Source organism: Bacteroides sp. L10-4 (assembly GCF_013373675.1).
GTDB classification, from domain to species: Bacteria; Bacteroidota; Bacteroidia; order Bacteroidales; family Bacteroidaceae; genus Bacteroides; species Bacteroides muris.
Genome location: NZ_JABXJH010000001.1, coordinates 1 through 217,207, shown reverse-complemented (window position 1 = coordinate 217,207; position 217,207 = coordinate 1). Strand labels below are relative to the sequence as shown.

The 217,207-nt window shown below is 46.9% G+C and carries 160 protein-coding genes and 11 pseudogenes; 94 read left to right on the top strand and 77 right to left on the bottom strand.

Annotated features, from left to right (window positions below):
• Nucleotides 1–219 precede the first annotated feature (219 nt).
• Together HU824_RS00850 and HU824_RS00845 are read right to left on the bottom strand one after the other, a co-directional pair.
• Nucleotides 220–1,809, bottom strand: a complete 1,590-nt coding sequence (locus HU824_RS00850) for a beta-N-acetylhexosaminidase (protein ID WP_176467771.1) — start codon at nt 1,807–1,809, stop codon at nt 220–222.
• Between the two features lie 95 nt (nt 1,810–1,904).
• Nucleotides 1,905–2,774 carry an NAD kinase gene (locus HU824_RS00845; protein ID WP_136009105.1) on the bottom strand — a complete coding sequence of 290 codons (870 nt, stop codon included), beginning with the start codon at nt 2,772–2,774 and terminating at the stop codon, nt 1,905–1,907.
• A 103-nt stretch (nt 2,775–2,877) separates the two neighbouring features.
• Between HU824_RS00845 and HU824_RS00840 the strand changes: the two genes are divergently transcribed.
• From HU824_RS00840 to folE, 13 genes are all read left to right on the top strand, one after another.
• Complete coding sequence (locus HU824_RS00840) at nt 2,878–3,591, top strand: pyridoxine 5'-phosphate synthase (protein ID WP_136009104.1); 714 nt, start codon at nt 2,878–2,880, stop codon at nt 3,589–3,591.
• Complete coding sequence (locus tag HU824_RS00835; RefSeq protein WP_176467765.1) at nt 3,591–4,307, top strand: MotA/TolQ/ExbB proton channel family protein; 717 nt, start codon at nt 3,591–3,593, stop codon at nt 4,305–4,307. The genes HU824_RS00840 and HU824_RS00835 overlap by 1 nt, the downstream gene beginning before the upstream one ends.
• 38 nt (nt 4,308–4,345) lie before the next feature.
• Complete coding sequence (locus tag HU824_RS00830) at nt 4,346–4,756, top strand: biopolymer transporter ExbD (RefSeq protein ID WP_246866876.1); 411 nt, start codon at nt 4,346–4,348, stop codon at nt 4,754–4,756.
• Nucleotides 4,757–4,790: 34 nt separating this feature from the next.
• Nucleotides 4,791–5,609: an energy transducer TonB gene (locus tag HU824_RS00825; protein WP_176467764.1), complete on the top strand. Its 819-nt coding sequence runs from the start codon at nt 4,791–4,793 to the stop codon at nt 5,607–5,609.
• 14 nt (nt 5,610–5,623) lie between these two features.
• On the top strand, nt 5,624–6,172 hold the full coding sequence (locus tag HU824_RS00820) for a DJ-1 family glyoxalase III (protein ID WP_176467763.1): 549 nt from the start codon (nt 5,624–5,626) through the stop codon (nt 6,170–6,172).
• A gap of 17 nt (nt 6,173–6,189) precedes the next feature.
• The gene (locus HU824_RS00815) at nt 6,190–6,861 is read left to right on the top strand and encodes a 2-C-methyl-D-erythritol 4-phosphate cytidylyltransferase (protein ID WP_176467762.1); all 672 of its coding nucleotides are present in this window, start codon (nt 6,190–6,192) and stop codon (nt 6,859–6,861) included.
• The gene (gene recG, locus HU824_RS00810) at nt 6,849–8,945 is read left to right on the top strand and encodes an ATP-dependent DNA helicase RecG (protein WP_176467761.1); all 2,097 of its coding nucleotides are present in this window, start codon (nt 6,849–6,851) and stop codon (nt 8,943–8,945) included. Before HU824_RS00815 ends, recG begins: the two co-directional genes overlap by 13 nt.
• Nucleotides 8,946–9,217: 272 nt before the next feature.
• The gene (locus HU824_RS00805; RefSeq protein ID WP_035457839.1) at nt 9,218–10,087 is read left to right on the top strand and encodes a M23 family metallopeptidase; all 870 of its coding nucleotides are present in this window, start codon (nt 9,218–9,220) and stop codon (nt 10,085–10,087) included.
• 136 nt (nt 10,088–10,223) lie between these two features.
• Nucleotides 10,224–10,766, top strand: a complete 543-nt coding sequence (locus HU824_RS00800; RefSeq protein WP_016273109.1) for a DUF1599 domain-containing protein — start codon at nt 10,224–10,226, stop codon at nt 10,764–10,766.
• Nucleotides 10,756–12,048, top strand: a complete 1,293-nt coding sequence (locus HU824_RS00795; protein WP_016273108.1) for a BT_3928 family protein — start codon at nt 10,756–10,758, stop codon at nt 12,046–12,048. The genes HU824_RS00800 and HU824_RS00795 overlap by 11 nt, the downstream gene beginning before the upstream one ends.
• A 49-nt stretch (nt 12,049–12,097) precedes the next feature.
• Nucleotides 12,098–12,853, top strand: coding sequence for a triose-phosphate isomerase (gene tpiA, locus HU824_RS00790; RefSeq protein WP_005829974.1), 756 nt, complete (start codon nt 12,098–12,100; stop codon nt 12,851–12,853).
• A 106-nt stretch (nt 12,854–12,959) separates the two neighbouring features.
• Complete coding sequence (locus HU824_RS00785; protein ID WP_035457767.1) at nt 12,960–13,418, top strand: SPOR domain-containing protein; 459 nt, start codon at nt 12,960–12,962, stop codon at nt 13,416–13,418.
• Between the two features lie 9 nt (nt 13,419–13,427).
• Nucleotides 13,428–14,015, top strand: coding sequence for a GTP cyclohydrolase I FolE (folE, locus tag HU824_RS00780; protein ID WP_005829983.1), 588 nt, complete (start codon nt 13,428–13,430; stop codon nt 14,013–14,015).
• 22 nt (nt 14,016–14,037) lie between these two features.
• Here the strand turns inward: folE and dnaG are convergent, their stop codons facing one another.
• Nucleotides 14,038–16,140 (bottom strand): DNA primase, encoded by a 2,103-nt coding sequence (gene dnaG, locus HU824_RS00775; protein WP_176467760.1) that lies wholly within the window; start codon nt 16,138–16,140, stop codon nt 14,038–14,040.
• A gap of 308 nt (nt 16,141–16,448) precedes the next feature.
• On the opposite strand from dnaG, the gene HU824_RS00770 reads away from it, so the two are divergent.
• Both HU824_RS00770 and HU824_RS00765 read left to right on the top strand, forming a co-directional pair.
• A complete protein-coding gene (locus HU824_RS00770; RefSeq protein ID WP_176467759.1) occupies nt 16,449–18,335 on the top strand; it encodes an FISUMP domain-containing protein in 1,887 nt (628 codons plus the stop codon).
• Between the two features lie 13 nt (nt 18,336–18,348).
• On the top strand, nt 18,349–20,157 hold the full coding sequence (locus HU824_RS00765) for a hypothetical protein (protein ID WP_176467758.1): 1,809 nt from the start codon (nt 18,349–18,351) through the stop codon (nt 20,155–20,157).
• A gap of 52 nt (nt 20,158–20,209) precedes the next feature.
• Here the strand turns inward: HU824_RS00765 and HU824_RS00760 are convergent, their stop codons facing one another.
• From HU824_RS00760 to recJ, 17 genes are all read right to left on the bottom strand, one after another.
• The gene (locus HU824_RS00760) at nt 20,210–22,144 is read right to left on the bottom strand and encodes an Mfa1 family fimbria major subunit (protein ID WP_176467757.1); all 1,935 of its coding nucleotides are present in this window, start codon (nt 22,142–22,144) and stop codon (nt 20,210–20,212) included.
• A 454-nt stretch (nt 22,145–22,598) separates the two neighbouring features.
• Complete coding sequence (locus HU824_RS00755; RefSeq protein WP_176467756.1) at nt 22,599–23,603, bottom strand: DUF5106 domain-containing protein; 1,005 nt, start codon at nt 23,601–23,603, stop codon at nt 22,599–22,601.
• Between the two features lie 112 nt (nt 23,604–23,715).
• Nucleotides 23,716–26,913, bottom strand: coding sequence for a fimbrial protein (locus tag HU824_RS00750; RefSeq protein WP_176467755.1), 3,198 nt, complete (start codon nt 26,911–26,913; stop codon nt 23,716–23,718).
• 81 nt (nt 26,914–26,994) lie between these two features.
• Nucleotides 26,995–28,356, bottom strand: a complete 1,362-nt coding sequence (locus tag HU824_RS00745) for a hypothetical protein (protein WP_176467754.1) — start codon at nt 28,354–28,356, stop codon at nt 26,995–26,997.
• A gap of 77 nt (nt 28,357–28,433) precedes the next feature.
• Nucleotides 28,434–29,453, bottom strand: a complete 1,020-nt coding sequence (locus HU824_RS00740) for a FimB/Mfa2 family fimbrial subunit (protein WP_138297943.1) — start codon at nt 29,451–29,453, stop codon at nt 28,434–28,436.
• 12 nt (nt 29,454–29,465) lie between these two features.
• On the bottom strand, nt 29,466–31,409 hold the full coding sequence (locus tag HU824_RS00735) for an Mfa1 family fimbria major subunit (protein ID WP_176467753.1): 1,944 nt from the start codon (nt 31,407–31,409) through the stop codon (nt 29,466–29,468).
• Nucleotides 31,410–31,470: 61 nt separating this feature from the next.
• Nucleotides 31,471–32,922 (bottom strand): DUF3868 domain-containing protein, encoded by a 1,452-nt coding sequence (locus tag HU824_RS00730; RefSeq protein WP_255260428.1) that lies wholly within the window; start codon nt 32,920–32,922, stop codon nt 31,471–31,473.
• A 15-nt stretch (nt 32,923–32,937) separates the two neighbouring features.
• Nucleotides 32,938–33,519 (bottom strand): DUF3575 domain-containing protein, encoded by a 582-nt coding sequence (locus HU824_RS00725; protein WP_016273096.1) that lies wholly within the window; start codon nt 33,517–33,519, stop codon nt 32,938–32,940.
• Between the two features lie 553 nt (nt 33,520–34,072).
• Entirely contained in the window at nt 34,073–35,035 is a 963-nt protein-coding gene (locus tag HU824_RS00720; protein ID WP_176467752.1) for a site-specific integrase, read from the bottom strand.
• Between the two features lie 127 nt (nt 35,036–35,162).
• Nucleotides 35,163–35,936 (bottom strand): prephenate dehydrogenase/arogenate dehydrogenase family protein, encoded by a 774-nt coding sequence (locus HU824_RS00715; protein WP_016273093.1) that lies wholly within the window; start codon nt 35,934–35,936, stop codon nt 35,163–35,165.
• A gap of 35 nt (nt 35,937–35,971) precedes the next feature.
• On the bottom strand, nt 35,972–37,039 hold the full coding sequence (locus tag HU824_RS00710; protein WP_016273092.1) for a bifunctional 3-deoxy-7-phosphoheptulonate synthase/chorismate mutase type II: 1,068 nt from the start codon (nt 37,037–37,039) through the stop codon (nt 35,972–35,974).
• 215 nt (nt 37,040–37,254) lie between these two features.
• Nucleotides 37,255–38,436 (bottom strand): pyridoxal phosphate-dependent aminotransferase, encoded by a 1,182-nt coding sequence (locus HU824_RS00705; protein ID WP_016273091.1) that lies wholly within the window; start codon nt 38,434–38,436, stop codon nt 37,255–37,257.
• A complete protein-coding gene (locus HU824_RS00700) occupies nt 38,411–39,259 on the bottom strand; it encodes a prephenate dehydratase (RefSeq protein ID WP_016273090.1) in 849 nt (282 codons plus the stop codon). The genes HU824_RS00705 and HU824_RS00700 overlap by 26 nt, the downstream gene beginning before the upstream one ends.
• 294 nt (nt 39,260–39,553) lie before the next feature.
• Nucleotides 39,554–40,303 carry an endonuclease/exonuclease/phosphatase family protein gene (locus HU824_RS00695; protein ID WP_176467751.1) on the bottom strand — a complete coding sequence of 250 codons (750 nt, stop codon included), beginning with the start codon at nt 40,301–40,303 and terminating at the stop codon, nt 39,554–39,556.
• A 21-nt stretch (nt 40,304–40,324) separates the two neighbouring features.
• Complete coding sequence (locus HU824_RS00690; RefSeq protein WP_176467750.1) at nt 40,325–41,284, bottom strand: tetratricopeptide repeat protein; 960 nt, start codon at nt 41,282–41,284, stop codon at nt 40,325–40,327.
• Nucleotides 41,285–41,396: 112 nt separating this feature from the next.
• Nucleotides 41,397–43,289 carry an ATP-dependent DNA helicase RecQ gene (locus HU824_RS00685; protein ID WP_176467769.1) on the bottom strand — a complete coding sequence of 631 codons (1,893 nt, stop codon included), beginning with the start codon at nt 43,287–43,289 and terminating at the stop codon, nt 41,397–41,399.
• Nucleotides 43,290–43,574: 285 nt separating this feature from the next.
• Nucleotides 43,575–45,290, bottom strand: coding sequence for a single-stranded-DNA-specific exonuclease RecJ (gene recJ / locus HU824_RS00680; protein WP_176467749.1), 1,716 nt, complete (start codon nt 45,288–45,290; stop codon nt 43,575–43,577).
• Nucleotides 45,291–45,487: 197 nt separating this feature from the next.
• On the opposite strand from recJ, the gene yaaA reads away from it, so the two are divergent.
• The 14 genes from yaaA to HU824_RS00610 all read left to right on the top strand — a co-directional run bounded on the left by yaaA (nt 45,488) and on the right by HU824_RS00610 (nt 67,366).
• Nucleotides 45,488–46,255 carry a peroxide stress protein YaaA gene (yaaA, locus tag HU824_RS00675; protein WP_176467748.1) on the top strand — a complete coding sequence of 256 codons (768 nt, stop codon included), beginning with the start codon at nt 45,488–45,490 and terminating at the stop codon, nt 46,253–46,255.
• 614 nt (nt 46,256–46,869) lie between these two features.
• The gene (locus HU824_RS00670; protein ID WP_176467747.1) at nt 46,870–47,862 is read left to right on the top strand and encodes a phosphatidylinositol-specific phospholipase C; all 993 of its coding nucleotides are present in this window, start codon (nt 46,870–46,872) and stop codon (nt 47,860–47,862) included.
• An 84-nt stretch (nt 47,863–47,946) separates the two neighbouring features.
• Nucleotides 47,947–48,771 carry an ROK family protein gene (locus tag HU824_RS00665; RefSeq protein ID WP_136009084.1) on the top strand — a complete coding sequence of 275 codons (825 nt, stop codon included), beginning with the start codon at nt 47,947–47,949 and terminating at the stop codon, nt 48,769–48,771.
• 173 nt (nt 48,772–48,944) lie between these two features.
• Entirely contained in the window at nt 48,945–52,106 is a 3,162-nt protein-coding gene (locus HU824_RS00660; protein WP_136009083.1) for a TonB-dependent receptor, read from the top strand.
• Between the two features lie 21 nt (nt 52,107–52,127).
• Complete coding sequence (locus HU824_RS00655; RefSeq protein ID WP_136009115.1) at nt 52,128–53,717, top strand: RagB/SusD family nutrient uptake outer membrane protein; 1,590 nt, start codon at nt 52,128–52,130, stop codon at nt 53,715–53,717.
• A 16-nt stretch (nt 53,718–53,733) separates the two neighbouring features.
• Complete coding sequence (locus HU824_RS00650) at nt 53,734–54,558, top strand: endonuclease/exonuclease/phosphatase family protein (protein ID WP_136009082.1); 825 nt, start codon at nt 53,734–53,736, stop codon at nt 54,556–54,558.
• Nucleotides 54,559–54,570: 12 nt separating this feature from the next.
• The gene (locus tag HU824_RS00645) at nt 54,571–55,380 is read left to right on the top strand and encodes a hypothetical protein (protein ID WP_136009081.1); all 810 of its coding nucleotides are present in this window, start codon (nt 54,571–54,573) and stop codon (nt 55,378–55,380) included.
• A 134-nt stretch (nt 55,381–55,514) separates the two neighbouring features.
• On the top strand, nt 55,515–58,448 hold the full coding sequence (locus tag HU824_RS00640) for a GH92 family glycosyl hydrolase (RefSeq protein ID WP_176467746.1): 2,934 nt from the start codon (nt 55,515–55,517) through the stop codon (nt 58,446–58,448).
• 15 nt (nt 58,449–58,463) lie between these two features.
• Nucleotides 58,464–59,330, top strand: coding sequence for an endonuclease/exonuclease/phosphatase family protein (locus HU824_RS00635; protein WP_136009079.1), 867 nt, complete (start codon nt 58,464–58,466; stop codon nt 59,328–59,330).
• Between the two features lie 26 nt (nt 59,331–59,356).
• Complete coding sequence (locus HU824_RS00630; protein WP_136009078.1) at nt 59,357–60,499, top strand: alkaline phosphatase; 1,143 nt, start codon at nt 59,357–59,359, stop codon at nt 60,497–60,499.
• 17 nt (nt 60,500–60,516) lie between these two features.
• Complete coding sequence (locus HU824_RS00625) at nt 60,517–62,121, top strand: trehalase family glycosidase (protein ID WP_136009077.1); 1,605 nt, start codon at nt 60,517–60,519, stop codon at nt 62,119–62,121.
• A 14-nt stretch (nt 62,122–62,135) separates the two neighbouring features.
• Nucleotides 62,136–63,587 (top strand): glycoside hydrolase family 125 protein, encoded by a 1,452-nt coding sequence (locus HU824_RS00620; RefSeq protein ID WP_176467745.1) that lies wholly within the window; start codon nt 62,136–62,138, stop codon nt 63,585–63,587.
• A complete protein-coding gene (locus HU824_RS00615; protein ID WP_176467744.1) occupies nt 63,584–65,905 on the top strand; it encodes a glycoside hydrolase family 20 protein in 2,322 nt (773 codons plus the stop codon). The genes HU824_RS00620 and HU824_RS00615 overlap by 4 nt, the downstream gene beginning before the upstream one ends.
• Before the next feature lie 12 nt (nt 65,906–65,917).
• Nucleotides 65,918–67,366, top strand: coding sequence for a PA14 domain-containing protein (locus HU824_RS00610; protein WP_176467743.1), 1,449 nt, complete (start codon nt 65,918–65,920; stop codon nt 67,364–67,366).
• Between the two features lies 1 nt (nt 67,367).
• On the opposite strand, the gene HU824_RS00605 is transcribed toward HU824_RS00610, so the two are convergent.
• Together HU824_RS00605 and HU824_RS00600 are read right to left on the bottom strand one after the other, a co-directional pair.
• Nucleotides 67,368–68,540 (bottom strand): DNA-binding transcriptional regulator, encoded by a 1,173-nt coding sequence (locus HU824_RS00605; RefSeq protein ID WP_136009073.1) that lies wholly within the window; start codon nt 68,538–68,540, stop codon nt 67,368–67,370.
• 67 nt (nt 68,541–68,607) lie between these two features.
• Entirely contained in the window at nt 68,608–69,042 is a 435-nt protein-coding gene (locus HU824_RS00600) for a thioesterase family protein (RefSeq protein WP_136009072.1), read from the bottom strand.
• Between the two features lie 475 nt (nt 69,043–69,517).
• Between HU824_RS00600 and HU824_RS00595 the strand changes: the two genes are divergently transcribed.
• The 8 genes from HU824_RS00595 (at nt 69,518) to HU824_RS00560 (ending at nt 79,343) form a co-directional block, all read left to right on the top strand.
• Nucleotides 69,518–70,441, top strand: a complete 924-nt coding sequence (locus HU824_RS00595) for a YihY/virulence factor BrkB family protein (RefSeq protein ID WP_136009071.1) — start codon at nt 69,518–69,520, stop codon at nt 70,439–70,441.
• A 138-nt stretch (nt 70,442–70,579) separates the two neighbouring features.
• Nucleotides 70,580–71,143 carry an L-threonylcarbamoyladenylate synthase gene (locus tag HU824_RS00590; RefSeq protein ID WP_176467742.1) on the top strand — a complete coding sequence of 188 codons (564 nt, stop codon included), beginning with the start codon at nt 70,580–70,582 and terminating at the stop codon, nt 71,141–71,143.
• An 8-nt stretch (nt 71,144–71,151) separates the two neighbouring features.
• Nucleotides 71,152–72,942 carry a chloride channel protein gene (locus HU824_RS00585; RefSeq protein ID WP_136009069.1) on the top strand — a complete coding sequence of 597 codons (1,791 nt, stop codon included), beginning with the start codon at nt 71,152–71,154 and terminating at the stop codon, nt 72,940–72,942.
• Between the two features lie 134 nt (nt 72,943–73,076).
• The gene (gene fmt, locus HU824_RS00580) at nt 73,077–74,048 is read left to right on the top strand and encodes a methionyl-tRNA formyltransferase (protein WP_176467741.1); all 972 of its coding nucleotides are present in this window, start codon (nt 73,077–73,079) and stop codon (nt 74,046–74,048) included.
• Between the two features lie 265 nt (nt 74,049–74,313).
• Nucleotides 74,314–74,964, top strand: a complete 651-nt coding sequence (gene rpe, locus HU824_RS00575; RefSeq protein WP_176467740.1) for a ribulose-phosphate 3-epimerase — start codon at nt 74,314–74,316, stop codon at nt 74,962–74,964.
• Between the two features lie 58 nt (nt 74,965–75,022).
• A complete protein-coding gene (locus HU824_RS00570) occupies nt 75,023–77,059 on the top strand; it encodes a ComEC/Rec2 family competence protein (protein ID WP_176467768.1) in 2,037 nt (678 codons plus the stop codon).
• A gap of 70 nt (nt 77,060–77,129) precedes the next feature.
• Entirely contained in the window at nt 77,130–78,167 is a 1,038-nt protein-coding gene (locus HU824_RS00565) for a bifunctional oligoribonuclease/PAP phosphatase NrnA (protein ID WP_176467739.1), read from the top strand.
• Nucleotides 78,168–78,254: 87 nt separating this feature from the next.
• Nucleotides 78,255–79,343, top strand: a complete 1,089-nt coding sequence (locus HU824_RS00560; protein WP_176467738.1) for a sialate O-acetylesterase — start codon at nt 78,255–78,257, stop codon at nt 79,341–79,343.
• Here HU824_RS00560 and HU824_RS00555 read toward each other — a convergent pair.
• Nucleotides 79,278–80,486 carry an ROK family transcriptional regulator gene (locus HU824_RS00555; RefSeq protein WP_136009063.1) on the bottom strand — a complete coding sequence of 403 codons (1,209 nt, stop codon included), beginning with the start codon at nt 80,484–80,486 and terminating at the stop codon, nt 79,278–79,280. The two genes, HU824_RS00560 and HU824_RS00555, sit on opposite strands and share 66 nt — an antisense overlap.
• A 252-nt stretch (nt 80,487–80,738) precedes the next feature.
• Here HU824_RS00555 and HU824_RS00550 point away from each other — a divergent pair, with 252 nt between their 5' ends.
• The 4 genes from HU824_RS00550 to HU824_RS00535 are packed head-to-tail and all read left to right on the top strand — an operon-like array spanning nt 80,739 to nt 84,568.
• Nucleotides 80,739–81,656, top strand: coding sequence for a dihydrodipicolinate synthase family protein (locus HU824_RS00550; RefSeq protein ID WP_136009062.1), 918 nt, complete (start codon nt 80,739–80,741; stop codon nt 81,654–81,656).
• 5 nt (nt 81,657–81,661) lie between these two features.
• Nucleotides 81,662–82,846, top strand: a complete 1,185-nt coding sequence (locus HU824_RS00545) for an AGE family epimerase/isomerase (protein ID WP_176467737.1) — start codon at nt 81,662–81,664, stop codon at nt 82,844–82,846.
• Between the two features lie 26 nt (nt 82,847–82,872).
• Nucleotides 82,873–84,108: an MFS transporter gene (locus HU824_RS00540; RefSeq protein ID WP_176467736.1), complete on the top strand. Its 1,236-nt coding sequence runs from the start codon at nt 82,873–82,875 to the stop codon at nt 84,106–84,108.
• A 13-nt stretch (nt 84,109–84,121) separates the two neighbouring features.
• Entirely contained in the window at nt 84,122–84,568 is a 447-nt protein-coding gene (locus HU824_RS00535; RefSeq protein WP_176467735.1) for a YhcH/YjgK/YiaL family protein, read from the top strand.
• A 107-nt stretch (nt 84,569–84,675) separates the two neighbouring features.
• Here the strand turns inward: HU824_RS00535 and HU824_RS00530 are convergent, their stop codons facing one another.
• The 4 genes from HU824_RS00530 to HU824_RS00515 form a co-directional block, all read right to left on the bottom strand.
• Nucleotides 84,676–86,418, bottom strand: a complete 1,743-nt coding sequence (locus HU824_RS00530; RefSeq protein WP_176467734.1) for an SGNH/GDSL hydrolase family protein — start codon at nt 86,416–86,418, stop codon at nt 84,676–84,678.
• A gap of 88 nt (nt 86,419–86,506) precedes the next feature.
• Complete coding sequence (locus HU824_RS00525) at nt 86,507–88,540, bottom strand: family 20 glycosylhydrolase (protein WP_176467733.1); 2,034 nt, start codon at nt 88,538–88,540, stop codon at nt 86,507–86,509.
• 214 nt (nt 88,541–88,754) lie between these two features.
• Nucleotides 88,755–90,350 carry a RagB/SusD family nutrient uptake outer membrane protein gene (locus HU824_RS00520; protein WP_176467732.1) on the bottom strand — a complete coding sequence of 532 codons (1,596 nt, stop codon included), beginning with the start codon at nt 90,348–90,350 and terminating at the stop codon, nt 88,755–88,757.
• 22 nt (nt 90,351–90,372) lie between these two features.
• Nucleotides 90,373–93,744, bottom strand: a complete 3,372-nt coding sequence (locus tag HU824_RS00515) for a TonB-dependent receptor (protein WP_176467731.1) — start codon at nt 93,742–93,744, stop codon at nt 90,373–90,375.
• A 612-nt stretch (nt 93,745–94,356) separates the two neighbouring features.
• Between HU824_RS00515 and HU824_RS00510 the strand changes: the two genes are divergently transcribed.
• Nucleotides 94,357–94,908: a carboxypeptidase-like regulatory domain-containing protein gene (locus HU824_RS00510; RefSeq protein WP_176467730.1), complete on the top strand. Its 552-nt coding sequence runs from the start codon at nt 94,357–94,359 to the stop codon at nt 94,906–94,908.
• Nucleotides 94,909–95,082: 174 nt separating this feature from the next.
• Here HU824_RS00510 and HU824_RS00505 read toward each other — a convergent pair whose 3' ends face one another.
• Complete coding sequence (locus tag HU824_RS00505) at nt 95,083–97,146, bottom strand: GDSL-type esterase/lipase family protein (protein ID WP_176467729.1); 2,064 nt, start codon at nt 97,144–97,146, stop codon at nt 95,083–95,085.
• A gap of 164 nt (nt 97,147–97,310) precedes the next feature.
• On the opposite strand from HU824_RS00505, the gene HU824_RS00500 reads away from it, so the two are divergent.
• From HU824_RS00500 to glmM, 11 genes and pseudogenes are all read left to right on the top strand, one after another.
• A complete protein-coding gene (locus HU824_RS00500; protein WP_176467728.1) occupies nt 97,311–99,878 on the top strand; it encodes a glycoside hydrolase family 2 protein in 2,568 nt (855 codons plus the stop codon).
• An 18-nt stretch (nt 99,879–99,896) separates the two neighbouring features.
• Nucleotides 99,897–102,221, top strand: a complete 2,325-nt coding sequence (locus tag HU824_RS00495; protein WP_176467727.1) for a glycoside hydrolase family 20 protein — start codon at nt 99,897–99,899, stop codon at nt 102,219–102,221.
• Nucleotides 102,222–102,243: 22 nt separating this feature from the next.
• Complete coding sequence (locus HU824_RS00490; RefSeq protein WP_176467726.1) at nt 102,244–104,565, top strand: GH92 family glycosyl hydrolase; 2,322 nt, start codon at nt 102,244–102,246, stop codon at nt 104,563–104,565.
• 15 nt (nt 104,566–104,580) lie between these two features.
• Nucleotides 104,581–106,068 (top strand): annotated as a pseudogene (locus HU824_RS19600) (beta-N-acetylhexosaminidase); the annotation flags it as partial.
• Between the two features lie 555 nt (nt 106,069–106,623).
• Complete coding sequence (locus tag HU824_RS19595; protein WP_176467767.1) at nt 106,624–108,867, top strand: GH92 family glycosyl hydrolase; 2,244 nt, start codon at nt 106,624–106,626, stop codon at nt 108,865–108,867.
• Between the two features lie 7 nt (nt 108,868–108,874).
• A complete protein-coding gene (locus tag HU824_RS00475; RefSeq protein WP_176467725.1) occupies nt 108,875–111,376 on the top strand; it encodes a DUF4982 domain-containing protein in 2,502 nt (833 codons plus the stop codon).
• Between the two features lie 661 nt (nt 111,377–112,037).
• On the top strand, nt 112,038–112,178 hold the full coding sequence (locus HU824_RS19985; RefSeq protein ID WP_176467724.1) for a hypothetical protein: 141 nt from the start codon (nt 112,038–112,040) through the stop codon (nt 112,176–112,178).
• A gap of 33 nt (nt 112,179–112,211) precedes the next feature.
• The gene (locus tag HU824_RS00465) at nt 112,212–113,849 is read left to right on the top strand and encodes a sialidase family protein (RefSeq protein ID WP_136009049.1); all 1,638 of its coding nucleotides are present in this window, start codon (nt 112,212–112,214) and stop codon (nt 113,847–113,849) included.
• A gap of 92 nt (nt 113,850–113,941) precedes the next feature.
• Nucleotides 113,942–115,162 (top strand): cyclically-permuted mutarotase family protein, encoded by a 1,221-nt coding sequence (locus HU824_RS00460; protein ID WP_176467723.1) that lies wholly within the window; start codon nt 113,942–113,944, stop codon nt 115,160–115,162.
• Nucleotides 115,163–115,256: 94 nt separating this feature from the next.
• Nucleotides 115,257–115,871 (top strand): DUF4827 domain-containing protein, encoded by a 615-nt coding sequence (locus tag HU824_RS00455; RefSeq protein WP_136009047.1) that lies wholly within the window; start codon nt 115,257–115,259, stop codon nt 115,869–115,871.
• A 28-nt stretch (nt 115,872–115,899) separates the two neighbouring features.
• Nucleotides 115,900–117,288 carry a phosphoglucosamine mutase gene (gene glmM / locus HU824_RS00450; RefSeq protein WP_176467722.1) on the top strand — a complete coding sequence of 463 codons (1,389 nt, stop codon included), beginning with the start codon at nt 115,900–115,902 and terminating at the stop codon, nt 117,286–117,288.
• 78 nt (nt 117,289–117,366) lie between these two features.
• Here the strand turns inward: glmM and HU824_RS00445 are convergent, their stop codons facing one another.
• Both HU824_RS00445 and HU824_RS00440 read right to left on the bottom strand, forming a co-directional pair.
• Nucleotides 117,367–117,870, bottom strand: a complete 504-nt coding sequence (locus HU824_RS00445) for an NUDIX domain-containing protein (protein ID WP_136009045.1) — start codon at nt 117,868–117,870, stop codon at nt 117,367–117,369.
• A gap of 5 nt (nt 117,871–117,875) precedes the next feature.
• Nucleotides 117,876–119,105, bottom strand: coding sequence for an S-adenosylmethionine:tRNA ribosyltransferase-isomerase (locus tag HU824_RS00440; protein ID WP_176467721.1), 1,230 nt, complete (start codon nt 119,103–119,105; stop codon nt 117,876–117,878).
• A 95-nt stretch (nt 119,106–119,200) separates the two neighbouring features.
• Between HU824_RS00440 and HU824_RS19585 the strand changes: the two genes are divergently transcribed.
• From HU824_RS19585 to HU824_RS00425, 4 genes are all read left to right on the top strand, one after another.
• Nucleotides 119,201–119,329 (top strand): hypothetical protein, encoded by a 129-nt coding sequence (locus HU824_RS19585; RefSeq protein ID WP_255260427.1) that lies wholly within the window; start codon nt 119,201–119,203, stop codon nt 119,327–119,329.
• Nucleotides 119,330–119,342: 13 nt separating this feature from the next.
• Nucleotides 119,343–120,473 carry a DUF2027 domain-containing protein gene (locus HU824_RS00435; RefSeq protein ID WP_176467720.1) on the top strand — a complete coding sequence of 377 codons (1,131 nt, stop codon included), beginning with the start codon at nt 119,343–119,345 and terminating at the stop codon, nt 120,471–120,473.
• A 590-nt stretch (nt 120,474–121,063) separates the two neighbouring features.
• Nucleotides 121,064–123,094 carry a histidine kinase gene (locus tag HU824_RS00430; protein WP_176467719.1) on the top strand — a complete coding sequence of 677 codons (2,031 nt, stop codon included), beginning with the start codon at nt 121,064–121,066 and terminating at the stop codon, nt 123,092–123,094.
• A gap of 132 nt (nt 123,095–123,226) precedes the next feature.
• Entirely contained in the window at nt 123,227–123,979 is a 753-nt protein-coding gene (locus tag HU824_RS00425) for a LytTR family DNA-binding domain-containing protein (protein ID WP_176467718.1), read from the top strand.
• A gap of 148 nt (nt 123,980–124,127) precedes the next feature.
• On the opposite strand, the gene HU824_RS00420 is transcribed toward HU824_RS00425, so the two are convergent.
• The 6 genes and pseudogenes from HU824_RS00420 to hemW form a co-directional block, all read right to left on the bottom strand.
• Nucleotides 124,128–124,481, bottom strand: coding sequence for a hypothetical protein (locus HU824_RS00420; protein WP_136009039.1), 354 nt, complete (start codon nt 124,479–124,481; stop codon nt 124,128–124,130).
• A gap of 291 nt (nt 124,482–124,772) precedes the next feature.
• Nucleotides 124,773–125,912 (bottom strand): DUF4249 domain-containing protein, encoded by a 1,140-nt coding sequence (locus HU824_RS00415; RefSeq protein WP_176467717.1) that lies wholly within the window; start codon nt 125,910–125,912, stop codon nt 124,773–124,775.
• Between the two features lie 15 nt (nt 125,913–125,927).
• Nucleotides 125,928–128,618, bottom strand: a pseudogene (locus HU824_RS00410) (TonB-dependent receptor).
• Between the two features lie 53 nt (nt 128,619–128,671).
• Entirely contained in the window at nt 128,672–129,190 is a 519-nt protein-coding gene (locus HU824_RS00405; protein WP_176467716.1) for a DUF4974 domain-containing protein, read from the bottom strand.
• Nucleotides 129,191–129,476: 286 nt separating this feature from the next.
• Nucleotides 129,477–130,022, bottom strand: coding sequence for an RNA polymerase sigma-70 factor (locus HU824_RS00400; RefSeq protein WP_176467715.1), 546 nt, complete (start codon nt 130,020–130,022; stop codon nt 129,477–129,479).
• Nucleotides 130,023–130,042: 20 nt separating this feature from the next.
• Complete coding sequence (hemW, locus tag HU824_RS00395; protein WP_176467714.1) at nt 130,043–131,173, bottom strand: radical SAM family heme chaperone HemW; 1,131 nt, start codon at nt 131,171–131,173, stop codon at nt 130,043–130,045.
• A gap of 509 nt (nt 131,174–131,682) precedes the next feature.
• Here hemW and HU824_RS00390 point away from each other — a divergent pair.
• The 7 genes and pseudogenes from HU824_RS00390 (at nt 131,683) to HU824_RS00355 (ending at nt 141,269) form a co-directional block, all read left to right on the top strand.
• Nucleotides 131,683–132,936 (top strand): DUF2264 domain-containing protein, encoded by a 1,254-nt coding sequence (locus HU824_RS00390; protein WP_176467713.1) that lies wholly within the window; start codon nt 131,683–131,685, stop codon nt 132,934–132,936.
• Entirely contained in the window at nt 132,929–133,093 is a 165-nt protein-coding gene (locus HU824_RS00385; RefSeq protein WP_176467689.1) for a hypothetical protein, read from the top strand. The genes HU824_RS00390 and HU824_RS00385 overlap by 8 nt, the downstream gene beginning before the upstream one ends.
• Nucleotides 133,094–133,110: 17 nt before the next feature.
• Nucleotides 133,111–133,464, top strand: a pseudogene (locus tag HU824_RS00380) (glycoside hydrolase family 88 protein); the annotation flags it as partial.
• 2 nt (nt 133,465–133,466) lie between these two features.
• Nucleotides 133,467–134,429 (top strand): annotated as a pseudogene (locus tag HU824_RS00375) (family 43 glycosylhydrolase); the annotation flags it as partial.
• Nucleotides 134,429–135,505: pseudogene (locus HU824_RS00370) on the top strand (glycoside hydrolase family 97 catalytic domain-containing protein); the annotation flags it as partial. The pseudogenes HU824_RS00375 and HU824_RS00370, both read left to right, overlap by 1 nt.
• A 203-nt stretch (nt 135,506–135,708) precedes the next feature.
• Nucleotides 135,709–137,964, top strand: coding sequence for an alpha-L-arabinofuranosidase C-terminal domain-containing protein (locus HU824_RS00360; protein WP_255260426.1), 2,256 nt, complete (start codon nt 135,709–135,711; stop codon nt 137,962–137,964).
• A 209-nt stretch (nt 137,965–138,173) separates the two neighbouring features.
• On the top strand, nt 138,174–141,269 hold the full coding sequence (locus tag HU824_RS00355; protein ID WP_176467712.1) for a glycoside hydrolase family 2 TIM barrel-domain containing protein: 3,096 nt from the start codon (nt 138,174–138,176) through the stop codon (nt 141,267–141,269).
• 126 nt (nt 141,270–141,395) lie between these two features.
• Here HU824_RS00355 and HU824_RS00350 read toward each other — a convergent pair whose 3' ends face one another.
• Complete coding sequence (locus HU824_RS00350; RefSeq protein WP_136009032.1) at nt 141,396–141,968, bottom strand: DNA-3-methyladenine glycosylase I; 573 nt, start codon at nt 141,966–141,968, stop codon at nt 141,396–141,398.
• Between the two features lie 24 nt (nt 141,969–141,992).
• Nucleotides 141,993–142,205: a twin-arginine translocation signal domain-containing protein gene (locus HU824_RS00345; RefSeq protein WP_176467711.1), complete on the bottom strand. Its 213-nt coding sequence runs from the start codon at nt 142,203–142,205 to the stop codon at nt 141,993–141,995.
• Nucleotides 142,206–142,421: 216 nt separating this feature from the next.
• Here HU824_RS00345 and HU824_RS00340 point away from each other — a divergent pair, with 216 nt between their 5' ends.
• From HU824_RS00340 to HU824_RS00325, 4 genes and pseudogenes are all read left to right on the top strand, one after another.
• Nucleotides 142,422–146,564, top strand: coding sequence for a hybrid sensor histidine kinase/response regulator transcription factor (locus HU824_RS00340; protein ID WP_176467710.1), 4,143 nt, complete (start codon nt 142,422–142,424; stop codon nt 146,562–146,564).
• A 258-nt stretch (nt 146,565–146,822) separates the two neighbouring features.
• Entirely contained in the window at nt 146,823–150,089 is a 3,267-nt protein-coding gene (locus HU824_RS00335) for a TonB-dependent receptor (protein WP_176467709.1), read from the top strand.
• A 107-nt stretch (nt 150,090–150,196) separates the two neighbouring features.
• Nucleotides 150,197–152,209 (top strand): annotated as a pseudogene (locus HU824_RS00330) (RagB/SusD family nutrient uptake outer membrane protein).
• Nucleotides 152,210–152,309: 100 nt separating this feature from the next.
• Entirely contained in the window at nt 152,310–153,398 is a 1,089-nt protein-coding gene (locus tag HU824_RS00325; RefSeq protein WP_176467708.1) for a glycoside hydrolase family 43 protein, read from the top strand.
• Nucleotides 153,399–153,625: 227 nt separating this feature from the next.
• Here HU824_RS00325 and HU824_RS00320 read toward each other — a convergent pair.
• Nucleotides 153,626–156,339, bottom strand: a pseudogene (locus tag HU824_RS00320) (glycoside hydrolase family 2 TIM barrel-domain containing protein).
• Between the two features lie 162 nt (nt 156,340–156,501).
• Nucleotides 156,502–157,533 (bottom strand): LacI family DNA-binding transcriptional regulator, encoded by a 1,032-nt coding sequence (locus tag HU824_RS00315; protein WP_176467707.1) that lies wholly within the window; start codon nt 157,531–157,533, stop codon nt 156,502–156,504.
• 183 nt (nt 157,534–157,716) lie between these two features.
• Between HU824_RS00315 and HU824_RS00310 the strand changes: the two genes are divergently transcribed.
• From HU824_RS00310 to HU824_RS00300, 3 genes and pseudogenes are all read left to right on the top strand, one after another.
• Complete coding sequence (locus HU824_RS00310; protein WP_176467706.1) at nt 157,717–158,649, top strand: aldo/keto reductase; 933 nt, start codon at nt 157,717–157,719, stop codon at nt 158,647–158,649.
• A gap of 157 nt (nt 158,650–158,806) precedes the next feature.
• Nucleotides 158,807–159,078 (top strand): annotated as a pseudogene (locus tag HU824_RS00305) (sorbitol dehydrogenase); the annotation flags it as partial.
• A 58-nt stretch (nt 159,079–159,136) separates the two neighbouring features.
• A complete protein-coding gene (locus HU824_RS00300; RefSeq protein WP_176467705.1) occupies nt 159,137–160,753 on the top strand; it encodes a glycoside hydrolase family protein in 1,617 nt (538 codons plus the stop codon).
• 317 nt (nt 160,754–161,070) lie between these two features.
• Here HU824_RS00300 and HU824_RS00295 read toward each other — a convergent pair whose 3' ends face one another.
• Nucleotides 161,071–164,391, bottom strand: coding sequence for a beta-galactosidase (locus HU824_RS00295; protein WP_176467704.1), 3,321 nt, complete (start codon nt 164,389–164,391; stop codon nt 161,071–161,073).
• Nucleotides 164,392–164,703: 312 nt separating this feature from the next.
• On the opposite strand from HU824_RS00295, the gene HU824_RS00290 reads away from it, so the two are divergent.
• The 3 genes from HU824_RS00290 to HU824_RS00280 all read left to right on the top strand — a co-directional run bounded on the left by HU824_RS00290 (nt 164,704) and on the right by HU824_RS00280 (nt 169,411).
• A complete protein-coding gene (locus tag HU824_RS00290; protein ID WP_136009023.1) occupies nt 164,704–166,860 on the top strand; it encodes a translation factor GTPase family protein in 2,157 nt (718 codons plus the stop codon).
• Nucleotides 166,861–167,160: 300 nt separating this feature from the next.
• A complete protein-coding gene (locus HU824_RS00285) occupies nt 167,161–168,708 on the top strand; it encodes a sensor histidine kinase KdpD (protein ID WP_136009022.1) in 1,548 nt (515 codons plus the stop codon).
• 1 nt (nt 168,709) lies between these two features.
• Nucleotides 168,710–169,411, top strand: a complete 702-nt coding sequence (locus HU824_RS00280) for a response regulator transcription factor (RefSeq protein WP_005830176.1) — start codon at nt 168,710–168,712, stop codon at nt 169,409–169,411.
• Nucleotides 169,412–169,502: 91 nt separating this feature from the next.
• Here the strand turns inward: HU824_RS00280 and HU824_RS00275 are convergent, their stop codons facing one another.
• Together HU824_RS00275 and HU824_RS00270 are read right to left on the bottom strand one after the other, a co-directional pair.
• The gene (locus HU824_RS00275) at nt 169,503–169,679 is read right to left on the bottom strand and encodes a hypothetical protein (RefSeq protein ID WP_168354259.1); all 177 of its coding nucleotides are present in this window, start codon (nt 169,677–169,679) and stop codon (nt 169,503–169,505) included.
• A 191-nt stretch (nt 169,680–169,870) separates the two neighbouring features.
• Nucleotides 169,871–170,317: a MarR family winged helix-turn-helix transcriptional regulator gene (locus tag HU824_RS00270; protein WP_005830183.1), complete on the bottom strand. Its 447-nt coding sequence runs from the start codon at nt 170,315–170,317 to the stop codon at nt 169,871–169,873.
• A 159-nt stretch (nt 170,318–170,476) separates the two neighbouring features.
• On the opposite strand from HU824_RS00270, the gene rpsF reads away from it, so the two are divergent.
• Genes rpsF through rplI form a run of 3 tightly spaced genes read left to right on the top strand, consistent with a single transcriptional unit; the run spans nt 170,477 to nt 171,558 of the window.
• Nucleotides 170,477–170,821 carry a 30S ribosomal protein S6 gene (rpsF, locus tag HU824_RS00265; RefSeq protein ID WP_005657357.1) on the top strand — a complete coding sequence of 115 codons (345 nt, stop codon included), beginning with the start codon at nt 170,477–170,479 and terminating at the stop codon, nt 170,819–170,821.
• A gap of 2 nt (nt 170,822–170,823) precedes the next feature.
• Nucleotides 170,824–171,096 carry a 30S ribosomal protein S18 gene (gene rpsR / locus HU824_RS00260; RefSeq protein ID WP_004288442.1) on the top strand — a complete coding sequence of 91 codons (273 nt, stop codon included), beginning with the start codon at nt 170,824–170,826 and terminating at the stop codon, nt 171,094–171,096.
• A 15-nt stretch (nt 171,097–171,111) separates the two neighbouring features.
• The gene (gene rplI / locus HU824_RS00255; RefSeq protein WP_136009021.1) at nt 171,112–171,558 is read left to right on the top strand and encodes a 50S ribosomal protein L9; all 447 of its coding nucleotides are present in this window, start codon (nt 171,112–171,114) and stop codon (nt 171,556–171,558) included.
• Between the two features lie 268 nt (nt 171,559–171,826).
• On the opposite strand, the gene HU824_RS00250 is transcribed toward rplI, so the two are convergent.
• Both HU824_RS00250 and HU824_RS00245 read right to left on the bottom strand, forming a co-directional pair.
• Nucleotides 171,827–172,039 carry a hypothetical protein gene (locus HU824_RS00250; RefSeq protein ID WP_136009020.1) on the bottom strand — a complete coding sequence of 71 codons (213 nt, stop codon included), beginning with the start codon at nt 172,037–172,039 and terminating at the stop codon, nt 171,827–171,829.
• A gap of 157 nt (nt 172,040–172,196) precedes the next feature.
• A complete protein-coding gene (locus tag HU824_RS00245; RefSeq protein WP_176467703.1) occupies nt 172,197–173,870 on the bottom strand; it encodes a long-chain fatty acid--CoA ligase in 1,674 nt (557 codons plus the stop codon).
• Nucleotides 173,871–173,955: 85 nt separating this feature from the next.
• On the opposite strand from HU824_RS00245, the gene mtaB reads away from it, so the two are divergent.
• The 4 genes from mtaB to HU824_RS00225 all read left to right on the top strand — a co-directional run bounded on the left by mtaB (nt 173,956) and on the right by HU824_RS00225 (nt 177,962).
• Nucleotides 173,956–175,272, top strand: coding sequence for a tRNA (N(6)-L-threonylcarbamoyladenosine(37)-C(2))-methylthiotransferase MtaB (gene mtaB / locus HU824_RS00240; protein ID WP_136009018.1), 1,317 nt, complete (start codon nt 173,956–173,958; stop codon nt 175,270–175,272).
• Between the two features lie 51 nt (nt 175,273–175,323).
• Nucleotides 175,324–176,223, top strand: coding sequence for a lysophospholipid acyltransferase family protein (locus tag HU824_RS00235; RefSeq protein ID WP_176467702.1), 900 nt, complete (start codon nt 175,324–175,326; stop codon nt 176,221–176,223).
• A complete protein-coding gene (locus HU824_RS00230) occupies nt 176,216–177,232 on the top strand; it encodes a glycosyltransferase family 2 protein (RefSeq protein WP_176467701.1) in 1,017 nt (338 codons plus the stop codon). The genes HU824_RS00235 and HU824_RS00230 overlap by 8 nt, the downstream gene beginning before the upstream one ends.
• Nucleotides 177,233–177,443: 211 nt before the next feature.
• The gene (locus HU824_RS00225; RefSeq protein WP_136009015.1) at nt 177,444–177,962 is read left to right on the top strand and encodes a methylglyoxal synthase; all 519 of its coding nucleotides are present in this window, start codon (nt 177,444–177,446) and stop codon (nt 177,960–177,962) included.
• 193 nt (nt 177,963–178,155) lie between these two features.
• Here the strand turns inward: HU824_RS00225 and HU824_RS00220 are convergent, their stop codons facing one another.
• From HU824_RS00220 to HU824_RS00195, 6 genes are all read right to left on the bottom strand, one after another.
• Nucleotides 178,156–178,851, bottom strand: coding sequence for a porin family protein (locus HU824_RS00220; RefSeq protein ID WP_176467700.1), 696 nt, complete (start codon nt 178,849–178,851; stop codon nt 178,156–178,158).
• A 55-nt stretch (nt 178,852–178,906) separates the two neighbouring features.
• Nucleotides 178,907–179,533, bottom strand: coding sequence for a hypothetical protein (locus HU824_RS00215; protein WP_176467699.1), 627 nt, complete (start codon nt 179,531–179,533; stop codon nt 178,907–178,909).
• A gap of 136 nt (nt 179,534–179,669) precedes the next feature.
• Entirely contained in the window at nt 179,670–181,379 is a 1,710-nt protein-coding gene (locus HU824_RS00210; RefSeq protein WP_176467698.1) for a lipopolysaccharide assembly protein LapB, read from the bottom strand.
• A 285-nt stretch (nt 181,380–181,664) separates the two neighbouring features.
• Nucleotides 181,665–182,030 (bottom strand): dihydroneopterin aldolase, encoded by a 366-nt coding sequence (folB, locus tag HU824_RS00205; RefSeq protein ID WP_176467697.1) that lies wholly within the window; start codon nt 182,028–182,030, stop codon nt 181,665–181,667.
• A gap of 213 nt (nt 182,031–182,243) precedes the next feature.
• A complete protein-coding gene (locus HU824_RS00200; protein ID WP_176467696.1) occupies nt 182,244–184,937 on the bottom strand; it encodes a 4-alpha-glucanotransferase in 2,694 nt (897 codons plus the stop codon).
• A 131-nt stretch (nt 184,938–185,068) separates the two neighbouring features.
• The gene (locus HU824_RS00195; protein WP_176467695.1) at nt 185,069–187,606 is read right to left on the bottom strand and encodes an adenosylcobalamin-dependent ribonucleoside-diphosphate reductase; all 2,538 of its coding nucleotides are present in this window, start codon (nt 187,604–187,606) and stop codon (nt 185,069–185,071) included.
• Nucleotides 187,607–188,023: 417 nt separating this feature from the next.
• On the opposite strand from HU824_RS00195, the gene HU824_RS00190 reads away from it, so the two are divergent.
• A complete protein-coding gene (locus tag HU824_RS00190; RefSeq protein ID WP_176467694.1) occupies nt 188,024–188,758 on the top strand; it encodes an NADPH-dependent oxidoreductase in 735 nt (244 codons plus the stop codon).
• A gap of 41 nt (nt 188,759–188,799) precedes the next feature.
• Here the strand turns inward: HU824_RS00190 and dnaA are convergent, their stop codons facing one another.
• The 4 genes from dnaA to HU824_RS19980 all read right to left on the bottom strand — a co-directional run bounded on the left by dnaA (nt 188,800) and on the right by HU824_RS19980 (nt 193,178).
• The gene (gene dnaA, locus HU824_RS00185) at nt 188,800–190,188 is read right to left on the bottom strand and encodes a chromosomal replication initiator protein DnaA (RefSeq protein ID WP_136009003.1); all 1,389 of its coding nucleotides are present in this window, start codon (nt 190,186–190,188) and stop codon (nt 188,800–188,802) included.
• Nucleotides 190,189–190,537: 349 nt separating this feature from the next.
• Nucleotides 190,538–191,431 carry an MlaD family protein gene (locus tag HU824_RS00180; protein WP_176467693.1) on the bottom strand — a complete coding sequence of 298 codons (894 nt, stop codon included), beginning with the start codon at nt 191,429–191,431 and terminating at the stop codon, nt 190,538–190,540.
• Between the two features lie 13 nt (nt 191,432–191,444).
• Nucleotides 191,445–192,680 carry an N-acetylmuramoyl-L-alanine amidase gene (locus HU824_RS00175; RefSeq protein WP_176467692.1) on the bottom strand — a complete coding sequence of 412 codons (1,236 nt, stop codon included), beginning with the start codon at nt 192,678–192,680 and terminating at the stop codon, nt 191,445–191,447.
• A gap of 285 nt (nt 192,681–192,965) precedes the next feature.
• A complete protein-coding gene (locus tag HU824_RS19980) occupies nt 192,966–193,178 on the bottom strand; it encodes a hypothetical protein (protein ID WP_007567577.1) in 213 nt (70 codons plus the stop codon).
• A gap of 106 nt (nt 193,179–193,284) precedes the next feature.
• Between HU824_RS19980 and HU824_RS00170 the strand changes: the two genes are divergently transcribed.
• From HU824_RS00170 to HU824_RS00130, 9 genes are all read left to right on the top strand, one after another.
• Nucleotides 193,285–193,695 carry a hypothetical protein gene (locus tag HU824_RS00170; protein WP_004291538.1) on the top strand — a complete coding sequence of 137 codons (411 nt, stop codon included), beginning with the start codon at nt 193,285–193,287 and terminating at the stop codon, nt 193,693–193,695.
• Nucleotides 193,696–193,856: 161 nt separating this feature from the next.
• Nucleotides 193,857–194,072 carry a hypothetical protein gene (locus HU824_RS00165; RefSeq protein WP_004291535.1) on the top strand — a complete coding sequence of 72 codons (216 nt, stop codon included), beginning with the start codon at nt 193,857–193,859 and terminating at the stop codon, nt 194,070–194,072.
• Nucleotides 194,073–194,083: 11 nt separating this feature from the next.
• Nucleotides 194,084–194,305: a hypothetical protein gene (locus HU824_RS00160; RefSeq protein WP_004291534.1), complete on the top strand. Its 222-nt coding sequence runs from the start codon at nt 194,084–194,086 to the stop codon at nt 194,303–194,305.
• 13 nt (nt 194,306–194,318) lie between these two features.
• Complete coding sequence (locus HU824_RS00155) at nt 194,319–194,735, top strand: PcfK-like family protein (protein ID WP_004291533.1); 417 nt, start codon at nt 194,319–194,321, stop codon at nt 194,733–194,735.
• Complete coding sequence (locus HU824_RS00150; RefSeq protein WP_004291532.1) at nt 194,732–196,063, top strand: PcfJ domain-containing protein; 1,332 nt, start codon at nt 194,732–194,734, stop codon at nt 196,061–196,063. The genes HU824_RS00155 and HU824_RS00150 overlap by 4 nt, the downstream gene beginning before the upstream one ends.
• Nucleotides 196,064–196,087: 24 nt before the next feature.
• Entirely contained in the window at nt 196,088–196,345 is a 258-nt protein-coding gene (locus HU824_RS00145) for a hypothetical protein (RefSeq protein WP_004291531.1), read from the top strand.
• A gap of 19 nt (nt 196,346–196,364) precedes the next feature.
• Nucleotides 196,365–196,598 (top strand): DUF3873 domain-containing protein, encoded by a 234-nt coding sequence (locus HU824_RS00140; RefSeq protein ID WP_004304291.1) that lies wholly within the window; start codon nt 196,365–196,367, stop codon nt 196,596–196,598.
• Nucleotides 196,538–196,840: a hypothetical protein gene (locus HU824_RS00135; RefSeq protein ID WP_005783104.1), complete on the top strand. Its 303-nt coding sequence runs from the start codon at nt 196,538–196,540 to the stop codon at nt 196,838–196,840. The genes HU824_RS00140 and HU824_RS00135 overlap by 61 nt, the downstream gene beginning before the upstream one ends.
• Before the next feature lie 53 nt (nt 196,841–196,893).
• Nucleotides 196,894–197,202 (top strand): hypothetical protein, encoded by a 309-nt coding sequence (locus HU824_RS00130; protein ID WP_004304290.1) that lies wholly within the window; start codon nt 196,894–196,896, stop codon nt 197,200–197,202.
• 33 nt (nt 197,203–197,235) lie between these two features.
• On the opposite strand, the gene HU824_RS19975 is transcribed toward HU824_RS00130, so the two are convergent.
• From HU824_RS19975 to HU824_RS00020, 22 genes and pseudogenes are all read right to left on the bottom strand, one after another.
• The gene (locus HU824_RS19975) at nt 197,236–197,625 is read right to left on the bottom strand and encodes a hypothetical protein (protein ID WP_004291527.1); all 390 of its coding nucleotides are present in this window, start codon (nt 197,623–197,625) and stop codon (nt 197,236–197,238) included.
• A gap of 64 nt (nt 197,626–197,689) precedes the next feature.
• Nucleotides 197,690–198,217 (bottom strand): hypothetical protein, encoded by a 528-nt coding sequence (locus HU824_RS00120; RefSeq protein WP_004291526.1) that lies wholly within the window; start codon nt 198,215–198,217, stop codon nt 197,690–197,692.
• Complete coding sequence (locus HU824_RS00115) at nt 198,214–198,717, bottom strand: DUF3872 domain-containing protein (protein ID WP_004291525.1); 504 nt, start codon at nt 198,715–198,717, stop codon at nt 198,214–198,216. The genes HU824_RS00120 and HU824_RS00115 overlap by 4 nt, the downstream gene beginning before the upstream one ends.
• The gene (locus HU824_RS00110) at nt 198,714–199,616 is read right to left on the bottom strand and encodes a toprim domain-containing protein (protein WP_004291524.1); all 903 of its coding nucleotides are present in this window, start codon (nt 199,614–199,616) and stop codon (nt 198,714–198,716) included. Before HU824_RS00110 ends, HU824_RS00115 begins: the two co-directional genes overlap by 4 nt.
• 7 nt (nt 199,617–199,623) lie before the next feature.
• Nucleotides 199,624–200,199 carry a conjugal transfer protein TraO gene (locus HU824_RS00105; protein ID WP_004291523.1) on the bottom strand — a complete coding sequence of 192 codons (576 nt, stop codon included), beginning with the start codon at nt 200,197–200,199 and terminating at the stop codon, nt 199,624–199,626.
• 2 nt (nt 200,200–200,201) lie between these two features.
• Nucleotides 200,202–200,786, bottom strand: a pseudogene (gene traN / locus HU824_RS00100) (conjugative transposon protein TraN); the annotation flags it as partial.
• A 112-nt stretch (nt 200,787–200,898) separates the two neighbouring features.
• Complete coding sequence (locus HU824_RS00095) at nt 200,899–202,710, bottom strand: reverse transcriptase/maturase family protein (protein ID WP_016270896.1); 1,812 nt, start codon at nt 202,708–202,710, stop codon at nt 200,899–200,901.
• A 34-nt stretch (nt 202,711–202,744) separates the two neighbouring features.
• Nucleotides 202,745–203,233 (bottom strand): hypothetical protein, encoded by a 489-nt coding sequence (locus HU824_RS00090; RefSeq protein ID WP_016270895.1) that lies wholly within the window; start codon nt 203,231–203,233, stop codon nt 202,745–202,747.
• A 39-nt stretch (nt 203,234–203,272) separates the two neighbouring features.
• A pseudogene (locus HU824_RS00085) lies at nt 203,273–203,677 on the bottom strand (DUF4138 domain-containing protein); the annotation flags it as partial.
• A 34-nt stretch (nt 203,678–203,711) separates the two neighbouring features.
• Nucleotides 203,712–205,064, bottom strand: a complete 1,353-nt coding sequence (gene traM / locus HU824_RS00080) for a conjugative transposon protein TraM (protein WP_004291521.1) — start codon at nt 205,062–205,064, stop codon at nt 203,712–203,714.
• Nucleotides 205,045–205,353 carry a TraL conjugative transposon family protein gene (locus HU824_RS00075; protein WP_004291520.1) on the bottom strand — a complete coding sequence of 103 codons (309 nt, stop codon included), beginning with the start codon at nt 205,351–205,353 and terminating at the stop codon, nt 205,045–205,047. The genes traM and HU824_RS00075 overlap by 20 nt, the downstream gene beginning before the upstream one ends.
• A 6-nt stretch (nt 205,354–205,359) precedes the next feature.
• Entirely contained in the window at nt 205,360–205,983 is a 624-nt protein-coding gene (gene traK, locus HU824_RS00070) for a conjugative transposon protein TraK (protein WP_004291519.1), read from the bottom strand.
• Between the two features lie 31 nt (nt 205,984–206,014).
• Nucleotides 206,015–207,019, bottom strand: coding sequence for a conjugative transposon protein TraJ (traJ, locus tag HU824_RS00065; protein WP_176467691.1), 1,005 nt, complete (start codon nt 207,017–207,019; stop codon nt 206,015–206,017).
• A 3-nt stretch (nt 207,020–207,022) separates the two neighbouring features.
• On the bottom strand, nt 207,023–207,652 hold the full coding sequence (locus HU824_RS00060; protein ID WP_004304283.1) for a DUF4141 domain-containing protein: 630 nt from the start codon (nt 207,650–207,652) through the stop codon (nt 207,023–207,025).
• A gap of 23 nt (nt 207,653–207,675) precedes the next feature.
• Nucleotides 207,676–208,056 carry a DUF3876 domain-containing protein gene (locus HU824_RS00055; protein ID WP_004291516.1) on the bottom strand — a complete coding sequence of 127 codons (381 nt, stop codon included), beginning with the start codon at nt 208,054–208,056 and terminating at the stop codon, nt 207,676–207,678.
• A 40-nt stretch (nt 208,057–208,096) separates the two neighbouring features.
• Complete coding sequence (locus HU824_RS00050; RefSeq protein WP_004291515.1) at nt 208,097–210,601, bottom strand: TraG family conjugative transposon ATPase; 2,505 nt, start codon at nt 210,599–210,601, stop codon at nt 208,097–208,099.
• On the bottom strand, nt 210,598–210,930 hold the full coding sequence (locus HU824_RS00045) for a DUF4133 domain-containing protein (RefSeq protein WP_004291514.1): 333 nt from the start codon (nt 210,928–210,930) through the stop codon (nt 210,598–210,600). The genes HU824_RS00050 and HU824_RS00045 overlap by 4 nt, the downstream gene beginning before the upstream one ends.
• A gap of 10 nt (nt 210,931–210,940) precedes the next feature.
• On the bottom strand, nt 210,941–211,258 hold the full coding sequence (locus HU824_RS00040) for a DUF4134 domain-containing protein (protein ID WP_176467690.1): 318 nt from the start codon (nt 211,256–211,258) through the stop codon (nt 210,941–210,943).
• Nucleotides 211,259–211,459: 201 nt separating this feature from the next.
• On the bottom strand, nt 211,460–212,188 hold the full coding sequence (locus HU824_RS00035; protein WP_004304280.1) for a hypothetical protein: 729 nt from the start codon (nt 212,186–212,188) through the stop codon (nt 211,460–211,462).
• A gap of 16 nt (nt 212,189–212,204) precedes the next feature.
• On the bottom strand, nt 212,205–212,558 hold the full coding sequence (locus HU824_RS00030; protein ID WP_004291505.1) for a DUF3408 domain-containing protein: 354 nt from the start codon (nt 212,556–212,558) through the stop codon (nt 212,205–212,207).
• Nucleotides 212,559–212,560: 2 nt separating this feature from the next.
• Nucleotides 212,561–213,001 carry a DUF3408 domain-containing protein gene (locus HU824_RS00025; protein ID WP_004291503.1) on the bottom strand — a complete coding sequence of 147 codons (441 nt, stop codon included), beginning with the start codon at nt 212,999–213,001 and terminating at the stop codon, nt 212,561–212,563.
• 2 nt (nt 213,002–213,003) lie between these two features.
• Nucleotides 213,004–214,053 (bottom strand): ParA family protein, encoded by a 1,050-nt coding sequence (locus HU824_RS00020; protein ID WP_004291492.1) that lies wholly within the window; start codon nt 214,051–214,053, stop codon nt 213,004–213,006.
• Between the two features lie 421 nt (nt 214,054–214,474).
• Here HU824_RS00020 and mobA point away from each other — a divergent pair, with 421 nt between their 5' ends.
• The 3 genes and pseudogenes from mobA to HU824_RS00005 form a co-directional block, all read left to right on the top strand.
• Entirely contained in the window at nt 214,475–214,903 is a 429-nt protein-coding gene (mobA, locus tag HU824_RS00015) for a conjugal transfer protein MobA (RefSeq protein ID WP_004291488.1), read from the top strand.
• Nucleotides 214,882–216,129: a conjugal transfer protein MobB gene (mobB, locus tag HU824_RS00010; protein ID WP_004291483.1), complete on the top strand. Its 1,248-nt coding sequence runs from the start codon at nt 214,882–214,884 to the stop codon at nt 216,127–216,129. Before mobA ends, mobB begins: the two co-directional genes overlap by 22 nt.
• 30 nt (nt 216,130–216,159) lie before the next feature.
• Nucleotides 216,160–217,083, top strand: a pseudogene (locus HU824_RS00005) (YWFCY domain-containing protein); the annotation flags it as partial.
• Nucleotides 217,084–217,207 lie beyond the last annotated feature (124 nt).

Here is a 217,207-nt window from a genome sequence, read left to right as displayed (position 1 = left end):
TAATCGGGAGGATTTGGTTAACTTTGACTGAGTCCTTGGAATTAGTAGTTTTCATGGAGAAAAGTCGCCAAACTTTTCCTTTAAATTACTAAATTTCAGGGACTTTTGCAGATTTAATCACTTGAAAGTTAAATATTTAACAGCATATATTTAATTTTTGTCATCTACTAAATCCCTAACCAGATAGTTCGCTATCTATTTTTTAGGCTTGGTAGCAGTTTAATTCTCATTTTTCCCGAACACCTCAAAAGGCACACGGATAGACACCCCCCGTTGAATCAGATTGTATAGGTTAGGTAACATCCGGCGTTTAAAGTCTTTCCAGTCTGTACCGGGATTTTTGTTCCAGCCGGCTTCGGCTAAAGCCAATCCTCGGGGGAAAGTCATATAGGTGGCACGGTTTATATCTTTGATGGCTTCTCCCCATAGGGTTCCCATGATTCCTATGATTTGTTTGCGCTTGTCAGCCTCTAGTTTGTAAGTGGGATCGAAGCTGAATGTTTTCTGAAGGGTAGTGATGGGCATTCCCCAATTGTGGAATTCCGGAAAATCGTTCTTGTATTGCGGGTAGTCTAGATAAGCGTACTCACCGGGAGCAAGAATAAGAGTGTTGTTGGATTTCCGTGTCAGTTCGATACATTTAGGAGTGAGGGCGTTTCGCCAAGTCACGAGGGTGACATCTTGTGGATAGTCAAAGAGATATTTGCTGGCAGGGTAATAGATATTATCCAGCTCGCACCAGAGGATGGTGTGGAGTCCGTACCGTTTGGTAGAAGTCAACACCTTTCCGAAGAAGATGTTCATTAATTGGTCAGGATTGGTATAGCCGTGTTCCTTCATCAGTTGAAGGTTTTCGGGGCTTTTTGCCCAGTTCTTCTTGATGGCGGATTCATCCCCTCCCAAATGAATCTTCTTGGAGGGGAAGAGAAGTGACATTTCGCGGATGACATCATCAAGGAGCTTATATACTTGCGGATTGGCTGCGGAAAGCATGACATTGTCCGTTTTGCCCAATTTGAAGATGGAGTCTTTATGGATGTCACAACGCAGTTCCGGATAAGCTGTAAGAATGGCAGCCGTATGTCCGGGTATATCTATTTCGGGAATGATTTCCACATTCAGGTTTGCGGCATATTCTACCAGGTCTTTAATTTGCTCTTGGGTATAGAAACCGTTGTCGGGTCCGTTATTACCCCCTTGAGGAGTACGGAAAGCGCCCACTTCGGTTAGTTTAGGATGACTTTTGATTTCAATTCGCCAGCCTTGATCGTCACTGAGGTGGAGCTGCAATACATTGAATTTATAACGTGCCATCTGCCGGATGTAGTGTTTCACATCATCCACGGGTAGAAAATGACGGGCAGGGTCGAGCATTAACGCACGGTGTGCATACGCCGGGCTGTCTTCGATGAAGAGGGACTGGATTTTTTTGTTTCCGGTGTTTATGACATCTCCTAAGAGTACTTGGTCAAGGGTGTATATGCCATAGAGTATGCCGGCGGCGGTTTTACCTTCAATGGTTATTTCGTTGGGAGTTATGGAGAGCCTGTATTGTTCATAGTCAGGAACTTCAGAGTTAAGTAGAAGCTTGATTCTTCCTTCTGTACCAATCGGGAGCTCCATATCGAATCGTTGGTGCCAAATGTTTTGTAGTTCATTGGCAATGAACGATAATGTACCGGAACTGATAACCATTTTTTCATTTTCCGAAAGTCGGAATAAACCTTCACCTTGTTGAATGTGGTTGGGTAAGGGGAGCAAAGCTGCCAGGTTGTTTTGTGCCTGAATATGGCATACTGATAATAACATTGCGAGCAGGAGGCATATTCCTGTTCTTTGGAAGGTGAAAAATGTTTTCATTTATATTGAAGATAAAGTTAGAATGCTTTGCAAATATACGGATATTATCTGATATCCGCCCCCCACATCAATTTATTCCGTAATGTGTCAAAGAAGATGTGGTTGTAGCGTTTTACTACTTTGATGGAATAATCTGCCCGTGAGATATGCAACCGGGTAGTTTCTTTGCAGGACTCGCTACGCCCGTCGATGGCAACCAGGAAGTTATGGCTGCGGCTTTCCACATCAAGTGTAATTTCCCAGTCGTCACAAATGACGATGGGACGGACGTTGAGACTATGCGGAGCCACAGGAGTAATGGCAATCGTCTTACTGTGAGGAACGATGACCGGACCTCCTACGCTGAGCGAATAGGCAGTAGAGCCAGTAGGGGTGGAAATGACCAGTCCATCGGCTTGATAGGTTGTCAGTGGAGCGCCATTGATGGCGGCGTGGATACTGATCATGGAAGAACTGTCCCTTTTTAGTACGGCAATTTCATTGAGTGCATAAGGAAACTTCATCAATAGTTCGTCATCACATTTCAGTTGTAGCACACTACGCTCTTCCACTTTATAATGGTTATTGTAAATTTCTTCAAAAGTGTTCTCCATTTCTTCGGGAGAGATATCCGCTAAAAATCCCAGACGGCCGGTATTAATGCCTAAAATTGGAATATTCTTTTTTCCTACACGGCTGGCTGCCTTCAGAAAAGTACCGTCACCACCGATGCTGATAACCATGTCGGCATGAAAGTCATCTTCGTCAAATAATTCGGCAGACGGTATGTCAAGATGTAAGTCGGCAGTCAGAAAATGATAGAATTCCCGGCAGACACAAAGTTGTGCATTATGCCGTTCCAATATGCGGAAAAGATTCTCTGCATGGGAAGATTTTTTTGCTTGGTAAGTATTTCCAATTATGGCAAATTTCATAGTCAATCTATTGTTATGCTGCGCAAAGATGCTATTTTTTTCTCAGAATGCTGCCAACATATTGCTATTATTTGTACTTTTGTCCCAAACTATAAACCGAATTATGACGAGATTAAGCGTAAATATAAATAAGGTTGCAACGCTGCGCAATGCCCGTGGAGGTGATGTCCCGAATGTTATAAAGGTTGCGCAGGATTGTGAAAGCTTTGGTGCTGATGGTATTACGGTGCATCCCCGTCCTGATGAAAGGCATATTCGCCGTAAGGATGTGTATGATTTGCGGCCGTTGTTGCGTACGGAGTTCAATATCGAAGGTTATCCTGCACCCGATTTTATAGATCTGGTCTTGAAGGTGAAACCGCATCAGGTTACTTTGGTTCCAGACAGTCCTACACAGCTGACTTCAAACGCAGGTTGGGATACCAAGACCCATTTTGACTTCTTGAACGAAGTGCTGGATGAGTTCAACAATGCCGGTATCCGTACTTCCGTATTTGTTTCCACCGATACCGAAATGATAGAATATGCCGCCAAGGCCGGTGCCGACCGCGTGGAGCTATATACGGAACCTTATGCTACGGCTTATCCCAAAGGACGGGAAGCGGCTGTGGCTCCTTTTGTCGAGGCTGCCAAGGTGGCCCGAAGCTTAGGTCTGGGGCTGAATGCCGGACATGACCTGAGTCTGGTGAATCTGAATTATTTTTATCAAAACATTCCGTGGCTGGACGAGGTGTCCATCGGGCATGCGCTGATTAGTGACGCATTGTATCTGGGATTGGAGCGTACGGTCAAGGAATATAAAAACTGTCTTCGCTGATGAATGTAATGTTGTTATTGGCCCAAGTGGCTTCGGCACTGACTGACTCTATTTCAGGTGCCAATCCGGTACTGACACAAGTAAACGCTTCCGACGAAATGAATTTATGGAGCATGGCCATCAAAGGTGGCTGGATTATGGTTGTCTTGGGATTGATGTCCGTACTTTGTTTTTACATCTTGTTTGAACGTAATTATGTTATCCGGAAGGCGGGGAAAGAAGACCCTCAGTTCATGGATAAAATAAAGGATTATATTTTGGGTGGGGAATTGAAAGCTGCCATTGCTTATTGTCGCAGTGTGGATACTCCCTCGGCTCGTATGATTGAAAAAGGTATCAGCCGTTTGGGACGCCCGGTGAACGATGTGCAGGCTGCCATCGAGAATGTGGGTAATATTGAGGTTGCCAAACTGGAGAAGGGAATGACGATTATGGCCACTATTTCCAGTGGGGCTCCTATGCTTGGCTTTCTTGGCACGGTGACAGGCATGGTACGTGCGTTTTGGCAAATGGCGAATGCCGGGAATAACATTGATATCGGCTTGCTTTCCGGCGGTATTTATGAGGCAATGATTACTACGGTGGGCGGTTTGATAGTCGGCATCATAGCTATGTTTGCCTATAATTATCTGGTGACACTGATAGATGGCGTGGTCAACAAGATGGAAGCCAAGACAATGGCATTCATGGATTTGTTGAATGAACCGGCGAAATGATTTATTAAAAAATGAATAATTAAAAGAAGAGGAGAAGCGTGTTAAAACGTAGAGCTAAAATATCGCCCAATTTCAGTATGGCGTCCATGACGGACTTGATTTTCCTGCTGCTGATTTTCTTTATGATAACGTCTACCATGGTGTCACCCAATGCTATCAAGGTGCTGTTGCCGCAGGGAAAGCAACAGACCTCTGCGAAGCCTTTGACAAGAGTCATCATAGATAAGAACCTGAATTATTATGCTGCTTTTGGCAATGACAAGGAACAGTCTCTGACGCTTGAAGAATTGACTCCTTTCCTGCAATCATGTGCGGAGAAGGAACCTGAAATGTATATAGCTTTGTATGCTGACGAAACGGTGCCCTATCGGGAAATAGTGAAGGTGCTGAATATTGCGAATGAGAATAAGTTCAAGATGGTGCTGGCAACACGGCCGCCGGAAAACTAAATCGTACATTGTACATGGTTAAATTGTAAATGCAATGGTGAATCAGAAGAAGAAAGGAAAATATATAGGTATGGCAGGTGCACTCGTGGTGCATATTGCCATTATTGCCCTTTTGATACTGGTAGGATTCACCCGGCCGGAACCTTCGGAAGAAGGGGGTGTGCCTGTTATGTTGGGAGAAGTGCCCGATGCACTCGGTGCTGCCGATCCTTCTTTGGTAAAGGTGGACGTTATGCCGGAGGAAATTGCCCCCCGGGTACAGGAAACGGTGGAGCAGGATATCATTACGCAGGAAACTGAAGAGTCAGTTGCGATAAAACCCAAAGCCCAACCCAAGAAAAAAGAGGAAGTGAAGAAGCCGGAAAAAACGGAAGCCGAAAAAGCGGAAGAAGCCCGTAAACTGGCGGCGGCAAAAGCCGAGCGGGAGCGTAAGGAAGCCGAAGAGGCTGCCCGCAGACGAGTGGCCGGCGCTTTTGGCAAAGGTGCCCAAATGGGTAGTAAAGGTGACACGGAAGGAGAAGGTATTCAAGGAAGTCCTACGGGGAATGCTCCGTCCGGAGCTACTTCGGGTACGGGAGGTTACGGTTCGTTTAATTTGGGCGGGCGTTCTCTCGGTGAGGGCGGATTGCCCCGACCGGTATATAATGTGCAGGATGAGGGCCGGGTTGTGGTGACCATCACAGTGAACCCTGCCGGACATGTGATAGCGACCAGTATCAACCGTCAGACCAATACCGTCAATCCGGCATTGCGGAAAGCGGCGGAAGATGCTGCCAGGAAAGCCCGTTTCAATGCGGTAAGCGGCCTGAACAATCAGACGGGAACAATAACGTATTATTTTAATCTAAAATAAGAGGAGGAACAATTATGGGTACAGTTTATGTCTTTTTTGCCGACGGATTTGAAGAAATAGAAGCTTTTACTTCTGTAGATGTGATGAGACGTGCCGGATTGAACGTAGAAATGGTGACGGTAACTCCTGATGAAATAGTGACGGGAGCGCACGATGTGCCGGTCTTGTGTGATAAGAATGTGGTAAACTGCGACTTCTACGATGCAGATCTTATATTGTTGCCGGGAGGTATGCCGGGGGCTTCCACTTTGGAAAAATGTGGAGAACTGCGTAACCTGATACTGCGTTTTGCCCAAGAGCAGAAACCGATTGCTGCTATTTGTGCAGCTCCAATGGTATTGGGTAAGCTGGGATTGCTGAAAGGCAAGAAGGCTACTTGTTATCCCGGATTTGAACAATATCTGGAAGGTGCCGAATGTACGGGTGCTCTGATAGAAAGAGACGGCAATATTATTACAGGAAAAGGACCGGGTGCTGCTATGGACTTTGCATTCGCCGTAGTGGAACTGCTGCAAGGCAAAGAGAAGGTACAGGAACTGAAAGGGGCCATGTGTGTCCTTTAACTTTCAATTCTCGATTAATGGAGTATGCTTTGATTGTAGCTGGTGGCAAAGGCTTGCGCATGGGAACCGAACTTCCCAAACAGTTTCTTCCGATAGGGGGAAAGCCGGTTTTGATGCGCACGTTGGAGGCGTTTTATGACTATAATACCGGGATACAGATAATATTGGTACTTCCCCGCGGTCAGCAGGATTACTGGAGGCAATTGTGCAGGGAGTACCATTTTTTATTGCCGCATGTTATTGCAGATGGAGGAGAGACACGGTTTCACTCTGTAAGGAATGGTTTGGCTTTGGTAAAGACACCTGCTTTGGTTGGTGTGCACGATGGGGTACGTCCGTTTGTGGCCCGGGAGGTGATTACGCGCTGCTATGACTTGGCAGCTGAGAAAAAGGCCGTAATTCCGGTAATCGGTGTGGTAGAGACCGTTCGACGTATAGGAGGGAAAGGCAGTGTGACTGTCAGTAGGGATGACTATAGATTGGTGCAGACTCCCCAGGTTTTTGATGCGGAATTGCTGAAAGCGGCATACGAGCAGCCTTATATGCCCCACTTTACCGATGATGCTTCTGTGGTGGAGGCATTGGGTGCATCTGTCTTTTTGACACCGGGAAACAGGGAAAACATTAAAATAACCACTCCTTTTGATTTAAAAATAGCCACAGCTCTTATAGATTCATGTTCGATTTAGCCACGCGTGACATAAAATATTTGCCGGGCGTCGGGCCGCAGCGTGCTTCGGTGCTCAATAAGGAATTGGGCATTTACTCCTTGCACGATTTACTATATTACTTTCCATATAAATATGTAGACCGCAGTCGGATTTATTATATTCAGGAGATTGATGGGACGATGCCCTATATTCAGCTGAAAGGTGAGATACTAAGTTTTGAGACGGCTGGAGAAGGGCGCCAGCGCAGGTTGATTGCTCATTTCTCGGATGGTACGGGGGTGGTGGACTTGGTTTGGTTTCAGGGTATCAAATATCTGGTGGGGAAGTATAAAGTGCATCAGGAATATATTGTATTCGGAAAACCCACCTTCTTCAATGGCAGGATAAACATGGCTCATCCGGACATAGACTCTGCTTCGGACTTGAAATTGTCGTCCATGGGGTTGCAACCTTATTATAATACGACTGAAAAGATGAAGCGGAGTTCTCTCAATTCACATGCCATTGAGAAGATGATGAATACGGTAGTACAGCAGTTGCATGAACCATTGCCCGAAACCCTTTCTCCTGTTATACTTGCCGAGCATCATCTGATTCCGTTGACGGAGGCTTTGGTCAATATACACTTTCCCGCTAATCCGGATTTATTGCGCAAGGCACAGTATCGGCTGAAGTTTGAGGAGCTTTTTTACGTACAGTTGAACATCCTGCGGTATGCAAAAGACCGTCAGCGGAAATATCGCGGTTATATTTTTGAAAGGGTGGGGGAAGTGTTCAATACTTTCTATTCCCGTAATCTTCCTTTTGAACTGACCAATGCGCAGAAGCGGGTGTTGAAGGAAATCCGTAAGGATGTAGGCTCGGGAAAGCAGATGAACCGCTTGTTGCAAGGCGATGTGGGAAGTGGAAAGACGCTTGTCGCGCTGATGAGTATGTTGATGGCGCTCGATAATGGTTATCAGGCGTGTATGATGGCGCCTACCGAGATTCTGGCAAACCAGCACTATGAAACCATTCGTGAACTGCTGTATGGAATGGAAGTTCGTGTGGAACTGTTGACCGGTTCTGTCAAGGGCAAGCGGCGTGAAGCTATCCTTGCCGGTTTGTTGACGGGAGATATACATATATTAATAGGTACTCATGCCGTCATTGAAGATACGGTGAATTTTGCTTCGCTCGGTTTGGCTGTGATTGATGAGCAGCATCGTTTCGGCGTGGCCCAACGGGCACGGTTGTGGACAAAGAATGTACAGCCCCCCCATGTATTGGTGATGACGGCAACCCCGATTCCCCGTACATTGGCAATGACGCTTTATGGCGATTTGGATGTGTCTGTCATCGATGAATTACCTCCCGGGCGTAAGCCGATTGTCACTCTTCATCAGTTTGATAGCCGTCGGATAAGCTTGTACCAGTCTATGCACAAGCAGATTACCGAAGGTAGGCAGGTTTATATTGTCTATCCGTTGATTAAGGAAAGCGAAAAGATTGACTTAAAGAATCTTGAGGAAGGATATCTGCATATTTGTGAGGAATTTCCCGAGTGCAGGGTTTGCAAGGTGCATGGAAAGATGAAACCTGCCGAGAAAGATGCCCAGATGCAGTTGTTCGTATCCGGTGAGGCACAGATAATGGTGGCTACCACTGTGATTGAGGTAGGTGTAAATGTGCCCAATGCTTCGGTGATGGTGATTGAGAACGCCGAGCGTTTCGGGCTGTCTCAGCTTCATCAGCTTCGGGGACGCGTAGGACGTGGAGCCGACCAATCCTATTGTATATTGGTTACCGGTTATAAGTTGGCGGAAGATACAAGGAAACGTTTGGAGATAATGGTGCGAACCAATGACGGTTTTGAAATAGCGGAAGCAGACTTGAAGCTGCGTGGTCCTGGAGATTTGGAAGGGACACAGCAGAGCGGCATTGCTTTCGATTTGAAGATTGCCGATATAGCCCGTGACGGACAATTGCTGCAATATGTTCGTGAAGTGGCCCAAACGGTGGTGGATGCAGACCCACATGGCATGTTGCCCGAGAATGAGGTCTTGTGGCGACAATTGAAAGCGTTGAGAAAAACGAACGTTAATTGGGCTGCCATTAGCTAAGAAAAACAGTTGAACATACACTTTTGTTGTGTTTTATGTTGTAAAACATGTTTGTTTGTAAGTATCATATTCATAGCGTATTAAGACTTCTTTGTGGGTTTTGCAGCTTTCTCTTCTTCAAAAAAATAGTTAATGATTGATGTCGCTTTTCAGAGAGAAATATTACCTTTGGGAGAATTTTTTTGAAAATCAATCCGGATATTCGTGTAGAACAAGTGGTGTTTGATTTGCCGAGATGCTTGCGACGGATATCAAAATGAATGACGAAACGAATGAATTTTAATTGGATAAAAACTGCTTTATTGGCTGCGACGGCAATGGTCAGCTTGAATTCTTTCTCGCAAGACCTGATTGCCCGCCAAGCCCCCATCGACAGAAAACTTAAAAGTGTAGATTCGCTTGCTTTGCAGAAACAGATACGTGCGGAGCAATCTTTGTATCCGGGTTTGGATTTGTATCCCAACTGGAACAACGAATTCGTACAAGCTTATGGCAACGCTATTGTGCCTGAGAACTATACATTTGATTTGACCGGTTTCTGCATGCCTACTTCAAATACCCGCATTACAGATGTATTTGGCTATCGTCCCCGGAGAAGAAGGGCCCATTACGGCTTGGACATCAAGGTGTATGTAGGAGATACAATCCGCGCGGCTTTTGATGGAAAAGTACGTGTAGTCAAGAATCAAGGTCGTCGCGGATATGGCAAATACGTCGTTATTCGTCACGACAATGGTTTGGAGACCGTTTACGGACACTTGTCTAAGCAGTTGGTTGATACGAACCAGTTGGTAAAAGCCGGTGAACCAATTGCTTTGGGAGGGAATACCGGACGTTCCACCGGTTCACATCTTCACTTTGAAACCCGTTTCTTGGGAATCCCCATCAATCCTGCACTTATGTTTGATTTTGAAAAGCAGGATATCGTAGCTGACTCCTATACATTCCATAAGGCAAAAGGCTCTTCCGGTACTGCACGTAGCATGGCGTCGGGTGAAGGTCTGTTCTATAAGGTAAAGAAGGGAGATACATTGGGACGAATTGCAGCACGTCAAGGAACCTCTATAGACAAACTTTGCAAACTGAACAGGATTACGCGTAAGACAATCCTGAGACCGGGACAAGTATTGCGCTGCTCATAAAAACGTAAAACAATCTCTATAGAAAGAGGGGCTTTAATAGATTTTAGAGTGCCCTCTTTTTCTTTTTCTTTAATTATTCCTATCTTTGCAGCGCATTGTGAAAATAGGCTGTATTTCAGCATAAACAAGCAAGGAAATGAAAGATACCAAGCAACAGTTTGAACATATCATTGCGGTTTGCCGTGACTTGTTCTCCAAGAAACTTCATGATTACGGTCCGGCGTGGCGCATTCTTCGTCCGTCTTCCGTGACAGACCAGATATTCATCAAAGCCAACCGCATCAGAAGCATTGAAACGAAAGGAGTGACCTTGGTAGACGAAGGCATCCGTTCTGAATTCATAGCTATTGTCAACTATGGAATTGTAGGGCTGATACAGTTGGAACTTGGCTATGCCGAGGCTGCCGATATGACCAATGAAGAGGCATTGGTGCTGTATGATAAATATGCCAAAACCTCTTTGGAGTTGATGCTTGCCAAGAATCATGACTATGATGAAGCTTGGCGCAGTATGCGCATCAGTTCGTATACGGATTTGATTTTGATGAAGATTTACCGGACAAAGCAGATTGAAAGCTTGTCCGGAGAGACTTTGGTTTCGGAAGGTATTGATGCCAACTATATGGATATGATTAACTATTCCGTGTTCGGCTTAATTAAGATTGAATTTGGAGATTGACAAGAAACATATTGTCGGAAAGGTTTGGGTGAACCTCTGTCGTTTTCTGCTGGGGGCTTTGTTCATTTTCTCCGGATTTGTAAAGGCCGTTGACCCGTTGGGCTTTTTTTATAAGATTCAGGATTATCTGACGGCTTTCGGCATAATTTCCTGGTTTCCTTCTTATTTGCCGTTGTTGTTGGGAATCGTGTTGTCTGCCATAGAGTTCTGTGTAGGTGTTTTCTTGTTTTTGGGTATACGCCGGAAGGTGGCGTCTGTATTGGCACTGCTGCTGATGGTGGTGATGACCCCTTTGACGCTTTATCTGGCTTTAGCAAATCCGGTGTCCGACTGCGGATGTTTTGGTGATGCGTGGGTATTGACCAATTGGCAGACTTTCAGTAAAAACGTGATGTTGTTGGTGGCGGCAGTATCTGTATTCAAATGGCAGGATTTGCTGGTACGCTTCATTACACCGAAGATAGAGTGGATGATTTCCATGTATACGTTTCTGTTTGTGTTTGCGTTGTCCTTTTATTGTCTGGAGAATTTGCCGATACTTGATTTCCGTCCTTATAGAATCGGAGCGAATATCAAGGCAGGTATGGAAATTCCCGAAGGTGCCAAACCAAGCGTGTTTGAGAGTCGGTTCATATTGGAAAAAGGAGGCAAGCGTCAGGAATTTACGTTGCAAAATTACCCGGACAGCACATGGACGTTTGTGGAGTCGCGTATGATATTGAAAGAAAAAGGCTATGAACCCCTCATTCATGATTTTTCCATGATGAGTCTGGAAGCATGGGAAGATATAACGGACAGTGTCTTGTCGGATAAGGGATATACGTTTCTGTTGGTTGCCCATCGGATAGAAGAGGCAGATGACAGCAATATCGACCTTATCAACGAAATATATGATTACAGTGTGGAGCACGGTTACGGTTTTTATGCCTTGACTTCATCTCCGGAAGACGAGATTGAGTTGTGGCGTGACAAGACTGGAGCGGAATATCCTTTCTGCCAGACGGATGATATTACGTTGAAGACCATTATCCGTTCAAATCCCGGTTTGCTGTTGATAAAGGACGGAACGATTTTAAACAAATGGAGTGACAATCGGCTGCCTGATGAATATGTGCTGATTGACAGCCTGGACAACTTGGAACTGGGCAGGCAGAAGCAGGAAAGTGACTTACGAACCATAGGCTATGTGTTGTTATGGTTCATCATCCCTCTGATGATGGTGCTTTGTGTCGATATTTTAGTCGTAAGGCGCCGGGAGAGACAACGGCTCAGACGAGAATAGAGAATAGTATCAAATAGTAAATAATTAACCCTTTTAATAATAAAACAAAATGAGAAAAAACATTGTTGCAGGTAACTGGAAAATGAACAAGACCCTCCAGGAGGGTATTGCCCTTGCGAAAGAACTGAATGAAACATTGGCTAACGAGAAGCCTAATTGTGATGTAATCATCTGTACTCCGTTTATCCACCTGGCGTCTGTTACTCCTTTGGTAGATGCAGCCAAGATTGGTGTAGGTGCAGAAAACTGTGCAGACAAAGAGTCGGGCGCATATACCGGCGAAGTATCAGCTGCTATGGTTGCTTCTACTGGTGCAAAATATGTCATTCTGGGTCACTCTGAGCGTCGTGCTTATTACGGTGAGACAGTTGCTATTCTGGAAGAGAAAGTGAAATTGGCTTTGGCTAACGGTCTGACTCCGATTTTCTGTATCGGTGAGGTACTGGAAGAACGTGAAGCAAACAAGCAGAATGAAGTGGTAGCCGCTCAGTTGGCTTCTGTATTCTCTTTGTCTGCCGAAGATTTTTCTAAGATTATCTTGGCATACGAGCCGGTTTGGGCTATCGGTACCGGTAAGACTGCTACTGCAGAACAGGCACAGGAAATCCATGCTTTCATCCGCTCATTGATTGCTGAAAAGTATGGTAAGGAAATCGCTGACAACTGCTCTATCCTTTATGGTGGCAGCTGCAAGCCCTCCAATGCAAAGGAACTGTTTGCCAACCCGGATGTTGACGGCGGTCTGATTGGTGGCGCTGCCTTGAAGGTTTCCGACTTCAAGGGTATCATCGATGCTTTTAACTAATGGATAATGGAGAATTGATAATTGATAACGGGTATGTATGTGCTTGTTGTCGGTTATCAATTCCCTTTGTTTCTTATTATCAATTATCCACTATCAATTATCAATTATGAAAAAGCTTGGTTTACTTTTAGTTGCATGTTTCGCTTTTGCAACCATTTCTGTAGCGCAGAACAATATTGTGAAAAGTCTGGAACGTAATGTGCCGGGACAAGGTAAGGTGACTATCCATCAGGATGCGCGCATTGCGGCACTGATAGGTTCGGCGTATGTACCTGTCGGATCAGACGAACGGAAAGCGATTAAAAGTTCGGGTTACCGCATACAGGTTTATGCAGGGAATAATACCCGTCAGGCCAAGAACGAAGCTTATGCGGTGGCTACCCGCATCAAGGAACATTTCCCCGAACTTACAGTTTATACCTCTTTCAATCCTCCCCGTTGGCTGTGCCGTGCAGGCGACTTCCGCAGCATTGAAGAAGCGGATGCCATGATGCGTCGGTTGCGGGCTACCGGTATATTCAAGGAAGTTTCTATCGTGAAAGAGCAGATAAACATCCCCTTATAAAGAATTGTCATGTTAGGAAAAGAAGAAATCGTATCTCCTTCATTGGATGAACTGAAGGAACATTATCACCGCATCCTTACTCTGCTGGGTGAAGATGCCGGACGTGAAGGTTTGCAGAAGACACCTGAACGGGTGGCGAAGGCCATGTTATCGTTGACGAAAGGTTATCATATGGACCCGCACGAGGTGCTTCGTTCGGCCAAATTTCAAGAAGAGTACAGCCAGATGGTGATTGTGAAAGACATTGACTTCTTCTCACTTTGCGAACACCACATGCTTCCATTCTACGGAAAGGCACATGTGGCATATATTCCTAACGGCTACATTACCGGACTGAGCAAGATAGCCCGTGTAGTGGATATTTTCTCTCACCGCCTGCAAGTGCAGGAGCGCATGACACTCCAGATAAAGGAGTGTATCCAGGAGACCCTGAATCCGCTGGGGGTTATGGTTGTTGTGGAGGCCAAACACATGTGCATGCAGATGCGCGGAGTAGAGAAACAGAACTCCATTACCACTACATCCGATTTTACCGGAGCATTCAACCAAGCGAAGACCCGCGAGGAATTTATGAATCTAATCAGGCATAATTCGTGACGGAGAACTCCCCGGATTGAATTTAAAGATTCAGGATGACTCTGTCTCCCAGCCGTTTTGCCATGAGGCTTTTTACTTTGTTCAATTCGTTGTAGCGCTCCATGATGCTGTTGCACTGAGTTTCATCGTTGGCTATGGCAGGGTTTTGCAATGCAGATAGAGTATGCTTCAATTCTTCGCAGACGATGGCATATTTGAAGTTAATCATTAACCGTGGGATTAGTTCATAGAGGCGTTCTTCGTCCGTCACCATTTGTTCTATCTGTGATTTCCTTAACTGATAGCGGTTGCTGATAAGTTCCACGCTCAGCTTGCTGATGACGGGGTCGGGATGCGCCACAAAATACCGTTCAGCGGTAAAACCCTCATTATGGATGCGTTCGGCAGCTTCCGTCAGGATTTGCCGGTGAAGCGGATTGTGGAAGGCAAGCTCGTCTTCTTTTAAATCATTGACAATGTATTCGGTTACAGTGATAGGAGTTTCCTGCCCCTCTTCATCGGTGATATTGCACATCACCCGTTCGCCATAGAGTACTACCATCTTCAAAATCAGCCGTTCATACTTATAGAACTCCTGTCCTTCTTTTCCTTCCTGCGGGATGAAAGATACATATTCTTCCGGAGGGAAAGGCGGAGGAGTTTCGGAAAGGGAACCGTCAGGCAGCAATTCAGACGGATAGCCGACGGCTTGCTGTGCACCAGGGGTGGTTGTAGCTGCTGTATGATTACCGTTGGCAATGCCTGCTTCTGCGTTGGCTCTTGCGGCGTTGGCCAATCGGCGCTCGCGTTCTGCCCGTTCTGCTTGTTGCCCGGCTTGCTTTTCGCGACGCTTGGCGACTTCGGAAACCAGCAGTTTGTCTTCTACATGCAGCAATTGGGCGCATTCCTTGACATAGACGTCGCGCACAATGGCTTCGGGAATGATGGAAATGCTCTGCACGAGGTTGCCGATAAGCTCGGCACGCTTAATGGGGTCTTTTCCTGCATCTTCAAGCAACAGATTGGTTTTAAAGCGGATAAAGTCCGTTTCATTCTCTTGTATGAAGTTCTGGAATTCCGTCGCATTGTGTTTGCGGGCAAAGGAGTCCGGATCGTCACCGTCGGGCAGGAGGCAAACTTTTACGTTCATGCCTTCTTCCAGCAACATGTCAATACCTCGGATAGAGGCCTTTATACCGGCAGCGTCACCGTCGTAGAGCACTGTCATGTTGTTGGTGAAGCGATGAATCATCCGGATTTGTCCGGGTGTCAATGCTGTGCCCGAAGAGGCAACCACATTCTCTATGCCCGATTGGTGCATGGAAATGACGTCCGTATAACCTTCTACCAGAAAACAACGGTCTTGTTTTACAATGGCTTGTTTGGCAAAGTATATGCCATACAGCTCGTTGCTTTTATGATAAATTTCCGATTCAGGCGAGTTGACGTACTTCACCTTGACACCTTTGGTGGCACTGGCAAGTACGCGTCCTCCGAAGGCCACCACCTTGCCGGAGAGAGTATGTACCGGAAAGATGACCCGTCCCCAGAAGCGGTCGCGCAGTCGGTGGTCGTCCGTTTCGTAGCAGAGGCCGGTCTTGACGAGATAATCTTTTTTGTATCCTTTATTCAGGGCTTCCAGAGCGAGGGCGTCGTGGCTCTCGGTACAGTAACCCAATTGAAACTTCTCGATGATGTCATCGCGGAAGCCGCGGCTGCGGAAATAGGCCATGCCGATGCTTCTGCCGTCAACATGGTTCTTCAGGATATTCTGGAAGTAGTCGCGGGCAAAGTTGTTTACGATAAAGAGGCTTTCCCGTTCGCTCTGTGCTATCTTTTCCTCACTGGATAGTTCGCGTTCTTTAATCTCGATACCATACTTCTTGGCAAGGTACTTCAGTGCTTCGGGATAGGACATCTGTTCGTGCTCCATGATGAAGTGCACCGCATTTCCTCCTTTTCCGCAGGCAAAGCATTTGCAGAGTCCTTTGGCAGGGGACACATAGAAGGAGGGGGTTTTGTCATCGTGGAAAGGGCACAGGCCTACATAGTTCACACCGCGTTTACGCAGGGTGACGAAGTCTGATACCACATCGTATATTTGTGCGGCATCAAGTATGCGGTCTATGGTGGGTTGGTCTATCATTGTCTCTTTTCTAACTTGTGCAAAAGTACATGATATTTCTTGGATAATCAAAAAATATCATGCAGGAAAGAGCAGGCCGGGGGAGGGCTACATCATCATAAGACTCCCGTGGATTGTATTGTTGAGTTTTTCTTTCAATTATCCGGCAGGTGTGTGCAGTGACGAGCGGAGGTGAAAAAGGGAGTTGGCGGATTGTAATAAAAAGATGAGGAGGATATATTTCATCTTGAAAAAAGTTATATTTTTGCACCCGCTTTTGAAAATTGTATTGGAGACATTTTTGTTTTTATATAAATTCAATTGGTATTATGAACATTTTTTGTAAGAAAATCAGTGTCCTCCTTTTGTGCGGAACATTATTTGGGGGCGCTTGCTCGGATGACGCACCGTCCGGAGAGGATAGCGGGCAGCAAACTTATTCATTGGTAGTGAAAAGTATCACTGCCTCGGGAGAAGATTCCTTCGGAGAACTACGTGAAGTGTCTGTTTTTCAGTTTAGTGACGGCATTCTATACAGGACGCAGTTGCTGAATCCGAAACAAGATGGTACATCCAGCATCTCCGCGCTCAGCGGGTCGCGGCTATATTTTCTTTCGGAAGTGCAGTTGCCTGTTCAGGAAGAGAGCCTTACCGAAGAAGAGTTGTGTAATATGGCCATTGGCGAAGGACTTCATGATAATTCCGCTCCGGACTTCATGTCGGCGGTGGTTCAATTGGAAAATGGTGCCGAGACACGCAGTAATCCGGAGGTCAGTGTGGCCATGAAACGTGGTGTGGCCCGTATCGACTTGAATACTACGTCCGATGATAAGATACGGATTGAGGAGATTATAGTGGAAGATGCTCCGGCCGAAACTTTTCCGTTTCAGGAAGGCGTTGCCGTGTCGGACAAGACGGTGAAGTATTCGAAGACGTTTGAACCGGCATTCGGAGGGGAACAGCCCAACGTGTTCCGTATTTTTGAAAGCCTACATCCGGTCCATATCGTTTTGCGTGGTGCGTATGATGGGATTCCCATCAGACTGAAAATGGAGTTGCCGCGTATAGAACGCAACAAGGTGTATGAATTGTCGGTACTTAACGTAGGGACTACGATGGAAGGCGTTTTCGAAATCAAGCCTTGGGAAGAGGGCGAAACGGTGACCGGCAAGCCCGACGCAGACCATCGCATTCTGTTGGATGCCTCCCGGTCTGTCATACCCGAGGGAGTATCGGTAGATTATGAGAACAATATTGTAGAAGTGCCTATGACGGGAGTCGATGGCATGCAACTGGCGTTTCTTGCCGATACCCGGATAGACATTGCGTCTGCCGAAGGAGTTGTGGATGGCGTGATGCTGACCGACATGACGGTAAGCGAAGAGGCCGAAGGGATTGTCTCTTCCTTCAGCGTATCTGTTCCGGCGCAAGGCAGCGGACGGTTGGGCTATTCGTTCATGGTGCACCTGAAGAATGCGCTCATGACCGGTTCCTACGATTTCGTGGAAGTGCGCGTGGCTCCGAGCGACAAGCAGATTGAAACGGTAGAGATGGCTGGAAACGTGTGGATGGCCTTCAACGCGCGCAGCCGCGACCTCGAAGACCAGATTTATCCGTTGGACGGTGTCACGGTGGAAGACATGTACCGCACCAGCTGGATTAATACGGTCGGCGGTCTGTTCCAGTGCGGCCGCAAGTATATGTATGTGCCTTGGCAGGGATATAACCCTTCCAACAACTTGGGCAACCAGACTGCCGACATGCCTTGGCAGAACGATTCGCACATGCCTTGTCCCGAAGGATATAGAGTGCCCACCCGCAACGAACTGAACTCTTTGTTCCCTAAAGGTCAGGAAATTCCCGGTACTTATACGGCAGGAAACGGAGAGCGGATTACCGCCACGCTCCATGTGGGAGAAGGTACGTTGGTGACTCCTACCGGTGTCACCGGCACGCAGCATTACGTGAAGTTTACTTCGGAAGATACCGGCCGTTACCTCATCATACCTTTGGCAGGCGGGAAGGGCGACAAATCGACTACCAACAATCCCGCTTTCGGAAAACGTGCCGTATTGTGGACCAGCCAGCGCGACGGATGTCCCGGAGGATATGCCTGGGCCTATTGGATGCGGTTCGAGGGAAAAGATTCGACCGTCATTGCCGAACAGCGATTGCAGATGGAAGCGTTCGCGTCCTTGCGTTGTGTAAAGAAATAAAGGAGGGCAGGACATGAAGATTATAAGAATTATAATGCTTTTGGGACTGCTGCCGTTGATGGCCAACTGCTCCTCGGAAGGGCTTGGCTTCGACAGCGCTGAGCCGGTCGGCGCAGGGCAGGTGACGTTTCGGCTCGGCTTGCAGGCAGATGTCATTGCCGGGGTGCGCACCCGCAGCGAACAGCCGGAACCGATAGCCCGTATGTGGTATGCCATAGCCGATGAACGGGGCGAAGTAATCAAGCCGTTGTATCAGAAGCTGGAAGCCGACTTTTCCAAACTGACCATCGAAGGGCTGGGGCATGGTGACTATACCGTGGTGTTTCTTGCTACGACTCATCCGGAATCGGAGTTTGCGGTCGACGAGCCGGCCCTGCTGTCGGACGCCTGGTTGGTGAATAGCGAGGAGAAGGCACCGCTTGATGAGGCGTGGTTTTATAAGAAGATAGCGTTGCATATCGGCAGGGAGCAGGCTCCGGTGATGCAGACCGTCTGTCTGGAACCTTGTGTGGGCAGGGTGGATGTTGACCTGGACGTGTCGTCCGAATATATGTGGCGTTTTATCCGCCACATAGCGGTCTCTTTCGATGATGCCCAAGGAGTATATACCGGCATTCAGGCTGACGGCGAGTACGCAGGTGCCGGAGGAGTGGACGCGTACGATGTCACGCAGCGCCGTTCATTTTACTCGTTGCCCGGCCGGGAGGCGCTTTCCGGACGTATAACGATTGAGTCGGAGCGTAGCGACGGAACCTCTTTTGTGCAGGTTTATCGCTTCGGTGATTGCAAGGTAGAAGCCGGACGCGTGTCGCATATCCGCATCGATTACCGCCATCCCGAAAGTGGCGAAGGCTTGCTCTATGTACGCGAGGAAGATTTCTTCCGGTTCCGGGCGGATACCATGTTTCTGGCCGACGAGCCGCGCGAGGTGTTCTACGATAGCAATCGACGTTCCTTTCGGGTGAATGCCCCGTTGCAGGTGTCAGTATCCGATAATCATCAGTTGCTTGTAAAGTTCTTCTCGCCGGTGGGCATCAGTGATGTCAAGATACTGTGCCGTTTCAACAAAGTGAGTACGGAATTCTTCGAGTTGGCTCGTTTCGACCGTATTTATCCGTTTATGGAGGCATCGTTCCCCTTGCCGGTGGTCAGTTCGGAACGTACGTTTGTTTCGGAGAACGGTCGTCGGATAACGGTTCCGGCACAGCCGGAACTCTCCAATGACGACGTGACGTTGCTTGTCCGTACGGAAGACCCCTTCATGAAAAAGATAGAGCAGATAGACAGCCGGTGGTTTATCCGCTTTTCCGCTTATTCGGCCGATAAGGGGCATGCTTATTGGCGGCACATGGACCCCTTGCTTTGCCGTCACGGAGTGGCGTTGGCGCTCAACATGGCTTTCATGTTTGCTTCCGAAGAGTTCAATGTGGAGATGAATGCATACGAGGGAAAGCTGAAGGACAATGGAGGAAAACCGATAAATCTGGATGCCTTACGACAAAGAATCCGCAGTCATGGTGGTCTTGTGCTGGGACGTGTGGTCGGAGTAGGCGGCCTGGGTGGAGGCAATACTTATGGTCTGGCCGATTATTGTTATAAGGGTGTCTACTTTGATGCCACGGCGCCGGGGTCTCATCCGCATAGTTATCCCCGCCAGGCTATGTTTCACGAGTATGGGCATTGCTTGGGCTACAGTCATAGCAGTACGATGACATACGGCAATCAGTGGACAGTGCTTTGTGCTACGGTTTTTGTGGCCATGGGGCAAGAGGGCAAATTGCCGGTATGTTCAAAAGAGCAGGTAGAGAATCTGCCTATGTAATGTGACAAAAAAAGAGGGTGTCAAAACCCTCTTTTTTTTGCCATTTTTTATATCAGTCAGGCCGGGTGGTCAATGCACCTCTCCAAGGGGTTACTTCGACGGACAGTGTGAGGTAGTGGCTGTCTTTCTCGTCCGGGGTGTCCGGAGTTATGGGAGTAGGGTCGTTTTCTGAAATGCGCGGATGCCCCAGGCGGTTGATTCCCGTTACGGAGAGTTTGTAAATATTGTTGCGCACTATGGCAAACTCCATAGGTCCCGTCACGTTATTGTTCCGATTGTCGTTGTGGCGGCTCCAGCAGAAGTAGTAACAGTAATAACCTGCCGCATCGTAGTCGTCCGTGCTCGATTGATAAAGGGTGAATTGCGCCTTTTTGGCGGCTTTCCTGAAATCTGCCTGCAACGTCTTGTTGTCAATGTTCTGCTCATGCCATTTTTGCCACAAATAGTCCGGACTGGTCTTGTCCGCACTGTAGACGGCTGCTTGTCCGTTGCTTTTTATGGCGAGACGGTTCTTTGGGGTGTTTCCGAATACGGCTTTATAGAATGTGCCGGTCTCTTCTGTCAGAAATGCCTTTTCGCGTACCTCTTCCCATGTTACGTAGAGCGTATTGGCGTAGAAATAAAGAATGGGGTCTTTGGCCGGATTCCCCTTGGCGTTTGCAATGGCATCCTGCAATTTCCGGGAGGCTTTGTCGGTTGCCATGATTTGCCCTTTGAGCACGATGCCGGTGGTGATGCCGTTCTGCTGCATTTCTATGCCGGGAATGGTGTTTTCGGTCACATAGCGCCACGTGTGGTAGTCTTTTCCGTTGTTCTTGATGACTTTTGAAATCAGCGAGGTGTACCATTGGCTGCGCGCGGTGGCATCGATGTGCCAGTTGCCTCCTTCGTAGTTGCCGAGGCAGAAGTTGAAGTAGTCCTTGAACGGATAACCTTTATCGATGTTCCGGGTAATTCCTTTTTTTATGGCAGCGTCCGTGTCTACCACATAGTTGGTCTGGGGGCCATGGCTATATTCCGTTCCGCAAATCAGTGCATCGGCATTGGTACCGTCGTCCGACACGCGTCGCAGGTAGTAGAAGTCGCGGCTCATGTTCACCAGCGCCATTTTGGTCAGTTTCACCTTCAGGGTGGCATTGGCTTCGTCATTTCCCAGCACGTAGGTCTGGTCTCCGTTTCTGCTTCCGTCTTTGAAGTCGATACGTGCCACGGCGCGTTCCACCCGGATATTGCCTTTGTTGTTTATCTCTTTCTGTTCAGGGCCTTGGCGGTTCGTGCCGGAGAAGTTGAAGGGGGTGTTCTTTTGGGTATGTTTTTCCCAATGCTCCATTTTTCGGGGTATGTTCTTTTCGATGCTTGCTCTGTCTGCGGTAGACATCAGGAATCCATGCTGATGGTCTTTTCCTCCCCACACGGTTTCTCCTCTTATTATGTTGCCATTGGCGTCTTCAGTGATGTTTTCGGTTTTGTGTATCCATTCTTTCAGCATGAAGTGCTCCTTGAAGAGGTCTCTTAATTCGTTTGTCGGGTTGCAGAAGGCATAGATATGAATCCTGTCTTTTCCTTCATCCAGCGTACCGTCGGGCTTGTAGTAGGCAGCCAGTGCGGCTTTGTCTATTTTCTGGACGGTGCCGATGGTGCCTTTGGCTTTGTTGAGGGCTGTCAACGATACTTGTTCACCGCAGGCAATGAATTTGTCGTCTTTGTCGGCCAGCACAAGCAGGATGCTGTTCACCCGGTTCTCGTGTTCTTTTGTCGCGGTGTTGCTTGTACTGCCATCACTGTCGGTCTTATTGTTTTCGTTGTCCGCATTGATATTCGCTGTAGGCAGTTGCACCTGCACATTTACGTACACCACGTCTTTCGACTTTTCCGGCTTTACATCCGTTTTTACGCCTGCTTTTTTGTCAGTGGGGTTGCCGCAACCTGCAATGATGAAAATTACCAGTATGCTGATAAAAAAAATGTTCCGTTTGCTCTTTGTCATAGCATAAAGTTATTAAGAATTTCGGCATACAAAAATAAGACAAACGACAATGTATTCCAATTTTTAACTATTTTTTTTCTGATTTTCATGAATTAACATCAGTTTGGCACTATCGTTCTGCTTCATAAATTCTCAATCTCTTCTTCTTCTGCCGGTCGGGGGGGCCGTCGCCATGTCGCTTCGGGCACAAGTAGGCGGATGAGTGAGGTGACATTACCGCATTCTTCGGAACAGTCGGCCGCTTACAAGTGAACGACCCGGGTCGTTCGATTGAACAGCACGGGTCGTTCAATCGAACGACGGAGGCCGGCCGAACGAACGACCTTGGTCGTTCGCTTGCGTGAAAGCGTCCGGGGATGCTGTTCCCTTTTTTCGCAGGAAAAGGGAGGTTTCACCGGAAAGGCCGATGAACAGGGCGAAAGTCGTGGCAGGTGAAGGCTGTGCAGGGGTGAAATCACTCTTTGGGGCGGGGGTGATTCCGGCTTTCTTCTACAAGGCGTGCAAGGACTTGCTCGGGCAGCGCCTCTTTCAGGAGGACGTGTTTTTCCTGGTCCAGCAGGTAGAGGACGGGCATGGAGGGGAGCACGTACAGTTCGTTGTCCATGAGGGTGGGTGCGGCGGTTCCGGCAGTCCAGCCGTCGGGCAGTTCGTTTCCGCTACGGGGGCGTGCTTCGTGGCGGGTCGGGGATTCATGGTCGTATTCGGTATTGATGGCGAGCACGGTGAGCCGGCCGTCGTGCAGCATCTGCTTGAATAGCCCGTCGGCGTGCAGCAGGGCGATGGCCTGGCGGCAGTGGGTGCAGTCGGGGTTATAGAACATCAGGAGCAGGCGCCGGGTGGCGGGGGTGGTGTGCAGCGTCTGTAGGTTTCCCTCCGGGGTGTGGTAGGTAAAGTCGGTGGCTGTGGTGCCGGGGCGGTTCTTCAGGGCGGCAGAGAGGAGGAAGCGGGGGCGCGACTTCTCGGTTTCGTCCAGCAGGGAGGTGCGGGCTGTTTCTTCCAGAAAGGGGATGAAGTGCTCCTCGCTCTGCATGGGCGAACCGGTGGCATAGAGGTACTTTTCGGCGAGTTCGGCCAGCAGCAGGTAAGCAGGTTTGTCGGTTTCGGCGCGTTGCATCAGCAGGTGCACGGCTTGGGTGCGGGCTTCGGCGGGCGCGTGGGGGAAGAGGGAGAGATAGTTGACGAGGTTCTGCTCCATGAAGCCGGGATTGCGGCTGCGCAGGGTGTCGGCGAAGGACATGCCGTCCCAGAAGTGTGCCAAGAGGTAGGAGGCGCGTTCGTGGGGAGTGCGCAGGCTTGCGGGGATGGCAGGCAGGGGCAGGTCCGGGGCGAGGGTATCGGGGGCGATACTTGTTGTGGAAGTTGCCCGCGGCTGCGATTGGGAGGGCTGCTGTGCGCTCCTGATGCCGCTGGTGGCGGCAAGCAGGAGGCATAGCAGAAAAATTGAAAGTCTGTCATTCATTTCTCTCTCTGGTGGTTTAAGAGCCTGTTTAAATTTTGTCCGATATTCTCAAAAGAAACTGAGTAAAAACTTCTTTAAGCAAAATTTAAACAAGCCCTTGAATGTCCGCTGATTATTCTTCTACACAGCGGATGAAGCAAGCATCCTTACCATTGTTTGCTGCACTCACCCCATATGGGAAAAAGTCAAAGGTAAAGTAGTTGAAATCCCACGCTATTATATATTCAAAATCGGATTCCATACTATGATTATTATTTCTCGAATATTTGTTAAGCCAATAAACAGCTCCCGGCCTCATATATATATCATAAAGGAGAGGTGCTCCATCTGCTCTATCATTCGCTAAGAATGTATTTTGATAACTGGCATATCTTAGTATTCCAGCTCCTTTAGAGTGTAAATCCCCCCCCTTACTATCATTTTCTTTTCTATGACCGTATCCGGAAGCTCCAATAGGAAAAAACAGGTTCTTTCCATTTTTTTTATTGTAGATAAAGCACCCCCGCATTCCACGCCGGGTATTTTTATAATCGTACCCATAGACCTCTGTTATATGATTCAAAGTTTCATGAGATTCATCTCCATATAGCACTCCATATCCTTCCGCTATATCTTCTCCTTGGTATAGAGCTAAAAAATCGTCAAAAGAAGCTATGCGGGCATTGGAAATGTCCAAGTCTTTAAACTCGGGTTCCGGTATAGAAGGATCCCAAGGATTAAAGTCAGGTTTTTTTATATTGCTCCATGCAATCGGAGTTTGACCTTGCGTGTTATCGGTGGCAATCAGTAACTTATCTGCATTATTCTTAAATTTATCCGGTGTTATATTGATCCAAGGACTTTCTGGATTTTTATTGCACATTGCATCAATCGGTTGCTCTAAGTTCTGGAATTTGAACAAGGAGCCTTCTTCCAAAGGAGAATCTGTTTCCTTCGAACTTGTCCGTAGATTATGGGCATGCCACTTGGTTCCCGTTCCATCGAATAAGTCATCCGGAGCATCTCCTTGTCTGACGAAAATCAGATGATAACAAGTATAATTGTGATATTCTACCCGGATAATGGCATAACGGTTTTCCTGCTGGCCACAGGCTCCATTAAATTTGATACGAAAATCTATCGCAGAACCAGTCTCTCCTTTGATGGTATCGGTGGAAGCTCTTGTTTCGTCACTTAATGTAATAAAATTGTCTGTTCCACAATATACATACGCTTTCCAAGGACCTTCTGAAGTAAATGTTTCAAACTGTGTTGCATTTTCTTTAGGAAGACGTTTCAGTTGTACGTGAAAGTCGTTGTTGTTGTTATGGCTACGCCAGACTCCTTTAGGATTGACTATACGCCGCACTTGATAGATGACAGGATTTTGATTATCCTTATTGTCTGCATTTGATAGGGGACGACCATCGAAATCCGTACCATCTGTTGATATCTTACTACCATTCGTAAATGTTACCATTATTTTTACCTCTGATTTGCGTTGATAGGCCACGTATGGATTATTTCCGGTATAACCGGTGTTTTTAATTAATTGTTTGGCACGGGTGTACATGGGTAATTGGACATGAAACACACTGTCGCCCTCATTCCTTACAATACATTTCCCATCACTATTATTTAGGTCGTCAAATGTCTCATACTCTTTGCTTTCGCCTGGCATAGGCAACGCCGCGCCAGCAGGTATGTACTCACGTTCTCCTCTTTTATGAGTATTGTAATACTCTTTGTTAGAGGTTGCCGTTACATTCAAATCTTTTGTTTGTCGAAGGGATAAAAAACCATTCCACTGATTTTGGTATGCTAAATCCATTCTATCCCAATAGACAAAATCTGATGCAAGATTGTTGGGAGCCCATCTGTTATCCATGATTCGTGCTTCTATCTGTTTTATTTTTTGTCCCCCCGTTCTGATTTTAAGCGGAAGCATCATTGAGTGATTATACAGATAGGATATATAGTAAGGGTTGGGAACTTCGATACCGGGTTCAGGTTCTTCGTATTCGATGTGCCAGTCCACGTCGTTGGCATATTTGTTGAACTTCAGTGTCAGTTTGTAATGGTGGTTACGCTCGGCGTTATAGTCCGTATAGACATCCTTGCCCAGCATGAAGCGGTAAATGATGTCACCGTTGCCCACCCGGCCGTCAACATTGGAAACATAGTAGGCTTTTACTTCGATGTAAGTACCATAGGGCTTTTGGTCTTTATAGAATTTATCTTCGGGCTTGTTGTTCAGTCCCGGTGCATCCAGTTCTTTATCACCGTCTGCGTCCTGTTGTTTGTCTTTTCCTTCTCCCTGCATGTTTTCATAGAAGAAGAGTGCCTCGTTGGTTTCTCCATGAGCCAGTTTGGCATAATCCGCCCTCTTGCTGTCATATTCCGCTTTCGCTACAGAGACTCCTTTTTGCCCGTTGTTGATGTAGTAATAATACGGTTTACCTTTCGTGATACGTGCCGGCCAATGTTCATCGTAGCTTGTTCCTTCGGCATACGTAATGCTTTCGCCATCTGCTATAAGGTCTCCATAATCTTCAATGTCATCATCTGGATTCCGGTTGATGGTGCTTTTCTTGCCCAGATAGCATTCCGTCGGTATGTCCTTGATGGTAACTGACTTGAGGTAGATGAATACATTCTCGTGAAGGTCGGAACCGTCGTATGCAATGGTTACTTTGGAAGCGGCACGGCGTATCCAGGCGTGCAATTTGACGGATGCCCGGTTTATAACTGCCACTTCATCGTTCTGCACGCTTCCGGTAACGGTGAAATAGCCGAACATCTGGTTGTTGCTAGCTACTTTCTCCTTATTCCATGTGAGGGAGATGCTTTTCAGGCCGTCGGCAGTTTCTATGGCTTTGGAATATGTTTCATTCGTAAGCAAGTCCTCCATATTGGCCACCGCATAAATCCGATAGCGTCCGTAGGGGATTTTCAGTTTGAAGTCGGCATGGGGCGTCTTTTCTTCGGCGGGAGGAAGACCCGAGTCGGGATTATTATCCGGTCTGTCTTTATCTTCCGAGAATTGATATTGCCCTTCGCCTGTTCCTTCGGTAAGCGGATATGTCTTCAGCAACTCTCCCTTTTCATTGTACAGCAACACGCACAAGCTATTGATTTTCTTTATTACATTCCCTGCCGTACGCGTATTCCCATTCAATGCAGGAGTAAGGGGCTTGAACTTCACGGTTGCGCTGACGAGGCTTTCGCCTTCGCCTGTCTCGCCGCCGTTGTAGAGCGGGTCGTCCTGGCAGGCGGCACTGCCGAGGAGCAATATGCACAAAAGTATGTAGGTCAAAAAGTTGCGTTTCATATCCGTTGCTGTTTTTTTGTATGTATATTTAAGAATGAAGCCTTCCGGTGTGTTTTTTCGGGGGGGAGGCTCCTTCGGTGTTTAGCGTTTCTTCGAGTCGTCTTTCTCGTCCAGTCCGAATACGGGGTCGAGCACTACTTCCCAATAAGGTTCTACATCCACTTCCAAATTCAATTCCGCCTCGGAAAGATTCTTGAAATTCACCTTTACCTTGACATGCGTGTTGCGGAAGAGCGAGGCCAGATTCGGCAATGTGGCGGTGTAGCTTCTTGCCACTTTAGGACTGTCCGGAGCAGTCGTCTCTTCATCAAAGCCCTCTTCCGTGTGGATGGTCACTTCGTACTCCTGCAGTTTCAGCTTTGCGTCCTTGCCTTGTGCCAATGTGCCGTCGCTTTCGGGCAGGTAGACGGGTGCGGTGAATTTTGCTTCTTCTCCTGCTTTGAGGGCAGATACCTCTATGGCCTTGCTGAATGAATAGTCGAAATTTCCGTCCTTTTCTCCTTCCTTGGGTTGCGGCACTTCGTAGTCGGTCAGCCATTGATATTGGGTCGCTTCGCTTTCCGCCTTTTCCGATTCCGCCACCATCCACGTCATCCAGTCTTGGGCGGTACCTTCTCCGGTCGATATTGCTTTGTGAGAATCCTTATCCTTGGTATCTACCACCCAGTATTTTCCGTCTGCATCTTTGTTGACATGCGGCATCAGATACATCCGGTCTTTGATGGCTTTCTTCAGGCTGAATCCGGTCACGTTGATGGTCCGTTTCGCGGTTTTGCCGAATGCGAAGGAGAACTTGGTGGCGGCGCGCACCACGTACAGCACTTTGGGCATGCCTTGGTAAAAGCCGTTTGCGAAGTCCTTTTCGTGCGCCTCGTCTTTGGGGGGAATCGTTATCTCGTAGACCGACGTCATCGGTATGCCGTTTCCCGCTTCGAGGGCTGTGGCATATTGGTAGCCGCCGTCTTTGTCTCCCAGTCCGAAGACATAGCCGTCTACAGGTGCTTTCCCATTTGCGTCGGGCAAGAATGCACGGGTGCTGAAGTTTAGCAAATTGCCGTTCGTGTCCTCCAGTCCGTTGCAGTTGGCCAGCAGGTAGATACGTTTCTGGCAGCCGGCTTTCACCCGGAAAGTGTACTCGTCCGAGAGTTGTATGTTTGTCTCGGTGATGAGCCGGTTTTCTTCCACCTCCCATGCGCTTGCGCCGTCCGTATCGTCGCTCGCCTTCGAAGCGATGACGATTCGCAATTGATTGATATTTTCGTCATCGGGGGTGCCGTCGGCACGTGTAGAGGCTCCCACTACGGCTGTGTGGAAGGCCAGATACACGGTATTGTCTTGCTCGGCGGGTGGCTGCTGCACGATGGATTCGTCGTTGCACGAAGTAGCTCCCAGTAGGCCGCAGAGGAGGCAGATTCCGATGATATGTCGATGCTTCAATTCCATTTGAAAAGCTGTTCTTGGTTTGTTGAAAGTCGTTTGCCGGGTAGTCCGGTTTTTATGTGGCACGCATGCCGTAGTTGTTACAGTTCCACGTCATTGATGCGTACCACCCAATCGTTTACCACAATACATGTATTCAACCAGCTGTCGTTGCCGTCGTTGTTCTTTAGGAAGAAGAAGAGTGTCCAGCGGCTTTCGCGGTCCAGATACTCTTGGTCGTCCATGTCGTAGCGGTCGCTCTGCATCAGCAGCAGGTATTTGTTGAGGGGGATGTCTATCACGGTCGCTTTGTCGGCATGCCGTTTCACTACCAGCCTGGGAGAATTCCTGGCCATCAGGCGCGGCACGCTCAGTTCGGCATATGCCACTTCGATGGGTTCGGGCGCTACTCCGGGCACTATGACGGATGACCCTGTCCGTGCCTGTCCTTTCACCCACGGGGTGTAGGTGACGTCGGCCACCGGCAGCAGGTCGTTGTCGTAGTTGAAGAGGGTGTTGTCGTCCGTAATCTCGAAGTCGAAATCCTCGGCTTTGACAATGCCTCCCGCCACTTGCTGCAGCACGATGCGTATGCCGTTGGTGTTCTTCATCATCTTTACCGTGCCTTCGTTGTAAGACTCGGCCGTTTCCATGGTGAGTTCTCCCCAGAACATATCGTGCAGCAATTTCCGTTCGGGCAGGCTGAGGCAGTCGGCGTTCAGTCGGGTCCTGAGCTCGGTGCGCTTGGTACTTGTGTTTACGGTGAAAGAACTCTTTTCGCATGCGATTCCTCCATATGCCACAAAATGGTATTTGCCGTCGGGCAGGTCAAGCTTCATCCGGTAGTTCTCGTCTTGCAGTTCTGTTCCGGTTACAATCTTGGTATCTACGTAGTCGTCGTTCTCGTCGTAGATATAGAGGGTGAGGCAGTCCACTTGGTTGGGGAACGCATTGGCGTACTCCATATTGTAGTCGTAGACGAAGCGCAGCGATACGCCGTGGAGACACGGGTCGAGGTCTTCAAAGATGCGCTCGCACGAGGATAAGGCAACGGCTGCCAGCAGGGCGACGAGCACCCTGCCTGCGAACCTTGAAAATCTATTTCGCTTATTGCTTTGCATACTTGTTGTTTTTTAGAATTCAATGTCGTTTATGCGAACCACCCAAGGAAGCACCTCGACAGAGAGCTTCAGGTAGATGTCGCCCTTCTCGTCCGGAGTTCCGGGGTCGACGGGGTCGGGGTCGTTTTCGCTAAGGCGCGGATGACCAAGGCGGTTGATGTCGACAACAGACAGTTTGTACACGTTGTTGCGAACCACGGCAAACTCCATCGGGCCCATTACACCGTTGTTGCCGTTGTCGTTGTGACGGTTCCAGTAGAAGTAGTAGCAGTAGTAGCCTGCACCGTCATTCTTGTCCTCGCTCGACTGGTAGAGGGTGAACTGATGGTCTTTGTTGGTGGCTACTTCCTTGAAAGCCGATAAAGCGGCTGCATCGTTGTGGCCCTTTACATTATGCCATATGTTCCACAGGTAGTCGGGGCTCTTGGTATCATCGCTATAGACGGTTTCCGACGGAGTATTTTTCGGTGTTCCGAATACCGCTTTCTTGAATTCCTCGTTTGCCGTTGCGTCAAGTGCGGCTTTGCGTACTTCTGTCCAGCTTACATAAAGTTGGTTGGAGTAAGCGTAAAGGATGGCATCGGCATTAGAATCGCCTGTTGCCTTGTTGATAGCATCTTGCAATGCTTGGGGAGCATCTGTTGTTACTTGAATTTTTCCTTTAAACACGATGCCGGTACTGATGCCGTTCTCCTGCTTGTTCATGCCGGGGATGGTGTTCTCGGTGGCATAACGCCAGATGCGGTAACCGTCTCGGCTGTGGTTGTTGTTCCATTTGTCATCGTTGTCTTCGTCTTTTTTGATAACGTCGCTAATCAGACTGGTGTACCACTGGTCGCGGGCTGTCTCGTCAATACTCCAAGTGTTGTTATCCTGGTGTCCGAGGCAGAAATTGAAGTAGTCGGCAAAAGGATAGCTTGCATTGATGTCTCCGTTCTTTTGTTCGGCATCGGTATCTACTACGAAGTTATAGCTTTGTCCGCTGTCGTATTCGGTTCCGCAGATTTCCACGTTGTTGGCCAGACCGTTATCGGATACGCGGCGCAGGTAGTAGAAATGCTTGCTCATGTTAATCAACGCCATCTTGTTCAGTTTGACTTTCAGCGTAGGCTTGTTGTCTTTTTCTGCTATGACGTATGTCTGGTCCTTGCTGGGACTGCCGTCTTTGAAATCGAAGCGTGCCACGACACGTTCCACACGGATATTTCCGATATTCCCGATTTCGGTGCCGTTGCTCAAGGTGTTTTTGCCCGAGAAATCAAAGGCATTGTTTTCAGTTGTAAAGTTGTCCCAATCGGTAAAATTCTTCGGAATATACTTTTTTATGTCTTTGCTGCTTGCCGTGGCCATCAGGAAGCCTGCCTTGTGGTCGTTTCCTCCCCAGACAGCTGCTCCTGTAGCAGTTCCGTTAGGTTTTTCTTCAAGAGTGGCAATCTCGTCAATCCATTTGTTGTCGGTACCGGACTTTTCGAAGATTTGTTTCAACTCCATTGTCGGATTGCAGAATACATAAAGATTGACTTGGTCTTTTCCTGCTCCAAGTGTCCCGTTGCCATAGTAAGCGGCCAATGCGGATTTATTGATTTTCTGGGTTGTGTTGACGATTCCTTCACGCACTACCGGCAATGAGTTGTGTTCGCCGGCAGCGATGAAGTTGTTGCTTGCATCCGCCAATACAATCAAGACGCCATTCACCTTGTTCTCGTAATCCTTTCCTACCTCCGTACCGTCTGTACTGGTTCCATAGTCATCATCCTTGTCTGAGTCGGTTTCACTTCTTGTGTTTTTTCCTCCTACGGGCAATTGTATGTTCACATTCATGTATACGGCATCTTCGGGATGTCCCGGGTATACGCCCGGTTCATTGCTGCCGTTCAGTTCGTTGTCGCTGCATCCTGCAATGGTACACATTGCCAGCATACCAATGAAAAAAATACTCCAGTTTTTTCTTTTCATAGCGTATAATTTATTAAGAGTTTATTTATTTCGGTGTTATATTCTTGTTGTTTCCTCTCCTTTATTCCGCGTCTTCGGCCATCTCTTGTCTTATGCGTTCTATCTGTTGCAACGCGTCTTCCGCTTGCGCCACTCCTTTCTGTAACGCTTGCTTCAGTAGTGGTTGGGCTGCGTCATAGTCCTTCAGCAGGGCGGCGTGTATGCCGCGTGCGTAGATGGCTTCGGGAGCATCGCCCGCCTTGCCCAGATAAGTTTCGGCTCCTTTCAGGTCACCGAGGCGTAGGGCAGTATTGGCAGCGTTGAGGTTTGCCACGGGGTCGTCGGGGAACATACGTACGGCAGTTGCGAAGGTAGCGTTATACTCGTCGCTGCCCGGTTCCATCTCCTGCGCGACGAGGTACATTTCGTTCAGGCTCAGCTTCTGGGGGTGGCTCTTGAGCAGGCTCCTGATCTCCGCAAGGTCTGTATAGGCACGTACCTCATACTGTACGGCATAGTCGGAATGGCGCAGTCCGGGATAGACTTCGCTCAGTAGGTAAGCATAGTCGGCGGGATAGGTTGCCTTGATTTTCCGGTCTTTCGCATCAGGGTCCAGGTCGCTGTGTATTAAGGCCAGAATGCCTTCTCTGTTCTTTAGTTGCGAGGAGGTTACGAAGCGCTCCAGTCCTTCCCAGTCTTCGGGCTCGAAGCCGGTGGTGAAGAGTGATTGGGGGAAAACATACTGCTTGCGTACATATTCTTTCAGGGTTTCAGTACGTCCCTTGGCCAGGCGTATGTTGTTGCTGTACGATCCTTCGGGCGAGGCATATCCCTTGATGCTGATGCTGATAATCTTGCTGTCTGCATCATTCTTCACGGCATCTATGGTAGAAAGAATCTTCTTCAGCTCCTCAGGATTGCGTCGGTAGTCGGGATGTATTTCGGTACGGTTCACGGGGAAGTCGATGTAGGCTGAACCTTCAATCCGGTTGATTTTCTGCTCGGCCTTAGGGCGTATGTAGGCGTACGCGGGTACGAAAGGTGTAGGTACGCGTTTTTCCAGCCGTAGTTTGCTCAGAGGGGTAGTGGTGCTGGTCAAGGGGGCGTCGCAACATCCGCAAGTGGTTTCGGTGGCGCTGAGCCGGGCTCTTCCCATCCATTTTTCATAGGGCACCGTCACGCGGTATTCTATCAGATTGCGTTCGCCGTTGCGATAGAGCCGTTCGGTGTCGGAGGCGTTTCGCAGGTGGTGGTAATAACGGTTACGCCCCGCAATGCGTATGGCAGGCAGGCTGAGGCTGTCGTCTTTAAGGGTGAGCGAAGGGGTGAACAGTACTTCACGGTTGCTTCCTTGCTTAAGTACGGAGATGTCGAGGTCCATCGCCACGAATAGTTTGTCTTCTTGCTTTGAGACGGCTAGGTTTTGTACTGCTATCTGTCCGTCCGTCAGTGTTTGGCCGTCGGCTCCCAGTGCGCAACATAGGCATAACAAGCCAAAAATCATTTTCTTAGCTAATTTGTTCATAGTGTCCATAACCACCGGATGAATTTAGAATGTGTATACAAGGTTTACCGCGGCCTTGGTAGGACCGACGTAGTGGTGCGGTTTGTCTTTCTCGAGCTTTGTTCCGCAGTTGGCGCAAGGGTAGGCGTCGAATCGTGTGTAGACATATCCGAAGCCTATTTCGGCTTCCAGGTTCCAATGCTTGTCCAGAATCCAGGAATACCCGTATGCCGCACCCACGCCCAGGAACCATCCCTGGTAACGCCGGTCAGAGAGTTTGGAGAAGTCGCTTCCCAGAAAAGAGAAGTCGTTTTTCAGCCCGCCAACGTTGTATTGACCTCCGAGCAGGTGTGCTCCAACGAAGTGTCCTGCCCATCGGTCGCAAAACCAATAGCGTGCTTCAGGTTGCAGAAGCCAATGTTTCCACTTCCGGTCGTGCGAGAGTGTCCATCCGTTGTAGTTGGCAGATACGTCGAGCGTCCATCTGTCTGCCAATCCCGTTTCCACGCCTGCGTTCAGTGTAGCGAAGGCGTCGTATAGCAGATTACTTTTCAGAGCCACTTCCTGACATTTGGCTCCCATGCTGAAAAGACCTAAAAACAAAACCACATAAAGTTTTAAAGTCATCTTTCCCATTATTTAAGATTTGTTAGTGTCATTAATATCTTAATCTCTTCTACTTATAGAGAAAAATTATCAAATTACCAATAAATTCCTAAAAGGAATCAAACAAAATTCCGTATGCCCAGCCTATATGTCGCTGGTGGTTGCAATGAAGAGTATTCAGCAAAAACATAGATACTGCCAGAATTACTATTCATTGTTTTTTTGTTGTACAATTACAATGTGTAATAGTGCTTTTTAGTTTCTATATTCTTTACAGTCTGCGCTTGCGGACTGTAGTTTCAGGATTCATCTCTTCCCAAGAGATGTATAGCATAATAATCAATGACAACATGCTGCAAGGGCATAAGTACAAAGCCGCATTCCAATATACGTTTCGATATACAATTTCACAAATTCATGAATTCCAGATAAAAAAACAAAGAAACATTTGGATATTATCACTGTTTATCATACTTTTGCAACCCAAATCCGTCTCTTGGGAAGAGATGAAGTTTTGATTTTAACATCAGCTTGGTTCCATCTCTTGGGAAGAGATGTATTTGCCTCTGTATGTTTAAAGTAGGTCTAAAATGAGCTTATTGGCTTTGTCTATAATTTCTGTATTAAGTGAAGCCAGATATATCAGCGTTGTATTTTCAGAGTCGTGTCCCATTCCTTCGCTAATGACAGAAAGCGGAATGTTTTTGCTTTTGGCCACAGTGGCCCAAGAATGGCGGGCAACGTACATGGTAAGCGGTATGGAAAGTTGCAATATGCTGCCGATAAATTTTAATTTTTTGTTGACGAGGTGTAGCGCATTATTGTACTGTTTTCTTTCTTCTTTTCCTATCTTATGAATGATGGGGAGCAGATAAGGTGATTCTTGGGATATGTGGTATTTTTCGAGTATATCTTGCATATCTCGTTCCCATCGTATGCAAAGACGTTGTCCGGTTTTCTTACGTCGATAGGTGAGGATTCCGTTTTTCAGGTCATTTTTTTTCAGGTAAGCCATATCCACAAATGACATGCCTCGGGTGTAGAAGCTGAATAAAAACATGTCGCGTGCATAGTCCAATGAGGGGCAGTGTGACAAGTCCATGTTTCGGATGTTGCGAATGGTTTTTATGGGCAGTCCTCGCCGTATGGTTTTCTCCACTCCCGTATAGACATTCTTGAAGGGGAATACTTGTTTCGTAAAGCCTTTCTCTACCGCCCGGTTGTACACGGCCCGCAGTATTCGGTTGTAGAAGGAGATGGTGTTCATGCTCACTCCGGTCGATTTGAGATAGGCCTCATAGGAAGCCGTCAAGTCTGCGTCGAAATCTTTCCAAAGTACATCCTTTCCCTGGCGGAAGCGCATGAAGCTGTTGAGCGTACACGTGTAGGTTTCGCCGGTGCGCACTTTGCCCAGTCGGTGCATGCGGTCGATGTTTTCTTGCATGAATAGTTGTAAGGTTGCTTTGGGCGAAGCATTGTTCTTTGCCTGCTTGCTTTGCGTGGCGGCAAGCTTTGATTTGTTCTTGATAGATGCCATGAATTAAAAAAATTAAAGTGGATAAAATATTGCTGCTGTTTTGATGCAGCTTTCAGGAGGCAAAGATGTGGTTTTTAGTTGAGATACAAGTGTGTGCTTTGGCATCGGAGCACACACTTGTGCTTGGTTATCTGATTTTTTCCCGGATTTTGGTCAGGTATTTCTTCATACCTTCCGCATCCTTATTGCTGATGATTTCCAGTAGGTTCTTCAGTTCCAGACGGATGTTCTCCACTTGTGAGGGGGTGCGCGGATTGAAGAGAATTTCTTGGAGCAGGTAATCATCTTCGCTCAGCAGACCTTTGGCGATGGCCATGTGCTTTTTGAATGTAGTGCCCGGAGCTTCCTGGTGCTTCATGACTGCCGAAAACACAAAGGTGGAAACAAAAGGAATGGATAAGGAATAGGCTACGGTTTCATCATGTTCGTCGAATGTATATTCAAAGATATTCAGCTTCATGGTCTGGTAGAGGTCTTTGAAGAAGATTTTGCCCAAGTGGTCGCCTTCGCTGATGATGATTGCATTCTCTGTATTCAGGTTGCTGAGGCTGGCGAAAGTGGGGCCGAACATAGGATGTGTCGACACGTAGCGAAAACCGCTTTCATCGTAGAACTTCTTCAGCCCGGTCTTTACCGAGGCGATGTCGCTGATGATACAGTCTTTGGGCAGTACCGGCAACACTTGACGGAAAGCGTCCAGTGTGTATTTCACCGTAGCGGCATTTATGACTAGCTCCGGCTCGAATTCTTTGATTTCTTCCAGCGTGGTGAAGCGGTAGGTGTTATAGACAAAGCGCAGTTGGTGCGGGTTGACGTCGAACACGGCCGTCTCGTGCTGGAAACTCAATATGTCTGTAAAGAAAGAGCCCATTTTCCCGGCTCCAAGTATTAATATTCTCATGATGTTTAATGTGCTGATATTGGTGCATTGAATAATTACTTGTTTATAATTTCCATTTGTTGTCTCACGCTCTCTTCGTGTATCGCCTCAAATACCTTTTTGATGAATTCGGCATCCATGCCGCACAATGCGCCTTGCGAGCCGCGTTTCTCGAGAATCTCGTTGTAGCGTCCGGTTTGCAGGATGGTTATGTCGTGCTCTTTCTTGTAAGTGCCGATTTCTCGTGCCACACGCATTCGCTTGGCCAGCTCCTGAATAAGATTGTTGTCGCATTCGTCAATCTGCTTACGTAATTCACTGAGATTTTCGGTGCTTTGCGTCTCCTTGCGGATGACGAGCAGGTTGAGGATATAATCGAGCACATCCGGGGTGACTTGCTGGGCTGCATCGCTCCAGGCACAGTCCGGGTTGCAGTGGCTCTCGATAATCAGACCGTTGAAGCCCAAATCCATAGCTTGCTGGCAGAGTGGAGCAACCAGCTCGCGCTTTCCGCCTATGTGGCTGGGGTCGCAGATAATGGGCAGGTTCGGGATGCGTCGGCGCAGCTCAATGGGAATATGCCATTGGGGCAAGTTACGGTAGAGCTTTTTGTCATAGCTGCTAAACCCGCGGTGGATGGCACCCAGACGCTTCAAGCCTGCATTGTTGATACGTTCCAAAGCTCCAATCCACAGCTCCAGGTCAGGATTTACCGGATTCTTCACCAGTACCGGGATATCTACGCCTTTCAGTGCGTCGGCAATTTCCTGTACGGCGAAAGGATTGGCGGTGGTACGTGCGCCTATCCAAAGAAGGTCAATTCCAGCCTTCAGGCATTCGTATACATGCTTGGCGGTAGCAACTTCTGTAGAAACATACATGCCGGTTTCTTTCTTTACCTCCTTCAGCCATGCAAGGCCGTCTACACCTACTCCTTCGAAGCCGCCCGGTTTGGTACGCGGTTTCCAGATACCGGCACGGAATAACTTGAGGCCTTTGTCAGCCAATTGTTTGGCTGTGCTCATTACTTGTTCTTCGGTTTCGGCACTGCAGGGGCCGGCTATTACCATAGGGCGTTTGTTCTCAACACCGGGCAATGTGATAGGTTCTAGTTCGAGTTCCATATTCTTTATTTGTTTAATAATATTCTTTATTTATACTCTTTTTCTCTTATAATTCTTTCCCTCTCGGGAGACTTTTCTGAACGCGGTTCCCAAGATTTACCAAAACGTCGGAGAGGATTTTACTAAATCATTCCTCTCGTTTTACTAAATCTCCGGTGGAGTTTTTGTAAACGGGGATTCCGGATTTAGGTTGTCTGTCTCCTGCTTGTAAGCATTTATTTCATACTCTTGATGCGTTCCAATGCTTCTGCCAGTTTATTGTCCTTACAGCAGAGTGAGATGCGGATATGCCGTTTCCCGTTGCTTCCGAAGATAAACCCGGGAGTGATGAATACCCTGGCTTTATGCAGTACGCGTTCGGTCAGTTCTTCTACGTCTGTACAACTGTCGGGAATCTTGCCCCAGAGAAACATTCCTACCTGCTTTTCGTCGTAGGTACAACCCAAGGCATGCATGATTTCTCCTGCCATCCGGCGGCGGTTACGGTAGTTCGCGTTGTTGCCGTCATACCAGTCCTGCTCTGCTTCCAGAGCGGTGGCGGCTGCCAGTTGCATGGCACGGAACATACCGCTGTCGATGTTGCTTTTTACTTTCAGTATCCATTGTACGAAGTCGGCATTCGAGGCAAGCATGCCGATACGCCAGCCCGGCATATTGTGGCTTTTGCTCATGGAATTGAATTCTATGCAGCACTCCTTGGCACCCGGAATGCTGAGGATGCTGATGGGATGTTCGTTCAGGATGAAACTGTAAGGGTTGTCGTTCACGATGACGATATCCTTGCGGCGTGCGAAGTCCACCAGCTTCCGGTACAGTTCCGGTGTTGCATTTGTCCCTGTGGGCATATTGGGATAGTTGGTCCACATCAGTTTTACACGGCTCGTGTCCATCCGTTCCAGCTCGTCGAAGTCGGGCATCCAGCCGTTTTCTTCTTTCAGGTCATAGTTCACGACCTCGGCGCCGAGAATCTTGCTTAATGAAGTATAAGTAGGATAGCCGGGATTGGGAACCAATACTTGTTCGCCGGGATTGACAAAAGCCAGTGTCACGTGCAGGATGCCTTCTTTGGAGCCGATGAGCGGTTGTATCTCTGTGTTGGGATTCAATGCTACACCGTACCATTTTTTGTACCAGTCCGCAAAACCGCGGCGCAGTTCGGGGATGCCTACGTAGGGCATATAGCCATGTCCGTCTGGATTGCAGGCGGCTTCGCAAAGTGTTCGGATTGTTTTTTCGGAAGGTGGCATGTCGGGGCTTCCGATGCCCAGGCTGATGACGTCCTTGCCTTCCGCATTCATTTGTGCCACTTCTTTCAGTTTTTTCGAGAAGTAGTATTCGCTTACGCTTGCCAGACGTTCGGCCGGCTTTATCTTAGATGTTTGACTTTCCATCTTCATATTCTCCTAATATTTTCAGTTCTTTGGTCAGCGGTGTGATGGCCGCAATGGATTGTTTATATCTCAGTACATTGTCGAACACGACATCTACGTAAAACTGGTATTCCCATTCCCGTCCGATGATGGGCAGTGATTGTATCTTGGTCAGGTTGATGCGGTAGAAGGACAAAATGGACAATACCTGAGAAAGGCTTCCTTCGGTATGGGGAAGGGTGAATACCATGCTTGCCTTGTTGACGTCCTTGCTACGGTGCCGGTTCAGCTCATCCACTTGCCAAGGGTCGGCCACTACCAGGAAGCGGGTGAAGTTGTGCTTGTTTGTTTCGATGCCTTCCTGCAGAATCTTCATGCCGTAACGCTCTGCGGCTGCTTTGGAGCAGATGGCGGCATGACCTTTCAGGTTTTCTTTTCGGATGATTTCGGCACTGCGGGCAGTATCTTCGCCTTCCACCACTTTTATACCGGGGTGCTGTCCGAGGAATTCACGGCATTGCATCAGGGCGATGGGGTGGGAGTTGACCTCAGTAATATCATCCCAGTCTTCATCGGGCAGGCAAACAAAACTATGGGAAATGCGCAGCTTGTACTCGCCGATAATCTGTGCGCCACTTTGGCGTAATAGCTCATTGTTGTGCAGCAGACTACCTGCAATGGTGTTTTCTATTGCCAGCATTCCTATGGTCTGACTGTCTTTCTTGATGGCGCCGAATACGTCTTCAAAGCTGGCGCAACAGATTAACTCTATTTCTTCTCCTTCGAAGTACTTGTGTGCGGCGATGTCGTGATACGAGCCTAATGTTCCTTGAATGGCTACCTTTTTCATTATTCTTTATTTTCTTGGTTATGCTATAAAAAAATCCCGCTTCCATACGATGGAGCGGGATTCAGTATATTTACTTGGTTCTCTATTCAGTCCTTAAGCATCACTGTCACTTGATACATACAAACTCCCGCTCTACTTTCTGGCTAAAGTAAAAGTAAAAAAAGAAGTAATATGCATAAGTAAATGACTTCATACTTGTATTCTCTGTTTTTTGGATTACGCGACAAAAGTAATGCTTTTCTTTTATATACAAACAAAAAACAATGTTTTTTTTAGGGATAGTAGCAATTTAACTTATTTCCCTTTGATTTGTACAATGACTTGAACCGGACGATGGTCGGATGCAATGGTATCTTCTATGACTTTTCGGTATTGCACATCAAACCGATACCCATTCTTGGAATAGCCATAGATGTAGTCTATACATTGGTTGGGACGGTCTGCCGGGAAAGTACAAGAGGTTGTGTCATTGAGGGTGGCAAAATGTTTTTCCAATTCCAGCTGAGGAGCGCTTGCTGGTGCAGAGTTCATGTCGCCTGCCATCAAAATGGGCTTATCGAGGTTTTGCAAGGCTTTTTCTATCAATGGCACGGCAAGGAGCTGGTCCTCTGGAGTGAGAGACTGGTGTGTGGCACAAAATACATAATCTTTATATTCTGCAATAATGAAGGTGCGTTTTTCTTCCCGTCCGGGCATTGGAATAATCTCGTATTTTACGGGTATCTCTCTGGAGAGAATTCCGATGCCGTAGCTTCCACCCTGAAAAGGAATGGCTGCTGCATAGGTGCCGTGCATTCCGGTCAGTTTTTCTAGCTCTCCAAGAGTATGGATTCCTTTGTTGCGCACCGTTATACTGTCAAGCTCCTGCAGGGCAACTATGTCAGGAGAAGTTTGACTGATAACATTGGCAATGCGTTGGTAATTGTACTCCTTGTCCATGCCGATGCAATTATGTACGTTATAGGACAGTATGTTCACTTGCTGTGCATGGGCAGGTGCGAACATCAGTACAAAAAGTACTGACAGAAACAAATTTCGTTTCATTGGCGGCAATAATTGAATTTGTTATAATCCCAGGATATTACCGGTTCTTCCCTCCGGCTGGTTACCATATTGTCCGTTAAAGTTCTGTATTTCCTTAGGATTGAGTTCCAGTCCTTTCTTCATGTCTTCTGCAGAACCTTCCTTGTCGCCGTTCAGTAACTTGGCGCGTCCGCGCTCATGATAGGCCTCTGCGAAATTGGGGTTCAGTTCTGTGGCTTCCGTAAAGAGCCCGATGGCTTCTGTCAGCTTATTTTGGGTGATGTAAAGCTGGCCTAAGTAGAGGAAGGCTTGTTCGTTAAAGGGATTCAGCTCCGTTACTTTCTGATAACTGCTTTCAGCTTTTTCTTTGTTTCCCGTAGCTTCTTCTATCTTTCCGCGGAGCAAGATGGCACCTTCGTCTTCCGGGTCTTGTGCCAGAATGGCGTCTATGTCTTCCACCGCTTCCTTATATTGTTGCATTTGTGCCAGAGCCTCGGCACGGAGCAGACGGGCTTCAGTAAAATCATCTTTCAGTACGATGGCTTTCGTAAGATGGGCGATGCACATGATGCCGTCTCCTTGCCCATTGTCCGCTTTGCCTAGCAGGTAGTGTGCTATGGCGTTGCCCTCTTCTATCTCGATAGCCTTCTTTGCTGCATCTGCCATGGCAGGATAATCTTCCTGCATGTAGCATACGTTGGCAAGACTGAGGTAGGAGGAGGTATGTTCCGGTTCTATTTCGGTCATGCGTTCCAGCAGTTTGTGTGCCTCGTCCAGTTTGTTGGTCTGGATGCAGACTTGGACGAGATATCCCATGGTTTCAAAGTCTTCCTGAATGGCAAGAGCTTCAGTAAAGCATTTGATAGCGTAGTCTGTACGGCCCATGCGTTGTGCACGCATACCGTCATACTTGAATATCTCAAAATTCTTCTGTTCGTTTTTTTGTTTCTCATTTTCCGGATTGTCTGACTTGCCGGAGAAAAAAGATTTAAAGAATCCCATAAGTGATTACAAATTAAAGAATTAAAAATTAAAAAGGAAAAGGTGGGCATGGCTGATAAGTGATGTTCCTTTCAGTGGCAGGGCATTCTTTTCCAACGGCAAAAGTAGTGAATTATTTTTTGATTTGAAGCATTCCGTTGACAGCAATTACCTTGCCTTCGTCCAACAATCCATGTAACACATCGATGAACATGTTTTTATCAGCCGGTATTTGTTCTGCCAAAGTGGCCGGAGTTTGTTGTTTGTCAGATAGGGCTTGAAGAATCTTTTCAGAAAGTTCCTTTTCCGAAAGGTGGTCGGAAGTTTTCTTGTTCCTCAAACTGATGCAGGTATCGCATTGTCCGCAGTCGTGTCCGTTTTTCTCTCCGAAGTAGTGCAGCAGCATCCGGCTGCGACACACGGTGTCGCTGCTCACGTAATCCAGCATGGCACTTATGCGTTTCTCGTATCGCTTTTTGCGTTCCTCGTACACGGCGGGAGGAATTTGCAGGTGACGCATTTCAACTCTCTCTCGCGTGTATATTATATATGGTGTCTTTTTGCGGGGGATGTAACTGACGATACGTAGCTTGGCAAGGTGGATGAGCTGTTCATACACTTGCCGGCGTGTGAGCCCGGTGCGTATGGCCAGTGATTCTTCATTGATGAAAGCATGGTCTGTGAAGACTCCGGTATAGGAGCGGAGAATGGTTTGGATGAGTTTGTCCATGTCTTCGCCGAGTTCCCTCAGTTTATAAAGCTCGTCTCGCCGGATAGTGAACAGTAGCCGGGATGCGTTGTCTTGTTCATCTGTATATTCCAGGTATCCCGCTTGTGTCAGAATCTTTAAGGCACTGTCCACGGGAACGGGGAAATACTTGAACTTTCGGCAAAAGTCTTCTATATTGAATTCGCGTACACAGCCTTGTCCATCTCCCATTGCCATCTGGTAATAGTATTGAAGATGCTCATATACTTCTTTTATATACTCTTTTTCAGGAAAGGTGTCGGGAATGCGTTTGTGCAGTGTTGCCTTGTCCGACTTGGCGTAAAGGACGACCGCGTAGGCTTTTTGTCCGTCCCTTCCGGCACGTCCTGCTTCCTGGAAGTAGGCTTCGATGGAATCGGGCAAATCCATGTGGATGACAATCCGTACATCCGGTTTGTCTATACCCATACCGAATGCATTGGTGGCGACCATGACGCGGCTTTCTCCTGTCTGCCAGCGTTGTTGACGGATGTCTTTGGTGGCGTCATCCAGTCCGGCATGGTAGAAATCTGCGGTGATGTCTTCGTTGTGTAGCAGTTCGGTAATTTCCTTGGTGCGGCGACGGTTGCGCACATAGATGATGGCGCTTCCGGGCATACGGCGCAGGATGTGCAACAGCTCTCCCGTCTTATTTTCTGTTTTGCGGACGATATAGGCGAGGTTTTTGCGTTCGAAACTCATACGGAACACATTTTCCTTACGGAAATGCAGACGGGCCTGGATATCTTTCACTACTTCCGGAGTGGCGGTGGCTGTCAATGCCAGGATTGGTACGCCGGGCAGCAGTTTGCGTATTTCGGCTATTTTCAGATAGGCTGGACGGAAATCGTAGCCCCATTGTGATATGCAGTGGCTTTCATCTACCGTAATCATACTGATTCTCATCTTTTGCAGTTTGGTGCGGAAGATTTCTGTATCGAGCCTTTCGGGAGAAATATAGAGAAACTTGAAATTGCCGAATATGCAGTTCTCTAATGTGACGATGATTTCCTGCCTGCTCATGCCCGAGTAGATGGCAAGTGCCTTGATTCCTCGCTTTTTCAGGTTTTGTACCTGGTCTTTCATGAGGGCAATCAACGGGGTGATGACCAGGCAAAGTCCTTCTTTGGCAAGCGCCGGAACCTGAAAAGTGATGGATTTTCCTCCTCCCGTGGGCATTAGCCCCAAAGTGTCCCGTCCCTCGGTAATGCTGTTGATGATGTCTTCCTGTATCCCCCGGAAGGCGTCATGACCCCAGTACTGCTTTAAAAGCTTCATCTCCAATCCACCCCCTCCGGTTCCCCCGTTATCGGGAGAGAGCAATCCCGCAAGGAGGGGAGTTTTGAAGTTGCTATTGCTGCTCATTACTTTACTGGACTTTTTTACTACTTCTTATCGTTGAACTGATGTTTTCTCCTAATTAAGTATTAGTGATTAATTATCTTATAGTATCAACCGATATTTATCATTTCCTTATATAATGCAGTATTATCCTTATTTCCTTCTTACGGGATTATCCCCCCCTATAACGGAGAACCGGAGAGAGGGGGAGGGGAGAGGCTTTTAATTCGGTTTTATGTCTTCAATCTGCAATTGTACCTCGCCTCGTTTATGGGTATTTTCCTCAATGGAATAGCAAATGTCGAAGGAACGTTTGGTCTTGATGAAGCGTACGTGAGAACTTTGTCCGAAAGCGATGCCGTTCATCACATTGTTTGATTTGTTGTCCACCAATTCCAGCTTGATATGTTCCTGGTCTCGCCCTACGACTTTACTGGTACCATAATCATAGACATTGTGCGTGCAGAAAATGGGTTTGGCATTGTCCGGACCGAATGGATTGAATTTCTTAAGGTCGCTGAAGAATTTCGGAGTGATGTCTCTGAAATCAATCTCGGCATGGATATCGATGACGGCACATGTCTGTTCCGGCAGGATGTTTTGTGATACGAACTTTTCGAAACGTTCGATAAAGGCTGGTACATTTTCCACCTTCATGGAAAGACCGGCAGCGTAGGTATGACCTCCGAAGTTTTCCAGAAGGTCGCGGCAGTATTCAATAGCTTTGTAGACGTCGAATCCGGAGACGGAACGGGCGGAACCGGTTGCCATATCATCCGTACGTGTCAGTACTACTGCCGGGCGGTAATAGATTTCCGTCAACCGGGAGGCAACGATTCCGATGACGCCTTTATGCCAGTCTTCATTGTACAATACAATGGAACGGCGGTCGACAAGTCCGTCCAAATCGGCCACAATCTTATTGGCCTCTTCGGTCATGGTTTTGTCCAAGTCCTTGCGGGTCTCGTTGTATTGATTGATTTGTCCGGCTTTCTCCAGAGCAAGGGAGAAATCTTTTTCAGTAAGCAGGTCAACGGCTTCTTTTCCGTTCTGAATACGTCCGGAGGCATTGATACGGGGACCTATTTTGAATACAATGTCACTGACAGTGATATCCTTGTCCGTCAGTCCGCATACATCAATGATGGCTTTCAATCCTACACTGGGATTGCTGTTCAACTGCTTTAGGCCGTGGTAGGCAAGAATACGGTTTTCACCCATAATGGGGACAATGTCCGATGCGATGCTGACAGCGCAAAGGTCTAATAGGGGAATCAGGTGATGGAACTCGATGCCATTGTTGATGGCAAATGCTTGCATGAACTTGAAACCTACGCCGCATCCGGACAGATGCTCATAAGGATAGGTGTTGTCTTCCCGTTTGGCATTCAGAATGGCTACGGCAGGAGGCAGTACGTCATCGGGGACATGATGGTCGCAGATGATGAAATCAATGCCTTTCTCCTTGGCATATGTGATTTCTTCGATGGCTTTGATACCGCAGTCCAATACAATAATCAAGCCTACACCACTCTCTGCGGCATAGTCTATTCCTTGGGTTGAAACTCCATACCCCTCATTGTAACGGTCGGGGATATAGTAGTCGATGTTCGAATAGAACTGTTGAATAAACTTGTAGACCAATGCCACAGCCGTGGTACCGTCTACGTCATAATCTCCATAAACAAGAATGCGCTCTTTCTTTCCCATTGCCTTGTTCAGGCGTTCTACGGCTATATCCATATCCTTCATCAGAAATGGGTCGTATAGGTCCGGTAGTTGGGGGCGGAAAAATTTCCGGGCATCCGCTGCCGTTGTTATTCCCCGCTCCGCCAGCAATTTTCCCAATATTGGGCTAATTCCCAATTCTTGGGCCAGTTGTTGGCTTGCTTCTGCCTGTTCGGGTGTAATGGGTTGATAATTCCATTTGTGAGTCATTTTATATATTGTTTTTTCTTTTTCTGTCTCAATATGTTGGGGAGCAGGAAGGTTCAATACGTGCACTTTTCTCCAACAAGGTGTAAAGGTATGAAAAACTCTTGAAATGGAGGTGAATTCCAGAGAAAAACTTTATAGGTATACATAATTCTCCGTCGAAAACCTTTATTTTTGCATCTGCTAAAAAAAGAATTGTTATGCTTGTCCTTATCTCTTGTGCGAAGACCATGGCATCACGCTGCTCGGTTGTCGTGCCTGAAGTCACGGTACCGAAATTCGAAGCGGAGGCTGTGCGTAATGCGTTGGAAATGTCGCAGTATCCAGTATCCGAATTGGAAAGGCTTCTTCGGGTGAATACCAAAATTGCCACCGAGAACTGTTTGCGTTTTCATGATTTCTGTTCGGAAGAGAATCATCCGATGCCGGCTATTTGCGCCTATACCGGAGCTGTTTTCAAACGCATTCTTCCGAAAGATTTTTCAGTGGAGGATTTTCGTTATGCGCAAGAGCATCTGCGTATCACTTCTTTTCTTTATGGGCTGCTTCGTCCGCTGGACGGCATCAAACCCTATCGTCTGGAGGGAGATATCCGCTTGCCCGAAAAAGGGGGAGTTTCCATGTTTGATTATTGGAAACCCTTGTTGACGGACTGCTTTATAGAAGATATTAAAAATAGTGGTGGTGTTCTTGTTAATTTGGCAAGTGCTGAAATGAAGGACTTGTTTGAATGGAAGCGGGTGGAGCGGGAGGTGCGCGTTATTACGCCTGAGTTTCAAGTGTGGAAGGACGGGCAGCTGAAAACCATCGTCATCTATGCCAAGATGTGCCGGGGAGAAATGACGCGTTTCATTGTCAAGAACCGCATAGGGCGTCCTGAAGACTTGAAAGCCTTTGCTTGGGAAGGCTTTGCTCTGGATGAGAGCCGCAGCACGAATCATCATTGGCAGTTTACGCTTTTCCCCTGAGAGGGGGCGGTTTGTTCCCTTCTTAAAAATGTTGTTTGCAGAAAGTGGGTTGTTGATAGCTTGGCCGTATTTGATGTGATATAAGTCTGTACTATTACGATTCTCTTCCTTCTTGAAGGAGAGGAAACCATGCGGGTGAAGTTGCACACGTTATTTAAGAAAGCGCTTTGGTACTTGTACCAAGGATGCTTTAGTCTGTGGTCAAGGCTGCTTCTGTCTGCTTTAGAAGATGTCCGGGCTTTATTTCAAGATTTATCTTCAGGCTGGATATGTATATCTTCAATTTGAATATTTATATCTTTAGGCTGAATATTTATATATTCAGGTTGAAGATAAACTTTGAAATATGCTCGATACTGCTTGTTAAGTAGGCTGAGCCGACTTTATGCCCTATTCTTGGCATCCTTGGTATTATAGGCTTGTCTGCTGTTGTCTTGTTCGTATCCCGGCAGTCTCACTATGCTTGATGTGGCGGATGTGGCCTTTGTTCGTATCTTGCACGGATTTTGCAGTAAATCTTTGCGCAAAATGAAGAACTAAATGCGCAAATTGGGATAAGAATGGGAAACGAACCCTCTATTTTTGCACATGCCAAAACTTAAAAGAGATATACTATGGGAAAAATTTGTTTGCGGATATGCTGTGCATTAGCTTTGGTCGTTTTCGTATCGGCTTCTCAGGCTTGTGCAGGGGATGGCGGTTCCCGAACCGCTGATATGCTTGTGCAGGCAGGTGGCAGAAACGTGGCTTGGATGAAGTCTCTTCATGACACACTTCCCGTATGCAAAGTTTCTATTCCGGGTACGCACGACAGTGGAACCGTCAAAGGAGGCCCTATGTTGAAAACGCAGTCAACGAATATTCCAGCCCAGTTGCAGCAGGGCATCCGTGCTTTTGATATTCGTTTAGAGAAGAAAAATGGTAAATTGGGTGTATTCCATAGCCATGCTTTTCAGGATATATATTGGGAAGACGATGTGCTTCCCGCTTTCATCGGTTTCTTGCAGGCACATCCTTCCGAAGTTCTGATTGTTTCATTGAAAAAAGAAGGGGGCGAGTCGCAGGATTATGCTTCTCTGTTGTCTGTTTCTTTGAGTATCCCTGCGCATCAGCGTTATTTCGTGATGGATTTTCGTCCGGAACTGACAGTGGGGGATTGCCGCGGAAAGATCCTGTTCCTGCATAGGGATTACGTCATGGATGATTATCCGGGAGCTGCATGCGTGGGCTGGAAAGACAACAGCACTTGCTTGTTGACCCTTCGCAATAGAGATGGAAAAGAAGGCTGTGTGCTGCTTGAAGATGAATATCAATATGAATCGGGCAAGGATGCCGGCAAGAAAACAGATGTCTCTATCCGCAACCTGGAACGGATATCTGCCGAACCGGTTTCTTCACGTCAGTGGGGCATCACGTTTGTGAGTGCCACGGGGTTGCCTTTGGGAACTCCTAAGGTGTTTGCGGATAAGGTGAATGGGCCTGTAGCGGATTATCTGAAGAAGCAGGGTAAGCGGAATTGCGGCATTGTTTTTATTGATTTTGTCGGTGAGCCCGGTGGTAAGGCCTTGGTAGAATACCTGATTGATAGCAATGTTTGCGCAAAATGAAGAATTATATGCGCAAATATGGGTTTTAAAAAAGAACCGGTTTCCTAATTTTGTGCATGCTAAATGTCTTAAAATTATATATCTATGAAATTGTCAATAGATTTAGGAGGAACTAATATCCGGATAGCACAAGTAGAGGGCGGAAAGTGTCTGAATAAGGTGTCAGTACCTTGCTTGGCTCAGCAGGATGCTTCTACGGTGCTCAATCAGCTTTCTCAGCTCATTCGTAGTGTGATGACTGAAGAAGTGGATGGAATTGGTATCGGAGTTCCCTCAATCGTTGACCCCCAAAAGGGGATTGTATATAATGTTGCGAACATATCTTCCTGGAAAGAGATACACTTGAAGGAGGTGCTGGAGGAAGAGTTCAAAGTGGCAGTTGCTGTTAATAACGACTCCAACTGTTTCGCTCTGGGTGAATGCTTGTTTGGCGAGGGACGCTCATTTTCCCACATGGTGGGTATTACTATCGGGACGGGTATCGGAGCTGGTGTGATTGTAGGCCGTCGTTTGTATTGCGGGCAATATGTAGGTGCGGGAGAAATAGGCTCGCTTCCTTATCTGGACAGTGATTTTGAACATTATTGCAGCAGTTTTTTCTTTAAGCGTTATGATACTACCGGTCTGCTGGCTGCCGAAAAAGCAGCGCAAGGAGAGCAAACCGCTCTGGAGCTTTGGAAAGAATTTGGCAAGCATCTGGGGAATCTTATGAAAGCGGTCCTTTATACTTATGCGCCGCAGGCTATAGTTTTAGGAGGCGGTATTGTGTCGGCTTTTCCTTTCTTTAAAAATGCTATGGAACAAACAATGCAAAGTTTTCCCTACAAGATTATATCGGATAATGTGAGTGTGGTGGCTTCGCATCAAAAGGATTCCAGTTTATTGGGTGCTGCCGCTCTTCTTGAGTAATAATCCCTATACGGTTTGATTGAAAGATAATAAATATTTACAGTTGTATTATTTTGCGCATAAATAAGGACTGTTAGAGAATTGCTTCTTTTGTAATAACTATGTAATTCTGCTTTCTGACCTTTGTGGCGGAATTATAATTTTCTATATTATAAACTTTAAATTTTAATTGGATGAAACAAGTAAATCTTAGAATCTATCGAACGATTCTGACCCTACTGTTAGGGCTGTTCTTGTCGGCAGGTGCTTATGCACAGCAGATTTCTGTGAAAGGAACAGTAAAAGATCAGACTGGTGAACCTGTGATTGGTGCTAATGTGTTGGTAAAAGGAACGACGAATGGAGTGATTACGGACGTTGATGGGAAATTTGTGCTGCAAACTATGGAAAAAGATATTTTGCAAATAAGTTTCATGGGATATAAAACATTGGAAGTAAAGGCTTCGTCAGAACCGATTGCTGCTATTTTGCAGGAAGATACGGAACTGCTTGATGAAGTCGTTGTTATAGGTTATGGGACTAGTCGAAAGGAAGACTTGTCTACGGCAGTTTCTACCGTTAAAATAGATGATAAATTGAAAAGCCGCCCGGCTAATTTGGGGTCTTATCTGCAAGGACAAATGCCCGGTGTTATGATTCAGTCTAATGGTGGAGACCCGATGTCTGATGTTTCTTTGTCTATCCGTGGTCGCGGTTCTCGTGGTACGGACGATAACTACAATAGTGGTGATGGTGTGCTTTATGTAGTGGATGGCGTACCCGGTGCACCTTTCAGCATGGAAGATGTAGAAACCATTACCGTATTGAAGGATGCTGCTTCAGCTGCTATCTATGGAGCAAGTGTAGGTTCTGGTGGTGTAGTGGTGGTAACTACTAAGCAAGCTGCTGTCGGTAAGGTGAAGGTGAATATCAATATTTCCAAGAGTTTTAAAAATGCGATGAATTTGCCCGAAACCCTGACAGCTGAACAATATAATCAGGTATGGGCAGATGCGGTGAAAACGTATGGCGGTATAGCTAATCCATCAAGAAATCCCAATGTGTTTGCTTATGGTAATGTGACACGCACAGATTGGATGGATGCTATTTTCCGTACAGGTTCGTTGGAACACTATGCTTTGTCTTTATCCGGAGGTAGTGAGGTTATGAAAGGTTTTGCATCTTTTGCTTACGACAATGATAAAGGTATTATGCTGAACACATATTCACGCAAATTCTCTGCTAAGGGGAACATGGATTTCCAAATAGCCAAATGGCTGAAATTGAGTGAACGTGTTACTTATGAATATAAAAATGGCCAAGGTAATATCGGTACAGGACATGAAGGTGTATTGAATCAGGCTGTCTTTTTCCCTCGTTCGGCAACAGTGTATGATTATGATAAATCCGGTAACTTGATGACTGATGATCAAGGTAAGCCGCTTTATCACGGAACGGTTCCTCGCTGGGCTATTGACGAAGGTATCAGTAGTCCTTATGGTGAAATGAGAAATCCGGTGGCTACATTGCAACGTCTTAATCAGGAAAGACCTTCTACAAGAATCTATTCTACTACTTCTTTGGAATTGAAGCCTCTCTCTTCTTTGACAATCAAGAGTGATTTTACGGCAGGTTTGGATGTAAGACATGAAGACATATTCTCACCAAGGGTGCTCGAAGTGGGGCGTCCGGATTTGGACAACACTCGTGAGATGTCTAATACTTGGAATAGTAATATCCTATGGGAAACTATCGCCACTTGGGCGAAGGTATTTAACGATGTACATCACGTCAGCGCTATGGTTGGTTATTCTATGAAATATGAAAAATATAAATGGGATCGTTACTATACCAGCGGATACAATTTGGAAGATAGACATTCCATTACGAATGGACAGGCCGGTAATTGGAGCAAATACAAGCCGGAAGAAAGCATTTGGGAAGAATCTATGATTTCTGCTTTTGCTCGTATCGGTTATTCTTATGGCGACCGTTATTTTTTGACAGGAAGTTTGCGTAGAGATGCCACTTCAAAATTGTATAAGGATAATAATTCAGGTATATTCCCTGCTGTATCGGCATCTTGGAAAATATCCTCGGAATCCTTCTTTGAACCCTTGAAGTCGGTTGTCAGCATGCTAAAGTTGCGTGGTAGTTGGGGACAAGTCGGTAATGTGGCTTTGGTGCCTCGTTATTCTTGGAACGTTCCTTTGAATGAAGTCGAATGGCCTATTATCTATGGTCAGAATTTGAATCACATGGTTCAGAACGGTGTGTATGCCGGTTCTATCGGTACCAAAAATTTGAAGTGGGAAACTACAGAGCAATATGGTATAGGTTTAGATATGGGCTTGTTCGATAACAGTTTGAACCTGACGGTAGATTATTTCAACAAACGTACGAAAGACCTGATTGAGGTAGTGCCGATGCCTTCTGTGGCTGGTGTGAAGGTAGACCCTTACGGAAATGTGGGAGATGTGGTGAATCGTGGTTGGGAATTAGGTGCCAGCTACAATAAGACAATCGGTGATGTTACTTTTGGTTTGAATGCCAATATATCTACTGTACATAATGAAGTTCTTGATTTGGGAGCTATGGGATATATGCAACACAATATTGTGTTGAACAGTTTGACTCCATTGCGTTCATCTGTTGGTAATCCTTGGTATTCTTATTATGTATTGAAGACTGATGGTATTTTCCAAAGCGAAGAAGAAGTAAAGAATTTTACTTGGAGAGATCCTGAAACTGGTATGACAAAGCTTATTCAGCCTAATGCAAAGCCGGGTGATTTCAGATATGTGGACTTTAATAACGATGGTCAGATTACTGATGACGATAAACAATATTTAGGCAGCTATATGCCAAAGATTACTTTTGGATTTGGTGGTAACTTGCAATACAAAGGTATTGATTTTAGCTTCCAATTTCAGGGAGTAGGTAAGTCGACCATTTATAACGGATTCAAACAGATGGGTTACACCGGTAGAGGACAAGGTGGTAATATGCTTGCTGATGTTCTTAATTCTTGGGATTACAATAAAACATCCGGTATTCCTCATTTGGCTTTGATTGAAGACGGAAATAACAACTATAGTAATCTTAACGATTTCTTTTTGGAGAATGGTAGCTATCTCCGTTTAAAAAACGTTACTTTGGGTTATACCTTGCCGAAGAATGCCATGCGAACCATTGGCTTGCCTGGCAGTACGTTACGTTTCTATCTGAATGGTGAGAACCTTTTTACTGCGACAGATTACAGTGGTATCGATCCCGAAGTAGGTAACTTCGGTTTGGATGGAGGTACCTATCCGGTAGCTCGATCATTCAGCTTAGGATTCAATTTTAGTTTCTAACTTTAAAACAACAGGAATATGATGAAAAAATATAAAGGTATAGCATTGTCTTGCCTCTTGGCATTTTCTACTGTAAGTTGCAGTGACTTCTTGGAATTCGACCCTTATGGATTGGAGGGCAGTACCAACTTTTGGAAAACGGAAGAAGACGTACAAAAAGCATTGAATGCTTTTCATGAATTTACTTATAATGAGGGCGTGACCGGACGTGGGTTCATGTGGCTTGAGAATTGTAGTGACAATATGGTGACTGGACGTAGCCAAGGAGAAGCGCAATCCATCAAGAATTTTCAGATGACTCCGGATAACGGTCGCGATCAAAAGGACACATGGCCTGCCATGTTCCAGCTTAATGCCAAAGCTAATGATGTGTTGCGTAATGTACCTGATATGTCTGTTTCTCAGGAGGTAAAAAATAATGCGATTGGTCAGGGCTATTTTTATCGTGGATTTGCTTATTTGTGGATTTGTCCGTTCTATGGTGACAATGGTCCCAACGGTGGTCTGCCTATTATTACGGAAAAAACACCGAGCGCTGAGATGGATAGTCCGCGTCCAGCATCGGTATTGGAAAATTACGACCAAATTATAAACGATATGCGTAAGGCTGGTGAATTGTTACCTTATCTCTCTGAATTGAAGAGTGAGGATTACGGCCGTCCGCATAAGGCTGCCGCATGGGCGTTTGCTGCACGCGCAGCTTTGTATGCAGCTCAATACGATGCTAAATATTACAATACTGTTATCGAGTTCTGTGACAAAGTCATTAATTTGTCTGGTAGTGACAAACGTGATTTGTTCCCTGATTTTACCAAACTTTTCCGTGAGGAAAATAATTTCTGTTCTGAATATCTTTTCTCTCTGCTTGGTAATGCTACTGAAGGCCCGAAATTTCATGGAATGTCTTTCCAAAATGGCGGGTGGGGACTCTATAATACCTGGGGATATTTCCAACCTACTTTGGAACTTTGGAAAGCCTATGAGAATGGTGACATGAGACGCGAAGCTACTATCCTTTATCCGGGCAATCACATCCAGTTTGTGGGGCAGGATGTAACTTGGGCGGTAGGTCGTTGGGGTACAACGAGTGATTCCGGTCTGACTTGGAGCAAGTTTATGTCTCCTTGGGAAGATGCTGATTGTATTGGTAAGAAGGTAAATACCAATGGAAATAATGCAAGTAATGTATTGGGTACTGTATTGATACGTTTTGCCGATGTGCTGTTGATGAAGGCAGAGGCACTGATTTGGAGCAAGGGCGAAGGTGATGCGGAAGCCGTAAAATTGCTGAATAAAATTCGTAAACGCGCTGGCTTGCCGGAAGATAGTAAGGCTACCAAAGCTCAGTTGAAAAATGAACGTCGTTGTGAATTGGCATTTGAATTCCAGCCTAGTCGTCACATTGACTTGGTGAGATGGGGAGATGCACAAGAAGTGTATGCTAAGCCGCTTCATGGGGTAAAAACCACTACTCATGCTGATGGTACGTATACCGTTGAAGAGGTGGAGATATGGCCGGCACGTACTTTTAACCCCAAAGTAAATCATGTGTTCCCTATTCCTGCAAAGGAAGTGGCAAGTAGCAAAAACTTGAAGCAAAATATCTATTAATTAATAAACTCATAATATGAAAACATATATTTGTCCTTATATCGTGTTGGCATTCCTTGCCGTATTGTTAGGAGGAAGTTTCTCTAATGCCAATGCACAGAACACTCGCTTGAAAGTCATTACTTTCAATGTTAAATCTTTCGAGATGGTGGATATGAGTAACCAAGTGCTTTTTGACGTTACTCCGTTTGCTGATTTCCTGAGAGATGAAAATGCTGATTTTATCATTCTGAACGAAATGGAGAATAGAAGCTCACGTCAGCAAAGAGATGGAAAATACAGAGATGTGGTGCAGGAATTGGCTGAAAAGTTAGGCATGTTCGGTATTTTTGGATACGCTTATAATTTAGGTAATAAAACAGGCGATAATCCGGAGGAGAATTATACTTATTGTATGAACGAATTATATGGTAATGCCATTCTAAGTAAGTATCCTATTCTGAGTTCTCAAGCCATGCAATTACCTCGGCCGACAGGATCTGCAGACCAACGTGGAGTATTGGTTACAGAAGTGGTAATGCCTACAGGAGAAATGATAAGAGTGGTAGCCACCCATTTGGATCATATTGGGGGACAAGACGAACAAGCACAATTGTTGATTTCTGATAAAGTAATCAATGACAATGTGCCTACTATCTTGGCTGGTGACATGAATTCGAGTCCTTCCAGTTCTGCTATGGAAACAGTGAAAACTAAGTTTGATATTATTTCAAATACTTGGGTTGATTATATTTTTGCTTCTAAGGGCGATTGGAAAAAAATTAGTGAATATGTGAAACAATCTGGCAACTTATCTGACCATAATGCGATGATTTCAGAGATTGAATTAATAAAAAAATAAAGTTATCGGAATATGAAAAAGTATTTGTTATATACTATTGTAGTGTTGGGGATTGGTTCTATGCTTACTACCTCATGTCTTGAGGAAAATTTAGGTGTTGGTAATATCAAACAGGAAATGCAAGGTGGTGAAGGATGGAACAAAAATAAAACCATTGAAATTTATTACCTTACTAATTTGTCTGATGCAGTCATGGGAGCTGTTCCGGGGGTTATTGATTATTTCAATGGTTTGGGTAACGCTTGTTCTTTAGGGGTAATAGACCGTGTGGATGTATTGGGCAACAATAATATTGCTACCGAAATTGCTTTCAAGACATCACGTTTCTCCAGTTATGCGTTGAATAAAGTGTATATGAATGGAACAGATATAGCTACACAAGGTTCACTTTTGTTGTTCAATCATAAGATTAATTCAGAAGAAGGTTTTAAGATTACGAATGATTGCTATATTAAGTATATCAATGTAATGACTAAGACTACTACCGAAAATCCGATTGATATTCTCGTGCCTTTCAGTACAGTACGTTTCAGTAACAAAGAGCAGATTGCAGCTGCTTCTACAGCGTTTACCACATTGAATGATAATCAGCATGCTTTTATTATGGTTGGAACTGTAAAAAAAGATTTGGTGGAAGATTTGAAGAATGTGGCAGAAGGATTGGAAGGTTGTGCTTTCACAGAAGTGGCAAAGAATCCGGCTGCTGATTATGTTGTTTTTATGATGGGTAGAAAGTCTTGGGTATTACGTGAAACAACGGATGCTTTGGTAAGTGGCGACTTAAATGCTTATCGATTGTCGATAGAAGCCGGTGTAGAATAATAAATAAAACAGACCTCATTGCCATTGGTCTAATCTGCAAGGGTTGGTGTGCGTGGCATATCGGCTCTTGCAGAATTTTTTTATATTTGCGGACAAAAAGAGTAAAAACAAAGAGATAATTAAAATCTGCCTTGATGAAACTGAAAAAACTGTTATATGCAACTTTGGCATGTATGATGTGCGGGGGATGCACTTCCGACAAACAATTATTGCCGGTGGATTATGTAAATCCGCTGATTGGTACTGGTTTTCATGGGCATACCTATCCGGGAGCGACAGTGCCTTTTGGGGCAGTGCAACTAAGTCCTGATACGCGTGCCGGAAATTGGGATGCTTGTGCTGGCTATCATTATGATGATACTACATTGAAGGGATTTTCGCATACCCACCTCAGCGGTACGGGCTGTATCGACTTGGGGGATGTCTTGTTCCGTCCCACTACACAGCAACTGGATTTATCGGCTGAAACAATTTGCCAACCTGCTACTTTCAGTCATAAAGAGGAAGAGGCATCCGCAGGATATTATTCCGTAATCCTGAAGGAAGAAGGCATAAAAGCAGAGTTGACAGCTACAGCGCATGTCGGTGTGCACCGCTATACGTTTCCGGTAGGAAAGGAAGCATCTGTCATCATAGACTTGGCACACTTGCTTGATAACGAACATATCTATGAGGCTACACTGAAGCAAACAACAGACCATGAAGTTGCCGGTATGCGTAGAACAAGAGGATGGACAGATAATCAGTATGTTTATTTTGTAGCACAATTCTCAAAACCTTTCAAGAGTGTAGACTTTATACAGGATAGAAAAATAGTGCCGGCAGATGCCGGACTGACCGGTACCGATTTGCAGGCTGTGGTTACATTTGCCGGTGATGACAATGAACCGGTGGTAGCTAAGATAGGATTGTCTGTGGTGAGCGAAGAAAATGCCCGTAAAAATCTGGAAACAGAGGTGAAGGGGTTTGATTTCGATGCCGTGCGTACTGCTGCCCGTTCCGCTTGGGAACAAGCCCTCTCTGCCATTACGGTAGAAGGCGGCAATACGGATGATTTGCGGAATTTTTATACAGCTTTGTATCATGCGATGGTGGTGCCGAATGTGGTGAGTGATGTCAATGGTGAGTATCGCCGACACGATATGACCATAGGGCGGATGCCGGAAGGCAGGAAACACTATTCCACTTTCTCCTTATGGGATACTTTCCGGGCATGGAACCCGTTGATGACACTGGTGAATGCCGAACTGGTGAATGACATGATTAACTCCTACCTTGATATTTATGATGCTTCGGGCGAACTTCCCATCTGGCCCCTTTCGGCCGGGGAGACGGGAACGATGATTGGCTATCATGCCGTTTCAGCCATTGCGGATGCTTATATGAAAGGCATTCGTGGATTTGATGCCGAAAAGGCATTGGCTGCTATGATAGTTTCTGCTGAAAAGAACGAAAAAGGAGCAGATTACTATGTGCGGAACGGCTTTATTCCTTCAAATATCAAAAGAGAGTCAGTTTCTTGCTTGTTGGAATTTGCATATGATGATTGGTGCATAGCTCGTATGGCAAAAGAAATGGGAAAAGAAGATATTTATGAAACATTTATTGCACGTTCGCAGAATTATGTGAATGTGTTTGACGGAGCTACCAAGTTCTTCCGTCCCAGACGAATGGATGGCAACTGGGAAACGCCGTTCAGACCGTTGGCGGTGGGACGCGCTTACACGGAGGCTACCGCTTGGCAATACCGTTTCTTTGTGCCGCACGATGTAAACGGTATGATGCAACTGTTTGGCGGCAAAGAGGAGTTTGTTGTGGCACTCGACTCTATATTTTCTTCGGACTTGAAATTGGAGGGAGAACTTTCGGACATCACAGGTTTGATAGGTCAGTATGTACATGGCAATGAGCCCAGTCATCACATTACTTATTTGTATGACTACGTTGGGCAGCCTTGGAAGACTCAGGAGATGACACGTCGGTTGCTTCGTGAAATGTATGCGCCGACTCCCGAAGGTATCATCGGTAACGAAGATTGCGGACAGATGTCTGCCTGGTATATCCTTTCAAGTTTGGGATTCTATTCCGTATGTCCCGGTAGTAATGAGTTTGCATTGACCACTCCGCTGTTTGAAAAAGCGGTGATGAAACTGACAAACGGAAAGACACTGTCCGTGCTTGCCAATAATCCGCAGAAGAATGTTTATATCAGCAAAGTAGAGCTGAATGGAAAACTGATAGAAGGTAACTTTATCACCTACAATCAATTGATGGAAGGAGGGGAACTTCGCTTTACGCTGACTGACAAACCCGATATGACACGAGGAGTTTCGGAAGAGTCGGCGCCTTATTCTTATACGAAGGAAAAAGTGGTGTCTATACCTTATGTAGACAGAGACTTGAATCTGTTTATGGATAAGGTTACGGTAGCATTGGCTACGGCAACTGCAGGAGCAGAAATCAGATATACACTGGATGGAAGCGAACCGACAGAGCTGTCTTTGCTCTATGAGAAGCCGTTGGAGCTGGATAGGACAATGCCTGTTAAAGCAAAAGCGTTTAAGGAGGGATTCCGTTCAAGCAATACACTCTCTATCGTGGCTACCAAGGCAGAGATGAAACCGGCGCTTGCCGTGCATCCCGTGCAGAATGGTACTTCTTATAAATATTTTGAAGGCACGTATCGGAAAGTGGCGGATATAGAAAGGACTCCTATGGTGGATGCCGGAATCATGCCGGAACCTTCCATCAAGGAGGCTAAACAAGAAGACCATTTCGGATATATCTTCTCCGGTTTAATAGAAGTGCCTGAAGATGGAATCTATACTTTCATGACCCGTTCGGACGATGGCAGTGTATTGTATATCGGTGATGAGGTGGTGGTGAATAATGATGGTTCTCATGCTGCTATTCCAGCTACTGGGGCTGTTGCCTTGCAGAAGGGATTTCATACTTATAAACTGTATTACTTTGAAGATTATGAAGGGGAGGAACTGAGTTGGGCATGGAAACTTCCTTCGGCGCAAGATTTGTCGCCGATTCCTGCTTCTGTATTGTATGTGAAATAATAAATTACGATTACCATGAAAAAAATAGCTTTATTACTTTTCCCTATTTTGCTTGCATCGTGTGGGCAGGGGAACCAGACGGCAACTGCCGTGCTGGAACCTATGAATGTGATGTCTTTCAATATACGTTACGACAATCCGGAAGACAGTCTGAACAACTGGCAGTACCGTAAAGACCGTGCAGCCAATGCCATCCGTTTTTATGATGCGGATATTGTAGGTACGCAAGAAGTACTACACAATCAGTTGCAGGATTTGCAGCAACGTCTTCCGGAATATGGGGTGATAGGCGTAGGGCGCGAAGACGGTAAGGAAAAAGGAGAATATAGTGCACTTTGGTATAAGAAGGAACGCTTCGAGGTACTTGATTCCGGTACATTCTGGTTGAGCGAGACACCTGAGGTGCCCGGTTCCAAAGGCTGGGATGGCGCCTGTGAACGTGTGGCTTCGTGGGCGAAACTGAAAGATAAGATTTCGGGCAAAGAGTGCTTGGCATTGAATACACATCTGGATCATGTAGGTGTTGTGGCACGTCGTGAGGGAATCAGCCTTATTTTGGATAAGGTGAAAGAACTGGGCAACGGGATGCCGGTGGTTGTTACCGGGGATTTTAACTCTACACCAGAGTCGGATGTCATCAACCATATCACTAATCCGGAAGGTCCGGAGCATCTGACAGATGCACGTACGGTATCGCCCGTGGTTTATGGACCGGCATGGAGTTTCCATGATTTCGGTAGTATTCCCTACGAACATCGTCCGCTGATAGATTATGTGTTTGTGGGCAACGGAGTGAAGGTTTTGAAGTATGGAGTGTTGGCCGAGACGGAAAATGAAGCTTTCTTGTCGGATCATGCACCGGTACTGGTGACAGTGGAATAAGTGGAATAAGAAAAAGAAAGATTGCAATGAAAAGAATAGCAAAGATTAGTATATGGGTACTTTTGGCAACTGTACTGTTGCCTGTCAGTACATCGGCACAAAGCCGTCGTGACAAAGAACAGACTTATGTGTTGGAACAACCGTATGAGGTGACTCGAATAGTATCTCCGCAGGGGAAAAAGATAAAAAATGTTGTCCTGATGATTGGCGATGGTATGAGTCTAATGCATGTATATTCAGCATGGACAGCCAATCGGGGAAAACTTTTTCTGGATAATTGCCAGACAGTGGGATTGTCGAAGACCTACTGTGCCAATAAATTGATTACTGATTCCGGGGCTGGTGGAACGGCTATTGCTACCGGGCAGAAAACCAACTATCACTATGTAGGGGTAGACCCGGAAGGACGTCCTTTGCAGTCTTTAGTCGACTTGGCTTCCGCTAAAGGTAAGTCGACCGGACTTGCAGTGACCTGCCGTCTTTGGGATGCCACTCCTGCTGACTTTTGCTGTCACAACAAAGATCGGGATGCAGAGGAAGATGTGGTGACAGGATATGTGGATTGCAAAGCTGATTATGTGTTTGGTGGAGGTGCACAATTCTTCGAGAACCGCAAAGACGGACGCAACTTGTTTGAAGAATTGCGTGAAAAAGGATTCCAGACACCCCGTACATGGGATGAACTGGCTGCTATCGGGAGCGGAAAGGTATTTGCAGTGCCCTATCCGAAAGATACGCCTCTTCCGGCAGAGCGGGGTGACTTGCTGGCACGTGCATCCTTGAAAGGTATCGAATTACTGAACCAGAACAAGAAAGGATTCTTTATGATGATAGAAGGTTCGCAGCTGGATGATTACGGACACTTCAATGACTTGGATTTGCTGATGCAGGAAACGCACGATTTCGATAGGACTATCGGTGCTATCTATGAATGGGCAGCCAAGGATGGGGAAACGTTGGTAGTGGTGACTGCCGACCACGAAACCGGCGGACTTACGCTGGTGGACGGTGACTTGAAACAAGGTAAGATTGTATGCAAGTTTTCTACCGGTAGCCATAGTGGTGTGATGGTGCCTGTATATGCTTTTGGACCCGGAGCGGAGGAATTTACCGGAATTTACGAGAATACGGCTATTTTCGACAAAATAAAGAAATTGCTAAAATTATAATCAAATAACTATTTCCCATGTTGAAACATATTTTACTGCTAGGTTTGTTGTCTCTTTCGGCCGGTTCGTTGCTGAGAGCTCAGAGTTGTGGCAATGACGAGAAGTATCATTTGCCTTATAAGAATACGTATGTCAAAGAACCTTTGGTTACGGAGAACGAATATCGCGTGGCCAAACCGGAAACCATTGAGCCGAAAAGTTTCGAGGAAGCCCGGCAGATTCTTCCTAGTCCCATTTGGAACGGACATGACAAGGAACTTGAAATGTATTGGAAGGCATGGGAAATAGCTATTGGTAATATTCGGGCTCCTCAGGCGGGCTCGGGTTTTGTATCAAGCTATTTGGATACAGCTTATAATGGTAATATCTTTATGTGGGATTCCTCTTTCATTCTGATGTTTGCCCGTTATGGCACCCGTTTTTTCCCTTTCCAGAATACGCTGAACAACTTTTACGCCAAGCAGCATCCCGACGGTTTCATTTGCCGTGAGATAAAGGCAGATGGTGCCGATTGCTTCGAACGCTATGACCCGGTGAGTACCGGACCGAATTTGATGCCTTGGTGTGAGATGGTCTATTTTCATCAGTTTGGTGATACGGAACGCCTGCACAAGATATTTCCGGTACTTTGTGCTTATTATAAATGGTTGAAGTTGAACCATACTTGGCGAAATGGAACCTATTGGTCAAGCGGATGGGGAACTGGCATGGATAACATGCCCCGTGTTTTGTCGGAATACAGCCCTATCTATAGTCACGGACACATGATTTGGCTGGATACAAACTTGCAACAATTGTTTACGGCTAATTTGCTGCTTGAGATGGGATTCTATCTGGAGCGTTGGCAAGAAATAGAAGAGTTTGAAGACGAAGCTAAAATGCTGGGAAAATATATCCATGACAATCTTTGGGATGAAAAAACCGGTTTCCTTTATGACCAGTATGCTGATGGTACGCTCTGTACAACTAAGGGAATAGGTGCCTATTGGGCTCTGTTTACTGATGTATTGGATGCTGTACAATTAGACCGCATGGTGAAAGAATTGGATAATTCTGCTACATTCAACCGGAAGTACCGTATTCCTTCTTTGTCTGCCGATAATCCCAAGTATAAGGAGAATGGCCGTTATTGGCAGGGTGGCGTATGGCCGGGAACCAATTACATGGTGATGCAGGGTCTTGTACAGAAAGGTTACGGTAAACTGGCACGGGAGATTTGTTTGAATCATTATGCCCAAGTATTTGAGGTCTATAAGAAAACTGGAACTTTTTGGGAATATTACGCTCCGGAAAGTGCTGAGCCGGGATTTATGGCAAGGGATAATTTTGTGGGTTGGGCAGGACTTCCTCCTATTGCCGAATTGATAGAGTTTATTATCGGTATTCGGGGAGATTATGCCAAAAAGCAGATTGTCTGGGATATGAATTTGACGGAGACTAATGGTATAGAACGCTATCCTTTTGGTCCCGAAGGGCTTATCTCCTTAAAAGCTGAGGCACGCCGTTCGGCAAGTGATGAGCCTCGTATTACAGTAGATTCTAACATCGATTTTGAACTGTGTGTACTCTATGGTGGAAAAGAGAAAAAGATACATGTGACATCCGGTAAGCATACCTATTAAAGAAGACATCGATTATGAAAAACAATATGTCAAGACGCCAATTTCTGAAGACTGGCGGACTTGCTTTGGCTGCTATGACTTTTCAGCCCGCTTCAGTATTATCTTCATCAGTGACTTTGAACCAGAGATATGTTTCTTTACGTCCTGCTGTAGGCAAAAGGTGCTTTGTTTCGAAGGCGGTGGATGCCGCCATTGAAGAAGCGAAGCCTAAAATAAAGGACGAAAAATTGCGCTGGATGTTCGAGAACTGTTTTCCCAATACGCTTGATACTACCGTCAGATATAGAGTGAAGAATGGCAGACCGGATACTTTCGTCATTACGGGAGATATAGATGCCATGTGGCTGCGCGACTCTTCTGCACAAGTTTGGCCCTATCTGCCGTTGATGAAGAAAGATAAGGGATTGCAGCGGATGGTGGCAGGACTTGTCAACAGACAGACTGAATGTATCTTGATAGACCCATATGCCAATGCCTTTAACGACGGACCGTTAGGCAGCTATTGGGAAACCGACCATACACAACATATGGTGAAGGAATTGCATGAACGCAAATGGGAGATAGATTCTTTGTGCTATCCCATTCGTTTGGCCTATCATTATTGGCAATACACGGAAGACACGTCTGTGTTCGATGAAAATTGGCATAAAGCTATGCTGTTGGTGGTTAATACCTTTAAAGAGCAACAGAGGAAACAAGGCTTGGGGCCTTATAGCTTTACGCGCGATTGCGACCGCCCTACAGATTCGCAGATTAACAACGGATGGGGAGCACCGGTAAAGCCGGTCGGCTTAATCGTTTCTTCTTTCCGTCCGTCAGATGATGCTACACAATACGGTTTTCTGATTCCTTCTAATATGTTTGCGGTTGTGTCATTGCGCCAATTGGCTGAGATAGAGGATAAAGTTTATGGAAACAAGGACTTCTCTGGCAAATGTATAGCACTGGCAGATGAAGTGGATGCAGCTATCCGCAGGTATGGTACTTTCAATCATCCGGTTTGTGGACGTATTTATGCTTTTGAGGTCGACGGTTTTGGTAACGCGCTTTGTATGGACGATGCCAATGTACCCAGTTTGCTGGCTGCGCCTTATCTGGGTTATTGTTCTTTTAAAGATGCGATTTATCAGAATACCCGTAAAATGATATGGAGCGGCAATAATCCTTATTTCTTTAAAGGAAAAGCCGGTGAAGGGGTAGGAGGTCCTCATGTGGGATTGAATTATATCTGGCCGATGAGCATCATTATGAAGGCTTTTACAACGGATGATTCCGAAGAAATACGTGCTTGTCTGAAGCAACTTCGTGATACGGACGGAGGGACGGGCTTTATGCATGAATCTTTCCATTCGGAGGATGCCGCGGACTTTACTCGTTCCTGGTTTGCTTGGACAAATACTTTGTTCGGTGAACTGATACTGAAAACAATCAAGGAATATCCCAACTTATTATCCCAAATACTATGAAGATAAGATATTGGTTACTGGCTATGTCATTCATTTTTCTCTCTTGTGGGAGAGGGGCTGATGATGTAGCGGCAAACTATGGTATTATACCCATGCCGAATGAACTTGCTCCAATGCAGGGAGTGTATGTCCTGCAAGGGGAAAAAACAGTGGCTGTCCCTTTCGGGGAAGCCGCGATGAAAGTTTTTCATTATTTGGAGAATGCGTTGAAAAACACTTCTGTAACGTTGAAGGGTATTTCGGAAACGGGAAAGGCCGATATTTGCTTATCTATAGATAATTCCTTGCCCGATGAGGCCTATACATTGGAGGTTTCTTCCGATAGGATAAATATATCTTCCAATGAAACTGCCGCAGGATTTTTTTATGGTGTCCAGTCTTTGCTGCAGCTCATGCCGGCAGCCATTTATGATGGTGACCGGAAATGCGAGGAAAAGATTAGGATTCCTGCTGTCAGCATTACGGATGCTCCCCGTTTCCCTCATCGTGGGGCTATGATGGATGTAGGACGTAATTTTCTGCCAAAAGAGGAAGTGCTGAAGTTTCTTGATTTGATGGCATTCTATAAATTGAATAAATTCCATTTTCATCTGACGGATGACCAAGGATGGAGAATAGAAATAAAGAAATACCCGAAACTGACTGAAATAGGTTCTTACCGTAAACATACTCAGGTAGGACACTCTGATTATTATTTTCCACGGCGTTACGATGGAAAAGAAAAGAGGGGTTATTATACGCAGGAAGAAATAAAGGAAATTGTGAAGTATGCATCCGACCGTTTCATTACGGTCATTCCCGAAATTGAAATGCCGGGACATGCATCCGCTGCACTGGCTTCCTATCCGGAACTTTCTTGCGGACTGGGAAAGACTTATGTGGTGCGTGATTATTTTGATGTTTTTGATGAGGTTTATTGTCCCAAAGAGCATACATTTGAATTCCTGGAAGATGTACTGACAGAGGTTATGGAACTCTTCCCCAGCCATTATATCCACATAGGTGGGGATGAGTGCCCCAAGAAAGCGTGGAAGAAGTGTACCCATTGCCAGCATTTGATGAAGCGGGAAGGTCTGCCCAACGAAGAAGCTCTGCAAAGTTGGTTTATCCATCGGATTGAGCAATTTGTGAACAGTAAAGGGCGTGACATCATCGGGTGGGATGAGATTCTGGAAGGAGGGCTTGCCCCTAATGCTACCGTCATGTCATGGCGTGGCGAGAAAGGAGGTATCGAAGCGGCTCGCCAACGGCATAAAGTCATTATGACACCCGGCAAAAAGTGTTATTTGGATTACTACCAGGAAAGTCCGGAATTCGCTCCGTTGGCTATCGGCGGTTTCCTTCCATTGGATACGGTGTACAATTATAATCCGCTTCCTGCTGAACTGACTCCGGAAGAACAAGCTTATATAATAGGTGTACAAGCCAATATCTGGGGAGAGTACATACAGACTCCCGAGTATTTTGAATATATGGCTTTCCCCCGTTTGCTGGCTATGTCAGAAGTGCAATGGACACTGCCGGAACATAAGGACTTCGAGTCGTTTGCCTGTAGGCTGGATAAGGAGTTTGAACGATTGGATTATTGCGGAGTGAATGCCTGCCGCAACTTCTATGAAGTCAATCAGACAGGTGCGTGGAACAAGTCGCGGCAGACTTATGAGGTGACTTTGAACACCTTCTGTCCGGATGCCGATATTTACTATGCGGTAAATGATTCAACGGTCAACACTTCATCTTCTCTTTATGAGACTCCGATACCGTTGGACGAGGATGCAACTATTTATTCGGCAGTTTACAGAAGCGGTAAGCCGCTAGGGAAAGTGACTCGCAAGAGTTTTGCTGTAAACAAGGCAACCGGATGTGACTATACTTGTAATCCTGAAGCAGGATGGGAACACTTGAATAAAGGCTTTGGGCTGACTGATGGACGACGTGGCTATGCCCGTGATATGCGTCGCTGGATAAGCTTTTGCCAGGATAGTGTGCAGATTGTAGTGGAACTGAAGAAACCTCAGAAAGTCAAGGAAGTTGCCTTTTCTTCTTTATGGAGACCGGTAAATGAGATATGGCCGGCAAGAGCGATGAGTGTTTCTGTCTCAATGGATGGTCAGACTTTTATTCCGGTGGGCACTAAACAGCTGACCTATGATTTTACTTTGACGGAAGGCACCCGTTTCCCGGCATCTCTTTCATTTGCCGAGACGGAAGCTGCATTTGTCCGCTTGGAATTATTGAGTGGTGGCTTGTGCCCGAAAGGATATTTTCATGAAGGGTTGCAGAGTGAGTTGGCAATGGATGAAATAGAAATATATTAATCTCAAGAAATTATGAAGAAAATAGTTGTTCTTTTAGTTGTACTGTTGGGTTGCATACCGGTGACGGTTTTTGCGCAAAAGCAATTCTTTTTCAAAGATGGCAAGTTTGTGGTAGCCCAGTTCACGGATTTGCATTGGACACCGGGTTCTGCAAAGTGTGCCGAGACTACAGCTACTATCCGTGCTGTCTTGGCGGCTGAACATCCGGACATTGCCATACTGAGTGGTGATGTGGTGACCGATGACCCGGCTATCAAGGGATGGGAAAGTGTTGTGGATATTTTTAATGAGGCAAAGGTTCCCTTTGTGGTAACTATGGGAAATCATGATGCCGAATATTTGACGCGTGATGATATCTATGATTTTCTCCTAAAGTCTCCATACTATGTAGGTACGAAAGGTCCGGAGGATATCATGGGATGTGGTAATTGTGTCATTCCGGTTTATAGTTCGGAAAAGAGGAATCGGGTAGAGGCATTGCTCTATTGTATGGACTCTAATGATTATCAACCTGATAAAATCTACGGTGCTTATGATTGGATTCATTTTAATCAAGTAGAATGGTATAGAAAGCAAAGTAAACACTTTGCAGAGAAGAATGGGGGTAATCCTGTTCCTGCTTTGGCCTTTTTCCATATTCCGCTGATTGAATACAATGAAATCAGGGGTGACGGGAAAACTTATGGAAATGACAAAGAAGGTGGAGTTGCCTCTGCTAATATCAATTCCGGTATGTTTGCTTCCTTCCTTGACATGAAGGATGTAATGGGAGTATTTGTAGGACACGACCATGATAACGATTTTATAGGGATAGATAAAGGTATTGCATTGGGATACGGACGGGTGACTGGTGCGGATGCGTATGGCGATTTGAAACGGGGGGCGCGTATTATCGAGCTGTACGAAGAGCAGTTCAAATTTGATACGTGGATTTCTACTCCTTCGGGAAGGGAGGCTGCCTACTATTATCCTTCCGGCTTGAATTCAGATGAGGAGCAGAGCATGACCTATCTGCAGGCAGTGAAAGCCTCTCCCAAGAAGCAGGGTGTGGCATATGCCTATTATGAAGGCAAATGTAAGCGTGTTGCCGATATTGCCGCCTGCAATAAAGTGAAGGAAGGGGTGATGAAGAACTTCTCGATTGGGGAAGCAACCGTCTCGGATCATTTTGCTTATGATTTCCGTACGTTGGTGAAAATTCCTGAAAGGGGAGTTTACCGATTCTATACTTTTTCCGATGATGGGTCTAAATTATACATAAATGGTAAATTGATTGTTGATAACGACGGCGGCCACAGCGGACGCCGTGCCGAAGGGAAAGTCGCTCTCGAAGCAGGGTACCACGAGTTGCATCTGCTGTATTTCGAAGATTACATGGGCCAGGAATTGGAAGTCGGGTATTCGGGACGGAATGTTCTGGAAACCGTGTTACCTGATACCATGTTGTTTGTACCGGATTAAATCAGCGCTGGTAACTCTTTGTGTGGTACTCTTTCCGATATTCATTTGGAGAGACTTTCTTCAAAGCTTTGAATTGGCGGGACAAGTTTTTCAGGTTATTGATTCCGACTTGTTCCGCCACATCTGCAATCGGAGCATCACTGGCCAGTAGCAATTGGGCAAAGCGTTCCATCCTAAGATTGAAGATATATTTGTGGATGGACTGCTGGGTGACTTGTTTGAAACGAATCTCCAATAAACGACGTGATAATGGTACTTGCTTCACTATATCCGATACAGTGATATCAGCAGCTATATTCTGATGGATATATTTCAGGGCTGTCTGGATATGGGCATCGGTGGTGGAATAGAAGTCTGTCGAAAGCCTGTTGATGATATTGACTGGTTGGATTACTACATCCTGATAGGTAGCCTTTTCATCATTCAATAGCTGTTCTATGAGGGCAGCAGCCTCAAATCCGCCTCTTACAATGTTTTGGCTGATACTGGATAGGGGAGGATCTGAAAGATTGCATATAATCTCATCATTGTCGACGCCCAATATTGCTATCTTGTCGGGTACTCTGATATTGTTGACTTTACAGATTTCCGTAATGCGGTTGCCTTGATTGTCATCGCAGGCCATGAGTGCTGTAGGTTGTGGCAATGACTTTAACCAACTGAGCAGGGGCGGGGCTTCATAAAACCATAAGTCGTCAAGGGATTGGTCCTGATAGGCGTAGAAGTTATTGCCAAACCCTTGGGCAGCTATACATTCGTAAAAACCTTCACAACGTTCTTGCGACCATACCGTATCGCGATAACCATAGAATGCAAAGTTCTGAAAGCCTTTACTCAGAAAAAACTCTGCTGCTATTCTGCCGGTCTTGCGGTAATCGCCGGTGATGTTTGGAATATTGCTGAACCTTGATTTATAATCTTGGGCCAACGCGATAATTCCGTTTTCACGGAATAGCTCTACATTGTCAGCGTTGTCAAATCTGCCGATAATTGCATCTGCATGCCATGTCTTTGCCCATTTCAAGACTCCTTCTATGCCATGATTATTTTTGTAGGAGGGTGGCATACGGCATACTACCCATGGCTCATGGCTTTTGGAATAGGCCAATACTCCCTTTAGCAGATTGTACGAAAAGGACTCTGTAAAATCGGTCAATAATATCAATCGAATCATAGCAGTAGAGTAAATGTAACTGATTGTTACTTATACAATTGTTGGCTTAATTGACAAATATAGGATTTTATTTCTTTTTTTTCAAATCTTTCCCCTCATATTTGCAGATTGCTTCAATCCATTCTTCTTCCAGTGGCTTGGATTCGTGTTTGGAGAGGTCGAAGGCTACCATGATGGAAGTACAAACGCATTTTACTTCTAAGGTTTCCGTATCGATGACACGCTGTGCCAGATGGAAACTCTTGGTTCCTATTTCAGTAACGGCAGTTTGCACGGCAATATGGTCCGAACCATAAATCTGCGCAAGGAAATTTGCTTCAATATGGACGACAACGATACCATCCTTTTCCCAATCTACATCCGGGCATACGGAAGCGAAATATTCCGTTTTTCCTAAATCATAAAAAGAGAAGTAAACAGTGTTGTTTACATGGCCGAATTTGTCGACGTCATTGAAGCGTAGTTGTATGGGCAGGGTGTGGTTAAATTGAATTTCTTCCATTGTTTTCTATTAAAATTTGTTTATAATCGCTGCAAAAATATTATTTGATTTATGTGTTGGAAATCAAGTGTCTAAATGCGAAAAATCCCTTCTCGTACTTATAGGACACCACAAAGGTAGTAATTCTTTTGTTACCAAAGACATTTGGCCTTGCCATTTAATTGGGCAGGGTATCTATAATGTTTAATGTGATGATGTATGCTGTTTTTTCTTACTAAACTATAATTTGCATTGATAGTGGAAACCATCCCGTTATTTACTTTGTTCACTTATTCATCAATGTTAAATTAAAAAGTTATGGTAAATGGAGTAATTTGTATATCTGGATGTTGTGTTGAATCATTATCATTTTTCCGGGACTGGACTTGATGATGTTCGAAAGCGAAGTGGTACATTCAGATTTTTTAATTTCGAATGATGAAGCGGGAAGTAAAACGATGTGTTTAGGGAAATAGCATACAGTGGTAAAAATAATATGGCGAAACAATCGATAGGCAAGAAAAAATTAAGCTTGTCCTTATTAATAAAGATTATAAAGGATACCGGACAAGGTTTTATTGACGATAGTGTCACCAGGTTAAGCGGATCGTTGGCTTACGCGACACTATTTTCAATCATCCCTTTTCTTTCTCTTTTAGTTACTATTGGGGTAGCTTTGCATATAGATTTGGCTGATCAGTTGTATATGCAGTTGAAACCGATAGTAGGAGCAGAGGTAGTTGGTGAACTTCGTTTGATTATAGAAAATGCAGAAAGAACGGACTCTTCCACACCAGCGGCTATTGTTAGTTTGGGAATTTCCATATTTGGTGCTACTACCATTTTTGCAGAGATACAAAGTTCCTTAAATACGATTTGGGGAATAAAGGCCGTGCCCAAAAAGGGCTGGCTGAAATATATCCAGAATCGGCTACTTTCATTCTCGATAATTTTGGTATTTGCTTTCGTGCTTCTGGTTACATTTAGTATTACCAATATTATTGGAGATTTGAGTAATAAGTTTATGGCCAGCTATCCGGATGTCGCAGAGGTTATTGTGAAAGCTGTGGGATTAGTGTTAAATATAGGTGTTACGGTTATTATTTTTGTATTGATTTTCAAAGCTCTTCCTGATGCGAAAATAAAAAGTAAGGATGTTTTTATTGGAGCTGTAGTGACAACTATATTATTGTTGGTAGGGCAATGGGGAATATCTTTCTATATCGGGATTGCGAATGTAGGGACTATTTATGGTGCAGCGGCATTCATGATTGTTTTTATTACATGGATTTATTATTCTGCTATTATAGTCTATGCAGGTGCGGAGTTTACTAAAGCATGGGCCAATGAAATGGGGAGCAAAATTTTTCCGGATGAATATGCTGTAGCAACGAAAGTGGTTGAAATACGTGAAACTTGACAACTGGATGGTCTTATTTGGCATTCTGATCAATAATAGTGGTAATTAATATATAGCCATTTGAGAATATCCAAGACAAAATTTTTCACTTTCAAACAAATATGCTACTTTTGCGCATTAATCCTTATATATCAGGAAATGATAGAAGACATTAAAAAAGCCTGCCAAGTGATGAGCGAAGGCGGGGTAATTCTGTATCCGACAGATACGATTTGGGGCATAGGTTGTGACGCTACCAATGAAGAAGCGGTGCGCCGTGTATATGAAATCAAGCAACGCTCTGACAGTAAGGCAATGCTGGTATTGGTAGATTCCCCGGTAAAGGTGGATTTCTATGTGCAGGATGTTCCGGAAGTTGCCTGGGATTTGATAGAACTGGCCGACAAGCCTCTTACCATTATTTATTCCGGAGCCCGTAATCTGGCTCCTAATCTGCTTGCCGAAGATGGCAGTGTAGGTATCCGCGTTACCAGTGAGGTGTTTTCAAAGCGGCTTTGCCAGCAGTTCCGCAAAGCGATAGTCTCTACTTCTGCCAATGTCAGCGGGCAACCGTCGCCCGGCAACTTCGGGGAGATAAGTGAAGAAATCAAATCAGCAGTGGATTATATAGTAGGATATCGTCAGGAGGAAACGGTGCGCCCGAAACCGTCCGGCATCATCAAGTTGGGCAAGGGCGGAGTCATCAGAATTATTCGCGAATAAAGAGGAAAATGGCAGAGGACAAGAGAAGTTTGTTGCAGCGCTTTATCCTATGGCGCGAAAAGAATATCAAGGAGAAGAGGTTCATACTGATTCTCAGTTTTCTTGTAGGTATCTTTACAGCATTTGCCGCACTGATACTGAAAGTCATCATACACTGGATACAGAACTTCCTGACGGACAATTTCAATGCGACGGAGGCCAACTACCTTTATCTGGTCTATCCGGTAGTAGGTATCTTCCTGACCGGGTTGTTTGTTCGCTATGTGGTGAAGGACGACATCAGTCATGGAGTCACCAGAATCCTATACGCCATCTCGCGGCGGCAGGGGCGTATCAAACGACATAACACTTGGTCGTCCATCATAGCCAGTTCCATTACCATCGGTTTCGGTGGTTCGGTCGGGGCGGAGGCGCCTATTGTGTTGACGGGTTCGGCTATCGGTTCTAACCTGGGAAATATATTCAAGATGGAACACCGCACGCTGATGCTGTTGGTGGGATGTGGTGCTGCCGGTGCGGTTGCCGGCATCTTCAAGGCGCCGATTGCCGGTCTGGTATTTACGCTGGAGGTGCTGATGATAGATTTGACAATGTCCTCCTTGTTGCCGTTGCTGATATCTGCGGTGACGGCTGCGACTGTTTCCTATATCGTGACGGGCACGGACGCTATGTTTAAATTTCATCTGGACCAAGCTTTCGAGCTGGAACGTATTCCGTATGTTATTATGCTGGGCATCTTCTGCGGATTGGTTTCCCTTTATTTCACCCGGGCCATGAACTCTGTGGAAGGCGTGTTCGGAAGGTTGAGAACTCCCTATAAGAAGCTGATAATGGGCGGTGCCATGCTGAGTATCCTGATATTCCTTTTCCCTCCGTTGTATGGCGAAGGTTACGATACGATAGAATTGTTGCTGAATGGGATGAGCAATGCCGAATGGGATACGGTGATGAACAATTCCTTCTTCTACGGGCACGGCAATCTGTTGCTGATATACCTCATACTGATTATTCTGTTCAAGGTTTTTGCTTCGAGTGCCACGAATGGCGGTGGCGGTTGCGGCGGTATTTTCGCGCCTTCATTGTATCTGGGGTGTATTGCCGGTTTTGTCTTTTCACATTTCAGCAATGAAATAGAGATGACGGCTTATCTACCCGAGAAGAACTTTGCCTTGATGGGAATGGCGGGGGTCATGAGTGGGGTCATGCACGCTCCGCTGACCGGCGTGTTCCTCATAGCCGAACTTACGGGAGGATACGACTTGTTCCTGCCACTGATGATTGTTTCCGTCAGTTCCTATCTTACCATCATCATGTTCGAGCCTCATAGTATCTACTCCATGCGTTTGGCAAAGAAAGGAGAACTGCTGACGCACCATAAGGACAAGGCTGTCCTTACCTTGATGAAAATGGAGAATGTGGTGGAAAAGGACTTTGTGACCGTGCGTCCCGAAATGGATTTGGGCGAACTGGTCAAGGCCATTTCCGCCTCGCATCGCAATATCTTTCCCGTGACGGACAAGGAGGGGGTGTTGATAGGCGTTGTCTTACTGGACGATATCCGGAACATTATGTTCCGTCAGGAGTTGTACCATCGTTTTACGGTAGGCAAATTCATGACTTCGGCTCCGGCACGCTTGTACAATACGGACAGCATGGAACAGGTGATGCGTACTTTTGATGACACGAAAGCATGGAATCTGCCGGTGGTGGATGCGGAAAACAAATACCTGGGCTTCGTGTCCAAGTCGAAGATATTCAACTCGTACCGTGAAGTATTGGTGCATTTTTCAGAAGATTGAGGACATTTACAATTTACCATTTGCAATGTACACGCCATTCCGAACGGCAAATTGTACATTGTAAATGGTAAATTGTAGATTGCAAATGAGCTGCCTCGCAAATTGTACATTGTAAATGGTAAATTGTAAATGAAATGGTGGAAAAGAAAGATTTGAGGATTGTATATATGGGTACTCCCGATTTTGCGGTGGAGGCTCTTCGTTGTCTGGTAGAAGGAGGTTACAATGTGGTGGGTGTCATTACGATGCCCGACAAGCCTGCCGGACGGGGGCATAAGCTCCAGTTCTCTCCGGTGAAGCAGTATGCGCTGGAGAACAATCTTCCGCTTCTTCAGCCGGAGAAGCTGAAGGATGAGGCTTTTGTGGAGGCGTTGCGTGCATGGAAGGCCGATTTGCAGATAGTCGTTGCCTTCCGCATGTTGCCGGAGGTGGTATGGAACATGCCGCGATTGGGCACCTTCAACCTGCATGCTTCCCTGCTGCCGCAGTATCGTGGCGCTGCTCCCATCAACTGGGCGGTAATCAATGGTGATACGGAAACGGGCATCACCACTTTCTTCCTGAAACATGAGATTGACACCGGTGAGGTTATTCAGCAGGTGCGGGTACCCATTGCCGATACGGACGATGTGGGTATCGTCCACGATAAACTGATGCTGTTGGGCGGTCGCCTGGTGGTAGAGACCGTTGATGCCATTCTTGCCGGTACGGTGAAAAGTATTCCTCAAGAAGAAATGGCCGTAGTGGGTGAACTGCGTCCGGCACCGAAAATATTCAAAGACACTTGTCGTATTGACTGGAACCTCCCTGTGAAGCGTATTTATGATTTTGTACGCGGTCTTTCTCCCTATCCTGCTGCTTGGACGGAGCTGCTCCAACCCGGTGGAGAATCTGTTGTGGTAAAAATCTTCGAGACGGAAAAGATCGGGGAATCCCATCAACTGGTTCCCGGAACCTTGCGGACAGACGGGAAGACCTATATCCGCGTGGCTGCCGAAGATGGCTTTGTCGGCATCCGTTCCCTTCAGCTTCCGGGCAAGAAGAGACTGAAAACGGATGAACTGCTGCGCGGCTTCCGGTTGACAGAAGAATGCGTGATGAAGTAACTGGTTGTAATTCAATAGCTTTTTACTGCAAAACTGCTGCACTCGTTTTGCAGCGTCACTGCAAACAGCTTTGCAGTGTTGCTGCAACTGGTATGCAGTGTGACTGCAACTGCTTTGCAGTACTACTGCAACACGTTTGCAGTGACGCTGCAAAAGGTATGCAGTGAGTTTGCAGCGAGAGTTTTGGCTTTCAATGTTAGGCCGATTTAAATCTTTTCCGTATATTTGTACATGACAAAGTTCGTAAACTTTAGAATATAACATTATGAAACCAATCATATCCCCTTCCATTCTCTCTGCCGATTTCGGTTATCTGGCACGAGACATTGAAATGATTAACCAAAGTGAGGCGGAATGGGTACATATCGACATCATGGACGGTGTGTTTGTCCCTAATATTTCTTTTGGATTCCCGGTACTGAAGCATGTGGCGAAACTGTCGCAGAAACCCTTGGACGTACATCTGATGATTGTACAGCCGGAGAAGTTTATTCCGGAGGTAAAGGCTCTGGGAGCACACGTCATGAATGTGCACTACGAGGCTTGTCCGCATCTGCACCGTGTGGTGCAGCAAATCCGTGAAGCGGGGATGCAGCCGGCGGTAACGATTAATCCGGCAACTCCCGTGTCCTTGCTGAAGGATATTATCAATGACGTGTATATGGTGCTGATAATGAGTGTGAATCCGGGATTTGGCGGACAAAAGTTCATAGAGCATTCTCTTGACAAAGTACGCGAGTTGCGCGAATTGATCACGGTTACCGGTTCGCAGGCCTTGATAGAAGTGGACGGTGGCGTAAACTTGGAAACCGGTGCGCGTCTGGTAGAGGCTGGAGCAGATGTACTGGTGGCAGGCAATGCCGTTTTCTCGGCTCCCGACCCGAAAGAGGCTATCCGTGCATTAAGGAACCTGTAATCCGTCTTCTGGATTGATAATTGACAGCTGGCAACGGTATCCTTTCCTTCGACTGTTGATGCCGTTGGTAGTTGGTATTTTGTGCGGGGATGCGTTTCCGCACATGTTCTCTGCGTGGGAATATGTGGCAGGCTTTCTGCTTTTTATCTTTATTATAGGTAGATATAAGCATACCGGATGGGTGTATGGAGCGGCGATATACCTTTTCTTGGGTAGTACGGGGTTCTGCTTGATGAGTTGGCAGCAGGGAAAGACGGTATTTCCCTTTTCGGGCAAAACTGCTGTTTATAGGGTTTCTATCCGCGAGCATCCGGAAGAGAGGGAACGCAGCATATTGTGCAGGGTTGCCCTGTTGGGAGAGGTAGAGCAGGATACTGCCACGGATTGTCTCCGGAATCATCTTTTTCTGGCTTATCTGCCTAAAGATTCTGCTACGGCCACTTTGCGCCGTGGTGATGAGTTGCTGATATCCGCCCGGCTTGCTCCTCCGGCGAACAATGGTAATCCCGACGAGTTTGACTATGCCCGCCACCTGAGGCGGAAAGGTTATAGCGGCACGACCTACGTGGCTGGCGGACATTGGCGGAAGACGGGGCATGATGCTTCCCGCACTGTCAGCCAGGTGGCACTGGATTATAGGGAGAAAGTGGTTGGCTTATACCGGAGCTTGGGTTTTGAAGCAGATGAGTTGGCGGTGATTTCTGCGTTGACGGTAGGTGATAAAGAAGAACTGAGCGATGACATTGTGGAGACCTACTCCGTCTCGGGAGCCAGCCATGTACTGGCGCTTTCGGGATTGCATGTAGGGTTTCTGTATGCTTTGCTCTTGTTTGTGCTTCGTCCCTTGTGGAGGCGATGGCAGCGGTTGAAACCTTTGTTGCTTTTGTGTCTTGTCCTTTTCCTGGCGAGTTTTGCTTTTTTCACGGGACTGTCCTCTTCGGTGGTGCGGTCGGTCGTCATGTTCTCTTTGTTGGCGTTTGCCGGTTTGCAGCCGGAAAAGCCGCTGACGCTGAACACGGTGGCGGCAACTGCTTTTCTGATGCTGCTGTGTAAGCCGGTCTGGTTGTTTGATGTCGGTTTTCAGCTGTCATTCTCAGCGGTTGTGGCTATTGTACTTGTACAACCTAAGTTATATGCCCTTTGGAAGGTTGACAATCGTTTCCTGCGGTATTTGTGGGGGCTTATGACGGTGTCTGTGGCGGCTCAGCTGGGTACGGCTCCTTTGGTCATTTTCTATTTTTCCCGTTTTTCCACTCATTTCCTGCTGACTAATCTTTGGGTCATTCCCATGGTGTCGCTCGTTCTGTATTCGGCGGTATTTCTGTTGATGCTTACGCCGCTGCCTTTGGTGCAACATCTGTTTGCAAGGATAGTAGAGGCATTGGTACATGTCCAGAATGAAGTGCTCCGCTGTATAGAGCATCTTCCCGGCGCTGCTGTCGATGGCATCTGGCTGGATATATGGGGTGTTCTGCTCGTCTATCTGTTCTTGGGGACGGCATATTATGGCTTTCTACGTTTTACGGTGCGTAACGTCTGTTTTTCGTTGCTGGCGTTGTTGGCAGTGGCCTCCTGGAATTCTTTCTCCATGATGTCCAATGCTCCCCGGCAGGGGATTGCTTTTTATAGCGTGAGAGGCTGTCCCGTTGTTCATTGCATGTCGGATAACCGTCGTTCTTGGTTGGCATGTACCGACAGCTTGCCGGATATGTCGCACCTCTGCCGTGCCCTTTCTCCGCATTGGAACCGCCTGCATCTGGAGGCTCCCCGACTGATTGCCGGAGATTATACCACTCCCGGCTTGTCTATGCGCAACCAGATTGTCTCTTATGCCGGTAAGCGTATCTGCCTGCTTTCCGATGATCGTTGGCGGAATAAGAAGTCTTCCCGTCTCCTTTCGGTTGATTATCTGTATGTCTCCAAAGGCTATCAAGGCGGGGTAGAGGAACTTACTTCGCTCTTTTCCATAGGAATGGTGGTGATTGACGCTTCTCTTTCAGACTATTATCAGAATAAGATTGCCAATGATTGCGTCCGCCTGGGTATCGCTTATCTCCTTCTTTCTCAAAAAGGTTCTTACTGTATATTGTTATAAATCATAAACTTTTCGTACTTTTGCCCCTTCAATTTGTTGTAGATGTAAAACGAATAGTAAATAAAGATATATGTTGACTAAAGTAATAGAACAATCCAAGATAGATCATTTTACCAAATGGTTTGACCGTGCGGACAAGATAGTAATCGTTTCACATGTGAGTCCCGACGGGGATGCCATCGGTTCTTCTCTGGGCCTGTGGCATTTTTTCAGTTCGCAAGGAAAGACAGCGAATGTCATTGTGCCGAACGCTTTCCCCGACTTCTTGAAATGGATGCCCGGGAGCAAGGACGTCCTTTTGTACGACCGCTACAAGGAGTTTGCCGACAAGCTGATTGCTGAAGCAGACGTGATTTGCTGTCTGGACTTTAATGCCATCCACCGTATAGATGCCATGGGTGACGCCGTTCTTGCATCTCCGGCAAGAAAAATATTGATAGACCATCATCTCCATCCGGAGGATTTCTGCAGGATTGTCATTTCCCACCCGGAGATATCTTCCACTTCGGAACTGGTTTTCCGTCTGATTTGCCGTATGGGCTATTTCAGTGACATTTCAAGGGAAGGAGCAGAGTGCATCTATACGGGTATGATGACGGATACCGGCGGGTTTACCTACAACTCCAACAACCGTGAGATCTATTTCATTATCAGCGAGCTGTTGTCGAAAGGTATCGACAAGGACGAGATTTACCGCAGGGTGTTCAATACTTATTCAGAAAGCCGTCTGCGCCTGATGGGATATGTCTTGTCGCAAATGAAGGTCTATCCGGACTATCATGCAGCCTTAATCTCTTTGACTAAAGCCGAACAAAGCCGGTTCGACTATATACGGGGAGATAGTGAAGGCTTTGTGAACATTCCTTTAAGCATCAAAGGGGTGATTTTCTCCTGCTTCCTGCGTGAAGACACGGAGAAGCCGATGATAAAGATTTCCTTACGTTCGGTCGGCACTTTTCCCTGTAACCGGCTGGCTGCCGAATTCTTTGGCGGCGGCGGCCATCTGAATGCTTCCGGCGGCGAATTTTACGGAACGATGGATGAGGCCCGCAAGGTCTTTGAGCAGGCTTTGGAGAAATACAGGCCGTTGCTTTTGGGGAAAGGGTAAAAAAGTTCCGGTAAGAAAGGGAAAACTGAAATATTTCATATATTTGCCATTAGTTCGTAAAAACTGAAACAAATAAAGAATCTGATTATGAAGAATATTGTGAAGATGGCAGTTGGTATCATTGCACTCTGTTTTTCTCCTTTCTGTATGGCGCAACAATCGGATTGCGCGGTGAATTCTGTGCTTCTTCAGGAAAATGAAGTCCCGGTATTTATAACCATAGGACAGTCGAATGCCGATGGTTCGGCTTTTGCCGATGCCGGAGAAGACCGGAGGTTGGCTGCCTGGTATGACAATCCGGACACCAATCCCGGACTGATGAAGATATGGTATCGCAGTTGCCATATCGTGAACCAAACCGATGGTGCCCGCTGGGTTTTCGATGGGACTACCGAAGACGTGGCTCCCGGCTGGCTTGATCTTTATTATAAGAACGATAACCTGAATGGCAAAACCATGATGAACATGATTCATGGCTATGGTACGTGGAGTGCCGGTGCGGCTGGTCGCCGGGGTATGGAGGGTGAGTTCGGCATGCACTTTCAGCAAGCTTTTCCGGACATGGAGCTATACATTATTAAATTAGGATGTTCCGGTTCACGGATTGAAACTTGGGCTTCTTCTTCCGACAGCCATAACTGGGACTATTTCTATGAAAATCTTTATAAACCAGCCATTAATGATTTGTTGGACAGAGGCAAAAAACCGCGTTTGGCCGGAATCTGGTGGATGCAAGGCGAAGGTAACGGGATAGATTCCAAAGAACATTACTTGCCTTTGCTGAAATCGCTCATCGAGAAATGTCGCACCCGGCTTGGATTTCCGGACGCTCATGTTTATATCGGTCACATCGTGAAACCGGGTGAGAGTGTGAGCAATCCCAAAGCTTCGGTACAATATGGGCAAGGGGTGCGCGATGCGCAAGATGCTGTCGTCAACCCGAAGGATGAAAACTTCATTCCGAATGTGTCTGTCATAGATGCCCGAGAAAGTCCTTTCGACAAAGACAATCTGCACTGGGGGCATGTCGGCATCAATAATATTGGCAGAAAGATTGCGACCGAAGTCATTTCGGCCGGTCACCGTGGAGATTGGGCAACTTTCTGCCCGTCAGCATTCAAACGTTTTGCTGCGCGCCAGCATACATGCACCGATGACCCCAGCTTTGCTTTTTAGTTTGGAAAGGGCAATGGTGGAATCCTGATTTACCAAATTGAGTGAATATTTGCGAATGGCGCTCTTTATGGGCTGTAATATGTAATCCTCCGTTTGGGAAATCGTCCCTCCGATGATGACCAATTCCGGATTGAACAGGTTTATCAGCCCTGCTATTTGTTTACCCAATTTCTGGCCGATTTCCTCTATAATCTCAATACATAAGAGGTCTTCTTTGTTGATGGCATCTATTATTTCGTCCAGTGTCAGCGGTTTTTCTGTATCTTGCGTTCTATGGGATAGTATGGACTGTTCGCCATGGGCGATGCGCTCCAGAAGAATACGGTGCAGTGCCGAGCCGGAAGTTTCCGTTTCAAGGCAACCCTTTTTCCCGCAATGGCATATTATTTCGTTGTTGTATGCAGGCATGTGTCCTAATTCACCGGAAAAACCGGATTTTCCGGCATAGATTTCACCGTTGATGATGATGCCCACTCCCAGTCCCCAACTCATGTTGATGAAAAGTATGTTCTTTTTTCCTTCAACGTTTCCTTGCAGGAATTCACCGTAGGTCATAGCTCTTGTGTCATTGTCAATAGTAACCGTGCAACCTAGTTTTTCAGCCATGACTTCCGTAAGGGGACGTTCTTCAAAGTTGAACCAGCTGTAGCTGTAGCCCGATTCAGGGTTCACTCTTCCGGAAATGTTGATATTGACATTGAGTATTCTCTCTTTTTTGATATTTACTCTTTTGATGAATCTGGTTATCAGCTGGCATAGTCCGTCCAGGCTGTCCGGAGTGTTTTTACAGTGATAAGGGATGCTCATCTTTAAGTCCACCATATCTCCCTTGAAGTTCATCAGCCCTATATTGATGGTAAATTGCTTGATATCCACCCCGATGAAATAGCCAGATTCGGCATCCAGTCCGTACAAGCTGGGGCGACGTCCGCTATTGGTGCCTTGTTTGCCATATTCGTGTATGTAGCCTTCTTCGCACATCTCATTGATAAATTTCGTGACGGTAGGGACACTTAAATTTAGTTCTTTGGATAGGCTGGTAATGGTCGATGGGCCATTATATATGTAATAAGTGATAATCTTCTTTTTGACTAAGGCATTTTTAGTCCCTGCTTTTATTTCTTCTAACAAAATTGGTTTCATGTCAATTTAGAGATGTTATTGGCTATTAATTTGTTACAAAAATAAGGAATGTCTTTGATATACTTCTCTTTTGGCTTGTGAATTTATGTTATAATACACTATTACACATTATCAAATGATTATTAGTCGTATGTGTGGAAGCTATTATAAAAATGCTGCTTTTATTAGTTAAATATTTTATTAAATGCGATGTGGTTTGTAAATTTGGTTTATATTTGCATCCAAATACTAATCTTAAATAAAATATAGAAAATGGAAAAGATTATTGGATTAATCAATGCGCCGTTCACTCCGTTCTATGAAAATGGTGAAGTAAACTATGAACCGATTGAGGCGTATGCTCGGATGTTGGTGAAGAATGGACTGAAAGGTGTATTTATCAATGGTTCCTCTGGCGAAGGCTATATGCTTACTGATGAGGAGCGTATGAAATTGGCTGAACGATGGGTAGAAGTGGCTCCGGAAGGCTTTAAGGTAATCGTACATGTAGGTAGCTGTTGTGTGAAGTCTAGCCGTAAGCTTGCCGAGCATGCACAGAAGATTGGTGCATGGGGCATTGGAGCTATGGCACCTCCTTTCCCCAAAGTAGGTCGTGTAGAAGAGTTGGTGAAATATTGCGAAGAGATAGCTTGCGGTGCTCCCAATCTTCCTTTCTATTATTATCATATTCCGGCATTCAACGGTGCTTTCCTTTCGATGGTAGCATTTCTGGAAGCTGTAGATGGTCGTATTCCCAATTTTGCCGGAATAAAATACACCTTTGAGAGCATGTATGAATATAATCAATGCCGTCTGTACAAGAACGGTAAGTATGATATGCTGCATGGACAAGACGAAACGATTCTTCCTTGCCTTGCCATGGGGGGAGCACAAGGCGGTATTGGCGGTACTACCAATTATAATGGAGTAAACCTGGTTGGCATCATTGATGCATGGAAAGCGGGTGATTTGGAAAAAGCACGCCAACTGCAGAACTTCTCTCAGGAAGTCATTAACGTGATATGCCATTTCCGCGGCAATATCGTGGGTGGCAAGCGCATCATGAAACTGATAGGCTTGGATTTGGGTAAGAACCGTACTCCGTTCCAAAATATGACTGACGAAGAGGAATTGCGTATGAAAGCCGAGTTGGAAGCAATTCACTTTTTTGAACATTGCAATAAATTCTGATAATTATGGACTCGACAACACACTATTTGCAGATGTGGGCTGATTCCTATCGGCAAGATCTGATAGGTAATATTATGCCTTTTTGGTTGAAACATGGGTTAGACAGCAAACATGGTGGAGTTTATACGTGTATCAATCGGGATGGTTCGCTGATTGATACTACTAAGTCCGTTTGGTTTCAGGGGCGTTTCGGCTTTATTGCTGCTTTTGCATATAATAATGTCGAGAAGAATGCCGAATGGCTGGCGGCTTCCAAAAGTTGCATAGACTTTATCGAAAAATATTGTTTCGACGAAGATGGTCGTATGTATTTTGAAGTGAAGGAAGACGGCACTCCGCTTCGCAAGCGACGTTATGTCTTTTCCGAATGCTTTGCTGCCATAGCTATGTCGGAATATGCCATAGCATCCGGTGATTGCAGCTATGCAGAAAAAGCACTTGCTCTTTTCAAGCGCATACGGCATTTTGTTGCCACCCCGGGCATCTTGGAACCGAAGTACCTGAAAGCGCTGGAGGCACAGGGGCATTCCATTACGATGATTCTCATCAATACGGCTTCGCGCATTCGTGCTGCTATTGATGATCCGGTGTTGAGCAGCCAGATAGATGATTCTATAATGCTATTAAGCAAGTATTTCATTCACCCCGAATTCAAAGCTTTGCTCGAAATGGTAGGGCCGAATGGAGAGTTTATCGATACATGCAACGGTCGTGCCATCAATCCGGGACATTGTATCGAGACTTCTTGGTTCCTTCTGGAAGAAGCAAAATACCGCAACTGGGACAAAAAGTTAGTGGAGCTTGCCGTCACTATACTTGACTGGTCGTGGGAGTGGGGATGGGATAAGGAATTTGGCGGAATCATTAACTTCCGCGATTGCCGAAACCTGCCCTGCCAGGATTATTCGCAGGACATGAAATTCTGGTGGCCGCAGACCGAAGCCATCATTGCCACCCTTTATGCTTATCAGGCTACTGCAGACGAAAAGTATCTGGAGATGCACAAGCAAATCAGTGACTGGACGTATGCCTGCTTCCCCGACAAGGAGTACGGTGAATGGTATGGTTATCTTCATCGTGACGGTACTGTGGCACAGCCTGCTAAAGGAAATATATTCAAAGGCCCTTTCCATATCCCCCGTATGATGATAAAGGGTTGTATGTTGTGTAATGAATTACTTTCAAAATGATAAGACCTTAATTAAAATATAGTACAATGAAAAATTCAAAAAGCTATCCTTGGATAGTGGTAGCTCTTTTGTGGGTGGTGGCTCTGCTTAACTATATGGATCGGCAGATGCTTTCCACCATGCAGGAGGCTATGAAAGTAGATATTGTGGAATTGGGTAAGGCAGAAGCTTTCGGTGCATTGATGGCAGTGTTCTTGTGGATTTACGGATTTATGAGTCCGGTGGCAGGGATGGTGGCCGATCGCGTGAGCCGTAAATGGTTGGTAGTCGGCAGTCTGTTTGTCTGGTCGGCGGTTACCTGCATGATGGGTTATGCCGATTCTTTTCAGGAATTGTATTGGCTTCGTGCTTTTATGGGTATCAGCGAAGCGCTCTATATCCCTTCTGCTCTGTCGTTGATTGCCGATTGGCATCAGGATAAGTCCCGCTCTTTGGCTATCGGTATTCACATGACCGGTCTTTATGTAGGACAGGCCATTGGTGGTTTCGGTGCCACGGTGGCGGCTGCTTTTTCTTGGCATACGGCGTTTCATTGGTTCGGTATTATCGGAATAATCTATTCCTTTGTATTGTTGCTGTTCTTGCATGAGAATCCTGAACGTATAAAGATTGCCAAGCTGCAACCTGCTGTGAACGGAAAGAAGACTTCGTTGTTGGGCGGTTTGTCTGTAGTGTTATCTAATTGGGCATTTTGGGTCATATTGTTTTATTTTGCAGCTCCCAGTCTTCCGGGATGGGCTACCAAGAATTGGTTGCCTACTTTGTTTGCAGAGAGCCTGAATATACCAATGGCTGAAGCAGGACCTATTTCTACGATTACTATTGCCGTTTCTTCCTTTGTGGGAGTATTGGTTGGTGGTGTGATGTCCGACCGTTGGGTACAGAAGAATATCCGCGGACGTGTCTATACAGGTGCTATTGGCTTGGGAATGACTGTTCCTTCACTGTTGCTGCTCGGTATGGGGCACAGCTTTGTGAGTGTAGTAGGAGCCGGATTGCTGTTCGGTGTGGGTTATGGTATCTTTGATGCCAACAATATGCCTATACTTTGCCAGTTTGTTTCGGCTAAACACCGCGGAACGGCATACGGTATCATGAATATGACGGGTGTGTTTGCCGGTGCTGCCGTTACCCACTTGTTGGGACGCTGGACCGATGGTGGTAATTTGGGTATGGGATTTGCTATGTTGAGTGGAGTTGTATTGGTAGCATTGGCTCTTCAGCTCTATTTCTTACGCCCGAAAACTGATAATTTGGAATAATGGAATAACTGGTATGATTGTATCTAATTTGCAAAACAGTCAACGGGTGGAGTCCCTCCACCCGTTGTTCAAGACTCTTTTCGATTATGTCAAGTCGCACGACTTGTTGCATGCCGAATTAGGTCGCATCGAGATAAAAGGGGATGATTTGTTCATTAACAATGTGAATCCGGAAGGTGTAGCAGCCGAGAAGCAGGTGCTTGAGTTGCATCGTGCTTATATTGATGTGCATATCTTGCTCGAGGGCAAGGAGAGAATAGGCTGGAAAGCTATCGAGGATTTGGAAACCGAGACCAAACCTTACGAGGAAGAGGGAGATTGTGCACTCTATTCGGATGTACCAACCACTTTCGTTGATTTGCTTCCTGGGCAGTTTGCGATTGTCTATCCTGAGGATCCCCATGCTCCGGTTATCGGTGAGGGAAAGATACGTAAGCTGATTGCTAAAGTAAAGCTTTGATGTTTTTTTGTTTCATAACAAGGCAGGCTGTTTTCATAAAAAATGGGATAGCCTGCCTTGTTGCATATTTGCTTGATGTGCCATTACCAGGCATACTACAGGTAATTCTATAACATCCGTTCTTTCAAAAGAGCTTCGGCTATTTTTTTATACCCTTTTTCATTCGGATGCAGTCCGTCGCCAAACAAAGATTCATCTATTCGTCCGTCTCTCTTAGTAAGGAAAGGGGTAAGGTCTATATAAATAGCATTACTTTTTACCAATTCTTGCTGCAATTCGGTATTGATGTGGGCAATTCGTTGCTCTTGCCCTTTTCTTGGCAGGATTCCAATCACATGCAGCTTGGCAGAGGGTTGTCTTTCACGTATGGCTTTTGCGGTGAATACAATTCCTTCTATGATTTCGTGGTCTGTATTGAACTGCAAGTTATTGGTTCCTATCAGCATGAAAATATTTTTTGCCTCGTAGCCATCCAACTCTCCATGATAGATACGCCAAAGCACGTTCTCAATCTTGTCCCAACCGAAGCCCAGGTTATGCACCTTCGTTCCTTTGAACAGACGACTCCAAGCATGTTTGCCCCGTTGCTGGTGGGCAAGCGGTTCGCCTGCCCAATAATGGACTATCGAATTGCCGATAATGACTGCTTCTGGAGAATCAGTACGGTTTAATTTCAAAATCTGTTCGTGCCTTGCCTGCCAGTCATAAGGGTCTCTTTGCTGTTTACAAGGAATGCAGGTCGATTCTGTTCCTGTTTCTTCTTTCAAAATTTCACGGATTTTCTTTACATAGCTATCAGCGTATTGTTGCATACCCAGGTCACTGGGATGTACCCCTTCGACCATGGCATCCATTGACAGGCCGATTTCTTCCTTTGTCAGGTAGTAGATGTCGGGTTCTTGCTGCATCAGCGTGTTGTATGCTTTCCGTAGTTGGCGATTTGACGCTTTGTAGGATGCTTCTGCGCGGTCTGATGTATATTCATTCATGTAGCCGCTGTGTTCTACTAACAAAACAGGGGCTTGGTTACGGGTACGAAGTGTTTTTATTCCTGTCAGGATGCGTTCTGCGATAACAGCAGTATCAGCGGGAGAAATCATGTTAGGCATACAGTCTATGATGTAGAGCTTTGCATCCGTTTCTGCCAATAGCTCGAAGAGTTCTTTCTCGAGTTTGCCACTTCCAGAAAAGCCTAAATTGACAACTGGATGTTCCATGGTTCTGTTTATGATGTTTATCCAAGCCATGCCTGGGCGCGAGGCACAAGCGCCTTGGGCGATGGATGTGCCGTATACTACTAAAGGCTTCTCTTCAGAGACGGGAATGAAACTGATGGAAGCGTTGTCTTTTACTCCGATTTCAAGAAAAGAAACCGAATTGTAAAGAGGTAGAAATAATGTATATTCGTAGCCCTTGTTCGAAGCGTCTTCGTAAGTAAGTCCGTCATAGGTATAAACGAGGGTGTCGCCCAAAGAGTATTTGGCGGCACACCAGCGGCTTCTACCGTTTCTGTCTGTGGCATAAAGGTCAACGCCCGAAACGCCTGTAGCAGGCATGTGGGCCATACTTCGTCCTCCAGTTACCGTGTATTTTATTTTTATTTCCGGTGAATTGCTGTAAAAAGCTATGGATAGACCGGCACTCTGTTGGGACAAGTTCCAGACCGCTTTGTTTACCAAGTTTTTCGCTTTCAGGGGTAGACGGGCGTAAGTTCCTTGTTGCTCATTATGCCATGCTCTGCCACGAATGACCGGAAAGGGCTGATCTAGAGGATTGCTCCATTTAATTTGAGCCTGTGTATGCAAAGTGCCTATAAGGAGAAGCAACAATAGGGCATATCTTTTTTTCATGGTCATATCGATTGAGTGTTTTATTTAGAAACTGTTTTGATTTTCTTTTTTCAAATTTCCTCAGAAGAAAGAGAAAACTGAAGGGAAATTAAAACAGTTTCTTATTCGTTAATTTCTTTTCAGGCGAATAAATGAGTTCTTCTACGGCTTTCTCTCCGTCGGGAGTTACGAATACCGCTGTAAACATCCATTTCACCAGTCGCACTTCGGGGGTAGTGAATTTTCCGACAGGTAGTTTCAACAGTACCTTGTTCCAGCCTTTCTGTAAGTGCACGGGGATGGGTGGACGCGATACACAATTTTCATTGCCCAGCACCGTTTCATTACTTTTCTTCCGGTGGGTAGCTGTCCAGACAGGAGGAGCAATCTCCTCACCGTTTATCCAGATACGGCTTTCCCGGTAGTCCCATTTGCCTGCGGGAGGCGGCAAATCCGGTTCCGAACGCGAGTAGTTCTGTGTCTCAGCCCATAATCCTACTTGCTGCTTGTGCGGAGAGTAAACCCAAGTATAAGCGTATGCGGTATGGTTTTCCTGCGGGTTCTTATAGAAAGTCGGAACCAATGATCCCCACACATGGCGTAGGTAGATGCCGGCACCGGTGGCTGGATGTACGCCATACGTCTTGCCTTCGTACTGATAGGCATCTTTCCACTCTTCCTGTTCGGGTGGGAAGGAACGAGTCAAATCGCCTTCGTTTGGAAAAGCGTCGGTAATGTTCCATTTTACGTTCGTCTGTCTGACGTAGGCGAAGGGTTCGCTTTGAAAAGTGTATTCCTTGTGCCACAACATCCTGCGTTCAAAATCGGCAAATGCCTTGAATTCTTCCGAGTCTTCTTGAGGAAGGATGGTACCATGCTTGTCGAAATATTCTGTGCCTCCTCCGCGCCACGCTCGTTCGGCCATCGCTAGCATGTTGGGGTAGAAATTGTTTTCCAGTATCACATTCTGCTCGTCGGCCACATAACGGTCGTTCCAGATGGCGAGGATGGCACCGGCCACATCATGGCTTCCCTGCTCTTCGTTGTAGATGCGGCTGTTGTAGAGGGCTACGACATCTCCGAAAGTATCGAAATGGTTCAGGTAATGGAAGCGGGAATCGATGGCAGGAATGCCTTTCTGTGCCTTGCCCCGGTAGCTCCACAGATGGGTCATGTCTATGTCGCCCGGCTGATACTTCCATCCCGGATTCCAGGAAATTACTTTTTTTCCTTTAGAGCGAACATAAGATACCATTTCGGGTACAAAGTGAGGATTGGTGAATCGAACTTCATCCGTCCCGATATGCAGATAAGGAACATCGAACGTTTCACAGACTTCATCTATCAGCAGTTTCAGTATCTTCATGCCTTCGGGGCTTTGCATGTCGTGGCGGAAGGTGCGTACAAAAGCTTCGCTATGTCCCGGCATGTCGATTTCCGGAAGCAGTAACACTTGATGTGCTTTACAGAAATCTACCAATTCCCGTGCTTCTTCCAAGGTATAATATTGTCCCGGCATGCGGGTGGTGTTTACACTGTCATTCAGCATCGGAAATATTCTGCTTTGCAGACGCCAGGACTGGTTTTCCGTCAGGTGCCAGTGGAATACGTTGATTTTGAACTTCGACAGAAGGGCAATCTCCTTCTTCAATTCCTGCATGGACATGTATCGCCGTCCTACGTCGTGTAAAAAGCCCCGGATGCGGAAAGAGGGCCAGTCGGTAATGGTGCATCCTTCAAAACTAAGTCCTTTTTTCCTTGAATGTTGCAGTTGCGCAAGCGTCTGCATGGCCCAATATACCCCCCGTTCTGTCACTGCCTCTACGGTAATTTTGTTTGGAGCCACTATCAGTCGGTATGCCTCTTCTTGATTCAAGGCGGCATTTTCAATTGCTGCAACTAGTTTCACTTCGATGAGCGTGTTTGCTTGCTCTTTGACTTTGCCACCACGTTCTTTGACGAAGGCTTCCCATTCGTTTTGAAGTACAGGGCTCGAAATTCTCACTATGTTTGCATTGAATTCTTTTCCGGAAGGTACAAATTTCTGAGGATAGGGCAGCAGGTGGCTGCTGTCTGCTTGCATAGCAAGAGAAAATATCAGGCAATATAATAGGCTGAGTAGAAAAGGAAATACATTTTTCATGGCATAAATAGATGTTTTTTGTATAATAAATGGGTGAACTTCAATATACTCTTTAGGTAAATTGATACAACAAAGATAGGACTTTTTCTTAATATTCTGTACAATTTTTCAAATTTATGGATATAAAGCTACGTCTCCATATAAAACACAATAGCCCGGGTGTTTAGTCCCGGGCATAAAGTGATTGATATATATATAAATAAGGCTAGTATCGTCAATCTTCGATATTCTCTGCTTGATTATATCCCCAGGTCTGTTTGATTTCTGGATCGGCTGTCATGACACCAATATTAATAGGCCACAGTAACTTATATTCTTCCGTGTTACTTAACACTGCAGCAGCCTCTTCTCCGGGCTCCAGATAAGCCACGGCAACTGAGAATGCCAAAGGCTTCTTGGCAGCATCGTGCATACGTACCAAGTCGAACCAACGTGTACCTTCACCGGCAAACTCCTTGTCGCGTTCTTTCAAAATAGCCAATTCATTTTCGGCATAGGTGCCGTCTGTGTAGGTCACGTCCTCCGTATAGTTCTCACCATAGGCGCGTTTGCGCACCTCGTTGATGTAAGAAGCACACGGTTTGCCAAGACCGTTTTCCACTTCGGCCATCATCAGCAGTACATCTGCATATCTCATCATAACAATGTCATTGTCGAAATAGCGGATGCCATCGGCTACGTGACCCACCAATTTCAGCATGCTTGAACCGTGTTTTGTCAGTTCCTTGTTCTGATAGTATTCCAGGAAAGTAGCGGCACGGCGGCTGTCAGTCTGGTCGAACGACTTGATGAAAGCAGATTTCCACTCATATCTTACGATACCGGCAGTGTTCAACTGAAGTACGTCCTGCATGACGGTACCATCGGGATTATAGTAAGAACCCACTACGATAGACGGAGTATATAAAAAGCTGCTTCCCCAGTGAGTCGTTTCACCACGGTCGAAATACATGGATAAAATAGACTCTGTGTTATTGGCTTTTTTGCCATAATCGAAGATATCGGCATAGTTCTTCATCAAGGAAAACTTGTTGCTGCCGATGATTTCGTTCAAAGCTTTTTGGGCTATCTCCAAATCCGATGTTCCGGTAGCTGTATGAGGTTTTTCGTCATCATTGGTAGTCACCTTTGCCGACCACAGATAAATCTGCGCTTTCAGGAACAAAGTGGCGTACTTCGACCAATAATATTTGTCGAAAGAAGTTGTTGATCCGAAAGCAGTTTCAGAATCGTTGATGTCTTTCTTGATAAACGCAAGCACATCTTCAGCCGAAGAGCGTTTCATGTACAAACTTACAGCGTCAATCTTTCCATCTAATATCTTGATATCTTTTTCCAAGGGCACGGCACCATACGTTCTGTACAGCATGAAGTAATAGTAGGCGCGCATACCATAAGCTTGTCCCAAGAAAGTATTGCGTGCCGATTCACTCAGGAACGCGCACTCGTCTCTCACTTGCTCGATGAAGTGGTTCACTTGCAGAATATTTTCATAATAATTGTTCCAATTGCTTATACCTGTGCTGGTGGTACGCAAGTCGTTGCGGATGATGGAAGATGAATTCAAAGATGTATTGATGGAAGAAGTTCCTTCACGCATGGTTCCGCCTCTCAATTCACCCAACACCAACGGTGAAGAATAATCATCTCTAAGGTAAGCATGCAGGCCGTTCATGTAGGTGCTTACTTGTTCTGGATTTTTCCAATAATTGCCGGCAGCCGCATAGTCTTCCGGACTCAAGTCTAAGGTATCGCAACTGTACATGCCGAATAATAATGCACCGGCGATGCCGTATATAAATTTCTTCATAATTCTGTTGTTTTTTAATAGTTTAGAATGTTACATTTACGCCAAACACGAGATTTGTTGGCAACGGGTATCCTCCCCAGCCGTTTGCACCATATTCAGGAGATGCCACATATTTGGCTCCGGTGATGTATCCTAAATTCTGGGCAGTGATGTTCAAATCTACTCTTTCCATTTTCACTTTCTGTATCCAGGATTTCGGCAGGCTGTAGCTCAGGCTGAGTTCCCGGATAGACAGGTAGCTTGCGTTATCAACGAACAGGCTGTTGTTGTCGCGGGCATAGTTGCGTTTTCCATTTTGATCGGCAAATACATACGTAGGATATCTGGCACCCTTGTTGTCTTCAGACCATGTGTTGCTCACCAGGTCGATGGTATTGTAAGTACCTTGCATGTTACCCATAATCCACGGGGTCTTCGAGTCGAATATCTTATGACCCAACGCGAAGTCGAATCGTGCGGTAAAGGTCAGTCCTTTCCAAGACACGTTGGTGTGAATACCACCGGTCCAGTGAGGAACGGTATTGCCCAGTTTCACCTTGTCATAATTGTCTATCACACCGTCTCCGTTTACGTCTTTCCACTTCACGTCGCCCGGTTGGATAGGTAGGCCGTTCGCTTTTTCGGCATCGCTCAGCTTTGCCCATGCTTCGGGACCGTAGAGAGTCTTGTTGCTTGAACCGTTGTTACCGGTAGAGATGTCTTTCAAGTTACCTGGTATATCATCGTAGCTTTGGTAAATGCCTTCTGCCTTGAAACCATAAATGGCACCCGGTTCCTGTCCTTCCTGATAGCCACCTACCCATATTTTTTCCCATGAGCCGTTTGCCGATTTCTTTCCCGTGTATACTTCAAAGGCATTCTGCATGTTTCTGTCCAGACCGTTGTTGGGCAAGGAGATGACCTTGTTTTTGTTATAGGCGATGTTGGCGCCAATGTTCCATTTCCAATCTTTCGTTTCGAACACTTTGGCATTGAGCTCGATTTCGACACCAATGTTCTGGATTTCGCCATTGTTGGTCAGGTAGCTACTGATACCCGAGTGCGAAGGCAACGTGATGTAAGCCAGCTTGTCTTTCGTGCGGCGGTTGTAGAACGTGACATTTGCGTTGTAGCGGTTGTTCAGGAAACTGAGGTCTGCACCTACTTCGAAGGTATAAGATTTTTCCCAGGTTAGGTTTGGGTTCGGCAGCCCGGTCAGGCTGTTAGTACCTCCACCGTTGTATTTGCCGACACTTCCATAAGAACCCTGCACGGTATAATCACCGATATATTTGGTATCCACGTTACCGTTTGATCCGTAGCTTGCACGGATTTTAGCGAAGGAGATGATGTCCCGCAACCCCTCCATAAAGTTTTCTTTACCGATAATCCAACCGGCGGAAATACCTGGGAAGACACCCCAGCGGGCATCCTTGTTCAGACGGGAGTAACCGTCGCGGCGGAGTACGGCAGATATAAGATATTTTTCATTGAAAGAATAGTCCACTTTGCCGAAGAACGACATGATGCGGTTCTCGTAGTGCCATGAATCCATGTAGCGTCTTTCGGGATCTGTCAGGTTCAAATCCTGAAAATCGCCTGTAGGTGCTCCGTAACCGTATGCATTGAATCCCTTTTCCTGCGCGATGAAATACTCGAAACCGAGCATCGCATTGACATCGTGCTTTCTGAAGTTCCGGTTGTAGGTGGCGATGACGTTGTAAGTTTGGTTCAACTTCCGGTTGTAATCGTCATACGTATAGTGGTCTCTATTCCAATTGTTTACACCGGTCATATAGTCGGAGTTGAAGTATTCGTACTTGCGGTCCTCGTAGTACCAACTTCCGCTGAACTTCAAGTCCAAATCTTTCATCAAATGTGCCGTAAAGGCTTGTGTCATGGTGTATTTGTCGGTATTGTTGTCTCTGTGCAGGGCATCCTTGTAGGCCAGCACGTTGGCATCGCCCGTTCCGCGCACACCAATCAACCATTCGCCGTCCTCATTCTTGCCACGGAAGGTGGGAGGCAAAGAGAACACCCGGCTGAAATAGCTGGCTGCATCGGCATTGCCTACCAGACCGTCCCACGTGTTGTGCGAATAGTTCAATGAAGAATTGGAGGTCAGCCAAGATTTGATTTTGTAGTCCGCATTGAAGGTGAAGGTGAAACGCTTGTACCAGTTGTTGGTAGCATTGCCTTCCGAATTGTTGAAACCTATCGAGGCATAGTACGTACCTTTCTCGTTACCTCCTGTGAAATCAACCGTGTAATCTTGGCTGAATGCCGGAGAGTTGACATTTGTGTCTTCCAGCATGAATTCCTTGAAGATAAGTTTGTCGCCATACACAGGGTCTATCATGGTTTTCCAACCCTTGTTGAGCAAGAATGCTAGGTCGTCACTGTATTTCATGACACTCCAGTTGGCATTGCTTACTTTGTTGCCATCGGCTACAGTGCCGTCAGCATTGAAATAGATGTTACCCGTACCGTAAGGCTGCGCACCGCTCAAACTGCTCAGATTGGTCCAGCCAGTCCACGAACCGTCTGACTTCTTATATATCTGGGAGGCATTCTGATATGACTTACGCATCCAATAGATGTACTCTTCTGCACCTAAAAAGTTGTAGTTGTTGTTGAAGTAATTCAAACCGAATTTAGCTTTCACACCGATGTTGCTCACACCGTCCTTACCGCGTTTGGTGGTTACAAGAATCACACCATTAGCGGCACGGGCACCATAGATGGCGGTAGCACCTGCGTCTTTCATTACTTCCATGGACTCGATGTCAGAAGGGTTGATGTCACTCAACTCACGTTGCGCACCGTCAATGATGACCAAAGGAGAGCCCGAACCGTCCAGACTTGTACCACCACGCAGAATCAAGGTAGGTGTAGCACTCGGGTCACCGGAAGTCTGACGAACCTGCAAGCCCGATACTGCACCGGATAATGCTTGGGCAGGGTTGGAGTGGAGACCGCTTGCTAGCACTTCTTTATCTACTTTGGAAATTGAATTGGTAACCTTGGAACGGAGCGTTTTTCCACCATAGGCAGTAACAACAACCTCTTCCAGCATTTCTGCGTCTTCCTTCATCGTGATGTTCAATGGTTTTCCGTTCCAGGCTTGTTCTACCGTTTTGTAACCCACAAATGAAATTTGGATAATGTCGCCTTCTTTCACACCGGACAAAGAGAAATTACCATCGATGTCGGTAATCACACCATTGGTACTTCCTTTTACTACTACCGAGGCACCGATAACAGGACCGAATGCATCATTTACCACACCTTTGCAAACACTGCTCTGTTGTGTGTCATACACCCCTGCTACATCAGGGTTTGCAGCATAAACCGCTCCTGTTGAGCCTCCCAACAAAAGCAGCATCATGCTGACTGTTCTGAATTGTCTAAACATAATAATGTAATTTAAGGTTTATATATAAATAACCAGTTTGCAAATGACCTTATATCAAATATTCATATCATTAAAGTAAGCATAGTACTTCCAGTACTAACTAAAATCAACTTTACCACCAAGCTTTTCTTAGAGACAGAGTGAGAGGTTGATAATCTGGCAAATTATCAGTGTACTATAGGGTTAGCAAATTGTAGCGTCAATGTATTTGCGAAATATTCATTCAATAATTTAATAGGGAGCCGTCATTTTGTTAAAAACAGTACTTACATCATTATATTTAGAAAAGTTTGAGGATTGTTTTCTTTTTGATAATAAAGATAAGATTACCAAACTATTTACTTAAAAAAATATTAACCTCTATTGCAATAGTCTTTTTTGTATAACGAGCAAGTTATTTCCCTCTAAAAACAAAAAAGCATATGGTTAATAAAAAATATTTTTATTAACTAAGCGGTGTTATTAAAATTGTTATTATATTTGCGGCAGATATCAAATACTTCTTTAAATATATAGTTCTGGAAGTACTTAGGTTTAATATTAATAACTGAGTTAATAATGAATAGGTAAAACGGGTTATAGACCCTATTATGAACCTTAAATTGCATTATTATGTTTAGACAATTCAGAACAGTCAGCATGATGCTGCTTTTGTTGGGAGGCTCAACAGGAGCGGTTTATGCTGCAAACCCTGATGTAGCAGGGGTGTATGCCACGCGACAGAGCAGTGTTTGTAAAGGTACGGTCAACGATGCCCTTGGTCCTGTTATCGGTGCCTTGGTAGTAGTAAAAGGAAGTACCAATGGTGTGATTACCGACATTGATGGTAATTTCTCTTTGTTCTGTGTGAAAGAGGGCGACATTATCCAAATTTCATTTGTGGGTTACAAAACGGTAGAACAGGTTTGGAATGAAAAACTACTTAACATTAGTTTGCAGGAGGATTCTGAATTACTGGAGGAAGTGGTGGTAGTAGGTTATGGGGGCTCGCAAAAACGTGTTGCGTTGACAACTGCTATCTCGAAAATGGGCAACAAAGTGTTGGAAAATGCTGCTTTCAGTAATGCTGGACAATCTTTACAAGGTTCAGTTACTGGGCTTCGTGTAGTTGACACCAGTGGTCAGCCGGGTGAATCACCCAGTATTATTTCGATCTCACGTTAATCATATATTTTTCCTGTTGCTTTTTACCAAGGTCGATATATGCCAGAGAGTCTCTTTTGTTCCCGGAAATTTATGGCTTATAAATGTTTGATACCAGTGGTAGAAAAAAGGCTACCCCCTTTTGTGTGGAGAGTGTAGCCTTTTTCTTTATTGATGCGGAAAGGGATAAATATACTATTCTGTCCGGAACGTAGAAGCCGGTAATCCTGTTTCGTTCACCAGATTGGCGCGAGTAAACGGTTGCCAGCCGTAGCGCACGTAGCGTGGATTCTTGATGTTTTTATTATAGACTTTCAAGCGGTTTCCTTCTACTTCGGCAACGGCGGGCTCAAACAATCCGTCAATTTCTGCCACCTCAAAAGTGTGCAGAGGCTGACCGTCGGCGCTGTGCAATCCTTCACCATAGTCGAATGCCAGATATGCTGCACCATTACGGAACTCCACGTTGCGGAACATAGGTCCTGAGGGCACTACTTGCGTATGGTTGTAGGTGCGGTTCAATGCCCAGCGTCCCAGTCGGTCACCGATAGGCTTTTTGTTGCGCGGATGCACATCCAACGAATCTCCGAGATCGCTGGAAACAGCCATGCCTGTTGCAGGGATGGTATTCATCATTCTCCGCTGGCTATCGCGGAACCATGGCCATGAAGGGCGGTCTATGCTGGAAAGTTGTACATAGTAGAAAGGTAGTTGCTTGTCGTTCCAATTCTTGCGCCAACTATCTACAAGTAGATGGAACAGCTTTTCGTGTGTGGTGAAATTATGTGCGTTTGACTCTCCTTGGTACCAGATGACGCCTTTTATGGGGAAACTTTCCAAGGGGCGGATGCCTGCCTCATAGAGGTAGCAGGGTTCGTAGGGATGGCGTTGCTCTTTGTAGCTGGATTTTTTGATGTTCAATGCAGCGCGGCCACGTACCCAGTCCTGGATAAAATCATTGCCAGTCCATTGTTTCAGTATGGCAGGGAACCGGTATTCCAACGTGCTGCGTTCTATCCATGCTTCGGTGGGCGAACCTCCTACGGCATTGCAAATCAATCCGACCGGTACTTGCAGGCTGTCACGTAACATTTTCCCGAAGTAGAAGGCTATGGCAGAGAAGTCACGGGCTGTTTCTGGAGTGGCGTTTTCCCATTGGGCATGTTTGTAGTATTGCAGGTGGTTCAGTGAGTCGAGTACGGACACCGGCCATTCTACGGCGTATGTCAGCCATCGGCCTTTCATGTCGAATAGGCGTAGCTGGTCATCGGTTGCGGCAGGGACATCCTCTGCGGCAGTAGTGGTGGCTTTCAGCATGAATTCCATATTGGACTGTCCTGAGCAAAGCCATACTTCGCCTGCCAATACGTCCTTATATAATAAGGAGGTTTTTCCGTCTGTGATGCTCAAGGTGTGTGGCCCTCCGGCTGCTAGGGGAGCCAATGTCACCTGCCAGCATCCTTGGCTGTCGGTTTCGGTTGTTTTCTTCTGCCCGGCTATTTTTACTTTTATTTTACTATGGGCGTTTGCTTTTCCTTTGATTAACAAGGGACGGTCGCGTTGCAGAACCATTCCATTTGTATAAGTGATAGGCATTTGCAGACCTCCATAGTCGCCTGTAATGGCAGAATAGACGGTTTGTGCCAGAATCTTGGCACCTTCGGGGTTGGGATGGATGGCATCGGGTAAGAGGAAAGGATAGGGGTAGAGCGGTTGCTCGAAATCCATCAGTTGTACGTCGGCTACGCGAGCAACGGTTTCTATCGCCTGCTGGATTTCTCCGTGCCAGTCGCGTGTGCCGGATTCGAACCGTGGATGGCGGTCAGCAATGGGGGTCAGTTTGGCAATGATGATTTTGCAGCCTGGACGGACGGTGCGGAAACTATCAATCAGTGCTAGATAGTCGCGGATAAATTCATCTTGATAATGGGGCCAGTCACGAGGGTCGGTATCGTTGATGCCTAGATGAATTACTACAATGTCGCCGGCAAATTCCATCGCTTGTCGATACTCTTCTTGCTGCATATAGGGGCGATGTCCTTTGTTAAGCAGGGTAGCTCCTGATTTACCGAAGTTTCCTACCTGATAGGTATCACCCAACATTTGTTGTAATTGTGACGGGTAAGCTTGTGTTTCACGTTCGGGCAGTGTGTAGCCATACGTGATACTGTTTCCCACACATGCCACTTTGATACGTTTCTGGGCCGGAGCATACAAAGCGAGCAATGTAAACAAAGAATAGAGAATGATTTTTTTCATGGCATTTTCTTTAAGATTGATATTTCCTCAGCAAAGATAGGAAAATGTTGGATTAAAGTGGCGTTTTTATTATATACAAGAAGTAAATTAAAAAAATATATTAATTGACTGTGGCTTTTAAATATATAAATAGTATATTTGCGTAAAATCTTTTATCCGATAATATGAAAAGTAAACTATTGTACACTTTTATTGCTTGTTTTAGCTTATGGAATGCTCAGGCTAATGATACTTCCGAAGTATTGATGTTGAATCAGGGATGGATGTTTTCTCAGGCGGGCACCGATAAATGGAGGTCGGCCACTGTACCGGGAACTGTGCATCAAGATTTGCTGAATCACCAATTGCTTCCCGACCCTTTTTTCGGGACGAATGAGAAGAATATTCAGTGGGTGGAGAATGAGGACTGGGAATACAAGACTACGTTTACCGTGACGGAAGAACAGCTTTCGCGGGAAGCTGCCATGATGACTTTTGAAGGGCTTGATACGTATGCGGACGTTTATCTCAACGGTGCATTGTTGTTGAAGTCGGACAATATGTTTGTCGGTTATTCCGTTCCGGTGAAAGAGGTGCTCCGTCAGGGAGAAAACAAACTGCATGTCTTTTTCCGTTCACCTATCAAGGAGACATTGCCGCAATGGGCGTCGAACGGATTTGACTATCCGGCAGACAATGACCATTCAGATAAGAAGCTCAGTGTATTTACCCGAAAGGCTCCTTACAGCTACGGCTGGGACTGGGGAATCCGTATGGTAACCAGCGGCATTTGGCGTCCCGTCACGTTGTGTTTCTATGATGTGGCTACTATTGATGACTATCATGTGAAACAGCTTTCGCTGACCGACCGGCAGGCAGAGATTTCCAATGAGCTGGAGATAAACAGTATATCATCGGGAAAAGAGGAAGCCGAAATCATCGTGTCCTGTTCTTTGAAGGACGGACAGCCCCTTACCGTCAAACAGTCGGTAGTGCTGAATCCTGGCATCAACCATGTGAAAATTCCTGTAGAGATTAAGAATCCGGTGCGTTGGATGCCCAATGGCTGGGGAAAACCAGTGCTGTATGATTTTACGGCGCAAGTGGTCTGCCGGGGAAAGACGGTTGCTTCCGGACATCATCGTATCGGACTCCGTACGATTCGTCTGGTGAATGAAAAGGACGAACATGGTGAATCCTATTACTTTGAAGTGAATGGTATCCCCATGTTTGCCAAAGGTGCCAACTTTATTCCCAATGACATTCTATTGCCTAACATGACCGACGAGCGTTATGCTACCCTGTTCCGTGACATCAAAGAAGCCAATATGAATGTCATCCGTGTATGGGGAGGAGGCACTTACGAGGATAATCGCTTTTATGACCTTGCAGATGAAAACGGCATCTTGATATGGCAGGATTTCATGTTCGGATGCACCGTTTATCCGGCTGATCCGGTATTCTTGAAACGCGTTTCCGAGGAGGTGGATTACAATATCAAGCGTCTGCGCAATCATGCTTGCTTGGCTATGTGGTGCGGTAACAACGAAATATTGGAAGGATTGAAATATTGGGGATGGCAATCCCGTTATACTCCCGAGGTATATGAGGAGTTTTACCGCAACTATGACAAACTGTTCCGCGAACTGCTTCCTTCCAAAGTGAAGGAGTGGGATGAGGGACGCTCTTATGTTCATACTTCTCCTTATTTCTCCAATTGGGGACGCCCTGATTCCTGGAATATCGGTGACAGCCACAACTGGGGTATCTGGTACGGCAAGAAAACTTTTGAATCGTCTGATACGGAAATCGGACGTTTCCAGAGCGAGTTCGGTTTCGAGTCGTTCCCCGAAATGAAGACCATCGCCACTTTTGCTTCTCCCGAAGATTATGAGATAGAATCTGAAGTAATGACTGCCCATCAGAAGAGTTCGTTGGGCAATGACTTGATACGTACCTATATGGAACGTGATTTCATCGTTCCCGAAAAATTTGAGGATTTTGTTTATGTCGGTCTTGTATTGCAAGGGCAAGGGATGCGCTATTGCTTTGAAGCGCACCGTCGCAACCGCCCATACTGCATGGGAACGCTTTATTGGCAGCTGAATGATAGCTGGCCGGTCGTATCGTGGTCGGGCATTGATTATTATGGTAATTGGAAAGCATTGCATTACCAGGCGAAACGTGCGTTTGCTCCGTTGATAGTTAATCCTGTCCATGAGAACGGGCATCTGAATGTCTATCTGCTTTCTGATAAATTGGAAGATTCGGCAGGTATGACTTTAGAAATGCGGTTGATGGATTTCAACGGCAAGAAACTACAGCAGGAGTCGGTCAAAGTGGAGGCTCCTGCCAATAGCTCTGTGAAAGTATTTGGTAAGGATTTAGATGAATGGGCCGATGAAAAGCTGCGTAAGGAGTGCTATCTGCTCTTGTCTTTGAAGGATAAGCATGGAAAGGAAGTGGCGCGTGATGTTCACTATTTTGCGCCCACTAAAGAGTTGGATTTACCCCAAACAATGGTGAAAAGTAAGATAAAGGTCGTAGAGGACGGTGTGTGTGAAGTGACACTGTCTGCTTCAAAGTTGGCGAAGGACGTTTTTGTGCAAATACCTTATCAAGGTGCGCGTTTTACAGATAATTTCTTTGATTTATTGCCGGGAGAGACACACCGAATTATGATTACCTCTCCGGAAATAAAAAAAGGTATAAATCCGGAAATTCTTGTGAAGCATATACGGGAAACTTATTAATTTTTTAAAAATATCAAGATGAAAAACCTATTGAAGATGGCAACGGCGATTGCCATGACCGGATGGTTGTGTTCATGTTCCGGTGAGAAAACAGCAGCGAATTACCAAGTGATTCCTATCCCTCAGGAAATAGTGATGGCTGCCAATGGTGAGTTTGCATTGAATAACAATGTTAAAATTATTTATCCGGAAGGAAATGAGGCTATGCAGCGCAATGCTCAGTATTTGGCTGGCTATCTGAAAAAGGCTACTGGTAAGGTGTATCAGATTGAAACTGGTACTGAAGGTAAGGGGAATATCTTGCTTCAGGTGGTTTCGGATGTTGAAAAACCGGAAGCTTATCAGTTGAAAGTAAATGCGGAAGGAGTTGTGATTTCGGGTGCAAGCGAGGCGGGTGTCTTCTACGGTATTCAGACGTTGCGTAAGTCTATCCCCGTATTGGAAAACAGTACTCCTGTGCTGTCTTATGTGGAAATTAGTGATGCTCCCCGTTTCGATTATCGTGGTGCTCACTTTGACGTAAGCCGTCACTTCTTTACAGTGGAGGAGGTGAAAAGTTTCATTGATATGATGGCATTGCACAACATGAATCGTTTGCATTGGCACATCACTGATGACCAAGGCTGGCGTATTGAGATTAAAAAATATCCGTTGCTTACTGAAATCGGTTCTCAGCGAAAGGAAACCGTTATTGGCCATAATTCAGGTGAATATGACGGCAAGCCTTATGGAGGATTCTATACGCAGGAGGAGGCAAGGGAAATTGTGGCATACGCTGCCGAACGTTATATTACGGTAGTTCCTGAGATAGACCTTCCAGGACACATGCAGGCTGCATTGGCTGCCTATCCGCAACTGGGATGTATGGGTGGTCCGTATGACGTGTGGACTATCTGGGGAGTGTCTGATAACGTGCTTTGCGCAGGAAATGACAGTGTGCTGACTTTCATTGACGATGTTTTGGCAGAAATAATAGATATATTTCCCTCGGAATATATACACATCGGTGGTGATGAATGCCCGAAGGTGAAATGGAAATCTTGTTCCAAGTGCCAGGCGCGTATCAAAGCTCTGGGCATCAAGTCTGATGATAAGCATAGCAAGGAAGAGTATCTGCAAAGCTTTATCATTAATCATGGTGAAAAGTTTCTGAATGCGCATGGTCGCCAGATGATAGGTTGGGACGAAACATTGGAAGGTGGTCTGGCGCCGAATGCCACCGTGATGTCTTGGCGTGGCGAAGGTGGAGGTATCGAAGCTGCCAAGCAACATCATGATGTGATTATGACTCCGAACACTTATCTCTACTTTGATTATTATCAGACTAAGGATACAGAGAACGAGCCTATGGCCATTGGTGGTTACCTGCCGTTGGAACGCGTTTACAGCTATGAGCCGATGCCCCGTTCGCTCACTCAGGAAGAACAGAAATATATTGTAGGTGTTCAAGCCAATCATTGGACTGAATACATTCCTACATTCTCGCAGTTGCAATACATGGCATTGCCTCGCTGGGCAGCTCTCTGCGAAATACAGTGGAGCCAGGCTGACAAGAAGGATTACCAGAACTTCCTGACTCGTTTGCCGCAACTCATCAGTCTGTATCAGACCGAGGGTTACAACTATGCCAAGCATGTGTTCGACGTAACTGCCGATTTCCAGGCTAATGCGGAGACCGGTGTCGTAGAGGTACGTATGAAGACGATTGATGATGCTCCCATTCATTATACATTGGACGGGACGGAGCCCACTTCCGCTTCTCCGGTGGCCGATAGTGTGCTTTCCATCAAAGAAAACTGTATACTCCAGGCAGTAGCTGTACGCCCTTCGGGCAATAGTCGCATCTTTTCAGAGAAAGTGGTTTTCAGCAAATCTACTTGCAAATCCATCGTGGCTAACCAGCCGGTGAACAAACAATACGAGTTTAAAGGCGTATCTACTTTAACTGACGGATTGAAAGGTAATGGTAACTATAAGACCGGTCGTTGGATTGCTTTCTACCGCAATGATATGGATGTGACTATCGACTTGCAGCAGCCTACTGAAATATCCAGTGTGGCTTTCTCTACTTGTGTAGAGAAGGGTGATTGGGTGTTTGATGTGCGTGGCATTACTATTGAAGTATCTGATGATGGGGAGAATTTTACGAAAATCTTTTCCGAAGAGTATCCGGAGATGAAGGAGACAGATCGTAACGGATTGTATGAGCATAAACAGACTTTTGCGCCCGTAAAAACCCGTTATGTACACGTTTTGGGACTTTCAGAACGCTCTATTCCTGCTTGGCATGGTGGAAAGGGTAATTTCGGTTTCTTGTTTGTTGACGAGATTGTAATCGAGTAAAAGAAATAATGATAACAGAAAGATGAAATTAGTGGATAAATACTTGTGGGGAGTGGCTTTCGGGGCACTCCTTACAAGTTGTGGCACAAATGCCGTACAGAAGGATTATGCGGATTACGTCAATCCGTTTATAGGCACCGGAGGACATGGACACACGTTCCCCGGTGCTGTTGTTCCCAATGGAATGATACAACCGGGACCTGATACCCGTATTTACGGTTGGGATGCTTGTTCGGGCTATTATGATACGGATACTGTAATCAATGGCTTTTCACATCTTCATCTCAGTGGAACAGGGTGTGGCGATTATGGTGAGATTCTATTGATGCCCACTGTAGGCAAGCAGCAAACTGTCCTTTCTGAAGAGGTGGTCTCTTCAGATGTTTCTTTTGCCGCAACGGGCGGTTCTCCTGCCCAAACATTACCTTATGCTTCCCGGTTTTGTCATCAAAGTGAGGTGGCTGCTCCCGGTTACTATTCAGTGTTCTTGGAGACATACGGGGTGAAAGCGGAACTGACTTCCACTTCGAGGGTAGCATTGCATCGCTATACTTTTCCTGAAAGCAGTGAGGCGGGTTTTATTCTAGACCTGGATTATTCCCTGCAAGGGCAGTACAACCGTGCTCTCTCTCTGGAATTGGTGAATGATTCTACGTTGCGGGGGTATAAGAATACTAACAGTTGGGCATGGAGACACGATGTTTATTTTGAAGCGGTATTCTCGAAGCCTTTCACGTGCGATATTCTGACCGATTCTATTCTTCAGCCGGACGGAAAGCGTGTTTTGCCGGTGAAGAAGGCATTGCTCCATTTCGCCACAGACAAGGATGAACAGGTGCTGGTGAAGGTGGCACTTTCTTCGGTAGATGGGGAAGGAGCAAAGAAAAACTTGGCAGAGATTCCGGGATGGGACTTTGAGCGAGTGAAGGCTGATGCCCGTCGTGACTGGAACGAGTATTTGGGTAAGATAGATATTGAGGGGGGGAATGTTGACCAGAAGACCGTGTTCTATACGGCACTTTATCATACAGGTATTTCTCCAAGTCTGTTTACCGACATCGACGGACGGTATCGTGGTTTGGATCGTGAGATACATACTGCTGAGCCAGATAAGCCTATGTACACCATTTTCTCCCTGTGGGATACATTCCGTGCCCTGCATCCGTTGCTCACTATCATTGAGCCGGAGCAAAATACCCGTTTCATCAATGCTTTGTTGAAACAGTATCAGGATGGAGGTATCTTGCCGATGTGGGAACTGGCAGGTAACTATACCGGTACGATGATTGGTTACCATGCAGTGCCGGTTATTGTAGATGCGTATATGAAAGGCGACCGTGGCTTTGATGCTCGATTGGCTTTGGAAGCTTGTTTACGTAGTGCCGAGTACGATACGTTGGCACCCATCGCCACCACCGATTACCTGAAACATGCTGCTTTGATGCCTATTTCTAAATACTATAAGAATACATTGGGGTATGTGCCTTGCGACAAAGAGAATGAATCGGTGGCGAAAGGATTGGAATATGCGTACAACGACTGGTGCATCAGTCAGTTGGCAGAGGCCTTGGGCGATACGGCTACACAGCATCGTTATGCAGAATTCGGTCGTTCCTATCGTCATTATTTCGATTCGGGGGTGCGCTTCATGCGCGGAAAAGATTTGGAGGGAAAATGGCGTACTCCGTTCAATCCCCGTTCCAGTAATCATCGCGAAGATGACTATTGTGAAGGTACAGCTTGGCAATGGACATGGTTTGTGCCGCAAGATGTAGAAGGACTGGTAGAACTAATGGGGGGGCGTGAGGGCTTTATCGCCAAATTGGATTCCTTGTTCACTGCCGACTCGACTTTGGAAGGTGACCAGACTTCTGCCGATATATCTGGATTGATAGGGCAGTATGCTCATGGAAATGAGCCGAGCCATCACATTCTGCATCTATATAATAAGGTAGGGCAGCCTTGGAAAACTCAAGCTTTGGTGGATAGTGTGCTTCATAGCCAGTATTTCAACAATCCCAATGGACTTTCCGGCAATGAAGATTGCGGACAAATGTCTGCTTGGTATGTGCTAAATGCCATGGGTTTTTATCAACTCTGTCCTGGTAATCCGGAATATTCCATCGGTCGTCCTTTGTTTGATGCGATTACAATCCGCTTGCCTCAGGGTAAGGAGTTTAAAATTGTAGTTCAAAACAACTCAGCGGAAAACAAGTATATTGAGAGTGCCGTTTTGAACAGAACGGTGTTGTCGAAACCTTATTTTACCCATCAGCAACTGATGGAGGGAGGTACCCTGCAAGTGGTGATGACCAATCAACCGACAAAGTGGGGGACGGAATAGTATAATTTGCTAAACATGTTTGATATGTATTTTACAAAAACAACAATTAGTGTCTTTCTGTTGACTGCTCTTCTTTTTTGTGGAAGTTTGTCGGCGCAAAGAGTCATTCCTGTGCCGCGGCAAGTGGAGCAACAGAACGGCATGTTCTGTATCACCAAAGACACCAAATTTTATACCAATCTGAAAGGAGAGGAGAGAGAACGGCTGATAGCCTATCTCTCTTCCCAGCCTTCTTTTTTGAACAGAAAAGTATATGTGGCGAACCGCGCCGAAGGAAATACGATTTTCCTCCAAAAACGCCCGGTGTCAGGCGTCTCTTCTGAAGAGGGGTATGTGCTGGATGTGAACATTGGGGGAATTACTATCTCTTCAGCTACGGATACCGGACTGTTTTATGGCTTGCAGACCTTGCTTCAGTTGGCTGAACCTGCCGGAGAGAACCTTTGGCAAGTGGCTGCCGTCCGGATAGAAGATGCGCCCCGTTTTGACTATCGTGGCTTGATGATTGATGTCTCACGGCATTTTCGTAGCAAGGAGTTCTTGATGAAGCAGATAGATGCTTTGGCATATTATAAAATCAATCGCTTGCATCTGCATCTGACGGATGCCGCCGGGTGGAGAATCGAAATCAAGAAATATCCCCGGCTTACGGAACTGGCCGCATGGCGTCCTGAAAGTATCTGGAAGAAGTGGTGGAATGCTCCCGATGGGCGTAAATATTGCGAAGGAACAGATCCTGAAGCTTATGGCGGTTATTATACCCAGGAGGATATTCGTGAACTGGTGCGTTATGCAGCAGAACGTCATATCACCATTATACCTGAAATTGAAATGCCGGCTCATTCGGAAGAAGCTTTGGTGGCTTATCCCGAACTTTCATGTCAGGGAGAGCCTTATGCCAGTGCGGATTTTTGTGTCGGCAACGAACAGACATTTGCTTTTCTGCAAGATGTGCTGACAGAGGTGATGGCACTCTTCCCCTCCGAGTATATCCACGTGGGCGGTGACGAAGCTGGCAAACAGGCTTGGAAAAGTTGTCCTAAGTGCCAACAGCGTATGAAGAATGAGGGATTAAAGAATCTGAATGAATTACAAAGTTACCTCATTCACCGTATGGAGGTATTTCTGAACAAGCATGGCCGCAAACTGTTGGGGTGGGATGAAATTATGGAAGGCGGTTTGGCACCCAATGCCACCGTAATGTCTTGGCGTGGTGAAGAAGGAGGGCTAAAAGCCGTAAAATCCGGTCATCGTGCTGTGATGACTCCGGGGGCATATTGCTATTTTGACAGTTATCAGGACGCGCCTTACTCGCAACCAGAGGCAATAGGCGGTTATCTGCCATTGTCTAAGGTCTATTCGTATAATCCTGTTCCCGCTTCGTTTACTCAGGAAGATGTTAAACTTCTATATGGTGTGCAGGCCAATTTGTGGGCGGAGTATATACCTACTGATGAACATTATGAGAGTATGATATATCCCCGTATTCTGGCACTTTCCGAAGTTGCTTGGAGTATGCCGGAACGTAAATCGTATCCGGATTTTCATCGTAGTGCCTTGCGCGAGGTAGAACGATTGGAAGCTGCTGGTTATCATCCTTTCCAACTGAAAGATGAGATTGGCAACCGTCCGGAATCTCTCCATCCGATTCGGCATCTGGCGTTTGGCAAACCGGTGAAGTATAATGCACCTTACAGTGAGTATTATAAAGCGCAGGGAGAAAAAACGTTGACTGACGGTATTCGTGGTGGATGGACTAACGTAGATGGTGCATGGCAGGGTTTTATTTCGCACAATCGGCTGGACGTGACTATTGATTTGGAAGAAGAAGATGAAATCAGGTCAGTCTGTGCAGATTTTATGCAGGTGGTAGGGCCGGAGATTTTCCTTCCTGCTGAGGTTATTATTTCTGTTTCGCTTGATAACGTGAATTTTACGGAACTGACGCATCTGAAGAACATTGTGTCTAAAGATTCGGTCGTTTGTTTCAAAAATTACGGCTGGAAAGGAGAGGCACGAGCTCGTTATATCCGCTATCAGGCACGTTCCGACAAGAAGATTGGCGGGTGGATATTTACAGACGAGATAGTGGTGGATGGTGGTGTCAGACAACCGGTGGATTATGTGAATCCTTTTGTGGGTACTACCAATTATGGCACTACTAACCCGGGCGCAGTGTGTCCGCAAGGAATGATGTCGGTAGTTCCTTTCAATGTGATGGGAGCTGTGAACGGTAACATTGACAAAGACAGTCGTTGGTGGTCTACCCCATACGAGTATAAGAATACCTATTTTACCGGCTATGCGCATGTCAACCTCAGTGGTGTAGGATGCCCCGAGTTGGGTTCGTTGCTGTTGATGCCTACTGCGGGTGAGTTGAATGTGGATTATCTGCAATATGGCAGTTCTTATAGAGACGAACAGGCTACTCCCGGTTACTATACCAACTACTTGACCAAATATGGTATAAAGACTGAGGTTACTGCTACTTCCCGTACAGGTCGTACCCGTTTCACCTTCCCGGCCGGACAAGGAAATGTTTTGCTGAATTTGGGCGAGGGACTGACCAATGAAAGTGGTGCTACCGTCCGTTTTGTGAGTGATACGGAAATTGAGGGAAGCAAGTTACTGGGAACTTTCTGTTATAATCCCAATGCAGTATTTCCGGTCTATTTCGTAATGAAGATAAATAAAACTCCAAAAACGAAGGGCTATTGGAAGCAGATGCGTAAGATGGGTGTGGAGGCTCAATGGGACAATACATCGGGGACTCGTAAACTTTATCCGCATTATACCAAAGAAATGAGCGGGGATGACATTGGTGTATGGTTTACTTTCGACGCTGAGAGTAACGAACAGGTAGAAGTAAGTATGGGAGTCTCTTTTGTGAGCATTGACAATGCACGGCAGAACTTGGAGGCAGAACAGTCGGGAAAAAGTTTCGAAGAACTGCACACTGCCGCACGTCAAGCTTGGAACGATGACCTCAGCCGGGTGCTGGTAGAGGGTGGAACGGAGGAGCAACGTCGTGTGTTCTATACCGCGTTGTATCATTTTCTGATTCATCCGAATACTTTGCAAGACGTCAACGGGCAGTATCCGGTCATGGAAGGTGACGAAATCCGCACGGTGAGAGGAAACCGCTATACCGTATTCTCTTTATGGGATACTTATCGGAACGTTCATCAATTGATGACTTTGCTCTTCCCCGATCGTCAGCTTGATATGGTACGTACCATGATAGATATGTATCGTGAACATGGTTGGTTGCCAAAATGGGAACTTTATGGTCGTGAAACGCTTACGATGGAAGGCGATCCTTCCATTCCCGTAATTGTGGATACTTGGATGAAAGGCTTGCGCGATTTTGATGTCGCAACAGCGTATGAGGCGATGTACAAGTCGGCTACTTTACCCGGTAAAGAGAATCTGATGCGTCCGGATGCTGATGATTATTATTCACTGGGTTATGTTCCTTTGCGTGAGCAGTATGACAATTCGGTTTCGCATGCGTTGGAATACTATATTGCAGACTATGCTCTTTCTCGTTTAGCAAAGGCATTAGGTAAAAAGGAGGATGCGGAGCTTTTTTACAAACGCTCTATGGGTTATAAGCATTATTATTGTCGCGAGTTCGGTACGCTTCGTCCCATCCTGCCGGATGGAAAGTTCTATTCGCCTTTCGATCCCATGGAAGGAGCAAATTTCGCACCCAGTCCGGGTTTTCACGAAGGAAATTCCTGGAACTATACATTTTATGTGCCTCATGATGTGTTGGGGCTTGCCAAACTGATGGGGGGCAGGAAAAACTTCGTGGACAAACTTCAGAAAGTGTTTGATGAAGGACTGTATGATCCTGCTAATGAACCGGACATTGCTTATCCTTATCTTTTCAGCTATTTCCCTGGAGAAGAATGGCGTACTCAAAAACTAGTAAAAGAATTGTTGGCACGCTATTTTACGGATAAGCCAAATGGTATCCCGGGTAATGATGATACAGGTACGATGTCTGCATGGGCTATTTTTAGCATGATAGGTTTCTATCCGGATTGTCCCGGTACTCCGGACTATACCCTTACGACACCGGCTTTCGATAAAGTAACTCTCCGTTTGGATTCACATTATTATAAGGAGGACAAACTGGTGATTCGCAAGTCTTCCAATTCGGATTACATTAAGGAGGTGAAGTTGGATGGAGTAAAACACAATGGTTTCCGTATCACTCACGATGAATTGGTGCATGCTGGGGAGTTGGTGTTTGAAATGAGCGAAAACAATAAAATGAATGAAAACAATAAATGAAAATGATATGAACCGAATTTTTAAACTTGCAGCTATTTTTATGTTGGCTGTTCCTCTGCTGCTTCAGGCACAAGTACGTACTGTGCAGACTTTCAAGAAAGGATGGAAGTTCACTCGTGAAGACAGCAAGGATTTCAGTAGTCGCACTTACAATGATATCAAATGGCAGTCTGTGACGGTGCCGCACGATTGGGCTATTTATGGTCCTTTCAGCATCAACAATGACAAGCAAAATGTAGCTATTGCCCAGGATGGTCAGAAAGAAGCGATGGAACATGCCGGACGTACAGGAGGATTACCTTTTGTAGGGGTGGGATGGTATCGCTTGAATTTTGAGGCTCCTGCTTTTGCAAAAGGCAAAAAGGCGACTCTGGTGTTTGACGGTGCCATGAGTCATGCGCATGTTTATGTAAATGGACAAAAGGCCGGATATTGGCCTTACGGTTATAATTCTTTCTTTATGGATGTTACACCTTATTTGAAAGAGAATGAAGTGAACACGCTTGCCGTGCGTTTGGAGAACGAACCGGAGTCTTCCCGTTGGTATCCGGGAGCGGGATTGTACCGCAATGTGCATCTTGTCATCAATGAAGAGGCGCATATTCCGGTATGGGGCACTGTAGTTACTACTCCGGTAGTGGAAGAAGGATTTGCCAGAATCAATGTGAAGACAGAATTGACGATGCCTGTCGGTAAAAATGTGTCTGATTACCGCATTGTAACCCAAATTAAAAATGCGGAAGGCAAAATGCTCTCTTCGGACGACAGACCGGGTGATAAACTGGACGGTACTTTCTTCAACCAGAATTTTGTGGTCTACAATCCTTCTTTATGGTCGCCCGACGCTCCTGTACTCTACACGGCTGAGACCAAGATTTATGAGGGTGAGGTTCTGAAAGATGAGTATGCGACCCGTTTTGGTATCCGTACGATAGAACTTATTCCTGATAAAGGCTTCTTCCTGAACGGAAAGGTGACGAAATTCAAAGGGGTATGTAACCACCATGACTTAGGACCTCTGGGAGGAATAGCCAACGAAGCGGGTATTCGTCGTCAGATTCGTATATTGAAGGATATGGGTTGCAACGCCATCCGTACTTCCCATAACATGCCTGCCCCCGAATTGATTCGTGCCTGTGACGAGATGGGTATGATGGTGATGGCAGAGTCTTTCGATGAATGGAAAGGTGCCAAAGTGCAGAACGGGTATCATAAGATATTTGATGAATGGGTGGAGAAGGACTTGGTAAATCTGGTTCACCACTATCGTAATAATCCCAGTGTCATGATGTGGTGTATCGGCAATGAGGTTCCCGACCAGTGGAACGGAAACCGTGGTCCGAAACTTTCGCGTATGCTTCAGGACATTTGTCATCGTGAAGACCCCACACGTCTTGTCACTCAAGGTATGGATGCTCCGGATGCCGTAGTCAACAATAATATGGCGGCAACGATGGATGTGGCCGGGTTTAATTATCGTCCGCATAAGTATTCGGAGAATTACAAAAAACTTCCTCAATGTATTGTTTTGGGCAGTGAAACCGCTTCTACGGTTAGTTCCCGTGGAGTGTATAAGTTTCCTGTGGAACGCCGTTCCATGCAGAAATATTCCGACCACCAGTCTTCTTCCTACGATGTTGAACATTGCGGTTGGAGTAACTTACCGGAAGATGATTGGATTTGGCATGAGGATAATAACTGGTGCATAGGAGAATTTGTATGGACTGGATTCGATTATCTGGGCGAGCCCACTCCTTATTATACCGACTGGCCCAGCCATTCCTCGCTTTTCGGCATCATAGACCTTGCCGGGTTACCCAAAGACCGTTTCTACCTCTATCGCAGCCATTGGAATCCCAAAGAGGAAACCTTGCATATACTTCCTCATTGGAATTGGGAAGGTCGTGAAGGAGAGGTGACTCCGGTGTTTGTCTATACCAACTATCCGTCGGCAGAGCTCTTTATCAATGGCAAGAGCCAAGGTAAGCGCAGTAAGGATTTGTCTGTGACGGTGGAAAACAGTAAAGATTCTACTTCCACAGCCAACTTCAAGCGGCAGCAGCGCTATCGTCTGATGTGGATGGATACCAGATATGAACCGGGCTGTGTAAAAGTTGTTGCCTACGATAAAGATGGAAAAGCGGTCGCTGAGAGAGAAATGCACACAGCCGGCGCTCCCCACCACATTGAACTGGTTGCAGATCGTACAGTTCTCAGTGCAGATGGTGAGGATTTGTCATTTGTCACCGTAAAAGTGGTAGATAAAGATGGTAATCTTTGTCCTCTTGCTGAGAATGAGATTCGCTTCAATGTAAAAGGAGCCGGTTTTTATCGTGCAGGTGCCAATGGAAATCCCGCTTCATTGGAAAGTTTCCAAACTCCGAAAATGAAAGTATTCAACGGTATGATGACTGCCATCGTGGCTGTTACCGATAAACCGGGAAGCATCTTGCTTGAGGCCACTGCCAAAGGACTGAAAAAAGCGGTATTGAAGCTGGAAAGTAAGTAATCTGTATTATTATCCCCGTATTTAGATAAATATCACAGTTTGTCTAATACGGGGATTTTAAATAAATATTTTTATTAATACATTGTTGTAAATTTAAATATTGCTTATATTTGCAAGCGCGAATCTTAATGATTTTCTTAAATTATGGATTGGTTGTTAGAGACCCTTTGATAGAATCAACATATTATGAAACAATCCCGTTTTTTGCTGATAGGTGCTATTTTCCTTTCCGCTATGTTGAGGGTATATCGGCTGATAAATCGTTGAAGCCTAATATTGTTTTTATTTTGTGTGATGACATGGGATATGGGGATTTAGGATGTTATGGCCAAAATATATACAGACTCCCCATTTTAATCGAATGGCACAAGAAGGTATGAGTTTTACTCAAGCTTATGCCGGTAGTCCGGTAAGTGCTGGCTTTTTATGATGTGATGCCTACTTTCTGTGAATTGATTGGTGAGAGAAGGTCTCCCAAAAAATACTTGAATAAGAAGATAAAAGGGGATTGCTTTGATGGCATATCTTTAGCGTCCACTTTGTTGGGAGATGATGTCCGTCAGCAAAAACATGAATTTCTGTATTGGGAATTTCATGAAACCAATCAGATTGGTATTAGTATGGGTAACTGGAAGCTGATAATAAAAAAGGGAAAAAATATTTGTATAATCTGGCGGAGGATATTTATGAAGACACTGATGTTGCAGCGCAGCATCCTGAGATTCTGCAACAAATGGTGAATATTGTTTTGCGTGAACATACCGACAATGATTTGTTTCCGGCCATATTGCCGCAGTTATGACAACGGATTTTATTATTTAAAACTATTAATATCATGAAAAAAGTATTGAACTTGTTTTTTCTTTTCTTTTTGTGGGGTGCTGTCACTCAGGTGATTCATGCTACCGATTCTATATTTGTTCGTGAAACGCGTATTCCGATTCTGATTGAAAGACAAGATAATGTTTTGTTTTATATCCGCTTGAATGCCGGAGAAAATCAGACTTTGGACGATGTGGTTTTAAATTTCGGCAAGGAAGTGAAGCTTTCGGATATTCAGGCAGTGAAACTTTATTATGGAGGTACGGAGGCGTTGCAAGACAGAGGTAAGAAACGTTTTGCTCCTGTAGAGTATATCTCCAGTCATAAACCGGGAGGCACATTGGCGGCCAATCCTTCTTATTCAATCAAGAATTCACAAGTGGAGAATCCGGAAAATGAAGTGTTGTTGAAGAGCGGTCAGAAACTTTTCCCCGGCGTGAATTTCTTCTGGGTTAGTTTGCAAATGAATCCTGGTACACCGTTGGATACAAAAGTGACTGCCGAACTGACATCTGTTACATTGGACGGGAAAGAGGTTCCTATCAAGATGGTTTCTCCTGATGGTATCGAGCACCGTATGGGAGTAGGAGTGCGCCATGCTGGAGATGACAACTCGGCGGCATTTCGCATTCCGGGGCTGGTGACAACTAATAAAGGTACTTTGCTGGGTGTCTATGATGTGCGTTATAACAGCAGCGTCGATTTGCAGGAGCATGTAGATATAGGACTCAGCCGCAGTACGGATGGTGGAAAGACTTGGGAAAAGATGCGTCTGCCTTTGGCTTTTGGTGAAACAGGAGGACTGCCTGCTGCACAGAATGGTGTTGGAGACCCCTCTATTCTGGTAGACACCAAGACCAATACGATATGGATTGTGGCTGCCTGGACACATGGCATGGGCAATCAACGTGCATGGTGGAGTTCGCATCCGGGAATGGATATGAACCACACGGCACAGTTAGTAATGAGTAAAAGTACGGATGACGGAAAGACTTGGTCTGAACCCATTAATGTGACAGAGCAAGTTAAAGATGCATCTTGGTACTTCTTGCTGCAAGGTCCGGGACGTGGCATTACCATGAGCGACGGTACATTGGTATTTCCTATTCAGTATATCGGTGCAGACCGTATTCCCAATGCAGGTATCATGTATAGCAAAGACGGTGGAAAGACTTGGAAAATACATAACCATGCACGTACCAATACCACTGAAGCACAGGTGGCTGAAGTAGAACCGGGGGTATTGATGCTGAATATGCGTGACAATAGGGGGGGGAGTCGTGCCGTATATACGACGACTGACCTGGGAGAAACATGGAAAGAGCATGAATCATCTCGTACGGCCTTGAAGGAGCCTGTGTGTATGGCCAGCTTGATTAGTGTGAAAGCCAAGGATAATGTCTTGAAAAAAGATATTCTTATATTCTCGAATCCTAATTCGACTCAGAATCGTAACAACATTACTATTAAGGTGAGTCTTGACGGCGGACAGACATGGTTGCCCGAACATCAGGTGTTGTTGGATGAAGGTCATGGATGGGGGTATTCTTGTCTGAGTATGGTGGATAAGGAAACCGTAGGAATCTTATATGAGAGTAGTGTGGCACATATGACCTTCCAGACAGTGAAGCTGAAGGAACTGGTTAAGTAAACCTGCCTATTCTTGTTGTTGGAAAAATCTTTCTGCTCCGGTTTCCTAATCAGAGTGGAAAGATTTTTATTATTTGTAAAAAAAAGAAATTGATGAAGAAGTTTTGGATATTATGCCTTGTATTGGCAGGATGCATTGCCCCCGAAGTAAAAGAGGAACTTGTTTGGACAGTTAGGCAGATGCAAGGTGCTCCTGCAGGGGAGATGGGGATTGAATTAGGCGTTTCAGCCTGTTATGCTGGTACCTATAATGGTTGGCTGCTGATGGCAGGAGGTTGTAATTTTCCGGAAATACCGGCCTCGGCAGGTGGAAAGAAAAGGTTCTATCAAGGAATTTATGTGGCAGATGGGTCGGCCGATTCGCTGCTTGTTTGGAAAAAGGTGGGAGAATTACCGGTGGAGGCTGCATATGGTGTGTCTGTCTCTACCCCTCAGGGAGTGATTTGTGCAGGTGGAACGAATCAGAACGGTGCGTTGTCTTCCGTGTTTCGCATTTCCTTGGATAAGGACGCTACAACGGCTATGGTCGATACCTTGCCTTCCTTGCCTTGTACGATAGACAATATGGGAGGGGCAGTATTGGAACATTATCTTTTTATTGTAGGAGGAAATGTCAATGGAGCACCTTCCAATGCATTGTATTGTTTGGATTTGGACAACCCGGATGCGGAATGGACGCGACTGCCCGACTTTCCGGGTGCTCCCCGTACCCAGTCGGTGTGTGTGGCGCAACGTAAGGGAAAGGATTATCGCTTGTATTTATGGGGTGGATTTGCCGGTGCGGGCGAAGGACGTCCGGCCTCTCTTTCGTTAGATGGTTATTCTTATCATCCGTGGGAAAGAACATGGACTCAGGTGGCTGTTCCTATGGGGAAAGATTCCGTGGAAATTTCGTTGGGCGGTGGTGTCGGCATAGCCTGTGGAGACAGTCTGGTGCTCTGTACCGGCGGAGTCAATAAAGATATTTTTCTAGCTGCCCTGAAACGGGAAGAAAAGATGAAGCGGGCGTTGGCCGAGGGGGACAATCGGGCAGTGGATAGCTTGAAATCTGTGGCAAAAGCCTATATGACTATGTTGCCCGAATTTTATCGTTTTAATGACAAAATATTAGTATACAATACGGTAGAAGATTGCTGGAAAGAAGTTGTGTGCTCTTCGCAGACGGCCCGTGCCGGTGCCGCATTAGTGGGAAATGGTAACGTGTTTTTCAATATAAATGGAGAACTGAAACCGGGTATCCGTACTCCGGAAATAGTGAAGATAGAATCCGGAGCCAAGTCGTATCTTGCAGGACAGCTTGTAGGACGGTTTTAAACAATAAGAAGAATTCATAAAAAATGCCATCGGATAAAAAAGAATTGTTATCTTTGCCGCATTCTATTTTGTACGAAATTACTAACTAACAGAAATGAAGAAACTTACTTTATTCTTTTTTGCCTTACTTGCAGTTTGTTTAGCCTTTCAGGCATGCGATAATTCTAAGACTTATGCTGAAATGCTTGAGGAAGAAAAAGATGCCATCAAAGCGTTTATCAAAGACAGTAGTATTGTCGTTATTTCTCAAAGTGAATTCTATGCGCAAGATTCGACAACGGATGTAAGCAGGAATGAGTATGTGCAGCTGGTAAGCGGGGTGTATATGCAGATTGTGAAGAAAGGTTCGACGAATCCTGCAGATACAGTTAAACCGAATGATTTGATTCTGGTGCGCTTTGAGGAACAAGGGCTGATAGCTGATGCTTATGGAAACAAGTCTTACTTGAGCAATTTGAATTCTCCGTCTATTGTAGATGAATTCAGATATACGGTAACTTCTTCATCCATTGCAGGAATTTTCACACAAGGATATATGCTGATGACTTATCAATCTTCTGCTGTGCCTGCCGGTTGGTTAGTCGCTTTAAATTACGTACGTGATGGGGCACATGTGAGGTTGATTGTTCCATCCAAGATGGGGCATCAGACTGCCATACAACAAGTATATCCTTATTATTATGACATTAAATTCCAAATTTGGAACTAACCTATAAATTTAAAAATCATTATAACCTATGACTCTAATCAAATCTATCTCTGGAATCCGCGGAACAATTGGCGGTGGTGCCGGCGAGGGATTGAATCCGCTCGACATTGTGAAGTTCACTTCAGCTTATGCTACCCTGATTCGTAAGACGTGTACTGTAAAAAGTAACAAAATTGTAGTAGGGCGTGATGCCCGCATCTCCGGTGAGATGGTCAAGAACGTAGTAGTCGGTACCTTGATGGGTATGGGCTGGGATGTAGTGGACATTGACTTGGCTTCTACTCCGACTACTGAGCTGGCTGTAACCATGGAAGGTGCCAGTGGAGGTATTATCCTGACTGCCTCACACAATCCCAAGCAGTGGAATGCGTTGAAACTGCTGAATGAAAAGGGCGAATTTCTGAACGCTGCCGAAGGCCAGGAAGTACTCCGCATTGCCGCCGCCGAAGAATTCGACTATGCCGAAGTGGACCAGCTTGGCTCGTACCGTCAGGATTTAAGCTACAACCAGAAACACATCGACAGCGTATTGGCACTTGACCTCGTAGATGTGGAAGCTATCCGAAAGGCAAACTTCCGTGTAGCCATTGATTGTGTAAACTCTGTAGGTGGTATTATTTTGCCGCAACTACTTGAACAACTTGGCGTTCAGCACGTAGAGAAGCTCTATTGCGAACCGACCGGTAACTTCCAGCATAATCCCGAGCCTTTGGAAAAGAACTTGGGTGACATTATGAACCTGATGAAAGGGGGGAAGGCAGACGTTGCATTTGTTGTAGACCCTGACGTAGACCGCCTGGCAATGATTTGCGAAGACGGCAAGATGTACGGTGAAGAATATACGCTGGTTACGGTTGCCGACTACGTATTGAAACATACTCCGGGCAATACAGTATCCAATTTGAGCTCGACCCGTGCCTTGCGCGATGTAACCCGCAAGTATGGACAGGAATATTACGCTTCCGCCGTAGGTGAAGTGAATGTGACTACCAAGATGAAGGAGGTATGTGCCGTTATCGGTGGTGAAGGAAACGGTGGGGTAATCTATCCGGCCAGCCACTATGGGCGTGATGCCTTGGTAGGTATTGCCTTGTTCTTGAGCCATCTGGCACACGAAGGTAAGAAGGTGAGTGAACTCCGTGCATCCTATCCTGCATACTTCATGGCAAAGAATCGTGTAGACTTGACTCCTGAAACAGATGTAGATGCTATTCTTGCTAAGGTGAAGGAGCTGTATAAGAATGAAGAAATCAATGATATAGACGGTGTGAAGATTGACTTCCCCGACAAATGGGTTCATCTGCGCAAGAGTAATACGGAACCGATTATCCGTGTCTATAGTGAAGCAGCCACACCGGAAGCTGCCGAGGAAATCGGCCAGCAGATTATGAAGGTGATTGAAGAACTGGCAAAATAAGGCTGATTGTAATGCTGCTATATGTCCCACTTTTCTTTTGGAGAGTGGGACTTTTTTTTGAAGGAGTATTTATTGCTGCTACAATTCGATAACTTTCTCTATCTCTTCTTCAAAGTTTGGAGTAAAGACTTCCTTTCCTATGCTTTCTTTTATTTGATCAATGCCCCAGAAACGTCCTCCGTCCAGTTCGTTGCTGGGCTGTATTTCACCGTCGTAGACCGTTTTGTACACGAAGACCAGTTCCTTTTCGCGGGCAGATTCGAAGACGTAACGTATGATAGTTTCGGGAACAAAGTCGGTAATGCCGAGCTCTTCGCGTACTTCGCGTTTCAGCGCCATCTCTACATTTTCACCTAAATCGACGTGTCCGCCTACTGAGGTATCCCACTTTCCCGGTTGTATGTCTTTCCATTCGGGACGTTTCTGCAGATACAGCTCACCTTTGGAATTGAATACATGAAGATGGATTACCGGATGCAGCAGTTTGCTGCCGTTATGGCATTCGCCACGGGTGGCAGCGCCTATGATGTTGCCTTGTTCGTCGACAAGGGGGAACATTTCTTGGTTGTTATCGTAGTTCATTGTGCTCAAGGTATTAATAAAGATGAATCTCCATAGCTCAGGAAACGGAAATCATTTGCCAGTGCATAATTATAAATCTTTTGCCAGTCACCGTGTACGAAAGCTGATACGAGCAGCAGCAAGGTGCTTTGCGGTTGGTGGAAATTAGTTACCATAGCCTTCACGATTTTGTATTCATATCCCGGAGCGATGATGATTTGAGTACTGGTATGCAGAGTCTCCATGCTATGTCTGTCCAGATAGGCGACAATGGCTTGCAGGCTTTCCACTGCAGAGGTGGCGGCAGTCTCGCCAGACATTTCATAAGGTTGCCATTGGCGGACGTGCAAGTTTTCCTCTGTGGCTTCGGGATTATTCAGTAAAATGACTCCAATGTGATAAAGACTTTCCAATGTGCGCACTGAAGTTGTCCCTACAGCCACTGCCTTGCCGTCGTGCGCTATGAGTTTTTCCAATGTGTTGCGCGAGACGGAGATGTATTCCGTATGCATTTCGTGCCCTTCTATTTCTTCGCTTTTCACCGGTTTGAAGGTGCCTGCTCCCACATGGAGTGTCAATTCTTCCAGTTCCACCCCTTTATTGCGCAATGCGTCCAATATGCGTGGGGTGAAATGCAGTCCTGCTGTAGGAGCAGCCACCGAACCTTTGATTTTGGAGTAGACAGTCTGGTAAGTCTCTTTGTCACTTTCTTGGGTCTCCCGGTTCAAGTAGGGAGGGATGGGCAATTCACCGAAGACCTCGAGAATGTCGGCAAAAGTCACTTCCGGATTGTTCCAGCGGAAGTTTACCCAATGGCTGGTTCCGTGACATTCACCCCGTTCGGCGGTCAGGGTGAGTGGTTTGCCTTTCACGGTCATTTCACGTCTCAGCGTGCCTTCCTTCCACTTTTTCAGGTTGCCGACCATGCAGAGCCAGGCAACATGTTCGGTTTGCTGGAAGTTCAGGACATAGTCGTTCGGCTGTATGGGTTCCAGGCAGAATACTTCAATCAGTGCCCCCGTTTCTTTCCGGAAATGCAAACGTGCTTGGATGACTTTGGTATTGTTGAATATCATCAGGCTTCCCGATGACAGATACTCCGGAAGTGAAATGAATCTGTCTTCCGAAACTTCTCCGTGGCGGTACAATAGCAATTTGGACTGGTCGCGTACGGGCAACGGAAACTTGGCTATGCGTTCGTCCGGCAATGAGTAGTTGAACTCACTGATTCTGATATGTTTGGGATTTTCTTTCATGATGGCTTTCTCTTTATCGGTTGCAAAGGTACGGATATTTAGGAAGATTTGAAGAATAAGGGAAATAATTCCTAACTTTGCAGGAAGAAATGGGGATGGACTTTTATGTTCGTGGTTTTGCCAACGGGATGGCACGACTTTGCCATCGTGGTGGCACGACTTTGCCATCCCATTGGCAAAACTTTGCCACCATGATGGCAAAAAAACAGGAAAAGACAAACTAAAAGATAAGTTATTATGAAGATAGGAGATAAAGTACGTTTCCTCAGCGAAGTTGGGGGCGGTGTTGTGACAGGATTTCAAGGGAAAAACATCGTGTTGGTGGAAGATGCCGACGGTTTTGACATACCGATGCCCATAAACGAATGTGTGGTGATAGAGACCGATGATTATAATATCCCCACTCCGGCAGCCAAAGCGGCTGCCAAGAAGAAGCGGGAAGAAGAGCAGCAATTGCGTACGGTCGCTGCTACGGCAAGGGCGTCTGCTATGGATTCTCAGGTTTCAGAGCCTCAATCGGTCCGTTTGGAGAAACCGCAAATATCCGTTTATCGTCAGCCCGAGATGAAAGGCGGGGATATCCTGAATGTTTTTCTGGCATTTGTTCCGGAGGATATCAAGGCTGTCAGCACTACACCTTTCGAGGCATATTTGGTGAACGACAGTAATTATTATATGTATTACACCTATTTGAGCGCTGAAGGAAAGTCCTGGACAGCCCGTTCGCATGGTTTGATAGAGCCGAATACGAAACTTCTGCTGGAGGAGTTCGAAAAGTCCGAGTTGAACGACCATGAACGTGTGATGGTACAGCTGGTGGCATTCAAAGATAACCGTGCGTTCACAATGAAACCGGCTGTCAGTGTGGAAGTCCGCATAGATATGGTAAAGTTCTATAAACTGCATACATTCCAGCAGACGGATTTCTTTGAAACTCCGGCATTGATGTATGATATTGTCCGGAATGACCAGCCTGCCAGGCAGGTGTATGTTTCGGCAGAGGAACTGAAGGAGGCTTTGATACAGAAGAAAGCGGCAGATACTCCGTCCAGACCGCAGACGGTCATCAAGCGTGGTGGCAAGAATGGGATTGTCGAGATTGACCTGCATATCGGCGAGTTGCTGGATGACACCTGCGGCATGAGCAACAGCGAAATATTGAATTACCAGCTGGATAAGTTTCGTGAAGTGATGGAGCAGTACAAGAAAAAGCGCGAACAACGTATCGTCTTTATTCACGGCAAGGGAGATGGAGTGCTGCGTAAAGCCTTGCTGGACGAGCTGAAACGTAAATATCCTGACTGCCGCCATCAGGATGCTTCGTTCCAGGAGTACGGATTCGGGGCGACGATGGTGACGGTTAAATAAAATCAAGTATTTGAATAGTGAATAGGGCAGTTCAAACATTGGAATGCCCTATTCATTATTTATAGTCTGACATTGACTCTTGTATTTTTCCTTATGTGTATTTCTTGAGTGGAAAGATTGGACTGCATCATTTCTTTTAGAAAATCTCTGTAGTCTTCTTCTATACGGCATGCAGCGTACTTGCGCTCTTCAGAAAATCCTCCTCTTCCCAGTTGTTTGAGTAGCTCATATCTATCTGCTATGATTTGTCTACTGTCTAACATAGAACTTGTAAATTATGTGAAAGAACTGTTTTCTTTTGGAAACAGCCTTTCTTTGATTGAGTATATTCGCAATTCTTTACCCCAAAAAGTGATTAATAAAATATATGAATAAGAAAATGAGAAAAAGCTTGAAATGTACTAAAATCTTGTTTTAGTGGCTTATGTAGCTAAATATTGTACTATAATGTGATTTTTTTTGTTTTGTTTTAATAAAGCGGTAACGTATGCTCTTTTGTGGTTGATAAATACGCCTTATGCTTGACGGTATTTCGCAAAAATATTTTAAGTTTGCAGCAGTATTGAACAGATAATCTAATTACGAGAAACATGAGAAAGGGGTTGAATAGGCAAATCCGGTTTTACATTTGCTTGGTGATAGGGCTTATGGTCCTAGGGGCTTGTGTGCCTGAGGATATAGAGACGATATGTACTGAAATGAAAGCCTTTGAGAGATTTTCTCGTATAAATGGAGATTCTTTGGCTATTGTGCCTCGAAAGATTAGAACAGAGGCCTTGCGAAGGATGGAACAGGCAAAGGACAGTCTGGCCAAGTATAATTATCTGGCAATGGTAATGAAGACCTATCTGGTCACTACACAGCTTGACTCGGCGCAGATGATGATTCGGCGGCTAAGCAGTTTTATTGAAGGGCAGGAAGAGGTTCCCGGGATGGCAGATTTGGAATCCGAATGTTTCAATATGAAAGGAAATGTCTTTGCACGTATGGGAAAGATGGATTCTGCCGAATTTTGTTTCCGGAGGTCTTATGAACGGCGGATGAAGGGAACTAAAGTTGAAGTAATACCGGATATCTTGATGAATCTTGCCGATGCGAGTAACCGTTTGGGGAAGTTGAATGTAGGGGCAGCCTGGTATAGGAAGGCCTTGTTGATGTGCGACTCTTTACATTTGTCTTCTTCCAAGAAGCCTCCCATTTATTATGGTCTGGCGCAAGTATACGTCACCATGCGTGATTTTGACCTGTGTGATTACTATTATAATCTTGCGGGAGAAAGCTATGACAGTATGTTGCCTTACGAGAAGTATATTTATTTGAATAATAGAGGGACTTCTTACTATTATAGGGAAGATTACCGGACAGCGATAGAATATTTCCGGAAAGTTGTCGGTCTGGTCGAAGGATATTCTGACATGAACTTTGAGCTCAATTTGGGGCGGATGAATTTGGGCGACTGTTATCTTCAGTTGCATGAAGCTGATTCTGCTGTTAAATATATAAATGAATGTCAACCTTTTTTTGAAAAAATGGATGTGAAGGCTGCGCTATATTATATTGATACACAACGTATAAAACTGGCGTTGATGCAAGAAGACTTTCAAGAGGCGCGTTGTTTGTTGTCCCGGAGCATGGTTCCTGTGGGCATTGATCCTGACATGGTGCATATTCGTAATAAATACCTTCAGCAGTTTTACGAGGAAACCGGCAATTATAAGAGTGCTTACTACTATTTGCGAAGAAATAATCAACTTGATGATTCTATCAGAAACGAGCGTGTCCGGATGCATACGGCAGACCTGACTTTGCGTTATCAGCAAGATTCTACCTTGATGGCACATCGGGTTTTGCTTCAGGAGCAGAAGAACGAAATGTTGGTGCTAAGGTGGACACAAGTTGCTGTATTTGCCATAGCCGTTATAGCTATATTGACAGCTTTTTTTCTTTATCTGTACAGTAAAAAGAAACGTGCTTTGTTGCTTGCACGGAATCATCGCACAGTCTCTACACTTCGTCTGGAGAATATTCGTAACCGTTTGTCCCCTCATTTCATCTTCAATGTTTTGAACCGGGAGATGACAGGACGAAGTGTGGAAGAAAGACAGGGGCTTTCGTCTTTGGTAAAATTGATGCGTCGGAATCTGGAATTGGCAGAACAACTGTGCGTAACCTTGGCAGAGGAAGTGGATTTTGTGAAGACATATATTGACCTGGAGCGTTGTTCCTTAGGTCCGTATTTCCATTCAGAACTGAAGATAGAAAAAGATGTGTATCCGGAACAAATAAGGATTCTGTCTATGATGATTCAAATTCCGGTTGAAAATGCAGTGAAGCATGCGCTGCGCGAGAAGGAAGGAGAACGAAATCTTTGGGTTGCGGTTTGTCGGCAAGGAAACGGTGTTTGCATAAAGATAACGGATAATGGTGGCGGTTATCGTCCGGACAGCCGGTATCGGGGTACGGGCACGGGAATGAAAGTAATTATGCAGACTATTCAGATTCTCAACAATAAGAACAAAGAAGCCATTGATGTTTCAGTGTATAATGTCTCTTTGCAGAGTGGTGAGATGGGATGTGAGGTGGCTTTCTGGTTGCCTGACAACTATGATTATAGAATTTAAAAGAACCGTTTAATCTTGTTTTTTGCACGGATAGTCATGTTCTCAGACAAATAGTTCGTAAATGGCTTTCTGTTACTTTGTATGGGAGCAGGATTATGTTTATATTCGCCAGAGGAAAAACATAAAAAGAACATGGATAAATATAAGGTTGTGATAGTTGATGACGATGAGGCGGCTCTTGAGAATCTGAGTTTTGAATTGAGAAAGGATGTACGTTTCTCTTTGAAAGGAACCGCCCGTAATGGCAAACAGGGGAAAAAGCTCATTGCCAAGGTGCAACCGGATTTATTGTTCTTGGATGTGGAACTGCCGGATGTGACTGGAATGAAACTGCTGCAGGAAATACGTGGCAGTGTTTCATGGAATATGCGGATTGTTTTCTATACAGCTTATGATAAGTATATGATTCAGGCTGTTCGAGAGGCTGCGTTCGATTATCTGCTGAAACCTTTTGAAGAGCGGGAATTGCGGGATATCCTTATACGTTTTGTAGAGCAGGCAGAAGCAGGACAGAGAATGCCATATCCCATTGGTGTGCCGCTACATACCGGACAGACATTTATCGTATTTACGCCAACCAATGATATGCGTGCGTTGCGTCCGGTCGAAATCGGTTTTTTTCGCTATTGCTCCGAGCGTAAACAGTGGGAAGTGATACTGAGCAACGAGCCGCCGCTGGTATTGCGTCGCGGGATGACTGCCGAGCAGATTACTCAATATTCGTCCAGTTTTGTGCAGATACATCAATCGTATATTATCAATATTGATTATCTGATGATTATAAAGGACAGTAAATGTATGCTTTATCCACCGTTCGACAAAGTGACGGAACTGCTGGTTTCCAGAAAGTATAAGAAAGAACTGCAAGACAGATTCTGCTTGTAGGACTGAAGAGATAAGAATTATCTGGTTAGGGAGTTGGCTCTGCCGGTTTTGGCAGCGTTGACCAAAAGAAAAGGCATTGAACCTCTAAAGTCCAATGCCTTTTTATTTATCAATAAATACTTGTTTCCGTATTTATCAGAAGCGAAGCTTATTTCACTTCGATACCTTTGTTCAGCAGCGTGACGTTTAATACTCTGGCATAATCAGCATATTGCTTCTCATTCAAAGTCTTTTTCATCAACTTCAGATTACCATAAACTGCATTACGGAGTAACTTCTCTTGATTCTTCTTGGAATTTGTAGCGTGTTCCATCTGTTCTGTAAAATATTCGCAGATGTTTGCCACTTCTTCATGCTGGTTGGAATCCAGATTCAAATACTTGCTCAACTTTGTTATGTTGATGTTACCTTCCCATTTTGCAGTTGTAGGTTGGTTTCCTGCTGCAAATGTTGTGGCAGTCAGGCAGACTGCTGCCACTAATGTTAATCCTAAACGTTTCATAATACCTACTTTTTAATTGTTATTCCTAAAAACTAATCTTAATCTAATACCTATTGAAAACTCTCTAAGCGCTTAGGTTTTTCTTTTTACCTATGCAAATGTAGGCGTATGTTTTATAACACAAAAATGAATAAGGGAAAAAGTGTAGTTTATATCTTCATTTCTTGACTTAAATCAATTTTATAGTGTGAAAATGCTTTGTTTGGATGCTTTTTGTAATACGAATGTAATGCGTAATAACTGAATTTTTGTTTATTGTAATGGGTAAAAGGATTTTCGTTAGTCAAAATGTTAGTAGCAAACAGTTTCGGGCAAATCTATGACTACTCTGCTTTCAGAGCAGACACCCACAAAACCTAATCCGCCTATGACGTTGCAAGGCAGACTGACAGGTTCCATTAAAATATTGTCGTAATCCCCATCATCCAGACAGTTTAAGGCTTTCAGATAGCGGTATTCGGCTTCAGTGATGCTAAGCAGCCGTACGGTGATGGTTTGTTTGCGGGATATATGGTAGTAGTAGTGTCCCTCTACCGGATAATATTCTTGGTAGAGAGGGGTATATACTTTTAATGTGGCATACGAATCACGGAAAGTGTTATCATTGAATATATTGTATTTGTTATTGATAGTGGGAAACAATTCATTTTCTTCATCATCATAGTTGCCGGGGTGGCCGTCAGTCAGTATAACATCTTCCCGGTTAATGATTTCGTTCTGCCGGGGAGCGAGGATGGTAGTGTCTCTGGGTATGGAGGCCCAATACCAAGAGCCGTCCTCGTCTTCCACTTTGATGAGGCTGCCGTTTTCATCTTTCAGGTATTCTTTCCATTTGCAATAGTAACTACGGTCATTCCAAATGTCCAGCCGGTAGTAGTTCTTCTCGTTGGGGCGGTCTTGCAACGTAATTTTGTATTGGCGGTAAAGGTTTTGTCCGCTGTACTCGCGCAGGTAGGCCAGGCAAGTGTCCACGTGCAGGCTCTCTATCGGCTGTGGCACGGTGACTTCGGCACTGGCATGGTATTTCCCGTTTTCGGCAGTGGCTTCCAGACGTATGTTGTCGCCGGGATGCAGTGTGCTGGTCAGACGATATTTCTTGAAACGTATACTTTTCAGTAATGATTCATAAATGTCCTTATCAAGTTCTCCTTCCAGATGCCCATACATTTCTTCCGGAGAAACCGCTTTCGGAGTTTCTGCTATTTTGCCATTGATGTAGAGGGAAAGAGTTGCTTCGTTCAAATGTTCAATACTATAGCCCTCGCCTAAATGGAGATAGACTTCATTAACGTCTTTTCCTGCATCCAGTTGGGCATTCATGATGAGTAGCGGTTGTTGGTTGTCTGGATTGTAAGGAATTTCATTTTCACATGATGCCAACAAGACAATAGCTACTATATATAATAGGTGTAATTTCATTTTTGTTTTCATATGCCGGATTTGTTTTTAAAATCTATAAGTATAGGTAACAGAAGGAATACAAGGCAGTATTGTTATTTTCTTGATGACAGTTTGAGCTTTCTTCTGCCCGGTATTTCCATGATAAATACTTTCGTAGAAATCATTGTAGTATACGTTGTATCCATTATTTTTGTATTTGCTGTAAACGATGTTCGGGTTCATGGCATTGTATGCATTGTAGATACTGATATTCCAGGTACGTATGCCATGTTTGGTTTTCTTGTTGAAGTTGACACCTAGGTTCAAACGATGGCTGGCGGGCAGGCGATAGTTGTTGCGTCCGGAGATGTAGCCGGTCTCTTCGATAACTCCATCGGGGCTGACGATAATAGTAGCCCTCTCGGGGATAGTGATACATCCACCGGTATTGAATATCCAGGAAGCTCCTGCATCAATGCGGTCACTGAACTTATGGCTGAAGTTGAGGCTGATGCTGTGGCGGCGGTCATATTTGTAGGGGAACCATCAGCCTTGGTTGATGGTACCGTTCTTAAAGCGGTGATCGGTTTTGGATAGGGTATATGCCAGCCAGCCGGTGGTCTTGCCCAATGTTTTCTGTGCCATCAGTTCCAGACCGAAGGAACGGCCTTCGCCCATTTCTACCTTTTCTTCCCAGTTGGTAGAGGTGCCGAAGAAGGATACACCGTCCTGATATTCAAGTATGTGTTTCATCTGTTTATAATATCCCTCGACGGAGAACTCCCAACCCGGCAGTCCGGAATAGTAGCCTCCTATGGAGTACTGGTTGGCATACATCGGACTGATATCTTTGGTAATGGGTACCCAGAGGTCGGTAGGCATGGACAGCGGAGTAGAGGACAGCAGATGCACATACTGTGCCATGCACGTATAGGATGCTTTGGCAGAATATCCTTGTCCGAGGTCATAGCGGGCGGAAAGGCGGGGCTGCAGCGAATAGTAGCTTTTCCCTTGTGTGTGGAACAGCGATGTGCGTACACCTGCATTCAGACTGAGCCTGGCGTTTACATTGAAATTGTCTTCGGCATAAAGGGAGATTTCTTGTCCGCGCATGGCATGGCTGTTGCTGGTATTGTAAACCGTATCTTCCTGAAGGGCGCCATTATCTATATCTTGTATTTTCGAGGTAGCTATTCCCGGACGGAACGTATGGTGGATGTACTCTGCACCGAACTTGATGTGGTGCTGCGGCATGGGGGTGTAGTCAAAGTCCATACGAGCGCTCCAGTCACGGATACCGGAGTTGAACTTGGAGGAGTAATGGTATCTGTCTTGTACTTTATTGGCGACAGTATAGGCATCTTCCATGTTTTCGTCCAGCCCCATCTCATATTTGTTGTATGAGACGGTGGTGTTGCAAAACAGCTTGCTGTTGAATACATAGTTCCAGCGACCGTAGGCGATGGTGTTTCCCCAATTCAGACGGCTGTTGTCTTTGGAATAATTCTTGATGCTGTTGTTGTAATTGTCACCGTGGTAGTAACTGTCATAATGATAGTGGTCCTTCCCCTTGTAGAAACTGAGGAAGATGCGGCTACGGTCGCTGAACTTATGGTTGACCTTTGCATTGACGTCGTAAAAATAGTAGTTGTATTTGTCGGAATAGGTGTCGTCTTTGTCTACAATGAGATTTTTGAAGAATAGGGTGGGGATGGCTCGTGCACTGAAACTGAAGGAGGTCCGTTCTTTCCAGATAGGGCCTTCGATATGAAGTTTGTCCGTCAGCAGGCCTATGCTGAATGCGCCGTGGTATTTATGCATGTCTCCGTCGTTGGTCCGTACATCCACTATAGACGAAAGACGTCCGCCGTAGCGGGCAGGAAAAGAACTTTTGAAGAGTGTGGTGTTCTTTACCGCTTCGGGCGTAAAGATGGAGAATATTCCCAGCAGGTGGTCTGCGTTGTAAACTGGAATCCCGTCCAGCATAACCAGGTTCTGGTCGGGACCTCCCCCTCGCACATACATGCCTGCAAAACCTTCCATACCGGCTTGCACACCCGGCATCAGCTGAATGGTCTTCAGCAGGTCGGCTTCTCCCAATATGGACGGGGTATGCCTGATTTGTGTCATCGGTATCTCATGCGCTCCCATGGCTGTGCTTTCTATGCCGGCCTCCCGCTTGTCCGAGAGCACCACGACCTCTGCCAGCTGGTTATTGCTGTCCAGCCTGACGTTGAGTAAGGTGTCTTTCGTCAGTTCGAATCGGCTATGCCGGCTTTCGTAGCCCAGGTAGGAGAAAACCAGTTCCGTTTCCCCTTCCGGCAGGGTGAGGGAATAGAAACCGAAAGGATTGGTGGCAGTACCAGTGGAACGACGACTCTCAAGGATATTGGCACCAATCAGCGTCTCGGAAGACGCTCCGTCGGTCACGTATCCGCTGATGGTGAACTTACGGCTAACGGGTTTCTGCGGCACGGGCCGCTTATGGAGTAGAATGTGCTTTCCGGATATTTCGAACGTGATGGGTTCGTTTTCAAAGGCACGTTGCAATATCTCACTGATGTTCTTTTGTTTCATCTCCAGTGTGATGCGGTGCGTGAGCTTTACTTCTTCCCCATAGATGAAGGAGAATCCGGTTGCATTTTCCAGTTGCTTCACGAAACTCTCTAAAGTTGCGTTACGGATATTCAGGTTTATACGTGTTTCCTTGTTTTGTGCCTGTGCATGGAGTGAGGCGCTTAAAAGAACCACACACATCAGAAGTACGGTTCTGATGTGGTGGTACGAACAGATAGTAGAGCTAGTCATTGTCAGTTAAGTTTAGTAGTAAGGATAATGGTGTTGTTTTCTTTTTTATAGGTAAAGTTGCCGGCGTCCTTCAGTAGGTCTAGGATTTCTGTAAGACTCTCCCCTTCGCGGAAGGTAGCTGTCATGTGATAGTTCTTCAGACTGTCTCCATCAATACGTATATCGGTACGGAACGTTTCGGAAAGTTGACGGACGATTTCCTGCAAGGGTTGCTGGTCGAATGTCAGTACGCTATGGATTACTTGGGTTTCCTCGGTAGTATGTATGGCTTCTGTGGGAATGAGTTCCCGTTGCGGTGCTACGTATAAGAACTGATAGGCTGCCCAGCTCGTTACACAGAGCAGGACTACGGCTGCGGCACTGGCTGTACGCATCCAGAACCGCTTCATGCTGCGGCGCTTCAGCAAACGGGTTTCCAGTAGTTTCCAGCTGTTCTCTGCCGTAAAGCGTCCTCGTGGGGAACGGGTAGAAGCAACCAGTTTGTTCAGTACCTTGTCGAAATTCTCGTTATTCACTTTCATTTTTGGCAATTTATTAAGAGCCTATGACTCCTTTTCTGCATGTAAAGACAGCTCCTTTTCAGGAATTCCCTATGCCTATATCCTGAAATAATGTTAATCTGAAGCTCTTTGTCCGTGAAAGTCCGTCCTGCCTACGTATGACTTCCTTGTTTCTCTGTTTCAATCAATAGGGAAGGTGTGCTCGAGATGTGCATCTCATGTTGTGCGAGATGTATATCTCATGCGGCTCGAGATGTACATCTCATACATGCATACGCGGCTTCTTGCAAGGAAGATGAAGCAGAGTTCACTCCGTCAGCAATGCTTCCTTGAGTCTTGTGAGTGCTTTTTGCAGTTGCGCGTCTACTGTCTTTGTGCTGATGTTCAGTTCCTCCGCCACTTGTGCATAGCTTTGTTTCTCTTCGCGCAGGCGGATGAATACTTCACGGCAACGCTCCGGCAGGCGGTCGAGCGCCTTGACATATCGGGCAAACAGTTCTTCGCTGATAAGAGTGTCTTCGGGGGAATCGGCTTGGCCGGAAAGTTCGGGAAGCTGTTCGGACGAGAGTGCAGGGTGCCGGTTCTCTTTCTCCAGGTAGTTGAGGGAGGCGTTTTTGGTGAGGATAAAGCAGTAATCCTCTATGTTGTTTACTTCCGGCAGCCGGGTGCGTTGTTTCCAAAGCTTCATGAAGACGTCGAGCACGATTTCTTGCGCCCACTCTTCGTGCTTCACGAAATAGCAGGCAATACGGAATAAACGGTCGTAGCACAGATTATAGAAACTGTGAAAAGCACGTTCCGAGTCTTCCTCCTTCATTTGGCGCAAGTAGCGTCTGACTTCTTGTTCGGTCATGCAGTCTTCCGGTTTTGTTGTTATTCAATGAACATCAGGTCGCTTATTATGCCGTCCGAAACAAAGATACCTTCCCGGGTCAGGCACAGGCGGTCTGTCTGCATCTTCAGTTTGTGGCTTTGAAGGTAGGGGGCTGCCATCTTCATGCAATATTGGCACAATTCTGTGCCGAAGGCTTCTTCCGTATATGCCAGAGAGACTCCCCACATGGTACGCAGGGAAGTCATGATATATTCATTGTAACGGGTCACTTTATCCAGGATTTCTGTTTCGGAGGAACGCTGTCCCTCTTCAATGGACTTTATGTATCCTTCCAGAGAAGCTGTGTTCCATTCCCTTGCCTCCGCATTGAAGGAGTGGGCTGAAGGGCCGCAGCCCAAATACGGAATGCCTTTCCAGTAAGCCGTGTTGTGGCGTGAGTACATGCCTGGCTTGCAGAAGTTGGATATTTCATAATGCTCGTATCCTGCGGCTCCTAGGGTGTCTATGAGCGCCGAGAAGAAGCGCACGCTGCTCTCTTCGTCCACTTCGCTGATACGGTGGCTTTGTAGCATCTCGTAGATGCGGGTACCTTTTTCGTAAGTCAAGTGATAGGCGGAGATATGCTCCACATCAAGGCCGACGGCTTGTTGCAGGTCGCGTTCCCACCGTTGGTCTGTTTCATCCGGTAGTCCATAGATGAGGTCGACGCTGATGTTCCGGAAACCTGCCTGGCGGAGGCTGTGTACGGCTGCGATGGCTTGCGCGGCATTGTGCCGGCGGTTCAGCAGTTTCAGGGTGGGGTCGTCGAATGTCTGTATCCCCATGCTTATGCGGTTGAAGGGGAGGGTGCGCAGCATGGACACATATTCTTCCGTCAGGTCGTCGGGATTGGCCTCGAGGGTAATTTCTTCGGCATGTTCTGTTCCATACACCTCTTTGATAGTCCGGAATATCCGCTCGAAATCTTCGTGAGCGAGCTGAGAGGGAGTGCCGCCGCCAAAGTAGATGGTCTCTATCGGTTCTCCCTTCAGATAACCCTTGCGGGTTTTCAGTTCAGTGCACAAGGCACGGATGTACTGCTGCTTTAATTCGCTGCGGGTGGTGGAATAGAAATCGCAATAGATGCAGCGTGTCTTGCAAAAAGGTATATGAATGTAGATGCCTGCCATGGTATGCTTGTGGATATTTGTTGCAAAAGTAGTCTTTTTGGTCAGAATAATACTCTTATTTCCGTGACATTTAATGCAATATTAGGAATAATTAGAGTCTTGGCGGATATTTCTGGCTCAGTTTGTAATCCGGAAAAATGGAACATCTTTTGAGTCGTATGGAAATTCATTATTCCGAATAAACTCCTTTTCTTTGTTGTCTGAAAAAGAAATAGGTGTCTATTAAAATAATGAGCAATATGTTTGAAGGACTTGACTTTTGGTTTGAACAGATTATAGCTTATTGCATTGCCCTCGTACTGGTGCAGTTCATGAAGAAACAAATATAGCGGCAAATACTTTATTCACTTCCGTCGTAGCACGGTTTAATCTTAGGTTTTTTCTTGTGATTTCTGAGCTTTTTGGGGTACTAATGACCGATATTTACCCCTTTTTGAAACAATAGTGCCCCCGAAATTACCGGGAATGGGGTAATTTTGCAGTATTGAAAACCAAACTTAAATAATATCATGAGAAAAAGTAACTGCTTATGGCTGCTGCTGGTGGCAGTTTTATTGCTGCCCGCTCAGGAAATGGCTGCCAAGAAGAAAAAAGAGAAGGAAGTGACAGACCGCGAACTCTGGGCCGGGGTGTTGTATCGAATGGCCGCTCCGGTGCTGAGTAATATGAGTGAGGGGAAGCTCCAGGAAAATATGCAGGTGGAACTTAGCCCCACTTGGGATGGACGCGACAAACGGGTGACCTATATGGAATGTTTCGGCCGTCTGATGGCAGGGGTGGCGCCTTGGCTCTCTTTGCCGGATGATGACACTGCCGAAGGCAAGCAGCGCAAGCAGCTTCGCGAGTGGGCATTGAAAAGTTATGCTCAGGCAGTAGATCCGGAAAGCCGGGATTACCTGCTTTGGCGGAAAGAAGGGCAGCCGCTGGTAGATGCCGCTTATGTTGCTGAAAGCTTTCTGCGGGGATACGATGCTTTGTGGGTGCCTCTGGATAGTTTGACTAAACGGCGTTATATTGAAGAATTCACCCGGTTGCGCCGTGTAGACCCTCCTTATACCAACTGGCTGCTGTTCTCGTCTACGGTAGAATGTTTCCTGCGCAAGGCTGGTGCCAAGAGTGATGCTTACCGTATTGTCTCCGCTCTGCGCAAGGTGGAAGAGTGGTATGTAGGTGACAGCTTTTATAGCGACGGACCGGGATTTGCCTTTGACTATTACAACAGCTTCGTACTCCATCCCATGTATGTGGAGTGTCTGGAAGTCTTTACGAACAGTGGAAAAAATAAGATATGGAATGCGCCGGATTGCAATTTCCAGCGTGCCCAGAAGCGCATGCAGCGTTTCGGCATGATTCTGGAACGTTTCATCTCTCCCGAGGGGGCCTTCCCCGTATTCGGGCGTTCCATTACCTACCGCACCGGTACCCTCCAACCATTGGCTTTGTTGGCATGGCGTGGATGGTTGCCCAAGGAATTGTCGAACGGACAGGTACGTGCTGCCATGACGGCTGTTATCAACCGTATGTTCGGTGACAACCGGAACTTTAACGGGAAAGGTTTTCTGACGTTGGGATTCAACGGTTCCCAGCCTCATATCTCCGACTGGTATACCAATAACGGCAGTCTCTACATGGCCTCTCTGGCATTCTTGCCTCTGGGCTTGCCCGCCAATCATCCGTTCTGGACAGATGCTCCGCAGGCATGGACTTCAAAAAAGGCGTGGGGTGGTGAAGAGTTCCCCAAAGACCATGCTTATTATGAGTAAGACTGATTCATTTCTCGAGCGTACCACTCCGTTTTCCCTGAAAGGTGGAGGCGCGAAGATGATTCCGATGGCCCGTCCGCGCATCGTAGTGGATGGCGTAGAGCTGGTTGTAAAGTTTGCGCCGCAACCGGTCTATGTATTGGAAGTGATAAGATAAAAGAGCAGTATTAGTATATGAAAACGACATTCTTGTTTTTATTGGGTTCGGCTTTCTGCTGGGGACTGTCTTCATGCACCGCTCAGCAGCCGAAACCGGAAGAAGTGATTGAGGTTATCAATCGGGTGAACAACTATTGGCAGGAGACCCATCCGCAACATGGGCGCTCTTTTTGGGACAATGCCGCCTATCATACGGGAAACATGGAGGTGTTCTTCCTGACCGGCAATCCGTTATATCTGGAGAAACTGCATGAATGCTGGACTTATGCCAACAGCATCATGTACGGTGCGGAGGAAGGCCTATACTATCGCGACGGCAAATATGTTTATCCAAAACACAAAAGTGTGAATGGTAAGAAAGACTTCTGGGTTATGCCAATGCAGAGTTTACAGATTTGGAGGGAGAGCCCAAGCCACTGTTTCTGCCGGAGAATGGGAAATCGTGCATCGATGGAGACATTGTCTATAAGGATGGTGTTTTCCACCTTTTCTATAAGACGGAAGGACATGGAAATGGTATAAAGGTGGCCACCACCCGTTCCTTGACTTCCGGAGAATGGACGGAAGAGCCCGATTACAAGCAACAGACCAAGGAAGCCGTAGAGGGTGCGGGTACTTTCAAGCTGATAGGGCAGGATAAGTATATCCTGATGTACGACGTCTATATGAAAGGAAGCTATCAGTTTACGGAAACCACTGACTTGAAGAATTTTAAGGTGATAGACAGCGAGGTGAAGATGAACTTTCATCCCCGTCATGGGACTATTGTCCCCATTACCCGCCATGAGCTGTTGCGCATTACCGATGAGTGGGGCAAGCCGGCAGAGCTGGGCGCATTGCCCAACAATCCCGTATTGCCGGGTTTCCATGCCGACCCGGAAATCCTTTATTCCCATCAGACCCAAAAGTATTACATTTATTCTACTACGGACGGACAGCCGGGGTGGGGAGGCTGGTACTTCACCGTATTCTCCTCTACGGATTTGAAGACCTGGCAGGATGAAGGTGTCATGCTGGACCTGAAGTCGGAGCAAGTACCCTGGGCGGATGGCAATGCTTGGGCGCCTTGCATTGAGGAGAAAAAAGTGGACGGCAAGTATAAATACTTCTTCTATTACAGTGGGAACCCCAAGAATGGCGGCGGCAAGCAGATAGGAGTGGCTACGAGCGATTCTCCTGCCGGCCCTTTCATTGATTTGGGACGCCCTGTCGTTACTGCCTCACCCGTCGGTGGCGGGCAACAGATTGATGTGGATGTGTTTACCGACCCTGTTTCGGGCAAATCCTATCTTTACTGGGGCAACGGCTACATGGCAGGTGCCGAGCTGAACGACGCTATACCACCACCCATGATTACAAGCCGGGCCGTGGCACTTGGAGCTGGATTCTCTGGCAGGACGGCAGCATCAACTACGACGACCAGGTGCGCTATGTTGACTTGGCGGCCGCCATGGGATACGAATATGTATTGATTGACAATTGGTGGGACAACAACATCGGTCGCGACCGCATGGAACAGTTTATCAAGTATGCCCGCAGCAAGGGTGTGGAGGTATTCTTGTGGTATAGCTCCAGTGGTTACTGGAACGATATAGAGCAGAGTCCCGTCAACCGGATGGATAACTCCATTGCCCGCAAGCAAGAGATGCGCTGGTTGCAAAGCCGGGGCGTGAAGGGTATCAAGGTAGACTTTTTCGGTGGTGACAAGCAGGAGACCCTGCGTCTGTACGAAGAGATTCTGAGCGATGCCGACGACCACGGTCTGATGGTTATCTTCCACGGCTGCACCTTGCCCCGCGGCTGGGAACGGATGTATCCCAATTACGTAGGCAGCGAGGCGGTGCTGGCTTCCGAGAATCTGGTTTTCGACCAGCACTTCTGTGATAACGAGGCGTTCAATGCCACGCTGCATCCTTTCATCCGCAATGCTGTGGGATGCATGGAGTTTGGCGGTGTGTTCCTGAACAAGCGCCTGAACCGTGCCAACGATGGCGGAACTATTCGTCGAACTACAGACATCTTCCAGTTGGCAACGGCAGTACTTTTCCAAAATCCCATTCAGAACTTTGCTTTGGCGCCCAATAACCTGACGGATGTTCCGCAAATCTGCCTCGACTTTATGAAACAAGTGCCCACTACTTGGGACGAGACCCGTTTCATTGACGGCTATCCGGGGAGATATATTGTTCTTGCCCGTCGTCATGGCAACACGTGGTACATAACCGCTGTCAATGCAACGGCGGAACCTCTGAAACTGGAGCTTGACCTTCCTATGCTGGCAGGACAAGAGGTGTCTCTGTATAGTGATGACAGGAAGATGCAGCCTCAATTGAAGCTACAGAAGATAAAGGCTGATGGCTCTCTGCAACTCACGGTCTGGCCGCAGGGAGGGGCGGTAATCGTGAAATAAAGAAGGCATGGAGCACCCCTTGTTTTGTAAAGATATATCATAACTGATTGCTACTTTTGTAAATGTTTGATTATCAGAGGAGATGTAATTGGCCTAATTCAGTCGTATACTGAATGGCATTCACTATACGACTGAACCCTATTCACTATACGACTGAATGGCATTCAGAATACGGCTGATTGTGACGGTCGAACTAAATGTAAATGATACGGATACCTCTATACGGCTCGCACGATGAACCCGAAACATCCGCACAACGGGTCGGGGCCGGAGCGTTGGTGCGTCTTTATGCCGCGACGGGAGATAAGAAATATCTCGACCAGGCCAAGTTCTTCCTCGACGTGCGCGGCACTACAGCATGCAAGGACAGCTATTTGCAGTCGCACAAACCCGTGCTGGAACAGGAAGAGGCAGTAGGACATGCCGTACGCACCGGTTACATGTATTCCGGCATGGCCGATGTATCCGCATCTAAAGATTTTATTATTTTTGCAAACTGTTTCTATATTACTATAATATTTGACATTTATATGAAGCAACTGATTACAACCTTTCTGTTGTCTTGCGCCATAGGTGCGCAGGCACAACATGTGATGACCGTAGATGTATCTCGCCCGACAGCTAAGATACAGCCTACAATGTACGGCATCTTCTTCGAAGACATCAACTTCGGTGCCGACGGCGGACTCTACGCCGAACTGGTGAAGAACCGCTCTTTCGAGTTCCCGCAACCCTTTGTCGGATGGATGCCTTTCGGCAACGTCACGGTGCAGGACGCCGAGCCCTGCTTCGACCGCAATCCCCACTACGCGCGCATCGTCAACGACGGCCGTCTGCTGCGTGCCGGACTCGACAACGAAGGCTTTCGCGGCATCGGTCTCAAGCAAGGCGAGGAATACCGCTTCACAGCCTACACCCGCACTCCCGATGCCCGTCCCATGAAGTTGTCCGTCGAGTTGGTGAACTCCAATGGCGAGAATCTTCTGAAAAAAGAAATCGAAATCAGCGGCAACAGCTGGCAAAAACAGACGGTTGTCCTCCAATCGCCCTTTACCGATGCCCATTCGCGTCTGCGTGTGGTATTGTTGTCGGAGGGTACGGTGGACATGGATCATATCTCGCTCTTTCCCGTCAACACCTGGAAGAAGCGCGAGAACGGTCTGCGTGCCGACCTCGTCCAAGCGCTCTACGACCTCAATCCCGGCGTCTTCCGCTTCCCCGGCGGCTGCATCATCGAGGGTAACAGCCTTGCCACCCGCTATCAGTGGAAGAATTCCGTAGGCCCGGTAGAGAACCGTCCGCTGAACGAGAACCGTTGGAACTACACCTTCAAGCACAAGGCCTTTCCCGACTATTTCCAGAGCCTGGGTCTGGGCTACTACGAATACTTCCTGCTGAGTGAAGACCTCGGAGCCGAACCGCTGCCGGTACTGAGCTGCGGACTGTCCTGCCAGTACGAGAGTAACGAGGTAGTGCCTCTCGACGAGCTCGACCCCTACGTGCAGGATGCCCTTGACCTCATCGAGTTTGCCAACGGTCCTGTGACCTCCAAGTGGGGAAAGGTCCGTGCCGATATGGGACACCCTGAACCGTTCGGCATGAAAATGATTGGCATTGGCAATGAACAGTGGGACAAGGTATATACCGAACGTCTGGAAGTGTTCACCAAAGCCATCCGCGCAAAACATCCCGATATTCAGATTGTAGGTTCTTCCGGCCCGAGTGCCGATGGTGACAAGTTCGATTATCTCTGGCCCGAAATGAAACGTATCGGAGTGGACTTGGTGGACGAGCATTATTATATGGCTCCCGACTGGTTCTTTGCCAATGCCGCCCGCTATGACAGTTACGACCGTAAGGGACCGAAAGTTTTTGCCGGTGAATATGCGTCGCACGACCACTCCACCGGGAAGGCGAATAACTTTCTGGCAGCGCTGTCCGAAGCTGCTTTCATGACGGGACTGGAACGCAATGCCGATGTGGTGCGCCTTGCCACCTACGCTCCGCTCTTCGCCCATGTGGATGCCTGGCAATGGAATCCCGATTTGATTTGGTTTGACAATCTCCGCATGATGCGGACACCCAACTATTACGTGCAGCAGATGTACGGCATGAATGCCGGAACAGATGTGCTGAGCCTGCAGATGGACGGAAAACCCGTGACGGGTCAGGACAGCCTTTATGCTTCGGCGGTGCTGGACGCTCCTACGGGAGAAATTATCCTGAAACTGGTCAATGCGGGCAGCCGGCAGGCAAAAGTACAGGTCGACTTCGACGGATTGAAGAAGCGGCGGCTCATTGGCGGTTCGTGCACTTATCTGCAGAACTGCGACTGGCGTACGGTGAATACTTTGGAACAAGAAGCCCTCGTTCCCCGTATCCGCCCCGTGCAGGTCGGCGAGCATTCTCTCGACCTGGAGTTGCAGCCCCGTTCATTCAGCGTCTATCGTCTGCATTGACACTCCTTTCGAAAGGTGGGGGGAAGATAGTATACAGTCCGTTTTCCCTCCCCCCTTCAGAGGCGTGAGTCGTGGAAAATTGCTTCCGTGAGCAAATATTCATCCTTTTTGGGCCGATTCTCTTCTTGAAGTAGCCCGATTCGTCTTATCTTTGTAGCAGCATTCGGAACATTCCCTATGCTGTTATTACTATTTTAAAACTAACCATCATGAAGAAACATCTCATTACCGGACTGTTTGCAGCCTTGGCCTTGTCTGCCAGCGCACAGTCTTTCAAAGAATGGATCGACCCTGAGGTCAATGCTGTGAACCGTGCCCCCATGCACACCAATTACTTCGCCTACGAGTCGGCCGATGCTGCCACCCGGGGGGTGAAAGAACAATCGTCCCGTTTCATGACGCTGAACGGTACCTGGAAGTTTTTCTGGGTGAAGGATGCGGATGCCCGCCCTACCGACTTCTGGCGTGTGGGTTATAATGACAAAGGCTGGAACGACATCCCCGTCCCCGGTGTGTGGGAACTGAACGGTTTCGGCGACCCTATCTATGTGAATGTCGGCTACGCCTGGCGCAATCAGTTCCAGAATAACCCGCCGCAGGTGCCCGTCGAGAACAATCATGTAGGTTCTTACCGTCGCGAGATTACCGTGCCCGCCGACTGGAAGAACAAGGACATCATCGCCCATTTCGGCTCTGTCACCTCCAATATGTATCTGTGGGTGAACGGACGCTATGTGGGTTATAGTGAAGACAGCAAGCTCGAAGCCGAATTCGACTTGACTCCTTACCTGAAGCCCGGACAGAAGAATCTGATAGCTTTTCAGGTATTCCGCTGGTGCGACGGTACCTACCTCGAAGACCAGGACTTCTTCCGCTACAGCGGTGTAGGTCGTGATTGCTATCTCTATGCCCGCGACAAGAAGCGCATTCAGGACATCCGTGTCACTCCCGATTTGGATGCCGACTACCGCAACGGCTCCCTGAAAGTGCAGCTCGATGTGAAGGGCGGCGGCAACGTCAGCCTCGAACTGCTGGATGCTGCCGGTAAGCAGGTGGCTACAGCTACAGCCAAAGGCAGCGGCATTGCAACGCTGAATGTGGAGAACCCGCATAAGTGGACGGCTGAGACACCTTATTTATATACGTTGCGTAGCACCCTGCAAGGTAGCAGCGAAGTGATTCCTGTAAAGGTAGGCTTCCGCAAGATAGAACTGAAAGGAAGCCAGATTCTTGTCAACGGCCAGCCCGTTCTCTTCAAGGGTGCCGACCGTCATGAACTGGACCCCGACGGTGGTTACGTCATCTCCCGCGAACGCATGTTGCAGGACATTCAGGTGATGAAGCAATTCAACTTGAACGCCGTGCGCACCTGCCATTATCCCGACGACAATCTTTGGTATGACCTTTGCGACCAGTACGGTATCTACGTAGTGGCAGAAGCGAATGTCGAGTCTCACGGAATGGGCTACGGCGAGAAGACACTTGCCAAGCGTACGGACTATAAGAAAGCACATATGGAACGCAACCAGCGCAATGTGCAGCGCGGTTTCAATCATCCCAGCATCATCTTCTGGTCGCTTGGCAACGAAGCCGGCTATGGTCCTAACTTCGAGGCCGCCTACGATTGGATAAAGGCAGAAGACCCGAGCCGTGCCGTACAATATGAACAAGCCGGTAAAACAGGTAAGACAGATATCTATTGCCCGATGTACTATGGCTATGACAGATGTAAGAAATACTGTGAGGATGATTCCATGACAAAACCCTTGATTCAGTGTGAATATGCTCATGCCATGGGAAACTCGGAAGGAGGTTTTAAAGAATATTGGGATTTGGTTCGCAAGTATCCCAAATACCAAGGTGGCTTCATCTGGGATTTTGTCGATCAGTCTGTACGTTGGACAGGAAAGAACGGCAAGATGATTTATGCCTATGGTGGTGACTTTAACCGTTTTGATGCCAGCGACGGTAACTTCTGTGATAATGGTTTGATTAGCCCTGACCGTGTTCCCAATCCTCACATGTATGAAGTAGGGCATATCTATCAGAACATCTGGACTACTCCGGCCGACTTGAAGAACGGTGAAATCAATGTGTTCAATGAATACTTCTTCCGCGACCTTTCCGCCTATTACATGGAGTGGGAGGTACTGAAAGGCGGTAAGGTGATATGTACCGGCCGTGTAGATAATCTGAATGTGGCTCCTCAACAGACTGCTAAGATTAAGCTGGACTTGGGCAAGACCTGCCAATGCACCGAATGGTTGCTGAACGTTTCTTATAAGCTGAAGAACCGCGAAGGACTGCTGTCCGCCGGACATGTAGTGGCAAAAGACCAGCTTGTTTTGAATCCTTACAAGGCTCCTTCCATGGAACTGAAGAACTGCGAACAGAGCAATATCGAAGTGCCGGCTCCCCAGGTGCAGGATAACGATTGGAACTACCTCATCGTCTCCGGTGATGCTTTCCGTGTAGAATTCAACAAGCACAACGGTTATCTGACCAAGTACGAAGTGAACGGACAGGATATGATTAAGGACGGTGAGGCCCTGACACCCAACTTCTGGCGTGCCCCGACCGACAATGATTTCGGTGCGGGCTTGCAACGCAAGTACATCGCTTGGAAGAATCCGGAAATCAAGCTGACCTCTTTCAAACAGCGTACGGAGAACAATCAAGTCATCGTGGAATCGGCTTACGACATGCCGGGTGTTTCCGCCAAGCTGGCTCTGACGTATGTCATCAACAACGCCGGTGCCATCAAGGTTACCCAGAAGCTGACAGCTGATAAGAACGCCAAAGTATCGAACATGTTCCGTTTCGGTTTGCAGATGCCCATGCCCCGCAGTTTCGAAACAGTCGAATACTACGGACGCGGCCCGGTTGAGAACTATAGCGACCGTAACCACTGCGCTGATTTAGGCATCTATCGCCAGAGCGTGGCAGAGCAGTTCTATCCTTATATTCGTCCGCAGGAAAACGGAACAAAGACTGATATCCGCTGGTGGAAGATGCTGGATCGGTCCGGCAATGGTATCAAGATTGTGGCAGCCGCTCCCTTCTCCGCATCTGCCTTGCACTATACCATCGAGTCTTTGGACGAGGGTTTGGACAAGCGGCAGGGACACTCGCAAGAGGTGGAAGAGGCTGATTTGACTAATCTCTGTATCGACAAGATACAAGCTGGTCTGGGTTGTGAGGACAGCTGGGGGCGTATTGCACGTCCGGAATACCTGGTGCCATACGCTGATTATGAGTTTACATTCATCCTTTCTCCCGTATGCCACAGCATCGGAATGGAATAAAATTGCAGACTGAGAAACAGACTGTATAATACGGAAGCGGTCGCCCTCCCCATCGGAAAGGCGACCGCTTTGCATTGAAGCTTTGCTTGTTTCTGTCTGTTTCTTTGTTTATATCATGGATACGGCTTATTTTTTCCGGCAAATGCAATCTGTCAGATGGTCGTTGATAAAGCCCGAGGCTTGTAGATGGGCATAGCAGATGGTAGAGCCGAAGAACTTGAATCCCCGTTTTTTCATGTCTTTGCTCATGGCGTCGGACTCGGGAGACGATGCCGGAATCTCACTCAACGACTGAAAATGGTTGATAATGGGGTTTCGGCCGGGAAAGAAGGATAACGTGTAGTTATAAAAGCTGCCGAATTCCTTCTGTATGGCAAGAAACAACCGGGCATTGGTAATGGTCGACTTGATTTTCAGGCGGTTTCTCACGATGCCGTCAGACTGCATCAGTCGTTCCACGTCTTCGTCGGTCATTTGTGCCACTTGCCCGGCATCGAAATTGCAAAAGGCTTTGCGGTAGCCTTCCCGCTTTTTGAGGATGGTTATCCAGCTCAGTCCCGCCTGGGCACTTTCCAGTACAAGAAATTCGAATAACGTCTTGTCGTCTGTCACCGGTTTCCCCCACTCTTCATCGTGGTATTTCACATACAGCTCGTCGGTTCCACACCAGCCGCAGCGTCCGTTTATTATGTCTTGCATAAGCGTTATTTTTGTAATGAGGTGCTAAGATATTGCTTTCATTGCGAATAAACAAGTTATAAGTTTTATTTGAACAGGCAGTCCGGAGCTTCGCCCGTCCGGGCTTATCAGGACAACTCGTCTGCTTTGGGGACGCTTGGCTTTGGCAGCTGTCGTTTCCGAGGCAATGGCGGCTGTTCCTAAAAGCAAGGTCCCTGCCAGACTCTTCTTGAGAAAATCTCTTCGGGTGGTTTTCATTTTCTTGTTATGTTTGGTTTCTTGACAAAGTTAAAAACTTCTGCCGGTTTCCCAAGGGAATTTGGATGCAAAGGGGGGGGGAATTTGAATAATTCCGGACGTTGGAATAGCGTGCAGAACTATTTGCGGAGTAGAATGAACTATATTTCTTCCTTTGCATGGCAGTGGCTTTAAAAGAATCTGACTATTTTTGCAACAAAGACAAATCTTATAATTATGAAAAAACAATATAAATCTTTCTTGCTTCGTAGTAAAAATCTGTTGCTTGTTATCTTTGCGTTGCTTCCTTGCGCATTGCCGGCTGCCGGCATGGAAGCAATCTTGGACTTGAAGTTCAAGCAAGTGACCACACTCGACGGACTGCCCACCGATGAAGTCCAGAAGATATATCAGGATAGGGAAGGATTTATCTGGCTGGCTACCCGTTACGGGCTTTGCAAATACGACGGCTACCAGGTCACTGTCTATAAGTCGAATCTGTATGCACCCGGACTGTTGACCAATAATAATATTTATTGTCTTGCCGATGATTACGAAGGCAATTTGTGGGCCGGAACGCCGGAGGGACTGAACAAGCTCAACAAGAAGACGGGAGAGATACGCCAATATGTCGCCTCCTCCATTCCCAATAACTTGGTGTCTTGCTTGCTGGTTACGAAACAGAATGAAGTGTGGGTGGGCACGGATAGCGGATTGTGCCTTTATGATTCGGATAAAGATTCCTTGATATTGTATGATGAACGACTGACGGGTGGGGTGCTCAAAAGAATGTCCGTCAAGTCATTGATGGAGGATGTGGACGGTGACTTGTGGATTGGAACCTGGTCGAACGGGCTTTTTCGCTATTCCACGGAGGAGAACCGGTTTTATGCTTATCCTGCGCTGAATGAACGGAACTCCGCTCATGTTATTTACCAAGATTCAAAGAAGGATATTTGGGTAGGTGGATGGGACTGCGGACTCTTTCGGCTGAATAATCCCAAAGACTTCAGAAAGCTTGCCTATACGAAATATAGCTATAAGGCAGGAGATGAGACAAGCCTTTCGGACAATATCGTGTATGACATCGTGGAAGATGTGCATACCCGTACGTTATGGATTGGCACCCGTTCCGGTCTTAGTATTATGGAACGGAGTAAGCCGGGGCGCTTCATTAATTATAAGCCCGGAAATTCATCCTTTCATCTGCCTTGCGACGAAATAAACTCATTGCTGCGCGACCGTTCCAATAATATCTGGTTAGGATCCATCGGAGGGGGAATATTGATGGTAGATACGAAAACTCCTCCGTTTGACAGCCATCTGTTGGATTTGGTTAGAGAGGGTGTTCCTACGTCAGCAGTCCGTGCCGTTTTTGCCGATGCGGAGAAGAACCTGTGGCTGGGTACGGGAAGCTATGGGCTGGCCCGCAAGGATTATGAAACCGGTAAACTGACCTTCTATACCTGTATTCCGGAATTCTCCGAAGTGGAGAGTGTACCTACTGTCAACACCGTCATCCAGCGTGCGAATGGAGAACTTTGGTTCGGCACGTATGATGGGGGACTTCTTATCTATAAGAAAGGAGAAAAAGTGAAAGTACTGACCGAGGACAATGCCGAATACCTGTTCTCTTTCTGTGTATCGGCTTTGTACGAAGACAGCCGCAAGAACTGCTGGGTGGGATGCCGTGGAGGTATGGGCGTGAGCCTTGCAGATGGCGGATATTATAAGTTTGGAGTAATGCCTTTTGAAAATGGCGGTTCGGTCGGTTGGTATCATATAAAGGACATTGTGGAAGATACGGATGGCAGCATCTGGATAGCTACTGCCAACTGTGGCATCATTCACATTACCGGCAATGTGGAGCAACCCGAAACGCTGAAGTTCAGCAACTATAGTTTCGACAATAAACGCTTGGCCGTCAACTCGGTGTTGTGCTTGCACGTAGACAAGAGTGGACGGCTGTGGGCAGGATCCGAGGGAGGAGGCTTGTATCTGTATGACCGTAAACAAAAGCTGTTTGCCGAAAAGAATCGCCGGTACAATATATCCGGCGACCTGATTGCCTCTATCGAGGAGGACGGACAAGGCAACTTGTGGATGGGGACAAACACCGGATTGGTGCAATTATATGTTCCCGCTGATGAGGATTTGTATGCAGTGCGTGTTTATACTACGGCAGATGGATTGCTGGACAACTTCTTTCTGCCGCACTCTGCTTGCTGTCGAGACGGTGAATTGTTTTTCGGTACGAATAAGGGATGCAACAGCTTTTCCCCCGCCAACTTGAAAAATTCGGGTGAGGGAGTGCACTACCTTATTACGGATATAAAAATATTCAACCGTTCGCTTGCTGCCTTGGAGCCTGATGTAAGGAAGTGCATTTCTTCTGCGTTGCCCGTGTTTGCTGAGAAGATAAGATTGCCATACGAATACAATAATTTCAGTATCGAGTTTGCTTCGCTCACCTATAAGAACCCGAATCTGAACCGATATGCCTATCAGCTTGTAGGATTTGACGATGACTGGCAATACGTGGATGCGAGTCGCCGCTTTGCCTATTATAATAATCTGAAAAGCGGCACTTACCGGTTCCGCCTGAAAGCCACCAGTGAAAACGGGGTATGGAGTGGCGAGATTCGGGAACTGAGCGTGGAGGTGCTGCCGCCATTCTGGGCTACGTGGTGGGCTTATGTCATTTACGTGCTGTTGGCAAGCGTGACTGCCTACTTCATCTATCAGGCAGCCCACAACCGCATGATGCTGCGCAACGAATTGCAGTTGCGCCAGCTCGAAAAGTCGAAATCCGATGAACTGAATCATGCCAAACTTCAGTTCTTTACCAATATCACCCACGAATTGCTCACTCCGCTTACCATCATTTCGGCCACGGTAGATGAGCTGAAAATGCAGGTTCCGGGACAAGAGGAACTTTATACGGTGATGACGAACAACATCCGCCGGTTGATTCGCTTGCTGCAGCAGATACTGGAATTTCGCAAAGCCGAAACAGGAAATTTGAAACTGCGTGTATCGCCCGGCGATGTGGCGGCTTTTGTGAAGAACGAGACAGAATCCTTCAAACCGCTTATCAAGAAGCGCAAGATACACTTCTCCCTGCTTTGCGACCCGGAATCCATATCCGGTTACTTTGATACGGACAAGCTCGACAAAATTCTGTACAACCTGCTCTCCAACGCCTCGAAGTACAATAAAGAAGGGGGCTATATACAAGTGACCTTGTCGTATGCCGATGACAAGGACTTCGTCCGGTTGCGGGTGAAAGACGATGGATGCGGTATTTCTAAGGAAAAACAGAAAACTTTGTTCAGACGATTCTATGAAGGGGATTACCGCAAACATAACACCATCGGGACGGGAATCGGTCTCTCTTTGACAAAAGATTTGGTCGATTTGCACGGTGGAACCATCTGTGTGGAGAGTGAAGAAAACAGAGGTTCCGAATTTATTGTGACGTTGCCCATAGACCGCTCCTATTTCAAAGAAGAACAGATAGACGAAGAGGCGGTACTTCCCGTACAAAAGATGATTACCTACGAGGAAGGTGCTACTGCGGAGGCAGATGCCGACGCTGCTTCGGGAAAATCCAAGCAGCACACTCTTCTGGTGGTGGAGGATAATGAAGAGTTGCTCCGGCTCATGGTGCGCCTGCTTCGCCGCGACTACAACGTGATTACTGCTGAAAATGGGCGGGAAGCCGTTACCATAGCCGACAATGAAGAGGTAGACTTGATTGTGACCGATGTCATGATGCCTGTGATGGACGGCATAGAGCTTTGCAAGTATGTAAAGAACAAACTTGAAATCAGCCACATACCGGTGCTGTTGCTCACGGCCAAAAACAAGGAAGAAGACCGCGCCGAAGCCTACGAGGTGGGGGCTGATGCCTTCATCAGCAAGCCTTTCAATCTGACCGTGCTGCATGCACGCATCCGTAATCTGCTGAAATCGAAGGAGCGTGCGGCGCATGATTTCAAGAATCAGTTGGCGTTTGAGGTAAAAGACCTTAACTATACCAGTCTGGACGAGGAGTTCATGCAGCGCGCCATTGATTGCGTAAACCGCCATCTGGAAGATTGCGATTTTGGTCAGCTTCAGTTTGTGGATGAAATGGGTACCAGCAAGTCTACTTTATATAGGAAGCTTAAATCGCTTACCGGGCTTAATACTTCCGCTTTCATCAACAATATCCGCTTGAAGGCTGCTTGTCGCATTATGGAAGAGAAGGGCAGAGTCGTTCGTATCTCAGACTTGGCATATGCAGTGGGCTTCAATGATCCTAAATATTTCAGTTCCTGCTTTAAGAAAGAATTCGGCATGTTGCCTACCGAATATCTGGAACGTTTTACTGAATGAGAATTGTCAACGCGCTTGTTGTCCGTCGGATTCCGTTACTTGGAACATCCCCGTACTGTTTAGTGCCCGAGGCATATGTTGTGCTGTTTTTCAGGGTAGAATTATGTTTCAAATAGCTCTGTAGACTATAATTCGACCAAACAGAATTATGATTGGAGTGCTGTTGGTGGACAGACTTTTATATTTGTCGCGGTTTTCACAGCATGATATAGTGTGATAATGACAAATAATTTAATGTTTAATCTTAAAGTTTATACAATGAAAAGACAGAGATTCTTTGAAGAATTCGGACTGAAGGCGTTTATCGCTTTGGCAGTTTGTATGATTCTCCTGTTGAATGTTCAGTTCGTGAACGCCCAAAGTTCAACAGTTCATGTAAAAGGTGTGGTTAACGATGTACTGGGACCGGTCATCGGTGCCAGTGTAGTAGAGAAAGGTAATACTGCCAATGGTACTATTACCGATATAGACGGTAACTTCTCTCTGAATGTTCCTTCGGATGCCACATTGGTTATCAGTTTTATCGGTTATGCCACTCAGGAAATTCCTGTGGCCGGGAAAACTTCGATGGCCATTACTTTGAAAGAAGACACCGAGGTGCTGGACGAAGTGGTGGTAGTAGGTTTTGGTACGCAGAAGAAGGTGAACCTGACCGGTTCGGTAGGGTTGGCTACTGCCAAAGACCTTGAATCCCGTCCGGTGACCAATGCCACGCAAGCTTTGCAAGGTTTGGTGCCGGGTTTGCAAATCAGTTCCTCAAGTGGTGCTTTGGATAAGACGGCTTCTATCAACATCCGTGGTAACGGTACCATCGGTAAGGGATCAAGTGGCAGTCCGCTTGTATTGATTGACGGTATGGAAGGCGACTTGAACTTGGTGAATCCGCAGGACATCGAGAGCGTTTCCGTATTGAAAGATGCCGCAGCTTCTTCTATCTATGGTAGCCGTGCGCCTTTTGGTGTCATTTTGATTACCACCAAAAAAGGCAAGAGCGGCAAGGCTACCGTAAACTACAACAACAGTTTCCGTTGGGGAAGTCCTATCAATATGCCCGAACAAATGGACTCTTATACGTTTGCCAACTTCTTCAACGAGGCAGCTCGCAATGCTGATACACAAGCTATTTTTACACCGGATGTGATGCAAAAGATGATTGACTGGCAAGCTGCCGGCAAGACAAACAGGGGTGGTATCGTAACCGATGGTAAGGTTTGGGGTAAGCCCGAAGGCGACCCGTACCTCACCAGTTGTGCCAATACGGACTGGTTCTCTGAGATTTATCGAGACAATGTGTTCTCGCAGGAACATAATGTAAGCATCAGCGGCGGTAGCGAAAAAATAAGTTATTATGCGTCATTGGGTTATTTGGACCAGGGTGGTTTGCTCCGTCACGGTACTGACAATATGAAGCGTTTCAATGCCACAGCCAAAGTGAACGCCGAACTTACCGCCTGGATGAAGTTCAATTACAGTATGCGCTTTGTCCGTCAGGATATGCTTCGCCCGACGGCTTTCAGCGCAGGTAGTAATGGTGACGGGGGCTTGTATGAGAACATAGGTCGCCAAACATGGCCCAACCTCAGTGTATATGATGAAAACGGCTATTACTTCGATAACAATGGTGGCGGTATTCCCGGACAGTTGGCTTTGGGAGGTGACCGTAATTGGCAAAGCGACCGTTTGTACCATCAGGCAGCTTTGATATTTGAGCCCATCAAGAACTGGGTGACTCACGTGGAGTTCAACTATAGTACACTTGATAGCGACACTCGCGAAATATCTCTTCCGGTTTACAATCACGATGTGAACGGCAATATCATTGATACAAAAGGCACCAGCAGCCTCTATCAGGATTATAAGAAAGAGAACTATGCCAACTGGAACATCTATTCAAATTATTCGCTTACGCTGAATGATGACCACAACTTCAAGGTCATGGTCGGTTTCCAAAGTGAAGAGATGCGCCAACGTTTCTTTAGTGCCAAGGGATATGGTTTGCAATCCGAAGACTTGCCTGAACTCGACCTTATCTCCGGTTTGGACGGTGGAGGAAAAGAACAAGCCAATGAATTGGGAGGCTACCGCAACGAATGGGCTACAGCCGGTTTCTTCGGTCGCTTGAACTACGACTATCAAGGCCGCTATATGGCCGAAGCCAACTTCCGCTACGACGGTTCTTCACGTTTCCGCGAAGGAAACCGCTGGCAGTTTTCTCCCTCCTTCTCTTTGGGATGGAACATTGCGCAAGAGTCTTTCTGGGAAGATTTCGCAGATGTATGCAACCAGTTGAAACTTCGTGCCAGCTATGGTCAGCTGGGCAATATGAACACCAATGACTGGTATCCCACTTATCGTTTGATGACACTGAATATGGCCGGTGGCAAATGGTTGCAGAATGGTGTACGCCCCAATGCAGCTTATGTGGGCGAGTTGATTAGTACGGCACTCTCTTGGGAAACCGTACGCACTTGGAATGTGGGTATCGACTTCGGATTTTTGAATAACCGACTTACCGGTACTTTCGATGTATATACCCGTTTTACCGACAATATGGTAGGTCCGGCACCGGAGCTTCCGGCTACATTGGGTATCGCTACTCCAAAGACTAACAACTGTGACTTGAAGACGGTGGGTTGGGAACTTACGTTGGGTTGGCGCGACCAGACGAACTTTGGCTTGGATTATGGGGTCAAGTTCAACCTTTCCGATGCCCGCACGTATGTAGAAAGTTATCCGGGTAACCCCACCAACGCCATCGGTAATGGCAACTTTATTGCCGGACGCGAACTTGGCGAAATCTGGGGCTTCCAGACGGTAGGCATTGCCAAGACAGAAGAAGAGATGAAAAAACACATTGCACAGGTAGGCGGACAAGACCAGATTGGTTCTAAAAAATGGGGTGCGGGTGACATTATGTATGCCGACTTGGATGGAAAGCCCGGTATTACTCGCGGCGCACAGACACTCGATGATCATGGCGACTTGACTGTCATAGGCAATGATACTCCTCGTTTCTTGTTCGGTATCGACTTGAATGCCGCTTACAAAGGTTTCGATATTCGCGCCCTCTTCCAGGGAGTGATGAAGCGCGACTACTTCCAGAACTCCGACATCTTCTGGGGTACTACAGATAGCAGCTGGTGGTCTATGGGCTTCAAGGAACATCAAGACTATTTCCGTGAAGAGCCTGTAGGTCTGGAAGGTCATCAGATTCCTGCCAATATTAATGCTTACTATCCTCGTCCCCGTTTTGACAGCAAACAGAACCACGAAACGCAGAGCCGTTACTTGCAAGATGCCTCGTACATTCGCTTGAAGAACCTGCAAGTGGGCTACACATTGCCGCGTAGCATCGTAAACAAGGCCGGTTTCCAGAACCTGCGTGTATATGTGTCGGGCGAGAACCTCTGGACCGGTACCAGCCTGATTAAGCTTTTCGACCCCGAAACCATCAGCGGTGGACGTGGCGGTAACGTATATCCTTTGTCGCGCACCGTTTCCGTAGGTCTGAGCGTAACTCTCTGACGGAGATTATTCGAGATGATATTTTGCAACAATAGAACCTTTTATATATAATAGACATAATTATGAGACATAAATATATTCAGCATATTGCACAAGTCGCTTTGGCAATGGCACTGCTTGGAGGAACTACCTCATGCGAGGATTTCCTGAACCGCGAACCTATGTCAAAACTTTCACCTGAGACTTACTATACATCGGCGGCTCAACTGGAAGCCAACTTGAATGACGAATATCCCAATATCCTGCCCTCTTACGGTCAGTGGGACTACGGTATCTATGGCGCAGACAACGATACGGACAATCAGACGGACGACTACATACACGACCGTTTTACCACCGACCAATGGAGAGTGCCTCATTCGGAGGATAACAATTGGAAGTTTGAGCGCATCTATCGTACCAACTTCTTTTTGAGTCAGGTGATGCCCAAGTTCGGAACGGCTATGGACGGATCGCAGAATACCATTGGCGGTACACTGGCGGATGTAAAACACTATATCGGTGAAATGTATTTCCTCCGTGCTTATGAATATTTCAAGAAGTTGCAACTATTCGGTGATTTTCCTATTATTACCGAACCTTTGGTGGATGAGGCGGCATCACTGGTCGAAGCCTCCAAGCGTCAGCCCCGAAACGAAGTGGCACGCTTCATCATCGAAGATTTGGAAAGGGCTGCCGAATTTATGAAAGACGTGGATAAGGCGACTACCCGCATCAACCGTGATGTGGCCCTGCTCATCAAGAGTCGTGTGGCTCTGTTTGAAGCATCTTGGCTGAAGAACTTTGCAGGTACGGCTTTTGTGCCCGGTGGTGAAGGATGGCCCGGTACTGCCTTGCACAGCGGATATGCTTATCCCGAGGGAAGCATAGAAAAGGAAATAGAGTTCTTCTTGAAGAAGGCTGCCGAAGCTGCCAAGGAAGTGGGTGACAAGTATGTGAACCAACTTACCAAAAACACTGGTCTTGTGCCGCAATCGGCCACCGACCCTGCCAACCCCATACTTGATATGTATGCGCAGGAGGATTTGAGCAATGTACCCGAAGTGCTGATGTGGCGTCAATATGCCCGTGGCGTTGAAACACACAACATCAATGCGGCTGCCTGCCGTGGTAACTATCGTATCGGCCTGACTCGTGGATTGGTGCAGAACTTCTTGATGCAGGATGGAACACCGGTCTATACGCACGGAACGTATGCTGATGGAGACGGCTACTATATGGGTGACAAGGAGATAGGTGATGTCCGTGTGAACCGTGATCCCCGCCTCAGTGTATTTTTGAAAGAACCCGGACAGAAGAACATCTTGTTTGAGGTTGACAATAACGAAGGTACGGAAGTGTTTATGGAAGAGCCTTATCCCGGCATTACCAACAGTGATAGCGAACGTGGTTACGTTACCGGTTATGTGGTTCGCAAAGGCGGTTCGTTCAATCGTAAGTATTACGCCAATGGTGGTGGTTATACCGCAGCTGTGGTATTCCGTGCTACTGAGGCTTTACTCAACTATATGGAGGCGAGCTATCTGTTGAACGGAAACTTGGACGCTACCGCACAGAATTATTGGAAAGCTTTGCGTCGTCGTGCAGGGGTGGACTAAGATTTCAACAAGACCATCGCCTTGACAGATATGAGCAAGGAGGCAGAAAACGACTGGGGAGCTTATACTGCCGGAAAGCTTGTTGACAAAACCCTCTATAATATTCGTCGCGAGCGTCGTTGCGAATTTATGGCCGAAGGTCTCCGCTATATGGACTTGCGTCGTTGGCGTGCGATGGACCAATTGATGGAGAACCCATACCATATCGAAGGTATGCACTTGTGGAATACGCCGATGGAGGAATGGTACATTGGAAAGGACGGCAAGTCAACCTTGATTGGCGATGGTTCTGAAAATTCGAACGTTTCCTCCAAGGAGCGTAGTGAATACCTTCGTCCGTTCGAGCGCTATGCTGCTCAACCGGGGTATGAAGGCTGTACTTGGAAGATGGCTCACTACTTGCAACCCATCATGGTGAAGCAGTTGCAACTTACTGCCTCTACGCCGGGCGATCCCTCAACTTCAGTGATTTACCAGAATCCGTTCTGGCCTGTTACAGCAGACCAGCCGGCAGAGAGATAAGGCGAAAAACGTTTTCAATAGGTATTTGACTTTTTAAGAGGATGGAATCTGCTACGGATAAGTAGCGGTTCTGTCCTCTATTTATATAATATGAATCAGTATGAAAAGAGTATTAATCTTATTGGGTTTGTTTGTCTTGCTGGCAACGGTCGGCAAGGCTCAGAATAATTGGAAAGACATTGACGGCGAGTATATCAATGCGCACGGTGGGGGGATATTGGCCTACGGTGGCAAATATTATTGGTTTGGCGAGCACCGTCCGGCCAAAGGATTCATCACCGAAGTAGGGGTGAATTGCTATTCATCCACTGATTTATGTAGCTGGAAGCACGAGGGAGTTGCCTTGTCTGTATCACCCGAAGCGGAAAGTGAGATAGGGAAAGGTTGTATTATGGAGCGTCCTAAGGTGATATACAATAAGAAGACCGGAAAATTTGTTCTGTGGTTTCATCTTGAATTGAAGGGTAGGGGGTATGAAGCGGCCCGTGTTGGTATGGCGGTAAGCGATACTCCTGCGGGGCCTTATCGCTTTGTCCGTTCCATGCGTGTTAATTCCGGAATATTTCCGATGAATATGTCTCTGTCGGACAGAAATATGAAATGGGATTGGGATAAATATAAGGAATGGTGGACTCCGGAGTGGAGAAAAGCAGTCGAGAAAGGGCTTTTTGTACATCGTGACTTGAAGGACGGACAAATGTCCCGCGATATGACCTTGTTTGCGGATGATGATGGAAAGGCTTATCATATCTATTCGTCCGAAGAGAATCTTACTTTGCAGATTGCCGAGCTGACGGATGATTATCAAGGCTACACAGGAAAATATATCCGTCTCTTTCCGGGCGGTCACAATGAAGCACCGGCTATTTTTAAACACGACAATATCTATTGGATGATAACATCCGGCTGTACCGGTTGGGATCCTAATGAAGCTCGTATGTTTTCGGCTCCTTCCATCTGGGGACCGTGGACGCAACATCCGCATCCGTTTATCGGGCCGGGAGCTGAAAAGACATTTGGCGGACAAGGCACTTTTGTGTTTCCTGTATCAGAAGACAAATTCATTTTCATGGCGGATGTGTGGAAACCGGATAGCTTGATGTATTCCCGCTATATTTGGCTACCTGTTGAATTTGACAAAGCGGGAATACCTGTCATAGAGTGGAAAAACAATTGGAAACCGAGGTGAATTCAGGATTTTTATTTGGATAATCTGGAGTGGTTGTGTCACCCCTTCTTAACGCTTGTTTTTAGGCGCGGATTACGCATATTATGCGGATTCAATACCGTAAAATCCGCATAATATGCGTAATCCGCATCTAATATTATAACATTGTGAAAGTACTCATGTGCTTTTGACGCATTGTTCATGATTGTAGAGTAGACTCCTGCTTTTTATTCTAAACAAGAAGAAAGTTATTTCTTTTCCCCGAAGTCCTCTTGCTGCTTTTCTACCTCTTTCAGCCTTTTTGCATTCAACTTCTTCAGTAATTGTTCTTGTTTCAACTCTGCATCCGATTTGGCAGTTCCTTCTTCCAATCCGGTGGTGGAAGAGGCTGGAATGAGTGCCGCTTCTTTTTCTGAATATACTAACGGATGTTCTGCCGCCACACTCTCCAGCTCCAATACGGCACTGACCGGCATTTGCGAACCTTCAAACAAGACACTTGCCGACACTTTTATTTTACCCGGCTTCAATGTCGACTGTATCAGTGCCGGTGCAGTTCCCCACTTTATCGGAGCCGGATTAGCCAGCACACCCGCATTTCCCAAAATACGTCCCTCGCCTTCTACATGAAATTTCACATAATAATTATTCAGCCTTTTAATCGTCCCATTCCCATCAGCTACGGCAGCTACTATAGTTACAAAGTCAGAAGCGTCAGCCTTCAAAGCCACATTCTCGTCATCTACCCATAGCAACAACTTTTCCGGACGTCGCGCCGGAAACCTTTCATGTGTAGCAACGACCTTTCCATCAATCAATCCTTCGGCCTGCAACCAAACTTCGGACTGTTTCTGTTCCCGGGCCAGTGCCTTATCCTCCATAAAATCGTACACATCACGAAATGTTATGATTGGTGAAGGCATACCTCGGGGTGTTGCAGGCTTGATATAAGTAAACGATTTTCCATTTCTCAGAAAAGTAAGCCTCACTTCCTCGCAGTTAGAATAAACAGTTACATCCTTACCGGAAAATGGAGTCATTTCATGAGCAATATATACCATAGGCCCTGTTTCGAACAACTGTTCCTGTTTCTTTGGAGAGCGTTGTGCTTTGAACATATAGTAAGCATATTTAGGTTGGCGGAACACGTCCATCAGCCCACCATAGAACGGATCGGGATGATATCCACGCTGATGGTCGAACGAATGCCAGAGGCAGCCTCCCATATGCTGACGGGGAGTACGACACAGAGCGTCGTAAGAAGTATAGACATAATGGGGATTGGCATAATGCAGCGCCTGTACAAGCATAGGTTGCTCCTCCCAGTTACGCGCTACACGACTGGGGGAGTTATGAGAACCCCAGTCATCCACATTGTCGCCCCATTCGAGGGTAAAATAAGTGATGGTAGAATCTGCTTTTTCAACATGCCACATCTTGCCGTCGAAGTACGGGTGGGTAAATAATACCGGAAAATGTTCATGCCCGCGTGCTTCACGGTCGCAACCGGAATAACAATACGGATAAGGGTATTCTTGGGCTACAATATCCCTGGTCTTTTTGGCAAACTCCTCCGGATACCAAGTCTCATTGAGGACTGGTTCCCATAACCATACACAAGCATGATTACGGTCACGACGCACCAAATTGCGAATGTCACGATATACATGTTGTGCAAATTCGGGAGCATCATTCTAGAACTGCCAGCCCGGAGTATTGACTATGACAAACAAGCCAAGTTCGTCGCACGCATCCATGAAAGCCGGGTCTTGAGGACAATGAGCATTACGAATTACTTTCATTCCGGCATCACGCAGTTTCTTGGCATCACGCCAATGGATACTGTTGGGAACTGCATTACCTACCACTGCAAAATCCTGATGGCGGTTGGCACCTATCAGCGGGCTTTCATAAGGCTTGCCATTCAACCAAAAACCTTCCTTGCCCTTAAACTCCACACTACGAATACCGATACGACGGCAATATCCGTCCACTACATTCCCTTCACAGTCACTGATACGTACGTTCAGATTATATAAAACCGGATTTTCCGGGCTCCACAACAACGGATTTTCTACAAACATCTTATTATGCGAAACAACAGCCTTACCTGCATGTACTTGTATCTTATTCGTCATCGAAACTGCTTGCCTGCCGTCCGGCCGTAACAGTTCATACTCCACCATACCCGTAAAGTCTTTACGGCCATCATTCCGTACTTGTGCTTTCAGCAATACTTCGGCCGAAGCCTCCGATACTTTATCATAAGCCACGCACAATCCTCCACCGGCTATTTCATCCTCAAAGCTCGGGTCGGTAATGAAGACTGGGTTATGCGCTATCAGCCAGCAATCACGATAGATGCCCCGAAATAAGTAAAGTCAAGCATTTCCTGCGCTTTTCCCAGAGGATAGGCCGGATTGTTACTGTTATCTGCCCATACGGCTATCACATTATCTTCTCCCCATTTCAAGACTTCAGTCATGTCAATCACTATCGGCAAATATCCCCCGAAATGTTCGGTCATCAATTGCCCGTTGACAAATATCCTGCTTTTCCCCATAATAGCTTCAAAATGAAGGAAAAGCTTTTTCCCTTTTAAAGTGTCAGCCGGAGTAAAATGCTTGCGATACCATACCTCTCCCTGATAATTAACGCAGCCGCTGGCTTCCGTGGGCAGATATTCAATGCCGTTGGGCAAAGAAACTACTGTCCAGCTGCTGTCGTCAAAGTCCGCTGTTTCAGCCTCTGCAACGTCTCCTTTATAGAAACGCCAGGCAGGATTCATGGAGAAGACCTCACGTCCGGAATTCGGCAACTCAAAAAAGCCGGCAGTGGAAAACTTGGGTTTATAAGTGATGGAGGCGCTTCCGCCTGTACATCCGGTTGCTTTCCCTTGTACATCAGCGTATCCGAAAAGGAAAATGCACAACAGTAATAGGATTTTTTCAAAATTTATCATGACATCTCTTTTATTGTTACCTACAAAGAAAATGCCTTTTCTACTAAATATATGTATGGCTGATTTGTTTTTTCACGTAAACCATTACGTAAGGATGCGGAATAGTTCTTTTACTTCATAAAGGATTGTCGAAGAGTTATTGGGCAATGCTTAAAGAGAAAGTCATTTAGAAGAACAAGTTGTTTTAATACTGCTTTCTCTTATCTGCAGGTGTGTAGGTAGAATCACTTGCTTGACTGTCTTTTCGCCCTTTATCTGTTCTATCAGAAGTAGGCAGGCGCTTTCCCCCATTTTGTATGTTTGATGGGATATGGCAGACAGTTTCGGTTCTACATAGTTGGGATGTTGTTCGTCCGTATATCCTATAATGGCGATGTCTTCCGGAATACGCAGCCCGTGGCTCTTGATGACTTCCATGGCTGCAAAAGCCAGTGTGTCGTTCATGGCCAAAATCGCATCGGGAGGATTGGGGAGTGAAAGCAGTGTTTCCGTGGCAATTTTTCCTTCTTCAAAATCTATTTTTCTGCATACGACAAGTTCCTTTTCAATGGGAATGCGGTTGTTGCGCAATGCCTCCAGATAACCATGCTTTCTTTTTCTTACAATATCCAGATGGTTGGCTCCTCCTATGAATGCCACCCGTCTGCTGCCATTGTCCAGCAAATGTTGGGTGGCCATGAGTGCGGAGTAGGCTCCATCTGCCACTACTGAAGAAAATTGTTCCGTGAGGCAGACACGGTCGAACAGTATGAGTGGCATGTTGATGTCTTTCAAGGCAGAAAAATGGGAATAGTCTGTTGTCTCCTGGGATAGGCAGGCAATGATTCCTTCCACCCGCATGTTTACTAGGTTCTGGATGTTCCTTTTCTCATATTCGTATGACTCATGCGAGGTTGTGATGATGATGAAGTATCCGTTTGCAATGGCTGTGTTCTCTATGCCGTTCAGAATGGAGGCGAAGAAATGGGTTACGATGTCTGGTACTATCACGCCGATAGTGCGTGGTGCGTTTTTCCGCAAGCTTAGTGCGAACGGGTTGGGACGATAGTTCATTTCTTTTGCTAGTTTTTGGGCTTTTGCGCAAAGCTCAAGGCTGATTTCAGGACTGTTTTTTAAGGCTCTGGATACAGTAGGTACGGATACTCCCAGTGCTTCGGCAATATCCTTCAGTGAGATAGGCTTTGGTTTTATCATGGTCAGTCAGGCGTTTCTATGATTCACTTGCAAAGAAACTATATTTCCTTTTAACGACAGAACGCACTGCCGTTTTTTTTTACGTAAACCGTTGCGTGTTTTTTTTGATTATTATGTCTTCCGGCAAGGTTGTTTTCGTCTTACTTTTGCGGTATACGGAAAAACAACTTAAATTTTAGAAATATGCAATACCATGAAATTGGAAAAACCGGAATGAAAGTGTCGTCACTCAGTTTCGGAGCTTCTTCTTTGGGAGGGGTTTTTCATGATATTAAAGAAAAAGAAGGTATTGAGTCGGTGTTTATTGCTATTGAGTCAGGGATGAATTTTATAGATGTCTCTCCTTATTATGGTCATTACAAAGCTGAAATCATTTTGGGAAAGGCTTTGAAGGATATTCTCCGTAACAGCTATTATCTTTCCACCAAGGTGGGACGTTATGGAAAGGATGGGATGAATACGTGGGACTATTCTGCCAAACGTGTTGTAGAAAGTGTCTATGAAAGTATGGAAAGATTGCATATTGATTTCATTGATTTAATCAATGTACATGACATTGAATTTGCCGATTTAAATCAGGTGGTCAGTGAAACCCTGCCTGCCTTGGTGGAACTGCGTGAGAAAGGAGTGGTGGGTCATGTCGGAATCACAGACCTGCAACTGGAAAATCTGAAATGGGTAATAGATCATACACCGGAGGGGACGGTGGAGTCTGTTCTGAACTTCTGCCATTACTGCTTATGCGACGATAAGTTGGTGGATTTCCTTGATTATTTCGAGTCCAAAGGGATAGGGGGTATCAATGCCTCTCCGCTTTCTATGGGTTTGCTGACCGAACGGGGTGTTCCGGCATGGCATCCTGCTCCGGCTCTGCTGGTAGAAGCATGCCGCAAGGCGATGCTGCATTGCAGGGCGAAGAATTATCCGATAGAAAAACTGGCTATGCAGTTCTCCGTGAGCAATCCGCGTATAGCTACTACATTATTCAGTACGGCAAATCCTCAGAATGTAAAAAGCAATGTTGCTTTTATTGAGGAACCGATTGATTGGCAGTTGGTACACGAGGTGCAGGATATTGTTGGTGACCAGCGACGTGTGAGCTGGGCAAATTCATAAGAAAGGGCTGGCTATGGATTATACAATCATAGATGCGCATGCCTATTTGTTGTTGCGGCAAGATACGATGGTGGATGGCTTGCCTGTTCGCACTTTGGAACAAAATTATTCCTGCCGGAGCAATTATCAGCAGATGTTGGAATTCATCCGGGAATCGGGTGCTGATGTTGTGATTGAGGCTGTAGGCAGTTCTGTAACATATGTGATGGCGGCGGATGAAGTCGGATTTGCGGGACGTATGGTCTGCATAGGATATGTTAAGAGTGAGGTTACGTTTCAAACAAAGCTATTTGTACAGAAAGAACAGGATACTCGTGGCTCACGGAATGCGTTGCCGGCAGATTTGTAGAGCCTGAAAAGGTGTTGGATGTCATGAGGGAGTTGGCGGCAAATCCGGGAAAGGTATTTCGGATATTGTTTGAGTTATAGAAAATGATAAATTATTGTATCTGTATTTAAATTGTTGAACTTCAAATAAATGTGTAAAATGAAGAAACTATTGACATTGATTGGGGCAAGCCTTTTGTCCGTATCGCTTTGTGCGCAGATAACGGAACGTGAACGTCCTGCCGAATGGATGCAATTGGTAAAGGGCGGACGTTTTATGGATCGGTTTCAACCTATGCCTGAAGGTGTTTCAGCTCAGGGCATCTGGGGAGCAGACAGTGTGCTGAACCGCTACGTGGATAATGGAATTGAACTTCCCGGAACATCCTTTTGGGGAGGGAATATCTTGCAGAGTGCCGATGGCAAATATCATCTGTATGTATGCGGCTGGCCGGAGGAATCTCCCAGAGGACACATGTTCTGGCCCAGCTCGACGGTTTATCATGCTGTGAGTGATAATTCTACCGGTCCCTTTAAAATACGCAATTCGGTGGGCAAGGGACACAATCCCGAAGCCTTCCGGCTGGAAGACGGACGTGTAGTGGTTTATGTGATAGACGGCTACTATATAGCTGATAAAGAAGACAGTTCTGTTTGGACATACGGACAGTTTGATTTTGATGCGCGTGACCGCAAGATTATAGAAGGGCTTTCAAACCTTACCTTTGCCCACAGGCAGGATGGTTCCTACTTGGCGGTGTGTCGTGGAGGAGGCGTTTGGATTAGTAAAGATGGTCTTTCTACTTATTACCAGTTGACGGATAAAAGGGTTTATCCTCCTGTGGAAGGTCGGTTTGAAGACCCGGTGGTATGGCGGGATGACCTTCAGTATCATTTGATAGTGAACGATTGGTTGGGACGAATAGCTTTCTATCAGCGTTCAAAAGACGGGGTTCATTGGATTATTGAACCGGGCGAGGCTTATGTGCCGGGTATTTCTTTTCACAAAGACGGTGAGGTGGAATCTTGGTTTAAGTACGAACGTCCTAAAGTTTTCCAAGATGAACACGGACGGGCGACTCAGATGAACTTTGCTGTTATAGATACAATAAAATGGGAAGATTTGCCCGGTGATAGGCACAGTTCCAAGAATATCTGTATTCCGCTGAACAAAGGTATGTTACTTTCTGTCTTGAATGAGAAAGAGGTGACTTCCTCTACGCGTACCATAAAAGTGAGAATTGCTGCGGAAGAGGGATTTAATCCTCAAACCGAAGTGGATGTACAGTCGCTGCGTTTTGGCTCTTATAAGGAGGTGAACTTCGGGCGAGGCTGCAAACCTTTGAAGACATGTGTCTCAGGCAAAGATTTGATTGTTGTTTTCTCCGGCAAAGGAAGCGGAATTACCGCTGAAGAGTTTGCTCCGAAGATGATAGGTAAAGATAAGGCAGGTAATATGCTTTATGGTTATGCACGTCTGCCTTATGTAGACTACCAACTAGCTTTACTTTCTGCCCGGCGTCCTGTGTACGACAAAGGAAAAGGAGAGTTACGACTGGAGGTACAGAATTTTGGTTTGTCAGCGTCTAAGGCTGTTGAAGTTGAGGTGAGATCTGGCAGAAACTGTTTAGGGCGAGTGCAAGCAGGTGCATTACAGCCTTATGAAACCGTAAATTTGTCGTTAAAGCCTGCATCAGCTTCTTTTGATGAAAAGTCCGGATATGAAGTGGTCTTTCTGCAAGATGGAGTAGAAGTGGAAAAGAATGTTTTTGAGTAAAAGATTGCCCATGTTGGGACGGTGTGCATATAATCTTCAAGATTGTGCATGAACTGATACTTACTTATTATCAACAGGGCTGATTCTCGTACTCCATCACATGATATAGTGTGCCGAACCGTGACTTGCGGGACGGCACTTCATGTCTCTGCAATATCCTTTCGAATACATTCATTTGCTCATTCGGGACGCTATATTCACATCTTCCCGGGATATTTCCGGATTCCGGGAAGATGTGATGAATATGAGATACCTCATCTTACTTTTTTACAAGATATGATTCATGGCAGGAGTTCTGCTTTATAATATAATCGAAATCAATATTTGAAGCTTTGTGTCTTTACGTAGACTTTGAAGTCTTTGATTCCACCCGGTACTTCGCTCTCCATTCTGGGAAGATACTGTATGCCGGTCAGTGTACGGGTGCTGCCCAAATCAATCACAACTGCATGTGAGTATGGAGTACCTTTTGTTGTGCTCCAGTAGGTTGATTCCTGGAGGTCGAAGAGCTTGTCAGCAGAACAGTTGACGTGGGATACGTCTTCGCTGTCGGCATAGTTGACAATCCAGGGCTCTCGTGACAAACGTTCTCCATTCTCATCCAGCAGATACATTTCGGCGATACAAGCCAAGTCTTTTCCGTCTTGTGAGTTCAAGGCTTCCAGGCAGATATAGCGTCCGGTGACGGGCTGGGCAAATTTGCGTTCCTGCCAGCCGTTGCCGGGATTGAAGCTGCCGGAGAGAACGGGCTGCTCACCGGACAAGTCAAGGTTTTCGCCCTCATTTCGGTGTGTCAGCGATTTGGTGACAAGTAATTGGTCTAGCAATGGTTCGCTCAGACCTTCGGACTTGGCTTCTTTGGGACCGATGATGTCGAAGACAATCACTTCATTCTCGCCTTGCTTCAACCAGCATCCCGGGATGTAGAGGGTCTGTTGTGGGCCGATTTCCCAAATGCGTCCCATGGCGTGTCCGTTGACATAGACAAATCCTTTGCCCCAAGTCTCGAAGTTAAGGAATGTGTCGCTGGGCTTGTTCACCTTGAAGGTGGCACGGTAGCAACCCGGAATGCGTTGTCCTGATTCATCTTTCAGTGAGCCAATGGGCTGGAACTTCATGTTCTTATAAAAATCGTATGTATCTTCGAGATTATAGACTTCCCAATCTTTCAGGTTACAGGTAAAAGGACGGCCGTCAATATTTACGGTAAGTTCTACGCTTTGGGTGATACCCTTGAGGTCCTTGATGGCACGTCCAAAGTTGATGCGGCCCATGGCTTCTACCAGAATGTCGAGGCGTGCACCTTTGGGGCAGGCGGGGAATTCCAGTTGCTTTTCACCGTTGCGTCGGTCCAGTTTGCCGATGTATTTGCCGTCCAGGAAAACTTGGGCGTAGTCGTGCACATCGTTTACGGTAAGCAAGGACGGGATTTTCATTTCGGGCAATGTGGTACGGTAGAGGATGCTTCCGAATCCCTGGTCATATTCCTCCATGGTGCGGATGTTGCGGTCTTTCTTGGCAGCAGGAAGGTTGTCGAACAAAGGAGCCATTTCAGTAAATTGGAAAGCTGGAATGCGTATGGGCTTGATTAAAGCTGGAACTTTAGTCTGCTTCTCACCATCCATGTATTTGGATAATGTTTTCCGTAATTCCCAGTATTTGGGAGTGGTCTGTCCAGATTCACTGATAGGGGCATCGTAGTCATAAGAGGTAACGTCGGGGGCGAATCCCGGCGAGTTTGCTCCTGCCCAGTGTCCCCAGTTGGTTCCTCCGTGGGTCATGTAGAGGCTGAAGGAGATGCCTTTGGATAACATTTCGTCAATACCGGCAATCATGTCGGCAGCCGGACGGGTTTCGTGGTTGGCTCCCCACTTGTCGAACCAGCCGCTCCAGAACTCGGAGCACATCAGCGGGCTGTCGGGACGGAGCTTCTTCAGCGGTGCAAACTGTTGGTCGATGTTGGCTCCCGTACCGAAGTTCATGGTCCATGCTAGGTCGTGGAGTCCGTTCTTGGTGAAGTTGGACGCCCAGTCGCATTGGAACAGTGCTACGCCGGGGTAATTGGCGCGTACAATGTCGCGGATTTGCGATACGTAACCTTTGTCTTCCCCATAGGAGCCGTATTCGTTTTCTACTTGTACCATGATGATGGGACCTCCGTTCTGTATGGTCATACCGGCTACCTGCCCGGCAACGGCTTTTTCAAAGATATCTACACGTTCCATGAAGTAGGGGTCAGATTCGCGCAGGCGTATGTCCTTCTTCTTGAGCAACCACCAGGGCAGTCCTCCCATTTCCCATTCGGCGCAGACGTACGGTCCCGGACGCAGGATGACATACATGTTATTTTGCTGGCATAGGCGGCAGAACTCTGCCAGGTCATTTTGTCCGCTGAAGTCGAACACTCCCGGCTGAGACTCGTGGGAGTTCCAGAATACATAAAGGCAGATAGTGTTCATGCCCAGTGCCTTGCATAGCTTGATGCGTTGGTCCCAATAGGCTTTGGGGATACGTGGATAGTGCAGTTCTGCGGCTTTGATGACAAACGGTTTGCCGTTCAGCAGGAAAGTACCCTTTCCGGCTGAGAAGTCACCTTGTCCTTCCCATTGGGTATGCGGGTTCCAACTGTCGCGCCAGGGTATCGTGATTGTTCCGTCTTTGCTGAATTCAAGCGGGAGCCATACGTAGCGTGAATCCTCAAGATCTTTCTTCTTCCAACGGTCGAACATGGCGATGTAGGCGTTTCCTTTTCCATAGACTTGCTGTACGTAGGTGCTTTGCGCGTAGAAGGTCTTGTCTGCATCAAGACCGGTACACGGATTGCCGATGATAGTCCATTGCCCCATGATGGAGTCTGCCACTGCCAATTCGGCCACATTGGGGTCCCAGCCGGTGCAACCGGAAGAGAGCATATAGTACTTGCCGTTGTATTTGAATACAGCCGGTGCTTCGCGGCTTTGCTTTACGAAGTTGCGTGTATAGCGGCCGCTGGGTTTCAGGTAGTCGTCCGTCAGCTCGCTTATATATAAGGTGGCGTTGTTTTCCGAAGAGTAGAACTGATATGCCTTGCCGTTATCATCAACAAACACTGTCTGGTCGCGGCTCATCGCACCGTTGGGACGGAAACTACCTACATAGGTGAATGTCCCGGTAGGAGAATCGCTGACCGCTACGCCGGCACACGCCTTACTGTAGTCGGCGCTTTCCACATGTGCCCACATGACGAATTTCTTTGTCTTTTCGTTGTAAATCACTTTAGGACGTTCCAGCACCTTACTGGGGTGTAGGTCGTGTTTCTCGTCGTCTTTCACTGCAGGTAGTACGATACCTTCGAACTTCCAGTTCAGCAGGTCTTTTGAAGAGTAGCAGCTTACACCGGTTACGTCGGTGCGGTAGCATTCCCATGTGGCCCATTCGGGCAGGATAGTTTCCCCTTTTTTGTATTCACCGTACCAATAGTAGGTTCCTTCATGATAAAGAAGGCCGCCGCCATGAGCGTTGATGGGATTGCCGTCCGTGTCCTTCCAGATATCCCCGGGTATGATTGCGGCACTTTTCGTTTGTGCTTTTGTTTTTGCAGATGGCAGGCAGCAAAGGCAGACCAATAATGCAAAACTCCAAATAATTTTCTTTTTCATTTAAGAATTTGGTATTAGATAATTAATAAATCATTTTTATGTTTGCGGCAAAGATATGCGAAAGTTGAGAAATGGAAGGTAGGTAAATATGTCAAAAAGGAGAGATTATAGTTCTAATCTCTCCTTTTTGTGATGTTTTTCTGTCTTTTTTATTGAGTTTGTATTTGTTTCTTAAGTTATAGGTAGGGGGTATTGTGTTTTATAACATGCTTCCCTCTGTTGTTTTTCTTTTAATTAATGCCTAATTTGCGCCTCACAAAAGTTAACGGCATCATCGTATGTCAGGTTATTCACTTAAAATCTTAATATATCATGAAAGTATATCAGACGAATGAAATTAAGAACATTGCCCTCCTTGGCAATGACGGCTCGGGTAAAACCACTCTCACGGAAGCGCTGCTCTTTGAGAGTGGTATTATAAAACGTCGCGGCAGAATTACTGCCAAGAATACAGTCAGCGATTACTTCCCGGTGGAACAGGAATACGGCTATTCTGTGTTTTCCACCGTTTTCCATGTGGAGTGGAACGGCAAGAAACTGAATATCATCGACTGTCCGGGTAGTGATGACTTTGTAGGAGCTGCCATGACGGCACTCAACGTTACTGATACTGCCATTCTGCTGCTGAACGGGCAATACGGTCCCGAGGTAGGTACGCAGAACCATTTCCGTTACACAGAGAAACTGGGTAAACCGGTCATCTTCCTGGTAAACCAGCTCGATAATGAGAAGTGCGATTATGACATGGTGCTTGAGCAGTTGCAATCCATATACGGCCCGAAGGTTGTGCCGGTGCAATATCCTTTGGCTACCGGACCGAGTTTCAATTCGTTGATTGATGTACTTTTGATGAAAAAATATTCGTGGGGACCCGATGGCGGTGCTCCCACTATCGAAGATATTCCTGCCGAAGAAATGGAGAAGGCGACAGAACTGCACAAGGCATTGGTGGAGGCTGCTGCCGAACATGACGAAGGCCTTATGGAGAAATTCTTTGAGCAGGATTCTTTGACCGAAGATGAAATGCGCGAAGGTATCCGCAAGGGATTGGCTTCACGCGGTATGTTCCCGGTATTCTGTGTCTGCGCCGGCAAGGATATGGGCGTACGCCGTCTGATGGAATTCTTGGGTAATGTGGTACCGTTTGTGGACGAAATGCCGCCGGTGCATAATACACGCGGTGAAGTGGTGCAACCGGATTCCAACGGACCGACTTCCCTGTATTTCTTCAAGACTGCCGTTGAACCGCATATCGGTGATGTTCAGTACTTCAAGGTGATGAGTGGCAAGGTGCACGAAGGTGATGACTTTACCAATGCAGACCGTGGTTCCAAGGAGCGTATCGCCCAGATTTATGCTTGTGCCGGTGCAAACCGCATCAAGGTAGAGGAAATGGTAGCCGGTGACATCGGCTGTACGGTGAAGCTGAAGGACGTGCATACCGGTAATACTTTGAATGGAAAGGGTTCTGAAAGCCGTTTCAACTTCATTAAATACCCGAACTCAAAATATTCACGTGCCATCAAACCGTTGAACGAGTCGGATACGGAAAAGATGATGGTTGCTTTGAACCGTATGCGCGAGGAAGACCCGACATGGGTGATAGACCAGTCTAAGGAACTGCGTCAGACTATTGTACATGGACAGGGTGAATTCCACTTGCGTACCTTGAAGTGGCGTCTGGAAAACAACGAGAAGCTGCAAGTCAAGTTTGAAGAACCGAGAATACCATATCGTGAAACGATTACGAAAGCTGCGCGTGCGGATTATCGCCATAAAAAACAGTCGGGCGGTGCAGGCCAGTTCGGTGAAGTTCATCTGATTGTTGAGCCTTACTATGAAGGTATGCCGATGCCCGAAACCTATAAGTTTAATGGGCAGGAGTTCAAGATGAATGTCAAGGGTACCGAAGAAGTGTCATTGGAATGGGGTGGCAAGCTGGTGTTTGTCAACAGTATCGTGGGGGGCTCCATTGATGCACGCTTCATGCCGGCTATCCTGAAAGGTATCATGTCGCGTATGGAGCAGGGACCGTTGACAGGTTCGTATGCCCGCGATGTACGCGTCATCGTATACGATGGAAAGATGCACCCGGTGGATTCCAATGAAATTTCTTTCATGCTGGCAGGACGAAATGCGTTTAGCGAAGCATTCAAGAATGCAGGTCCGAAGATTCTGGAACCCATTTATGACGTGGAGGTATTCGTTCCGTCGGACAAGATGGGTGACGTGATGGGTGACTTACAGGGACGCCGTGCCATGATTATGGGTATGAGCAGTGAGGCAGGTTACGAGAAACTGAGCGCCAAGGTGCCTTTGAAGGAAATGTCATCTTACTCTACGGCACTTAGTTCGCTGACTGGCGGACGTGCTTCGTTCATCATGAAGTTTGCCAGCTATGAACTCGTTCCGAGTGATGTACAAGATAAGCTGATCAAGGAATTTGAGGCCAAGCAAGCTGAAGAATGATTCTTGGTGGTTGGTAGTTTTGTTGTTGTAACTACCGGCTGCTAATATAACATTTGTTAAAGCCGTTATTACTTCATGGCAAGTAATGACGGCTTTTTTCATTAATGTAGATTAAGAACATGTGGAATTGTGAATTGAATGATTAATTTTTTATTAAATTTGCAAACCAAAGAGTTGTGTTTTTGTTATAATGTTCATAATACCACCTAAAAAATGGTCTTCGGTTAATTTACGAGAACATCCGGTTAAATCAGGTTAATTGGTTAGGAATGTTAATTAGGGAGTGTTAATTTTGTGACTATGAAAAAGTCAACTATATGGATATTAGGTATCGTTATGGGGCTTTCCTTTCTCAGTTTGCTGTATCTGCAGATAGGCTATATTGAGGAAATGGTAAAGATGCGTAACGGACAATTTGAAGAATCGGTGAAGCGCGCGTTGATGGCTGCTTCGAAACAGGCAGAGTCTGCAGAGGTTGTGCGTTGGCTGAATGAGGATATTACCGAAGCGGAAAAGAAGGCGTGGGAACAGTCGCAAGGCAGTAGCGGGGTGATGCGGACCCAGCGGTTTGTGATGACGGCTCCGGACGGCAGTGTCCGTTCTTCGGTGGAATTGAAGACTTTCAGCAACGAGCCTTCTGCATTGCCAAGAGCGATGATTTCACGCAAGCATGGGGCAAGAACCATTCCTCAGACTTCACGCTCGCAGATAGAGATGCTTAAAAACCGCTATCTTTATCAGCGTGCGTTGGTGGACGAGGTAGTGTTGCAGATGGTATACAATGCCAGCGACAAGCCGATTGAGGAACGTGTTAATTTCAAAAGTTTGGACCAGTATCTTAAAGCAGGTTTGATAGAGAATGGTCTTGGTGATATGGATTATCACTTCAAGGTGATAGACCGGGAGGGCAGAGAAGTATACCGTTGTTCGGATTATAGCGATGTTGGGAGTGAAAGCTCTTATTCGCAGCCATTGTTTTTGAATGATCCGCCTGCCCGTATGAGTATCGTCAAGATACACTTTCCCGGAAAGAAGGATTATATCTTCGATTCGGTCAGGTTTATGATACCGTCGATGATATTTACTTTTGTACTGTTGGTGACGTTCATCTTTACGATTTACATCGTGTTCCGCCAGAAGAAGCTGACGGAGATGAAGAATGATTTCATCAACAATATGACGCACGAGTTCAAGACGCCGATATCGACTATTTCTCTGGCAGCGCAGATGTTGAAAGACCCGGCTGTGGGTAAATCTCCGACTATGTTCCAGCATATATCGGGTGTCATCAACGATGAAACGAAGCGTTTGAGATTTCAGGTTGAGAAAGTGCTTCAGATGTCAATGTTCGATCGGCAGAAGGCCACTTTGAAGATGAAAGAACTGGATGCAAACGAATTGATAACAGGTGTCATCAATACCTTTACGCTGAAAGTGGAGCGTTATAATGGAAAGATTGAGTCGGAGCTTAAAGCTACGAATCCCGTAATCTTTGCCGATGAGATGCATATCACCAATGTGATTTTCAACCTCATGGATAATGCAGTGAAGTATAAACGCCCGGATACGGATTTGCAATTGACGGTAAAGACTTGGAATGAGTCGGGCAAACTGATGATTTCGATTCAGGATAACGGTATCGGTATCAAGAAGGAGAATTTGAAAAAGATATTTGAGAAGTTCTATCGTGTGCATACAGGTAATCTGCACGATGTGAAGGGCTTCGGCTTAGGATTGGCTTATGTGAAGAAAATTATTATGGATCATAAGGGAATCATCCGGGCGGAAAGTGAACTGAACGTAGGAACTAAATTTATTATTGCATTACCTTTATTAAAAATTGATTGATATGGACGAGAAACTGCGTATTTTATTGTGCGAAGATGATGAAAATCTTGGCATGCTTTTAAGAGAATATTTACAGGCAAAAGGCTATGCTGCCGAGTTATATCCCGATGGAGAAGCAGGCTACAAGGCTTTCTTGAAGAATAAATATGACTTGTGTGTGTTTGATGTGATGATGCCGAAAAAAGACGGATTCACACTGGCACAGGAAGTGCGTGCGGCCAACGCTGAAATCCCCATTATCTTCTTGACGGCAAAGACGTTGAAGGAGGATATTCTGGAAGGCTTCAAGATTGGTGCCGATGACTACATTACAAAGCCTTTCAGTATGGAAGAGCTGACTTTCAGAATTGAAGCTATCTTGAGACGCGTTCGCGGAAAGAAGAACAAGGAAAGCAATATCTATAAAATTGGTAAGTTTACATTCGACACGCAGAAACAGATTCTGGCGACCGCCGAGAAGCAGACCAAACTGACCACCAAAGAATCCGAACTACTGGGTTTGCTTTGTGCGCATGCCAACGAAATCTTACAGCGTGACTTTGCGTTGAAGACTATCTGGATTGACGATAACTATTTCAATGCACGCAGTATGGATGTATATATTACGAAGTTGCGTAAGCACCTGAAAGAGGATGATTCGATTGAAATCATCAATATTCACGGAAAGGGATATAAACTGATTACTCCGGAAGCTGAGTCTTGACGAGACTCTGCTTCTCTAGGAGGAGAGAGACAATAAAAAAGGCGGTCTGCATTATATGCTAACCGCCTTCTTTATTTTTTTCCTTTTGATATCAGTCGGCTATTCTTTTGTTGATGACAATGTAGGAAATCAATCCCACTACAACCAAAACGGCAGAACTGCCTAAGATGGTGTTGTTGTTAACATTTCCGGTAAAAGAACATGCAACCAGGATTACAGCTCCTATTACGACTAATATCAATCCCAGATTTTTTAATAAGCCTTTCATGTGTGTGTATTTTAATTAGATTATTATATTCTTTCGTATTCTTGTCACAAAGAAAAGCATAATTCTTTAACAAGCGAAATTATTTTTGCAAAAAATCCATATTTTAATAAAGAATGAAGAATGAGGAATAAAAAATGAAGCATTCAAGTCCTATTTTCCCTTCCCTTAATCCCTAACCCTTAATTCTTAATTTAATCCTTGGTATTGAAAAAAATCTTCCTCAGTACCTCCTGGCTCACACTGAGCTCTTCGATGGTGATGCCTTTCAAGGCTTCTTTGAGGGTTTGGTTGGCAATGACGCGCGCACGTTCTTCCAGTTCTTTGCCATCTTTGGTCAGGTGTATCAGATTGGTGCGGCGGTCTTTTTTATCCGATATGCGTACAACAAGATGTTGTCGCTCCATGTTGTCGATGAGGCGCGTCATGCTGGGTTTGTCTTTGAAAGTTGCATTACACAACTCTTGTTGCGTCACCCCGTCCTTTTCCCATAAGAAGATGAGGACAGTCCACTGTTCCGGAGTAATCTCCAGACCGTTTTGACGGAAGTTGCGGGACAGTTTGCGATTAATGGCAGCCGACACCTTGCCGTTCAGTATGGCAAAGATAAGGCGGATATCAAAGTTGAATTGCTCTATCATGAAATTATTGTTTAAACAACTTTGCAAAGATAAGGCAAGCTAAAGACAATTCCTATATCCCTACACAAAAAAACATTAAATGTTTGTAGTTCAAAATAAAATGTCTACCTTTGCACCGCATTTTTAAAACGAATAATTTATTTATTTAATTAAACGAGTATGAATCAATACGAAACCGTTTTCATTTTGACTCCCGTTTTGTCTGATGTTCAGATGAAGGAAGCGGTAGAAAAATTCAAAGGCATCCTTACTGCTGAAGGTGCTGAGATTGTAAATGAAGAAAACTGGGGACTGAAGAAGCTGGCATATCCTATCCAGAAGAAGTCAACCGGTTTCTATCAGCTGATTGAGTTCAATGCAGAACCTACTGTTATTGAAAAATTGGAAATAAACTTCCGTCGTGACGAGCGCGTTATCCGTTTCTTGACTTTCAAACAAGATAAGTACGCTGCTGAATATGCTGCGAAGAGAAGAAGTGTTAAATCAACTAAAAAGGAGGATTAATCATGGCACAACAAGTTCAATCAGAAATCAGATATTTAACTCCACCCTCAGTAGACGTTAAGAAGAAAAAATACTGCCGTTTTAAGAAGAGCGGTATTAAGTACATTGACTACAAAGATCCTGAATTCTTGAAGAAATTCTTGAATGAGCAAGGAAAGATTCTTCCGCGTCGTATTACCGGTACTTCTTTGAAGTTCCAACGTCGTGTAGCTCAAGCTGTGAAGAGAGCGCGTCATTTGGCGTTGCTGCCCTATGTAACTGACATGATGAAATAATAGGAGGAGGAAAGTATGGAAATTATATTGAAAGAAGACATTGTAAACTTGGGTTATAAGAACGACATCGTAACAGTAAAGTCTGGTTACGGTCGTAACTACCTCATTCCGACTGGTAAAGCTGTCATTGCTTCTCCGTCTGCAAAGAAAATGTTGGCTGAAGAGTTGAAACAACGTGCTCACAAGCTGGAAAAAATCAAAAAGGATGCTGAAGAACTGGCTGCTAAGTTGGAAGGCGTATCATTGAAGATTGCTACTAAGGTTAGCTCTACTGGTACTATCTTCGGTTCTGTTGGTAACATCCAGATTGCTGAAGAGTTGGCTAAATTGGGTCACAGCATCGATCGTAAGATTATCGTTGTGAAGGATGCTGTGAAAGAAGTTGGCAATTACAAGGCTATCGTTAAGTTGCACAAGGAAGTTTCTGTAGAAGTTCCTTTTGAAGTGGTTGCAGAAGAATAAATAAGTATGCTATAATTAATGGAAAGCCCGGTTCCTTACAGGAATCGGGCTTTTTATTTTTATTCGTTTGAATTGGCTGCTATTTGTAGAATTTGCCAATGGCAGATACTGTTTTATCAATCTGCTAGATAAATAGGTTGTATGGGGAAATTGTGGTCGGAAATGAATAATTCTCAAGGTTAATCGAGGAGGGTATAGGGCATAAGAAAAGTCTGGTGTGCTTTTATGCACGTCAGACTTTCAATTCTCTCGAGTGTTGTAACTGACATTATTCAGCTACAACAGCTGCGCTATCTACTGCTGCAGTGTCAGCTGCTGCTGCGGCTGCTGCTGCTTCAGCTGCTGCTGCTTCTACAGCTGCGATTGAGTCAGCGATACGGATAGAATCTGCAGTTGCTTGTTCAGCATTAGCTGCTTTGTTACCACAAGATGCGAAAGATACTGCTACGATAGCTGCAGCCATCAAAACTAATTTTTTCATTTTCTTTACTTTTAAAACGTAATACAATCAGTTGCTTTATTAAAACGCTGCAAAGGTATGTACTTTTTGGATATGTTGTTCTCGAAACCCCAACTTTTTTTATATTTTTTTTGGAGGTTCGGCTGTTTTCATCCCTATCTACATGTTTTACAACATATTAATCTTCGGCAATGCTGTTGTATAAATATCTCTTGATACTTCTTTTAGGCGTTTTCTCAAATTCTGTCGGATAAAGTTGGATTTGGCTTACTTTTTCATAGGCTGCCACGCTATTATTCAGATTTTTGAGATTCTCGTCCATAATAGTTTTGAGGTTGTCCGGTTGGTTCAACCCTAAGGAATCCAAGGCTTCATAGTCGGCATAGACCAGTGCTACCAGTCTTTTATTCCGTTCGATAACAAGACTTTCCAGGACGAAAGGCATGTTGTTGAGCCGTGCTTCTATTTCTTCGGGAAAGATATTCTGTCCGCTGGAACTGAGAATCATGGTCTTGCTGCGTCCGCGGATATAAAGATTGTTGTTTGCGTCCAGTGTGCCCAGGTCGCCGGTGCGAAGCCATCCGTCTTCGGTGAAGACTTCTTTGGTGGCTTCGGGGTTCTTATAGTAACCGGTCATTACGTTCTCGCCGCGTACTTGTATTTCACCGAGTTTGTCGTCCGGGTTTTCCTTGTAGATACGGGCTTCCATGATGTCGAGTACCCGTCCGGAAGAAGTCGGGACGAATTCATTCCAGGGAGCATAGCTGATGAGGGGAGCACATTCGGTCATGCCATAGCCAATGGTGAAGGGGAACTTGATGCGGTGGAAAAACTCTTCTACTTCCGGATTCATCGCCGCCCCTCCTATGATAACTTCCTTGAAACGTCCGCCCAGTGCATCAATTAGTTTCTTGCGGATTTGCCCGTATATCTGTCCGTCGAGCAAGGGAATGTTGAGTGCCCATTTCATGGCCTTTTTGTTGATGATGGGCTGTATTACGTTCTTGTATATCTTTTCAATGACAAGGGGTACAGTGATAATCAGGTTGGGTTTTACTTCCTCAAAAGCTTTCATCAGGATTTTTGGGGAAGGCACTTTTCCTAATAATGTGACGTGTGTGCCGACGGCAGTAGCAGTAAGGAAGTCGAAAGCGCAGCCGTAAGCATGTGCCAGAGGCAGGAAAGAGAGCACTTTATCCCCTTTTTTCAGTAGCTCGGTACGTATACCAAAGGTGACGTTGCCGGCCAGATTGTTTCCCGTCAGCATCACTCCCTTGCTGAATCCGGTAGTACCCGAGGTATAATTCAACAGCATGACCTTGTCGTTGGAAAGGTCTGCATAAGCGATGTCTTCCTTACGAAAACCGTTTGGGTAGGTTACTTTCATTTCGTCGTCCAGATGCTTGAGGAAACGCTGGATGGTTTCTCCGTCCCGCTGATACAGACAGCGGAAGTCGTTTAATGAGAATACGCCACGCAGGCCGGTGAGGCGTTCTTCTTCCAGATGTTCCCAAATGGTGTCGCTGGTAAAGAGGAACGTTGATTCGGAGTGGTTTACAATATGATGTACGTCATTGGGGTTGAAATCTTGCAGGATGGGGACTACGATGCCGCCGTATGTAATGGTAGCCATGTAGGCGATACACCAGCGTGCATTGTTCTTGCCGATGATGGATATCTTGTCACCGCGGCGCAGTTGGCAGTGTTTGAAGAGAAGGTGCAGTTTCGCAATTTCTTGTGCCACTTCGCCATAAGTATAACTCTCGTTTTCTCCATAGTTGGTATAGCAGGGGAGTTCCCAATTTTCGCGGAAACTATGCTCGTATAGTTTGATAAAGTTCTCTTGTATCATTGCACAAATTTTAGTTGAGTGTGCAAAAGTAGGGAAAATAGATTAATAATGTATATCTTTGCAGCATAAATGTGTTTATAAGCTCATGATAGATACCAATATATTTCAAGATAAGACGGCGGTTTACTATACGTTGGGGTGCAAACTGAACTTCTCGGAGACCTCTACTATCGGTAGAATTTTGCGGGAAGCGGGTGTGCGTACGGCGCGCAAGGGTGAGAAAGCGGATATTTGCGTAGTGAATACCTGCTCGGTGACAGAAGTGGCGGACAAGAAGTGCCGCCAGGTCATCCACAAGCTGGTGAAGCAACATCCGGGCGCATTTGTCGTGGTGACCGGTTGCTATGCCCAGTTGAAACCGGACACGGTGGCAAAGATAGAAGGTGTGGACGTGGTGCTGGGAGCTGAGCAGAAGAAAGACCTGCTCCAGTACTTGGGTAATCTGCAGAAGCACGAGACCGGCGAGGCCTATACTTCTGCTTTGAAGGATATACGTTCGTTTGCCCCGTCTTGTTCGCGTGGCGACCGTACCCGTTTCTTCCTGAAAGTGCAGGACGGTTGCGATTATTATTGTTCCTATTGCACCATTCCCTTTGCCCGTGGACGTAGCCGTAACGGCAGCATTGCTTCTATGGTGGAGCAGGCCAGCCGGGCAGCTGCCGAAGGTGGAAAGGAAATAGTATTGACCGGTGTCAATATAGGAGACTTCGGCAAATCCACCGGTGAGACTTTCTTCGACCTGGTGAAAGCGTTGGACGATGTGGAAGGCATTGAGCGTTACCGCATATCCTCTATCGAGCCGAATCTGCTGACGGATGAAATCATAGAATACGTGTCCCGTTCCCGGCGTTTCATGCCTCATTTCCATATACCGTTGCAGTCGGGCAGTGACGAGGTGCTGAAGCTGATGCGACGCCGTTACGATACCGCCTTGTTTGCCTCGAAGATAAAGAAGATAAAGGAAGTGATGCCCGACTCCTTTATAGGGGTGGACGTTATTGTGGGTACCCGTGGAGAGACGGAGGAGTATTTCGGGCAGGCTTATGAGTTTATCAAGAGCCTGGACGTGACGCAGCTTCATGTCTTCAGCTATTCGGAGCGTCCCGGCACGCAGGCCTTGAAGATAGACCACGTGGTGGCACCCGAAGAAAAGCACCGCAGGAGCCAGCAATTGCTGGAGCTTTCGGACGAAAAGATCCGTGCTTTCTATGCGCGCCATATCGGGCAGACTATGCCGGTGTTGCTGGAGCGTCCCAAACCCGGACTGCCGATGCACGGCTTTACTCCCAATTATATCCGTGTGGAAGTCCCCCATGATGCCGCATTGGATAACCGGCTCGTGTCTGTGCGCTTGGGCGATTTCAATGCCGGCGGCACTGCACTCTTGGGAACAATAGAATGAGGAATGCCTCCTTTGCAACTTATAACTTGTAACTTATAACTAACTGACGAAGTGAAATCAAAGATTGTCTATTGGCTGACTTATGCGGGCATGTGGCTTGTGGCACTTCTGCCTTTCCGGGCGCTTTATGCGTTGTCCGACGGGCTGTACTTCCTGATGCGCCACGTCGTGCATTATCGGAAGGAAGTCGTTCGCCGCAACCTTCGCAATTCCTTTCCGGAGAAGTCGGAAACCGAGTTGATGGAGATAGAGCGCAAGTTCTACCATTATATCTGCGACTATATGCTGGAAGAGGTGAAGATGCTGCGCATGTCTTTCGAGGAGCTTTGTCGCCGGATGGAGTATGATAATAAGGAAGAATACCTTGCCATGATAGAGAAGCATGGAGGCATTGTGCTGTTGATTCCCCATTACGCCAATTTTGAGTGGATTATAGGCATGGGGGCCATCATGCGTCCGGGCAACATCCCGGTGCAGGTGTACAAACCGCTAAGCAATAAGTATCTGGACGAGATGTTTAAGCATATCCGTGCCCGGTTCGGAGGATACAATGTGGCGAAACATTCCACGGCACGCGAAGTGATAAAGCTTCGCCGTGAAGGCAGGCGGATAGCCATCGGCCTGATTACGGACCAGTCGCCCAACCGCAACGAGGCTCATTACTGGACTACGTTCTTGAATCAGGACACCGTATTCATGGATGGTGCCGAGCGCATTGCCAAGCTGATGGACTTCCCCGTCTTTTATTGTGAATTGGAACGGACATCCAGGGGATATTGCAAAGTGCTCTTCGACCTGGTTACCGAAACTCCCAAGCAGACGGCAGATGGCGAGATAACCGAGTGCTTCGCCCGTCGTCTGGAGCAGACCATCCGGCGCGAACCGGCTTATTGGTTCTGGTCTCATAAACGCTGGAAAAATAAACGAAAAGAATCTGTGCAACATGGATAAGATTGCTGTTGTCATACTGAACTGGAACGGATGCGACATGCTCCGCTCTTTTCTTCCCTCTGTAGTCCGATTTTCGGAGGCGGACGATGCTGTGGTGTATGTGGCGGACAATGGTTCCACGGATGCTTCCGTGGCAATGCTCCGTCGCGAGTTTCCTTCTGTGCGCTTGATTCTGCTGGAAGAGAACCACGGTTTTGCCGACGGATACAACCTGGCATTGAAGCAGGTGGAGGCAGAGTATGTAGTGCTGCTCAACTCCGATGTGGAGGTTACCGAACACTGGCTTGTCCCATTGGCAGGGTATATGGATGCTCATCCGGAGACGGCCGCCTGCCAGCCGAAGATACGCAGTTGGCGTAACAAGGGGCAGTTTGAGTATGCCGGAGCTGCGGGAGGTTTCATCGACCGCTATGGCTATCCCTTCTGTCGTGGCCGCATCATGGGCGTGGTAGAAGAGGACAAGGGACAATACGACACGGTGATACCCATTTTCTGGGCTACGGGGGCGGCTCTGTTCATCCGTCTGGCAGATTACCGGGAAGCGGGTGGACTGGACGGACGTTTTTTTGCCCACATGGAGGAGATAGATTTATGTTGGCGGTTTCGTGCCCGCGGCAGGCAGTTGGCATGCGTACCGCAGAGCGTGGTGTTTCATGTGGGAGGGGCCACTTTGAAGAAGGAGAATCCGCGCAAGACTTTCCTCAATTTTCGTAATAACCTTGTAATGCTTTATAAGAATCTGCCGCAGGAGGACTTGGTTCCCGTGATGCGTGTGCGTGCGGTACTCGACTATGCGGCAGCTCTCAGTTTCATGCTGAAAGGCCAGTTTCCCAATGCTTTGGCTGTGCTTCGTGCTCGCCGTGCCTACAGTTCTCTCCGCGCCTCATTTACAGCGTCCCGCAAAGAGAATCTGGAAAAAACTACGTTTGCCGCCATACCGGAACGGACAAAAAGCAGTATCTTGGCGCAGTTTTATCTACATGGAAAGAAATTCTTTTCGCAATTATAAAAACTGTTGCCGTTTCTAATTGTTTATTAATCAAGTTTCGCAAGTTCAAGAACTAGCTTTCAGTGAACAAGTAAATAAGGCTACAAGGCTTTTCCTTGTAATCACTTTAAAAAGCAAGATGACTGTTTATCCCTCCTTGTAGCCTTGTCAACTTGTTCACTGAAAGTATGCCGAAGACATGCGAAACTTAAATAATTAAAGGTTTTGGCTTATGGAAAAATTAGTTAGAAAGATTGGATTAGTGGCACACGACGCCATGAAGAAAGACCTCATCGAGTGGGTACTGTGGAACTCGGAATTGCTGATGGGGCATAAATTCTATTGTACGGGTACGACGGGTACCCTTATTCTCGCAGCGCTCCGGGAGAAACATCCTGATGTGGAATGGGATTTCACTATCCTTAAATCCGGTCCTTTGGGTGGCGACCAGCAGATGGGTTCGCGCATTGTGGACGGAGAGATTGACTATCTTTTCTTCTTCACCGACCCGATGACCCTTCAGCCGCACGATACGGATGTGAAGGCGCTGACCCGCCTTGCCGGTGTGGAGAACATCGTGTTCTGCTGCAACCGCAGTACGGCAGACCATATCATTTCCAGCCCGTTGTTTGTCGACCCGACTTATGAACGTACCGTTCCCGATTATAGCAACTATACCAAACGGTTTGCGAATAAGCCGGTGGTGGCCGAAGCGGTGGAATCGGCAAAGAAGCGGAAACGGAAGAAATAGGCATTCATCGTGCTTCATATCCTTCACCTTTACAAAGAAGTGGCTGATTGACAGTGTTTTCTGGTGAAAGATGTTTGGACGAAAAACAGATAAGGTGAATGATGCTGAAGCTGATAAATTTAAACCGATTATAAAAGTTGCACATCCCTTGTGTCGGGTATGTGCAACTTTCTTATAGACTTTAGTTTTTGTGTCAGAATTGATAGCCTACGTTAAGCTGATAGCCGTAGTTGCGTAGGTTACACTGTTTCTGTACTTTCTTTATGGATTCGTAGTATTGGAGTGAAACGGTGTATCTGCCTGCTATCACTGCTTTCATGCCTCCCACCGCGCCATAATTCCAACGGCGGAAAGCGTCTATGGTAGCTTCATATTCATACGGAATGTCTGCTTCTGTCGGCACGATGTATGAATACCCGTCCATAGGTTTCCAATGATTGGTTTCTCCCATATAATAAGGGTTCTTTACGTCACACTTACCTGCATTGAAGTTGATGGAACCATAGATGCCCACGTAGGGTATCAGGCTGAGGCTTTTGCTGATACGAATGTTGTAGCCTATTTTTATAGGGATGTTCAAGTGGTTCATCTTTATTTCCGTATCAGGGAAGAAAGGTACGCTGGCATTGAACAGCTCCATGCTGCTTCGGGTCTGCATCCAGGTGAGTCCAGACATCAGCATCCAGTGGTGTTTGAACTTGTAGTCCACGGTTCCGCCCAATTGGAAACCGCCTCCCATACTTCCCACTTGTTCGGCTTTCGATTTATCGTTTTTGTAGTGCGACCAGTTTCCGCCGGCTTCAATGCCGAATTTTACTTGTTGGGCAGAGGCTGGAAGCAGGCAGAAGCAGGTGAACAAAACTGTAATAATGAGATACTTCTTTTTCATAAATAACTTTGTTTTTGTTTTATTCTTTTTTTTCTTTCTTCTTTTGGAGTGTCTTTTACCATAAATAATTCAATGTGAAATCTAAAGTGTAGGCTTTGTTCTTATCACATATAGGCATTTCTTCATTTGGGAACATTTTGTATTTTTTTACGACTTGCTTGTAGCGCTTTGTGCTTGTTTCTACAGTATAGTCTGTCCATACATATAATTTTCCAGTCAGCACTTTGCTGCCACCTACAATATATCCACTTTCATAATCTATTGTGCCTTCATTTTCAAAGAAATAGATATCTGGACACGTGATGTCCTGTTGAAGTAGAGGAGCATCTTTTGCATTTGGTTTCAGCCAATAATTATACTGAAATGGAGATGCATCAAAGTAGTAATAGGCATCTCTATGATTATCTCTCCTCCAGCCATACCACAGTTTCTTTTGGAATCCAATGTGAATATTCAACATTGTATTCTGTTTTAGAGTTACACTGTATGTCGTTTTTTGCTTGCCATGAATGTTTTTTCCACTTGCTTCATTAGTATAGTCTATGGGAGTACGGGTCGTTATACGTTCTCCACATGCTGATTCCTTATATCGGGGTATTTTTCTCTTTTTTGTTATTGCAGCTTCACTCACTGGTAAAATGAATAGTGCTGCTAAAAGTAACATTAATAACTTTGCTTTCATTCCTTTTAATTTTTATTGGTTTAACAGCGGCAAAGTTAGAGGATAATGATGGAATGGAGGCATAAAAAGAATCACACTATAAAAATGCAATATGCAGATTTATAGTGTGATACGGTTTTGATAAGTCACAATTGGATTATTTGCTTTCTTTCATGCGCTCTTTCATGCGGTATTTTCTTTGAGAGACTACATGTGCGTCGGTATTGCCGAAGCAAAGGGCGATGGTTTGATTGGAGAAGCCGACTTTCTCTAAACAGAGGCAGAGCAAGTCTTCGTCTGTCAGTAGAGGATATTGGTTTTTTGTATCAGATATATAGTCGGCATAAAGTTCCATGACAACTTCTTTGAGAACTTTCTGTTCGTGGTTTGTCAGCACGGTTAGTTCTTTTTTATTGGTTACTTTTTGTTTGGAGAGCTTTTCTACTTTTTGATAGATACTGCTTTGCTTGAACAGCCAAGTGCGTAGGCCTTCCTTTTCTGTTTTCAGTCTTTCGATGGCGGTTTCCCGTTCGGTTATTTCTTGTCTGTACTTTTCTGCTTCTTGCGAAAAGTCGGATTGTTCTTTCCGCAGCAGAGTGATGATGCGCTGGCTTTCGTTGATGGAATACCTCAGGTTGTTGTATTTCTCTTGGGCTTGCGCTAATTTTTGTTCGTTGATGGCTCGTTGCCTGTCTCGTTTATTGATGCGATATTGGAAAAACACAATAAGGACAAGGCAGAGAATAAGGAAGATTCCGATTACGTTTTTCAACAGATACTTGCTTCTCCTTTGTTCTTGGTCAACCTTTCGCTTGATGTCGTATTGATGAATTAGTTGTTGTATTTTGGTGGATTGTTCACTGAAGTAAGTGGAGTCTGCAATCTCTATGAATTGATACAGTAGTTCGACTGTTGCTTGATAGTCTTTTTGCTCTTCTTTTATATTAGCTAAATCAAATAGAATGCTTGCTTTTTGTTTTGATTTAAAATATATGCTATCCTCCAGACTCTTGTTCATATAATATACAGCAGAATCCAAGTTGTCTTTATAATAGAAAATGTTTCCTATATTGCTATAGTGTATATATCTTTTTGCATTTTTAGGAAGCCATTGCAGGGATATTTTAGCATAGTACAGCGCCGTGTCATATTTTTCTTTCCAACAGTATTCTCTACTCAGACTGCTTGCATACATTTCAATGATGGTGGAATCACCTGATATTTGGGCATAATCTAAAGCCTTTTTTCTATAAAAAAGCGCAGAGTCTTCTTTTTCAATTATAGAATAGTAGGAACCGAGTCCGCTCAATGCTATTGCCTTATCCTTATCCGTAAAGCAGTACTCGTACAATTCATTATATGCCTTTTTTGCTTTCTCATACAGCTGTGCATCATAATATTCGTTCCCCAATGAGCTGAGCAGATGCCTTTTTGTCTCTACATCTTCCGGAAACTTTTCAATGATTTCCAGTCCTTCCAGCAAGAATCCGATGGCCTGTTCGCTTTGTTCCATTTCTATTTCCAGCCTTCCTTTGTAGAGCAGTGCCACCGCCCGTTCGCGTTCGTCATCGTCATAATAGTCCAGTGCCACGTCCAGTAGTGAGTTGCAGGGCAGCAGTGGCTTTTCGCATTTGTCTATGGCTTGTGCCAACAGCAGGGCATATCGGGCGGACTCCCGACGTGTAAGTTCGATGGTTGCAGGCAGTGCCTCCAGCAGCCGCAGGGCGCTGTCTGGATTTGCTGTCAGCAATGAGTCGGCGTCGTTCCATAAAGCTTCTGCCCGTCCGTCCGTCCGGTGGCAAGCAGCCGATAGCAGGAACAGGGCGACGAGGGGGAACAATGCCAGGCGTTGTATAGCGTTTCTCATTGACTTCTTGTTGAGAGTGGGGGGCAAAGGTACGGAATATTTGTGTCAATGGCCGTAACTCATGGGCGGAAAGTTGCTGCACGCTTGCTGCAAAGTCACTGCAAGCCTTTTGCAGCGCCACTGCAAAGCTGTTGCAGCGTCACTGCAAAGCAGTTGCAGTACTGCTGCAAATATATGTGCAGCGTCACTGCAAACCGTTTGCAGCGCCACTGCAAAAAGGATGCAGTGTCTTTGCAGTGGGAAGTCTCTGTGTATCAATAATGAATGAAACGGTTCTGCAAAGTGTCATTCTCCGCGGCGTTGGCATATTTCCACTCCTGCCGTCTCTATGTCCGCGCCCATCGGCGGATTGCGCTTTGCCAGCTTGAGGGTTATTTCCTCTATCTGCGGGAAGTCGCGGAACAGTCGGTTCGTGATTCGCCCGCATACATGTTCCAACAGTTGGGAAGGAATGTCCATTTCTGCTTTCACGGCCTCGTGCACATCTGCATAGCTCACGGTGTCGGCTACGTCGTCCGTCTCTGCCGCACGCCGGATGTCGACTTGCAGGCGAAGGCTCACGGTAAACTCGTTGCCCACCAAAGTCTCTTGCCGGGCCACACCATGATGGGCAAAGAAGCGGAGGTTGTCGAGAAAAATATAACTGGTCATTGCTTGTAGATTGTTTGCTGCAAACTTACTGATATTTTGTGGGACAGGCAAATCAGAATCCGATTGTTGTAGCTTTTTGTGTGAATTGTATTCTGCAGGACACAAAAATGCGGAGGAATTGTTTCTTGGAGCATATAATGGAACATGAAGAAGCGGCGGAAAGTCATTATGCTTTCCGCCGCTTCTTCATGTTTTGAGTTACTCAAATCTTTGTTATCTTCCGGTACTTTCTATCATGCTTCTGATTTTCTCGTTCAGGCTTTCCGCCTTCATCAGTTGTTCCAGTGTCAGGTGCATGCGCCAGCGCCAGTAGTGCCGCGGGTTGGCAGGAATGTTGATGCGTTCTTCCTGCACGTTCGGGTTACGCCATTTGCCGTCCATGGACATCCAGTCTTGCAGGGAGAGGATGCAGAGGATGGAGTTGCTGCAGAGGTGGTTGCGAACCACTTCTTCGCAGAGTTCCGGCGTGGCCGTTGTCGGTGCGGTGCCATAGTGCCCAAGCATGGTGTTGTAGTAACGTTGTGTCTGCTGGAAGTCCTCTTCCCACCAGCCGCGCAGGGTAGACATGTCGTGCGTGGAGATGGTGCAGACTGAACGGTAGGGGTACCAGTCGGGGTGTCCGAATTCTTGTTGCGGGTCTTTCGGCATGCGTTGTATCTCCAGAGAAAGGATACGCAGGTCGTTCATCACCCATGCCACGCAGTCGGGAATCATGCCCAAGTCTTCACCGCATACCAGCATGCGCGTGGACTGCGTGAGTTGCGGCAGTTTCTTCATGGCTTGCCGGCCCCAAAAGTCGTTGTGGCGATGATAGTAGTACTGGTCATACAGCCGGTTGAAGGCGGCCTTCTCCCAGTCGTTCAGTGCGCGGTAGATGTAGTCGTGCTGCACGCCGATGCGCGGATGGTATTCGTGCGGATTGTTGCGGTCGGGCACGAACAGCACATCGCTGATAAGGGCGTAAAGCCCGTCGCGAATCCAGATGCTGTCATCGTCCGTCTTTCCGGCAAAGTAGGCTTCCACCTTGCGCTGGGTGTCGAACTCGGGACGCATGCGGTAAACCTCCCACGTGTCTGTCGGCTCTATGAAGGTCTGCTTCACATGGTCTGTATGCGGGCCGAAGATTTGTCCGAGGAAGTACTCATGGATATAGGGCTTCAGGAAGAAGTCTTCGCGGAATGCCAGCCCGTAGCTCTCTATCTCCTCGCGCGTCATGGGCAGGGCGGGGACGAATTGTCCCAACAGGCCGTGTACGGCGTGCATCGGTATCTCCCAGATGCGGAAGAAGCCGAGGATGTGGTCTATGCGGTAGGCATCGAAGTATTCCGACATTTTGCGGAAACGCTTCATCCACCAGGCATAGCCGTCTTTCTCCATGACATCCCAGTTGTAGGTGGGAAGGCCCCAGTTCTGCCCGTTCACGGAGAAGTCGTCGGGTGGTGCGCCGGCCTGGCCGTTCAGGTTGAAGTAGTGGGGTTCCTTCCAGGCTTCCACACTGTTGCGGCTGATGCCGATGGGAATGTCGCCTTTCAGCACTACGCCGTTGGCGCGCGCATGCTCGGTGGCGGCAAGCAGTTGCAGGTGCAGGTTGAACTGGATGTAATAATAGATGGCTATGTGCGGATAGTCGGCGGAGTCCGGCCGGCACAATGTCTCTATCTCTTTGGCATCGTAGGTGGCATACTTGGGCCACTCGCGGAAATTCGGGGTCTTGTAGGCGTCACGCAGGTAGCTGAAGACGGCATACGGCTGCAGCCATTCTTTGTTGGCTTCGTAGAAGTTGCGGAAAGCATCCGATGCCAGTACTTTTTCCCCTTCTTGCCTGAAGATGAGGTGGAAATATTCCCACTTTGCCTTGTTCACAGCCTCGTAGTCTACGGCAGGCAGCGCGTTTAGCTCTTTCCGGCGTTTGTCGAATTCGGCCATCGCCTTTTTGTCCTTCAGGCTGCCCAACTGCTTCAGGTCGGTGTACATGGGGTGGAAGGCATAGATGGAGATGCTGCTGTAAGGGTAGGAGTCTGTCCACGTATGCGTCATGGTGGTGTCGTTGATGGGCAGAATCTGTACCGCCTTCTGGTTGGTGGCGACCGCCCAGTCTATCATGCGCTTCAGGTCACCGAAATCGCCTACGCCGAAACTTTTCTCGGAGCGCAGGGAGAATACGGGAACGGCTACTCCGGCACCTTTCCATGCAGGAAGGTCGAAATATACATGACGGTCGCCGATGGCCAGCGTTTCGTTGGCGGCTATCTGCGGGTCGGCCATGTAGCGGTTGGGGTTGTTTTCCCAAGCCACGGCGCGGTGTTCTTTTTTATTGTAAAGGACGAACTTGTATTCCAGTGGGAAGCTGATTTTGCCGGCATCCACTTCCACTTGCCATTCGGGGAAGTCGGCGTCGCTCATGAGGGCGGCTTTGTTCGGGTTCCAGTTGCCCAGTGCTTTCTGGTTTCCGCAAAGTGCCAGACAATGGTCTTCGTCTATGCAGGGGGCATACGCCTTTATCAGCAAGCCCTTCTTGTAGCTTTTAGGGGCGGTATCGCGTTCGCGATGCGCCAGCAGTGATTCAGTGAAGGCGGATGTATAAAAATACTGCTGTTCGGGCAGATTCTTCCAGCAATCTTCTATGCGGTAGGCTTTCTTCGGATTGTCTGCCACATGCAGGATGCGCGGCAGGCTGTTCCATTCCGTCCGTATGGTTTTCCCGTCTCGATAGATGTGGTAACTGTACTCGACGATTTCATTGCCGGGAATCTGAATATCCACTTCTGCAGTCCAGTGGATGCCGTCTACGGTATGCAAGGGGGTGGCTTTATCGGGTCGGTTGTTGCCAAGTTCCGGGATGGAACCCAAGACTCTGACCTCTTCACCCCAGCTGGTGCGATACTCGATATTGAATAATAGTGTCATATTATATTAGATTTAGAAATAGCAATAGCTGCAATGATTATGCAAGTATAGAAATTATTCTTCACAATCATGCAGCTACCGTTATCTAACTCATTTAAATTACTATGCAAACGTTTGTGCTTGCCGTGGGGCTATCCGCAACGGGAAGTTCCGCACGTTGTGCAGATGAGGCAACCTTCCTGGTAGACTAGTGTCTCGTTGCCGCAGTTCGGGCATTTCTTGCCTTTGGCTTCCGTACCGTCCTGAACGTATTTCTTCAGGGCACGTTCCACACCGTTCTTCCAGGTGTTGATGTTTTCGCGGTCCAGTTGCAGTGAACCTACCAGCTTGATGACTTGCTCGATAGGCATGCGATAGCGCAATACACCGGAAATCAGTTTGGCATAGTTCCAATACTCCTTGTTGAACTTCTCGGACAGACCCTCGATGGTGACTTTGTATCCGCGCTTGTTCTCGAACTGGAAGTCGTAACGCTTGTTTCCGTGCTCATCCACATTCTTGATGATGTGGCCTGACACCACATTCTTCGGCAGGATGATGCCTTCATCATCGTCCAGCACACCGGTGAATATCTCGTAGGGATGACTGTCCAGCAAGCCGACGAATGCCACCCATTTCTCCTTGTTGTTCTGGAAGCGGACAACATCTGCATCCAATATTTTGGGTCGTGTTTCAACGATTGTAGGCGGTTTGCACGGAGGAAACTCGGACTTTTTGTTGCTCTTGGTAGAGATGAGCACACCAGAACGTGACCCGTCACGGTAGACAGTGCAGCCCTTGCATCCTGATTTCCATGCTTCTACATACAAGCGGTTCACGAGGTTTTCGTCCACGTCGTTCGGCAGGTTGATGGTTACGCTGATGGAGTGGTCTACCCATTTCTGGATACGTCCCTGCATCTTGACTTTCATCAGCCAGTCCACGTCGTTGGAGGTTGCTTTATAATAGGGTGATTTCTCTACCATGGCATCCACTTCTGCTTGTGTGTAGCGTTTGGTGGGATTGTACCCTTGTGCTTCCATCCAAGTCACGAACTTGGGGTGGAACACGATATATTCTTCAAAGGCATCTCCGGTTTCGTCGATGAAGTCCACATGAACGTTCGTATCGTTGGGATTCACTTTGCGGCGGCGCTTGTACACGGGCAGGAATACGGGCTCTATACCGGAGGTGGTTTGAGTCATCAGGCTGGTGGTGCCGGTCGGGGCGATGGTCAGACAAGCAATGTTGCGGCGTCCGTACTTCTTCATCTCCTCGTACATTTCCGGATCGGCTTCGCGCAGGCGGTTGATGAACGGGTTGTTCTTTTCGCGTTCTGTATCGTATACCTCGAATGCACCGCGTTCTTTGGCCATTTCTATGGACGAGCGATAGGCGTTGAGTGCCACCGTCTTGTGTACTTTCTCCGAGAACTCGGTTGCCTCTTCAGTACCATAACGCAGTCCCAGAGCGGCAAGCATGTCGCCTTCTGCTGTGATACCTACACCGGTACGGCGGCCTTGGGCGCTTTTCTTGTAAATCTTCTGCCACAAAACGCGTTCTGTGTGCTTCACGTCTTCGCTTTCAGGGTCGGCATCTATCTTGCTCATGATACGCTCTATCTTTTCCAGCTCAAGGTCGATGATGTCGTCCATGATGCGTTGTGCCAAAGTTACATGCTTCTTGAATAGCTCAAAGTCAAAGTAGGCGTCCGGCTTGAACGGATTAACCACGTATGAGTAAAGGTTGATGGCGAGCAGACGGCAGGAGTCGTACGGGCACAGTGGGATTTCGCCGCATGGATTGGTGGATACGGTACGGTATCCCAAATCTGCATAGCAGTCGGGCACGGATTCCTTTAATATGGTATCCCAGAACAACACACCGGGTTCTGCCGATTTCCACGCATTGTGCACAATCTTTTTCCATAATGCGGATGCGTCAATCTCTTTTTGGAATACCGGCTCTGTGGCGTCAATCGGATATTGCTGTGTATATGGTTTGCCCTCGATGGCGGCCTGCATGAAATCGTCGGTCAGTTTCACGGAAACGTTGGCTCCGGTCACCTTGCCCTCGGTCATTTTGGCATCGATGAAGGCTTCCGAGTCGGGGTGTTGGATAGATACGCTAAGCATCAGTGCGCCGCGGCGTCCATCCTGAGCTACTTCGCGTGTAGAGTTTGAATAGCGTTCCATGAAGGGAACCAAGCCGGTAGAGGTGAGTGCCGAATTCTTTACCGGTGAACCTTTCGGACGGATATGGGATAAGTCGTGTCCCACACCGCCACGGCGTTTCATCAGCTGTACTTGTTCTTCGTCTATCTTGAAGATGCCGCCATAAGAATCAGCTTCGCCGTCCACGCCGATGACAAAGCAGTTGGACAGAGAGGCTACCTGATAGTTGTTCCCGATTCCGGTCATAGGGCTTCCTTGCGGAACAATGTACTTGAAGTGGTCGAGCAAGCCGAAAAGTTCCTCTGAACTTAATGGATTGGGGTACTTGGCTTCAATGCGGGCTACCTCATTGGCTATTCGCCAATGCATGTCTTCCGGAGACTTTTCGTAAATATTTCCGAAAGAATCTTTGACCGCATATTTGTTTACCCAAACTCTGGCAGCCAATTCGTCGCCTTGGAAGTATTTTAAAGATTCTCCGTAGGCTTCGTCATAAGAATAATTTTTCTTTTCCACAATGTTGTATCTCTTAGGATTAGTAACAAAAAAGTAAAGTTGTAGAAGTTGTACTTTTTGTTAACAAATGTGAGTGCAAAGCTATGAATGTTTTTCAACTTGGCAAAATTAAAATGAATGTTTTTATTAACCGATGAACAGCTTTCTGTGACCAGGTGTTAATGTGCTGGTTTATAGATTTTTGTTTTTTTTGAATGGATAGATAAGTTTTCCAAAATGGAATTTATTAACAGCTTATTAATCTGAAAGGTTGTTGGTTTTGGCAAACATGAGATTAATTTTGTCTGCCATAAAGATGATAATTGTTCATTTCTTGTTGAAAAGATGGCTTTTCTTCAGGATATATGACAATAAAAAAAGTGTGAACTCTTGAGTGGATTGTTCATGGATTACATTATCTTTGCAAAAAAAGAAAGTATGGAAAGCTTGAAACAAAGGAGAACAATCCGAAAATATCAGCAGAAAGATATTTCTGTTGATTTGTTAAATGATTTGCTTGAAACCTCTTTCCGGGCTTCTACGGTCGGAAACATGCAGGTTTATAGCGTGATTGTGACGCGTGATGCAGAGCGTAAAGCCAAACTGGCGCCTGCACATTTCAATCAGCCGATGGTTCGGACGGCACCGGTATTGCTTACTTTCTGCATAGATTTGCGCCGTTTCAGCAAGTGGTGTAAGCTGCGTAAGGCTGAGCCGGGATACAACAACTTTGAGTGGTTTGTGACGGGGGCTATCGATACTTTGCTGGTGGCACAGACTTTTTGTGTGGCTGCCGAGAAGAAGGGACTGGGCATCTGTTATCTGGGAACTACCACTTACAACCCTCAGATGATTGTCGAAGCATTGGAATTGCCGGAATTGGTGTTTCCTATCACGACAGTCACAGTAGGATGGCCTGCCGAACAGCCGGAACAGGTGGATCGTTTGCCTCTGGAGGCTATTGTGCACGAGGAGTTTTATCACGATTATACCTCTCAGGATATTGACCGGTTGTATGCCTATAAGGAGTCGCTTTCCGAAAACAAGCAGTTTGTCTTGGAGAACAACAAGGAAACGCTGGCGCAGGTCTTTACAGATGTGCGTTATACAAAGAAAGACAATGAGGCAATGTCGGAGAATCTTTGGAAGGTAATGAAAGAGCAGGGCTTTTAGTGCCCTGCTCTTTTATTCTGTCAGGTAAATTGTATTTTCTTTTAGTTTTGCTTTTTCAGCGCAGACTGAATCTCGTCGATTTCCGCGCGGAATGATTTGTCTACCTCTTTCAGCTCCTTGATGGTTTTGCATGCATGCAATACGGTGGCATGGTCTTTATGCCCAATTAACGCACCGATTTTTGCAGTAGAGAAGTCTGTATAGTTTTTGGCTAAATACATGGCTATTTGCCGTGCTTGCACTACTTCCCGCTTTCTGGATTTTGTGTGGATGGTGGCGGTTTCCAATCCGAAATGCTTGCATACGGTGTTGATGATTTCATCGACAGTCACCGCCTTGCTTTCGCTGTTCACCACTTTGCGGACGATACGTTGCGTCAGTTCCAGGTCTATTTCTTTATTGTATATGGTGGAATGCGCCATAATGGAAATAACGATACCCTCCAGGTCACGTACGCTGTCTCCCACGTTCTCTGCAATATAGTCAATCACTTCTTGGGGGAACTGCAGCCCGTCACGGTGTATCTTGTTACGAAGAATGTTTTTGCGGAGCTCTACGGTAGGTTTTTCCAGCTCAGCCACCATTCCCCATTTGAAACGCGTAATCAGACGTTCTTCCATGCCTTGCAACAATACCGGTGCACGGTCGGAGGTAAGGATAAGCTGCTTGCCGTTTTGATGCAGATGGTTGAAGATATGGAAGAATGTATTCTGAGTCTTGGTTACGCCGGCAAATTCCTGAATATCGTCAATGATTAGAATATCAATGGTTTGGTAGAAGTTTATGAAGTCGTTAGTCGTGTTGTTACGTACGGAATCGGTGTATTGCACTTGGAATAGGTGCGCAGATACATACAACACTCTTTTTTCCGGGTATAGTTCCTTGATTTTGGTTCCGATGGCATTGGCAAGGTGGGTCTTGCCTACACCTGATGCTCCGTATAGGAACAGCGGATTGAAGATTGTCTTAGCCGGATTGAGAGCGACAGCTTCTGCAACACTGCGTGACAGCTTGTTGCTGTAACCTTCGATGAAGGTTTCGAAGTTGTATTCTGGGTTGAGGTGCGGGTCAAGTTCGGGGACGGGAATTTGCGGAATCCTTTTGTCCATCACTTGTTTCAGTGGAATGATGGTACGCTGTGTAGACTCCAAGTCGACGGTTTTCCGTGAGCTCTTGTCTACCATTACGTTGTACATCAATTTAGTTCCCTCGCCAATGACCTTATAGAGAGTCTTGCGCAACAAATCAACAAATTTGTCCTCCAAAAACTCATAAAAGAACTGGCTGGGCACTTGTACGACCAGCGTTTTGTCTTCATATTTTAAAGGTATGATGGGAAGAAACCATGTTTTGTATGTCTGCTCCGGAACATTGTCTCTGATGATTTCAAGACAGCGATTCCACAGCCCGACATGATTTATTTCACTCATAACGGCTAAATACATTTATTAATTAAGCATAACTTCTACGATTGCAAAATTGGCAATCTTATTCGAGAAAAACAAATTCTTTTTTTCTTGCGTTTTTAGGGAAAGTAATAAGGACTTTACTTTCAGCTACTTATCGGTTACTGTGGGTGTGTTCCTTATATAAGGTGTATTGCATTTTTCTAATGCTTTGTTATATAGTGTCTTATCTGGATTTGCATCTCTTGTTTCCCTTCTATGTCCGGAGTAGGAAAAAGCCCTTTTTCACTCCTTGTATAGAGCAAATGAGGGCTTTTCTTTTAATTCCTTTATTGGCTTATTATTTAGACAAAATCTATATAACATTTGTCTTTTACTTGTCTTTCTTGCCGAATAGGGAGAAATGGACATATCGTTTCGGATGCGATTTCAAGTCCTCCAATAAACTCGCCGCGTTGGCAGTTGTGGCATTCAGATTATTATATAGCGAAGGGTCGTTTAGCAAAAGTCCGACGGTATTGTCTTTCTGGTTCAACTTGTCTGTAACCATTTTTACATTGTTTAAAGTTGCGTCCACCTTTTGCATGGCGGCAGCATAATCTATCTCCTTTAAATTGTTGGAAATGAGTGCAAAGTTGTCTCCAATCGTATTGAGCTTGCCAGTCAGTTGTGGAATATCATCCTTCATTAGAGTTTGCAACTGGCGGCTTGTGGCGGCCATGCTTGCTGTTAAATCTTGCACATTATGCAGGGTTGTAGGGATGGCGGGGTCGGCCAGTATGACATTTAAGGATGCGAGGATGGAATCCAGCTTGGGCAGCATCTTTTCTACTTGCGGCATCATGGTGGCAACTTTTTCCATCATTCCGTTGTTCAGCACGCCGGGGATTGTGTCTCCAATCTGGTATTTCTCCCGTGGGTTATTGGCAAGCAGCAGGTTCATTTTCACACCGCCAAGCATTTCGGCTGCCAGTTCTGCCGTACTTCCTTTGGGAATACGCAGCTCGGGATTGACATCTATTTCGGCAACAACTTTGCCCGGTTGGGTATAATCGTAGTATAAATCGCGGACAATACCTACGCGGAAGCCGTCGGCAAAGACGGGGCTGGATTTTGTCAGTCCATTGACATTCTCGAACTTCACGTAGAAATAGCTGGAGGGCTTGAACATGTTTATGCCTTTCAGGTAGTTGATGCCGTATACCAATATGCAAAGTGCGGCTATACCTGCTATTCCTATTCTAACTTCTTTTGTAATATACTTCATGATGTATCTTTTGTTATTTATTCCTGTTCTTTTTAAATTCGTTGATGGCTGTGTTGATGTTTATCTTTTCTCCATTCTTGAATGCTATGATGAATGCGTCCTTGAATTTGTCCGTAATGCTACGTTTGCTGCGTAACACCTTGTTGTAATCGGGTGATGCACTGTACGTGTATTTGTAAATTCCGCCTTCTTTATAATAATCCACGTTTTTCAGCCCTTTCAGCCTTTTATCATTCTTGGCTAAAGGACGTGAAGATGTGAGTATCTGTATCTTAAACACAATACCACTCTGCTCTGTTTGGGAAATGGCTGCATTTTCTGACCTTTGCGGACGTTGAGCAGCTTGGCTGCTCTCTGCTTGAGTCGCATTTCTCTTTTCAGGTATAGCTGTGGTTGCGCTACCTTCTTTTTGAGCGGGCTCGGGTACATCTTCCGGAAGAATGGTGTTACTGCTTCCGTTCAACCGGATTTCCTGCTCGCGCTTATAGGTGAGGAAAGCGCGGAAGATACCGTTGGCAAGTGTGGTAGTGCCTGTTTCAGTATTAAGGTATCGCTCCTCTTCCGGTGTGGAGATGAATCCGAGCTCTACCAGTATGCTTGGCATGGCACTGGCTTTCAGCACCAGAAAACCTGCCTGGTGTACGCCCCGGTCCGTACGTTTGCAGGTTTGACGGAAATGCTTTTGTACGAGGGATGCGAGATGCACACTCTGTGACATGTATTTGTCCTGCATGAATTCGAAGATGATGTAAGACTCTGCCGAGTTGGGATTAAAGCCGGCATACCGTGTCTTGTAATCGCTTTCGTAAAGGATAACGGCATTCTCGCGTTTGGCTACTTCCAGGTTGGCATCCGATTTTGCCAGACCTAGTGTCCAGGTGGAGGCTCCTTTAGCTGTCCGGTTTTTGGCCAAGGCATTGGTATGTATGGAGATGAACAAGTCTGCTTTGGCATTATTGGCAATTTCGGCGCGTCGGTCCAGAGGAATGAATATGTCCCGGTCTCGCGTATAGATAACTTTTACGTCGGGACAGTTCTTCTTGATTTGTTTGCCAAGTTTGAGTGCGACATTCAGATTGATATTCTTCTCTTTGGAAATTTTTCCCACTGCACCCGGATCGTGTCCGCCGTGTCCGGGGTCTATAACGACAACGAAGTTTTTAGCTTCAGCGTTGCCACAGCAAAAGGGAGAGATAAGCATCCCTAAGCATATACTTATATATAATATATATCCTCTGTATAGTTTCATATAATTGTGCAAAGACAATGCTTTCTTTTTTGCTTGGCAAATGTAGTGGAAATTTATAGAAAACTAAAGGTTTATGTTCGGTTTTATTGTTCTACCTCTCATTTTTAATGGAATTAATGTCTGTGTGTGGTTCAATGTTTCGATAATATACGTAACTTTGCGGCAGGAAGTTACGAAAAGAGTGTAATTTATTGGAAATGAGCGTAGGTTAATTGCTCTTGATAGTAATAGGTTACGATTTAGTTAGTTATCTACTGCATTATCCTTCTGCGCGTTGCGTAACCTTCAAAGAACTCTTCGTATGCAAAAGTAGCTATTTAATTCGAGATTTTGATATAAACTCCCGTTTTTTATCCCCTCATTCATAAGAATTTTCCGTAAAAGCGGTATTGTCCGTCGGCACACCATTGCCCAAAACGAGTTTGGAACAAACGTGTGCCGACTACCGCATAGCTGGAGAAAAGGGCATTGCCTCACGCCTAAACGATGTTTAGACAGATGAAGCAATGCCCCTTTCTTTTGCGCCTATGCCAAGAGGTGCTTTTACGGGTTTTCAAATGATTTTTCTTTTTTCGCTGTCTCTTTTGCCGGAAGCGGAAAGTGAATGCAGAGTGTGTCAGCCTGCCCCATGAATGAAACAGGCGCCCACACACAGCCGGACAAACCGGGAAGAATGATTGTTGCCACCCGGCTGAACAAGTTCCGTCGGATCGGAAACAATCATACTTCCTTTGTTGTGGTTTGCCCTTTTCACGCTTCCGGTGATGTCTTTTTCCTTTTGGTGATTCTTTTTTTTACGGATTTTCCCCTGAAGTTTTTTTCTACACAATCTGCCTCTGTTTTCGTTTACCTCCATTTTGCGCCTTTCAGTAAGCCGCATCAGTCAGTCATTTTCGTTCTGGGCGCAAAGGTAATTCCGGGATTGGACGGGAAAGCAAGGTCAAGCCTCCTGTTTTCGGTAAAAATCTCCAGCCCTGCGGGTAGTATTTTGACCGAAAAACCTTGCATTCCCTAATCCCTACCTTTTCAAGCACCCGAAACGAAAACGACCGATGCGACAGAAAGACGCATAAAAAAAATGTCGGATAAACGAGAGGCAGATAAGATAGTTTGAAACTCAACTCCCTCAGCTCTTGAATCCGCATTAAAAACAAAAAAATCAAAAACAGCGAAGATATGACGGCAACGGCAAATTTCAGACAAATGGCGCAACACATCGGGTTGGCGATATGCGGCTTGATGATGCGCACCGCCTTCGGGGTGTTCGGCATCCTTTGGGGCATCATCAGAGAGATTGTAAACGGAGTGTTCCGAGTGGCGATAGGTGTAATCGTGGCTATCCTTTCCACCATTGCCTTCTTTGGCTTCATCCTTTGGTTATTCACCCTTTAACCCTTACCGACATGGCAAAAAGAAACAGCAAGACGGCAGCGCAGCAGTGCAGATATTACGAGGTGGACAACATCTTCGTGTATATGGTGGAAACGTACATCAACGGCAATTTTGAAACTTTCCGAAGATTGTACCACGAACTGAACAAGGACGCACGGAGGGATTTCATGGACTTCCTTCTCAGCGAGGTAGAGCCGACCTATTGGAGAGAGATACTGAAACAGATAATCTAAAAATGACAGCGATATGAAAGGAACAGACCATTTCAAGAGAACGATATATATGTACTTGGAACAGCGTGCGGAGGAAGATGCGCTATTTGCAAAGAAGTACCGCAACCCTGCCAAGAACATGGACGAGTGCGTGACCCACATTCTGAACTATGTGCAGAAAAGCGGTTGCAACGGTTTCACGGACGGAGAGATATTCGGGCAAGCCATCCACTACTATGAGGAAAACGAGATAGAGGTGGGCAAACCGATGGACTGCCAAGTGGTTGTGAACCACGTTGTGAAACTCACGGCAGAGGAAAAGGCGGAGGCACGTCAGAACGCTGTCCGCAAATACCAAGAGGAGGAACTCCGCAAGTTGCAGAACCGCCACAGACCGTCAGCGAGAAAAGAAAACCAACCCCAACCCTCATTATTTGATTTAGGCTTATGAAACCGAAGACCAAGATACAGAAAGAGGTGGCAAGACTTTCCGCCAACCTTCGCCCCATATCAGCGACACAAATAGATTGGGCATACCGCCACTGCGTTGAGCATATCGGCTACCGCACCAAGAAAGGGAACATCACCTGTTCCGACTGCGGTCACGAGTGGCACAGCGACAGCGGACTATGCGACACCCTTGAAGGCTGCACCTGCCCCAAATGCCATGCCGAACTCAAAGTGCAGGACACACGCAGACGCATCTACAAGGAAACGCAGAATTTCAGCGTGATAACCACCTGCAAAGGGTATCAGGTAATCCGCGTGGCGCAGGTCAGATGCGAGAGCAGGAAAGGCGAACCGATGCGTTTCTACTGCCACGAGGTCGTGCAGCGTTGGATTTCACCCGACGGCAAGGTTACGGACATGGCGTTGCTCCGTGGCTTCCTTTTCTGCTATTGCGATGTGTGGGCATTAGGCAGCGATATGGAGGTAAGACCGCACAACAGCCTATACGATGATGTGGTGGCAAGAAGCTGTGCATATCCAAAGATGAGGATATTGCCCCAACTCAGACGTAACGGCTTCAAGGGCGATTTCCACGGCATCTCCCCCGTGCGTCTTTTCAAAGCCTTGCTTTCAGACCCAAGAATTGAAACCCTTATGAAAGGCGGTGAGATTGAGGTCATGAAACACTTTCTTTTCAATACCCGTACTGCCGATGAATGTTGGGCATCATATCTGATTGCCAAGCGTCACAAGTATCAGATAGACAACCTCTCAATGTGGTGCGACTATCTGCGTATGCTCAAAAAACTCGGTCAAGACCTCCGTAACCCGAAGAACATCTGTCCCGAAGATTTCATGGCGGCACACGACAACGCAACCCGAAAAATTGAAGCCATACACGAGAAGGAAAGAGCCGCAGAGCAACGCCGTTGGGAGATTGAAAGGCGTGAGCGTGAGCAACAGCGACAACTCCAACGAAAGAAAGATGCGGAGGATTTCATCGCCAACAAATCCAAATTCTTCGGCTTGGTAATCACGGACGAGGAAATAATCGTCAAGGTGCTTGAAAGCATAGACGAGTATTACAACGAGGGCAAGACGCAGGGCATCTGCGTGTTTGGCAGTGGATACTACAAGAAAGCCGACACCCTCATACTATCGGCAAGGATTGGCGATGAGATTATTGAAACCGTAGAGGTGGACTTGCGAACCCTCGAAGTGGTGCAGTGCCACGGCAAGCACAACCAGGACACCGAATATCACGAGCGCATCATAGACCTTGTGAACAAGAACGCCAACCTTATCCGTGAGCGGATGAAAGCGGCATAGCATAACCCCTAAAACAACATTGATATGGAAGTAAGAATTGAAAGTATGATTTGTGTGTGGGATGATGCAATCCCCACGATGTTCCTTGAATTTGTGAACCTCCTCACTCTCACAACGAGTGAGGGGGAATTGAGAAAGAGCGTAAAGGAGTTTGCCGAGAAGCACGAACTTGACAAGTTTTTCCTTTACGGCTTCGGCTCACACCATTTCTACCTGCACCAACGCTACACAAGCAACCCCGAAATGGTGATGAAGAACAGAGTTCTGTCAGTACATTTTTAACCATCTAAAAAGCAACATTATGACAACACGAATGACCATCAACGGAGTAAGCACCTGCGCGGAAGCAGGTACGGAGAAATACGAGCGTTTCCAATCGGGTATCGGAAGACGCAGGCGGACACTTGTGCAGTACGACTACCGCCACCCCATAGACAGAGAATTGTTCTCTTGTGTCAAACCCACGTTGGACGAGTGCCGAGCCGCACGGGACAAGTGGCTGAACGCAAAGAAGGGAAAGGAGGACAGACTATGAACACGACCTATCAAACGCTGATAGTCAAGTTCAGCGAACCTATCACGGCATTGGACGGTATCTTTGACGATACCGGAGCGTGGGGAACGGACACCCTCAAGGGGTGGATAGATGATTACGAAAGCACACGTTTCACCGCCACCGACAGCCATACGGCAGTCATCACGAGCGAGTACAATATGGAATGTGTGAAAGAGTGGCTACAACGGCAGACCCCCATTTCCGAAATGCGAGAATTTTGAACGGGATGGCGGTGTCCGCACCGCCAATACTTAAAACCCTAAAAACAAAAGATATGATAGCCAAGACGATATTACAGCAGATAGGCGGAAAACGCTTCACCGCCATGACAGGTAGCCGTGATTTCATAGATATGGGCAACGGCTTACGGATGAGCCTTGCAAGGAACAAAACAAGTGCCAACCGCCTTGACATCATCTATGACGAAGGGGCAGACCTCTACAATATGCGCTTCTACCGCAGGACGTTCAGCAAAAAGACCTTTGAGTGCAAGACAAAGGACATTGCCGTACACGAGGGTATCTATTTTGATATGCTGGAGGAAATGTTCACGATGGTGACGGGACTTTACACACGCTTTTGAGTGGCGGGGCGGCGAGAGCCGCCCTACTTTCTTTCAGTGAGCATGATGGCGGACAAAGAAAGTAGCAAAGAAACCTTTGTCCAATCTGCGATAACTAAAAAATCCGCAAGTAAAACTTGCGGAGGCTATATATTGGGTCGTTATTTTTTGGTGGAGGGGAATGATAATCTCGAACCGTTGAACTACACATTTCTGCTTCGTCTCCATTTCCCCCAACGATTTGATACGTTCAATCATTTTTGTTGTTCCTTTCTGAATTTTCCTAAATACTTTCTTCATAATTTCGCTATACTTTTTATGGTTAATAACTATGTTTTGTATTGCTCTCACAACACTTACAACTTGAAGTGTTATTTGGAAACCGATAGGCAAAAATGGCTCAACGATGTCAATTAACGAGAAAATCCTACGATAATCTATCAAGTGATAGAGCAAAAGACGTGCCAAGTTAAATATGGCACGTCTTTTGCCAGTTTTGTCAGTCCTTTTATGGGATATACAACAGCGCAAACTCCGCCTTTCTCCGTTTGAGCAGCATGGCGTGGCGTTTTCCTTTGTAGTTGCAGAAGGCTATATACTCACGGTAGATGTTCCTGTCACCAGCTTCCAGCTTCTTGATTAAGGTGCTTTTGGGGATTGTTTTGCTGCCTAACAGCTTCGCCGGTCCCACATTGTAAGCTAACGTGCCAAGCAAAATCGAATCAACCCCGAATTTACGGAACATGGCGACAAATTTGCGCAGGTCTTTCCGCAAAAGTTCATCCGCATCCCGTTTTGTCATGGTTCGTGCCGAATACTTCTCGTTTGGCAAAAGTTTGTGACCCCAACCGACGTATGGGTAGTGTTTTTCTGAGTGCCAGCCTTCAAAGTAGCGGCAGCATAAAAAAGCACGTTCCATAAGCGGCAGTCGGTAGATTGCCGCCTGCCCGTCCGTTCCCTCTTGGCGGCTGATCTGCGCGGACACAGAACAGACCGTCAGAAGTGAACAGAGCATTGTCATGAATACACGCATCATTTCAACAAGGGGCTGAAGTTGCCGATGGGAACGATGGTAAGATCGTCGTCCTTTACATTCCTGTTGTTGAAGTCAAATTCCAGTTCGTAGGAGTTGCTAAAGTTATCCTCCACCACCACGATGAAATTATGCGCCTCATCACCCGCCGCCGTGTAGTACAGGCGGAATTTTTCGTTCTCCAGCAGGTAGCGGTCGTTAGGCAGGAAGGTGATGCCGTTATCCATTTTGAGCGAGCCTTCCCCCTCGAACTGGAAATAGCGGATGGTATAGAGCGTACCCGAAAAGTCGCCCTCCTTTTTCAGTTCACAGCGGATTTCCACTGTCTGCCCCTTTACTACCTTGTTCGGCACGGGCATGACCTCCACCGTGAAGGGATAGGACTGCTGGATGTCCATGTCATCGTCACATGACACGAGGGTGAATGACATGGCGGCTATCAGGCATAACGCCACTGCCTTGAATATTGATGTTCTCTTGTTTCTGTTGTTCAGTATGTTCATTGTTCTTCGATTTTTAGATGGTTGTTTTTCTGTTTTTTCGTTGTCAGTTGCAGGTACTCGTTCAAGTCCTTGCAACCGTCATAGAGGGAGGAACGGTCGGTGACACGTTCCCCGTATCGCATGGTAAGTGCGGCAAGCGTCCGCCGTCCGGCTTCGTCACGGTCGAGGAAGCAGCCGATGCGCCCGTATCCGTCCAGCAATCCCGCCGCCTTCTCCACGTTGGCGACTGAGTTCAGCACAAGACAGTCAGCGTTACCGGTTACACCAAGCGTCACGGCAGAGAGAAAGTCCATGAAGCCCTCGAACACGAGGCACTCGTCAGCCGGGATGTCATTCGCCTTTACCAGTGATACAGACTTCGGAGGTATGCAACCCTTGAAATATCGGCTTCTGACTTCATAGCCACCTGCCATGTTCGGAAAGCCAACGGCAAAATACCGTTTCCCACGCACACCGTAGTTCAAGCGGCAGCAGTGACGGGATGCGATGGCGTAAGGGATGCCCCGTTCCTCTAAATACTCCGTCAGCAGTGAGCGGAGCAGCGGAGCGACCTCCACATCCTCAAAAACGGATTCGGTCGGCTTCGAGAGATAGACGGGCTTTTCCCATCCGGCAACCGTCATATTGGCGGCTTCCGCTATGAACTTCGCTTGCTTCATGAAGTCATCGCTTTGCAGAAACTCCCCGGCAAGCGTGAAGATGTCGCCGCCCTTGCCCAAACCGAAGTCGTACCAGAGCTGTTTCGCCACGTTCACACGGAAAGAGGATGTGCGCTCGCCCCTGTACGGGGCAAGATACCACAGCTCGTTACCGCTCCTCCTGACAGGCTCATGCCCCAGCCGTGCGAGAAAATCCGCAAGCGGCATCCTTCTGACAGCATCTATTTCCGTCCTTTCCATGCCCGTGTCAGTTGATGATGAACTTGATACCGACCCCGAACTGCGTGTGGAACTTCCGTGTGTCGCCACCCCAAAGGCAACGCTCCCGCAGGTTGGCAAGCAGGGCGATACGGTCTGCCACGTAACACTCCACATCGAGCGTCAGCGCACCGCCGTAGATGAAGGCGTCCCGGTCGTGCAGCGTGGAGCCGTCATGCAGCACCTTCTTCCCCCAATTTACCGCCTCATATCCGGCGAGAGCCGAAGCCCCGGCATAGACGAAAACAATCTTTCGGGCGTCCGACAGTATCTTGAAGTAATAGCCGCCCTCCGCCGTGAACTGCGCCACGGGTATCTTGGTGTCCTTGTAGGGATTGTTCTTCAACAGGTATTCGCCACCGAACACCCACTTGTTCCCCTTCTTCGTGTAGGTGGAGAGAGCCGCCCCGAAGCTGTACCCGCCGTCCTTGCCGCCGAGATTGAAGCCGTCCGCCATGTCCGCCCTCACCTCGATGCCCTGCATCTTCGGCAGACACCGCTGGGCGTGCGCCTGCCCTGTAAAAAGGGCAAGCGACGCGATGATTATTGCGATGTACTTTCTCATGGTCAGCGTACTTGAAGTTCGTTGATGGTACCCGCGCGTACCAAATCCTCGTTCTCAATCACGAAGGACTGGTGACGGCCGCCGTTCTTCTCGTTCAATTCCACCACGAGGCACTTGTCATCGGGGATGGTGAACTTCGCCATCGTGAAGACCGTGCGCTCGCTCTTTTTGCCCGGCACGAGGGTGGCGTAGTTCTGCGCGCGGAGCGGCAGAATAATCTGCTCCTGCACGGCAGTACGCTTCGCAACCTTCTTGTCCACGATTTTCCAAGTGATGTAGTCCACATCGAAAGGCACGTTGCTCTGGTTCTTTATCTCCGTGTGGAAATAAAGCAAGCCGTTGTGCGTGTAGATGCCTTTCAACAGGTATTGGATGCCGAAACGCTTGCAGCCGATATGCTTCACCTCGCGCTTGTTCTGTTTGTGGATGGACTTCATGATAAGGCGCACCAGCATCGGGCTTTCGCTGCCCAGCTCTTTCAGATAGATTTCCTGCGCGTTGTTCGGGCGGTTCACCGTGCTGCCGTCATGGATGAAGTCGCACATCTCCACGTTGAGCAACAGCGGTTCGGCGGCGTACTTCACGTGTAGGCTCGGTAATGGACGCCTTGCCACCTTTCGGTGGTAGGTTTCCCATAACCTGCCCCCGAACCGTACGTGCAGGTCTCCCTGCATACGGCTCTCCACTGGTAATATCAGTTTATTTGTCATGTTCATGAATTTTGGCATTACAATGTTCACATACCGCCAATGTCTTGCGCCATTTCTTAATCATTATTCGGTGCCACTCAGTGTTGAGGGGTATCCCTTTGAGTTTACGAACCTGATACATTACGGTCTTGACATTGGTTGCTCCACACAGTTCACATTTGTGTTCCATAAGTCTCTCTGCGAGAGTAGGAAACGGAAGTACAAATGTATTTGGTAAATTATCGCAAGTTGCGTCTTTGTTTGGTTCTTGCCTCGCAAATCCATCGTTATAGAATATTCGGAACTTGGTTTCCCCTTTCTTTTCTTGATAAGGAATTGCCAAATCATGGTCTCTCCTGTACTTTCGTATTACCTTGGCAGTAGATGAATTTAATTTCTTTGCTAAGGTCTTGCAGAAACTATATCGCATTATGTAACCGAATTTACTTCCTGCATAAGAGATGTTGTCCGCAATTCTATAATATTGGTACAAACCTCTAATTTCAGTTGTATAGCGTGCGCAGATTGTTGCAGGGTCTTCCTTGGTTAGGTAATTGCGTGGCATGGCATACCAAATTTCCTTTCCATTGATTACCCTAAGTTCCATAGCCTTCAGTTCCAATAATTTCTTTTGGACGGTGGCAATGGGCAGAGTAAGCATTATGCGTCCGCTAAACGGTCTCTTCAACCAACCCAGCTTATTTCGCTTCATGGCTTCGGATTTTCTGATAGAGATTTCATACCCAAGAAACTTTGCTGAGTCCTGTGCATTTGTGATAAGAGTCTTTTCTTCAGATAGTTCAAGTTTTAGCTTGTCTCTCATGAAGGTTGTAAAATCCTTTTTCATCTTTACACAATCGTCCTTGCTACCAATTACACCGATTAGAAAATCATCGGCATATCTGATATATTTGAGTCTCTTGTAATTGCTATCCATAGCCATTGACGCTGATGTATTGCGAGTCATTGCTTCCGCAACTTTCAGTTGGGAAAGCAATTCTCTTTTGATGTCCTCATCTGTGGCGTTTCTGATAGCCTTGCGTAACCTTATAGCCTTTCGACTATATTTTGCGTGGAGTGGGTTTTCCCGCCTTTTCTTGCCTTTATCGAAGGATTCAGCATACTCACGCATGTACTTATCGAACTTATCAAGGTAAACATTAGCCAGAATGGGGCTTATAATTCCTCCTTGTGGTGTTCCCGAATACGTGTTGTGAAATGTAAAATCTTCAATATAACCAGCCTTAAGGAATTTCCATATCAGTCGAATAAATCTTTCGTCTGATATACGCTCACGAAGAGTGTCAATCAAAATATGGTGGTCGATGTTGTCGAAGAACCCTTTGATGTCTCCTTCAATGAACCAGTTTGCACCAGTGAAGAGATTTCGGATGGAACGCAAGGCTGTCTGACAGCTTCTTCTTGGTCTGAATCCATGCGAAGTATCCTCGAAATGTCCTTCGTAAATAGCTTCAAGAATAAGTCTGACGACCTCTTGTACCATCTTATCTTCGATTGATGGTATGCCTAATGGTCTTTTCTTCCCATTCTTTTTGGGAATATAGACTCTTCGGGCTGGTGTTGGCATGTAGCTTTCATCCTTTAGCGTAGCTATCAGATGTCCTATTCTTTCAATACTCATTCCGTCAATGGTTTTATCGTCTGAGCCAGGTGTCATGTTACCGGGTTTTGCATATATCCGCTGATAGGCTACATAAAACATCTGTTCATTGAATAGGATGCGGTACAACCTTTCATACTTGTAATGCACATCTTTACTATGTGCAGATAAACTGTTTAATATGGTCTCTGGATTTCTCATACGTCTCACACGTTATCATTTGACTATATTAAGATTACCAAGCTGTTCCCCTTCGCCATGTACGTGGCTTTCCCACGCTCAGACTACTACGGGAACTCCGTTGCCATGCGGAGTTTTCAGAGCCTGCGCTCATAGCCTTTCGGCATCTCCGTGTAGGCAATCCCCATTTAGTGGACTTGATAACTTGGCTTGACAGACTATCGGATGCAACGTACATCCTTTTCCGTTTTCTGTCGGATATGTCGCAGTAAATTCCTTGCCCATCACTCCGTTCAATAAGCGTGGGTACTGCGAGGCAACGTATGTAACTGCTTTCCGTTGCCACCTCTACATAAGTCATAGGACTATTGTTCAACCAATCAGGCTTCATCCTTATGTCTGTCTTTTCCCAATAGCAATTCAGTCGCAGTTTAGCTATTAACTGACTTATCGCGTTACCGACATGCTTCACTCCCCGTTTGGTTTCCCATTCGGATAAGTCGGTTTGGGATAGGTTTCTTAATTGGAATACTAACCTAATCACTTGCCAGTGTGATTATTATCAAGCCCCTATTATGGGCGCACTGAAGGTGTAGAAACTGCCGTCCTCCGTGATGACGGACATATTCGTTTCGTTGGGAAAATTCCTTACGGTAGCCTTCACACGGATGATGTTCTCCGCTCCGTCGGCTTTCCCGGCAATCAGGTCGGGCGAGCCTAAATCGACATAGCGCACCTCCGCCGGAAAAATGACGTGGACGGTCTTGTCGTAGGTCACTTCCAGACCGTGCGGCGGTATCATGCGGTCGAAGGTCAGCTTGCGTGACAGCCCGTGATATAGGTCGCCGTCCGCCTCCTTCTGCGGATAGACCTCCTTCGTCAAGGTCGGTTGTTCACTTCCGTTGGTCGTTTCAACGGTTACATTCTCCTGCGCGTTGGCAGTTATGATGCCCATAGCGAGGGCAAACATGATGATTACTTTTCTCATTACTTTTGGATTTTAGTGGTAATTTTTATTGTTTTCAATATTTTTCTTGGTAAAGCATGACCCTGTACCCGGCTTTCAGATGCACCTTGACGGTTCGCATCTTTTTGGCGATGTACTGGCTCGTGCCTTGTATCAGCCCCTTGCCCAAGTCGGAGGCGAGCTGCGCCCCGGCATTGGTGGAGATGTTGATGCTGCTTCCCAGCGAGCCGCCCATGTTGGCGGCGACCTCCCGGACGGCGTTCATCTCCATCGAGTTCGGGATGAAGATGCCGGGCTGTCCGTCCGTGTCATAGACCGCAAGCTCCACGGGGATAATCGTGCCGTCGTATTCCAGCGAGGTAATCTCGATGTCGAGCCGCTCACCCTGTATCTTGCCCGTGCCGACCACCACCGCACCCCGGGGTATTGTCCTGCCTGCCACCGCCATAGGCTCCAGCAGGCGCAGCCTTACCGTCTGCCCGTCCGTCACGCTCTGCGCCCCATGCACGCACGCCGGTATGGTGTTCCTGTCCAATACCTCCGCCGTGCCGACAGCCGTGTTGAAACCCCGGTTGCGTTCCTGCGATAAGGCGGCGACAAACTCCGCGTTACTCATAGGCTGTGAGAGTGAAGAAACTACTTGATGCTCCACCTGTCTGATAGGCATTGCCTTGTTCTTCTTCCCTTTCTGCACGGTAGTTGGCTCTGCCCTCTGTTCCGCCGATGGCTGTCCTCCGTTCTGACCGCCCATGTACTTTGCCGCCAGCTCGTAGGACTTCTCCATAAGAGCCACCTGCTCGTCCATAGAGGAAGCCTTGCCCCTCTCGCTTTCCAGTTCCGACTCCAGCGATGCGATGCGCTCCAACAATTCGTCCATCTCCGCATTGTCGTTTTTCGGCTGGTCGTAGAAGTTTCCGAGCGTGGCGTTCAGGTCACGGTAGGCGGCTGCGGAGGACTGGATGGTCTGCGGCGTGGCTGGCTTTGCCCTTTCTTCCTTGCCGCCCGGATTGGCGAGGTCGAAGTCCACTCCGTTCTCCGTTCCCGCTATCTCGCGGTCGAACATGTCGCCCAGCTGCCCGATGGCACGGTTGCGGCTCTCCTGACGCTCTTCCATCTCCCCATGCTCGTAGGCTTTCAGCTTGTCGCCGATAATCTGCCGGTTCGCCTTGTCAGCGTCGGGCATCTCGGTGTTGTATCCGTCCGTTCCCGGCGGTTGCTCCTTGCCGGAGGACGGGGCGAATATCAGCCACATCGCCCCGATGAACACCAACACCATAGCGGGCAGCACGATCATCTTCTGCCGTTTCAGCCGTTGCGCCTCTGTCAGCGGTTCGCGCTCCTTTTTCGGTTTCCCCGTTTCGGGAGCAGCTTTGTTCTCTTTCGTCGGTTCATTCTTTGTCTGTTCCATATAAATAAGGTGTTAAGTGATTGCCTGTTTCCGCCGGGGTCGGCAGTTCCACCCGTCCGGCGTGTCCCGTTTCCATATGTGAGCCGTCGTTCCTGCCGATGTCATAGACGGCTCTGCCGAAGGTGTAAAGGGCAAGCACCGCGAAGGCGGCGAACATCCCCAGCACGATGCGGCGGCGTGTTTCCGGCGGCAAGCCGTCCAGATACCCTTTGAGACTTGCCGCCAAGCGTTTCCGTTTGTCGTGGAGTTTCCAATACATGCCCCACATTGATTTTCTGATACTTTTCATGTCCTGTTACCGTTTGATAGTCTGTAAATCCTTGTTCTCAATGATGGTGAAACCCTCGATGGTAAAACCGTTCGGGTTGTCATCCGACCGCGATGCGTTCAGCAGGCGGCAGGTGGTCACGAGGCTGCGCTCGGTGACGTTGCTCTGCCGGATGATTTTCTGTGTGGCGTAGGTCACGGCACGGTAGGGATAGGCGTTGAAGTCGCACACCACGCTGTCCACCTTCAGCACTTGGTTGATGTTCCCGGCGATGATGCGGTTGTAGTACCCCTTCTCCGCGAAGTCCGAATAATAGTGGTACACGCTCTTGTCCGCCAGCAGCAAGGCACGTTTCACGTTGTGTTCAATCGCGCTTTTTTCAGGTGATAGCGTGAAGAACATCTCGTGGAAACGGCGCACATGTTCCCGTGCCTCCGCCGGGCGGTTCTGCGACAAATCCTGAGACAAGGCGAGCATCAGGCTCTTGCCGTTGTCCAGCACATAGATTTTCTCCCGTTGCTTCTCTGCGAAACGGTAGGAGTTCCACACGCTCCACACCGTCACCACGGCGCACAGCGAGAGGAAGACGATACCGAACAGGCGTATCTGCCTGAACGACGATTCGATGTTTCTAAGTGATTTGAATTCCATTTATATTTTCCAATTTATGATTGCACATTGATTATTTCAGCAATTTGCCGACACGTCCGACTGCGTTTCCTGCGGCTGCACCCGCCACGCTGCCCGCCATGCTTCCGGCTCGTCCCGCCATCTGGTTCACGTTGCGACCGTAACCGCCCATGCCTCCGGCTTGGATAATCCAGCCCGCAACGGTGGGAATGGTAAAGTAGCCGATGATGCCGATGCAGAGGAATACGATATACACCCCGTCGCTCGAATCCAGCGAGAAGTTCGGGTCTGCCTGCATCCGCTCGATGTCGTTTTGCAGCATCAGAACCTGTATCTTCGCCAGTATGGTGCTGAACATGTCCGATACCGGTAGCCACAGATAGACCTGTATATAGCGGCATATCCACTGCGTGAGCGTGTTTTGGAAACCGTCCCATACCGACAGGGCGAAGGCTATCGGACCGAGAATCGCCAGCACCACGAGAAAGAAGGTGCGGACGGTGTCTATCACGAGGGCGGCGGCTTGGAACAGCAGTTCGAGTATCTCGCGGAAGAAGTCGCGGATGCTCTTCTTCATGTTGTACATTCCCCGGTCGATATACATTCCCGCCATCGTCACCATGTCGGAGGGCGACCAGCCGAGTTCCTCCAGTTGCTTGTCAAATTCCTCGTTGGACACGAGGTAGGCGGTTTCGGGGTTGCGTACCATCGCCTCGTATTCCAGTTTGTCCTTCTGCTCCCGGTATCGGTTCATGTCCAGCGTTTCCGCCTCCAGCATCTTTGCCGTGCCCTGTACGACGGGTGAGAGGATGCTGTTTATCGTGCCCAGCACCACAGTCGGGAAGAACATGATGCACAGACCGATGGCAAAAGGACGGAGCATCGGGAATACGTCTATCGGTTCAGCTCTCGCCAGCGACTGCCATACCCGGTAGGCGACGTAGAACAGCGCACCCAGCCCGGCGATGCCTTTCGCCACACCAGCTATGTCCCCACACAGCGGCATCATCTGCTCATAAAGTGAACGTAAAATCTGATGAAGGTTGTCGAACTTCATAGGCTACCAGTATCTTTCGTTCATGTTCCCGTACAGCCCCATGATGCGGTCGAGGTCGTTCTTCTTTTTCGCACGCAGGTAACTCACGGAGATGTTCTTGTTCGTGTAGTAGCTCACGAGGTTGCGGTAACGCTTCATCTTCGAGTGGCAGCGTTCCACCACGTCCATGCGCTCCTTGTCGGTCATGGAGAGCGTGGTGATGTTCACCACGTTCCTGAGTTCCGTCAACACTTCGTTGCTTTCCTCCAGCAGTTTCGTGTAGCCGAAAGCGATTGCGGAAAGCTCTTCGGGTCTGAAATTCCCGTCACGGAGCATCCGTTGGAAACTGTTCACATAGATGTCTGTGATGTCGCCCACCATCAGGATGGTCTGCTGCACCTTGCGGGCGTCCTTGACCAGATTGTTCACCGATTTGAGGGCATCGTAATACTTCTTGCCCTGCTGATAGATTTTCACCGTCTCCTGAAAGTTGCTCACCATGTTCGTGGCGGTCTTGGAGGTATGGATGATGTTTTTGGAGGCATTGATGATGCCCTGCGCTAGATTGCCCGGATCGCTTACGACCCACTGTGCGCTTGCCCTGCCCGCGAAAAGCAGGCACAGGCAGATAATCATTGTTATTCTTGTTCTCATGTTACTTTGGATTTTAGTGGTTGTTATTCTTCGGTCGGATGTCCCGGCTGCGGCTTCACCCGCACATAGTCCCCGTTTGGCGAGAAAGTCAGCACATCCGTGGCCTCGTTGTAGGACACGTCGATGCGGAAGCCGGTGTTCATGAACAGGTTGCCGTTCTCCTCCTGCAAGAGATAGGTTTCCGGCTTGAGCTTGCGGCGCAGACCGCTACGACGGAACACCGTCACTTTGTAGGCTTCGCCCTCCTTGTAGATAAGCACGTCAGGTTTTCCCTCCACGCTCTCCCAGTTCCCGCACAGCATGTCGCGGCGGTTGTCGGCCACGTCGCAGGATTGCAGCATCATGACCGCCAATCCGATAAGGCACTTGCTGACTTGCAGCATTTTCACTTTTGGTAAATTCATACGCGTTTTTCTTTTTTGGTTGATACATTCTGTTTTTTAGTTATTCCTTGTTTCTCCGCCTTTCGGCAAGCTGCCGGATGGCGGCTTCGATGTCGTCGCCCAGCTTCTCCGCCAGACGGTAAACCTCCACTTTTTCCGTTTCCTCGGTGGTGTACGCCAGATACTCTTCCGCGCTGACCTCCGTGGCATAGACCGCCGACTGCGTGCCGCCCAAGCCTATCCACACCTCCTTGTAGAGCCGTGAAGGGTTGTTCGCCATGTTGATGGAGAGTATCTGCGACTTCTCCTTTTCCGTCAGTCCGAGCAACGCCTGTATCTGGTCGAACTTGTTCATATATTTCCTTTGGTCAAGCAGGATTTTACAATCCGAGTTGTTGATAATGCTCTCTTTGACCACCGGAGAACTGATAATGTCGTCCACCTCCTGCGTCACCACGATTGCCTCGCCGTAATATTTTCTGACCGTCTTATACATATAGCGCAGATATTCAGCCATGTTCGCCGATGAGAGGGCCTTCCAAGCCTCTTCCACGATAAGCTGTTTCCGCACGCCTTTCAGCCGCCGCATCTTGTTGATGAAGGCTTCCATGATGATGATGGTCACGACGGGGAACAGTTCGCGGTTTTCTTTAATCGAATCTATCTCGAAGACGATGAACCGCTTGCCGAGCAGGTCGATGTTCTCCGTGGAGTTGAGCAGGAAATCGTAACGCCCGCCCCGGTAATACTGCCGCATGGTGGTGAGCATGTTGTCGATGTTGAAGTCGGACTTCTCCACCTTGATGTCACGCTGTGCCAGTTCCTTGCGGTAGTCGTCACGCATATACTCGTAGAAGGTGTTGAACGACGGCACGATGCTACGGTCGGATTGGATGCGCTCAATATAGGCACTCACGGCACTGCCCAGCTCGCCGCTCTCCGTCTTTGTCACCTTGTCGTCCTCCGACTTCCAGAGCGTCAGCAACAGGGTCTTGATGCTGTCCTTCTTCTCCACGTCGAAGATGTAATCGTCGGTGTAGAACGGGTTGAAGCTGATGGGCTTATCTTCCGTGTAGGTGAAATACACACCGTCCGCTCCGCCTGTCTTGCGTCGGATCATGCCGCACAAGCCCTGATAGGAGTTTCCCGTGTCCACCAATACCACATGTGCGCCTTGCTCATAATATTGGCGCACGAGGTGGTTCATGAAGAAAGACTTGCCGCTGCCCGAAGGACCCAGCACGAACTTGTTGCGGTTGGTCGTGATACCTCGCTTCATGGGCAGGTCGGAGATGTCAAGGTGCAGCGGTTTTCCCGTGAGCCTGTCCACCATCTTGATGCCGAAGGGCGAGAGCGAGCTGCGGTAGTTGGTTTCCTCTGTGAACAGGCACACCGCCTGTTCGATGAAGGTGTGGAAACTCTCTTCCGCCGGGAAGTCCGCCGCATTGCCGGGTATCGCCGCCCAGTAGAGTGTCGGGCAGTCGATGGTGTTGTGGCGCGGCACGCATTCCATGCTTGCCAACTGGCTGCCCACGTCGTTCTTGATATGCTTCAGTTCCTCCGCATCGTCGCTCCACGCCATGACGTTGAAGTGTGCCCGTACCGAGGTCAGTCCGTAGGAATGGGCTTCGTTCAGGTATTGGTCTATCCACTCGCGGTTGATGCTGTTGCTCCTTGAATAGCGAGATAGCGACTGCATGTTACGGGCGGACTTCTCGAACTTCTGCAAGGTTTCCTCACTGTTGTCTATCAGCACATACTGGTTGTAGATATGGTTGCAGGAGAGCAGAAGCCCCACCGGGGAGGCGAATGACAGTCGGCAGTCACTCCGGTCGGTGGAGAGCTTCTCGTAACGGGTGTCGGTAGCCACCTTGCCCGGCAGGTCTTCCGCGTCGGAGAGGGTGTGCAGACACAGGCGGTTGTCGCCGATGCGCATCTCCCTTGCCGAAAGCTCGATGTCCTGCAAGGTGGTGTCACCTTCCGGCATGAGCGAGAAGTAGCGTTCAATAAGTCCCGTCTTTCCCTCAGTACCCACAATCTCATCGGTGGAGAGGCGGCGCAGCCTGACAAGCCCGCTGTCGTTCATGATGCGCTCGAACTGTTCGCAGGCTTCCAAGAACTTGGTCGTGGTTTCCCTGTCCAGCTCCTTCGGGATGATATGTCCCCGGCACAGCGTGCTGAAATTGCTCTGCATCCGGTTACGCTCCTTTGTTGTCTTGGTCAGGTAGAGGTAGCAGGTGTGTTTCAGGTACGGACGCTCGTTGAAGTGACGCTCGAAAGAGCGGCTTAAAAAGCTCATGTCGTCCTTCTGAAGCTCCGGTTTGTAGCGTTCCTTGATGAACCAGTCCTGTTTGTGGACGACGGAGTAGTCCGGCAGCACCTTGATAGCCTTGCACCAGCAACTGTGTATCGCCTCGTACTCCGCACCCGTCACGGTGTAAAGTTCCGGTAGTTCCACCTCGAAAGCCACCGTGATGTCGGCGTCCTTTGAGATGATGCAGCCATGCTCCACCGCTAAAAGTGGGAACCTGTTTTCCAGTGTTGTCATTTTCGATGTATTCCTCATTGTCTTTCTTCCTTTCGTTGTCGTTTGAACAGACGGGTTATCCGCCGCCGGTTGATAAGGTATCGGGGATGGCTCCGTGCCGCTCCTAATTTCATCAGCCCGTGTTCACCGTACCGGGCGTTCAGCGCGAAGGTCTGCCATACAAGGAGGGAGGACGATGCCGCGCCGAAGCCGATACATATCCACTGGTCGATACCGACCATGTAGAGGATGACGAACAGGACGAAGAGAGCCAGCAGACCTCCGCAGAAGATGAAGAGGTACTGTGCCTTCAAGCCCTTGAACTCTACCGGACGGCCGATACCCTTGTTGATTGGGTATTCAGCCATACATTATTTATTAAAGGAAGAATGAGCGCAGGATGGTGGCGGCAACAATCAGGAAGATGCACGCGCCGAACCACGAGGCGGCTGTCTTGCTGGTGTCGGGGTCGCCCGATGAAAACTTGCCGTACACTTTTACGCCCCCGATAAGCCCGACGACTGCACCGATGGCGTATATCAGTTTAGTTCCGGGGTCGAAATAAGAACTCACCATAGAGGTGGCTTCGTTGATGCCCGCCATGCCGTTTCCCTGCGCGAAGGCGGAGGCGGTTGCGGCGATGACAAGTGCCGCGGAGAGGATTGCTTTTCTGTTTTTCAAGATGTTCTTGTTCATAAACTGTTCTTGTTTTTTGCCGTCAAAAGGGTGGATGGTCCTTTGTCGGGCGGTTGATACTTTGTTTCTTTACTTTGGTTTTAGTGGATGCCCGTTTGTTTCCACGGACGTGGGCGTGTCCGTTGCGGATGGGGATGCGCCTTGCGTTTCCTCGCCGCGTGGGTTGATGTCATTCTTTCATGTTCATTTCTTTTATTGTTGTCATACATAGTTGCGAATGTCGAACTCCTCGATGTTGTCCGGCACGACGAACTCCTTTTCAGATTTCTTCAGCCGAATCTCGATAAGCCCCTTGATGCGGATGCCTATCTCCGAAGAGCCTTCCATCATTTTCTCGTACAACTCCGTGCCCTCCATGTCGGTGAACACCTTAGCCGCCTTTTCACGTTCCGCCTGTGTCGCGTCCGGGTTTTTGGCGGTCTTGCAGGCGTCGTCAATCTCGTCAAAGCTGCTGCCCGAAGCCCGTGGCGTGTCCGAGGCGTCCTCTTCCGGTTCGTCGTCCCCGTATCCCAGTTCCTCCGGCGGTATGCTCGTGAAGGTCTCATCGAGTTTTTCCTCCGGGACTTGTGCCGGGCGGGATGCGTTTCCCGTTTTTCCGTCGTCAAAAGTAGCCTCTTCCTCCGACAGCTCAATGCCTTTTTCAATAGTGGCGGCTTCTTGCGTCGGTATGGCAGCGGTTGTCCGGGTGGATGCCATCCTGAAACGGCTCTTGCCGATGATGTCCGCCTTTTCCGCAGGGACTTCCTCGTGTGCCGCTATGCGTTTAGCCTCATTCCCGTCCAGTGACCGCCATAATCCGACAATGCCCTTGAAGAAGCGGACAATCCGCGTGTCCATGATGCGCTCGTAAAGGAGCAGGAACAGGAACCAGAGGTTGCAGCCGACCGATACCGCCAGCAGAATGTCTGTCATGCTGATTGTGTAATTCATATCCTTCCGTTTTTGGTTAGAATACTGAATTGTAATTTCGGGCATAAAGGCTCTTTATCGCATCTTCGCACTGGTTGAAGTGGTGCGTCAGCACATGGTCGATGTAAGCGGACAGCGTAAGCCGGTCATGCCCGATTACACGGGTGATACGCATGATACGCTCGTGGTACTCCGGGCGCACATACGCCATCTTCCCCTCACGTGCCTTTACTTCCGGGTCGCGGATGAACAGGCGTTCATAGTCCTTCTCACTGCATTTGCCGCTTACCGGGACAGGCGACAGTATTTCCACACTCGCCTGCACTTGGGTAAACATACCTCCGCAGTCTTGCTGTGGTCTTTTTTCATTCGGTGTCATTTCTTTTTCCATTTTCAAATCAGATCTTCACGTTGTTTCTTGTACAGTTCGTTGATTCTCTCCTTGTGCTGTTCCAGATGCTGGCGCAGCACGGTATCCACATATCCGCCTACTGAGATTTCCCCTCCGGCGATGTCGTTCACGATTCTGAGGATCTTGCCGTGGACGTCACGGCTGATATAGACACATTGGCGGGTCTTTATCTCGTTGCGGCGCAGGAATAGCTCGTTGTAGTCCTCGTCCTGCCTTTTCCGGCGTCCACTTTCCCTCTGCGCTTTTTCCCGTGTTACGGGTTGCACAGGAGATGGTTCCGGTGCGGCGGTGTCCTCTTCGGTCGGTGCAGCTGCGGGTACTTCCTGTGCGGGGCGCAGTGTCCCGTCCTGTGTGCGCCGCCCGATGGAGGCTAACAGCAGTTCCTCGTCGATGCCTTCCGTGTTCACTTTCCTGCTGCCCATGCTCACTGCGGTCTGATGATGTCGCTTATCTCTTCGGAAAACTCCCGGATGCCACTCCCTTTCAGCAGTGCCGTGTCCATCGGGAAGATGGTGGAGCGGAAAACGCTCTTGCGCTCTTCCGAAAGGTCACGGCGGAACTTCTTGCTGTCGGGCAAGCGGGTGGAAAGTACCGGAAAGCCCATTTCGGCTATCACTTCCTCGTAGATGCCGTACAAGTCGTTCCTCTCCCTGCCGTCCACCATCGTCCAGAACAGATGCAGCCCCTTTGTTTTCGCCTGTCCGGTAGTCATCAGCCTGTCGCGGAACATCGTGACGAATTTCAGGGTACTCTCCACGACAAAGCGGTCGGCACTCAGCGGAGTGAAAATGTAGTCCATCTGCGAGAGCGTCTTTATCACGCCGTTGCTTCGGAGTGTGCCGGGCATGTCGAAGAACACCACGTCGGGTTTCACGTCCTCAGTGGCAATCATCCTCTCGGCATCGTCGAGGGCGTTCACCGCATTGCTTTTGACGATGGTGTAGGCGTTCTTTTTGATCCGGCGGAAATGGTCGCAAGCGAGAGCCTTGAAGTAGGTGCTGCTGTCGATAAGCCCCATTTCGTGTTCGCGCAGCCCGTGGATGCTGTGCTGCGGGTCGTCGCAGTCCACGACGGCGACATTGTAGCCTTTCACGTTGTGCAGGTAGCTGGCGGCAAGTGCCGTGACAGTGGATTTGCCGATGCCACCTTTCTGTGTTGCGAATGCAACGAAGATTTCCTTACTCATAGTTCCATTTATTTTAATTGTTGATGATTTGTTTTTCTGTTTCCATACGGATTTGGCTGTCGCACCATCCGCTTCCGTGACTACACACGCAGGCGGGTCGTCGCGTATCCGGTTCTGTGGTGAAGCGGTGCGTCGGACAAATGGTGATTGACGACATTGCGTCATGAAGTCATTGAATCCATACGTCACCGAATTGTCGGAGAACCGGGTTTCCGACGGTTCGGGTATCCGTTTCGGCAAGTATCCGAAGAAGCGGATTTCCGGGTATTTGAATGTTCCGTTTATCATATCTTCAAATCGTTCGTTTCTTGAATCATGCTGCAAATAAACAAGTATATTTTGGAACCTGTATCACTTCTCCGGCAAGTGGCGGCACGTTGCGCCGGTTGGCAGTCATTGACCGGGTCAAGCATCTGTCCGATACCGCTTTAAGGGCGTAACTTTGCACCCGGACAGCAGGGTTCGCCGATGACGCGCGGCCCGGAGTCCTGAAAGGTATTTTCCCAATCCGTCCCCTGACGGATTTTTATGTTCACCTGAACATAGCAAGATGTCTTTTCAGCCGCTCAAAATATTTTGAGCAGCCACGAAAAGCACTTGCCCTTGCAGGGGGCGGGCTTTCCCTCCGAAGTCGGGAAGCCTTTCAGAACTGCGGTGCTGTAATCCGAAGCGGCGGCTTATGCCGTCAATCCGCTAAATCCAAAGTAATATGAAAGAGAAAAGGAAAAGCAAATCAGGGAGAAATCCCAAACTTGATCCGGCGGTGTACCGGTACACCGTCCGTTTCAACGAGGAGGAACACAACCGTTTCCTCGCCATGTTCGGAAAATCGGGTGTCTATGCACGGTCTGTTTTCCTCAAAGCGCACTTCTTCGGGCAACCGTTCAAGGTGCTGAAGGTGGACAAGACGTTGGTGGACTATTACACCAAACTGTCGGATTTTCATGCACAATTCCGTGCCGTGGGTACGAATTACAACCAAGTCGTGAAGGAACTGAGGCTGCATTTTTCAGAGAAAAAGGCGATGGCGTTGCTCTACAAATTAGAGCAACACACCGTCGAACTCGTGAAACTGAGCCGCCGGATTGTGGAACTTTCAAGGGAAATGGAGGCAAAATGGTCGCAAAAATCAGTGTAGGAAGTTCGTTGTACGGCGCGATTGCCTACAACGGGGAGAAGATTAACGAGGCGCAGGGGCGGCTTCTCACCACCAACCGCATCTACAATGACGGTTCGGGAACGGTGGACATAGGCAAGGCGATGGAGGGTTTTCTCACCTTCCTGCCACCGCAGATGAAGATCGAGAAGCCGGTGGTGCATATCTCTCTCAACCCGCACCCGGAGGATGTGCTGACCGATATTGAGTTGCAGAATATCGCCCGCGAGTATCTGGAAAAACTCGGTTTCGGAAACCAGCCTTATCTTGTATTCAAGCACGAGGACATCGACCGCCACCACCTGCACATCGTGACGGTCAACGTGGACGAGAACGGGAAAAGGCTCAACCGGGATTTTCTCTACCGCCGCAGCGACCGTATCCGCAGGGAACTGGAACAGAAGTACGGATTGCATCCGGCAGAACGTAAAAATCAGAGATTGGATAATCCGTTGCGCAAGGTGGCCGCATCGGCAGGTGATGTGAAGAAGCAGGTAGGCAACACCGTGAAGGCTCTGAATGGGCAGTACCGTTTCCAGACGATGGGCGAATACCGTGCGCTCCTTTCCTTATATAATATGACGGTGGAGGAAGCGAGGGGCAACGTGCGCGGACGGGAGTATCACGGGCTGGTCTATTCCGTCACGGACGACAAGGGTAACAAGGTGGGCAACCCGTTCAAATCCTCGCTTTTCGGGAAGTCCGCAGGCTATGAAGCCGTACAGAAGAAGTTTGTCCGTTCCAAATCGGAAATCAAGGATAGGAAACTGGCAGACATGACGAAACGCACCGTCCTTTCCGTGCTGCAAGGCACTTATGACAAGGACAAATTTGTATCCCAACTCAAAGAGAAGGGCATCGACACCGTACTGCGCTACACAGAGGAAGGGCGCATCTATGGGGCTACCTTCATCGACCACCGCACGGGATGCGTGCTGAACGGTTCGCGCATGGGTAAGGAGCTTTCGGCGAATGCCTTGCAGGAACACTTCACCCTGCCATACGCCGGACAACCGCCGATACCGCTATCCATCCCTGTGGATGCTGCGGACAAGGCACACGGGCAGACCGCCTACGACAGTGAAGATATATCGGGCGGTATGGGCTTGCTCACTCCCGAAGGTCCGGCGGTAGATGCCGAGGAAGAGGCTTTCATCCGGGCGATGAAGCGCAAAAAGAAGAAAAAACGCAAGGGCTTGGGTATGTAATCAGAGTATCAACAATTAAAAAATCAATGTATGTCACAACAAGAAGACGATTTGAGGGCATTGGCGAAAATCATGGATTTTCTGCGTGCCGTGAGTATCATTTTAGTGGTCATGAACGTGTACTGGTTCTGCTACGAAGCCATCCGGCTGTGGGGCGTGAACATCGGCGTGGTGGACAAAATCCTTCTGAACTTCGACCGCACGGCGGGGCTGTTCCATTCCATTCTCTACACGAAGCTGTTTTCCGTCCTTTTGCTTGCCTTGTCCTGTCTGGGTACGAAGGGTGTCAAGGGTGAGAAAATCACTTGGGGGAGAATCTGGACAGCATTTGCCGTCGGGTTCGTGCTGTTTTTCCTGAACTGGTGGTTGCTGCCCCTGCCGCTGCCGCTTGAAGCGGTGACGGGACTGTATGTCCTTACCATTGGAACGGGCTATGTCTGCCTGTTGATGGGTGGTCTGTGGATGAGCCGCCTGTTGAAACACAATTTGATGGAGGATGTTTTCAACAACGAGAACGAGAGTTTCATGCAGGAAACGAGGCTTATCGAAAGCGAGTATTCGGTCAATCTGCCGACACGTTTCTATTACAGGAAACGCTGGAACAACGGTTGGATCAATGTAGTTAATCCCTTCCGTGCGTCCATCGTGTTGGGTACGCCGGGCAGCGGCAAGTCCTATGCCGTGGTAAACAATTTTATCAAGCAACAGATTGAAAAGGGCTTTAGTCAATACATCTACGATTTCAAGTATCCCGACCTATCTACTATTGCCTACAACCATTTGCTGAACCACCCGGACGGCTACAAGGTAAAGCCGAAGTTCTATGTGATCAACTTCGACGACCCGCGACGCTCTCATCGGTGCAATCCCATTCACCCGGATTTTATGGAAGATATTACGGATGCCTATGAGAGTGCCTACACAATAATGCTCAACCTCAATAAAACGTGGGTGTGACCTGTAAAGTCGCGTAATTGATTGTTAAACAGTGATATTAGTTGCATGATTTAACCCGCTGTTCCGTCAGCGGTAGCCTACTATAAGGTGCATCTCCAGTGATGGGTTGTGCCAAGCTTAT

Excerpts from the sequence above, each read along its gene's own strand:
- folE (WP_005829983.1), top strand. The coding sequence starts at position 13,428 with ATGTTAGGAAAAGAAGAAATCGTATCTCCTTCATTGGATGAACTGAAG.
- mobB (WP_004291483.1), top strand. The coding sequence starts at position 214,882 with ATGGTCGCAAAAATCAGTGTAGGAAGTTCGTTGTACGGCGCGATTGCC.
- HU824_RS00290 (WP_136009023.1), top strand. The coding sequence starts at position 164,704 with ATGAAAGTATATCAGACGAATGAAATTAAGAACATTGCCCTCCTTGGC.
- HU824_RS00285 (WP_136009022.1), top strand. The coding sequence starts at position 167,161 with ATGAAAAAGTCAACTATATGGATATTAGGTATCGTTATGGGGCTTTCC.
- HU824_RS00165 (WP_004291535.1), top strand. The coding sequence starts at position 193,857 with ATGACGGCAACGGCAAATTTCAGACAAATGGCGCAACACATCGGGTTG.
- HU824_RS00805 (WP_035457839.1), top strand. The coding sequence starts at position 9,218 with ATGAATTTTAATTGGATAAAAACTGCTTTATTGGCTGCGACGGCAATG.
- HU824_RS00840 (WP_136009104.1), top strand. The coding sequence starts at position 2,878 with ATGACGAGATTAAGCGTAAATATAAATAAGGTTGCAACGCTGCGCAAT.
- HU824_RS00710 (WP_016273092.1), bottom strand. The coding sequence starts at position 37,039 with ATGGAACTCGAACTAGAACCTATCACATTGCCCGGTGTTGAGAACAAA.
- HU824_RS00695 (WP_176467751.1), bottom strand. The coding sequence starts at position 40,303 with ATGAAACGAAATTTGTTTCTGTCAGTACTTTTTGTACTGATGTTCGCA.
- HU824_RS00520 (WP_176467732.1), bottom strand. The coding sequence starts at position 90,350 with ATGAAGAAATTTATATACGGCATCGCCGGTGCATTATTATTCGGCATG.
- fmt (WP_176467741.1), top strand. The coding sequence starts at position 73,077 with ATGGTGGAAAAGAAAGATTTGAGGATTGTATATATGGGTACTCCCGAT.
- HU824_RS00435 (WP_176467720.1), top strand. The coding sequence starts at position 119,343 with ATGAAGATAGGAGATAAAGTACGTTTCCTCAGCGAAGTTGGGGGCGGT.
- HU824_RS00630 (WP_136009078.1), top strand. The coding sequence starts at position 59,357 with ATGAAAAGAATAGCAAAGATTAGTATATGGGTACTTTTGGCAACTGTA.
- HU824_RS00170 (WP_004291538.1), top strand. The coding sequence starts at position 193,285 with ATGCAGAGTGTGTCAGCCTGCCCCATGAATGAAACAGGCGCCCACACA.
- HU824_RS00415 (WP_176467717.1), bottom strand. The coding sequence starts at position 125,912 with ATGAAAACAAAAATGAAATTACACCTATTATATATAGTAGCTATTGTC.
- HU824_RS00230 (WP_176467701.1), top strand. The coding sequence starts at position 176,216 with ATGGATAAGATTGCTGTTGTCATACTGAACTGGAACGGATGCGACATG.
- HU824_RS00825 (WP_176467764.1), top strand. The coding sequence starts at position 4,791 with ATGGTGAATCAGAAGAAGAAAGGAAAATATATAGGTATGGCAGGTGCA.
- HU824_RS00570 (WP_176467768.1), top strand. The coding sequence starts at position 75,023 with ATGCCGTTGGTAGTTGGTATTTTGTGCGGGGATGCGTTTCCGCACATG.
- rpe (WP_176467740.1), top strand. The coding sequence starts at position 74,314 with ATGAAACCAATCATATCCCCTTCCATTCTCTCTGCCGATTTCGGTTAT.
- yaaA (WP_176467748.1), top strand. The coding sequence starts at position 45,488 with ATGCTTGTCCTTATCTCTTGTGCGAAGACCATGGCATCACGCTGCTCG.
- HU824_RS00390 (WP_176467713.1), top strand. The coding sequence starts at position 131,683 with ATGAGAAAAAGTAACTGCTTATGGCTGCTGCTGGTGGCAGTTTTATTG.
- HU824_RS00475 (WP_176467725.1), top strand. The coding sequence starts at position 108,875 with ATGAACCGAATTTTTAAACTTGCAGCTATTTTTATGTTGGCTGTTCCT.
- HU824_RS00685 (WP_176467769.1), bottom strand. The coding sequence starts at position 43,289 with ATGAAGCTTTTAAAGCAGTACTGGGGTCATGACGCCTTCCGGGGGATA.
- HU824_RS00045 (WP_004291514.1), bottom strand. The coding sequence starts at position 210,930 with ATGGCTGAATACCCAATCAACAAGGGTATCGGCCGTCCGGTAGAGTTC.
- HU824_RS00175 (WP_176467692.1), bottom strand. The coding sequence starts at position 192,680 with ATGAAACTATACAGAGGATATATATTATATATAAGTATATGCTTAGGG.
- HU824_RS00645 (WP_136009081.1), top strand. The coding sequence starts at position 54,571 with ATGAAAAAGTATTTGTTATATACTATTGTAGTGTTGGGGATTGGTTCT.
- HU824_RS00210 (WP_176467698.1), bottom strand. The coding sequence starts at position 181,379 with ATGAGAAACGCTATACAACGCCTGGCATTGTTCCCCCTCGTCGCCCTG.
- HU824_RS00515 (WP_176467731.1), bottom strand. The coding sequence starts at position 93,744 with ATGTTTAGACAATTCAGAACAGTCAGCATGATGCTGCTTTTGTTGGGA.
- HU824_RS00245 (WP_176467703.1), bottom strand. The coding sequence starts at position 173,870 with ATGATACAAGAGAACTTTATCAAACTATACGAGCATAGTTTCCGCGAA.
- HU824_RS19585 (WP_255260427.1), top strand. The coding sequence starts at position 119,201 with ATGGACTTTTATGTTCGTGGTTTTGCCAACGGGATGGCACGACTTTGC.
- HU824_RS00215 (WP_176467699.1), bottom strand. The coding sequence starts at position 179,533 with ATGAAAGCAAAGTTATTAATGTTACTTTTAGCAGCACTATTCATTTTA.
- HU824_RS00020 (WP_004291492.1), bottom strand. The coding sequence starts at position 214,053 with ATGATAAACGGAACATTCAAATACCCGGAAATCCGCTTCTTCGGATAC.
- HU824_RS00035 (WP_004304280.1), bottom strand. The coding sequence starts at position 212,188 with ATGAATTACACAATCAGCATGACAGACATTCTGCTGGCGGTATCGGTC.
- HU824_RS00505 (WP_176467729.1), bottom strand. The coding sequence starts at position 97,146 with ATGAAAAAAATCATTCTCTATTCTTTGTTTACATTGCTCGCTTTGTAT.
- HU824_RS00785 (WP_035457767.1), top strand. The coding sequence starts at position 12,960 with ATGAAAAAGCTTGGTTTACTTTTAGTTGCATGTTTCGCTTTTGCAACC.
- HU824_RS00730 (WP_255260428.1), bottom strand. The coding sequence starts at position 32,922 with ATGGACACTATGAACAAATTAGCTAAGAAAATGATTTTTGGCTTGTTA.
- HU824_RS00025 (WP_004291503.1), bottom strand. The coding sequence starts at position 213,001 with ATGGGCAGCAGGAAAGTGAACACGGAAGGCATCGACGAGGAACTGCTG.
- dnaA (WP_136009003.1), bottom strand. The coding sequence starts at position 190,188 with ATGAGTGAAATAAATCATGTCGGGCTGTGGAATCGCTGTCTTGAAATC.
- HU824_RS00050 (WP_004291515.1), bottom strand. The coding sequence starts at position 210,601 with ATGAGGAATACATCGAAAATGACAACACTGGAAAACAGGTTCCCACTT.
- dnaG (WP_176467760.1), bottom strand. The coding sequence starts at position 16,140 with ATGATAGACCAACCCACCATAGACCGCATACTTGATGCCGCACAAATA.
- HU824_RS00670 (WP_176467747.1), top strand. The coding sequence starts at position 46,870 with ATGGGAAAAATTTGTTTGCGGATATGCTGTGCATTAGCTTTGGTCGTT.
- HU824_RS00095 (WP_016270896.1), bottom strand. The coding sequence starts at position 202,710 with ATGAGAAATCCAGAGACCATATTAAACAGTTTATCTGCACATAGTAAA.
- mobA (WP_004291488.1), top strand. The coding sequence starts at position 214,475 with ATGAAAGAGAAAAGGAAAAGCAAATCAGGGAGAAATCCCAAACTTGAT.
- HU824_RS00140 (WP_004304291.1), top strand. The coding sequence starts at position 196,365 with ATGACAACACGAATGACCATCAACGGAGTAAGCACCTGCGCGGAAGCA.
- HU824_RS00455 (WP_136009047.1), top strand. The coding sequence starts at position 115,257 with ATGAAGAAACTTACTTTATTCTTTTTTGCCTTACTTGCAGTTTGTTTA.
- HU824_RS00620 (WP_176467745.1), top strand. The coding sequence starts at position 62,136 with ATGAAAAACAATATGTCAAGACGCCAATTTCTGAAGACTGGCGGACTT.
- HU824_RS00715 (WP_016273093.1), bottom strand. The coding sequence starts at position 35,936 with ATGAGAATATTAATACTTGGAGCCGGGAAAATGGGCTCTTTCTTTACA.
- HU824_RS00660 (WP_136009083.1), top strand. The coding sequence starts at position 48,945 with ATGAAACAAGTAAATCTTAGAATCTATCGAACGATTCTGACCCTACTG.
- HU824_RS00310 (WP_176467706.1), top strand. The coding sequence starts at position 157,717 with ATGCAATACCATGAAATTGGAAAAACCGGAATGAAAGTGTCGTCACTC.
- HU824_RS00445 (WP_136009045.1), bottom strand. The coding sequence starts at position 117,870 with ATGAACTACGATAACAACCAAGAAATGTTCCCCCTTGTCGACGAACAA.
- HU824_RS00115 (WP_004291525.1), bottom strand. The coding sequence starts at position 198,717 with ATGAACATACTGAACAACAGAAACAAGAGAACATCAATATTCAAGGCA.
- HU824_RS00145 (WP_004291531.1), top strand. The coding sequence starts at position 196,088 with ATGGAAGTAAGAATTGAAAGTATGATTTGTGTGTGGGATGATGCAATC.
- HU824_RS00640 (WP_176467746.1), top strand. The coding sequence starts at position 55,515 with ATGAAACTGAAAAAACTGTTATATGCAACTTTGGCATGTATGATGTGC.
- HU824_RS00745 (WP_176467754.1), bottom strand. The coding sequence starts at position 28,356 with ATGGAATTGAAGCATCGACATATCATCGGAATCTGCCTCCTCTGCGGC.
- HU824_RS00400 (WP_176467715.1), bottom strand. The coding sequence starts at position 130,022 with ATGACCGAACAAGAAGTCAGACGCTACTTGCGCCAAATGAAGGAGGAA.
- HU824_RS00530 (WP_176467734.1), bottom strand. The coding sequence starts at position 86,418 with ATGAAAAAAAGATATGCCCTATTGTTGCTTCTCCTTATAGGCACTTTG.
- HU824_RS00430 (WP_176467719.1), top strand. The coding sequence starts at position 121,064 with ATGAGAAAGGGGTTGAATAGGCAAATCCGGTTTTACATTTGCTTGGTG.
- HU824_RS00585 (WP_136009069.1), top strand. The coding sequence starts at position 71,152 with ATGGCAGAGGACAAGAGAAGTTTGTTGCAGCGCTTTATCCTATGGCGC.
- HU824_RS00690 (WP_176467750.1), bottom strand. The coding sequence starts at position 41,284 with ATGGGATTCTTTAAATCTTTTTTCTCCGGCAAGTCAGACAATCCGGAA.
- HU824_RS00465 (WP_136009049.1), top strand. The coding sequence starts at position 112,212 with ATGAAAAAAGTATTGAACTTGTTTTTTCTTTTCTTTTTGTGGGGTGCT.
- HU824_RS00705 (WP_016273091.1), bottom strand. The coding sequence starts at position 38,436 with ATGAAGATGGAAAGTCAAACATCTAAGATAAAGCCGGCCGAACGTCTG.
- HU824_RS00315 (WP_176467707.1), bottom strand. The coding sequence starts at position 157,533 with ATGATAAAACCAAAGCCTATCTCACTGAAGGATATTGCCGAAGCACTG.
- HU824_RS00350 (WP_136009032.1), bottom strand. The coding sequence starts at position 141,968 with ATGCAAGACATAATAAACGGACGCTGCGGCTGGTGTGGAACCGACGAG.
- HU824_RS00225 (WP_136009015.1), top strand. The coding sequence starts at position 177,444 with ATGGAAAAATTAGTTAGAAAGATTGGATTAGTGGCACACGACGCCATG.
- rplI (WP_136009021.1), top strand. The coding sequence starts at position 171,112 with ATGGAAATTATATTGAAAGAAGACATTGTAAACTTGGGTTATAAGAAC.
- HU824_RS00335 (WP_176467709.1), top strand. The coding sequence starts at position 146,823 with ATGAAAAGACAGAGATTCTTTGAAGAATTCGGACTGAAGGCGTTTATC.
- HU824_RS00845 (WP_136009105.1), bottom strand. The coding sequence starts at position 2,774 with ATGAAATTTGCCATAATTGGAAATACTTACCAAGCAAAAAAATCTTCC.
- HU824_RS00540 (WP_176467736.1), top strand. The coding sequence starts at position 82,873 with ATGAAAAATTCAAAAAGCTATCCTTGGATAGTGGTAGCTCTTTTGTGG.
- HU824_RS00560 (WP_176467738.1), top strand. The coding sequence starts at position 78,255 with ATGAAGAATATTGTGAAGATGGCAGTTGGTATCATTGCACTCTGTTTT.
- HU824_RS00605 (WP_136009073.1), bottom strand. The coding sequence starts at position 68,540 with ATGATTCGATTGATATTATTGACCGATTTTACAGAGTCCTTTTCGTAC.
- HU824_RS00190 (WP_176467694.1), top strand. The coding sequence starts at position 188,024 with ATGGAAAGCTTGAAACAAAGGAGAACAATCCGAAAATATCAGCAGAAA.
- HU824_RS00055 (WP_004291516.1), bottom strand. The coding sequence starts at position 208,056 with ATGAATTTACCAAAAGTGAAAATGCTGCAAGTCAGCAAGTGCCTTATC.
- HU824_RS00595 (WP_136009071.1), top strand. The coding sequence starts at position 69,518 with ATGGCGAAACAATCGATAGGCAAGAAAAAATTAAGCTTGTCCTTATTA.
- HU824_RS00075 (WP_004291520.1), bottom strand. The coding sequence starts at position 205,353 with ATGAAAAGTATCAGAAAATCAATGTGGGGCATGTATTGGAAACTCCAC.
- HU824_RS00700 (WP_016273090.1), bottom strand. The coding sequence starts at position 39,259 with ATGAAAAAGGTAGCCATTCAAGGAACATTAGGCTCGTATCACGACATC.
- HU824_RS00835 (WP_176467765.1), top strand. The coding sequence starts at position 3,591 with ATGAATGTAATGTTGTTATTGGCCCAAGTGGCTTCGGCACTGACTGAC.
- HU824_RS00650 (WP_136009082.1), top strand. The coding sequence starts at position 53,734 with ATGAAAACATATATTTGTCCTTATATCGTGTTGGCATTCCTTGCCGTA.
- HU824_RS00440 (WP_176467721.1), bottom strand. The coding sequence starts at position 119,105 with ATGAAAGAAAATCCCAAACATATCAGAATCAGTGAGTTCAACTACTCA.
- HU824_RS00355 (WP_176467712.1), top strand. The coding sequence starts at position 138,174 with ATGAAGAAACATCTCATTACCGGACTGTTTGCAGCCTTGGCCTTGTCT.
- tpiA (WP_005829974.1), top strand. The coding sequence starts at position 12,098 with ATGAGAAAAAACATTGTTGCAGGTAACTGGAAAATGAACAAGACCCTC.
- HU824_RS00200 (WP_176467696.1), bottom strand. The coding sequence starts at position 184,937 with ATGACACTATTATTCAATATCGAGTATCGCACCAGCTGGGGTGAAGAG.
- hemW (WP_176467714.1), bottom strand. The coding sequence starts at position 131,173 with ATGGCAGGCATCTACATTCATATACCTTTTTGCAAGACACGCTGCATC.
- HU824_RS00565 (WP_176467739.1), top strand. The coding sequence starts at position 77,130 with ATGTTGACTAAAGTAATAGAACAATCCAAGATAGATCATTTTACCAAA.
- HU824_RS00220 (WP_176467700.1), bottom strand. The coding sequence starts at position 178,851 with ATGAAAAAGAAGTATCTCATTATTACAGTTTTGTTCACCTGCTTCTGC.
- HU824_RS00460 (WP_176467723.1), top strand. The coding sequence starts at position 113,942 with ATGAAGAAGTTTTGGATATTATGCCTTGTATTGGCAGGATGCATTGCC.
- HU824_RS00325 (WP_176467708.1), top strand. The coding sequence starts at position 152,310 with ATGAAAAGAGTATTAATCTTATTGGGTTTGTTTGTCTTGCTGGCAACG.
- HU824_RS00110 (WP_004291524.1), bottom strand. The coding sequence starts at position 199,616 with ATGGAAAGGACGGAAATAGATGCTGTCAGAAGGATGCCGCTTGCGGAT.
- HU824_RS00735 (WP_176467753.1), bottom strand. The coding sequence starts at position 31,409 with ATGAAAAGAAAAAACTGGAGTATTTTTTTCATTGGTATGCTGGCAATG.
- recJ (WP_176467749.1), bottom strand. The coding sequence starts at position 45,290 with ATGACTCACAAATGGAATTATCAACCCATTACACCCGAACAGGCAGAA.
- HU824_RS00625 (WP_136009077.1), top strand. The coding sequence starts at position 60,517 with ATGTTGAAACATATTTTACTGCTAGGTTTGTTGTCTCTTTCGGCCGGT.
- HU824_RS00600 (WP_136009072.1), bottom strand. The coding sequence starts at position 69,042 with ATGGAAGAAATTCAATTTAACCACACCCTGCCCATACAACTACGCTTC.
- HU824_RS00610 (WP_176467743.1), top strand. The coding sequence starts at position 65,918 with ATGAAGAAAATAGTTGTTCTTTTAGTTGTACTGTTGGGTTGCATACCG.
- HU824_RS00490 (WP_176467726.1), top strand. The coding sequence starts at position 102,244 with ATGAAATTAGTGGATAAATACTTGTGGGGAGTGGCTTTCGGGGCACTC.
- HU824_RS00750 (WP_176467755.1), bottom strand. The coding sequence starts at position 26,913 with ATGAAACGCAACTTTTTGACCTACATACTTTTGTGCATATTGCTCCTC.
- HU824_RS00420 (WP_136009039.1), bottom strand. The coding sequence starts at position 124,481 with ATGAAACGTTTAGGATTAACATTAGTGGCAGCAGTCTGCCTGACTGCC.
- HU824_RS00800 (WP_016273109.1), top strand. The coding sequence starts at position 10,224 with ATGAAAGATACCAAGCAACAGTTTGAACATATCATTGCGGTTTGCCGT.
- HU824_RS00615 (WP_176467744.1), top strand. The coding sequence starts at position 63,584 with ATGAAGATAAGATATTGGTTACTGGCTATGTCATTCATTTTTCTCTCT.
- HU824_RS00060 (WP_004304283.1), bottom strand. The coding sequence starts at position 207,652 with ATGAGAACAAGAATAACAATGATTATCTGCCTGTGCCTGCTTTTCGCG.
- rpsR (WP_004288442.1), top strand. The coding sequence starts at position 170,824 with ATGGCACAACAAGTTCAATCAGAAATCAGATATTTAACTCCACCCTCA.
- HU824_RS00105 (WP_004291523.1), bottom strand. The coding sequence starts at position 200,199 with ATGAGAAAGTACATCGCAATAATCATCGCGTCGCTTGCCCTTTTTACA.
- folB (WP_176467697.1), bottom strand. The coding sequence starts at position 182,030 with ATGACCAGTTATATTTTTCTCGACAACCTCCGCTTCTTTGCCCATCAT.
- HU824_RS00655 (WP_136009115.1), top strand. The coding sequence starts at position 52,128 with ATGAAAAAATATAAAGGTATAGCATTGTCTTGCCTCTTGGCATTTTCT.
- traJ (WP_176467691.1), bottom strand. The coding sequence starts at position 207,019 with ATGAAGTTCGACAACCTTCATCAGATTTTACGTTCACTTTATGAGCAG.
- HU824_RS00280 (WP_005830176.1), top strand. The coding sequence starts at position 168,710 with ATGGACGAGAAACTGCGTATTTTATTGTGCGAAGATGATGAAAATCTT.
- rpsF (WP_005657357.1), top strand. The coding sequence starts at position 170,477 with ATGAATCAATACGAAACCGTTTTCATTTTGACTCCCGTTTTGTCTGAT.
- HU824_RS00815 (WP_176467762.1), top strand. The coding sequence starts at position 6,190 with ATGGAGTATGCTTTGATTGTAGCTGGTGGCAAAGGCTTGCGCATGGGA.
- HU824_RS00340 (WP_176467710.1), top strand. The coding sequence starts at position 142,422 with ATGAAAAAACAATATAAATCTTTCTTGCTTCGTAGTAAAAATCTGTTG.
- HU824_RS00500 (WP_176467728.1), top strand. The coding sequence starts at position 97,311 with ATGAAAAGTAAACTATTGTACACTTTTATTGCTTGTTTTAGCTTATGG.
- traK (WP_004291519.1), bottom strand. The coding sequence starts at position 205,983 with ATGGAATTCAAATCACTTAGAAACATCGAATCGTCGTTCAGGCAGATA.
- recG (WP_176467761.1), top strand. The coding sequence starts at position 6,849 with ATGTTCGATTTAGCCACGCGTGACATAAAATATTTGCCGGGCGTCGGG.
- HU824_RS00270 (WP_005830183.1), bottom strand. The coding sequence starts at position 170,317 with ATGATAGAGCAATTCAACTTTGATATCCGCCTTATCTTTGCCATACTG.
- HU824_RS00665 (WP_136009084.1), top strand. The coding sequence starts at position 47,947 with ATGAAATTGTCAATAGATTTAGGAGGAACTAATATCCGGATAGCACAA.
- HU824_RS00130 (WP_004304290.1), top strand. The coding sequence starts at position 196,894 with ATGATAGCCAAGACGATATTACAGCAGATAGGCGGAAAACGCTTCACC.
- HU824_RS00550 (WP_136009062.1), top strand. The coding sequence starts at position 80,739 with ATGGAAAAGATTATTGGATTAATCAATGCGCCGTTCACTCCGTTCTAT.
- HU824_RS00535 (WP_176467735.1), top strand. The coding sequence starts at position 84,122 with ATGATTGTATCTAATTTGCAAAACAGTCAACGGGTGGAGTCCCTCCAC.
- HU824_RS00555 (WP_136009063.1), bottom strand. The coding sequence starts at position 80,486 with ATGAAACCAATTTTGTTAGAAGAAATAAAAGCAGGGACTAAAAATGCC.
- HU824_RS00275 (WP_168354259.1), bottom strand. The coding sequence starts at position 169,679 with ATGAAAGGCTTATTAAAAAATCTGGGATTGATATTAGTCGTAATAGGA.
- mtaB (WP_136009018.1), top strand. The coding sequence starts at position 173,956 with ATGATAGATACCAATATATTTCAAGATAAGACGGCGGTTTACTATACG.
- HU824_RS00720 (WP_176467752.1), bottom strand. The coding sequence starts at position 35,035 with ATGGCATCTATCAAGAACAAATCAAAGCTTGCCGCCACGCAAAGCAAG.
- HU824_RS00150 (WP_004291532.1), top strand. The coding sequence starts at position 194,732 with ATGAAACCGAAGACCAAGATACAGAAAGAGGTGGCAAGACTTTCCGCC.
- HU824_RS00525 (WP_176467733.1), bottom strand. The coding sequence starts at position 88,540 with ATGAAAAATGTATTTCCTTTTCTACTCAGCCTATTATATTGCCTGATA.
- HU824_RS00425 (WP_176467718.1), top strand. The coding sequence starts at position 123,227 with ATGGATAAATATAAGGTTGTGATAGTTGATGACGATGAGGCGGCTCTT.
- HU824_RS00250 (WP_136009020.1), bottom strand. The coding sequence starts at position 172,039 with ATGAAAAAATTAGTTTTGATGGCTGCAGCTATCGTAGCAGTATCTTTC.
- HU824_RS00030 (WP_004291505.1), bottom strand. The coding sequence starts at position 212,558 with ATGGAAAAAGAAATGACACCGAATGAAAAAAGACCACAGCAAGACTGC.
- HU824_RS00345 (WP_176467711.1), bottom strand. The coding sequence starts at position 142,205 with ATGAAAACCACCCGAAGAGATTTTCTCAAGAAGAGTCTGGCAGGGACC.
- HU824_RS00765 (WP_176467758.1), top strand. The coding sequence starts at position 18,349 with ATGAAGATTATAAGAATTATAATGCTTTTGGGACTGCTGCCGTTGATG.
- HU824_RS00155 (WP_004291533.1), top strand. The coding sequence starts at position 194,319 with ATGAAAGGAACAGACCATTTCAAGAGAACGATATATATGTACTTGGAA.
- HU824_RS00160 (WP_004291534.1), top strand. The coding sequence starts at position 194,084 with ATGGCAAAAAGAAACAGCAAGACGGCAGCGCAGCAGTGCAGATATTAC.
- HU824_RS00770 (WP_176467759.1), top strand. The coding sequence starts at position 16,449 with ATGAACATTTTTTGTAAGAAAATCAGTGTCCTCCTTTTGTGCGGAACA.
- HU824_RS00725 (WP_016273096.1), bottom strand. The coding sequence starts at position 33,519 with ATGACTTTAAAACTTTATGTGGTTTTGTTTTTAGGTCTTTTCAGCATG.
- HU824_RS00295 (WP_176467704.1), bottom strand. The coding sequence starts at position 164,391 with ATGAAAAAGAAAATTATTTGGAGTTTTGCATTATTGGTCTGCCTTTGC.
- HU824_RS00405 (WP_176467716.1), bottom strand. The coding sequence starts at position 129,190 with ATGAAAGTGAATAACGAGAATTTCGACAAGGTACTGAACAAACTGGTT.
- glmM (WP_176467722.1), top strand. The coding sequence starts at position 115,900 with ATGACTCTAATCAAATCTATCTCTGGAATCCGCGGAACAATTGGCGGT.
- HU824_RS00120 (WP_004291526.1), bottom strand. The coding sequence starts at position 198,217 with ATGATGCGTGTATTCATGACAATGCTCTGTTCACTTCTGACGGTCTGT.
- HU824_RS00850 (WP_176467771.1), bottom strand. The coding sequence starts at position 1,809 with ATGTTATTATCAGTATGCCATATTCAGGCACAAAACAACCTGGCAGCT.
- HU824_RS00635 (WP_136009079.1), top strand. The coding sequence starts at position 58,464 with ATGAAAAAAATAGCTTTATTACTTTTCCCTATTTTGCTTGCATCGTGT.
- HU824_RS00740 (WP_138297943.1), bottom strand. The coding sequence starts at position 29,453 with ATGCAAAGCAATAAGCGAAATAGATTTTCAAGGTTCGCAGGCAGGGTG.
- HU824_RS00385 (WP_176467689.1), top strand. The coding sequence starts at position 132,929 with ATGAGTAAGACTGATTCATTTCTCGAGCGTACCACTCCGTTTTCCCTG.
- HU824_RS00495 (WP_176467727.1), top strand. The coding sequence starts at position 99,897 with ATGAAAAACCTATTGAAGATGGCAACGGCGATTGCCATGACCGGATGG.
- HU824_RS00545 (WP_176467737.1), top strand. The coding sequence starts at position 81,662 with ATGGACTCGACAACACACTATTTGCAGATGTGGGCTGATTCCTATCGG.
- HU824_RS00360 (WP_255260426.1), top strand. The coding sequence starts at position 135,709 with ATGATACGGATACCTCTATACGGCTCGCACGATGAACCCGAAACATCC.
- HU824_RS00755 (WP_176467756.1), bottom strand. The coding sequence starts at position 23,603 with ATGAATGACAGACTTTCAATTTTTCTGCTATGCCTCCTGCTTGCCGCC.
- traM (WP_004291521.1), bottom strand. The coding sequence starts at position 205,064 with ATGGAACAGACAAAGAATGAACCGACGAAAGAGAACAAAGCTGCTCCC.
- HU824_RS00180 (WP_176467693.1), bottom strand. The coding sequence starts at position 191,431 with ATGAAGTATATTACAAAAGAAGTTAGAATAGGAATAGCAGGTATAGCC.
- HU824_RS00590 (WP_176467742.1), top strand. The coding sequence starts at position 70,580 with ATGATAGAAGACATTAAAAAAGCCTGCCAAGTGATGAGCGAAGGCGGG.
- HU824_RS00040 (WP_176467690.1), bottom strand. The coding sequence starts at position 211,258 with ATGAACAAGAACATCTTGAAAAACAGAAAAGCAATCCTCTCCGCGGCA.
- HU824_RS00300 (WP_176467705.1), top strand. The coding sequence starts at position 159,137 with ATGAAGAAACTATTGACATTGATTGGGGCAAGCCTTTTGTCCGTATCG.
- HU824_RS00760 (WP_176467757.1), bottom strand. The coding sequence starts at position 22,144 with ATGACAAAGAGCAAACGGAACATTTTTTTTATCAGCATACTGGTAATT.
- HU824_RS00510 (WP_176467730.1), top strand. The coding sequence starts at position 94,357 with ATGTTTAGACAATTCAGAACAGTCAGCATGATGCTGCTTTTGTTGGGA.
- HU824_RS00820 (WP_176467763.1), top strand. The coding sequence starts at position 5,624 with ATGGGTACAGTTTATGTCTTTTTTGCCGACGGATTTGAAGAAATAGAA.